Source organism: Flavobacterium sp. HSC-32F16 (genome assembly GCF_024171645.1).
In the GTDB taxonomy this organism is placed as follows: domain Bacteria; phylum Bacteroidota; class Bacteroidia; order Flavobacteriales; family Flavobacteriaceae; genus Flavobacterium.
Genome location: NZ_JALKAC010000011.1, coordinates 1 through 230686, shown reverse-complemented (window position 1 = coordinate 230686; position 230686 = coordinate 1). Strand labels below are relative to the sequence as shown.

The following is a 230686-nucleotide window of genomic DNA, read 5'->3' as shown; positions in this document are numbered from 1 at the left end:
TAAAATTCCAATATTTGCATAAGGAATTGGCTGTTTTAAACTATCTAAGATAATCCCTGTAATTGTTTTATTTTGAGCATTAACAAAAATAGAAGTAAACGCAAAAGCAATAATTAGATATTTTTTCATGTTATATGTTTTGGAAAAGAAAATCAGGTAGTTCTATAACGCAAACAAAATTTTTTTCTTACAATTTTTAGATTTTATAATTGGATAGTAATTAAAATAACAATCTGATTTTATTTTTTTTGACTTTAGAAATTAAACATCGTAAATTTGACCTCTCTAATTACAACACATGCTTGATATTCAAAATATATCTTTTTCGTATACTGATAAACCAGTTATAAATAATGTTTCTTTTACGATCAATAAAGGCGAAAATATTGCCATTATTGGCGAAAGCGGTTGTGGAAAAAGTACGCTTTTAAAGTTGATGTACGGTTTGTTCGATTTAGATGAGGGCAAAATATTTTATAACCAAAAACCTATTCTGGGGCCAAAATACAATTTGATTCCCGGAATGCCTTATATGAAATATCTGGCGCAGGATTTTGATCTGTCTCCGTATGAAACCGTTGCTGAAAATGTTGGAAAGTTTCTTTCGAATGGTTTTGCCAATATGAAAAAACTTCGTGTTCAGGAATTGCTGGAAATGGTCGAAATGGAACAGTTTTCAAATGTAAAAGCTAAGTTTTTGAGCGGAGGACAGCAGCAAAGAGTGGCTTTGGTACGAGTTTTGGCTCTGGAACCCGAAGTTATTTTACTGGATGAACCTTTTAGTCAGATTGATGCTTTTCGTAAAAATGCATTACGTAGAAATTTATTCCGTTATCTGAAACAAAAAGAAATTACCTGTATTATTGCAACGCACGATAGTACAGATGCATTATCGTTTGCAGATGAAGCAATTGTAATGCGTCATGGCGAAGTTATCGTAAAAGGCGATCCAAACAAAATTTACGAAGATCCGGAAACTAAATATGTAGCTTCCTTATTTGGAGAAGTAAATGAGGTTGCAACCCATTTATTACTTCCTTATGAAGATGAAACACATAAAACGTTAGTATATCCGCATCAGTTTAAAATGGTTTCAGAATCTAAACTTCCGGTAAAAATTAGAAGAACCTATTTTAGAGGAAGTCATTATTTAATCGAAACCGTTTATAAAAGACAATTAATATTTTTTGAAAGCGAAATTGATTTACCGCTTGAACAGGAAATATTTCTTGGTCTTAATTATTTATAAAAATAAACCCGACAGTTTTAAAATTGTCGGGTTTATTTTTATAAGAAGTTTTACTGCTCTAAAATGTATTTTTCATTATTCTTCAATAAATTGCATTAAAAACTGTTTTATCAAAAAGTAAATGATTTTAAACAGTCTGATAATTAAAGTTAATTAAATTGATGATAACGAAAAAAATAGTAATTTGTACTCTAATGTTTTAAACTATACTTAAATTTGCATTCTAAATTTTTAACAAATAACAATACTATATGTATCATTCAAAAATAGCAGGCTTAGGATATTATGTTCCTTCAAATGTTGTAACAAACGATGATTTGTCTAAGATAATGGATACCAATGACGAATGGATTCAGGAAAGAACCGGGATTCAGGAAAGAAGACATATCATTCGCGGAGAAGACACCACTACTTCTATGGGAGTAAAAGCGGCTAAAATTGCAATAGAACGTTCTGGCGTAGCCAAAGAAGATATTGATTTTGTAGTTTTTGCGACATTAAGTCCAGACTACTATTTTCCAGGTCCCGGAGTTTTAGTACAACGTGATTTAGGATTAAAAACGGTTGGAGCATTAGATGTTAGAAATCAATGTTCTGGTTTTGTTTATGCTATTTCTGTAGCCGATCAATATATTAAAACCGGAATGTATAAAAATATTTTGGTAATTGGTTCTGAGGTTCACTCAACTGGTTTGGATATGACGACTCGCGGACGCGGTGTTTCGGTAATCTTTGGAGATGGAGCAGGAGCGGCAGTTTTAAGCCGTGAAGAAGACCTCACAAAAGGTATTTTGTCTACGCACCTACATTCAGAAGGACAGCACGCTGAAGAATTGGCTTTGCAGGCACCAGGAATGGGAGCGCGCTGGGTAACAGATATTTTAGCAGATAATGACCCAAATGACGAAAGTTACTATCCTTATATGAATGGACAATTTGTATTTAAAAATGCGGTTGTTCGTTTTGCTGAAGTAATCAATGAAGGTTTAGAAGCAAATGGACTTCAGGTTTCGGATATTGATATGTTGATCCCGCATCAGGCCAATTTGAGAATTTCGCAGTTCATTCAGAATAAATTCAAATTGACAGACGATCAAGTGCATAACAATATTCAGAAATACGGAAATACAACTGCTGCATCTATTCCAATCGCTCTGACAGAAGCTTGGGAACAAGGCAAAATCAAATCCGGTGACACTGTGGTTTTGGCCGCCTTTGGAAGTGGGTTCACTTGGGCAAGCGCTATCATCAAATGGTAAATTAATTCATCTTGCATTATATTTTAAACCTGCTTCGTTTTGGAGCAGGTTTTTTTATAAATTGCGCATTCAGACCTGACAGGTTTTTAAAACTTGTCAGGTCTCATCTGAAGAAAAATTATTTAAATCACAATGAAAAAAAATCAACTCGAAATAGCTTGTTTCAATTACGAATCGGCTATAATTGCTCAGGAAAATGGAGCAGATAGAATAGAACTTTGTGAAAACATGACACTGGGCGGAACAACACCAAACTCTATTTTAGTGGTAAAAGTTCGTGAAAGTTTGAATATTAAAATGCATGTTATCATCAGACCTCGCGGTGGTAATTTTGTTTATTCAGATGAAGAGCTTACCGAAATGAAGCAGGACATCAAACAATATAAAAAACTTGGAGTTGATGGTTTTGTTTTTGGAATTTTAAAAGAAAACGGAAAAGTAAATAAAAAACAAAATAAGGAATTGGTGCATTTAGCACATCCGCTTTCCTGTACTTTTCACCGTGCTTTTGATGTTGTTAAAGATGTAGAAAAATCACTGGAGAAAGTTATCGAATGTGGTTTTAAAACCATCTTAACTTCTGGACAAGGAGTAAATGTTGAAGAAGGAATTTTAGTTTTGGAGAAAATTCAAAAACTAGCTGGAGACCGAATTGAAATAATGCCGGGCGGTGGATTGAGATCTTCAAATATTAAGTTATTACAAGAAAAATTAGATTTAACTTTTTACCATTCATCAGCCATTACAAGTGACTCAGAAATTGCAAATTCTGAAGAAATAAAAGAACTTAAAAACTTTCTTTGAGTTTTATAAAAATAGAAAAGCCCGGAGTTGGCATACTCCAGGCTTTTTTTCTACAAGAACTTATTCAAAAATATTAAAATAAATCTAATAAAAACGTCGATTAGAACATTCCGCCTCCGCCTTTATTAGTGTTGTCATCTCTTTCTTTACGTTGTAATTTTTTAATTTTTGCTCCTCCAAAATTGTATGTTAAACCTAAATAAACTGTTTGGCTTTCCCATGAAAACTGACCAGTTTGAGGATAAGGATAAACACCATCAAATGAAAATTTCATAGTATTGAAAACGTCATTAAAACGTACGCTGATATTCATCTTATTATCTAACAATGTATATCGTGAACCAATATCCATTTTGTACATTTCATTTCTATGCTGTTGAATTTCTTCAACGCCACCTCTGTAAAAACCGAATAATAAAAAGCTTAAACGTTTTGTAGGTTTAAAGTTTGAGTTCATACGAGCATTAAATGCAGAAGTTGTTACACTGCGCTCTAAAGGTGAACTTAATTTTGTTGAAGTATCATACTGGAACACAACACCTTGCTGATTTATACTTGAAAAATCAACAGATGGCTGGATATCCCACCATTTAGTAATTTTATAGTTAGCAGAAATGTCAAAACCATAAGCACTGTTGTGATCGAAATTGGCAAAACCTAAAATTTGTTTGTAACCAGAAGCATCGTTAGGGTCTGGACTTAAAGTTCTGCTTATTTGGTCGTTAATAGCTCTTACAAAAACTCCTGCAGTAATACTTCCTTTTTCAAGAGTTTTAGTATAATTTACTTCGACAGAATTAGTAAACTGAGGTCTTAATTCCTGATTTCCGTATGAAGTTACTAGCGGAGTAGAAAATTCACGAATAGGTTTTGTCTGCTCTAAACTTGGACGGTCAACACGACGGCTGTAGCTTAATTGTAAAACGTTTTTCTCATTTAAGTTATAAGTTAAATAAGCTGATGGGTATAATGTAATGTAGTCATCATCAAATTTTTTGTAACCATGATTTAAATCAGCAGTAACTTTATAGCTTTCAAAACGAGCTCCTAACTGATAGCTGAATTTTTTGTATTTCTGACCAAAAGTTACATAAGCAGAGTAAATGTCTGTATCATAAACATAAATAGAAGCTTGGTCTGCAGGAGCAACTGCCGGATTACTTGTGTTGTAAATATTGTCAGTTCTTGTTATTCTGGCTTCAGCTCCGGCTTCAAGAGTCGTTTTGTCATTTAATGGATTTACGTAATCAACGTTTACTGTACCTAATTTTCTTTTGTCATTAATATAATCGCTGTACAAAATGGAACTAGCAGTGTTATTTGGCTGTGTTGTTTTAGTATCAAAACCTGCATCTTGAGTTTCTCTGGTATTACTAAAGTTTCCTTCAAAATCTAAAGTATGACCTTCTTTTTTAAAGATATGTTTGTACGCTAAATTATAAGTTCCGGTTTCGTTTGGACCTTCGTATCTCGATTTTTGGTAGATATTTTTAATATCCGGATCTCCGTTATTGTAATTAATATCTGTATTTACAAGTCCAGTTCCTTTTGCTTTATTTTGATTGGTGTAAAATGATAAAGTATTGTGATCATTGATTAAATAATCCATTCCAACTTTATACAAATAGTTATCATTGTCATTGGAAATGTCTAATTTTTGAGCTACATCTTGATCTAATCTTTTGATATGACCATCGTTAAAATAAGTTCCAAAATTATTACCGGCATTTCCAAAGAAATTTACTTTTCCGGTTTTATAATTTAAATCTAAAGACTGATTGTATTTTGCTGTTTCTCCAAAAGTAATACCTCCGCTGTAACTTCCGTTAAAACCAGTATTAGCATTTTTGTGTAAAATAATATTGATAATTCCTGACATTCCTTCCGGATTGTATTTTGCACTTGGATTTGTAATCAGCTCAATTTTTTTGATAGAAGTTGATGGAATTTGTTTCAATAACTGAGCAGGATCAATGTTAGAAGGTCTTCCGTCAATTAATACACGAACATTGTCATTTCCGCGAAGCGAAAGTTTTCCATCCTGATCCACATTTACAGAAGGAATATTATTCATAATATCTGATGCAGAAGCTCCGGCCGTTGTTAAATCCTTACCAACGTTAACTACTTTTCTATCGATTTTTTGTTCAATTGTCGAACGTTCGGCAATAATATTTACGCCTTTTAACTGCGTTGCTTCTTCTTCAAGAGAAACATTTACTGTTGCTGTTTTTCTGTTATCACTTAAAATTACAGAACCTATATATTTTCTAAATCCAATATATTGAACTTCGATTGTATAGCTTTTTAGTGCAAGATTTTTAAAAGTAAAATCTCCATTATCATCTGTATTGATTCCTGATACCACTTTTCCGTTTTCTTTAAGAGAAACAGTCGCATAAGAAATAGGTGCATTATTGGATTTTTCTACAATTTTCCCCGAGACAGATCCTGAGTTTTGCGCTTGTGCTGTTGCAATCATCCCCAGTATTGCGAACAGAATAAATTTTAATTTCATAGCTTATTTACTTGATTATTTTGATTTGATTGATGATGGTGTTTTTTTGATTTTTGTTTTTGATTTTTTTCCTCAATGAAATTTGAAGCTCTTATTAAGACTATTTTGTGAACGTTATGTTACATAAAAAAAGAAAAAAAATAATTTAATTTTTGTGATCTCTTGTTTTGTAAGAGATTAGCGTTTTGATTTTTTGATAATTTTAACATTCACAGAAAAGCGTTTTTTAAGAAATTCTAAGAAAAATATATTATTTTATATCTTTTTCATTTTCTCTAATTGATGAATAAGCAGTATCTTTGCTCACTTTAAAATAAGTTTACATGTCATTATCACAAATTCTTACACCTTCTATACAAAAAGCAATACAAGCATTATTTGATGTATCTGTCGATAAAATCGAGTTTCAAACTACCAGAAAAGAGTTTGAAGGCGATATAACTATGGTAATTTTTCCTTTGTTGAAAGTGATTAAAAGCAATCCGGCAGAATTAGGAAATAAAATTGGAAATTATCTGGTAGAGAACGTTTCTGAAGTTGCACGTTTTAATGTAGTTTCCGGTTTTTTGAATATTGTTATTTCAGATAGTTATTATCTGAATTTCTTTAATGAAATTAGAGATAACAATAAGTTTGGATATGTAACGCCATCTCAAAGCGTCGGGACTGACGAGAAAGCTATTATGGTAGAATATTCTTCACCAAATACCAATAAACCATTACACTTAGGTCACGTACGTAACAACTTGTTAGGCTATTCTGTAGCAGAAATTCTAAAAGCTTCGGGTAAAAAAGTATATAAAACTCAAATTATCAACGATCGTGGTATTCATATTTGCAAATCGATGCTGGCTTGGGAAAAATTTGGAAACGGAGAAACTCCGGAAAGTTCAAATTTAAAAGGAGATAAATTAGTCGGGAAATATTATGTTGAATTTGATAAAGCTTATAAAACAGAAATAAACCAATTAATTGAAACGGGTAAAACTGAAGAAGAAGCAAAAAAACAAGCTCCAATTATAATTGAAGCACAGGAAATGCTTAAAAAATGGGAAGCTGGAGATGATGAAGTTATCGCACTGTGGAAAAAAATGAACCAATGGGTTTATGATGGTTTCGCAACAACTTACAGCAATCTTGGAGTTAATTTTGATAAATATTACTACGAAAGCAATACTTATTTATTAGGCAAAGATGTAGTTCAGGTTGGTCTTGATAAAGGTGTTTTTGAAAAAGATCCAGATGGTTCTGTTTGGATTGATCTGACAGATGAAGGACTGGATCGTAAAATTGTATTACGTTCTGACGGAACTGCGGTTTATATGACACAGGATATTGGAACTGCGATTCAACGTGTAAAAGATATGCCGGATGTTGGCGGAATGGTTTACACAGTAGGTAACGAGCAGGATTATCACTTTAAAGTATTATTCTTAATCTTGAAGAAATTAGGTTTTGACTGGGCTTCAAGTTTATATCATTTATCATACGGAATGGTTGATTTACCATCCGGAAAAATGAAAAGCCGTGAAGGAACGGTTGTAGATGCTGATGATTTAATGCAGGATATGACCGATACGGCCAAACAAATTTCTGAAGATTTAGGAAAACTAGACAGCTATTCGGCAGATGAAAAAGCAAAATTGTATAAAACAATTGGGCTTGGCGCTTTAAAATATTACATTTTAAAGGTAGATCCTAAAAAACGTATCTTGTTTAACCCTGCAGAATCTGTTGATTTTGCTGGAAATACAGGTCCTTTTATTCAATATACTTATGCAAGAATCCAGTCGATTATTCGTAAATCCGATTTTGATTTTTCTGAAAAAACAAGTATTGAAGAAATTCATGAAAAAGAAAAGGAATTGTTAAAACAAATCGAGCTTTTCCCGGAAGTAATTCAAAATGCTGCGCAAAATCACAGCCCTGCATTAATTGCAAATTATACCTATGATTTGGTAAAAGAATACAATTCATTCTACCAGTCAGTTCATATTTTAGGAGAAGTAGATTTAACAAAGAAAATATTTAGAGTTCAGCTTTCGCAAAAAGTTGGCGAAGTTATAAAATCAGCATTTACTTTATTAGGAATCGAGGTTCCGGAGCGAATGTAAGAATCTTAATAATAATGAAAAATTAAAAGCCGATAGTTTTATAAAATTATCGGCTTTTTTTGTTTAATTATTTTACAGTTGATTTAGCTTTCAGAGAGTTAGGGAAAACAAATAAAAGTTAATTTTTAAGTTAAAAGTGTATATTCTGTAGGATGAAAAATATAATCATATTAATTTTCCTACTTTAATTGAGATTAAGTAATATTTTAGTTTTTTTTAAATGAATTTTAGCATTTTGTGAAATGCATTTTTGGGCAAGGTTTTTTAGTTAAATTGCTGCTGCAGAGACAAGAGATAATGTATAATTGAGAGAATAGCTGAATTTAAAAATACCTCCTTATATTCATTTTTAACTATTTTGAATTAGTAACCCTTTTAGTAAAAATAATAAGGAACAAACCGTCTGGCTTATAGACGGTTTTTTTATTCATAAAAAAAGCCGGTAGTTTTAAAACTACCGGCTTTCTTATAACTAACACAAATATTTTATTTTACAAATTTGTTGATGATAGCATCAGATTCTGCTTTTGTTGCATTTGGCTTTAAATCAAACAATAAAGAGTAAAGTGCTTTTCTGTCAACTTTAGCTTCTAAATTCAAATCTTGATGTCTGTCAAAAAGAGTCTGCCATTTGTCACGAACGTTTTTCCAAAGAGCATTGTTTTCTTTCCACCATTTTTGACCGGCGATACATTTAATGTCTGGTACTTTAGTGTAAACATCAAATCCTTTTTCCTGGGCTAGTAAAACATCTTTACCGCTGTCATCTCTAATTAATTTATCATTATCCTGCTCATGATTCCATCCTGCAGCCGTGATTTCGTGAATATTTCTTCTTTTTAAAACATTATAATCATTACGTTTTGTCTGCTCTCTTCTAGGCAGCGGTGCATCGGCAACGTTAGCCCAGTAATCTTGTCCGTCAACATGTACCCAAGTAGAAGAACCTTCGTATCTTGGGCTGTCGTCTACCTGAAATACTTTTTGAGTCCATTGGCCTTTAACTGCTTTTTTATCTAGTTTTTTATATTTCCAAGAGTTTCCTTTATCAAATGAATATAAGTCTGTGTTTTCATACAGCCAGTCTTGTCTCCAGTGTTTGATAATCATATCGTCACTTACAATTAATAAGTGCTGCATTACAATTTTATTTGGAGTATCTTCTAATAATTCTACCCATTCTAAAGCCGATTCATGTTTAGTTTGAGATGGTTTATAAGCTGCAGAATCTTTAGCGTATTGAAAAGTCTCTGCAAAATTAAATTTCACTTCATAACAACCGCACATTGATTTAATAGATTTTATGTCTTGCTGTTTTTTGTCCTGACTGAATCCAAGACTGCAAGTTAAAGCCATAATGGCTGAAAAATAAAGGCTTTTTGTAATCATAACTTTCTGTTGGTTTTTAAATTTTTGCAAATATATAAATTTAATTTAGAATAATTAAAAATAGTCATATATTTGCATCAGTTATTAAGACTTAATAAAAATAATGAAAATAAAACTAACTTTTTTTGCTGTAATACTTTTATGTCAAATTTCTTTTTCACAGCAAAAAGATAGTATTGCGTCACGAGAAAAACTTTCAGAAGTTGTTGTTACAGGGCAGTTTGAGCCGCAGTCTATAAAGAAATCGGTGTTTAATGTTAGAGTTATTACTAAAGAAAACATAAAGCAGCTGGCGGCAAATAATTTAGCTGATGTTTTAAATCAGTATCTAAATATTAATGTGACATCAAGTGGAGATGATGGACGTTCAAAAGTTTCTATGTTTGGATTAGATGCACAGTATTTTAAGATTTTGGTTGATAATATACCTTTAGTAAGTGATACGGGTATGGGAACAAATGTTGATTTAACTCAGGTAAATCTTGATGATGTCGAGAGAATCGAAATTATCGAAGGTTCAATGGGAGTAACTCACGGAGCAAATGCAGTAAGTGGTATTTTAAATATTATTACTAAAAAAGGTGGCGGGTACAAATGGCAGATCAGTGCAACTGTTCAGGAAGAAACCGTTGGTAAAGAATTTGCCTTTTTTGATAAAGGCCGTCATATTCAATCGGCTAAAATTGGTCATAATTTTAATGAAAACTGGTTTGTTAACATTGGAGGAAATCGAAATGCAATGACCGGTTATTATGATAACAGACAAGGAAAAGATTACGATCAAAATGACGGACTTAGAGGATATACACAGCTTCCAAAAGAGCAATTGGTAGGAAATGCAATTTTAGGATATCAAAAAGATGCCTTTAGAATTTTTTACAAATTTGATTATTATGGTGAAGATGTTCATTACTACAATCCGCTTGTAAATATTCAGGATAATTATCCATTCGCAGATACCTATTTTTCGAGAGATAAAAAATATATTACCAATCGTTATTACCACCATTTAAATGCAAGTGGAAACCTTTTCTCGCACTTAAAGTACAATGTTTCGGTTTCTCAGCAGAGACAAGAACGTGATTTAGAGAATTTCGTTTATCATTTAGATACAAAAAAAGAGGTAGATAACAAAAGAGGCACTTATCAATCAAAAGAGGTGTTTTATTCTACAGGAACGTTGAGCAATTTCTTTGATAATAAAAATATAGACTTTCAGCTTGGTTATGAAATTACAAACGAAAATGGTTTTTATGATTCTTCAGTAGGAGCTTTTAGAGATGATAGTCAGCAGGGTGTAAACATTAGAAAGAGATTGGAGAATTATGATATTTATTCAGTTGCCGAAATTGGTGTAAGTGAAAAATTTTCGATTCGTCCGGGACTTCGATTTTCATTTCAAAGCGCTTTTGACAATCAATATGCAAGTTCCTTAGGTTTAAGATATCTTTTTGATAAAGGATTAGAGGCAAGGGCATCTATGGGTAAGGCATATCGTACTCCAAACTTTGATGAGTTGTATACTTATTTTGTAGACTCAAACCATAACATGCAGGGAAATGCAGATCTGATTCCTGAAACAAGTACTTCTTATGAGGTTAGTTTAAAAAGAGCCTGCACTTTTAATTCTGGCGCTCAAATCTCGAACAATTTAGCGGTTACGTATCTGGATGTTAATGATAGAATTGACCTGGTTGCAACACAGGTAATCCCTTTACATTATAAATACTTTAATATTAACAGATATAAAATGTGGAACATTTCAACAGTAGAGCAATATACTTATAAAAATTGGAATGTAATGTTAGGCGCCGCTATAGTTGGAATTTCTAGAAGACTTGATTTGGCAGCTCAAAACTTAGTGTCTGATGATAAATTTTTCTACTCATTCAGATTAAATTCAAGTATATCTTATAATATCCCTAAATGGAATACTTTGTTAGCAGTTTTTTATAAATACAATGGACAACAGCAACAATACGTTGCAGGATCTGACAGCGAGGGAAAAACGGGTTTCTTTTTAAGCGAACTTAAGTCATTTAGCTGGATGGATGCATCTGTTCGAAAAACATTCTTTAAAAATCAATTTGAAGTTACGCTTGGAGCCAGAAACCTTTTTGATGTAACCAATCTGCAATCTGTGCAAAATGGCGGAGGAGGAGATCCAAGCGGTGGTGCACATGGTGGTGGAGGGACAACCTCACAAATGCTGGGTTATGGCCGATCTTACTTCTTGAAACTTTCATATAATCTAAATTTTAATTAATAAATCAATACCATGAAAAAGAACTTTATTTTAATATTATCTTTTGTATTACTAGCTATTGGGGCTTGTAGTAGTGATGATGAAGCAGCGCAGCCAAATGCAGTAGCTTTTGCATCTACGTCGTTAAATCTATCGGCAGAAACAACTCCGATCGAAATCAAATTTGCTTCTCCAACTGCATCAGCTGGATCTTTAACTTTAACTTATACTGAAACTGCAGTTGCAAATGGTACAGATTATAGTACTACACCAGCAATCGCTGCAAGCAAAGTCATAGTTCCTTTTGATAAAAATGTTTCTTCTGTGACTTTTAATTTTAAGAAATTAAAAGAAGCTATTGAAGGTGAAGTAAAAAATGTTGTTTTTACTATCAGCAGTGCGACTATTGATGCTGTAATCTCTGAAAATAAATCAATTCAGGTAAACTTTAATGAAACAGCTTCTTTAGGAAATGCATTAGCTCCAGAAGTTGGAGGACCTACTCAGCCAAATCAGGTTTTTGTTGATTTAAGCAGTGGAAAAATGACTGTTGTTCCTAGAGTTTCTTGGGATTTAGGATTCTATTCTGGAACAGATTTTAGAGTTATAATAAATCATACTGTAAAAATGTCTGCTAAACAAACGGCTAGTACAAATATTGATGAAGTTCAGGCAGAAGATGCAGCTATGATTTTTAATCAAGGATCTGGTAGTATAACTCAAGTAGATGATCCAGCAGGAGATATTACTAAAACTACTATTGCAGCAATCTCGGCTACTGACAGCGAAAACAAAGTTTATTTGATTAATATGGGAAGTAACCCAGCGACAACTAAACCAGAAACAGGAAATGAAGGTACTGCTAACGGATCTTCTAGAGGGTGGAAAAAAGTTAGAATATTAAGAAGTGGAAATGACTATAAAGTACAATATGCTGATATTGCTGCTACTACTCACAATGAAATTACTGTTGCTAAAAACGCAGCATATAACTTTACATTTTTAAGCATATTAGATAATAAAACAGTTAATGTAGAGCCTCAAAAAGCACAATGGGATATCAGCTTCACAAGTTTTACTAACACAACTAATTTTGGAACAGGTTTGGTGCCTTATAATTTTGCAGACTTCGTTTTAAATAACGTTAAAGGTGGCGCAAAAACTTATCAAGTACTTACAACTGCTTTTGCATATGACGCTTTTACATTGGCAAATGTTGATAATGCTAAATTTACAGATGATCAAAGAAATATTGGTTCAAACTGGAGAGGAACAGTAGGAGGAACAGATGCAAATGGTAATCCAACTTCTTCATTTAATGCTAGAACAGATCGTTTCTACGTTGTTAAAGATCCGGCAGGAAATGTATATAAAGTAAGATTTACAGCTGGTGTAAACGCAGCTGGAGAAAGAGGTTACCCAACATTCCAATACGCTATCTTGAAATAATACATAATGAAAAATCTAAAGAACATAAAGATTATTTCATTCTGTTATATGATGTTTCGCATCAAAAAAATAGTTAATCATTAGCTTTGTTTTTTTTATTTTTTTTTGATTTAAGAGGTTAGATTTATCTAACCTCTTTTTTTATTTTCTTTATTGTTAAAATGAATTAAAAATGAACGATTTAATTCTATCTTTGCGCATCAATTTTTTTAAACGGAATTAACAGGAATTTTTAATGAATAATTATTGCAATTCCATCTTCAAAATTATAATTAATAAGTGAATACAAAATCATATTTCTTTCAGTCTTTTGCAATCGTCGCATTGGCATTTGTTGCTTTTATTGGTTTTAAACAAATCCTTCCTGATAAAATTTTTTCTGAAGGAAAAGTAGATTCTAAAAATGTACTTATCGACAGCCTGCTTTTAGAATCAGTTGCCAAAGATTCTTCGGCTGTTGGTGGAGATAGTATCGAAGATAAATCTGGCAGGGAAAAAATTGTTTATGATGCATCAGAAGGAATTGAATTTCCATCTGAAACCTTCGATAATTATAAAGGATTTCAATACATGATTTCTTTTTACGAGAAATTGTATCAGCTGGAACAAAATCCACAGAAACATGTTAGAATTGCGTATTACGGAGATTCTATGACCGATGGAGATTTAATCGTACAGGATGTTCGTATGAATTATCAGGAACGTTTTGGAGGAAATGGAGTTGGTTTTGTTTCTATTATTTCAGAATCATCTGCTTCAAGAGGTTCTGTAAAAACATTGTTTTCTAAAAACTGGAAAACACAATCATATTTAAATGTAAAAAAACCAACAAGTCCGTTTGGAGTAAACGGCCATGTGTTTTTTGCTAATGATAAAGTAAATACAACCTGGGTTCAATATGAAGCCGGATTGAATAAATATTCAACTTCTCTGGATAATCCAACATTATTTTACGGAAGATCTTCTAAAAAAGGAAATGTAAATTTCATTATTGGAAAAGATACTTTGAGAAAAAGTCTTTCTCCAAACAATTTAGTAAACAGTTTAAAGGTAACTTCGGGAAGTATAAAATCTTTTAAAGCCAACTTTATTCATGCCGACTCAATTCCTATTTTTGGATTTAATTTCGATAACGGAATCGGGGTTCATGTAGATAACTTCTCTCAAAGAGGAAATTCAGGACTGCCAATTTCCATGTTTGATGCAAGTGTAATGCAAGGTTTTAATAATAGCCTGAAATACGATTTGATTATTCTTCATTACGGAACAAACGTTTTGAATTACGGAACCAAAAATTATTCCTGGTATCAAAAAGGAATGACAAAAACGGTAAATAAAATAAAAGAATCATTTCCGGGAGTTTCTATTTTGATTGTCTCAACAGCCGATAAATCGACTAAGTATAATTTAGAAATGAAAACAGATTCAGCAGTTGTGCCATTAATGAATGCTCAAAAAAGATATGCTTTGGATACTGAATCAGGATTTGTAAATTTATACACTTTAATGGGCGGTGACGGATCTATGGTAAAATGGGTAGACGAATCTCCAGCCAAAGCCAATAAAGATTATACACACTTTAACCAAAGAGGAGCAAAAGCAATTGGTAATTTGTTGTACAGTCAATTAAATAAAGGATACGAAGAATATAAAGTTTTACGCGAAAAACGTGAAACGGGAGTTAAGCCCAAAGCGATTAAGAAACCCAAAGCAGATTCCGTGTCTGTCAAAAAAGATAGCGTAAATGAATAAACTACTTATTTTCTTTTGTTGTCTTTTTTTCTCAACAAATGATAAACCCGAAACAACACTATCACTTACAATAAATAAAAATATGGATAGCAAAATCGATTCAACATCGGTTGAAACTTATACAGGAAATCACATTTATAATGCAAAAGTCTTAGAGGCTGTTTTTAAGAGGTTAAAAGAGAATGAAAGTGAGAATAATCAAAAAATAAATATTGTTCATATTGGAGATTCGCATATTCAGGGCGATTTGATGACCAATAAAATAAGAAAGATTTTACAGCAAAAATTTGGAAATGCGGGTCGTGGTTTTGTTTTTCCATATCAATTAGCCAAAACAAACGGTTCTTATAATGAACGTTTTCGATGTAACAGAATTTGGGAAAGTTATCGAAATATTTACCCCGTTAGAAATTATCCTGTAGGTTTAAGCGGTATTGGACTTTGGAGAGACACCGGCGGATTTGTAATGGAAATGAGTGTTAAAGATGCAGCATATAAGTTTAATACCATTCAGATCATAACTCCCAAAAACGAAAATATGTTTGATTTGGCGACAGGATCTCAAACTAAATTCATAGAAACTACAGAACGAAAAGTAGTTACGCACAAAATTAAAAAAGGAGAAGCCATTTCTGTAATTGCAGATAAATACAATGTTTCAGTTGCCGAGATTAAAAGAGCAAATCAGCTGAAATCAAATAATATTCGGGCCGGAAGGATTTTGAAAATTCCAACCAATCAAATGCAGCCAAAGAATATTAAAACATCAGAATTTGTACCGCTAAATCTTGAATCAGATTCCTATTGCCATTATTACAAATCAGAAAAAGCATTAGACAGAATTTTTCTGATTCCGAATAAAGAAGCAAAAGATTTTGAACTAAGCGGACTGGTTTTAGAGAAAAATGCTCCCGGAATAACCTATAGCGGCATTGGGGTAAACGGTGCAAAGTTTTCAGATTACAATAAATATCCTTTGTTTTTTGAACAGTTAAAAGCGTTACATCCTGATCTTTTAATTTTTTCATTAGGTACCAATGAAAGTTTTGATAAGCTTGAAGCTTCTGAATATATAAGAAGACTGCGTGATTTTATCAAAAACATAAAAGAGCAAAATATAAATGTTCCTATAATTGTTATGACTTCACCGCCTTCTTTATTTAGAGGAAGAAAACCAAATCATTTTGTTGGCGAATATGCACAGCGTATAAATGATATTGCCGAAAAAGATGGATTTGCGGTTTGGGATTTATATGATGAATTAGGAGGTTTAAGCGGAATAGGACAATTAAAAGCAGAGGGTTTAATTGGTGCAGACTGGGTGCACTATTCTAAAAAAGGATATGAAAAACAAGGAAACTTGTTTACTGAGGCGTTTTTAAAAGCATACGATAATTTTAAAATTAAAAAGTAAGTTGATAACAATAGATAGCATTAATGATTGGTTCATCCAAAATTTTGGTGCAATTACAATAGAACAAGTTGAAAGCTGGTTTGTTTATAACCCAGACGAAAAACTATTATTTAATACCGGTTTATTCTTAGGATTATTTCTGGTTTTTTATTTTGTGTATGGCTTTTTACGCAAAACATTTTATTTAAGATTAACGTATGTTATTCTCTTCTCGCTTTTCTTTTATTATAAGTCAAGCGGAATTTACTTTTTGCTTTTATTGCTTTCTTCAGTTGTAGATTATGGTTTGAGCCAGATTATCTACAAGGAAAAGAAAGACAGCACAAAGAAAATATATCTGGTAATAAGTGTAATCCTTAATTTAGGGTTATTAGGATATTTTAAATACATGAATTTTATGATTGGAACATACAACGATATGTTCAATGGCAATTTTAAGTTTCATGATATTTTTCTTCCAGTTGGAATTTCGTTTTATACTTTTCAATCGATGAGTTATATTATCGAGATTTATCGCGAAGAAATTAAGCCGACGAAAAACTATATCGAATATTTATTTTTCGTTTCGTTTTTCCCGCAGTTAGTTGCCGGGCCAATCGTTCGCGCAAAAGATTTTTTACCTCAGATTTATCAAAAACTAAACCTGACGAAACAAGATGTAAACAACGCCCTATTTTTAATTATTGGCGGATTAATTAAGAAAACAGTAATTTCAAATTACATTTCGGTAAACTTTGTCGATCGTGTTTTTGATACTCCGATGAGTTACACATCATTCGAAAATTTAATGGCTTCTTATGGATATGCTATTCAAATTTATTGTGATTTCTCAGGATATTCAGATATGGCAATTGGAATCGCATTGTTGTTAGGATTTAAATTACCGGCCAACTTTAGAACGCCATATAAATCAACTTCGATCACCGATTTCTGGAGAAGATGGCATATTTCACTTTCAACCTGGTTAAAAGATTTCTTGTACATTTCGATGGGAGGAAACAGAGAAGGTTCATTTGCTGGATATTTGTTCCCAAGTTTGTTCTTCTTTGGGTTATTACTTTGGGGAATTACCAATTACAATATCAGCATAATTCCGCTGATTGTTGCGTCAGTTTCAATTGTTCTTTTTTGTTTATCATTTCTGCTTTCAAGCAAAAAGAAACAAACTCTGGTAACCAATCTAAACCTTTTTACCACAATGCTTTTAGGAGGATTATGGCATGGAGCCGGAGCTCAATTCATTATTTGGGGGGCTTTACACGGATTAGCTTTGGCGGTTCATAAAATTTTCCTTGAATTCTTTCCTGCTAAAAAAGATGGAAAAAGTAATTTCTTATGGACATTATTTTCAATCGTAATTACCTTTCATTTCGTAGTTTTCTGCTGGATCTTTTTCCGCGCCAGAGATTTCGAAACAGCCTTACAGGTAATCAATAATATTGGTCAGTTAACTTTTGAGCCAGAACATTGGCAGGCAATTGTTTTAGGATATAAAAATGTATTTTTATTAATGTTGTTTGGATACGTTTGGCATTTCTTACCAGAAGTTATTACAGACAAAATGAAGTTTGTTTTCGACAGAACACCATTATTGATAAAAGCGATAATTTTGGGCTTCGTTTACTGGATTGTTTACGCAACAGCAGTTGCCGGTTCACAGCCGTTTATATATTTTCAGTTTTAAAAGGTTCAAAGGCGCAAAGGTTTATTCTTTGCGCTTTTTTATTTATAGCCGGAGATAAAAGGATTAAAAAGATTTTTAAAATCTGCATGAAATAAAAACTTTGTGCCTTTGTGTCTTTGTGGCAAAACAACACACTTTCGTGGCAAAATTGCAGTTAAATAAAAATTGCCTGAAATATCTAATTAGATTATCTTTGCACTTCAAATAAAGAAAATAGTATGTTTGATAATTTAAGTGATAAGTTAGATAAAGCGTTCCATATATTAAAAGGACACGGTAAAATTACAGAAGTAAACGTTGCCGATACCTTAAAAGAAGTTCGTCGTGCCTTACTTGATGCCGACGTTAACTTTAAAATTGCCAAAGATTTTACAACCAAAGTAAAAGAAAAAGCAATTGGTCAGGACGTTTTAACAACGCTTCAGCCAGGACAATTATTGGTGAAGCTGGTAAAAGATGAGCTGACAGAATTAATGGGAGGTGATGTTGCCGGAATTAATTTATCTGGAAATCCAAGCATTATTTTAATGTCTGGACTTCAGGGTTCTGGTAAAACTACTTTCTCAGGAAAATTAGCCAACTTCTTAAAAACGAAGAAAAATAAAAAGCCACTTCTTGTAGCGTGTGATATCTACCGTCCGGCGGCGATCAATCAGCTTCACGTTGTTGGAGATCAAATAGGTGTTGAGGTTTACTCAGAACCAGAAAATAAAAATCCTGTTGAGATTGCACAAAACGCAATTAAACATGCAAAAGCAAACGGTTTTAATGTAGTTATCGTCGATACTGCAGGACGTTTAGCAGTAGATCAGGAAATGATGGACGAAATTGCACGTGTACACAAAGCAATTCAACCGCAGGAAACATTGTTCGTTGTAGACTCTATGACAGGACAAGATGCTGTAAATACAGCAAAAGCTTTCAACGATATCTTAAATTTTGATGGAGTTATCCTAACGAAATTAGATGGTGATACTCGTGGTGGAGCAGCAATCTCGATTAAATCGGTTGTAAACAAACCAATCAAATTTGTTGGTACAGGTGAGAAGATGGAAGCAATTGATGTTTTCTATCCAGACCGTATGGCTGAGCGTATCCTTGGTATGGGTGACGTTGTGTCGCTTGTAGAAAGAGCTCAGGAACAATTTGACGAAGAAGAAGCAAGAAAACTTCAAAAGAAAATTGCTAAAAATGAATTCGGTTTTGACGACTTCTTAACACAGATTCAGCAAGTAAAGAAAATGGGTAATATGAAAGACCTGGTAGGAATGATACCAGGAGCTTCAAAAGCCATGAAAGATGTAGAAATAGAAGATGATGCTTTTAAACATATTGAAGCAATCATTCACTCCATGACACCGGGAGAAAGAAGCAAGCCGGCCATCATCGACGTAAAGAGAAAAGCCAGAATCGCAAAAGGTTCCGGAACGAAAGTCGAGCAGGTAAATCAGTTAATGAAGCAGTTTGACCAAATGAGCAAGATGATGAAGATGATGCAGGGTCCAGGTGGAAAAAACCTTATGAAAATGATGGGAGGCATGAAAGGAATGCCAGGAGGAATGCCGAGATAATAAAATTAAAAGTTTCAAGTTTCAGGTTTCAAGTTAGAGACTGAAATTTGAAACTTTTTTCGATAAATAAATATAAGTTTCACGTTCAATATGAAACTTAAACCTGAAATAAAAAGATAAATCTGAAACAAAAACAATGCAGCTACTAGACGGTAAAAAAACATCTAACGACATTAAAAACGAAATTGCAGTCGAAGTTCAATCTATAAAAGCAGCCGGAGGAAAAGTCCCTCATTTAGCTGCTGTTTTAGTTGGAACAAACGGAGCAAGTTTAACTTACGTAGGAAGTAAAGTAAAATCATGCCAGGAAATTGGATTTGATTCAACTTTAGTAAGTCTGCCGGAAACGATTACTGAAGATGAACTGCTTGCTAAAATTAAGGAACTAAACGAAGACGATAACCTGGACGGATATATCGTTCAATTGCCGTTGCCAAAACATATCGACGAGCAAAAAATCCTATTAGCAATCGACCCAGATAAAGACGTAGACGGATTTCACCCAACTAACTTTGGAAGAATGGCATTGGAAATGGAAAGTTTCATTCCGGCAACACCATTTGGAATTATGGAATTGTTAGAGCGCTACAAAGTAGAAACTTCTGGAAAACATACCGTTGTAATTGGAAGAAGCCACATCGTAGGGCGTCCAATGAGCATATTAATGAGTCGTAAAGGAAACCCTGGAGATTCTACAGTTACTTTGACGCACAGCCGTACTAAAAACTTAGAAGAATACACTAAAAATGCTGATATCATTATCACAGCTTTAGGAGTTCCAGAATTCTTAAAAGCCGATATGGTAAAAGAAGGAGTAACAATCATCGACGTTGGAATTACTCGTGTAGAAGATGCATCAAACGCTAAAGGATATGTTATTAAAGGTGACGTAGATTTTGACGGAGTAAGCAAGAAGGCATCATTTATTACACCAGTTCCGGGTGGAGTAGGACCAATGACAATTGCAATGCTGCTTAAAAATACACTTTTAGCACGCAAAATGAGAAATGCAAGAAATCAATAATATTTGTTACAAAATACGATTTTAAAGCCCGTTCAATTGAACGGGCTTTTCTTTGTTCAAAATTTTGTAACACATAGAAACATAGTCATTCTGTATGCGAAAAGGCGTTTTACTTTGTTAAAACAATCAGAGCTATGCATGAGGAAACAAGTTTCTTTTCTAAAACACTAAAATTCTATGTTTCTATGTGTTTAAAATAGTAAAAAAACCATTTTAATATATAATTAATAGTTTAAAGTTTTGGTTCTTAAAAATAAAGGATACTTTTGCAGCACTTAAAAAACACTTCTCCACAATGGACGATTATTATTCGTTAGTATTTAATTAAAAGCAGCAATTGAAATTTCAAAGTGCTGCAATAAACACGTAGTTACTAGAAATGAAAGCCTTTTACACCAACAACAACGGATTAGTTGAAATCCAAAAATGGACTCCAAACTGCTGGATCAGTATTGAATCTCCAACAGAATCAGAAAAAAAATATTTACTAGAAGAACTTCAAATTCCCGAAGCATTTTACAATGATATTGAGGATATCGACGAAAGACCTCGTATAGAAACCGAAGACGGCTGGACTTTGATTATTATGCGTATTCCCATTAAAAGCGGTGATATCAAAATTCCTTTTCATACTGTTCCTCTCGGGATTATTTTTAAAGAAGACATTTGCGTTACAATCAGTTTCTATAAAACTGAAATAATAAAAGATTTTGTTACTTATTCGCAGCGCAAAAATATCGAAATAGAAGACAATTTCAATTTGGTGCTCAGATTGCTTTTATCATCAAGTGTTTGGTACTTAAAATATCTTAAACAAATCAATCATAAAATAAAACTGGCAGAAGATAATTTAGAGAAATCTATAAAAAATGAAGAATTACAAGCACTGCTTCAAATCGAAAAATGTTTCGTATTCTTTATAACCTCTCTAAAAGCAAATGACGTTTTGTTTCAAAGAATTAAAAACCTAAAAGCACACAAACCGAATTTTGATCCTGAATTGTTGGAAGATGTAGAAATCGAATTAAATCAGGCACAAGACACGGCGAATATTTACAACAACATCTTGACCGGAATGATGGATGCTTATGCTTCGGTAATTTCAAATAATATGAACAATATCATGAAGCAGATGACTTCAATTTCGATCATATTAATGATTCCGACCCTCATCGCCAGTTTGTACGGAATGAACGTGCCAAACGGATTAGAAGAAAGCAAATACGGAATCTGGATTTTGTTGTTAATCTCCGTTATCTTATCCACTTTCGGAGTTTTTTTATTCAAAAGAAGAAGATGGTTTTAAAACTTTAATAATACAAAGCAGCTGTGCTAATAGAATGATTTCTTTGTAAACTTCAGAGAATCTAATATTTATAGCACAGAATAAAAGTTTAAAATATAAAGCTCCTCTGGAGCTTTTTTCGTTTGCCTTATTGAAATTCTATAAATATTTTACTCGTTGGGACTCGCGCAGTTTCGCTTAATAATAAAGTTTCTTTATTGTAAGTTTTTCAAAGTCTTGCAGATGTTTTGTCAAAAAAGTGATTCTTCGATAGATAAAAAATTAACGATTTTTTTCATATTAATTTCTGATTTTTTTTCAATTTATAAAGTAAGTTTGCCCCCAATTAAAATGAAATTATTTAAGCCCTTTACAAGTATATCAGTTTGTTTATGATTAAAATTCTACAATTCAATACTTTTTTTTCAATAAAAAGCAGGGTAAAACCGCTGGGTTTCTTTGTGTTTTTCTTACACTGTTTCAGTTCTTATGCACAAAAAAATATCGTTATCAGCGGTAAAATTGTTACCGAAAAAGACTCGCCTGTCGAAGCCGTAACAGCTTATTTGATTCATTCTAAAGATTCATCGGTAGTGTCTTATACAGTTTCGGATAAAAATGGTTTTTTTAAATTAGAAACCAAAGCCCAATCTCAAAATAGTATTTTAAAAATTGCAGCAGAAGGCTACCAGGGATTTTCAGAGACTATGGAAAACCTTATTCAGAATATAGATTTAGGAGTTATCAGACTTATAAAATATGATATTGAATTGAATGAAGTTATTATAAAAAATGAAGCTCCTATCCGAATAAAAAAAGATACCATAGAATTTAATGCTTCTTCATTTAAATTACGTCCAGATGCCAATGTAGAAGCTTTATTGAAAGAATTACCAGGTGTAACTATTGATATAGATAAAAAAATAACGGTAAATGGAAAAAAGGTAAACCAAGTATTAGTTAACGGAAAACCTTTTTTTGATACCGATGGAAAAATGGCACTTCAAAACCTTCCGGCTGAACTGATAAAAAAAGTACAGGTTTCGGACACTAAAACCAAAGAACAAGAATTCACTAAACAAGCTTCAACATCAGATAATGTTTCAATTAATTTAACAATAGATAAAAAGAAAAATAAAGGCTTTTTTGGCAAACTATTAGGCGGTTACGGAAGTTCAGAAAGATATGAAAGCAGTGCTTTTTTGAGTTATTTTAAAGATAAAAGGCGTGTCAGTTTTTTAGCTTCTTCAAATAATATAAATGCATCTGGTTTTTCTATGAATGAGGTTTTTGATAATATGGGAGGCGGAAGAAACGATGGTTCGGGCGGTGCTTTTGGGAGCAGAGGAGGAATAACAAAATCGAATATGATTGGGATAAGTTATGCTGACGAATGGTTTAAGGGAGAAAGCACTGATTTGAATTATTATTTTAACAATTCTAATACAGACAATACAAATAGAACATCAGAGCTTACTTTACTTCCAACAGGTTCTTTATTGTCGAAATCTGCTTCAAAAAGCGATCAGGATTTTAATAAACATAATGTAAATTTAAATTTTGAGTATAAAGTTTCCCCTTCAATAAAAGTTTCTTTTTCACCGGCCATTGAAACAGGAAAAACGGCATCAGCAAATATTTTCGATAGAAAAACCTGGGATGAGAATAATCAGTTAATAAATTCAAGTAATTCTTTTAATACAAGCGAAAGTAACAATACGAATTTCAGAAATAATCTTAGATTTTTTTTAAACGCTAAGAAAGAAGGGCGATATTTTACCGCCTCTTTTGAAAACGAGAATTCACGAAACGATTTAAATTCAAGGGTAAATTCGTTGACAGTTTTTACGCAGGGAACGAGTCCTGACGATTTGCGTAATCAAAATGTTTTTCAGAAAAATAACAGAGACAAATATACAGGAACTCTTCAATATTTTGAACCAGTAACTGATTCATTAAGACTGAATTTTTCAGTAATCACAGATTATGAAAAAGCAATCGATGATAAAAAAACGTTCGACCGCAATGGACAGAATGTGGAATACGATGTTTTTAATGAATCACTTAGTAATTTTAATTCTTTTAATAGTTTTGGAGTGAACCCTAAAGTAGGTTTTAGTACGAGTATAAAGAAACTTGATTTATCGGCATCTACAGGAACTTCTGTTATCAGGACAGAAAACCATGCTTTTTATTTAAAGGAAACAACAGATTTAAATAAAAACTATTTTATCCCAAACGGAAGCATTAGCGCAAATTACAGAATTTCACAATCTCAGAGTATATTAATGATGTATGAGCGTAAATTTACAGTTCCAAAGGGCAATCAGGTTTTGGCGGTTGCTAATTTAGATAATCCTTTAGTTGTTAGAACAGGAAATCCTAATTTAAAAGCGTCAACTTTTCATTTTTTACAAGCAGGTTTTTCAAGTTATAATTTTCAATCGGGTTCGGGTTATTTCGTTCATTTTAGTACTAACTATTTTGATAGTCAGATTGTGGGAGCTTCTGCTTATAACAGCTCAGGGAAGCAGATTTCAACTTTTGATAATGTGGAAGATACATACGATATGTTATTGGCAGGAGAATGGAACAAAACTATAAAGAAAGATGTGAATACTTTTGGACTGCGGTTTTCTATGTATGGTAATTATAGTTTTAATAAAGGTTTTACAAATGACCAGTTGTATGAGGCTAAAGCATTTAGGCTGAATCCCGGCTTTGGATTTACGTATGAACATGGTGAATTATTAAGCATTAAGCCATCGTATAATTTTGCATACAATGACATTCGATATAATAATGCTTCTTTAAGTTCAACTTCAAATACAACTCATAATTTTAATGTCGAAATGACAAGCTTCTGGCCTAAGAATTGGGTTTTTGGCAACGACTTTGGTTATACATACAATTCGAATATTTCAGGACCTTACAAAAAAGATTTTTATTTGTGGAATACTAGTTTAGCCTACAAATTTGTAAAACAATTTACATTCAAAATAAAAGTTTATGATTTGCTGAATCAAAATCAAAGCACTTCGAGAACAATCAGTCCAACATCTGTTATTGATTCAGAATCCAATGTTTTAAAACGTTATCTAATGTTTTCTTTATTGTATAAATTTAAAAATTTTGAAAGAAATCAGAATTAGTTTATGTCTAAAACAATTCGAAGGCCGCTCTTTTCAAAAAAGCGGCCTTTTTTTATTGTTATTTCAAAATAAATAATAACTTTGTATCGCAAAGTACTTTAATTATGAATCAAAAGCACCAAGAAGATTTAGCACATATTCGTTCCATGATGGAGCGCTCTTCAAGATTTATATCCTTAAGCGGACTTTCGGGAGTTTTTGCCGGACTTTCTGCATTAATTGGCGGTATTTGTGTCTACCAGCTTTTTAAAGCAAACGGAATGGATTATCTGCAAGATGAGCATCGATTATATTCTACAGATTTAGTGTCTGAATTGTTCTGGATTGGCATTGCAATTTTAACTTGTGCCTTTGTATTCGGGATCTTTTTCACCATTAGAAAAAGCCGAAAATACAATCTGCCTATCTGGACATCGGCAACAAAAAAAATGCTGTTTAATCTCGCAGTACCGCTTGCAGCAGGAGGCGTATTTTGTCTGGCATTAATGTATCACGGATATTTTGGTTTAGTAGCGCCTTCGACTTTGATTTTTTATGGACTTGCAGTAATTAACGCCGAAAAATATACCTTTTCAGATATTAAATATTTAGGTTTTTCGGAACTTATTTTAGGATGTATTTCGCTTTTTTATATAGGATACGGTTTGATTTTCTGGATTTTAGGATTTGGAATTCTGCATATTGTATACGGATTAGTGATGTTCAAAAAATACAAATAACCGCCAATGGGAATCATTGATAAACTAAATAAAGATTTTGAAAGCCGTGTCAGACTGGGTATAATGTCCGTTCTGATGGTTAACGACTGGGTAGACTTTACCGAGATGAAAACACTTTTAAACATCACCGATGGTAATTTAGCGAGTCATTCCTCAGCATTAGAAAAATCAGAATACATAGAGATTAAGAAAGAATTTGTGGGCAAAAAGCCAAAAACATCTTATCAAGTAACACCGCTTGGCCGCGCGGCGTTTAAAGAACACCTTTCTTACCTCGAAAAATTAATGAAAAATTAATAACTATATTTTTTTGCCTAATTACTTTGAAACACAAAGTACTTTTAAATTTAAAATTATGAAAAAACATCAAATTATTTTAGCCTGCACAGGTATATTTACCTTGCTTTTTTACAATCAGTCTCCTGGAGTAAATCTTTCAATTTTTGGAGTAATACTAACGCTTCTAATTAGTTACTTCTTTCAGGAAAAGTTTGTTGACAGATCCCATTTAATTTTGGTTATAACGTCTATTTTGTCTTGTTTTGCTTTTGCCTGGTATGGAGATGCTGCTTCATTTTTTGCCTTAGCATTGTCAATTCTGTTTTTACAGTTTAAAACTCATGATGGAGAACTTAAAGTCGTGCAGATTTTTCCATTGGTATTCTTAAATGGAATTACTTCGTTAGGACGGGTTTTTCTTTTTAGCCAATGGCTTCCTGAACGAAAAATTCATAATGACTTTGCGAAGAAATTAGTTGTCTTTGTAGTTATTCCCGTTATTTTTTTAGGATTGTTTTTCATTGTGTATTCTTTCGGAAGTAATCATTTTTCTTCATTATTTACAGATTACACTTTAGATATTGATGTTTTTCAGTTGATCATAATCACCATATTGGGATTCTATATTTCATTTAGTTTTTGGAATTATTGGGTTCCGGATGCTTGTTATGAATTCAATCCAAAACTGAATAATGAATTTAGTGATGTTTCTGAAGTAAAAAATCAAAGCACATTTTCATTTCTAGATTTGGACTTTGAAAGAAAAAGCGGTGAAATCACATTATTTCTGCTAAACATTATGCTTTTGGTTTTCATCGGGACATACAATTACGAACAGTTTTTTGAAGCAGCACAGAAAACAAACCTTAGTGCAGATATACATGAACGCGTAAATGCTGTTATTTTTTCAATTTTAATGGCAGTCGGCGTAATCTTGTTTTACTTTAAAGGAGGTTTTAATTTTGACGAAAAAGCAACGCTGCTAAAAAAACTGGCAAAAGTGTGGATCGCATTAAATGTGATTTTAATTGTAAGTGCTATGATTAAAAATACAGAGTATGTTTCATTTTATGGTTTGACTTACAAACGTTTGGGAGTTTATGCTTTTTTGATTTTGGCAATTATTGGTTTGGTTTATTCTCTTTTAAAAATAACAAAACAAAAAACAAATGCTTATTTAGTTAATCAAATGGTTTGGTATTTTTATGGAACCATTTTAGTATGCAGTTTTATTAACTGGGGAAATCTAATTACAAACTACAATATTTCTGTAAATAAAGGTGTTGAACCTAGATTTTTAAGCGGTTTGAATTTTAATGACGATGAGCGCAGGGAATATTTTAAAAAGAACAATTTAGATGGAAAGTATCCCGAAAGTGCAAGAGAAGAAATGATCCGGAATTATAAGAATAATAGTTTTTTATCGAAAGCTTTATATTATGATTTTTTAAATCATTAAAAATTAAAAATCCCATTTGCTGTAGTTCAACAAATGGGATTTTAATATTTAGCTGTTACCTCTTTTTCTAAATCTAGGATCATTTTTAGAGATAAACGTTGTTCTTCGATTTGGTGTTTCAACTTTAGGCAGACTTGCTTCTTCTGTTTTACTTGAAGGTTCTATCAGTTGATTTAATTCTTTGATTTCATCATCGGTCAAATCGCGGTAACGGCCAACGGGAATATCCAAAGAGATATTAATGATTCTAATTCGTTTTAACGCTGTAACTTCATAGCCCAGATATTCAGACATTCTTCTAATTTGACGGTTTAACCCCTGAGTCAGAATAATTTTGAAAGTGTATTTACTGATTTGTTCTACTTTACATTTTTTGGTAACCGTATCTAAAATTGGAACACCATTTCCCATTCGTTGTATAAAACGATCTGTAATAGGTTTGCTTACCGTAACGGTATATTCTTTTTCGTGATTATTTCTGGCGCGTAAAATCTTGTTTACAATATCACCGTCATTCGTCATAAAAATCAATCCTTCACTGGCTTTATCCAATCTGCCAATTGGGAAAATACGTTTTGGATAATTAATATAATCTACAATATTATTTCGAACTTCAAGATTAGTTGTGCATTCAATACCAACAGGCTTGTTGAAAGCCAGATAAACCATTTTTTCGTGCTTTTCCACGATTAACTTTCCGTCAATGCGTACTTCATCATCTGGTGAAACTTTGGTTCCCATTTCAGGCACAACGCCATTTATTGTTACGCGTCCTTCTTCAATTAATTTATCCGCTTCACGACGGGAGCAATACCCGGTTTCGCCAATAAATTTATTAAGACGTTTAAGATTTTCTTCCATACTGCAAAAGTAGACAAAAAAATGATTTTAGATTTTAGAATTCAGATTTTAGATTTTTGGAAAACCTTTGTTCCTTTAAGCCTTTGTTACTTTGAACCTTCAAAAAGGAACTCAATAACTTTTTGATACAATTCATCATCATGCATTCCGTGACCTAAACCGCTGGTTTCAATAAACTGACTGTTTTTCCAGCCGCTTGCGATTTTTTTTCCTTCTTCAAAAGCTACAATCTTATCGGATGTGTCATGGGCAATAAAACCAGGAATAGTAAATTGCGATGCAAATTTTTGTCCTGAAAATTCTTCCAGCTTAAAGTTGAAACGATTGATAAATTTACTTTCTAAAAGAGACAGCATTTTAGTGTTTAGACTCAGCATTGAAATGTAATTATCAATCAAAGTTTTTAAGTCTGAAGGCGCACCAAGAATGACCATTTTGTTTATACTCGTATTCGGAAATAAATATTGATGATAAACGCAGGCCGCACCGCCAATAGAATGTCCAATAATAATTTCCGGCTGGTATTTTTCTACGGCTTTGTTTATAAATTCGGCATAAAGCGGAACATTAAATTCTCTTCCGCTGCTTTGTCCATGAGCAGGTGCATCAATAGCAATAATCGTACTTCCGGACTTTTGAAGATGTGGCAGCGTTTTTTTCCAGCGTGAAGCATTACTTTCCCAACCGTGAACTAATAAAATTTTGGTTTCATTTCCTTTCCAGATGTACGTTTGAAAATGATGTTCGTTATGGTTAAAAATTTCTGTTTCGGTATTTCTTAAAATTTTAGGAAGAGTTTCTTTTTTTAATCTCCCAATTCGGGGCTGACTAAAAAGCGCATAAGAAAGTTCCATAGCTTTTTGCGGGCGTACATAACTCAAAAAGTTAATATAAGATCCAACTGATTTTAATGTAATAAAACGAATTCCTTTTTTAATTCCCAAAACAAGTAATTTAGTGGTAAAAATAATATTCCGGGGATCGATCTAAAAAAGTTTCGCCACGAATTACACAAATTTAGCACGAATTTTTATTCCATTTAATAACAAATTAAAAATTAGTGAAAATTAGTGTAATTCGTGGCAGAAAAATATTTTGGTAAAAAAAAGTCCCGATTAAATCGGGACCGTTTATTTAGAATTTTGAGAACAATTGTTCCATTTTTTCTTTTTCTTCATCTGCTAAAGCAGTATCAACTAAAATTCTTCCAGAGTGCTCATCAGTAATGATTTTCTTTCTTGAAGCGATTTCAACCTGAGTTTGTGGTGGAATCGTAAAGAAAGATCCTGCAGAAGCTCCTCTTTCGATAGAAACTACAGCTAATCCGTTACGAACACTGCTTCTGATTCTGTTGTAAGCAGCTAATAATCTGTCTTCGATTTGAGCTGAAAATTCAGCTGATTTCTCAGATAAGAAGATTTCTTCTTTTTGAGTTTCAGCCATGATAGCGTCTAATTCAGATTTTTTATGTTTTAAATGAGAGCTTTTAGCGTCAAGTTTTTCTTTTAAATTAGAAATAACTTCTTTTTTGTGCTCGATAGAAGCTTTCATTTCTTTGATTTGCTTTTCAGCTAATTGAATTTCTAATTCCTGAAATTCAACTTCTTTTGTCAAAGAATTAAATTCTCTGTTGTTACGAACTGATTCTTGTTGTTTTGTGTATTTCTTGATAACCTCTTTATGCTCCTCAATAGCAATTTTCTTTGCTTTGATTTGCTCCTCAATCACTTCAAGTTCACTTTTCAGTTTCTCTGAACGAGTGCTCAAACCTGCAACTTCATCTTCTAAATCTTCAACCTCTAAAGGAAGTTCTCCTCTAACGTTTCTGATTTCGTCAATTCTAGAGTCAATAAGCTGTAAATCGTATATTGCTCTTAACTTGTCCTCAACACTTAATTCTTTCGTATTCGTCATATTCTATAAGTACTTAACTGGATTTGTATTTTCTTCCGATAAAATGATCGCAAAATTAAGAATTTTTTTTCGAAGATAATCAACAATATAGTTTTTTGTATAGCGTTCGCTCTCAAAATGACCAATATCGGCCAAAAGCAGCTTATTTTCTGCTTCATAGAACTGATGATACTTTAAATCAGCAGTTAAAAAAGCATCGGCTCCAGCCTGAACTGCATTTTTTATGGCAAAACTTCCTGAACCGCCCAGAACAGCTACTTTTTTTACTTTTTTTCCTGTAAAGGCAGAATGACGAATACCGCGCGCAATCATAATTTCTTTTACGTACAGAAGAAAGTCTTTTTCATCCATTTCATTTTCCAATTCCCCAATCATTCCTAAACCAATATTTGGATGCAGATTTTGAAGATTGTAGATTTCGTAAGCCACTTCTTCATAAATATGATTCGTTAAAAGTGCTTTTAAAATTTTAGATTGTAAATGTTTCTCGAAAATAACTTCAATTTTTATTTCGGCACCCGTATGTAATTTTCCTTTTTCGCCAATAACCGGATTGCTTTTTTCATTTCCTTTAAAAGTAAAAAAACCTTCAGAATTAAAACTGCAGTTATCATAGTTTGCAATAGTTCCTGCGCCGGCTTCGAACATGGCATTTCGAACTTTTTCCGAATTTTCAGGAACGGTATACGTAACTAATTTTTGCAGAAATTGCTGTTTTGGAATTAAAATTTTGGTGTTTATTAAACCTAAGGTATTACAGAAAATATTATTAACTCCCTGCGAATGATTGTCTAAAGCGGTATGTACGGCATAAATCGCAATATCATTTTTGATGGCTTTTAAAATAGCACGCTCAACGTAGTTTTTGCCGGTAATTTTTTTAATTCCAGAAAATAAAATAGGATGAAAGCAAACTACAAGATTGCAGTTTTTAGTTATTGCTTCTTCAATTACATTTTCCAGTGCATCGTGACAAACTAAAACTCCGTTACTTTCGTTTTCCGGATTTCCCACTAAAAGTCCCACATTGTCAAAATCTTCTGCATAGGCGAGAGGCGCCATTTCTTCTAGTACGGTTATGATGTCTTTGATTTTCATTTTTTATATTTTGTTTCAAGTTTCAGGTTTCAAGTTTTTTGACAACTGAAACCTAAAACAAATTAACGAAAAAAACTACTTTAATAAAACTATACTTGATTGCAAGATGTTTAGATTGTCAAATGACTTGATTTACATTATCTAAACGAATAGTTTACTTTTCGTATATTTGTAATTCTAAATTTAAAGACATGACTACAATAAAAATTAACGAACGTACCAAAACAGGTAAAGCATTTATGGCAATGTTTGAAGCTTTTTTTAAGGGTGTTGATGGAATAGAAATTATTGAAACAGATTCAAAAAAAGAAAAAGAAAGTCCATATAATCCTGAATTTGTAGATATGGTTTTGAAATCTGCTAAAAGTAAAAATAGTACTGAAATTAATCCTAAGGATGTATGGGGAAGTTTAGGATTGAAATAAAAGATCTGGCAAAAAAACACATAATTCAACACTATAAGTCAGGAGATAAAAAAAGCATTAAAAATATTGAGAAAATTCTTTTAGAATTGACTGAAACTCCTTTTGAAGGAAGTGGTAATCCCGAACCATTAAAATATGAGCTTTCTGGGTTTTGGTCTAGAAGAATAAATCAAAAAGACAGAATGATATATTATCTGGAAGATGATACAGTGACAATTTTTATCGTTTCTGCAAAAGATCATTATTCAGATAAATAATTCTATGAACTTACTTCGAAAAATACTTTTCCCTTTCGCCATTCTATACGGATTCATTACCAGCATTCGCAATTTTCTTTTTGATAAAGGAATTCTAAAATCAACTTCTTTTGATATTCCGGTTATTGCTGTTGGAAATTTAAGTGTGGGAGGAACTGGAAAAACTCCACAAATTGAATATTTGATTCGGTTATTAGCTGATAAATATAAAGTGGCGACTTTAAGCCGGGGTTACAAAAGAAAATCGGAAGGTTTTGTTTTAGCAGATTCAACTTCTAATGCTGAAATTCTGGGCGATGAACCTTTTCAGTTTTATCAAAAATTTCCAAATGTTCAGGTTGCAGTTGATGCCAATCGCACAAACGGAATTACACAATTGCTTTCGCAGAAAGAAAAGCCTCAGGTAATTTTATTAGACGACGCTTATCAGCACCGAAAAGTAAAAGCGGGATTTTATATCCTGCTGACTTCTTACGGAGATTTATATGCAGATGATTTTATACTGCCAACAGGGAATTTAAGAGAAAGTAGAAGCGGAGCCAACAGAGCCAATATTGTTGTGGTTACGAAATGCCCAAATAATCTATCGGAAGAAGAACAAGAAAAGATTCGTTTGAAATTAAAACTGAATTGTTCACAGCAGATTTTCTTTACTTTTATAGATTATGATACTGTAATTTATGGTCAAAATGGAAAAATTGCTGTGGATGAAATTAAATCAGAATCAAAATTACTTTTAGCCGGAATTGCAAAACCAAAACCATTTTTTGATTATTTAAAAAATGAAAATGACGAATGTTTGACTTTTCCAGACCATCATCATTTTTCTGAAACCGATTTAGATTCTATTCAAAATAAAGCAAACGGGAGAAAAATTATTACAACTGAGAAGGATTATGTTCGATTAAAAGATTCAAAGCAGGTTTCTCAATTGTATTATCTGCCTATAAAAAGTACATTTATCAATCATCATCAAAATTTTGACGTTTCAATTTTACAGTATATTAAAGAAAACTTAGAGACTTAATATCTCAGTCTTAGAACCTAAAAAAAAATCAATCAAAGAATTTCGCAATTGTACTGTAAAATTCATCTGGAACAAAAGGTTTTGTAATTACGTCGTTCATTCCAAAAGAAATAAGCATATCTCTATTTTCGTCTAGCGAAATAGCAGTAAGCGCAATAATTGGAGTTGCTTTATCAAATTCTCTAATTTGTTGTGTTGCTGTAGTTCCGTTAATTCCGGGTAAATGCACATCCATTAAAATCATATCAAAACGTTTGACCTTTAAAAGCTCAACTGCATCTTCGCCATTGTCGATTATTTCACAAGTAATGGCTTTGTTTTCAAGCATTTTACGTGTAATCATTTGATTAATTTTATTGTCTTCAATCAATAAAATAGATTTATGCTTGAGTTGTTTATCGTTATATGGTTTTTCTTCTGTAACTGCTTCCAACGGTTCGTTATTAATTTTAAAATTTAATTTGAAAGTAAAAGTGGATCCTTTGCCAACTTCACTTTTTAGTTTTATTTCGCCTCCTAAAAGTTCAATTAACTTTTTAACAATCGTAAGCCCTAAGCCAGTACCGCCATATTTTCGGTTAACTTCAATTGAACCTTGTGAAAAACTTTCAAATACGGTTTGTAATTTATCTTCAGGAATACCAATTCCAGTGTCGACTATTTCAAAATAAACAGTTGCAGTTTCTTCTTCTTCCGCAAACAATTTAGCAATAACATTTACATGTCCGTTTTGGGTAAATTTTAGGGCGTTATTAATTAGGTTTAATATGATTTGAGATAATTTTGTTGGATCACCAATTAAATTGTCAGGAATTGTTTTATCCACTTCAAGATTAAAATAATTTTTATTGGCAGTTGCGAGTTCTTTAAGTGACCCCTGAATGTTAAAAAGTAATTCTTTGAGATTGAAACTGATATTTTCTACTTCAACTTTGGTCGAATCGATTTTGTTAATTTCAAGAATTTCGTTGATGAAAGTTGTTAGATAATTTCCAGAGAATTTCAGTGATTCTAAATACTTTAACTGTGCTTTTTTAGGATTGTCTTCCAGAAGTAAATGAGTGATTCCGTTAATTGCGTTCAGCGGAGTTCGAAGTTCATGACTTACAGTCGATAAAAATTCAGATCTTGCTTTAGAGGCTTTTTCGGCTTTGTTTTTAGCCAGAATCAGTTCTTTGTTTTTTTCTCTTAAAAGTAAATTATTCTGGTTACGAATAATATTGTTTTTGTACAAAGCTAAGCTTAAAAGGGACAAAATCGAAATTAGGGCAATGGCTAAAATGCTGACTAATTTAGAATACCGATAGGTTTTTAATTGAATTTTCTCTTCGCTTTCTCGTTTGATTGTATTGCTTAAAGTCTGATTTTTTTTGAATTTTTGAAACTCATTAAAATCGATTTTCGCATTTTTTAGTTTTAAAATATAATTTTCTAACTGATAATGTTCATCCAGATAAGAGTAGGCGAGATCGTAGTTTTTATTTTGTTTGTAGTAACGGCTTACAGCTAAAACGATTTTTGATTTTTGAGCCAGATCATTCGTTTTTTCGTTGTAATCTAAGGCCTTGTCAAAATAAATCATTGCAGAATCATTTCGCTTCAACTGTGTTTCAATTAAACCAAGTTGATAATAGGACTTAATCTTTGTTTTTATTACAGATGGATTATCGGGTGTCTTTGTTATTTTTTGAAAAGTTTTAGCAGCCAGACGAAAGTTTTTGTTTGACTTGAATGCCATTGCTTTTTGGTAATTTAAAATTTCAGAACTGTCAATAACACCAAGATCTTTTAAGAGTTTTTGAGCTTTTGCATAATAAAGGTCTGCTGTTTTATAATCACCTTTTGCAGTATTTGCCGCGCCAATATAGTGAAGGGCTAAAATTTTAGTGCAGGTTGGTTTTACACTGTCAAAAGAAGCTACGCTTTTATGAAAGTTTTTTAGAGCTTCTTCGTACTTCCGCTGATTGTAATATATTTTACCAAGTTTAAAAGTCTGATTGCCTAAATCTTCCGGAATGTGATTGGTTTCGCAAAAATCAATGGATTTTTTGGTTAAAAGAACCGCCTCATTATACTCTTTACTATTTAGTTTTTTATTTGCCAGTTTGTTATAATAGGAAATGCTGTCTGTATTCTGTTTGATTTGAGAATACAAAAATGGATTTAAAAAACAAACAACAATTAAAAGATAGTAATACTTCATGTATGGCAATGCTTTTACAATGAATCTTATGTTTTTCTTATCAGTAAAATCAAATCAATTAATCGTGATGAATAGCCAATTTCGTTATCATACCAGCCTACAACTTTTACCATTTTATCAATGACAGAAGTAAGCTGAGCGTCAAACAAGCACGAATGCGTATTGCCAATTATATCAACAGAAACGATAGGATCTTCTGTGTAATCTAATATTCCTTTTAAATTTGTTTTTGAGGCTTTTTGAAATGCAATGTTAATTTCTTCAATAGTAACAGCACGCTTAACATTGAACGTGATGTCTGTCAATGAACCATCGGGAACGGGGACACGAATGCCGCAACCTCCGATTTTTTCATGCAATTTAGGAAAAATTTTTGTTAATGCCTTAGCTGCACCTGTTGTTGTTGGAACAATCGACTGACTTGCTCCTCTTGCACGGCGTAAATCCTTATGTGGCTGGTCGTGAAGACTTTGGTCTGTTGTAAAAGAATGTATTGTTGTGATGTAAGCTTGTTCAATTCCACACAATTCTTCGATGATTTTTATCATCGGAGCAGCGTTATTTGTCGTGCAGCTTGCATTAGAAACAATATTTTCTGTTCCGTCTAATATATTTTCGTTTACTCCAAGAACAACTGTTTTAATAGTGTCAACTTCTGATGGGGCAGACAATATCACTTTTTTTGCTCCGGCTTCAATATGTGCATTTATTTCTTCATGCGTTTTGTATTTCCCTGTAGATTCAATCACAAAATCTATCGAATGACTTTTCCAGTCCAGGTTTGAAATGCTTTTTTCGTGAAAAAATAAATAATGTTTTTCGTTTACAATAATTCCTTTTTCATCACAGCTTACAGCAAAAGGAAGAACTCCATGAATACTGTCGTATTTTATTAAATGCGACATTGTTTTATTATCTGCAATATCATTAATTGCAACCACTTCAATTTCAGGATGATTTATAAGAAGACGAAATAAATTTCTTCCAATTCTTCCAAAACCATTAATAGCAATTCTTGTTTTCAATGTTTTGTTTATTTGTTTAATCGATTAACCGTTTAATCGGTTTGACAATTAAACGATTAAACAATTCAACTTTTTATAAAATATGTTTTTGTGCTTTGTATGAAGAACGAACAAGCGGCCCGCTCTCTACATGGCGGAATCCTAATTCAAGACCAAATTTTTCATATTTTGCAAATTGCTCCGGAGTAATAAATTCTTTTACTGGTAAATGTTTTTTAGTTGGCTGTAAGTACTGGCCAATGGTAACAATATCAACATTTGCATCGCGTAAATCACGCATTGTCTGGTAAACTTCTTCTTCTTCTTCTCCAAGACCAAGCATGATTCCAGATTTGGTTCTGTTGATTCCTTTTTCTTTCAGGTAACGTAAAACTTCTAAGCTTCGATCGTATTTTGCCTGAATACGTACTTCGCGTGTTAAACGGCGAACAGTTTCCATATTATGCGAAACTACTTCAGGATTAGCCTCAACGATTCTATCAATGTTTCTTTCGATTCCCTGAAAGTCCGGAATTAAAGTTTCAAGAGTAGTATTTGGGTTCATTCTTCGAATGGCTTTTACAGTTTCAATCCAGATGATAGAACCGCCATCTTTTAAATCATCTCTATCAACACTTGTAATTACCGCGTGTTTGATATTCATGATTTTAATAGAACGTGCTACTTTTTCAGGTTCGTCCCAATCCACCGTTTCAGGTCTGCCGGTTTTAACCCCGCAAAAACCACAAGAACGTGTACAAACGTTTCCTAAAATCATAAAAGTTGCCGTTCCCTCACCCCAGCATTCTCCCATATTAGGGCAGCTTCCAGAGGTGCAAATTGTATTTAAGCTGTATTTATCAACTAAACCACGTAGTTCAGTATATTTTTGTCCAATTGGTAATTTTACCTTCAACCATTTAGGTTTTGCAGGTTGTGTGTTTTCAATGACTGTTTCCATATATCATAAATCTGAATACAAAGATACGGAATGTAGTTTATTTGGAGATGCTAATTTAATTTTCGTTTCCTGTTTGTGTTCTCTCTTCCTATTTGAAATTATTAAGTTCAAATATTAATTATTTGTATTTATACGCTTTTTATAGTATATTTTTTTATTCTTCTTTAAGATTTCGGCCTTTTCGCTTGATTTTTAAAATTTTAAATTCTGTCTTATTCTATCATAAATTTGATTTTTTTGGGTAATACGAAACTTATCGTGTAGTAATTTTGTTGTTAAATTAAAGATTAAAAACATGAAAAAGAGATTTATCGTATTAGGAATTTTATTAGCAGCTTTTGGTTTTACTGAAATGAATGCACAAATTCTTTCAGACAAAGCTATGGGAGCATTAGGAAAAGGTGTTTCAGGATTTACTTTTAGTGATGCAGATGCCGCTGCCTTAGCTAAAGAATCAGTTGCTGAACTGGATGCAAATAATCCTGTTGCCGGGGCTGAAGATGGTTATTCAGTTCGATTAAATCGTTTATTTGGTAAACATACTTCAAGTGAAGGAGTTACTTTAAATTATAAAGTTTATTTAGTAAAAGATATTAATGCTTTTGCTTGTGCAGACGGAAGTGTTCGTGTATTTGCCGGTTTAATGGATGTTATGGATGATAATGAATTGCTTGCGGTTATTGGACATGAAATTGGCCACGTTGTGAATCACCATACAAGAGACGCTATTAAAGCAGCTTATAAAAAAGAAGCCTTACTAGATGCAGCTTCATCACAATCAGGAAAAATAGAGACTCTTTCAGGATCTCAATTAGGGAAAATTGGAAGTGCAATGATCGACAGCAAGCATAGTAGAAAGCAAGAATCTCAAGCCGATACGTTTTCGTATGACTTTATGAAAAGAAATGGCTATGATGTAAATGCCGTGGAATCTGCTTTTAGAATTCTTCAAAAATTAAGTGAAGGAGCTGAATCTTCTTTTATGACTAAAATGATGAGCTCGCATCCAGATTCTGGAAAAAGAGCAGATGATGCTAAGAAAAAAGCAACAAAAGATGGTTTGTATAAAGCGTATGTACCACAGAAAATCGATAATACAGCACCTGTAAAAGCTAAGGCCGCAACAAAAACACCTGCTAAAAAAACTGTGGCAAAAAAGAAATAATTTTTCTTTAAACCTAAAAAACGGCAAGTTCTCTGGAGAATTTGCCGTTTTTTTGCTTCATTGTTAAGTGCTATGAATAATGGTAACAAATAGATATCAGCTCATTTAAAATTTATATCTTTAATTTGTTAAAAAAAGAAGCTTTGAGTGAAATGAAATAGCATTTTCTTATGCTACATTTGTTGTTAAATTGTAATTATAAAAAACATGAAAAAGAAAATTATAATAGCAGGATTCTTATTTGCAGCATTTGGTTTTACAAATATGAATGCACAGATTAATTTAGGAGATAAAGCGATAGGGGCCCTTCAAAAAGGTGTTGCTAGTTTTACTTTAAGTAACGCTGATGCCTCTGCTTTGTCTAAAGAAGCAGTTCGTAAATTAGATTCGACAAATGAAGTAGCAGGACCAAATGATGGCTACACTTTAAGATTAAACCGCGTTTTTGGAAAACATACAGCAGGCGAAGGTTTTACTTTAAATTATAAAGTATACAAAGTAAAAGAAGTAAATGCTTTTGCTACAGCAGATGGTAGTGTGCGTGTATATTCAGGTTTAATGGATATTATGGATGATAACGAATTATTGGCAGTAATTGGTCATGAAATTGGCCACGTTGCTAACAACGATTCTAGAGATGCAATGCGTGCCGCTTATCAAAAAGAAGCTTTAATTGATGGCGTTTCTTCGCAGTCAACAAAGGTTTCGGCAGTTACTGACAGCCAGTTAGGCAAAATAGGAAGTGCTTTAATTGACAGTAAACACAGCCGTAAACAAGAAACAGAGGCAGATTTATACTCATACAATTTCTTAAAGAAAAACGGTTATAATGTAAATGCTGAAGAATCTGCTTTTAGAATTTTAGCTAAGATGAGTGAAGGAGCAGAAGCTTCGTTTATTGATCAAATGATGAGTTCACACCCAGATTCTAAAAAAAGAGCTGATGATGCTAAATTAAGAGCTGAAAAAGATGGAGTTTACAAGCTTTATGTACAGCAAAAAATAGATAATACGGTTCCAAAAGCGGCAACAGTGAAAAAAACAACTACTACAAAGAAAACTACAACTAAGAAAAAGTAGTTTTAGAGAAATAAAAAACGGCAAATTTAATTTGCCGTTTTTTTTATGCTTCAAATTAACCTAAAACATGATGTGCCAAAACTTTTTGAACATCATATACATTTACTGATTTATTAAACTGTTTTACAATACTAGGATTCAATTCGCTCGAAACCCAGATTTTTAATTCAGCATCAAGATCAAAAGTTCCTGCTGTTTCTATACTAAAACGAGTAATGCTTTTGTAAGCAATAGATTTATATTCTGTTTTGCTTCCTGTTAATCCTTGTACATCTACCAAAATCAATCTTTTGTTGGTAAAGATAAAAGTATCACGGATTAGTTTAAAACCCATTTCAATTTGCTCATTATCTGTTAAAAGCTGGCCGTATTTTTTAAGTAAATCTTCCTGGCTTACAGTTCCTGCATTGCCCATAAGAGCTGAAAATATTCCCATTTTATTTATTTTTAGTTTGATTAATTTTTTAGTGTACTGTAAAAGTAAATAAAATAGAGAATAAAAAATTGTTTCTTACCATTAAGAGATTAAGAAAAATTAAGGTTTTATCTTAATCTCTTAATGGTAATTTTTTCCATAAAAAAAGCGGCGTCAATATTAAAGCAAATAAAAATGAAGATATTCCAGAAACGATTATGTGTCCGTATTGTTTGAGCGAAAGACCAATTGCAAAACGGATGCTTAAAATTGCTATTGATAATAATAGTACAGAAATCCAATAGAATTTATTTGTTGAATTTTTATAAGTATTACTTTTTGGAAGTTTAAAAAATGAAAATAAAATAATTATACCGCCAATAAAAGAACTAGAATGTTGTGCCACTTTTAGATAAGGAATTTTTTTATTAAAGATTAATATTGACTCTTTTAGTTCAGGAATATGATTAACGAAATAACCATGATCATGTGTAAAACTATCCCAAAATAAATGAGATGCTGTTCCAATAAGAATTGAAACCATTACAATAATCCAGTTTTGTTTAAAATAATCGTTCCACTTAAATGCTTTGAAAAGTATAAACCTTGATCTAATATTGTTAGGTAGATTGTCAAATAATTGATGTTTCACAATATTGTGGAATATAAAAGAAAGAAACAATGCAAGAGGTAAATCGAACCAAAAAATACCAGCGATAGTATGACTGTAATTACTTTGAACTTTCATCCTGATAAAATATTCAAAATCTGGTGTCATACTTCCAATAATAAGTCCAGTAAATGAAAACCATTTTTTAGGTAAATATTTTAAAGGCAATACTATTGCAGGATGTGAAAAAGTAAATGGCATTTTGATCTTTAGTTAATTAAAAATGGACTTTGAAATATTAACTAAAGATCATAAAAAAAAGCAGAACCGAAGTTCTGCTTTTGTATTTTTTATTATGGTTGTGTTTGTATTGTTATTGGAAGATTGTAGGCAGTTCTAACTGCTTTTCCGTCGATCATTCCGGGAGCCCATTTTGTTTTTAATGATTTTAAAACTCTAACAGCTTCTTTTCCTAATCCATAACCCGGATCATTTTTTACTAAAATATCAGTCATTGAACCATCTCTTTCGATTACAAAAGAAACGTAAACACGTAATGTTCTTTCTTCATCCAATTCTGGTCGGGTAAAGTTTTTGCCTACATACGTGTAGAAATTTTTGATCCCACCCGGAAATTCTGGCATTTTATCTAACGCAGCAGGAGTATAAGGTCCTGGAATTACAGGTGTGTCAATTTCACCAATACCAGTGCCTCCAGTTGTTGGCATTGTATTAACGCCTGTTCCTGGTCCTGCAGTGGTATTGTCTACAACAGGAGTGTTTTCTTTGTTAGTTGCAATTTCTGTAACCGCATCATCTGCATGCGAAATAACTGGATTTGTTAACTGAGATGAAGTAACAGGAGCTTGTGATGCAGGCTCTTGTTTTTGTGCAGGAGGTGCAATATACTCTTCAGTTTTAGGCTTCACAATGTCGTTAAGATCCGTTACTACTAAAGGGGTGTAAATTACCGGTTCTGTTGTATCAACAGGACTCTCAATACTAAATTTATTAATCAGCATCGATACACTTCCCACGGCTGTTATTAATAACAAGGCCATAAACAACGCATTGACAGTTGTTTTAGAATTTTCTTGGCGTAATTGATACGCTCCGTACTCTTTGTTTTTGTTTTCGAAAACAAGATCGGTCCACTTGCTTTCATAGATGCTTAATTTAGACATGATTTTTGGATTTTAAGGTTAAGTAACTTTAAATCATACGCGTAAAGGAGTTTGGGTTTTAGCAAACAACGTAGAAGTTGTTGTTTTAGTACGTGAATAAATAGTTTTTTAAGATAAAATGTGATTATATCTCATTGTTTTCTTAAAGATAATAAATTATCTATTACGTTCGATAATTTCTGCTAATAATTTTTTAGCGCGTAGTAATTTTACTTTTACATTGCTTAAAGGCTCGTTAATCTTGTCAGCAATTTCCTGATAAGACAATTCCTGAAAGTAGCGAAGCTGGATTACTTCCTGATAATGGGGTTTTAATTCTTTAATACATAAAAGCAAACGAGAGAGATTTTGCTCTTTAATTAAGGCATCTTCTGCAGATGGGGTAGTGTCGGCAATATTGTATGCCTGTTGGTCTTCTGTATCAGTGATTTCGATAAAAAGGCTCGTTTTCTTTTTACGCAATAAATCAATATAGACGTTTTTTGCAATGGCAATCAGCCAGGTGTTGAATCGAAATTCTGGATTATAAGATGCTATTTTGTCAAAAGCCTTAGAGAAAGTTTCTATTGTAATATCTTCGGCTGTGGTTTCATTTTCGGTACGCTTAAGCATGAAGCCGTAAACTTCATTCCAGAAATGATCTAATAAAAAAGTAAAGGCGACCTGGTCGCCTTTTTTTGCTTTTTCTATTTTAGAATTTATTTCCAATATACCGGTTTTGAAAAAATATTAGTTATAAAGATATTAATTTGAGTTAATATAAGCGCTATCTCTACAATAGGAAACCAGATTTTAATGTCATTTTCCTTCAATTTTCCGGCAGAAAATCCAATTACGGTCCAAACTACTGTATATCGTGTTGCTAAAATTGCAACTACAGCAATCCATTGAAATTGAAATGCCAGTAAAACAATAACTGATAAAAAGAAGAAAAATTGCGAACAAAAGAAGAGGCCTAATTGAAATTTATCAAAAAACTTATAATGTTCTGCAGTAGAAATATGTCTTCTTTTTTGAGTAAACCAATCTTTAAAAGATTCCTTTGGTTTAGAATAAGTAAAACTTTCCTGATTGTATGATATTGTAGTATTTGCTTTGTTGGCTGCCTGATTTATAAACAAATCATCATCACCGGAACGAACCTGAATATGATCGATGAAACCATTTACATTAAAAAACTCTTCTTTTTTATAGGCTAAATTTCGACCGACTCCCATATACGGAAGTCCTGCTTTTGCCCATGAAAAATATTGAACTGCAGTTAAAACGGTTTCAAAACGAATTATTTTATTTAAAAAAGAGCGTTCTCTCTTTTCGTAACCTCCATATCCTAAAACAATAGTTTTATCTGCGGTAAATTGAGAAGTCATGGCAGTAATCCAGTCTTTTGAAGTTGGATAACAATCAGCATCAGTAAATAATAGGTAATCTTTCTTAGCTGCTTTGATGCCTAAGGTTAAAGCGTATTTTTTATTTCCCCAAAAAGCTTCGTTATTTTCAACTTTAACCAGGCGAATGTTTGAGTATTGTTTTTCGAATTCTTCAAAAACTTCCAGTGTTTCATCACTTGAAGCATCATCGATTAAAACAATTTCAAAGTCAGGATAATTTTGTTCGGCTAATAACGGGACAAATTTCTTTACATTTTCTTCTTCATTTTTTGCGCAGACAATTACAGAAACTGGAATGTTTTTTTTTGTAATTTCTTGAGGTTTGGCAAAAGCAAACTTTCCAAAAATTCCTAAATAGTAGAAAAGTTGAATAAAAACAACAGCAATAAAGAAGTAAAATAAAGTTATAAGCATATAGTTTTAATGTCTGTTAGTACTTGAATTTTTGCGAGAACAAATGTAGTTATGAATTACTAATTTTCAATGATTAAAGCCAATTTACTTTCGGCATTTTGACATTTCTTTTGCAACAGCAATAGACTGAGGGTTTTCGGTTTTTTCCAATTCCGAAATTATATTTTTATAATTGTGGTCGTCGCGGTTTTGAGAAAGTTTTTTTGTGGCCTGAATCTCATCAATTTCAATTTCAAGACCAAAAATTCCTCTGGCTTCGCGCATTGTTTTTGAAGATAAATTTTCAACACGAACCGGGTTTCTGGAGTTTGCTTCGTATTTGTCAACTAACTTTTTTAGCTGTTCTACAGAAGTATCGTAATCAACAATCTTGATTCGTCCATAAACATGTACGGCTATGTAATTCCAGGTAGGTACATTTTCATGATCGTACCAGGAAGAAGAAATATAACTATGCGGACCAGAAAAAACAGCCAAAACCTGATCGTTTGCTGCAAAACCTTCAGACTGCGGATTCAGTTTCGAAATATGGCCTTCCAGAATTTCTTTTCCATCGGCATTAATTCCCAATTCCATGGGGATATGTGTTGCAGATAATTTTCCGTTAGTCTGATTGATCAGGATTCCAAAACTATTTTCTTTCAAAAAAGCCCTGATTTCTTCCTGATCTTCATTTTTATATAAATCTGGTGTGTACATATTGTTAATATTTACTGCGAATTTCACAAATTTCCACGAATTAAATTTGTGCCAATTAGTGAAATTTGTGTTTTAAATCACATTCACTTCTGCTTCAATATGAATTCCAAAAGTTTCAAAAACGGTTTTTTGAACTTCTTTCGAAACGGCTAAAATTTCCTGACCAGTTGCATTTCCATAATTTACCAAAACCAAAGCTTGATTTTTATGAACTCCGGCATCGCCAAAACGTTTTCCTTTAAATCCGGCTTGTTCAATCAGCCAGCCTGCGGGAACTTTTACTTCGGTTTCTGAAACTTCGTAAAACTTCATTTCAGGGAATTTTTGATGGATTTTATCAAAATCAGATTTCAGTAAAATAGGATTCTTAAAGAAACTGCCGCTGTTTCCAAGTTCTTTCGGATCTGGAAGTTTACTTTGTCTGATGGCAATTACAGCATTGCTTACCTCTTTTAAAGTAGGTTCTGTAATATTGTTTTTAGCTAATTCAGCTAAAATATCTCCGTAAGATGTATTTATTTTATGATTGCGTTTTGTTAATTTATAAATAACCGAAGTAATAATGAATTGATCTTTTACTTCATTCTTAAAAATACTTTCACGATATCCGAAATTACATTCAATATTGGTAAAAGTTTTAGTTTCCTGCGTTTCGATATTCAAAGCTTCACAAGAAACAAAAGTATCTTTAATTTCAGTTCCGTAAGCTCCAATATTCTGAACGGGAGTTGTGCCAACATTCCCGGGAATTAAAGACATATTTTCTAATCCGCCAAAGCTGTTATCGATTGTCCAAAGAACAAAATCATGCCACGTTTCACCAGCCTGACTTTCTACCCAGACAAAATCATCATCTTCTTTAATTATTTTTTTGCCTTTTAAATCAATATGAATAACCAATGCATCTATATCTTTAGTCAAAAGCATGTTGCTTCCGCCGCCAAGAATGAATTTTTTCTCGTTTTTATTTTCTTTTAAAATGGTTTTCAATTCTTCGACAGAGTGTACTGCTGCGAATTGTTTGGCTTTGGCTTCAATGCCAAAAGTATTGTAGTTTTTTAAAGAAAAATTGGATTGGATTTCCATAAATAAAAGCTTTTTAATCAGAGTTCAAAAGTAAGGATTATAATTTTTGGTTTTACTGCAAAGACACAAAGTTTGCGCAAAGTTTGTTAAGTTTTTTTACCACAGATTAACACAGATTGAAAAGATTTATTGAAATGGGTTAATTCTAAAACTGTTACAGGATTTTTAGGATTGTTACTTTATAGCTTGAATAAATTGCTGCATTTCTTTCATTGTGCCAATGGTAATTCTGGTCCATTTTCCGTTTTCTTCATAGATTTTCGTTCCCTGTATGTTGTGATTTTCTAATTGATTAAAAAAGTCTTTTTTGTAATTATCCAAAGAAAAATAGATGAAGTTCGAGTGAGATGGAATACAGGTTAAATTTAATTTGGTAAGCTGGTCAATGGTATATTTTTTGACTTCTTCATTTGCAGTATATACTTGCTGAATAAATTTGTCGTCATTTAATGAAGCCAGAGCGGCAGCTGTCGATATTGAGCTTACAGATAAATTGGGGGAGGATTTTAAAGCGCTGAGTTCATCAATTGTTGATGAAGCTGCAATTGCATAACCTAGACGCGCCCCTGCTAAGCCGTACATTTTTGAAAAAGTTTTCGTGATAATTAAATTTTTATTTTCAACTACAAGACTGCTTAGTGATTTTTCTTTTGTGAAATCGATATAAGCTTCGTCTACAAAAACAAGTACATTTTTAGAAGCTTCTTTTACAAAAGAAACTAATTGTTCGTAATCGCATATTGTGCCTGTTGGGTTATTGGGATTACAGATATAAATCATTTTTGTATCTGAATCAATTGCTTTTAACATTGCTGTTAAATCATGTTTTTTATCTGCGGTTAACGGAACCGTAATTTTTTTGAGTCCTAATTTTTCAGAAGGAAATGTCCAATAGTTGAAGGTGGTTTCGGCAATTATAAAATTGCCCTTTTTTAAAGCAGTATATTGAAGAACCAAATCTAAAATTTCAGTTGAACCGGCACCTAATAATATATTATGATCTGAAACAGTATTCTTTTTTGCAATAAAAGAAATTAATTCTCCAGAAAGATCCCAGCCGTATCGATTACTGTTATTGATGCTTTTTTGCATGACAGCGCGGGCGAGTGGAGAAGGACCATAAGGATTTTCATTGGATCGTAATAATATGGGAGATTGGTCTGAACTTAAAGAAACATAATTTTCTGCTGATGGATTTGCAAATGTTTCAAAGGAAGTAAAGCTTAATCCTATTGCACCTAAACCTATTTGTTTTAACCAGTTTCTTCTATTGCTCATATTATTTAAGAATTAAGTTAGACACTTCTATTTTTAATAATATGTCGTTGATATTGAAGAAAAGTTACGATGTAGTTTTTACCACAATGACACAACGTTTTTTGCCACAGATTTACACAGATTGGTTGGAATCTGCTTAATCTTAATAATCTGCGGCTGAATTTTAGGTTAGTTATTTCGAGAATCCAGCAACTCATGATATCGATCAGCGATAACCTTCATATTACTATCATAATTCGCATTTTTCTCTACAAATTCCCTATTTCTTAAAACAGCTTTATTTCGAGACTCAGTATTTTGAAAAGACCAAATCAATTCATCTGCCAGCATTTCGACATTGTCAATTTCAATTAATTGTCCATTTTCACGATGCGTGATCCAGCTTTGATTTCCGGGAATGTCCGAAACTACGGGGTAACAATTGCAAGCCATAGCTTCAAATAAAGATGCTGAAACACCTTCCGTAATTGGCATGCTGATATAAATATTGGATTGCTGCAGTAATTTAGGAAGTTCCGTATTTGGGATTCTGCCTGTAAAAATTACTTTATTTTCGATTTGGAGTTCTTTGGCTAAATCTTTTAAAAAATTCAATCTGGTTCCGTCTCCAACAATCGTAAGAGAAAAATTGATTCCCTTTTGATGTAAAATACCAAATGCTTTTAAAATAGAATCATGACGGTATTCCGGCTGTAAAGAACGCGTTACAATCGCTTCAATTTTATTTGAATTATTTATTGAAGGAGTAAAAAGAGATAAATCAATCCCTTTTGGAACGACCAAAACTTTACTCATATCAACGCCGATTGCTTTCATGTGAATTGTCATGACAGGTCCCCAAGCATGAATTAAATGCGCTTTTTTGAAAGCATATTTCTGAATGAATTTTTTAAAAGGATATAAAACAGAACCTTCGGGCCATAAATCTGTTCTGCCTTGCTGTGCAATGGCAATTGTTTTAGAGCCGGATAAAGCGGCAAGGAATCCGTAACTTGTAGTTCTTTCGGCAATAACCATATCTGGTTTTTCATTCCGGATTATTTTTCTAATAGAAACAGGAGCGAAGAAATATTCTAAAATACGTTTAAGTCTGTTGAGTTTTGAATTACTAGGAGTTTGAAGTTCCCAGGTAATAATTTCAAAACCGCCAAATTGTTTCAACCCTTTCATCCAGGTTATAGCATCGGCACGGTAAGATTCTCCAAGAAAAAGTATTTTTCTTTTCATTTAAGTATTGTTTTTTGCCACAGATTAAAATGATTAAAGTGATTTTTTTGCCACTAATTATACGAATTTCCACTAATTAAATTAGTGCCAATTCGTGTCAGCTTCAACTACAAATCATTTTAATCTGTGAAATCTGTGGCAAATAAAACTAAAATTCTTCAGTATCTAAAGCGCGGTTTATAAAATCATTCAAAGGCTTTAGAGCAATCAGTTTTTTACTCATTTTAGAAACGAAATCTTTCTGGGTTACTTCAGATATGTCATATTTTTGAGTAGCTGTAAAGCTTTTTAGTTTTAAAAACTCAATTGCAGGATGATCTTTTTCGTAACCTCGCGGCATACTTTTTAGAGAATTGCTTTCGTTTATGTCTAAACTTCCAAATTCTTTTTTGAAATCTTTATTGTTTAAAATTTCTTCTAAATCATCGTGAAAAAATGCAATCTCTTTTCGAACTTTTTTTAAATCTTCTGCTTCGGGAGAGTAAAATCCGCCGGCGATAAAACTTGCGCCTTTTTCAATATGAACATAATATCCGGAACGATTCGCGCCTTTTGCGCCAGCGGACATCCAAACGCCCAAATGCGCTTTATAAGGAGATTTATCTTTAGAAAAACGAATGTCTCGATTAATTCTAAAAGTACAATTTTTGATTTCTAATAATTCTAATGAAGGGTCAAGGGGTTTCATAGCGTCCAGAAAATCACTTACCAATTGATGATAATCTTTTTTAAAAACTTCGTAACGTTTTTTATTGTCCTGAAACCAGTCTCTATTATTGTTCTTTTTTAAATCGTCTAAAAATTGCAATGATTCTTTAGTCAGCATAATCAGTTTTTTTATTGCAGTTAATGTTTGGGCTAATTTAATGATTTAGTTCGCCACGAATTTCACGAATTTACACTAATTTTTTAATTGGTTATCGCTCAACTTTGACAAAGTTTTAAACTTTGTCAAAGTTAAGTCCTAAAAATAAATTCGTGTAATTAGTGGCAAAAAAAACTTTATAAATTAAATATTTTATAACTCTGATGTGTTGATTTTACGATCGCTTCTGTTCTTTCCGGATGTGTGTCAGAAATAAAAAGCTGGCCAAAGGTTTCGCTGTTCACCATTTCTACAATTTTAGCGACACGTGTTTCGTCCAGTTTATCAAAAATATCATCAAATAATAAAATAGGTTTTACGCCGCTTTGCTTTTTCAAAAATTCAAATTGCGCCAGTTTCAACGCAATCAAAAAAGATTTCTGCTGTCCCTGTGATCCGAATTTTTTTATGGGATGCGAATCAATTTCAAAAGACAAATCGTCTTTATGAATTCCTGAGGTTGTATAATGAAGCGCTCGGTCTTTGTTTATATTTTCCTGTAAAAGCATTAATAAATCTTTTTCAAACAAATGACTTTCATAAACCAATTGCACAGATTCTTCAGAGCCTGTTATGGCTTGATGATGTACATTAAATATAGGTATAAACTGTTCCAGAAAATCTTTTCTTTTTTCAAAAATCGATTTTCCAAATTCATTCAGCTGCTCATTATATATAGATAAGGTGTCATTGTCGAAAGTATGATTGAGTGCAAAATATTTTAAAAGTGCATTTCGCTGTACAATTACTTTTTGATATTGTATAAGCTGATGCAGATAGGTCGAATCTAATTGCGAAATAACGCTGTCCATAAATTTACGGCGCGTTTCGCTTCCTTCTACAATTAAATCACGATCAGCCGGCGAAATAATTACCAGCGGTATAAACCCAATATGATCTGAAAATTTGTCGTATGCTTTTCCGTTTCTTTTTAAAACCTTCTTTTGTCCTTTTTTTAAACTGCACACAACTTGTTCTGTTCTTTCGTTTTTTTCTAATTCGGCATCAATTACAAAAAACTCTTCCCCGTGTTTGATATTTTGAACCGCAAGCGGGTTGAAATAGCTTTTTCCGTAAGCTAGATGATAAATGGCATCCAGTACATTGGTTTTTCCAATTCCGTTTTTTCCAACAAAACAATTGATCTTAATGTCGAAATCAAAACTGGCTTCGGCGAAATTTTTATAATTGAATAAAGAAAGTTTGTTTAAATGCATTTTTTAAGAGACTCTAAAAGGAAAAATTTGATGGTTTGTAATAAATTCTTTGGATTTTTTTGTCTGCCACAGATTAAAATGATTAGAAAGATTTTTTGCTGAGCCTTTTAATCTGTGTTAATCTGCTAAATCTGCGGCTAAAACTAAGTTTTAGCTCATAAAAGTAGTATTTGAAATCATCAACAATTTGAAGATGTAAAATTATCTAATTTTATCGATATAAAGGGCTTTTGCGATGTTTCAAGTTGATTTATTTTACTGCTGATGCGAAAGGAGTTAGCATTATTAAAAATATTTGTTTTAAAATAGTGATAATTTTGATTTTTTTTACCTCAGTTTCAATAAAAATTTTATTTTTGCCGTTCACTAAATTAATTTTAAATGGCTACTTACAATAAAAGAGGATATAAAGCACCGAAAGAGAAGGAAGTTAAAGAAGTAACTGAAGAACAACAGGTAGTAATTGACGAAAAAGACAGCACAACAGCTGGTGTTTTTTCTAAATTAGATGAAACTGCTTCAAGAACTGAGGATTGGGTTGCTAAAAATCAAAAAATCATTATTGGTTTAGTTGCTGGTATTGCAGTTGCTACTATTGGATATTTGGCTTACCAAAAATTTATTGAAGCTCCTAAACAAGACGAAGCTGCAAACGAAATGTTTGTTGCGCAGCAAAACTTTGACAAAGCAGTTAACGGTGTAGCAAGTGATTCATTATATAAATTAGCATTAAACGGATCTGAAGGTAAATTTGGATTTGTGAAAATTGCTGACGAATATTCTGGAACTGATGCTGGAAATTTAGCAAATTACTATGCTGGTATGTCATACTTAAATACAGGTAAATTTGACGATGCTATTAAGTATTTAGAGAATTTTAAATCAGATGATTTGATTTTAGGTGCTTTAGCAAAAGGAGCTATTGGAGATGCTTACTCTCAAAAAAATAATCAAAAAGAAGCTTTAAGCTATTATGTAAAAGCAGCTGAATCAAACAAAAATGATTTTACTACACCTCGTTTCTTATTAAAAGCGGCTAAAACGGCATTGGCTTTAGGTCAAAAAGAAGATGCTTTAAAATATTTAAACGATATTAAAGATAACTTCGATACAACTCCAGAAGCAGCTTCTGTAGATGCATTGATTGGATTAGCACAATAATATTATTGCAGAGTTAAGATTTTATATTTTAGATTTGTATTTTTACAATCTGAAATCTATCCCGAAACTTCGGGACTAAAATCTAAAATATTAAAGATGGCTACCGAAAATAAAAATTTATCAGAATACGATAAAAACACAATCCCAAATGCGAAAGACTTTCGATTTGGGATTGTTGTTTCTGAATGGAACGATGTTATAACAGAAGGGCTTTATAGTGGCGCTTTTGAAGCCTTAATTGATTGTGATGTTCCTGCACAACAAATTATCCGCTGGAATGTTCCAGGGAGTTTTGAGTTAATTTACGGCGCAAAAAAAATGCTGCAAACACAAAATGTAGATGCAGTTATTGTTATTGGATGTGTAATTCAGGGGCAAACAAAACATTTTGATTTTGTGTGTGAAGGCGTTACTCAGGGAATTAAAGATTTGAACGTTCAAACTGATATTCCGGTTATCTTTTGTGTTTTAACAGATAACAATATGCAGCAATCTATTGACAGAAGCGGCGGTGTTCACGGAAACAAAGGAACCGAAGCTGCAATTGCAGCAATAAAAATGGCATATATTCGTCAGCAGGCTTCTATTTCGCACCCATTTAACCAGCCGTTATTATCTTCGGGCGCGCTTCAAATTGAAAAAACACCTATAAAAATCGAGAAAGAATAAAGCACAATTGTTTTAAAGATATTAAAACCTATACTGTGTCAATAGTATAGGTTTTTGTTTTTTTTATGATTGTTGATATTAAAAAAGCCAATAGAAATTCACTAAATTTGTGCTTCTTGGTTTCTAATTTAAACCCTAAACCTTAAAACTATTTTTGCTTAATGTCGAGTATTATTCAATTACTTCCTGATCACGTTGCTAACCAAATTGCTGCAGGAGAAGTGGTTCAAAGACCAGCTTCTGTTGTAAAAGAGCTGTTAGAAAATGCTGTAGATGCAAAGGCAACTGATATCAAATTGATTATAAAAGATGCCGGCAAATCATTAGTTCAGGTTATTGATAACGGGGTTGGAATGACAGTTACTGATGCGCGTTTGTGTTTTGCACGCCATGCTACTTCAAAAATTCGTCAGGCAGAAGATTTATTTTCACTTGGAACCAAAGGTTTTCGCGGAGAAGCTTTGGCTTCTATCGCTGCGATTGCGCACATGGAAATGAAAACCAAACAAGAACAGGATGAATTAGGAACTCATATTATAATTGAAGGAAGTAAATTTGTTTCGCAGGAAGTTGCTGTTCTGCCCAAAGGAACCTCATTTGCGGTTAAAAACCTGTTTTTTAATATTCCGGCTCGTCGTAACTTCTTAAAATCGGATACGGTTGAATTTCGTCATGTAATGGATGAATTTCAGCGTGTGGCATTAGCACATCCCAACATTCACTTTAGCTTTTATCATAACGGAAGTGAGTTGTACAATCTTCCCGCTTCAGGATATCGTCAGCGAATTGTGGGAATTATGTCCGGTAAAACCAATGAAAAACTGGTTCCTGTAAATGAAGATACTGAGATTATTAGTATACAAGGATTTGTTTGTAAACCTGAATTTGCTAAGAAAAACAGGGGAGAACAGTTCTTTTTTGTGAACGATCGTTTTATAAAAAGCGGTTACTTGCATCATGCGGTTATGGCGGCTTACGATGGACTTTTAAAAGATGGTTCGCAGCCAAGTTATTTTTTGTATTTGCAAGTACCGCCAAATACAATAGATATCAATATCCATCCAACTAAAACAGAAATTAAGTTTGATGATGAGCAGGCTTTATATGCTATTTTGAGAGCTTCGATTAAGCATAGTTTAGGGCAGTTTAATGTTGCACCAGTTTTAGATTTTGATAGAGATTCAAATTTAGATACACCATATCATTATAAAGATGTTGAGGCAGAAGTGCCCACAATTCAGGTTGATGGAACTTTTAATCCTTTTACAGATGATAAAACCAATCAGCATTATACAAAAGCAGGTTCAGGATCTGGTTCTGGTTACAGTTCTGGTTCCTCTTCTTTCTCTTCTGGATCGGGTTCAGGCGCATCTTATTCGGGTTATTCAAAAAGAGTAGAACCAACGGCAACCTGGGAAAGTTTATATGTAGGTTTAGATACAGAGAATCCTGAAACTATCGAAAGTTCACCGTTTATATTCGAAAATGAAGAAGTAACGTCTTCTTTATTTAATGATGATGAGGTAGAACAAGCAAGTCAGAAAACATATCAAATACATAAAAAATATATTGTTTCGCCAATAAAATCCGGAATGGTAATAGTTGATCAGCATCGTGCGCACCAGCGTATTTTGTATGAGCAGTTTTTATTAAATATGACCGTAAATCAGGCTTCCAGCCAGCAATTACTTTTTCCGTTGGATTTATTTTATTCTTCTTCAGAAATGAAATTGATCGAAGAATTAAAACCGTCCTTAGAAACAACCGGATTCGTATTTGAAGAAGCAAAAACAGATCATATTGTCATTTCGGGAATTCCGGTAAATATTACCGAAAGTGAAGTCTCTCTGGTAATCGAACAATTGCTAAGTGATCTGCAAGACGGAATTCCGGCCAGCAGTTACAGTCAAAATGATACAATTGCCAAGTCGATGGCAAAAAGTTTAGCGGTTAGAACAGGATCTTATTTAACCGAGAAAGAACAAGATAATTTAGTAAACGGTTTGTTTGCTTGTAAAGATCCTAATATTTCACCTTTTCAAAAACCTACCTTTATCACCATGCGTGTTGAAGATATAGATAAAAAGTTTGCCTTATGATGAATATGACTCCAGTAGTTAAGCAACTGCTAATTATTAATATTATATTTTTTATTGGTTCGCAATTAGTGCCAATTTCATATGATTATTTAATGCTGTATTATCCGGAAAGCGATAATTTTAGGATTTGGCAGATCATTACACATATGTTTATGCATGCTAAATTGCCAAACTTTGCTCATATTTTATTTAATATGTTTGCATTGTACAGCTTTGGATCTGCATTAGAACATTTTTGGGGAGGAAAGAAATTTTTGTTTTTCTATATTTCATGCGGATTAGGTGCTGCTTTACTTCATACAGGAGTGAATTATTTACAATTGCAGTCTTTTTTAGATTCTGTTTCTTCTTTAAATTTATCAAAAGCTGATCTCCATGTAATTTTAAATGCTGATTATCAGTCTTTATTTGATTCTAATGGTAGGATGATGCAAAATGAGGTATCTGCTATTTTAAATAGAGTGCATTGTACTCAGGAACAATTTAATGCGTTAGCACAAGCAAGCGGTATTGTACAATCGCCGGTTCTTGGTGCTTCTGGTGCAATTTATGGTTTGTTAACGGCTTTTGCTTTTATGTTTCCTAATGCACAGTTAGCCTTAATGTTTATTCCGGTTCCTATTAAAGCAAAGTATTTTGTTCCCGGAATTTTAGCGATTGATTTATTTCTAGGGTTTAAAGGCAGTTCTTTGTTTGGAAGCGGTGGAACAGGAATTGCTCACTTTGCACATATTGGCGGCGCAATTGCAGGTTTTTTAATGATGTTATATTGGAAAAAAAATCAGTTTAACAATAACCGTTGGAATTAATTTTTAACTTTAATTAATTAATTTTAAGAACCAAAAAAGACTTTATGAATATCCTTGACGATTTAAAACTTCAATATAAATTAGGCGGTATCGCTTTGCGTGTTATTTATTGGAATATTGCCTGTTTTCTTATTTCTTTAGTTTTTTTCTATCAATTTTCTAACGGAGGTTTTATTTTTCCAAACTGGCTGGCTCTGTCATCAGATCCTCAGGTTTTTATGTTTAAACCCTGGACGTTTTTAACATATGCATTTTTTCATTTCGGATTCATGCATTTACTGTTTAATATGCTGGTTTTAAACTTTGCCAGTAATTTGTTCCTGACTTTCTTCACTCAAAAACAATACTTAGGATTGTATATTTTAGGTGCTATTTTTTCGGGAATTGTGTTTGCTTTAAGTTTTTATGTTTTAGGAACTTCAGCGTCTATAGTTGGAGCATCGGCTGCAATAATGGCAATTTTAGTTGCAGCAACTACTTATCAGCCTTTAATGAATGTTCGATTATTTTTATTCGGAAATGTTAAGCTTTGGCATATTACTGGTGTAATTTTAGTTTTAGACTTAATGCAGTTTCGTTTAGATAATATGGGAGGTCATATTTCTCATTTAGCCGGAGCTTTCTTTGGTTTTGTCTTTATTAAACTGCTTCAAAACGGAACAGATTTAAGTATCGTTGTTTCTAGAGTATTAGATTTTTTTGCTAATCTTTTTAGAAAATCTCCAACGACCCCATTTACAAAAGTTCATAAGAATTATAATAAACCTACAGAAAAAACGACATCAAAAATTGTCACGAAAGACAAAACGCAGCAACAAATTGATGAGATTTTAGACAAAATCAGCCAGTCAGGGTATGATTGTCTGACAAAAGAAGAAAAAGAGTTTTTGTTTAAAGCTGGAAAATAATCCTTAGCAGAATACTATGAGAAACCTTTCGTGGTTTAATAAAATAATGTTCTTTTTGAATATAGTGCTGACTGTACTTACATTTAGCGTCTATGTTTTGCCTTTTTTAGCACCTAAGAGTTTTCCGCTTTTATCGGTGCTTACGCTGTTTATGCCGGCCTTTTTTGTTGCAAATGGGTTGTTCTTTGTTTACTGGGCAATTCAGTTTAAAAAACGCCTTATTTTGTCTGGTTTGGTTTTATTAACCGGAATTACTTTTATCAGTAAGTTTTATAAATTCTCGGCTAAGGAATATATAAAGGATGAAAAAGATTTCTCAGTAATGAGTTATAATGTTCGTTTGTTTAATGTTTTTAAATGGCTCGACCGCGATGATATTCCGGAGAATATCAAAGCATTTATAGATGAAAAGGATCCGGATATTTTGTGTATTCAGGAGTATTCAAACTCGGCTCATTTAGATTTAAAAGTATATCCGCATCGTTATATTTTTATTGATGGAAAACAGATAAAAACGGGGCAGGCTATTTTTTCAAAATTTCCTATTATTGACGAAGGAAAAATTGTTTTTCCTAAATCAGATAATAATGTGGTTTATGCTGATATAAAACGAGGAAAAGACATTATTCGTGTTTATAATATGCACCTGCAGTCTATTAAAATATCGCCTGACGTAAGTGAAATTTCGGACGATATTGATAACGTTAACCAAAAGAAATCACAGCGTATTTATGGCAGAATTAGTAAAGGATTTACACAGCAGCAAGAACAAGCTGAAATTTTTAAAGAACACATTAAAAAGTGTAAATATCCTATTATTATTTGCGGAGACATGAATAACAGCCCGTTTTCGTACGTTTATCGAAGTATTAAAGGGAAACTCAAAGATGCATTTGAGGAAGCCGGAGAAGGCTTTGGGGCAACATATAAGTTTAAATATTACCCTGCAAGAATTGACTATATTTTTACTGATACTAAAATGAAAGTAAAACAATTCGAAAGCTTTTCTGATTTTGAAAATTCAGATCATTACCCCATAATGACAAGACTTTCTATAGATCAGTTTTAGCAGAAAGTTAAAAGTTAGATGTTGAAAATAAAATAAAACTTACAACTAAAAACTCATAATTCTTAACTTATAAATTATATTATTTTTTGAGTTTTTAAATAATCCATTGCAAATTTCCCTTCGTTAAAAAGCAAATCCAAAACACTTAAATTGTTGATGAATCCATGTTTGTCATCAAAAACCTGAGTATATTTTTCGAATGAATTTTGATCCTTTTTTCCGTTGGTCAAATATCTGAAATCTGAAACATTTTCTACTTCATGAAAATACTCAGTAGTTTTTCCAAACTCCAATTTCATTCTTAAGCATTTTGTCAGAATGTTTAAAACTTCCAGATTTAAGTCCATAAGAAAAGTATGTTTCTTTTCGAAAACAGGGGCTATATCATCTTCAAAAAACTCAAAAAAAGGCGAACTTCTATAAGCTGCTTCTAGTGATTTAAAATGCTGTTTCTGCCAGTCAAATTCATTTTCGATCAAAACATCTTTTGTTTTTTGATGGGCAGATTTGGAATGCTTAACAGGAATATTTAATAATTGAATTCCATTTGGGCTATAGATATATGTTCGGTTTCTATTAGTCTGTTTCTGAAAATTATCTTCCATTTCAAAAGTGATATTTTCAGATTGAGCCATAACTGCAAAGTGGCTGATTGACGGAAAATAGGTAGGAAGTAATAAGGAATTCATTATTTATGGTTTTGTTTAAAAGTTTCAGGTTTCAATTTTCATGTTTTTGTGAACCTGAAAATTGAAACCTGATACAAAAATAACTTTTTTTTAATTATGCTTTATTTTGTTTTCTCTTTTTCCAGAAGAATTCTCCAACGAAGTAAAGAGCTAGAATGATTAAGAAATATTTGAAATACGATTGAGGCTGTCCTTCGCCGTCAACAGTTGTAAATACTCTGTTCCAGCGGATTTTGTTGATGCCTTTTCCATTAGTATCCCAGCTCATCCAGATGAAAACGGGTTTTCCTACGATATGGTTTTCTGGAACATAACCCCAATAGCGACTATCTTCAGAGTTGTGACGATTGTCTCCCATCATCCAATAATAGTTTTGTTTGAAGGTATATGTATTTGTCTCTTTGCCGTTTATTAAGAATTTAGAACCTTTTAATTCTAAAGTGTTTCCTTCATAGTTGGTAATGATTTCTTTGTAAAATGGTAAAGATTCATTTGTTAAAGCAACCGTTTTTCCTGCCTCAGGAATATATATTGGACCAAAATTATCCTGACTCCATTTGTTAATGTGAGGGAAAATGGCGTTATCATTTCCGTTGTCAATTTCTCTTTTTACAGCTGTAACGCCCGGAGTATTTTTTAAACGTTCAGCTCCCGCTTCTGTTAATGCTCTAAAATAAAGAGTGTCTCTTTTTTCTGTTCTGAAGCCTGCAGGATCAGTAATATCTAATTCTTTAAATAAAGATTCAAAATCAATTGAAGTTTTTCCGTCTAAAGCCACAGAATACGAATATTGAGGTTTTGCTCTTTCAGGTAAAACAAGTTTTTTGCCGTTGATGAATACAAATCCGTCTTTGATTGATAAACTGTCACCAGGAACACCAACACATCTTTTAACGTAGTTTGATTTCTTGTCGATTGGTTTTATAACACCCGGTTTTCCTTTTGGTTCGTAGAAATAATGTACCGTATCTACCGGCCAGTTGAAAACAACAATGTCATTTCGTTTTATTTTTTCGAAAGCCGGAAGCCTAAAATAAGGCAATTGAGGCCAGCTTAAATATGATTTTTTCTTTGTTAACGGAATAGAGTCATGCACCATTGGTAATGCAACCGTTGTCATTGGTACTCTTGGACCATAATTTAATTTACTTACAAACAAGAAGTCACCTATTAAAAGCGATTTTTCTAATGAAGAAGTAGGAATAGTATAAGGCTGGATTACGTAAGTATGCACTAAAGTTGCTACAATAATGGCAAAAAGCAGTGAACTTACAGTATCTGCTGTTTTGTTTTCAGGAGTTAATTTTCTGTCGGCATTGTATGCTAATTTCTGAGTATAATTTACATAATAGATGTAAAAACCAAGAGTGAAAATTCCTAAAATAGTATCTAAAGTCGATTTTTTACCAAAAGTTCTAAGCGTTTCAACCCAAACTACCGGAAACATAATTAGGTTAATAATTGGAATAAAAAGCAACAAAGTCCACCATGTTGGACGTTTGATGATCTTCATTAAAACAATTGAATTATATACCGGAATTGCTGCTTCCCAGCTTTTTCTTCCTGCTGCCTGATACAATTTCCATGTACCAATGAAATGAATTATTTGAACAGCTAAGAAAAATACGAACCAAGAGTAAAGTGTCATAATATTGTATTTTAAGTTTCAAATTCAGGATTTATAGTTGTTTAATCCAGAACTGTAGTCAATTTATTGTAAGTTTAATACATCTTTCATAGTGAAAACCCCTTGTTTTCCAGCAAGCCACTCTGCAGCGATAACAGCGCCAAGAGCAAAACCTTCACGATTATGAGCTGTATGCTTGATTTCGATGCTGTCAATAACTGAATCGTAGTTTACGGTATGAGTACCTGGAACTTCACCAATCCTTTTGGTTTCAATGTGTATTTGATTGTTTTTTGCTTCTTCTAAAGTCCATTCAGCATAATTGCTGTTCTGAATTACACCTTGTGCTAAAGAAATTGCTGTACCGCTCGGAGCATCAAGTTTGTGTATGTGATGAATCTCTTCCATAGAAACTTTATACGAATCAAATTGATTCATGATTTTGGCTAAGTATTCGTTTAATTCGAAGAAAATATTTACTCCTAAACTGAAATTTGAGCTCGATATAAATCCTCCTTTTTTATCGTTACAAAGTGCAATCATTTCATCGTAATGTTCCAGCCATCCTGTTGTTCCTGAAACGACAGGAACATTAGCATTAAAAGATGCAGAAATATTACTTACTGCTGCAGATGGAACGCTGAAATCAATGGCAACATCGGCTGTTGAAAGGCCGTCATAAGTATTGAGTTCATCTTTCTTTAAAACTATTTCATGACCTCTTTCTAAAGCAATTCTTTCAATTACTTTACCCATTTTTCCGTATCCTAAAAGCGCAATTTTCATTTTGTATGTATTTGTGATTTTTTAAACAGATGTTTTCTATTTAAAAGCGATAATTAAAAGTTAGTCCAACATTTGGTTTAAATGTTACATCGTTGGGGTAAATTTCCGGACGCATAGATAGTCTTTCGTTTACATTGAATTGAATCAAAGCAGCATCTACGTTGGCGTCAATGATATTTAAAACATAAAAACCAACAACAAATAAAGCAGAAAGATCTCTGTTTCTTTGGTAAAATTTCTGACCGGCAACAAGTCGGCTGTCGTCCAGATATTCAAATTTATCATCATTGTAGCCTTCTAGCCTTCGTTTGTAGGCATTTCGATAATCACGATATTTGTTATTGTTGTCTATATAGAAGTATAAACTTGTACCAATAGCTCCATAAACTAAAGGAATTTTCCAGTATTTTTTATTGTATGCCTGTCCTAAACCAGGTAAAATAGCAGAATAGAAAGCTGCTTTTGCAGGTGTAAGCGGGTCTATTTCTTCTAAGGTAGTACTGTCTTTAGCGACCAAAACCGTTTCTTCTTTTACCTGAGCAAAAAGAGAGACGGTTCCTAAGAAAAAGAACAATAAACTTATGGGGACAATTTTATTCACTATCCGTTTATTAATTTTATAATTCGATTAAAGTCGGCTTCAGAACTAAATGGAATTGTGATTTTTCCTTTTCCGTTGCCTGCGACTTTTATATCAACTTTCGAACCAAAATAATCATTGAAAGTATTTTTTTGTGTTTCTCTGACTACAAATGCAGAATCAGGTTTAGCTTTTCCTTCTCCTTCTTCTTTTGGCATTTGACCTTCGTGATAGTTTTTAACTAACGCTTCGGTTTCACGAACTGATAAGTTCTGGCTTACGATTTTTTGGTAAATATCGGTTTGAACATCTAAATCTTCAATGTTGATGATCGCACGACCATGACCCATACTGATAAATCCGTCACGAATACCTGTCTGGATAATCGGATCTAGTTTTAAAAGACGTAAGTAGTTAGAAATTGTAGAACGTTTTTTTCCAACGCGCTCACTCATCTGCTCTTGTGTTAATTGAATTTCATCAATTAAACGCTGATAAGAAAGGGCAATCTCAATTGGATCTAAGTCATGACGCTGAATGTTTTCAACTAATGCCATAACTAATGACTCATTGTCATTAGCAATACGAATGTAAGCAGGAACATGAGTTAAACCAATTAAGGTAGAAGCACGTAAACGACGTTCTCCTGAAATTAACTGATATTTATTGAAATCTAATTTTCGAACAGTAATAGGTTGAATCACACCAAGTTCTTTAATAGAAGTGGCTAACTCACGCAATGATTCTTCATTAAAATTGCTTCTCGGCTGAAACGGATTTATTTCGATAGCACTTATTTCAAGCTCAATAATATTTCCAACAACCTTATCAGCATTTTTGTCTTCTACGGATTTAATGTCGTTTTCCGGATCTTTTAATAATGCTGATAATCCTCTTCCTAAGGCTTGTTTTTTAATTGCTTTTGTCATAAAAACTATTTACTGTTTTTCTTTATAATTTCTTGAGCTAAATTAATATAGTTTACGGCACCTTTGCTTGTTGCATCATAATTAATGATACTTTCTCCAAAACTCGGAGCCTCACTTAATTTTACATTTCGCTGAATTACGGTATCAAAAACCATATCGTTAAAGTGTTTTTGAACCTCTTCCACAACCTGATTAGATAGACGTAGTCTAGAATCATACATTGTTAATAATAAACCTTCAATATCAAGATCCGGGTTGTGTATTTTTTGAATACTCTTAATAGTGTTCAATAATTTTCCTAATCCCTCAAGAGCAAAATATTCGCACTGAATGGGAATAACTACAGAATCTGCAGCTGTTAGAGCGTTCAGGGTTAACAAGCCTAGAGATGGCGCGCAGTCGATAATGATAAAATCATATTCTTGCTTTGCTTCTTCTAATGCTTTTTTAAGCATATACTCACGGTTTTCTTTGTCAACCAATTCAATTTCGATAGCAACAAGGTCAATGTGAGCCGGTATCACGTCAACATTTGGAGCTGTACATTTTAAAATGGCTTCTTTTGGTGTTACAGTATGTTCTAGAATTTGATAAGTTCCAACTTCAACTGTTTCTACGTCAATTCCAAGACCAGATGTAGCATTGGCCTGAGGATCAGCGTCGATTAATAATACTTTTTTCTCTAAAACACCTAATGAGGCTGCAAGATTTACTGATGTAGTAGTCTTTCCAACGCCTCCTTTTTGATTAGCAATAGCAATGATTTTGCCCATTTATTTTCTGAATTTTGAACCGTAAAAATACAATTATTTATGGTTTTTGAAAATCTATTTTGTTAACATTTAAGAAACTTTGTTTAATCGTGGTTTCACGCGTCTTGGGAACAAAATAATTTTAGTTATGAATAGAATTGTCGATAAATTTGGATTCATTTATTTGGTATTGCTTCTGTAAAAAGAGAGTAATCTGATTTTGCCTTGTAGAAAAGGTCTTATTTTAAAATTTCTATAGTAACATAAACTAAGCCGCTTTTTTTATTAGAAGCAATATTCATAAACGCTCTTTTACTTAGATCAATTTCTCTTCCTTTAACAAAAGGTCCTCTGTCTGTGACCTCCAATTACAAATTTGTTATTTGCTTCATTTGTTACTTTTACTATCGTGCCAAACGGAAGTTTTTTATGTGCTGCAGTTAGATCGTTGTTGTTGAATTTTCTTCCGCTTGCAGTTTTTCTGCCATTAAATTTGTCATGATAATAAGAAGCATGAGCGTCTTTTTTGTAATAGTTCTGTTCTTCATTTATGACATCGACATCAGTATTTGCAGAAGCAGGAGGTTCTTGTGAAAGAACTGTCGTGGAAACCGCAAAAGCTATAAATAGAATTACCTTTTTCATTTTTTAATTTTTGTAGAAGGGCAAAAAAAATCTATTTTGAAAAAATGAACATATTGCAGACGGTTTATTTATGTTATTAAAAGCCAAAATTCAGGCTTTGTATAGTTTTTGATGAGAAAATCGAAACCAAAAATGAACATTCAGGTTAAAGATTATTGCTATTTTGGGCTTCTTAAAAACAATCATTATTGCAAACTATCAAACCACAAAAATGAACATTCTTATGAGTAAAAAAGTGATTTCAGTATTTAGAGCATTTGTGTTTATGCTGATTCTATGCAGTTTTGTTTCACCTTTTTCTTTTGACCAAAAAATACAGGAGAAAAAAACGGAAAGCAAAATTGTTTATAATAAAAAGAAACACAGCATAACCTTATCGTGGTCTGCTTTTGGTTCTTCCGGAAATTATGTAATTACCAGAGGAGGCAGTCGTATGGCGACAAATTTCGCAGCTTTGGGCTCGACTTCTAAATTGATATTTACAGATAATAAGCCAAATGCAGATAAATATGAAAATTATTATAAGATTACTCGTGGATCTGCAGTTGTGATAATTTCGCTCGAAAATCAAATTTTTGGCGATAACATGTATTTCTATGATAGAAAATACGAAAAAGCAGAAACGGCACGAAATGAAATTAATTCGCAATTTCGATCTATTGGTTTGGGCGGAGCAGATGGAGAATGGACAACAAAACGTCAGGCTTATTATTTTAAGGCAAATATTAATAAACAAACTTACGATTCAGGTGGATCAGGTTCTGCATCAGCAGCAGAGGCAAACTCCATAGAGCTGGGTTTCTATTCTCATATTGGAGGTTTAGGTAAAGTGCCTTCAGATGTTAAATTAGGTTCTGTTTTTACAAGGCCCCATCTTTCGGGTGGAGCGAATGCGACTTGTACCTTTTGGCGTTCTATGGAAAATGTAGAAGTGATGCGTGATTTTGCCTGGACCGTTTCTCAGTCAACCAGTGCAAGGAGACTATTGATTGACGATACTTCGAAATATATTTCAGATGTTGGAAGCAATAACTTTTGGGGAAGCGGCGGTTTTATTGCCGACACGCATTATATATCATCCAGGCCCAATTGGGGCGGACAACAGCAATGGTATACCAGAAATACTGTTTTTCCTTCGGGTTCAGGAGCAATGGGAGGTTCTTATAATATGGTTTGGCAGGGATGTGTTAATCCTCCGCAAGCAGATGAAGCTAATTCTCCAGTTCCGGCCACACCTATTATTAGAGAAAAGCCTTTTCTTTTTATAGATGATGATGGTGAATACAAAGTATTTGTTCCGGCTTGGCAAAAAGACAGAGTGGGAGTTTCTTGGTCATCAAAAGATATGGGAAAAGGTAAAATTCAGGATTTGCTTACACAATGGTTTGTAGCAAAAGAAGGCGATACTGATATAGAAATTAATAATGCATTAAAAGCGGGTAAAAATGTGTTTTTTACTCCAGGACATTACTCATTAAGTGCTCCTATTCAGGTGAATAGGAAAGGAGCGATATTATTGGGAGCTGGTATAGCTTCTGTAACGCTGGAGCCTGCTGAAAAAAATACTTGGGGATGTATTTATGCTGATGATAAGGACGGAATTGTTATTGCAGGACTTCTTATGGATTCATTTAATAGTACAACTTATCAGGTTCGAATTGGTAATGAAGGAGCAAATGCAGATCATGCTTCAGACCCTCTTTTACTTGCAGATATTACTTGCAGAGTTGGAGGAGTTCAGTCAAAAAACATTCAGATTGAGGCTTCTATGCAGATAAATAGTAACAATGTTGTGGGTGATCATTTCTGGTTATGGCGCGCCGATCATGGTTCGCAGAAAGGCGGCAATGCACGCTGGCTGAGAGACAGATGCAAAAATGGACTTATAGTTGCTGGTAATGATGTTACGCTTTATGCTCTTTTTACAGAACACTATCAAGAGTATGAAGTTTTATGGCTGGGAGAACGAGGCAGGACTTATTTCTTTCAAAACGAACCGCCTTACGATGCGCCAAACCAATCAAGCTGGAGTAGTCAGGGAGGTAAGGTTGATGGTTATGCTGCATTTAAAGTAGCTAACACTGTAAAAGAACATCATACTATAGGAATGGGGTCTTATGCAGTTTTTACAGGAACAGATGATAAGGTGAATAAGAAAAATGCATTTGAAGTACCTAACAACCCGAATGTGAAACTCGAAAAAATGTGTATTACTCGTTTTGCAGGTTCAGGGAATATTCAAAATGTTATTAATGGTACAGGGGGAAGTACAGCAACCGGTGTAAAACGTGTGTCTTTATATAATAATGGAGAAGGTGCACAGGCTTATGATGAAGAATTTATTTTACCCAATAGAGAATCATATCCTGCGTATATTGATATGGAAAAATAAATAGGATATAGTTATTTTGAAAAGAAAACCTCTGAAGATAGATTGTCTTCAGAGGTTTTCTTTTTCAACATAGGCTGCGATTTTCACCAAAGCTTTCGGGAGAACCTGTCTTTCCGATTTTAATCGGGATGAGATAACTGTTCTAATGTCAGTTGAGTTATTGCAAAAAAAAAAGTCTTTTCAAGTAAATGAAAAGACTTTTGTCGGGGTGGCAGGATTCGAACCTGCGGCCTCCTGCTCCCAAAGCAGGCGCGATAACCGGGCTACGCTACACCCCGAAGATGTTTTGCTGTACTGCCCGAAAGCGGATGCAAAGATATAAATAAATTTGATTTGTAAAAGGAAAAAATGAAAATAAATAAAACTTATTTCAACATAGCTATTTCAGATTTATTTTCGGCGTTATTTTTTATAATAAAGTTTACATTTGCATCACAAAAAAACAATACACATTATGTCAGATACAATCGAAAAAATTAAATGCCTTATTATAGGTTCTGGCCCTGCAGGATACACTGCCGCTATTTATGCTGCCAGAGCAAACATGAATCCGGTTTTATACCAAGGAATGCAGCCTGGAGGTCAGTTAACGACAACAAATGAAGTAGAAAATTTTCCGGGTTATGTTGATGGTGTTACAGGACCAGAAATGATGGTACAGTTACAAGAACAAGCAAAACGTTTTGGTGCTGATATTCGTGATGGCTGGGCTACAAAAGTTGATTTTTCGGGTGGAATTCATAAGGTTTGGATTAATGATTCAATCGAATTACACTGCGAAACTGTAATTATTTCTACAGGTGCTTCGGCTAAATATTTAGGATTACCGTCAGAACAGCACTATTTAAATATGGGAGGAGGAGTTTCTGCCTGTGCTGTATGTGATGGATTTTTCTACCGTAACCAAGAAGTAGTGATTGTTGGAGCTGGGGATTCTGCTTGTGAAGAAGCACATTACTTATCTAAACTTTGTAAAAAAGTAACGATGTTAGTAAGAAGCGAAAAATTCAGAGCTTCTAAGATTATGGAAGAACGCGTTCGCAAAACTGAAAATATCGAGATCTTAATGAATCACGATACTGTTGAAGTTTTGGGAGATAACAATGTAGTACATGCTATTAAAGCATTAAATAAAACTACAGGAGAAGTTATCGAAATTCCTGCAACCGGATTTTTCGTAGCAATTGGTCACAAACCAAATACAGATATTTTTAAAGATTATATCATCCTTGACGAAACAGGATATATCATAAATACTCCAGGAACATCTAAAACAAATGTAGAAGGTGTTTTTGTAGCTGGAGATGCTGCAGATCATGTGTACCGTCAGGCAATTACTGCTGCCGGAACAGGATGTATGGCTGCGCTTGATGCTGAAAGATATCTAGCTTCTAAGGAATAAACTTAAAGTTTTAGTTTTGATGCTGCTGAACATGAAAACAATAAATATGAAAAAAGTCCCATTTTATTAAAATGGGACTTTTTCGTTATATTACCTTTTAGATTCTAATAGTTTTAAAAGTTTACAATGTCGTTGTTTTTGCCTTTACTGCGCCTGGTTTTTTAATCAGTTTTGCTTCTTCGCTAAAGCGTGTAAGTTCTATTTTCGGATCACCAAATAATGAAACTTCAGACTTGTCTCCAGCTGCAATTGCTATAGTGGTTTCAGATAAAATAGTGGCAATGGAAGAGCCTTCTGTTGTTAAATTCGCATCTTTTAAAGTAAACTTTGTTCCTGTAAAAACCGAATTGTTGTCTAAACGAATAGTGGCTTTTTCTGCAATTCCTTCAATAGTTGCATTGGCTTTTTGGTACAAATCACATTTAAATTTAATGGCAGAAACCAATGTTTTAATAGAAGCATTTTTGCTTAACTGTAAGCTTCCGTCTTCTGTTTTTAAGTTTAATTCTGTTTTTGATTTGTCATCTGCAATTAAATTGAATTTTTTTGAATTTACATTCAGATATAACTTAGAATAATCTACACTATTAAAAGTAATGTCATCTAACTGCACTTCCTGAATCGCATAAATTACAGCATCATTTTTTGCAATTACCTTTTTTAAAGAACTTGTATAGGTGATTTTAACCGAAAGCTTTTTAAAAATAGTACTTTCTTTAGCTGTATATAAACGAAGCGTTTTGTCTCTTAAATCCATCGAGATGATTTCGTGAAGATTGTCATCGGCTTCAATTTTCATTTCATTTTTTTCTCCCTTTTCAAGATAAACCTCTAAGTTATCATCGATTTCGAGTGCATCAAAACTTCCTACTTCTTTAATAGATGTAGTTACAATTTTTGATCCTTTTACTTTCTCTCTTTTTTGAGCAAAAGTTAATGTTGTAACTAAAAGTAAAAGTAGTAGTGCTGTATTTTTTTTCATTAATTCTAGATTTGATTTTAGCAAATATAAAAAAATCATCCACTTTTGATGAATGATTTCTTTTATATTTAACACTTAAAGGTATTAGCTTTGATTGACGCTTCCTCCTGAACTTGCAGTTTTGTCAATTGTTTTTGGAACATTGTCATAATTAATATTCCCGCCGCTGCTTGCCTCGGCTTTAAGGCTCAAGATTGGATGAACTTTTGTAACTGCTCCGCTTGAAACATCTGCATCTACATCATTAGCAAATAAATTTCCGGCTTCAATAGAAGAACCGCTTGATGCTGAAGTTTTAACTTTCAATGCTTTTCCTTTAATATCAATAGAGCTTCCGCTGCTTGCATGACAAGATACAGTATCAAATTCAGTATTTACATTTATTGATGCTGCACTCGATGTTTCTAATTCTATACTTTCTCCGTGAAGCAGGTTTTTGCCTAAAACAGTTGATGCGCTCGAAGCTTCTATTTTATCAATTGACGGCATTTTTACCGTTACCTTTTTCATGGTAATATTACGGAAAGAATTGAATTTGCATCTAATTACTAATGTTCCGTTTTCAACTTTTGTAATTATATCTTTTTGAAGATTATCATCAGCTTCGACAACAACTTCATAATTATCACCCTGCTCTATAACTAAATCTATGGCGTTGCTTACTTTAACGTTTTTAAAATCTCCCTGAACTGTTCTTTTTTCAGTGGTTACGTTGCCGCTTCCTTCAATTGTATTCATGTTTAAATTACATGAAGCAAAAAGTAATGCTGTAATTGTTGCAATAACAAATTTGGTGATATGAATGATTATTTTTATCATGGCTTTTGGTATTAGTTAATTTTAATTATAACTCCATTTTTATCTGTAGTTAATCTGCCTTTGGTTTTTTTACCGTTTAAAACTTCTTTTCCATTAATTTTAATTGAAACCTCTTTTACAGTATCATTTTCAATTGTATTTACTTCGTCAGAATCGCTCTCATTATCATTGTCAGTGTTGTCTACAGGACAATCCAGACATTTTACTTTCGAACCTTCAACTTTATAATTGTAATTACCATCGTAATTTAAGTTAAAGAAATCATCATCAGAATTGTAATAATCTTTAACCGAAGCATCTGGTTTAAGCAATTGTCCTTCTGGTAAATACAGGTAAATGTCAACTTCTTGTCCTCTAAATTTATTTTTTATGTCTGTAAGAAAATAATTATCCAAAATTAAATGATTTCCGTTAATTTCAAATTTGTAATTAATTTTTTCTGCTCTTTTTTTAGCGTTTGTAAAAGAGTTTCCTCTTGCGCTTTTTTCAATTTGAATAAAGGGAGCAGGCTCATCTGTATGTAAAACGTGTAAGCGTACATCATTAGAATATATCAACTCGTTGTTTGCAGAATCCTGAACGAACTCAAAGTCTCTATAATGATTTAAGCTTTTTGCGTAATAATCACTGTATTTGAACTTTACAAATAAGGTGTCAGTTGGCTGGATACTTAAAACTTTCTTCTCGATTATTTTATTATCGTGTGAAATTTCAGTTGCCTGTTTAATTCCAATACTGATTAAAATGGCAATTGCTATAATCCAAACTGCTAAAAGCGTATATTTTGTAATGTTTCCAATTGATTTTAAGTTTGGAGATAACAATTTAAATCCTAAAAGTGTCAAGAAGAAAAACGGAATTCCAACAGCGAAAAGCATTAATAAACCAAATGACCAGATTGGATATTCAGTAAAATTTCCTGCTTCAACAAAGTTCTGCCAAGGAAAGTCAACAAAAATATTAGTTCCCAAAGTAAAAACTCCAATTAATAACATGATCAAAGTCGAGATTCCCGCTATAATTAAGATAACACCTAAAAACTTAGCAAAAATTTTAAAAACCGTCATGATAAAATCTCCAAATGAACTACTTATTCTCCCAGCTCCCGACTTTACCTGATTTCCCATTTTGTCGTAATCTGCATTTTTGAACTTGTCAGATAATGAATCAATTTCCTCACGCACTTTTTTTTCGATGTTCGAAATCGTAACCGGTTCACCTGTCATTTCTAGTTTTTCAGAAGTTGTAATGGCTTCAGGCGTTACAATCCAAAGAACGAAATACGCTAAAATTCCAGTTCCAAAACCTGCAAAAACAAATATTAAGAATACGATTTTAATCCATACAGCATCAATTCCAAAATAATGTCCCAATCCAGTTGCTACACCGCCAATCATACCATTTTCTTTATCGCGATATAATTTTTTGTGTCTTCTTGTGCCGCTGTTAAAAGACTGATTTGTGCTTTCTTCGTCTTCAATTCGGTAATCTTCAGGCTGTCCCATTACTGCAATCACTTCGTCAACATCTTTCAGTCCAACAACATGTTTCTCGCTTTTTTGTTTTTCTGTTAATAATTCAGAAACACGCATTTCGATATCTTTAATGATTTCATCCTGACCAGATGAGTTATTAAGTGATCGTTTTATAGCGTCAAAATAGCGTGTCAATTTTAAATATGCATCTTCATCGATGTGAAAAAACATACCGCCTAAGTTAATATTTACTGTTTTGTTCATGACTTATTGATTTTGATTGGTGATTAGATTTACAGCGTCAGACAATTCTGTCCAGGTACCGCTAAGTTCGTTTAAAAATGTTTGTCCTATTTCGGTTAATCCATAGTATTTTCTAGGCGGCCCGGATGTCGATTCTTCCCATCGATAATTTAGTAAACCGTCGTTTTTCAATCTAGTTAAAAGCGGATAAACTGTTCCCTCAACAACTAGTAATTTTGCGTTTTTTAAAGTGTCTAATATTTCAGATGTATATGCGTCTTTTTCTTTTAGAACAGATAAGATGCAAAACTCAAGAACACCTTTGCGCATCTGTGCTTTTGTGTTTTCAATGTTCATAATTTCATTTTGTTTTTTTTAGATTGAACAATTCGTTTTTTGATTGATGATGATTGATTGATGATTGATTGTTTTTTTTGGAGCTGTTTCCTGCTATTCGTTTCAATCTTTTGTGCCGAACCCCGGCACAAAAGGATTTCCACTTCTATCAGGGCTAGGACTCCCGTATTTTATAAGAACTTTTAATCTTTTTAGGTTACTGTCACACTGAGCGAAGTCGAAGTGCTTCCTAAACCTTAATTACTTTATAAAAGAAATCGTTAGCGGATATTTGTATAATTCTCCGTTTGAAGCTTTTATCGAAGCATAAATCACTAAAAAGAATTCAACAAATTTTAAAAGTCCAAAAAGTACTACTGCCGTAGCTCCAATACTTAAAAGGCCAATGTTTCCCTCAAAATTGAAATTTCTGATGTAGAAATCTTCATTGTCATTAAAAACAGCTTCGATTGGAAGGTTTTGTAAAAAAACCGTAACAAAAACCGGGATTGCGATTAAAGCTAAGATTAACGTGTAAAGCAATAAACTTAACTGAAAGTTCAAAGCTTGTTTTCCGTGATGATCTACAAACTCTGATTTGTCTTTGTAGCTTGACCAGATTATGACTGGGAAAATATAATTCCCAAACGGTATAATATATTGACTTAATACGCTTAAATGTGTGAATGCCGAAGTATTCTTTTCTGATGATTTTTCCATGATTAGTGGTGTTGTTGATTGCATGATTAAAAGTATATAGTAATTTCTTATGCAAATATATATCTAAAAGACAGTATCTTGTTTTGCATAGTACCAAATATTAACATAATTTTAACAAAATTAAAATTGGATATCAAGGTTTAAATAGTTGAAAATCATTCGTAAGTATTGATTTTGTTGGTGCTTTCAGAAAGTATTATCAATTTATTGTGCACGCATAGTTTTTTTGTATTTTTACATAAAAAAACATATCACATGGCAATATCTGTATCCAAACTCAACAAATTTGTATTATTTAAATTGCCGTCGGCATACTTTTGCGGCGTGCGTGTAAAAGCAATCGACAATGACAGATGTATAGTAAGCGTAAAACACCGCTGGATTAATCAAAATCCCTTTAATTCGATGTATTTCGCGGTGCAGGCAATGGCAGCAGAATTAACAACCGGTGCTTTGGTTATTTCGCAGATTCAGCAAAGCGGTAAAAAAATCTCAATGCTGGTAGCCAATAATAAAGGAAACTTCACTAAAAAAGCAACAGGCAGAATTACTTTCGTTTGTAACGATGGACACTTAATTGCCGATGCTGTCAAGAATACAATCGAAACAGGCGAGGGACAGACTTTCTGGATGAAATCTATAGGAACTAACGAAGAAGGTGTGCAGGTTTCTGAAATGGATTTTGAATGGAGTGTTAGATTGAAATAGGTTTTTTTGCCGCGAATTTCAAGAATTTCCACAAATTTTTGAGTTTGAATTAAAAAAATAATTCGTGGAAATTCTTGAAATTCACGGCAAAAAGAAAAAACATAAAAAAGGCTTCAAATATTTTGAAGCCTTTTGCATTTAACATATGCTGCAATTATTTTTTAGCGCAGCATTTTTTGTCTTTTTTGTCATCTGTTTTTTTACAACATGATTCTTTTTTAGCTTTTTCCTTTTTTGGAGCTGGCTTTGTGTCTTGCGCTTGCAGACCAATTGTAAATAAAGTAATAGCTAAAACAGTAAATAATTTTTTCATTCTTTGTATAATTTAATTGTTAGGTATTTTTCTTTTTTTGATTGAAGATGTAGTTTCAAATATAGTAGGATTTAGCTTTGAAAATTGTCAACGATAAGTTAATATGCTAATGCTTATAAAGTCTCTACGGGACAATTTTAAATGCTGGCTATTTCTATTTATCAATATTTTATCTCTACGAAATATTTATCTAGTAAATACTAAGCCAGGAGTTTAATATTGGTAAAAAAAAACACAATCCCGAAATGTCCCGTAGGGACTATACTTTTTTAATAATTCAAATTAACCCCAAATCCAATTCCCATATCGCTGTCATAATGTGTTGTGATTCCAAAATTTCTACCAGCCACATATTTCAATCCCGCCATATATTCTTTATCCGTATTCCACATTAAATTCATTCGCAAACGTCTGGAAAGCGGAATGTCTTTTCGTTCAAACTGAATTCTCACATTTCCATCGGTGTACATTTCAACTTGCGCTTTTACAAGCATTGGCAACGTATATTCTGCTCCGATGCTGAAAACCGAACGATTATCTTTGGTATTCTTTTGCCCAAAAAGATTTTGTTCCTGTTCGTCCATTCCCATTTTACGGTATCGCCAGTCAAAACCAATAAAAGGCATTAGCCATTGATTTTTTCCAATGTATCGGCCAATATGCGTTTCGGTTTCATAACCATGTTTGTCGTTATAACCTAATCTCCATTCCGTTCCAATGCTCCAGCGCGTGTTGCTGTACATCGCTTCTCCATCGTTTCCGTTTGAAGCAAAATCATTTTCTGCCATAAAATGAAACATACGATCGTCCATTTTTAGCATTTTGTAAGCCATTTCAGGATGATGAATCAACGGATTTGGAGCTGAATTTTCATAACTAAAAATACGTCCCATTCCAGCCATCATATGATATAAAATGTGACAATGAAAAAACCAGTCGCCATCAGCATTTGCCTGAAATTCGATGGTATCGGTTTCCATAGGCATAATATCAATCACGTTTTTTAGCGGAGAATAATCGCCATGCTCGTTTAAAATCCTAAAATCATGTCCGTGCAAATGCATTGGGTGACGCATCATCGATCCGTTGTACAATACAATCCTGACGTTTTCTCCTTTTTTAATTAAAATTTTATCCGTTTCAGAAACTACTTTATTGTCTAAACTCCAAACATAGCGGTTCATATTTCCTGATAATGTAAAACGCAATTCTTTTACCGGAGCATCTTTTGGTAATGTTGTTTTAGTTGGAGATTTGAGCATTCCGTAATTCAGTGTTACAACTTCAGAAGTTGCCGTAGAATCATTTGCCATTTCCATGCCTTCCATAGTATGCATCGAATGATCTTCTGTTTTTGCTGATTCCTCTTCACCGGAAATTTCAGGATACATTACGGCATTCATGTCCATTTTGTTAAGCGACATATTCATGCCCATATCATTCATTTCGCCATTCATCTTCATCATATCGTTCATCATTTTCATCCCTTCGAAATATTTTAATTTGGGAAGATGTTTGACAGATTGTTTAGTTCCTTCCCCTAAATATAAAGAAGCAGATCCGGTTCTGTCTTCGGCTGTAGCCAAAAAAGCAAAGGATTTTTTATCTTCAGGAATCGTAACGACAATATCATAAGTTTCAGAAACGGCAATAATCAAACGGTCGACTTCTACAGGTTCAACGTCGTTTCCATCACTGGCTACAACCGTTATTTTTCCTCCGCCATACGTCAGCCAGAAATAACTCGAAGCGCCTCCGTTTGCAATTCTCAATCGAACTTTATCTCCGGCTTTAAACTGTGAAAGCTGATCTTCATTTTTTCCGTTAATTAAAAACTTTTCATAATAAACATCACTCACGTCCATGGCATTCATACGTTTCCATTCGTTGGTGACTTTTGTAGAGAATTGCCCTTTCTTGATTGCTTCGGAATAACTTTGTGTTGTGCCTTTTTTTATGGCAAACCAATCGTTGGCATTATGAAGCATTCGCTGCACATTTTCCGGTTTAAGATCCGTCCATTCACTTAAAATAACCGGAACGGTTGGCAAATCGTCAATGCCTTTTCTAAAAGTCGAATCGTCTTTCTTTTTATTGATAATGAAAAGTCCGTATAAACCAATTTGTTCCTGCAATCCCGAATGACTGTGATACCAATATGTTCCGTTCTGAATAATCGGGAAACTATATTTATGTGTTGTTCCGGGTTTAATAGGCATTTGCGTTAAATACGGAACACCGTCTTCTTTATTCGGAAGAAATAATCCGTGCCAATGCAAGGCAGTATCTTCATTTTTTAAATCATTATGGACATAAATCTCCGCAATATCACCTTCTGTAAAAGTCAATATAGGCATCGGAATTTGTCCGTTTACGGTAAGCGCACGTTTTTCTTTTCCCGAAAAATTGACAATTGTATCCCGAACGTGTAAATCGTAACGAACTACTTTTTGGGCTTTTGCACCCAAAGCAATTAAAAAGACAATTAAAAAAGTATGTAGTTTCATATTGATTTTTTAAAGGTTTAGATTTCGCAATCGCAAAGCATTCACAATTACCGAAACCGAACTTAAACTCATCGCCAGCGCGGCTAACATCGGCGAAAGCAAAATTCCGAATACCGGATATAAAATCCCTGCTGCAATTGGAACTCCCAAAACATTGTAGATAAAGGCAAAAAACAGGTTTTGCTTAATGTTTTTCATCACCGAAAAGCTCAGTTTTTTAGCTTTTACAATTCCATTTAAATCTCCTTTTACAAGCGTTATTTTGGCACTTTCAATAGCAACATCAGTTCCCGTTCCCATTGCAATTCCAATATCCGCTTTGGCTAGAGCAGGCGCATCGTTGATTCCGTCGCCGGCCATCGCCACCACTTTTCCTTCGGCCTGCAAACGTTCAATTTCTCTTAGTTTATCTTCTGGAAGACAATCGGCTTTAAAAGAACTTAAATGAAGCTTATCGGCCACCGCTTTGGCTGTATTTTTATTATCTCCCGTAAGCATGATCACTTCAACGCCCTGATCAATTAAATCTTTAATCGCTTTGGCACTGTTTACTTTTATAGCATCTGTTATGGTTACGTAGCCCGAAATAACATTGTTTACCGCAATGTATGAAACCGTTTTTCCAAGATTTTGTTCGGCTGTAATTTTGCTTTCAAAATCATCAGAAACCGAAGCATTAATCTGTTCCATTAGTTTTTTATTTCCTAATGCAATTTTTGAATTATTTACGGTTCCTAAAACTCCTTTTCCGGCAGCGGCTTCAAAATCCGGAACTTCAAGTAAAGACTGATTTTTGTCTTTGGCAAAATTGACAACGGCTTGCGCCAAAGGATGTTCGCTGTATTGGTTTAGCGAAGCAATTTTCTGCAATAGAAAATCCTCGTTATTATCGATCGCATAAATTTTCTCGACAGTTGGTTTTCCTTCTGTTATCGTTCCGGTTTTATCGGTAATTAAAACATCAATTTTATTCATGTTTTCGAGTGCTTCGGCATTTTTGATTAAAATTCCATGCTGGGCACCTTTTCCAACGCCCACCATAACCGACATTGGAGTTGCCAATCCTAAAGCACAAGGACAGGCAATAATTAAAACGGCAATCGCATTTATTAATCCATATATATAAGAAGGTTCAGGGCCAAATTTTGCCCAGATAATAAAAGTCAATAAAGCAATACCAACAACCGTTGGAACAAAATATTTTGCAACACGGTCTGCCAGTTTTTGAATTGGCGCTCTCGAACGGCTGGCATCATTTACCATTTGTATAATCTGCGAAAGCAACGTTTCTGAACCTACTTTTTCGGCAATCATAACAAATGATTTTGTCCCGTTTATAGTTCCCGAAATTACAGTATCGCCCGTTTTTTTATCAACCGGAATTGGTTCTCCGGTAATCATAGCTTCATCAATATTGCTTTCGCCAGAAGTTATTTTTCCGTCAACCGGAATTTTTTCTCCCGGTTTTACTCGTAGTAAATTTCCTTTTTTAATATCGTGAATTGAGATGGTTCTGTCAGTTCCGTTTTCTACCAAAGTGGCTTCGGTTGGCGCTAATTTTAGTAATGCTTTAATTGCGCCATTGGTTTGTCCGTGCGCTTTGGCTTCTAATAATTGTCCCAATAAAACTAAAGTTATAATGACGGTTGCTGCTTCAAAATAAAGATGAATGGTTCCGTGATGCGATTTGAATTCGGACGGAAAAAGATCTGGAAAAAACATTCCCGCAATGCTAAATAAAAATGCAACGCTGGTTCCAATACCAATTAAGGTAAACATATTTAGATTCCAGGTAATAATCGATTTCCAGGCGCGGGTAAAAAACATCCATCCGGCATAAAACAAAACCGGAATTGAAAATAGAAACTGAACCCAGTTCCATTTTTCAATTGACATGATTTTAAAAAGCGGATTATCAGGAATCATTTCCGACATTGAAATAATGAAAATAGGAAGCGTAAACAATGTCGCAAGCTTCATTTTCTTTAATAAGTCGGTATAAGTTTTGTTTTCTTCAGATTCAGAGGCCTGCATCGGTACTAAATCCATTCCACAGATTGGACAATCGCCGGCCTCATTAGAAATAACTTCTGGATGCATTGGACAGGTAAATTGTGTTCCAATGGCTATTTGGGGCACTAAATCCATTCCACAAACCGGACAGTCTCCTGGTTTATTATAGGTTTTATCACCTTCGCAATGCATTGGGCAATAAAAAACTCCCGTTGCATTATGAGGAATTACCGTTTTTTCTTTTTTGTGATGATGAGCTGAATGATGTTCTTTTTTGTGACCTGAACAACATGATTTTCCTTGAGATTCGCTTTTTTTTGGAGAATCCATTTCAATAGTATATTTCCCTGCAGCAGATAAAACTTCCTGAAATTTTTCTGTCGGAATATGTTTTTCCATTGTTATGGTTGCCAATGGCGGGTCTAAAGTTACTTCGGCGTGAATTCCTCCAACTTCATTTAGTGTTTTTTCGACTTTACTGCGACAGCCGTTGCATGACATTCCGGAAATTATATATTGATGAGTCATTGTTTTTTCGTTTTAAGGTATTACAATGCAAATTTCCGAAGTAAGATCTACAACGGTTTGTACAATTTTGAGAATGATTTGTAATATTTACTAAAAGTTGTTTAACCGCAAAGAGCGCAAAGGTTTACGCAAAGCACGCTAAGTTTTTTGTTTAATTAATAAATTAAACAGTTCGCAAAGCTTTATTTATGGTTTAAAAAAATAGCCACAGATTAAAAAAATTAACACAGATTTTTAAAATCTTTTTAATCCTTCTAATCTGTGGCTAAAAGTCTTTGCGAACCTTGCGTAAACCTTTGCGGTTAAAAAAAAATTACAAATTCTCGATCTGAATACGTTTCTTATCTTTCAACTGCTTGAAATAAGTAGGTGTAAAACCCGTAATTTTCTTAAACTGATTACTCAAATGTGCGACATTGCTGTAGTTTAAAAGATCAGCGATTTCACTTAAAGAAAGTTCATTATAAATCAACAATTCTTTTACCTTTTCTATTTTCTGACTGATAAAGTATTTTTCAATTGTAGTATTTTCAATCTCTGAAAAAAGATTACTCAATGTGCTGTAATCCTGATTGAGATTCTCCACTAAATAATCAGATAAATTAATTTTGAGTTCGTTGTTTTTATGATGGACCAAATCGATAATTAAATTTTTTATTTTCTCGATGGTTTTGGTTTTTTTATCATCCAATAAATCAAAACCTAAAGTCTGCAGGTTTTTAAGTAAAACTTCTTTTTGAGAATCGTTGAGGTCATCTTGCAGTTCAACTTCGCCTAATTCAACAGAAATAGTCTGAAGTCCAAGTTTTTCAAACTCAGACTTCACGACCATTTTACAGCGGGCGCACACCATATTTTTGATGTAGAGCGTCATATTTATTTGATGGTTTCTACCACGTTTCCGCAAGTTAACATCGAAGAACCGTAATACGGATTCTTAACTGCTTTTTCTTTGCTTAACCAGTCAGCATCTGCCATTGGGCAATATTTTTTGTAAACAACTTCGCCTGATTTTGAAACTTTAATTAAGGTATACGTATTTTTAGAAAGTGACTTAAAAGTTTCACGTTGTTTTTTTAAATCGGTTGTAGTCGAAATACTTTTGGCATCGGCAGTTAATTTTTTTACCACTTTCATCCAGGCAGTATGTTCGTCAGTTTTTAATTTATCCATTTTTATGGCAGTAATTGCGTCTAATAAATCTTTGGCTTTCGCCGAAGTTAATTTTGCATCGCTTTTAATTAATGCATCTTTTACAACAAAATAGGCATCATAGACAGATTGTAACTGACTTGAATCAGCGATTTCAGTTCCTGTTTCTGTTGTTTTTATTGTATTTGCCTGAATAGAATTTGCAGTAAATAATAATGTGATTATTGCGGCTATAGTTGATATTGAGTTTTTCATTTTAGGTAGTTTTATTAAGGAGGAATTCAAATTCCCATATTAAATTTAATTTTTTGTTTGTCCATCGCAAAAAAAAAACTTTGCGAACGTTGCGTAAATCATCGCGAACTTTGCGGTTAAACTCGACGGAATTATGGCTGTCAGAAGTAGAATTACTTTATTTTAGGGATTAACCAAATAGAGGTAAAGCCATCAGAAATACTGGCGGTTTTGTAATAAGATATAGATTTCTCAGTAGAGAAATTAAAGAGATTATTTTCGAATTCAAACTCATTTATAGCAATCAAACTAAACTGTAAAGCGGTTGTTGTACAGCTGGAATGATCGCATTTTCCCTTGCAGCCGTGTTGATCTTTTTTTGAATCCTGACTTTTTTGGCAGCAGTCTTTTTGACAAGAATTAGAAGGGTTTGTTTTTTTTTCGCAAGACATTTTCTCAGAAGATTTTCCGCATGCATAACCTGAATTGGACATCAAAGAGAGACCAATTGTTAGAATGAAGAATACTATGTGAATTTTTTTCGTCAATGAAAATGCTTTAGAGATGCAAATTTATAGATTTTTTTTAACAGCAGCTATTAATTTAAGATTTCAAAACTATGTTTTCTTGAAATCTGTCGGCTTCATTTTTTTTCTTTTTTTGAAATAATTAGATAAATGACTTTCATCTGTAAAACCAAATTCATAAGCAATCTGTTTAATTGGAAGCTGGTTATTGTGAATTCGTTTTTCGATTAAAGTAGTTCGCAAATTATGAATGTATTCGCGGTAACTTATAGAAAATGTTCTTTTAAAATAGGCACTAAAATAGGTTTCAGCAATATTAAAATGATTCGCGATAACTTTAATCTGAACTAGTTTAGGCTGATAGATATTTTGGTGAATATAATTGGCAATTTGTTCATTATCTATATGAGTTGAAGTCATCTGCAGATTCATACATCGTATAGTTTCTTTTATAAGTCCAAAAATCGATAGAATCTGATAAAAAACAATAGGCGAATTTGTAACATCAATATATTGATCATATTTTGTAATATTTTCAACTGTATTTTTCAAGATGGTTTTGCAGGGTTCACCAAACTTTAAAACCGTTTCTTTTAAGATCTTGTCACGCATAAAGCTTTCCGGTGTGTGAATTAGAAATTCATCACAGGTAAGGTTTTGTTTTGAATTAAAATAATTATCGGTAAACTTGATAAAAATAAAACGGGTACTTTTTTTAATGTCAAAATAATGCTCATCATCTGGAGAAATTACAAATAAATCACCTGCTTTATAATGTAATAAGTTATTGTTTATATGATGTACACCGCTTCCTTTTTTGATATAGATAATTTCGTAATATGTATGTGTATGCGGAGGAAGATGAAATTTCTCTTCTTCAAACTCATCAATTACCAGTGTTTTGAATTGATTTAATTTTGGCATATTCTAAATTTACAAGTTTATGTTGTAAATATACAATTTTTTTAAAGTTTAACGGTGTTAAATTTGCACTGTAGAAAGTCTTTCCCTTTCTTATTAAAATCAAATGAAAAAAAGTCTTATTGCACTCTCGTTCGGGGGTTTAACTATCGGAATAACCGAATTTGTAATGATGGGTCTGCTTCCTGATATTGCTTCAGATATGAAAGTTAGTATTCCGGTTGCGGGATATTTAATTTCTGCTTATGCACTTGGAGTTGTTATCGGTGCTCCGTTATTAGTAATTCTGGGAAGAAATTTTCCGCCTAAAAAAATGCTTTTAATTTTAGCCGCAATGCTGACAGTTTTTAATGCTTTGTCTATAATTGCGCCAACGTATAACTTTCTATTCGCTTCCCGATTTTTATCAGGATTACCGCATGGAGCTTTCTTTGGAGTCGGTGCTGTAGTAGCAAGCCGTTTAGCCGAAAAAGGAAAAGAAGCACAGGCAATTGCTATTATGTTTTCGGGACTTACACTTGCTAATTTAATTGGAGTTCCTATTGGAACTTATATTGGACATAATTTTATCTGGCGTTATACTTTTGTATTAATTGCGGCGGTTGGTCTGCTTACCTTTTTGCTTGTTTCATTATGGATGCCGAATTTAGAAAAAGGCGAAAGTGTAAATATGAGAAAACAACTAGAGTTTTTCAAGAGAACAGAAGCGTGGTTAATTATTGGAATCACGGCAATTGGTTTTGGAGGTCTATTTGCCTGGATTAGTTATATTGCACCGTTGTTAACTAATGTTTCAAAATTTGCTGAAGGAGATGTTTCTTATATTTTAATTCTGGCGGGTCTTGGAATGGTAGTTGGAAATTTTGCCGGCGGTAAACTGGCAGATAAATATTCGCCGGCACCAACAACATTAGCATTACTGTTTATAATGTCTGTTGATTTAATATTAGTTTATTTCTTTTCATCAAATCAATATGTCTCTTTGTTTCTGACTTTCTTAACGGGTGCTATTTCTTTCTCGGTTATTGCGCCAATCCAAATGCTGATGATACGAACTGCGAAAGGAGCAGAGATGATTGCTTCTGCTTCGCTTCAGGGAAGTTTTAATATCGGAAACGCTTTGGGTGCTTTTCTTGGCGGATTACCTCTAACTGCTGGATATAGTTATGCATCACCAAATCTTATTGGTGTAGGAATGTCGGTGATAGGAATGCTTATTACTCTTACTCTAATTAAAATGCATAAAAGCAGCTTAAAGCTTCAAAAAGCATAATAATAGTTTACTAATTATATTGTAATAGCCCTTAGATTATTTCTAAGGGTTTTTTTGTGCCTAAAATTATTTTAGAGTTTGTTTAAGTTTTTAAATGAATTCAAAATACAGTTTTTTCTAATGCAGGCTGAGATATTCAAAAATCTGTTTTAGAATAAAAACTTGTTAAAAAATAAGGCATATCTAAATTGATATCGTTTTCGTAAGTAACTTTTAAATGTTAAAAATACACTTAAAAAATTCTTAAATTGTAACCATGTAATCGATTGTTTTTTTTGAAAAATCGCAGCGAATTGCATGATTATAATAATATAATTAATATTTATACATCTATAAAATTACATTTGTCATATAAAAAGTCGCTTTTATTTTTGATATTTAATTTTATTTATGAAATTTTTATGAATTTTAATTTTTTATATCAAAAAAATATCTATGTTTGTGTAATCGATTACAACTTTTTAAAATTGTTAAATTGTACGTTACATTTCGTGATTTTATCAGGTAAAATCACAGATTTATAAAAAAAAGCCATACTTACAATTTTATAATAAAAATTGGGATCGGTACACAAAAAACTAAACCACAAAAAACCACTTTAAACAATTAGTAACTTAAACAATCAACCATGAATTTTAAAGATTTATTAAACAAAGGAGCAAATCGTTGCTTTGCAGTTGTCTTTTTATTTTGCCTGCTGATGGGCAATCAGGTACATGCTCAGACTGTGACAATAGAAGGAACCGTTAAAGATGCGGCAGGACTTTCTTTGCCTGGAGTTAATGTACTGGAGAAAGGAACAAAGAACGGAACTTCTACAGATTTTGACGGTCGCTACAAGATTAAACTCACTAATCCGAAGGGGGTTCTGAGCTTTTCTTTTATAGGATTTACGACTAAAGATGTTCCTGCTACGGGAAAAACTAAAGTAGATGTTTCTTTAAATGAAGATGCTAATAACTTAAATGAAGTAGTTGTAATTGGTTATGGCACAGCAAAAAAAGGGGATTTAACCGGAGCTGTGTCAACTATTTCAGGTAATGATTTGAAAAAAGTGCCGGTAGCAAACGTAGCCGAAGCTTTAACTGGTAGAATTGCCGGAGTACAGGTAACTTCGTCTGAGGGGTCTCCAGATGCTGATATAAAAATTAGAGTTCGTGGAGGCGGGTCGCTTACTCAGGATGCTTCACCTTTAATTATTGTAGATGGATTTCCAATCAATAGTATGAATGATATTTCTTCATCTGATATTGAAACCATGACAGTTTTAAAAGATGCCGCTTCAACTGCAATATATGGATCACGTGGTGCAAACGGGGTAATTCTTATTACAACAAAAAGCGGAAAAGACGGGAAAATTGCAGTGAATTTCAATATGTTTTATGGTATGAAAACCATAGCAAATGAAATAGATGTTTTATCGCCGGGAGATTATACTAAATGGCAATACGAGTATGCTATGCTTTCGCAAACAGGAACAAAAGTAGCGTCAGATCCAACTTCTTATACTAAATACTTTGGAAATTGGCAGGATCAGGATATGTATAATAGTTTAAAAGGAAATGACTGGCAAAAGCAGATTTTTGGACGCAGAGGAGAGGTTCAAAGTCGTGATTTAGGAATTAGAGGAGGAACAGATAAGCTTAATTATAACTTTAATTATGCTCATTATGATGAAAAGGCAATTATGCTGGGGTCAAATTATAAAAGAAATAACCTTGCTTTGGCTTTAAAAAGTAAAGTAAGTAATAAGGTTGATGTTGGTTTTACAGTTCGTTATTCTGATACTGAGATAGATGGAGGAGGAGTAAACGAACAAAATGAAAAATCTGCGACAGATTCCCGTATGCGTACTATTGTGGGTTATGCACCAATTCCAGTATCAGGCTTAACTTCTGACGATGTTTCTGGAGACGGAACAGATGTATTGATAAATCCTTTAAGATCGATTTCTGATAATAATCGTCAGCAGTTCCGTAAAAACTTCAATATGTTAGGAAGTTTTGGATGGGAAATTGCAGATAATCTGAAATTGAAAGTAGACCTGGGGTTGGATACTTATAACAGTTTAGATTATCGTTTCTATGGACGCAGCACTTATTACGTAGCTAATACTCCAGCTAGTACATTACAAGGTAAGCCGGCAATGATTATAACTGATGGTAAAGAAAGACGTTTTAGAAATGCCAATACATTAAATTATGATTTCAAAAAAATAATGGGAGAAAACCATCATTTGACCGCTTTGATTGGTGAAGAAAGTATTAATTATGAAGTCAATACGGTGACTTCTACTATTCATGGATATCCTTCTTTTTTCGATTTTAATCAAGCAAAATCACTAACATCGCAAGGAACGCCGCAAGCAGTTGATAATTATTATAATCCGGATGACAGATTATTATCATTTTTTGGACGTGCCAATTATGACTATAAAAATCGTTACATCTTATCGGCTACATTTCGTGCAGATGGGTCAAGTAAATTTTTGTCAGAGAATCGTTGGGGGTATTTTCCGGCTTTTGCAGCAGGATGGAAAATTTCTGAAGAAAGTTTCTTAAAAGGTAAATCATGGATAGATCTTTTAAAAGTAAGAGCCAGTTATGGTGAAGCAGGAAATAATAATATACCTGTAGGACAGCAGACTCAAATTTTTCAATCTATTCCAACAGCATGGATTAACGGGGTAACCAGCGTTTGGGCCATTCCAAAAACAATGCCTAACCCTGAATTAAAATGGGAAACAACGGTAACACAGAATGTTGGTTTGGATTTTGGATTTTTCAAAAATCGTTTAAGTGGTAATTTTGATATTTATAAAAATGTAACAAACGATTTGTTAATTAATTTTCCAGTTCCAGGATCTGGATATGATTTTCAATACCGTAACATGGGAGAAACTCAAAATACAGGTTTTGAGGCTACTATAAATGTTGTGGCAATTGAAAAGGCTAAATACGGATTGAATTTTTCATTCAATATGGGAATAAACAAAAATCGTATTAATTCATTGGGCGTAATGAACAATTTTGGAGCCGCTACAAACTGGGCTTCATCACAAATTGGTGATGATTACTTAATAGCAGTAGGCTCTTCTTTAGGGACTATGTATGGTTATAAAAACGATGGAAGATATGAGGTCTCTGACTTTGATTATGTTGGAGGAAAATATGTTTTAAAAACTGGTGTAGTCAGCACTGCTACGACTTTAGTAGGGGACGGAAGTTCTCTTAAACCAGGAGATATGAAGTTGAAAGATGTTAATGGAGATGGTAAAGTGGATCTGACAGATAAGACAGTTATTGGTAATGTTAATCCTAAAAGTTCTGGAGGTTTCGTTATTAATGGAAACGCTTATGGATTTGATTTAATGGCCGCTTTTAACTGGAGTATTGGTAACGAAGTATATAATGCCGATAAAATTGAATTTTCTACAGCTACAGCTTCAGGGCAGTATAAAAATTTGAATTCTTCTATGGCTGATGGAAAAAGATGGACAAATTTGGATCCTGTTTCAGGCCAATTAGTAACAGATCCTGATGCATTAGCAGCTCTAAATGCTAATACAACTATGTGGTCTCCATATATGAGAACTGCTGTATTTACTGATTGGGCAGTAGAAGATGCATCGTTTTTAAGGTTGAATACGTTAACATTAGGGTATACAGCTCCTGAAATGTTTACATCTAAACTTGGAGTTTCTAAATTGAGATTCTACATGACGGCAAGTAATGTTTTTGTTTGGACTAACTATTCTGGTTCTGATCCGGAAGTTTCAACAAAAAGAAAAAACCCTCTTACTCCAGGGGTTGATTCAAGTCCTTATCCAAGAAGCAGACAAATGGTTTTTGGGATGAATCTTAATTTCTAATTTTAAATTATCACAAAATGAAACATAAATTAATAATAGCAGGATTGATAATTTCGAGTTTATTTAGTTCTTGCCAGCAATTTGAAGACGACTATTTAGATACTGAGGCACCATCAACATTACAGCCTTCTTTGATTTTTTCTGATGCTGAACTAGCAAAAGGCGCTGTTGACGGAATAAAAGTACCCTTCGCAGAGACGAATTCTTATAGAGGAAGGTTTTTACCATATTATGGATTAAATACAGATGTAGAATGGTATAATGCATCGCAAACAGCAGGAGATAAAGCAGATTTGTGTGTTTATGATGCGAGACCGGGTAATACGGAAATGAATACTACTACGAATGCTTATGCAATGATGTATTTAGGTATTGAGCGGGCAAATATATGTATTGAAGGTATACGTCAATATGGAAAACCGTTACCAGGAACAGAGATGGGACAGTTATTAGGAGAAGCGTTAACCCTAAGAGCTATTTACTATGCTGATTTACTTAAGGCATGGGGTGATGTTCCGGCTCGTTTTCAACCTATTACTACAGCAACTTTATATTTACCTAAATCAAACAGGGATATTATTTACAAACAATTAATTGCAGATTTAGGAGAAGCGTCAACATTGGTTGCTTGGCCTAACGAAACTTCTTATACCAGTACAGTAGAACATGTAAACAAAGCTTTTGTAAAAGCATTTAGAGCACGTTTAGCTTTGGTGTCAAGTGGTTACCAGCAATATCCTGACGGAGTAAGAAGAAGCAGTGATCCAGAACTTTCAGTGGCTAACATGTATGCATTAGCATTAAAAGAATCTCGTGAAGTAATAGAAAGTGGTTCTGCTCATTTAGAATCTACTTTTGAAGGATTATGGAGAAAATACAACCAGGAAATTACTACTGCTGGTGGAGAATCTCTTTGGGAACTTCCTTTTGCTGATGGTCGTGGTCGTATGCTGTTTACTTTTGCGGTTAAGCACACTTCTGTTAGTGATCAATTTCAGGCTAACGGAGCCAATCGCGGCGGTGTAGCAGGTCCTTTACCATTTGTTTTTTACGATTACGATCAAACAGACTTGCGTAGAGATGTTACTTGTGTACCTTATAAATGGGGTACTGCTGTAGCAGCAAGCCCATATCCTATTGCGAAACAAGAACTGGGAACATTAGATACTTGGTATTTTGGTAAATACCGTTATGAATGGATGACACGAAGAGTTACTTCAGATAATGATGATGGAGTTAACAAAATGTATATGCGTTATGCTGAGGTGCTTCTTATTGCTGCAGAAACAGCAAACGAAATAGAAGGTGCCGGAGCAGCAATGCCTTATTTAAAAGAAATTAGAAGAAGATCATTTCCTGCTGGCGCACAAGCTGTTAAAGTAGAGGCCTATGTAGACGCATTAAATAGCAAAGAAGCAATGTTCAATGCTATTGTTGAAGAGAATAAATATGAGTTTACTGGAGAAATGGAGCGTAAACAAAATTTAATTCGCTGGAATTTGTTAAAAGCAAAATTAGACGAAGCTAAGCAAAAAATGACAGATTTGTCAGCCCGTTCAGGTGCTTATGCTGATGTACCGGCAACTTTGTATTATAAATACAAAACGGATAATGTAAGTTTAGACATTTACGGATTAAATAGAGGAGAAACAACAAATCCGGGAACAGGATATTCAACCATTGTATGGACATGGACGGGTACAGCTGCAGATACTAAGATAAACTCATTGTACAAAACTGGAGTTAATCCTGATCAAAGACAATACTGGCCAATATGGCAAGTGTTTATTGATGGAAGCAATGGTCAATTAAAAAATGATTACGGTTATTAAAATTATTAATAATAAATTATAAGTTATTATGATGAAAACAAAATATATATTTCGAGGAATAATAGCCGTATTACTTCTTGCAATTGGAGCATCAAGCTGTGAAAGTTATAACGAAGAGTTGTTAGACAGTGTAGGTAATACAAGAGAATTTTCTCCAATTGGACTTAAAGCGACAGTTAGAAGTCAAACTACGGTTGAATTAAACTGGACTGTTAAGACAGATGAAAACGCAGATCATTATGTAGTGGAATTTAGTCCAGATGATCCTGAATTTAAAACCATTTATAAAACAGTAAATGTAACTCCTGAAGAACTGCCAATACAAGTAGCCTTAGAAGGGGAAACTACCTATTCTATTAGAGTTAAAGCGGTAAGTGCATCTGGTTTAGAAGATTCTAAATGGTCAATTACTACTGCAACAACATTGTCTGAACAGATTTTCTTTCCAATTAAACCAGAAGAAATCGAAGCAGGATCTGTTACTTTACGATGGACACCTAACAGCAACGTAACTCAAATTTTAGTTCAGCCGGGTAATATAGCTCACACTATAACGCCAGAAGAAAAAACAGCCGGGGTGGCAATTGTTACCGGATTAACTCCAGAAACAAATTATACTGCTACTTTAAAGAATGGAACTAAAACCAGAGGAATACTAACATTTACGAGCGGTGTTGATCTTACAAAAGGTATTATAATAAATCCGCAAGATGATTTAATTGCTAAAGTAGCACAAGCACCATCAGGATCGAGATTATTGCTTATGCCAGGTGTTTATTCAACAACGGGTGAAATTGTTGTAAACAAAACCCTTATTTTTAGAGGAGTAAGACCAGAAAATAAACCAAAACTGACTGTGAAATTCACTCTCGCTAATAATCCTGCTAATGCTGGTGAAGCTGTGAGTCTGTCACTAGTTGATCTGGATTTGAATGGAAAAACTTTAACTGGCGGTGCAATAACAATTGGATCAGCGCAACCAGCGCCTTTAGGTGACGTTTTAATCAGCTCTTGTTATGTTCATGATTTCCCTTCACAGCTTATGTACGGAAATGCATCGGCCAGATTAAAATCATTTACTGTAGATAATAGTATCATTAAAAGTGTAAATACTGCCGGAGCAGCTGACTTTATAGATTTTAGAACTACATATGTTGAAAGTGTTACTTTAACAAGAAGTACATTTGATAATTGTTCTTCACGCGATTTTATACGTTTAGATGCAGCAAGCGGCTTTACGGGGGGCACTTTGGTAAGTAATGTGGTAATTGATGGTTGTACTATATATACTCCTACATTAGTACTTGCCAGTAGAATTTTGTATGTACGTTTTGCGACCAATGTTTTAGCAGTACGTAATACATTGTTTGCTGTTGGATTAGCTGTTTATACTAACTCAGCTATTACTAATCCTCCAGGATTTGGAAATAATAATAATTTTAATTCACCTAATTTAAAGCTGACAGGAAATAATAACAGACCTGATGCAGCGGCAACAACATTAGATCCGCAGTTTGCAAATGCAGCAGCAGGAGATTTTACATTAGGAAATCAAACTTTAAAAGATAATAAAATTGGTGATCCACGTTGGATTAAATAATTCATTTTTTTCATATTTTTAGTTTTAAAAGGGATGCCGAGGCATCCCTTTTTTTATAAATAACTTTTAGAAAAATCGCCAAATTCAAAGAAAACTGTGACTAGAAACTGCGGTCGAAAACTTTTAAAACTATTCAATATCCAAATCAAATTTCTCTAATAATCCTGCAAGCGCAGTATGCGAAACTTTAGTTCTTTTAATTTTGTTTTCAGATGGATCAAAAGCATAATTCCTCGAAGATCTGAAATCAGTTTTCTCCAGAATGCATTCTACGAAAGTGGCATTAGATAAATCACAATTTTTGAAAACCGACAAAGACAAATCAGTATTAGAGAAATCAACATCTTTTAAAGAACAGTCGATGAAATTGGTTTTCTTTAATTTTTTATAAATGAAAGTCGAATAATCTAAAAGACAATCCTGAAAATTCATTGAAAACAAAAAGCTGTTGCTTGAGCTGAAATCCAAACCCATTAATTTACACCCGATAAACTTGATATTTTTTAATCCGGTATTTTTAATAATGGCTAATGAAAGATTACAGTTTTTAAAAGTAGAATCTAAAAAATCATTGTGACTCAAATCGCTTTTAGAGAAATTGCAATTGATGAATTCGCAGTTTACAAATTCAGTATTTGATAAACTCTGATCAGAGTAATCTACCGTATCAAACGTTCGGTTTTGATATAATTTAGTTTCCATGTTATTTGGGAAGATGTTGTAAATGTTTAAGTTTTATTCTAATTCAATGCAGTCAAAAATAGCATTGTTAAGAATAAGGTTTGGAATGTCAAGTTCACTGTCGACTCTTAAAATATTGTCGCAGTCTTCAAGGTCAAAATTCCATAAAGTATCAGGTAATAATTCGTGAAGCAGTGTAGAAGCCGACTCAAATTTTGATTGGCTGTCAACGGAAGTTTTAAAAACATAAATCATAATTTGCCTTTTTTGAAGACGCAAATTTCTGAAAAATGCAGGGTTCTTTAGTAGGATTCAATAATCAATAATTAGGATTTATCAATCATTTTTCTATACTGAATTGGTGTAATTCCTTCATGTTTTTTAAAAAAACGACTAAAGTACGATTGATCTTCATGACCTACTTGTGCTGCGATTTCACTTACAGAAAGTGTAGTCTGAAAGAGTAAATATTTGGCCTCAAGCAATATGGTTTCATCAATCCATTTCGCTGCTGATTTCCCGGTAACAGTTCTCACAGATTTATTCAAATGGTTTGGCGTAACATTCAATAATGACGCGTAATAATGAACCAAATGATGTGTTTTTATGTTTTGATGAATCAATTCTTTGAACTTATTCGTAATAACTTCAGCTGCCGAAATACTTTTAGAACTCTTAACCGAGTTTTTATTCATTTCATAAAACAATGTAATCAAATACGATTGCACGATATTTAGATTTGCGCTCGAAGTTTCAGAATATTCTTTTTGAAGCCGACCTAAGATAGCAGTAACATCAGGAACATCTTTGTCGGCTAAAGTGATTTTTGGATTACCGGAAATTTTCATAAAATCAAATTCATTAATCATTTCGCGGCTGCCGTATTTTCGAATTAAAATATCAGGATGAAATTGGCAGATATAACCTTTGTGAATATTGTTAACATTGGCGAGAGAGAAAATCTGACCGGCAGGTATCACAATAATTTCGTTATCGGTAGTAGTGTATTCCTGATAACCTAATTTCATAACATGCTGGCCCGAAGAAATAAAAATCAAAGTATGACAGGAATGTTTGCAAGGCGGAACCGGATATTGCATCTGCATTACTTCTTCAATTTCCAAACAAAAAAAATGATCAGAATTTGATTTAAAAAGCAAATGAATAGGGTTGTCCTCTCCAAGAAATTTCTCCCGAAATCCTGAGGCATTATAAGTTTTTATTTTTTCAATTGTCTTTGTCTTCATACTTAATAATACAATCTAAAATCAAGTAATTTACAAAGAGCATAATGCTTTTGGAACAAATCTTCTACAACTTCAGTTAAATCATCATTTTCCTGATACAGACTGAAAAAAGCTTTGTCAATTGTACTGCAGCTGGCAATTTTATTATAAGAAGATCCGTAACCCGAAATAGCCCGGGCGCCAGTAATATCAAGGAAATATTGTGCTTCTTCGTCGTTGAGGTCCAGTCTTTTTTTATTGGCAAAATGAATAATTTTTCCTTTCATTTTTCCCTCGAAAAGTTCGGCTATTTCCTCAATGCTGTAATAATAATCATGAAGACAGATGTTGTTTTCCTGTCCCGGCATTACCAGATAAATGATTTCATAATCCTTAAAATTATGATCATCATAAAGCAGCGTGTTTAAACTTTCTTCTAAACCTTCAATAGTATCGCAGGTTTTATAAATACTTGCAATGCCTTGATTAAAAGCAATTTCTTCCAGATTTTTAACCACATCAGTAGTTGTAACGGTATCTACGTCCTGAACGCCTTCGAGGCAGAAAATAAATTTTTCATTATCCATACTACTGTCTTTTCGGTTTTTTGGGTAAAACAGGGTTTAAGACAAATATATTTTTTTATATGGAAAAAGCCTTATGAGATTGGGATTTTAACGTCTTTTTTAGATTCATGTAAGAATTCTGATGATTCTAAAAATGCAAAGCAGTAGACTGCTTAATATAACTCATTACAAAAGAACTCTGGACTTTGCTGATATTTGGAATATTGGAAAGCTTTTGAATAAAATCATTAAAAGCTTCAGGATCTTTTACCACGACTTTTAAAACATAATCAAAAATACCTCCCGTAACATATCCTTCTACAACTTCATCAAGAGCCGCAACTTGTCTCGAAAATTCTTCTACCAATTCTAATCGCTGGCTGTTTAATGAAACATTGATAATAACCGTAAAGTTTAAACCGACTTTTTTCTGATCAATAATAGCGACATAATCTTTGATGTAACCTTCATTTTCCAGTCTTTTTATTCGGTCATAAACCGAAGTCCTCGACATGTTTAATCTTTCGGTTAGATCAGTAATATCGAATCTCGCATTTTTCTGAAGGATTCGAAGTAACTCTATTTCTTGTTTGTTTAATTCCTGCATTGGATTTTTTCCAGTTAAATTATAAAAAATAATCGAATTTAGAACAAAATTCTAAATTTTCTCTTTTAAATCGGAATAAATACATATTTAAGTTTGTAATTATTGATAGTGTTCTGTAATTAATACTTTTGAATGGACAAAACAAAATTTATCATTAAAAATGAACAAATATATTATCATTACAGCTTTAGGAGCTTTAAGTTTTGGAATGCTTTCTTCGTTTGCAAAAATTGCCTATACACAAGGATACACACCTGCAGAAATAACCTTGACGCAAGCTTTTTGCGGCACCTTAATTTTGTGGTCAATTGTATTTTTCAGAAGATTAAAAAATGGACAGAAACCACAGCTCAACTGGAAGTTACTTGTAGCCGGAACCACAATGGGTTCATCGGCATTTACCTATTATCTTTCAGTTGCTTATATTCCGGCTTCATTGGCAATTGTTTTATTGATGCAGATAACCTGGCTTAGTATTTTGATCGAATGGATCGTTTTCAAAAAGAAACCAAGTTCTGTTGAGGTTGTTTCGGCAGTTTTTATCATTTTCGGAACTGTTTTGGCTGGAAATCTTTTTGACTTAGGCAGTATCCATATTTCTGTTACCGGAATTTTATTGAGTTTATTATCAGCTGTACTTTATACGCTTTATATTGTTTTTACGAGCAAAATAGGAAAAGAAACACCCATGTTTGAGAAAAGCGCTTTAATGACAAGCGGATCGGCGATGATTATTTTTCTAATTAATTTTGAATCGATTACGACAAGTACACATCTGGATTTTGGATTACTGCAATGGGGAACTTTCTTGGCTGTTTTTGGAACCGTAATTCCACCAATTTGTTTTACTGTTGGAATGCCAAAAATTGGAGCAGGTTTGAGTTCTGTTTTATTAACTCTGGAATTACCCGCAGCCGTTTTTTGCGCGCACATCATTTTGGGAGAAAAAGTTACTTTTATGCAAATCATAGGAATTGCCATAATGCTGGGTGCAATTATCTATCTTAATATTTCGAAAGGGAAAAAAGAAAAAGCAATTCAGAAACAAACCATTGCATGTTAATTGATATACGCGGTAATAAGTTGTATTTTGAATATCAAGACGATTTTGAGAATCGTCCAACGATTGTTTTTCTGCACGATTCTTTGGGCTGTGTAGAACTTTGGAGAGATTTTCCTAAAAAGATGGGCAAAGCTTCTCACTGTAATATTTTAATTTATGATCGTTTGGGTTATGGAAAATCAGATTCTATGGAAACCTATATCAGACCTGTAAATTATTTAGAGGCTGAAGCCGATGTTTTAAACGAATTGCTTGAAAAAATGGAAATAAAAAATGCCATTTTATTGGGACACAGCGATGGAGGTTCGATTGCATTAATTGCAGGATCAAAATACAAAGAGCGAATTAAAATGGTGATTTGCGAAGCTGCTCATATTTTTGTTGAAGATATTACGCTTAACGGAATCCGCGAAGCTGTGCAGACTTATCAAACTACCAATCTGCCTCAAAAACTTCAAAAATACCATGGCAATAAAACCGAAACTGTTTTTAAAGCCTGGACCGAAACCTGGCTGAGAAATGATTTCAAAAATTGGAATATTGAATATTTACTTCCAGAAATAATTTCACCACTTTTATTTATTCAGGGAGAAAATGATGAATACGGAACTTTAGATCAGGTCAATAAAACCACTGCTTTGGTAAACGGAAGATCTCAAAAATACATTATCCCAAATACAGGCCATACACCGCATAGGGAAGTGTCGGAATTGATTATTAACGAAGTGACAGCATTTATAAAAAACGGATACTAAGCCGCTTTTTTTGCGCGTTCTTTTTTTTCTAAAACTTTAATCTGGTTAGCTGTACAAAGAATATTTTCTTTAATACCCACTTTATGGACTTCTATCAAATAATGGTAGGTCATTTCCTTTATTGCAGATTTTTTGATAAGCCCTTTTTTAAAATCTATTTTTCTCTCAATCACTGTCGCCCTATAAGATCTTCCACTCAATGTAGTGTAGGATACATCTTGTCCTTTTACAAAATTCATCACTTTAGCTTTTTGTTTTTTAATATTCGCTAATCTCAGTACGTCTCCATCACCAAAAAAAAAGTTGAAAAAGATTCATAGGGGGCTAAAAATTTCTCTCCTTAAAATTGGTGATGCAATGTATAAAGATTCGATAATTCGACACTAGGTATTTCTACCTGTTTTTTCGTTGTAAGTTATTTACTCACAGTGTTATATTTATTAAGAAAAGCTTTGTTATTGCTGGTTTTGAAGTGAAAATTTGATACAATTTAGAACAGCTTAAACGAGCCCTTTTCAATGCTGAATATTTAGTTTTGATATAAATGAATTTTCATTCTAAAAAACAAATAAAAGGTCAAAATGGTACAGGAAAGAGTGATGGAGAAATTGGCAATTTTAGCCGATGCTGCAAAGTATGATGTTTCATGTTCTTCAAGTAACAGCAGCAGAAAAAATAAAGATAAAGGTTTAGGAAATGCTTCGGGAAACGGAATTTGCCATGCGTATACAGAAGACGGACGCTGTGTTTCTCTTCTTAAAATATTACTGACAAATCATTGCATTTTTGATTGTGCTTATTGCGTGAGCAGAAAAAGCAATGATATTAAACGCGCCGCTTTTACCGTTCAGGAGGTTGTAGATTTAACGATTGGGTTTTATAGAAGAAACTACATAGAAGGTTTGTTCCTGAGTTCGGGTATTTTTGATAATCCGGATTATACAATGGAACGTTTGGTTAGAATTGTAAAGAAATTGCGGTTAGAAGAAAACTTCAACGGATATATTCACTTAAAAGCGATTCCAGGTGCAAGTGACGAATTGTTGAAAGAAGCCGGATTATACGCCGATCGTTTAAGTGTAAATGTTGAAATGCCAACAGAGCAAAGTCTTAAATTATTGGCTCCGGATAAAAATCATATTGATGTTATAAAACCGATGCAATATCTGAAAAATGAAATTATTGGTTATAAAGAAGAGAAAAAGCAAAACTACAAAGCACCTCTTTTTGCTCCGGCGGGTCAAAGCACCCAAATGGTCATTGGCGCAACCAAAGAAAATGATATGGAAATTTTGGGCATGGCCAATTATTTTTATGAACAGATGAACATGAAGCGGGTTTATTATTCCGGATATGTGCCTATAAGTTACGACAACAGACTTCCGGCAATTGGAACTCCGGTTCCCATGATTCGTGAAAATCGTTTGTATCAAGCTGATTGGTTAATTCGGTTTTACGGATTTCATGTAAATGAAATGGTAGGTTTCGATCAGCCGAATCTTGATTTGGATATTGATCCAAAATTAGGCTGGGCTTTGCGTAATTTAAATCAATTTCCGGTTGATATAAATACCGCCGATTTAGAATTGATTCTAAGAATTCCCGGAATTGGAGTTTTAAGTGCAAAAAAAATTGTTGCAGCTCGAAAATTTAAAAAATTGCAGCCGGAAGATTTACAAAAACTAGGGATTTCTTATAGCCGGTCAAAATATTTTCTGGCTTTTGCCACGCCGTTTCAATTGCAAAGAGACTTAACTTCAATTCAAATAAAAGACCAGATTTTAAATTCGCAGAAAAGTAAATACAAAAATGATTTTTCCAATCAGTTAGCTTTATTTTAAACCAATGACACAAGTAATTTACGATAGTACTTTTGAAGGCTGGCTTACGGCTGTATTTGAAATTTACGAATTAAAACTCGCAGATGTTGTTTTTGCAAAAAATGAAGTTTCGAATGTTTTACTTTTTTCAGAAACACATTTTGTGACAACAGATATCAGCAAAGCCAATCGTGTTTTAAACGGATTAAAACAACGCCTTTCTCAGGATGGTTTTGCTAATATTTACAGGGCATTTTTATCTGATTTGGATAAAATTGAAGAAACCTTATTTCAATTTGTAAAATATGTGTTTTCCACTGCAGTTAATATTGAAGAGGATCTGGCAAATACCTTTGTTCTCGAAGTTCAAAGAGCGGCACATTTAACCGGAAAAGAAAGCCACCGTATGAAAGCTTTCGTCAGGTTTAAGCTAACAAAAGATAATTTGTATTATGCCATTGTAGAACCGGATTGTGATGTGCTGCCTTTAATAGAAAATCATTTTAAAAACCGTTATGCTGATCAGCGCTGGTTAATTTATGACTCAAAACGCAAATATGGCATTTACTATGATCTTGAAAATACCTCAACCGTACAGCTTCAATTTAATGCCCAATCAGCCTCATCGAAGTTTTTAGCCGAAATATGTGATGATGACGAAGAGTTTTTTCAAAATCTCTGGAGGCAGTATTTCAGTAGTGTAAATATTGAATCCAGAAAAAACACCAAACTTCATTTGCAGCACATGCCAAAACGATACTGGAAGAATTTAACAGAGAAAATTCCGGGAATAAAAAGGAATTAAATATCTCTCCTGAGATAAAATTAGAACAATTGTAGTTTTTTTTCTTTTTTTCTTTTCGAAAGTGAAGGCTGTTCAAAATAAGATATAAGTTCTAAGGAATAAATGACACTGGTAATTTTCCACTTTCCATCTTTTTTAATTAAAGTTAAATATTTTCCGCCCCAATTGGTCATTTTGTTATTGGCCCAAAAACTGTAATCCATTGTGACTGATGCGACAGTTCCGTCTTCGATAATGGTAATGTTGTCAAATTTATCTTCGGTGCTGTCATATTTAAATAAACCTCTTAAAAAACCTTTATAGCTTCCTGAAAAATAACTGCTTTTTACTTTTTCTGCACCTTTCTTTTCTATTTCTTTATTTTGAGATTTATCCTTAATTGCTGCACACCATGTTACTGTTTCATCATTAAATAAATTATAAAAAGTAACAGAATCTCTTTTAATTACGCTTTCACTATATTGATTAATAATTGCGTTTATTTCTTTTTTATTGTCCGTTTTTTGCTGTGCATTACAATGCTGAACGGTAATCAGAAATCCAAAGAATAATATTTTTATGAGTTTCATTTTTTTTACTTTTTACGATTGTTTATCCATTTATACTCAATTGTAAGCCCGTCATAGCCATAAGCGTCTGCCTTCATTTCTTCAATTGCGGTGTAACTTACTGGGTGCATTGTGCCCAGACGTGATGCCAATGCATGATGAACGGCATCAATATATTTGGCTTTATCATCTTTTAGATTGGTTGAATCTGAAATTTTAACGGTAAGATGAAAACTGTTTGTTTTTAATTCAGTCAGGGATTCTGAATTTATAAACCAGAGATCGTTTGCAATAAATGAAATCGTTACTACAGTTACTTCTGGTTTTTTGTTTAAAACCTCTTTAGTAAGGTTGCTTATAGTGAGTGCTAATTCTTTTGCTAAAGAATTATCTTGTTCACCGCTTAATTTTAAATGGATTACAGGCATACTTCAAATGTTTAAATTAATGAAGTACAAAGCTCTGTATAAGAATATGATTATTTATTGATGTATGTTAAGAGTTTAATTCGGCTTAACGATTCAGGTTTAATCCCTAAATAAGAAGCTATATGATATTGCGGTACTTTTTGTTCGATTCCGGGATAGAGTATTCTAATCATTTCTAATCTTTCTGTTGCTGTGTTTTTTAGGAAAGAAGTTTCTCTTTTGCATTTTCTGATAAAATAATTATCAGAAATGTATTTTGCCAGCTTTAGAAAATTAGTATCCTTTTCGATCAAATTATTAAACTGATTACGAGTAATAAAATAAAGTTTTACATCTGTTAAGGCTTCGATGTTGCAATTCGTCGGCATTTGAGTTAGAAAGCTGGTGTAAGCACTTACAAAACTATTTTCAAGATAAAAATCATTATTAAATTCACCATCCTTATTTTGTACATAAGATCTCAATGTTCCGGAAATTATAATAGCAATAAAATCACAAACAGAACCTTCCTGAATTAAATAATCTTTTTTCTTAAGAGTTTTTATCTGCATTTCATTTTGAAACACATTAAAATGGGACTTCTCCAATCCTAAGATTTCTGTAAAAATAGCTTGTAATGATTCCATTGCATTTTATGAAAAGATAAGTAAAGGTAATTTTAAAATTCATTTGTTTCATAAATTGGATAATCTTTTCTGTATACGCTAATATCAGCCTTTTGTTTTAAAAATTAAGGATGGATTTTAATCCATCCTTAAATATCTTATGAGCCAGACTCTCCTTTTAAGTTCCGTAAGAACGATTCATATAAACTAATCTGTTTTTTATTTTTTAATGTCCCTAAATCCCCAAACGGAAATCTTTAACGCTTTTTTGTTCTAAACTAATTTCTTCAAAATAACTTGTAGTTCCTTTTTCAACCGGACACTGTGCGCTTATACCGCCCCAAAGTTCTGCCGGATAGTTGTTTTTGTACAAACGAACCATCTGCCAGGTTTTATTATCCAGCGAATAATAACTGGCAACCGTCTGCGTATCTGATGAAATTTTCATATAAACCGTTTTCCCTTTTACCACATCATGATTGTTGTCATCTGAAGTTCCTATTGTACGAACCGTCACAATTCTGTGATTTCCTCTTTCGTCCTGTTCAAAACAAAATTTCTGATAAAAACTGTCATTTACATATAAATACAAAACTCCCGCATTATATAAACCGGTTTCAGTAAATTCAGGACTTACTTTTGCCGTAATCGTAAAAGGTTTTGTGTTGTCTATTTTAGATAGAAGAATAGGAGCGGTGTTGTTTGAAAGTTTATTGTTTGGATCTGAGAAATAATCTTTTTTCTCGCCCACATGAAATAGTATATTCTTTTTCTCGTCCACTTTTGCCAGAGTATCGGCACCGTTAATAGATTTTGTAAAATGAATTTGATCGAGTTTTATATCGCAGGAACTGCCTCGGACAAAAGCAGAATCTGAAGTTTTTTCAGCGGTTTTTTCTTCTGGTTTATTTTCCTTTGAAGAATTGTTGCAGCTTGAAAAAATAATAATTCCAAAGAAAGCCAGGCATGTAATAAATTTAGTTTTCATAAAATGTTTTGTTAGAAGTATAAAAATGATAATTTAGGTTTTTCAAATTTAGTTCTGCTTTCCAAAAACAGCAATACGTAAAATTAACCAATTTATAAATCCACTATGCCCAAAGTTTCCATCGAAGATCAGTTAACCTCAACTTTATTGCAGCAAACCTTTCTGGATGGAGAAGTTTTAGATATAGAAGAATATAAAAAATCGGTTGTTTCTTATGTAGAGATAGAACAATGTGTAGCCGTGCTTTCAGACTTTCACGCAGATTGCAGTTATATTTATGCGGGAAATTTTGGTAAACTTTTTGGATTACCTTCTGAAGATTTAGTAATCGATTCCGCTTTTGAAGACTGTATTTTCAATAAAATAAATCCTGATGATGTAACGGAACGTCATGCTTTAGAACTTCAGTATTTACAATTCCTTAAAAATTTACCCGGAGAAGAATATAGAAAATACAGCACTTTCAGCCGATTAAGAACTTCTGACTCTCAAAACCTGAATTATATTAATCACCGAACGATGTATCTGAAAAAATCATCTAACGGAAGTATCTGGCTTGCGTTGTGTTTGTATTCGCCTTCCGGTAATTTACAAACAAGCACAGGAATTGACGGCAGAATTGTAAATATGCAGACAGGCGAAACCATTGCTTCTGAAAAATATAATTCTCTTTCCGAAACCTTACTTTCGAAAAGAGAATTAGAAATTTTAAAACTGGTAGCAAAAGGAAATAACAGCGATCAAATTGCCGGATTTTTAAATATCTCAGTTTATACCGTTCGACGCCACAGACAAAATATCATCCAGAAAATGCAGGTTTCAAACACCACCGAAGCTTTGCGAACGGCTTTTGTTATGGGGTTGATTAAAGTTTAAAAAAAAATAAAAAACAGTTTTTAAGTTATTATTTTACACGAGATCCATCAGCATTACAAATTTGAATCTCAATAGTATTATTCTCTTTTAGTAAAGTTTCTGCCTTATCTTCTACCTCTTTAAGAGAAGCAAAAAACGTTGGAGGAAAATCATTTACACCATCATATGAATATCTTGTTTTTCCATCAAGCTCCAGAATAATACCTGTAGCTTTTTCGCATAAGATAATTTTATACATTCTTAGTATTATTTACTCTTTTTCAAAGTATCCAGCAATTCCGCTAAATCTACCACGCCATAAGTCGAAGAATAATCAGAAACGGCATACGGTAAAATAAGACTTTTGTTGTGAATAATAGCACCGCAGGAATAGACAACATTTGGAACATAACCTTCACGTTCATCTTCAAGAGGAGAAAGCAAAGGCTCTTTTAACCTTCCAATTTCTTTTGAAGGATCATCAAGATCAAATAAAGAAGCGCCAATGCAATAGCGTCTCATAGTCCCAACTCCGTGCGTAATTACAAGCCATCCTTCTTCCGTCCAAAGTGGAGAACCGCAATTCCCTATTTGTGTAAATTCCCAAGTGTAACGAGGTTCCTGCAATAAAACAGGAGTATTCCATTGCGTTACGCGGTCAGAATACATAATGTAATTGTTAACGCCGTCAATACGCGCAAGCATAGCATATTTTCCTTTTATTTTTCTTGGAAACAAAGCCAGATTTTTATTTTGGGCACCTTCTCCGTGCAAAGGCATTACTCTAAAAGAATAGAAATCTTCGGTAGAAATTAATTTGGGTAAAATCGCATGGCCGTTATAAGCTGTATAAGTTGCCATAACGCGAACAGAATCATCGTCGTCTATAAAACGGACAAAACGGGCATCTTCTATTCCGCGGCTTTCTGAATCGGATATTGGGAAAATTACACGTTCTGTGATATCAGAATCGTGTTTAAATTGTAAATCATAAAATGAATTGGCAAGCCAGAGTATTTCTTCGAGAGCGGTTCTTCTTTCCTGACGAATAGATGGATCTCTTAAAGCGGTATTTAAGGTGTTTTTTAAAATTGCAAATTCAAATTCTTCCGGAAGGTCCTGCATAATCTGGGCAATATATTTGTCCTGCGTATGCATTTCGATCAGCTTTGTTAAAAAGCGTTCTTTGTTGAATAAGGTTTTATGTTCAATTTCGGCCTTATCAATATGATGGCCAATTTTCATTATCTGAAGGTTATTATCTCTGTCCAGAATTCCCCTTCTAAAAACAATAGAGGAGATGTGACCTTCACCCGTTGCACGAAATGAAATGATAACGCGTTTTTCTCCGGCTTCTAAACCCGACTGATCAAAATCTTCTACAATTGAAGGATTAAAAATCGCGGCAGATTCTATGGCATATTCCATTGTGCAATAAGAGCCAATAAGCATTTTTCGATTAAGAGACATACCTTCGTAATCAATCTGCATGGCTTCAATCACGGGTTTTATTCTTTCACAATGTCTAAAAAAAATGGCTGAGATATTTCTATGGCGTCTGGCAAATTCACGAAGCGTTTGTTCTAAGGTTTCTAAAACCTGTTTCTCGTCGAGAATCATGATACGTAAAACCATTTGCTGTGTCCGCTCTTCGCCATTCATAAAATATCGGGCAACAACTCTTCTGGAATCGGGGGTAAATTTGATGTTTTTACGTGTGACAGATACTCGCATAGTTTTACTTTTTAAGTACAATAAGAAATTGTATGTGTTTTTTGAAATTACTTTTACAGGTGTTATTTATTTAGAAAATACCTGCTTGAAACAAGAGATTTTATCCTTTTAATCTCTATTTCAATAACAAGTTAATGATTTTGTTAAATAAAAAAAACTTAAATCTTTATTAAATTCTTTTTGTGTGTTTTATTTCTTAAAATATTTTTGATCAAAAGTTTAAAAAACAAGTTAATTTAATTTGTTGATTATTAGTTTTTTATTTATAAACAAAAACCCTTAAACAATATTGTTTAAGGGTTTTTATAATTGTATATCTTATATTGACTTTTTAATTCCAGATTCCGTTCATTTCTGTCAATATAATTGGTTTTCCTTCTGTCACGACAATTGTATGTTCATGCTGGGCCATAAAACCGCCTCTGTTTCCAACCATTGTCCAGCCATCTTGTAAAGTTTCGGCAATTGTAGAAGTTGTAGAAATAAAGGTTTCTATGGCAACTACTGAGTTTTTCTTAAATCTTGTCAGGTTAAAACGGTCTCTGTAATTGGCTATTTCGTGTGGTTCTTCGTGTAAACCTCTTCCAATTCCGTGGCCTGTTAAATTTTTGATCACTTTATAGCCTCTCTTTTTGGCTTCGGTTTCCATTATAAAACCAATATCAGAAATACGAACGCCTCCTTTTATATTGTAAATGGCTTTATACAGAATTTCTTTTGAAGCCTGAATTAATTTTTGATGCTGGTTTACATCTTCACCAATTACAAACGAACCTCCATTATCTGAAAAGAAACCATTTAATTCTGCCGAAACATCAATATTAATTAAATCACCTTCTTTTAAAATTCTTTTTTCTGAAGGTATGCCGTGGCAAAATTCTTTATTTACGCTGATGCACGTCCAGCCCGGAAAACCATATGTTACATACGGTGCTGATTTTGCACCTAAGTCGTTTAGTATTTTTCCGCCATATTCATCCAGTTCTTTTGTCGATATGCCGGGTTTTGCAAAATTTCTCATTTCTTTTAAAGCATAAGCTACCGCTTCGCTTGCTTTTTTCATTCCGGTTAATTCTGCTTCTGTTGTTATTGACATGGTATTTTTAATTAAGTATTTGGAATAACAAGTTATTCCAAAAGAATTTAAGCGTCGCAATATAAGACTATTTTTGCTTTACCTGACTCTTTACAAACTTAATTGTGTCTGTAATAATAGGAGCGGTCCAGCCTTTATTAGGATCGGGATTTTTTTGTTCCAGGACTATATTTACAGTATCCGATAATTTATCTAATTGAATAATTTTTTTGTCAACTTCTATACCTCCCGCATCTTCTTCTCCAGAAAGCCTTAATTCAAATTGAAAATTATCAGGTTTTTCTTTTTTAAAATGTATTTTTAGCGGATAAGTTGTGTTGAGCACACTGTCTTTTTCATCATATAAAACCTCTGTTTTTGCTGTTACTATTTGGAGTTTCGTGCTGTCTAGAAGTATAAAGTTATTTGGCGTTGGAGAATAAAAAATGTATTCTGTTCTTTTTATGTTTTCATCTTTATCAGAACTGGTCATCATAGAATACGCTATAAAACCATAAGTGAGCAGATTTCCAATTAATAAAGGAATGAAGAGTTTCTTAATGGTTTCTTTGAAGATAAGTTTAATCGTAAAGGTCTCAATCAATACACTTCCCAGACACATTAAAACGTATGTTGCCACCCAATTAATAATATCAAAAGTGGCATGAGGAACAAAATTGTCTGCAATTAAGTGCCAAAAAAGCATTGCCCACATCATTACAAATGTTCCAATAAGTCCTGAAACCAAATTTCCGACGATTGAAGCTATGAGTGATTTTTGAAGAGAGTATTTTAGCATTGCCATAATGGTAAAAGTCTCGATTATGATAGTTACAAATACTAAAAACCAAAAACGCCAAATTTCGTCATAAACATAAATTGCCGGCCAAACCATATTTAGTGAAATCATTCTTCGTGTTATTTTGTGTTGGAATAAAACTAATCATTTACGAGATAAAAAAAGAAAATGATTTTAAAAAAGACAAATCCCTTAAATGCGATATTTAAGGGATTTGTCTTTTTTATGAAAATGGGTTTTTATTGTACCACATAATCAACACCATCTGCTTCGCAAAGTCTAAAATAACCTAATGCAAAATTATTGGTATCACTTGTATTTACAATGTTTCCTCTAATGTTTCCCGGAGGGACAAGGAATGGGTTTGAACTTGAAGCTTCTAAAATCAATTTCATGTAATTATAGAAGTTTTTAGAAACACCTCTGTGCAGAATTTTTAAAGTGTTTCCGGGTTTCATATCTTCATCAGAATAACGAGTGCTTATTTCGTTTCCGTTATAAAATTCATCATTCGTTAATTCATAATCCGGATATATTAGAAATTCACTTTCATAATCGGTTAAATAAAAATTAACCTGATCTGCAGGATCGGTGTAATAAAAAGTAACTTCAATTACATCTTCTCCTCCAAAATCAGGAACCATTTTTTGCTCTACTTTGGTTATTGGAGTTACAGAAGTTAGTTTTTCTGAAGCGGTAAAACTTTTTCCTTCGGCTTCAACAAATAATTTATAATCCATGTCGATTACAGGTACAAAATTAGTGCATACATAAACGCCAGGTTCAGATTCATTAAAAGTAAAAACATCTCCATTGGTGTTTTCAACCCTTACCTGAGCACCTGAAACTTTTGGTGTTGTACCGCTGTAATAAGAGGCCGTTTTACTTATTTTTATTACTTGTTCGTTACCGCTGGTTCCTTTTTTCCAAACGATTTCAGCATCGATTACTAATCTTGTTTCTCCGGTTTCTAAATCAAGATTTACAACATCTTCACACGAAGTAAAAAATACAACGAAAAGAAGACTCATTAATGCCAGTGTTTTGTTCATTATGGTATATTTTTTTAATTTATTCATAGCATTAAAATTTAAAATTATAAGAAACTCCAGGTACAATTCCGAAGATTGATAACCTTCTTGTTTCATTTGCACCCGTATCTTCATTTGTTGTAAAACTCATAGAAGCTGCATTTTTTCGGTTGTAAATATTGTAAATGCTGAAAACCCAATAGCTCTGCCATCCTTTCTTTTTGTCTGGTTTTGGCGTATAAGTCGCCGACACATCAAGGTGATGGAAAAGCGGCAGTCTGTTTTCGTTTCTCAAAGAATAATTAGGCACATGAAGTTTTCCAAATTCATAATACCCATTGGCATACGTTACAGGCTGTCCTGACTGCAGCGTGAAATTTCCATTAAAAGACCATTTTGGACTAAATTCATAACTTCCCACAATGCTTAAATTGTGCATTTTATCATACCCTGATAAATACCAGTCGCCATTTGCAATTCCTGGTTCATCGGCATTTCTTCCCGGTGTTTTTTGTTCTGCTCTGGATAAGGTATAGGAAACCCATCCTGTGAAAATTCCGGTATTTTTTCTAAATAATACTTCCATACCATACGATCTGGCTTTACCGTTTAGAATAACTTGTTCGATATTATTGTTTGCCAATATATCTGCTCCGTCTATGTAATCGATACGGTTTTGAACGTTTTTGTAAAACAACTCTCCTTCAAAAGAATAATCGTTGTCTTTTAAGTTTTTAAAATAACCAATTGCATATTGATCCAAAAGCTGAGGTTTGGTAAAGGGTCCGCTTGGTGTCCAGATACTCATTGGAAGCGGAGATTGGGTATTTGATAAAATATGAATGTACTGTGCCATTCTGTTGTAACTCGCTTTTACCGATGTATTGTCATTAAAAGCATACGAAAGCGCAGCTCTTGGTTCTAAATTATCAAAATTGCTGATTTTCTTTCCTTTTCCGTAAGAGATTGTTCCTGTTGGAGTTCCTTCTTCGTAAATTTTATATAACGGATTGTATACAACAGCCTGACCATTTTCGTAAGTACTGATTGTTTCCGAACCTAAACGATAAAACGTGCTGTAACGAAGTCCGTAACGGAAATTTAGTTTCTCTGTAATTTGATTTTCAAAATCAAGATATGCCGAAGCTTCTAGAGCATATTTTTTATCAAGCTGCTTAAAATTGAATTGAGATTCTGAACTTGTTGGCTGTACAGTACCAGGATTGAAATTATAATATAAACCATCAATTCCGTAATTGATTTTGAATTTTTCTGATTTTTGATAATTCCAGCCGTATTTAAGACCGTAATTTTGGATGTTGCTGTCCCATTCGAAATTTTCTGTTGAAAGTCCCAGATTAAATTTATAATCACTGTAAAAAACAGAAAGATTATGATTTAAATGATCAGAAAATTTATGTTTCCAGCTTAAAATTCCCATTGTGTTTCCGTATTTACTAGAAAAACGATCGTTAATGTCGAATACATCATTTCCTAAATAACCAGAAAAACTTAATGTATTATTGGCATTAAAACGGTAATTTAATTTAGCATTAAAATCATAAAACATAGCCGAGTTTTGATTGTCTGCCAGTTTTAAAAATAAATGGGCATACGAAGTACGACCTGATACTATAAAAGATCCTTTTTCTTTTTGTATAGGTCCCTGAACCAAAAGACGGCTTGAAATTACACCAATTCCCCCGTTTACTTTATAATTCTCAAAATCTCCTGTTTGCTGTGTAACATCTAAAACAGAAGAAACACGCCCTCCAAATTTAGATGGAATACCGCCTTTATATAAATCCAAACCATTGATCATATCGGCATTAAAAACAGAGAAAAAACCAAACATGTGAGAGTCGTTATAAACCGGAGCGCCATCTAAAAGAATTAAATTCTGATCGGCAGCACCACCTCGCACGTTAAAACCAGATGAAGCTTCTCCGGCATTAGTAACTCCTGGTAAAGTCAATATCGATTTTAAAGGATCTGGCTCGCCCATTGCAACAGGAATTCTTTTTATTTCCTGCATCGATAGTCGGTTTACACTCATTTGAGTAGTTTTGATATCAATAGCTTTATTACCGGTTACAATAACCTGTTCTAATTCCTGGCTATCTGAATCCATATTGAAATTGATTCTTGTGTCATCAGAAATGGTTATGTTTTTTTCGTGATTTTTAAAACCAACATAACTTACCGAAACCGTATAATTACCATTTGGAGCCTCAATGCTGTATTTTCCGTTTACATCCGTTATAGCGCCAGCTTCCAATTCTTTAATATAAACATTGGCGCCAATAACGGGCTGTTTAGTATCATCGAGAATTTGTCCTGTCAGTCTGCTTTTTTTTTTGGCTGGTCGGGGAGATTGAGATTTTTGTTTCACAAAAATGTTATTGCCTACAATAGAAAACTGTATAGAAGTACTTTTGTTTAATTCAGAGATCAATTTCTCGATTTCGATTTGCTTATAAGTGCTTTTTTTCGTGAAATACTTTTGATTGGTATCAATTTGATCTGTAAAGGCAAATTTAAAGTCCGACTGATTTTCAATTTGTTTAAAGAATTCTTTTAAGGTTACATTTTGATCTACAGTTACCGTAACGTTCTGAGCGGACATACATAAACTGAATAAAAAAAAGCATGCTGAAATTATATGCTTCATGAAATTTTGTATTTTTGAATTATTATTATATGGAATAACTTCGTGTTATTCTGATTATAAGGAGGATGTGTAGTTTCGCGGCTTGCATCCTTTTTTCTTTTCCTATAGAAAAGTAATCTGTTTTAGATTTTCATTTATTTCAAAATTTAGGTTATACATTTCTGATATTAATTGTACAATTATTTTTAAATCTTCTTTTTTGTTTATTCTAAGGGTAATTTTCTGGTCTTTATAATCCTCAGGAATTACGACTTTATAACCGTAATTTTCTTCAATATAAGTGCTGATAATGCTTAGTTTTTCATTGTCAAAATCTATAAATCGGCTAAATTCAGATACAGAAGCCGTTTGATTTCCATAAGTAAATTTTTGTCCCGGTTTTAAAATCCATTTTTGATCCTGACCTTTTACATTCATCTGAACGCTTCCTTCAAAAAGTTCAACAGTTACTTCTTTTTCTTCAAACTCTTTTACGGTAAAAGAAGTTCCTAATACTGTAGTGGTCGTTTCATTACAAAAAACCTGAAAAGGATGCTGTTTGTCTTTTTTAACCTGAAAATAAGCTTCACCTTCAACCTCGATTTTTCTGTTTAGGGCAAAATTATTTCCATAAGAAATTTTAGAATTTGGACTTAATTCTACTTTTGAATTATCGGGCAATACGACCTGTTTTATTTTTGAAGTCGTATTTTCGATTACATTTTCAGTAATTACAATTGTTTGATTTATAGGTTCTCTGTTGAAATAAATCCCTGTTCCAATAAGAACAAAAAGTAAAACTGAAGCCGCTGCATAATAACGCCAGGGTTTAAATTTCTTTTTCTTTGGAATAAAAGTTTTGGAATGGAATTTTTCCCACGAAGCTTCTTTTATTTCATCTAAATGTGAAGCCGGAGTTTCGTTCCACAAGTTTTCAAACTCTTCATCTAATTTTTCTTTATCCATGACCCTTCGGTGTTAAAGTTTTTTACAATAAAAGCCTTGTTTATTAAAAACACCATAAACCACATCTTTGATTTCTCTATTGGTTTCGATTCTAAGTATTCTTTCGCGATTTTTGAAATCAAAATTTATAATACAGTCAGAAATTACGAACTGTAAAAGAACCACAAGTAAGCTTGCATCCTTTTTTGTTCTAACATTTGTTTTATAAGCCTCAATATGCATTTTTTGTTCTTGTTTTTATATATAACAAACGAGAACAAAAAAGTTCCTAATGGTTTTCGATTTTTTTTCGAATAAATTTACTGGCGAGATAAATATGATTGGCGATAGTCTTTTCAGAAAGATCTGTAATTTCGGCAATCTCCTTATAGCTAAGGTTTTCCAGTTTATGTAAAGTAAATATTTTTTGCTGCTGCTCAGGAAGCTGATTGATAAAATTGTATAATTTTTCTTTTCTATCCTCAAAAACACCCAAATCAGTTTCTTCTTCTATAATATCAGTTTGAAAAGCATCAAGCTGCACTATTTTGTTTTCTCTGTTAACGTGATTAATAATGATGTTCTTGCAGATGGTATACAATTGCTTGTCAAATAAAACCTCTTCGTTAAGAAGTTCTCTTTTATTATACAATCTTAAAAGACTTTCCTGAACAAAGTCTTCGGGTGTAAGTACAGTGAGATTAAATCGCTGGGCAATATTTACCAGTTTATCATAGTAATTGAAATAAACCTCTTTGAAGGCTGCTTCATTCCCTTTTTTTAAACTTAGTATTAACTTTTTATTGTCCATAACGAAAATATCGCGACTAGTTATATCTAGTCAAAACTCAAGGAGTTCAATATTATTGTAATTTAGAAAATGACGAATCTAAAATTGTCATTGTAATAAGTTACAAAGAACCGTAATTTAATTTTAAAGTTTGACGCTCTTCTTTAAAAATGTTACAGTAAAAGTGATGTTTTCTGTTTTGATAATCAGCAAAGTTTTTAAGAAAGATTTTATTTCAGAATTATTTAGGATTTTACGTCCTAAATTCAAAAATCTATTCTACTTTAGAAACCAATTTAAGAAAGTTAAAATAAATGTAAAAATCTTACATTTGCCGACTGAAAATTTAAACTATGGAGAACTCTATTCTTATTGTATTAATTGTTTGTGTTATTGTTTTGTTTAATAATTTTTCCAAATTAAAAAAGGAAAACGAATCTTTAGATTCTCTTTATCAAAAAATAAAAGGAGATTATAATTCTTTAAAAAGAGAAATCGAGGAGATTAAAATGCAAATCACACAATCTAATTATTCTGTTGCAGGATTAATAACTAAAATCGAAGAACCGGAAATAATTCCTGATCCAATAATAGAAGTCTCACCTCCGGTTATTCCTGATCCAATTGCTGTTTTTGATGATGCTCTTCAAAATGAAAAAGAAGTTATTGTTGAAGAATCTGAAGCAGAACCTGTTTTAGAATCTCCTGTAATTCATGTATATGATACAAACAGAATTGTTGAGGTAACTGAAACTCCAGAAGCGGCAGTAAATATAGAATTGCAGCCAATTCCTGAATTTGAAACACAAACAGAACCACAGCATTATGAAGAGGAGATTTATGTAGAAAGTGCTTTTTCAATTTTTATAAAAAAACTAGAACATCAGTTTGCCGAAAATTGGACTGGAATTTTAGGAACGGCCATAATGGTTTTAGGAATAGGCTATTTAAGCATTTATACGGCTTTAAAGGTTTCGCCAATGTTCAGGATTTTAATTCTTTGGCTTTATGCAGGAGTTTTAGTGGGTTCTTATTACTTTTTGAAAACAAAAGAAAAATGGTTTAAAACAGGACTTTGGCTTCGCAGTGCCGGAGCAAGTTTGTTTTTGTTTGGGTGTTTTGGCGCGTCGCAAATTCCCGCGCTAACCTTTATAGAGAATATCCCGCTTGCCTATTCGCTCATTGGAATTGGAATTGGGATCAATTTATATGTAGGATATATTATAAGGCAGCAAACTTTTTTATCGCTCCATGTGATTTTAAGTATTTTGATTTTATGTGTAATTCCTGAAAAGTTCTTAATCACATTTTTGCTGGCCTCATTAACCGCAGCGGCGGGAATTGTTTTATCATATAAAGAAAAATGGGAATATCATTTATTAATTGTTATTTCGGCCTTTATCATATTCGATATTTGGTTTACGCAAGGAACACATAGCTTAAGTCCGTCTCAAAATATTTTTGCCATATTAGGAATTATTTTGGTTTCAGTAAGCTGTATGTATATGCAGTACCGAAGCATTTATACGAATACTCGTTTTGACCGAATTGCTTTTATCACGCATCTTACAAACTGGATTTTATTTGCTTTAGGATTGATTTTGCATTCAACAGGAAGCAAAATCAAAATATTCGTTCTGTTTACAGCAGGGATTCTTTGCCTTTTTGCCGCTCTTTTTGCCAGAAAGAAAAAGATTTTTTGGCTCTATCATTTAGACGGAATGGTTTCGTTTATACTTTTTGCATTGAGTATTATTATGCTTAACGATTGGAAAGTAGGGTTTGATGTTATTGCCTGCGGATTATACTTTTTAGTGATTACTTGTTTATTTATTGTCTATAAAAGCAGGGAAATTTTATTGCATAAAATATTTTTAGGCATTAATCATGTTTTAGGGTTGTTTGTTTTAGGCTTCTTTCTTTTGAATACGAATCCGTCTTTCCAGGAAGTTACTATTACAAATACTTTTGCGACGTTAATTGTTATGACTTTGATAACGCTGATCGTTCCTGTTTTCTGCGCTGTTAAAAAAGAGTTTTTAGAAATTGATTCTTTTATAATTAAGAAAGATTTGAGCTTAAACGGAATTTTCTCAATTCTGTTCTCGATATTCTTTTTTATAAGCTGGTATCATACTATCGAGATTTCGTTTTATTATCCGCTTTTATTTCTGGCTTTAGTATGGTGTTTTTTACGATTCAAATTCAAAACCAATACGTTCGATTTAGGAAGATTCATCTTTTTAAACATATCCATTGTTACCGGATTAATAATGATGCTCACAGAACCAAAATCTAATTTAGATGTTCTTTACGCTTTAGGAATTGTTTCTGTAATAACATCTAACTGGTTTGTAAAAGTATTTTATACGGATGAAAGTATTATTAAAACCATTGGAATCATTGGTGTAAATGCTTTGTTGGTTTCCCTTTTATATAAATATGCAGTCGGTTATAATGTTGTTCACATTTTTGGATGGTTTGGTATTGCTTTACTAAATCACGAATTTCTGTGGGTTCAGTTTAAACGAAAAACTCTTTTTACAGACAACCAAGTGCTGTTGTATCTTTTTTGTCTTGCTTTTTCAATATTCGGAAGCTTTGTGTTTTTATACAATACCCAATTTTTAAATAATACCGAAATTGGATTAATTGCTGTTGGACTTTCTATTATCGAAACCTATATTTTATTTGCTGATAAAATCAGAAACAAATCAAATGAGGTAGTTTCAGTCTGGGCAAATTTTAATACCCTGAATTCTGAATTTATTCTTTTTAATGCACTGGTTTTTGGGTTTTCTTGTATTCAAATAGATTATATTCCGGTGTATTTAGGAAGTTTAGCGTTGATCACTTTTTGGATTTTTCAAAAAGTAGAAAAAATGAAACGCTATAATATTTACTCTTTTGTGCTTTTGATAAGTTCAGTGCTTTTAAGTATTTATTTAGCCGTTTTTGAAACCGATAACGTTAGTAAAAACATACTTTATATTACACAAACAATAAGTGTTTTATTATCTGTAGGTTATAGTTGCCTGCAAATAAAAAGCCCAAAAGAAGAAGGAAAAATGTTTAGTGGCATTTTACCAATTGTTCAAAATTTATGGATAATCATTTTGTTATTTATTCAGGTAGAAATAACTTATTTACCGGTAATATTTATGCTGCTGGCAATCCTTAATTTTGGTTTAGTTTTGTATAAGAAGATAGATTTACCATCAGAATCCGTTTTGGTTATTGGCCTTTTATCTATTCTGACTTCTGTTTTTTACAGTATCAGAGTACTGAATGATTTTACTTTTTTAGACTGGATTTTACAACTTTCCGCTATTGTTTTGCTGATTGGTTTAGTTTTCCTGATTCAGAAAAAAGAGTTTATAAAATCATTGCAGATCGATTATCAAATTGGGATAAACATTTGGCTTTCTATTATTATGTTTTCGCAATTAGAACACAAATGGCTTCCGGTATTTTGGGCTTCAACGGCCATTGTAAATATATTGCTGTATTATAAAAAAATTGGAAACAAAAAAGAAATCAGCATTGTGTATTATCTGCTGGCTAATTTTCATTTGGCATTTGTAAGTTTCAATTATTACCAATCTAAATTTGAATTCGTTTATCTAATCATATTTGCCTTATTGGCATTGTATATTTTTATTATTTACAAATACATCGAAGACTTCAAGTTTAGAAACAGTATTATTATCTATCCGGCCACTTTTAGTATCGGACTGTTTTTATTTCTTTCGTTTGATAAAGGAATTTTAACCTTCTTCTGGATCTTAGAATCATTAGGGTTGTTAATTTTAGGAATTATTCTAAAAGAAAAATACTTTCGTTACGTTTCGCTTTCCTTAGTTGGTGTCTGCGTCATCCGATTAATGTTTTTCGATTTATCAAATGCTGATTTCCTAATTCGTGCATTAGTTTTATTAGGAGTAGGAGTAGTGCTGTTAGTAATGAATACTTTATTTAAAAAATACAAAGATCGATTTGATTAGATATAACTGAAAAACAAAACCCCTTAAACATTTCGTTTAAGGGGTTTTGTTTTTATAAGGAACGGATCTATTTTTCTTGTTCTAAATTGTCAATATCAGAAATTTGATCGAGTATATTGGTTTGGTTAGGCGAAATGTAGTTTTTTACTTCGCCAGTATTTTCTTTCTTAAAAAGAAGATCTAATGCATGATATAGTTTTAATAAAACATCTTTATCTTCTTTTGCAATATCTAAGGCAGTATTAAAATTAAAAACATAATTATTAGAATTACGTACTTCTACTTTTATCGTTTTTGATGTAATTTTAAATTTAACTATATCCATTATTGCTTAAAAATTGCAGTTAGTAAAATGTTGTTTTAAAAGTAGTTATATGAAATTTGAAATGCAAATTTAGTATAATTACAAAGCATTTTAAATAAAAAAACACCACTTTTAGAAAGTGATGTTTTTTTTACCTGGTAGCGAGGACGGGAGTTGAACCCGTGACCTCAGGGTTATGAATCCTGCGCTCTAACCAACTGAGCTACCTCGCCTGGACTGCTATCATGAATTCCTGATTGCGGGTGCAAAGATAGAAATAATATTAAAGCATACAAGTATAAATTGAAGAAAAAAAAATATTTTTAAAAACGTATTGTTTTTGAACATATATTCTTATATTTCGAAAAAATTAAAAGTAGCACATGGATTCAAAAATACGTTACGAAATCGAGTTTCCGATCAATTCTTCGCCGCAATTATTGTATCAATATATATCAACGCCGTCAGGTTTATCAGAATGGTTTGCTGACAATGTTAACTCAAGAGGTGAATTTTTTACTTTCATCTGGAATGATTCGCAGGAAAAAGCACGTCTTGCTTCTAAAAAAACAGGCGAAAAAGTAAAGTTTAAATGGGTTGATGAAAGTAGTAAGGATACTGAATACTTTTTTGAACTGCACATTTTGGTTGACGAATTAACCAAAGATGTGTCTTTAATGGTAGTTGATTTTGCTGAAAAAGAAGAAATTGGAGAAGCTAAACAATTGTGGGAGAATCAAATCTCAGACCTGAAACATCTTATAGGATCTGTTTAGTAAAAGTCTATTTTATGCCTTATATTTGCCCTGAACAAAATTCAGGGTTTTTTTATGATCAATTTTAGCGGAAACATTGTACAGGAAGAAAATTTATTAACTCAAAATCGTGCTTTTTTATATGGAGACGGTGTTTTTGAAACAGTTAAAATAATCAATGATAAAATTTTGTTTCTGGAGGATCATTATTTCAGGCTGATGGCATCTATGCGTGTTGTGAGAATGGAAATTCCAATGGATTTTACAATGGAATATTTTGAAGAACAGATTTTAACTCTTGTACAGCAAAAAGGAATTTCTGTATCGGCAAGAGCCCGAATTACAGTTTTTAGAAATGATGGAGGTTTGTATCTTCCAAAAACAAACGAGATTTCATTTTTAATTCATGCAGCGGCTCTTGAAAGCACCTCATATATCTTAAATACAGCTCAATACGAAGTGGATTTGTATAAAGACTTCTACGTGGCAAAACAACTCTTATCGTCGATTAAAACGACTAATAAGATGATAAATGTTACCGGAAGTATTTTTGCTCACGAAAATGGACTTGCGAATTGTCTTTTAGTAAATGATACAAAAAATGTAATAGAAGGTCTTCAGGGGAATTTGTTTATGGTTACAGGCAAAAAACTAATTACTCCGCCAATCTCAGAAGGATGTTTAAATGGAATTATGCGCAAGCAGATTTTAGCCTTAGCTAAAAAAGTAGAAGGCATAGAAGTAGCAGAAGAAATAATATCGCCGTTTGATCTTCAAAAAGCGGACGAATTATTCTTGACAAATGTAATCATGGGAATACAACCGATAACTAAATATCGAAAAAAAGAGTTTACAACAAATCTGGCTCATTTATTAGTGCAAAAACTAAATGAATCCATCTCTGAAAATTAATTCAGATATGGATTTTCTGGTGCATTTGACCAAATTAGATAGTCTCCGCCAAGCTCAATAATCTGTTCTTTCCAAAAGTGAGTGGTCGATTTACCAATAATTTTATTTTTGTAATTATTATCAGCAATAATCCAGGAGTTGCCTTGCATTTCATTTTCAAGCTGATTTTCATCCCAACCAGTGTAGCCTAAGAAAAAACGAATATTGTTCTTATTGATCGATCCGTCGTTAATTAAGTCTTTGGTTGATTCAAAATCTCCTCCCCAATAAATTCCGTTAGAAATCTCGACACTATTCGGGATTAAATCTGGAATATTATGAATGAAGTACAGATTGTCTTGTTCAACTGGGCCTCCGTTATATATTTTGAAGTTTGCATCAATCTCCGGTATTAAATCATTAATAGTGTATTTTAATGGCTTATTAATGATAAAACCTATTGATCCTTCTTTATTATGGTCTGCTAATAAAATTACCGATCTGTTAAAAGATAAATCTCCAATTATTGAAGGCTCGGCAATAAGCAGGTGTCCTTTTTTTAATTTTTCTGAAATCATACGGCTACAATTTTTATTAAATTTAATCATAAAATTTTTAAAATCACAAAAAAAATCGTTAAACCGCATAAAAAAACCCTCCATAAGGAGGGTTTTAATTATATTATTTAGTTTAGAGAACTTTCTTACTTAGTTCACTGCACCTTCTAATTCAGCTCCAGCTTTGAATTTCACTACATTTTTTGCAGCAATTTTGATGGTTTTTCCTGTTTGAGGATTTCTACCGTCTCTAGCAGCTCTCGCAGATACTGACCAAGATCCGAAACCTACTAATGAAATTCTTCCGCCTTTTTTCAAAGTAGTTCCTACATTTCCTAAAAATGACTCTAAAGCTAATTTTGCCGCAGCTTTTGTAATTCCTGCATCAGCAGCGATAGCATCGATTAATTCTGATTTGTTCATAATAATTAGTTATTAATTGTTGGTTAAAAAAAATTGTTAATACACAAATTTAGTAGGAAATCCGTTGCGTGCAAGTGTTTTCTTTAATTTTAGCAATAATTGTTGATAACTTGCTTTTTTTGTTCATAAAGAAGGTTGTTTGTCGATCAAAAACAGGTACAAACCCCTGTTTTACTGACGTTAATAGACCTTTGCTTCATCAGAAAAAGTTATACCATTTAGCAATTCTGCCACTTGCATTCTCTTCTTTCCTGGTAATTGTAGACTTAATAACTGAATGAAACCATTTTTTATTGCAATCTTGATTTCTTTTTTACTGCTCACTAATTTTCCGGTTTCATACGAATGGGCTTCTTCAATCAGTTTTGCTTCATATATTTTAATGTTTAATTCTTCATTTTTATCCTTTAAAAAACACCATGCTGCAGGATAAGGACTTAAGCCTCGAATTAAATTATTTATTTCATCTCCAGATTTTGTCCAGTCAATTTTGCAATTCTCTTTATTTAGTTTGTATGCCGTTTTGATTTCTTCATTGTCTTCCTGAATAGTCGTGGTAACATTTCCGTTTTCAATAACTTTTAAAGTATTAATTACAGTTGAACTTCCTAAACTCATTAATCGGTCGTGCAATTGTCCGGCATTTTCTGTGGGTTCAATCGCAATTTCCGAATTTAAAATCATTGCTCCGGTATCAATTTTATCATCAATAAAGAATGTAGTAACTCCGGTTTTGGTCTCGCCATTAATAATAGCCCAGTTAATTGGGGCTGCACCGCGATAATTTGGCAACAAAGAAGCATGAAGATTAAAAGTTCCTAAACTTGGCATTTCCCAAACTACTTTTGGAAGCATTCTAAAAGCTACTACAATTTGCAGGTTGGCGTTCAGGGCTTTTAATTCTGACAAAAAACTTTCCTCTTTTAAATTAACTGGCTGCAGTAAAGTAAGATTATTTGCTAAAGCATATTCCTTAACAGCTGAATATTTTATTTTTTGTCCGCGCCCTGCAGGTTTATCCGCTGCTGTTATAACGCCCACAACCTCGTAATTGTTTTTAATGATGGTGTCCAAAATGCCGACAGCAAATTCTGGAGTTCCCATAAAAATAATTCGTAATTTTTCCATTATGATTTTAAAGTGTATTTGTTATTCGCCAATATAACGATGTGATTATTTTCCAGTAATTCCTGCAGCACCAAAAGAACATCTTTTGCATCTAATTTTATCTGATTCTGAATTTCTCGCGAAGTTAATGCAGTTGCTTTTAATAAGTGAAGAATTTTATCAGCAATAGAATCGGCTTCTGTAATTTTTCCTTTTTGAGTAATGCAATACGAACAAACGCCGCAATTTGCTTTTGTTTCTTCACCAAAATAATCTAAAACTAATCTATTCTTGCAGGTTTTGTCTTCCTTTATGTAATAAAGTACAGACGAAAGCTGATCGCGTTTCAATTTGTTTTGTTTTTCCAGATATTTTGAAACCCGGTTTATTGTTAGTTCATCTTCACGAACTTCATTAAATAAAATAGTTGCGTCGTTGTTTTTAGATTTATATTCAATGATATCTTTCTCTTTCAGTTTTTCTAAAAGTGTAGTAATCTGTTCTTCAGTATGATTTGATTTTTTTGCAATCAAGCCGAGATTAATTGGTGTCTTCATTTCATGAACGCCCGGATACGTTCTTAAAATTGCCAAGATAATTTCTTCGTCATTCGGATTCAGACTCATGTACCGAATGGTTTCTTTTGACTCAATTAAAAACTGCATCGTAACTTTTTCAGAAAATTCCTGAGACATCGTTATAATTCCCTGCTGATTTAAAAACTGCAAAGCATTATAGGTTTTCAAAGTAGGGAAGTCATATTTATTGCAAAAATGATTCATTTTAAAAGAATACGAATCGTCTAAACCTTCGCCATAAGCAATTTGGAAATAATTGCAAAGCTTAATGAACATCGTTTTTAAAAACTTCTTATCTGGCAGAACATTTATAAACTGTTGCTCTGTTTGAGTTGCATCAGAGTTATTGAATAGTAAAACCGAAAAAGCTTTCTCGCCATTTCGGCCCGCTCTTCCTGATTCCTGATAATAATTTTCTAAATTTTCAGGCAGTTGAGTATGAATAACCGTTTTGACATTATCCTTGTCGATTCCCATTCCAAATGCATTTGTGGCTACAATAACCTGCGCTTGCTCTGACATCCATAATTGCATGTTTTTGTCTTTTTCCTGAGTCGAAAGTCCACCGTGATAATACGTTGCTCTAAATCCTAACGATTGCAATTGAGTTGACATATTGAGGCACGATTTCCTATTTCGTACATATATAATGGATGGCTGCGGATTTTTCTTCAAAACCTGTTCAACGCGATACAATTTATCTTCAACTTCAAAAACCATGTATGCAATGTTTTTTCTTTCGAAAGACTGCTGAAAAAGTTTAGTGTCTTTTAGTCCCAATTCGGTTTTAATATCTTCAACAACTCTTGGCGTAGCAGTTGCAGTTAAAGCTAAAAAAGGAATTTTAGGAAAGTATTTTTTAAGTTCTGAGATTTTTAAATAAGCAGGTCTAAAATCATGACCCCATTGCGAAACACAGTGCGCTTCATCAATAGCAATTAAACTTATAGGAAGATTTTTGATTCGTTCCAAAATCCAATCCGATTGTAAACGTTCCGGGGAAAGATAAAGAAATTTGTAGTTTCCGAATTGACAGTTGTCCAGGAGATCAATAATTTCTTCGGTATGAATTCCGCCTGTAAGGGCGATTGCTTTAATTTCTCTTTTTTGCAAATTCGCTACCTGGTCTTTCATCAGGGCAATCAATGGCGAAATAACCAGGCAAATTCCCTCTTGCATCATGGCCGGAACCTGAAAGCAAATCGATTTTCCGCCACCGGTTGGCAGCAGTGCAAAAGTATCTTGCCCTTCTAAAACCGAATCAATAATTTCTTTTTGCAACGGTCGGAAACTTTCATGTTTCCAGTATTTTAAAAGAATTTCCTGTGCGTTTTGCATGGCCTGTGTTTTAAAGTTAAAAATGTAGAAATCAGTTTCTAGTTTGTAACTTTAAAACCGGCTGCTAAATTTTGTCTAAGATATAAAGAATTCTGTTTTCAACCGTATCTTTCGGAACCTCAATTAAATCGTAACCGTATTTTTTATACGTTTCAATTAAGTGCTTCTGAATCGTTAATGCTTGTTCGAAATTTTCATAACGTTCCGTATCGCTCTGATAAATCTCTTCCCAAGGTGGTAAAATAAAAGTTTTAGAATATTTGTAATCCTCACACGCTTTTACAAAAGATTCTGGATACTCATCGCCAATATAATCCATATAAGCTACAACGTCAGGAATCCCGCGATCTATAAAAACGATCTCATCAGGCTCATTTTTGGCACTTTCAAATTGCTGAATGCGTCCTTCCAAAAGCATTTCGCTAAACAATAAAGGCTGTTCCAGAAACAATTGCTCGATGCCTCTTTTTTGAGCTTCGAGTGTAACTTCTCTGGAAATTTCGGGGTAACAACAATAGCCACGAGCGACTAATTCGTTTATAAGCGTAGATTTTCCTGTACCAGGACCGCCAATGAGAACTATGATTTGTTTTTGCACTATTCTAAAAATAAAGCGCAAATTTACCTAAACTTATTTATAATTAAAAAGAATATTTATCAGAAGCGAAAAATTTGGCATTTTTTGCTGTAAATTGGACTGAAGTCCAGCTCTAGAATATGAATTGTTTCTTTGGAACTAAACTGTGAAAAGAGTCTTGGGCTCTTTAAATATTTTGGTAACTGGATTGAAGTCCAGCTCAACAATATAGAATTGTTCCTCAGGAACTAAATTGAAAGAGAGCCATAGGCTCGCCAAATATTGCAGGGCTGGACTTCAGTCCAGTTTGAGAATGTTTGTTTGAAGTTACACAAGGTTTTACAAAAGCTTGGAGGGAACCAAATCATAATTTTTAATCCCCGTTGGTTTTAACCAACGGAATTTGATGATGTAATTCTTTTGGCTTTAGCTAAATATTTGCCACCACCTTTTTTTAATTTCTGTTGGTACTGTTCTTGGATTATCTTCTATTACATTTCCATAAAAATCAAGAACATATTCATTAGATTCAAAATCAAATAATCGTATTGTATTGTTTTCTATAACGAATTCATTTTTACCTTGAGCATTTATCCAAATATCTCTGCCTCCAAAACTCCAAATTACGTCTCCTTCTTTTGTAATTCTAAATATTTCTAATTCTCCATGAATTATAAAATCGTTTTCAAGTTTATACATTCGGAAATTTGTAAAAGAATCTAATTCTTTCTGCCAAATTAAATTGAGTGAAGGTATTTCTAAACAATAAATTTTATTGCAGACAAGGATCCATATTTTATAGTCTTCAATAAAAAAAGAATTATCAGATATTCCTGTTGCGCCGCCAAATTCACATATTAGAGCACTTGAGATTTCGGTTTCATTTTCTTTAATGATAATAGCATGTTTGATGGTAAAATCAAATCGGTCCTCTGAATGTTTTTCATCATAAAAAACTTTTTGATATTTGCGTAAATTATCTGTTGAAGCCAAAGTATAATTTGGATCATCAAGAACTTCAACTTCGAAATTTTTATAATCTACTTTCATATTCTTACATCACTCACAAAACAAATATTTCCCAGAACTTCCACCTTTCTTAGAAGGCACAATCAAATGTGATTGGAATTTCTTTCCTTTCAAAACATCATTTACAAAATTGAGAACATATTGTTGTCCTTCATGAAAAAGATAACCGGAAAATTCATGTCCGCCTCCGCAGAAAGTAATGAGTTCAATGTCTTTATGTAAATCCTGCATGTGATTGTAAACGGCGTAAGACCCAAACAAAATCAGCCAGCCCGAAGCATTTGTCGGACAGGAGCGATGCGAACCTGCTGCGTACGGAACCGTATCGTCATTGCTTCCATGTGCTAATAACATCGGAACTGCTTTTTCTTTGGTAATCAAATTAATATCCTGAATTGCTCCCGAACCTCCAATGAAGCCAGTATATTTAAAGTTTTCAGGCAGATTGCTTTTATACATATTCATGAGTTTATAATCCCAAAATGAGGCATGAAAACCAATTTCGGCACCCGCGCTAATTCCGGAAATAAAGATTTTTGAAGTATCTAAATTATATTTAGCAGCGTTTTCTATTAAATATCCAGTTGCCTGCCACATATCGCTCACGCCAATTTGAATGGCCTTTATTTTTTCGGTTAAAGTACCTTTACAGCCAAAATCTTTTCCTTTCATATATAAACTGTACGAAATACTGGCAATCGCATAGCCGTTTTCGGCCATAAATTTTCCAAACTCTTTTTCGCTTGTACGCTCTCCGCCGGAAAATCCGCCTCCAAAAGCAAACATAATAACGGGGATTTTTTCGTTAGATTTTTTCTTTGGCAGATATAAATCTAAATCCAATTTTAAAGTGTCGTTTTGGAAATAAGTTAAGGTTTTGACTTCTTGTGCCTGAATGTTGTTTAATGTAAGTGCTATAAAAAGTAAAAGGATTTTTTTCATTATAATGTGATTTAGTCTCGAAAAGTCGGGATCCCAAGGCTTTGGGAGCAAAGTGTTTCAAATATAAAGGTTTGCAGCGAATTTCACGAATTTCGACAAATTTTAATTTAAAAATGAATCAAAAGTTAGTGAAATTTAATGAAGAGCTTTACAGTAAAATAATTAGTGAAAATTCGTAAAATTCGTGGTAAAAAATCTACTGTTTCTCCAATGAAAAAAATCTAAAATCTAAAATCTAAAATCTGAAATCAAAAGCGTATATTTGCGTTTATTTTTAATTACGAATGGAGAACGATAAAGAAAAAAATACAGCCGAATTTTACGAAAGATTAAAAGTGGAGCTTGATAACGCAAATACTTGGCCAGCAGAATACTTGTACAAATTCATTGTGCCATCTGTATCCGATAATGTTGAGCGTGTTGAAAAAGCTTTTGACAGTATGGGGGCAGTTATTAAAACAACAAAATCTAAAACGGGTAAATTTACCAGTGTTTCTGTAGATGTTACCATGCACAGCTCAGACGAGGTGATTGCTAAATATAAAGAAGTATCTACAATTGAAGGTATAGTTTCATTATAACTTATGATCGAAAAATATAAAAAAGAAGTCGCAAACGATGTTGTTTTTAACTTAGAATACAATTCTGAAAGACAACGTTTGATTATTCCGGAATACGGTCGTCATTTACAAAAACTGATTGACCAGGCTACTGCAATCGAAGATGATGAAACACGCAACAAAGCTGCGAAATATATCATTCAGGTTATGGGAAGTTTGAATCCGCATTTGCGAGATGTACCGGATTTTCAGCATAAATTATGGGATCAGCTTTTTATAATGTCTGATTTTAAATTAAACGTTGAGTCTCCTTACCCAATTCCATCAAGAGAGGTTTTAGAATTAAAACCAGATGTTTTACAGTATCCACAGAACTTTCCAAAATACAGGTTTTATGGAAACAACATCAAATATATGATTGATGTGGCTAACAAATGGGAAGATGGCGAAATGAAAAATGCATTGGTAATGGTTATTGCCAACCACATGAAAAAATCATTTTTGAGCTGGAACAAAGACACTGTAAAAGATGATGTGATTTTTGAACATTTATTTGAATTGTCCGGAGGAAAAATAAATTTACTGCATAGTACAGAAGAACTGTTGAATACAACAGATTTGATGCGTACTAATAAACGTATGTCAAACAAAACAACTCCTGTTGGACAAGCCAAGATTCAAAATAACAAAAACAATAAAGGCATTAAGCCAAAAAACTTTCAAAAAAACAATAATCAGAAATAAAAAAGGGACCAAGATGCTAAGTTACTAAGATGCTAAGATTTTAGCTCAAAACCTTAGGATCTCAGAACCTTAGAACCTAAAAAAGATCTATGGGAATTTTTAAAATCGAAGGAGGAACTCCTTTAAAGGGTGAAATCACTCCGCAAGGAGCAAAAAACGAGGCATTACAAATTTTATGTGCCGTGCTTCTAACGGGGGATAAAGTAAAAATTAATAATATTCCCGATATTATTGACATCAATAAATTAATCACTTTACTGGGTAATTTAGGTGTTAAAATTCAACGTAACGAACCAGGTTCTATTACCTTCCAATCCGATGAGGTTAATGTGGGGTATTTAGAAACAGAAGCTTTCAAAAAAGAAGGCGGGGCACTTCGTGGTTCTATTATGATTGTTGGACCTCTTTTAGCTCGTTTTGGAAAAGGATATATTCCAAAACCGGGTGGAGACAAAATTGGCCGTCGTAGATTAGATACTCACTTTGAAGGTTTTATTAACCTTGGAGCAAAATTCAGATACAACAGAGAAGATCATTTTTACGGAGTGGAATCTCCAAAAGAAGGTCTTAAAGGAACAGATATGCTTCTTGACGAAGCTTCTGTAACCGGAACTGCAAATATTGTAATGGCTGCGGTTTTAGCAAAAGGAACAACTACAGTTTATAATGCTGCCTGTGAGCCTTACTTACAGCAATTATGCAAGATGCTGAACTCTATGGGAGCAAAAATCACTGGAGTTGGATCTAACTTATTGACTATTGAAGGTGTTGAAAGCCTTGGCGGATGCGAGCACACAATCCTTCCTGATATGATCGAAATTGGTTCTTGGATTGGTCTTGCGGCTATGACAAAAAGCGAAATCACGATCAAAAATGTAAGCTGGGAGAATTTAGGTTTGATTCCGAATACTTTCAGAAAATTAGGAATTACAATCGAAAAACGTAACGATGATATTTATATTCCGGCTCACAAAGACGGATATGAAGTAAAAACAGATATTGACGGATCTATCTTAACAATTGCCGATGCACCTTGGCCAGGATTTACACCTGACTTATTAAGTATCGTTTTGGTTGTGGCAACGCAGGCAAAAGGAGATGTTTTAATTCATCAAAAAATGTTCGAAAGCCGTTTGTTCTTCGTAGACAAATTAATCGATATGGGAGCAAAAATCATGTTATGTGACCCGCACAGAGCTGTGGTTATGGGACATAATTTTGAATCTCAATTAAAAGCAACTACAATGTCTTCTCCTGATATTCGTGCTGGGATTTCATTATTAATTGCTGCACTTTCTGCAAAAGGAACAAGTACAATTCAAAATATCGAACAAATTGACCGTGGATATGAGCGTATCGACGAGCGTTTAAGAGCAATTGGCGCAAAAATCGTGAGAGCGTAATAAAAAGTTAGACGCGAATTCACGAATGAATTTGATAATTTTTGGAAGATTTAAATTCGTTAATTCACGGCGAAAAAATAGTCTAAATGACAAACGAACAAAAAGCTGTAAAAGCTACTATCTTTAGTATAGTTGGAAATACCTGCCTGGCCCTTGTAAAAGGTCTCGCAGGTTTTTTTGGCAATTCATATGCCTTGATTGCCGATGCGATCGAATCGACTACGGATATATTTTCGTCCTGTCTGGTTTTATTCGGAATTAAATATTCTAATAAACCTGCCGATGAAAACCATCCTTATGGTCACGGTCGTGCAGAACCTTTAATAACCTTTTTGGTTGTTGGTTTTTTAATTACTTCGGCAACTATTATTGGTTACGAAAGTATTGCCAATATTAATACTTCGCACGATTTACCAAAATCATGGACCTTATATGTTTTAGGTGCGATTATTATCTGGAAAGAATATTCGTTTCGTTTGGTTATGAAACGAAGCAAACAAACAAACAGTTCCTCGTTGGCAGCCGACGCGTGGCACCATCGAAGTGACGCCATAACTTCTGTTGCAGCATTTATTGGAATTTCGATTGCCTTGATTATGGGAAAAGGCTACGAATCGGCAGATGATTGGGCAGCGCTTTTTGCAGCGTTTTTTATTTTATACAACAGTTATAAAATCTTTAGGCCTGCACTTGGAGAAATCATGGACGAAAACCTAAACGATGATTTAGTAGAAGAAATTCGTGTAAAAGCTTTGACAGTGCCGGGAATTCTTGGCACAGAAAAATGTTTTATAAGAAAAGCCGGGATGCGCTATCACGTAGATCTTCATGCGATTGTTTCGGCTAAAATTTCGGTAAAAGAGGGACATGATTTATCACATAAACTGCAAGATACTTTAAAAGAGAAAATTCCGCAGTTAGGAAATGTTTTGATTCATATTGAACCAGATGATTATCATTGTTAAAGATTCTAAGGTTCTGAGATACTAAGATTCTAAGTTTTTTTCTTTGTCAAAGTTTAAAACTTTGACAAAGATTAGTTAGTTAAAGAAAAATTTAAATTTATTTAATTCTGCGTGAAAAAAACTTAGAATCTTACCGTCTTAGCAACTTAGCGCCTTAATTAAGAACATTCAAAATCTTCAATCCAAACACAACACCATTCTGCTGAATTCCGCCTTGATAAGAATGAACATAATCTACACGGAATATTTTAAATTTTCCGAAACCTAAATTATCTAAGCCAGCCGTAAATTCAGTGTAAGGTTTACGATCCGGAATTGCCAGTGAATGAAAGCCAAGATTCATCGTAGATTTTAAAAGATTTAGAAGCGGAATTTTATTCATTAAAAATCCCATGTCATTGTGTTCTAAATGCATTTCAAAATAACTGTCATTTGTGCTGTTTGTGTAATATGGCATTAAATTAAAAACATTCAAATAACGATCGCTTGTACCAATGTGAGTCTGGTTTCCGTTAAAATGTCTGTAATCTATAAAAGAAATATTTTCGGCATTAAAGAATTTACCTGCTTTGAAATTCATTCCCAAAACACCTTTATTGTTTAGTTTTAAATCATATTGAACAGCGGTTCCAATACGTTCAAACTCATAATTTTTTTCGCTTGCTGCAAAAGCTTTTTCAAAGGCAAGATAAAGAGTGGGATATTTCTCATCTTTAAAATTATATCTTCCGTCAGGTCTTGAAATATATTTGTTCCCAAAATTAAATCGGAAATTCAAATTTGCTTTCATTAAATGATGCTGACTAAAAGCCGGCGTGCTAAAATCATCTGGTGCCAGCGGATTGTTTGATGAATAAATATCATCTCTTTTAAAGAAAGAATAATCAGTAGTATTGAAAAGCGGTTTTCGCTGTTCGTACGCTGCTCTTGCACTTAAATTAACTCCATTTGCAATATCCTGAGCATAATTCACCTGAACAAATTCAAGATTATATAATTTCATATAGTTATCCTTAAAAAATAAAGAACTTACAGAATTGACTAATTTACTGATAGGTTCGGCATTATTAAACTGAGCCGTTTTTGTTCCTCCAGAAGCCGAAATTACAGCGTAATTGATGTTGTTAAATCGGTGGCTGAATTCTCCTGTAACACGCAAACGTTCATCTGAAAAACCATAATTGAAATCAGTTCCTATAGAAGTGCTTTTTCCATTTTCTTCGTTCCATTTTTTAAATGAAAAACCTGTTCCAAGATTAAATCCCTGAACTGTATTAAAGCTTAAAGAAGCAGGACTTAATAAACCGTCAAATGCAAATGAGTATTTTTTAAAAGTGTTTTTATAATCATAACCTCCAAAGATGTCCAGGACTTTGAATTTATTATTTTTTGCATCAATAGAATCGGTATATTTTTTAGATTTTCTAATCGTCTGCAGGCTGTCTTTTTTTGTGTAATCTGTGCTTTCTTCCATAGTCAATGGAATTGGGCGGATTTCATTCCAGTAAGAATCATCTTTTTTATTGGCATTCAAATCAAAAACAACAATTTCGTTTCCAAAAGTTTTCTTGGCAAACGAATCAAGAAATTCATAATTGGAATAAACGTAATTAAACTGTCCTGAAAATTTTACACCAAAACCACCCGCAGTAAAAGAAAGTGTCTGTGCATTTTTTGACCAGATTTTATTTTTTGAATTATAGCTAAAGCTTTGTTTTAAAGTCATGCTTTCGGTAAATTCATTTTTTACTCTATACCCTTTAATGTCTAAATCAACGGCATAAATAGCAAAGCTGTCATCTACTATATATAGGTATCCTTCAAAAACAGGTTCTTTATCGCGTTTTGGGATTACTTTAATTTTATAAATCTGATTCTTATTATCATCGTAAAAACTGCCTTCCAATTTATACTTGTAATAACTGAAAGCATTGTTAGCAATAGGAGAGATGAGGTTGATGTCAAACTCTAATGTATTATCGTAGAAATCATAAGTCGATAATGCAGCAGTATTATAACTAAAACCTTTATTGTTTCCGGAGATTTTGGATGCGATTATCGTTTCTTTTAATTTATCTGGTTTTTGATAGGAAATTTTCGAAATGGTTTCAGATAAATATAAAATTCCTGTTCCGGTTGAATCTAAATTAGATGATAAATCCAGGCCAAGATCAACTTTTTGTCCCAATATTTTTTTAGGCAGATCTTTAACCTTTAAAATTCCTTTTGAATAAAAATCAGCCGTAAATCGGGCTGTTTTTTCAGAATTTTCCTTTCTGTTTGAAATGGCATTTTTGATAATCGCATTTGCGGGATTATTTTTGGGATCTATAACTACTTCGTTTAATGCAAAACTTTCTTCCTGCATTTTTACATCCAAAGTGAGAGTTTTCGAGTCAGAAGAAACCGTTAGTTTTTGGGTTTTAAATCCAAGATATTGAAAAACGATTTTGTTCTTTCCAATTTCTTTTACCTGCAGTTGATATTGTCCTTGTTCGTTTGAAGTAGTTCCTCTATAAGTTCCTTCTTCAAAAATAGAAACAAACGGAAGAGGATTTCCCTTTTCATCGGTAATAGTTCCTTTGATTTGGGCAAAATTGGAAATTGAAAAAATTAAAAAGGCGAGTATAGTAAAGTTTTTCATGAAAGTAGTTTCTCTCACAAAAATAAAACAACTTCAAAATGAGCTTATTAATAATTTGTTAAATTGTAATCTGGATCTCATCAATGCATCATCCTGATAAATGAAATCTTTGATGACATTATATTATAAGAAGGACTGAATTGCCAATTCGTAGCTTTTTAATCCAAAGCCCAAAATAACGCCTTTTGCATTTCCTGATAAGTAGGATTGATGTCTAAAGCTTTCACGCGCATAAGTATTAGAAATATGAACTTCGATTACTGGAGTTGTGACTGCTTTCATAGCATCGCCCAAACCTATAGAAGTATGTGTATAAGCTCCGGCGTTAAGAATAATTCCGTCAAATGAAAAACCAACTTCCTGAATTTTTCCAATCAATTCACCTTCTATATTACTTTGATAATAAGAAAGTTCAACGTTTGGGAATTTTTGTTTCAACGTTTCAAAATAATCTTCAAAAGTCTGGCTTCCGTAAACTTCTGGTTCGCGTTTTCCTAAAAGATTCAAATTGGGGCCGTTGATGATGCAGATTTTCATGGTTTAATGTGTATTTTGATAGTTAAAACATTTAGATATTTTTACGCCATATAAGAAATATAAGTTCAATTAAGCTAAATGAAAATTTTGATGTTGTTTATTGTTTTTTGTAATTGTATTGGACAGTGTAAAAATAAAAAATCCGATCTAATTAATAGATCGGATTTTATAAAAGTATGTGATATTCTTTTAGAACATATATCCAGCTGAAAGTTGGAATACAGAGTTTTTAAAGTCAGCTTCTTTTGAAACTTCTGTCAAACCTATTCCGTAACGAGCTTGAACGAAAAGGCCTCCTACTACTTTTAATCCAAGACCTGCATTAAGAGAGAAGTCGAATGTTTTTGGATCTGCAGCATCAAATTCCTTTTTATTACTTACAAGGAATGAAGCTTGTGGGCCAAGTTCTAAGCTAAGAGATTTTGTCATGTAGATTTTTGCCATTACAGGAATAGCAATATATCCCATTTCATTTTTAAAATCCTGTACAGCACTTTTGTATTCTGCTCCTTGTGTAGTATACAAAAGCTCTGGCTGAATTGAGAATTTTTCTAATAATTTAAGTTCTGCTACAAGACCTGCGTGGTAACTTGTAATACCTTCTTTGTCAACTGAAATCCCATTGAAGTCAGAACCTCCAGTTTGGTTAGCAAAGTTAACCCCTCCTTTAACCCCGATTTGTATAAATTGTGCCTGGATTGCAGTTGTTGTTGCAATGAACAATACAGCTGCTAGAAGTATTTTCTTCATAAAAAATGTTTTAGTGTTTGGTATTTAAATGTTATTCTAGAGTTCAAAACTACATTATTTTGAATTTATTGTTTTACATCTGGCTTTATATAATTATTAAAATTCGCATTTTTTTTGCTCAATTTTAAGTCTTTTCCACGTGTTTATTGCTTAAACTACTGAAAAACAATATGTTATTTGTAGTTTAATTCTGTCTTATTTTAATACTCTATTGCCGTTTAGGGCACTTTTTTTAATAGGTTTAATCCTAGTTTTGATTCCTGTAATTAAAATTTAAATCATGAAAAAAGTTATTTTAACTGCTATTGCAGTATTAGGTTTTGCATTTGCTAATGCACAAACAGGAGGCTTCGCTAAAGGTGATGCATTTGTTTCTGGAGCTTTCAAATTTGGTTCTGAAAAAACTGGTGATGATAAAACTAATTCATTTGAGATTGAACCAAGTGTGGGGTATTTTGTGTCTGAAAACATTGCAATTGGTGGTAAGTTAGGCTACAAAACAGTAAAAGATGTATCAGATGCATTTACAGTTGGTGCTTTTGGTAGATATTACTTTACTCCTGCGTCTCAGTTTTCAGTATTTGGTCAGGCTGGTCTTGATTATACTAATGCAAAAGATAAAGTATATGATGCTAAATCAAATCAATTTGGTGCGAACATTGGATTAGGTTTAAGCTATTTCTTATCTAATCATTTCGCAATTGAAGCTACTTGGCTTGGTTTAGGATATAGTGTTAATGATAATGGAGGTCATGATGCTGAAAAAACTAACAATTTTAGTTTTGGAACTGATTTAAGAAATAATGTAAGCTTTGGAGTAGTTTACAAATTCTAATAAAAAACATTTAGTTAGTTTTTTTAAAGGCCTTCCTCATTTGAGGAGGGCTTTTTTGTATGTTTAATTTTATGATTTAAATGCAATTAATTTTAAATTAACAATTTAGAGACTTATTACTATTTTATTTGTTAAATTCCTAATGTAGAATTATGAAGAATATTTTTATATTTGAAAATTAATAACCCAAAACAAATTGTAATGAAGAAAATTATTTTAGCTGCAATTGCAGTAATGGCATTTAGCTTTGCTAAAGCTCAAGAAACAAGATTTGGAGTAAAAGGAGGACTAAATCTTACCACTTTTGTTGGAGGAAATGTTGACGATACAAATTCTTTAGTAGGATTTCACGTTGGCGGTTTTGCTGAAATTAAAATCATTGATAAACTAGCTATCCAACCAGAGCTTTTATTTTCTACTCAAGGAACAAAAGTAGATGGAGGTCCTTTTGGAGATTGGGATATAAAAACAAATTATTTGAATATTCCCGTATTGGCTAAATATTACATCGTTGAAAAATTTAGTGTTGAAGCTGGTCCTCAATTAGGGGTATTATTATCTGCAAAAAGTGAAGGTGATGATGTTAAAGATAACTTTAAAACTGTAGATTTGGGTTTTAACTTAGGAGCTGGTTATCATTTTACAGAAAATGTTTCTGTTAATCTTCGTTATACAATTGGTTTGTCTCCACTTTCTGATAATGCAGATATCGAAAATGAAGGTGATTATTATGATAGTGCAAAAAACAGCGTTTTAGCTTTATCTTTTGCTTATAAATTCTAATAAGGGACTTTTAAAATATTTAAAAACCTTCCTGATTCAGGAAGGTTTTTTTATGCCTAAAATTGTTTTACTTTGTAAATATGAAATGGAATAATTATATAAAAGATTATCAGTCGTATTTAAGGATAGAGAGAGGTTTGTCTAAAAATACAATTGAAAATTACAGCTTTGATATCGAGAGATTATGTCTTTTTTTAGAGACAAATCAAATTGAAGTTTCACCTTTAAAAATTACAGATGAAACAATTCAACAATTTATATACGCCGTTTCTAAAGAAGTAAATCCAAGATCTCAGGCGAGAATTATTTCAGGATTAAAAAGCTTTTTTAGTTATTTAGTCTTTGAAGATTATCGAAATGACAGCCCTTTAGAATTAATAGAAAGTCCTAAAACCGGACGGAAACTACCGGATACTTTGGCTGTAAAAGAGATTGACGCTTTAATTGCTGCAATTGATTTAAGCAGTAATGAAGGCGAACGAAACCGTGCCATTCTGGAAAGTCTTTACGGATGCGGACTTCGGGTTTCTGAATTGGTTTCTCTTAAAATATCAGATTTATATTTTGATGAAGGTTTTATAAAAATTACCGGAAAAGGAAATAAAGAACGTTTTGTTCCCATTGGAAAATTGACACAAAAATATATTCAAATCTATCAAAATGAAGTAAGAGTTCATCTCAATATAAAAAAAGGCTGCGAAGATACTTTGTTCTTAAACCGAAGAGGAAATCAGCTAACACGTGCTATGATTTTTACAATTATAAAAGATTTGGCAGTAAAAATTAATTTAAACAAAAGTATAAGTCCGCACACTTTGCGTCATTCTTTTGCAACACATTTATTAGAAAACGGAGCCGATTTAAGATCGATTCAGTTAATGTTGGGACACGAATCGATTACAACAACCGAAATCTATGTGCATTTAGATAGAAGTTTCTTAAAAGAAGTAATGCATTCCTATCATCCGCGAAAATAATTTTTTCAGCAGGTTGTTAATATTTAAATCAAAAATTAATACCTTGTATTAAAATTTTACGTTAAAGCAAATAAATTACATAGATTTTTGAGTATTCATTGGCTCGGTTTTAGTATAGTATTATTTACTTAAATGGCAATATATGGTTTTTGATTTATATAGTAATGAGGATTGCTTAGAAATAAATAATTTTTACAGAAAGTTATTTGCCGAAATGCCGGATCTGATCTTTCAGTTTATTATAGACAGCGATAATAACTACACTTTTCCTTTAGTTAGTAAGTCGGCAGATGAAATTTTTGAACTCTCTGTCAATGAATTTACTGACGATATAAAACTCATTATTTACGAAAGAATTCTGGATCAGGACCGGGAAATGTTTTTTCAGTCTTTGGTTAAAGCAAAAAAAGAGATTGAGCCGTGGCAGATCGAGTTTAGAGCTGTTCTGCCTAAAAAAGGACTTCGATGGTTTAAGGTTTCTGCAAAAACAGAATTGTCTCCAGATAGCAGAGTAAGTTTTTTTGGACATATTTCTGATATTACCGAATTAAAAGATAAAGAAGAAAAACTTCGTATTTCTGAAGAACGTTTTCAATTTGCTCTTGAAGCATCCACTACTGGAATTTGGGATTGGGACATGGTGACCAATAATGTTTTTTATTCTTCACTTTCACTTAAAATTTTAGAATTAGAATCAACAGATATTTTTGATGATCCGGAACGCTGGGATAAAATTGTGCATCCTGATGATCTTCCAAAATACTATTCAGATATTCGGGAACACTTTGATAATAAAATTCCATATTATGAAAATTATCATCGTGTAATGACTTCAAGCGGCAATTATAAATGGATTCTGGATAGGGGAAAAGTAATTAAACGTGACGAAAATGGAAAACCGCTGCGGGTAATTGGGACTCATACTGATGTTTCTGCTCAAAAGGAAAAAGAGTTGGAGCTGATGAAAACCATGAAATTGTATAGCGACCAGAATAGCCGACTATTGAATTTTTCGCATATTGTTTCTCATAACTTAAATACACAGGCAGGAAATATAAAATCGATTTTGGATTTTATTGATGCTGACGGTGATAAAGAAACGGTAACAGAAATGCTTGAACACCTTCGTACTGTTTCAAATGATTTAAATGAAACAATATCTAATTTAACTCAGATTGTAAAAACACAAAGTAATATTAATATAGCTGTCGAGCCGTTAAAACTTCATGAATACATTGAAAAAACAATTTCGACGATAAAAGGATACGACAATCAAAAGAAAATTGCGATTGTAAATAACGTGCCGCAGTATTTAACGATTAATTTTAATCCGGCTTATCTGGAAAGTGTTTTACTGAATTTTACAACAAACGCTATTAAATATGCACATCCGGATCGTGATCCTGTTATTGTGTTTGATTTTGGAATAGAACCCGAAGGTTTCAAATCGTTAAAAATAACAGATAACGGTTTAGGAATTGATTTGAAAGTGTACGGTGATTTGTTATTTGGAATGTATAAAACATTTCATAAACATCAGGAAGCGAGAGGAATTGGTTTGTATATCACCAGAAATCAAATAGAGGCAATGAAAGGAACGGTTTCGGTAGAAAGTGAGGTTGGAGTAGGGACGAGTTTTAAAATCGTTTTTAATGATCTTTAAAATATAAATGCACAAAAAAAGCTGTCAAACGACAGCTTTTTTTTATATGTATTGAAAAAGAAATTATTTAGCAATATTAACTGCTCTTGTTTCTCTAATTACAGTAACTTTTACCTGACCTGGATAAGTCATTTCAGTTTGAATTTTTTGTGAAATCTCAAATGATAAGTTTGCAGCATTGTCATCAGATACTTTTTCACTTTCTACGATTACACGTAACTCTCTACCGGCTTGAATTGCATAAGCATTTTTTACACCGCTGAATCCGTAAGCAACATCTTCAAGATCTTTCAAACGCTGAATGTATGAATCCAGAACCTGACGTCTTGCGCCCGGCCTTGCTCCCGATATAGCATCACAAACCTGAACGATTGGAGATAGTAATGATTTCATTTCGATCTCGTCGTGGTGCGCTCCAATAGCGTTGCAAACTTCTTCTTTTTCACCGTATTTTTCAGCCCACTGCATACCTAATAGGGCGTGTGGTAAATCGCTTTCTGTATCTGGGACTTTACCAATATCGTGAAGTAAACCAGCTCTTTTTGCCAGTTTTACATTTAAGCCTAATTCAGCTGCCATGATACCGCAAAGTTTAGAAACCTCTCTAGAGTGCTGTAATAAGTTTTGTCCGTAAGAAGAACGGTATTTCATTCTACCTACAACTTTAATCAATTCCGGGTGTAAACCGTGAATACCTAAATCGATCACAGTACGTTTTCCAACTTCGATAATTTCGTCGTCGATTTGTTTTGCTGTTTTAGCAACAACCTCTTCAATTCTTGCAGGGTGAATACGTCCGTCAGTAACTAATTTGTGCAAAGACAAACGGGCAATTTCTCTACGAACAGGGTCAAAACAAGAAAGGATAATTGCTTCCGGTGTATCATCAACAATGATTTCAACTCCGGTTGCCGCTTCAAGTGCTCTAATGTTACGACCTTCACGACCAATGATTCTTCCTTTTACATCATCAGATTCAATGTTGAATACAGAAACGCAATTTTCAACTGCTTCTTCAGTTCCAACTCTTTGAATAGTGTTGATAATGATTTTTTTAGCTTCCTGCTGTGCTGTAAGTTTAGCTTCTTCAATAGTTTCCTGAATATGAGACATAGCTTTACTTTTAGCTTCGGCTTTTAAGCCTTCAACTAATTGTTCTTTTGCTTCTTCTGCAGAAAGTCCGGAAATTACTTCAAGCTGTTGTAATTGACTTTTATGTAATTTGTCAACTTCAGCTTGTTTTTTGTCTAAAACTTCAATTTTGTTGTGGTATTCAGCAGTTTTAGATTCAAAATCGTCGTTTACTTTTTTAGCTTTTGAAAGTTCGTTAGAAACCTGAGATTCTTTGTCACGAACTCTTTTTTCTACTTCAGCCACTTTTTTATCGCGTGCTAAAATAACTTGTTCATGTTCAGATTTTAATTCGATAAAACGTTCTTTTGCCTGAAGGATTTTATCTTTTTTTATGTTTTCGGCTTCTAAATTAGCGTCTTTTAAAATGGAAGCTGCTTCTTTTTTAGCGTTTTTGATTAGGTTTGAAATATTACTTTTCTCGATAATTTTAGCTATTGCAAAACCTGCCGCAATACCTACAATACCAATGATGATCGTTATGATGTCCATGTTTGTTAGGGTTTATATATAAAAAAAGCCTACATTAATTGCTTGAATAAACTCGTAAAGACAAGTTTTGAGCTAACTCACTGTTCAAGTTTCCCAGTCAAAGCAGGGCATACTATAGTAGCGATGATTCGCTCATTCTAAATTGTTAGTGTTGAGTTTACCAATTGTGAACTAATGTAGGCAGTATCTTAGTTTCTGTAAAGAACGTTTAATTTTCGAGATATTGATCTAAAAGCGAATTTAATCTTTTAATTCTTTCGATAGTTTCTTCGCCATCGATTGCGTTGTCAATTTGTTTTTGTTCCACTTGCGATGCAAATTGCAGGGCGCACATGGCCAATACATCTTGTTTGTCGCGAACTGCATAACTTTCTTCGAATTGCTTGATCATAGCATCAATTTTTTTTGAGGCGCTTCTAAGACCTTCTTCCTGAGCGGGTTCAACCGTTAATGGGTAAACGCGGTCGGCAATTGATATTTTAATTCTAAGCTTTCCGTCCATGTTTTTCTAGTCTGATAGTTGTGCTATACAGTAATCAATTTCGCGAATTAATGAATTTATTTTAAGCTTTGTCTCTCTCTTGTTGTTGTCGCTGCCAAGTAACGAATTGGCTATTTTAAGTGTTTCATATTGCTTTTTCAAAGCTTCCGTTTCTTCAGATTGTTTCTGGATAATTTGCACGGCTTTGGCTAATTCTAATCGTAACTCCTGATTGTTTTTCTCCAGGCCTTTTGATTTTTCAAAAAGCTTTTCGACTTTATATTCAAGAGCATCAATTATTTCGGCAATTACACTCATTATAAATCCTATTCATTACTTAATCCTACAAAGTTAGTATTCCTTTTTATTAATGCAATTTTTTATCGATTTTTTTGCATTAAAAATAGACAAATAAATGAAATTCAATTAATTGTGTTTTTATGGATTTCTCTTCGGTTTTTACCTGTTAATTTTTTATCTTAGCAAAAATGTTACCTATGAGATTATCAGTATTTGCCTTTTTCTTCTGCCATTTTCTATTTGCACAGACACAATATCCTAAGGATTATTTTCGTCCACCGTTAGATATTCCAATGCAGTTATCAGGGAATTTTGGCGAGTTAAGACCTAATCATTTTCACGCTGGTTTTGACTTAAAGACGAATCAAAGAGAAGGATTAAATGTGTATGCGATTGCTGATGGTTATGTATCAAGAATCAAAATTTCGACTTTTGGAAACGGTAAATGTATTTACATTACTCATCCAAACGGATATACTTCTGTGTACGGACATTTGCAGACGCCAGTTGGACCAATTCAGGATTACGTAAAGAAAACTCATTACAAAGAAAAAGCATATGAAATCGAAATGTTTCCAAAACCTGACGAACTTCCCGTTACAAAAGGACAATTAATTGCGCTTTCAGGAAATACTGGATCTTCAGAAGGACCACATCTTCATTTTGAAATTCGTGACTCAAAAACAGAATTTGTAATCAACCCAATTTTCTTTGGCTTTGACCAAAATATAAAAGATACCAAAAAGCCAACATTGTCAAGTTTATTTGTTTATCCGTTGTACAACGCAACGGTTAATCAATCCAAACAGCCTTTATTGGTCAATATGACGCTTCAAAAAGATGGAACTTATCTGGTAGGAAAAGTTAAAACAAACGGAAAAATTGGTTTCGGAATTAATGCGGTTGATACTGATGATGTTTCTCATAATAAAAATGGAGTTTTTAATGTTTCAACTTTTTTAAACGGAATTCAAAATTACAATTATCAGTTTAATACTTATTCGTTTGATGAAATGCGTTACATCAATGCGTTTATTGATTATCCAAGATATAAAAAAACAAGTCAGCGTGTTCAGAAGCTTTTTATGAAAACGCCTTTTGCATTAAGTATCATTAAAACAGATTCGCTTAGAGGAATTATTTCGGCTGAACCCAATCTGGCTTCGACTTACAGAATTGAAGTTTCAGATTATTTTGGCAACCAAAATTCAATTACCGTTCCAATTGAATATGATACTGCAACACCGCTCGTTCAGGCAGAACCGGTTACGTCAAAATATTTTGTGAGATACAACAAAGATTCAAATTTCGAAAAAGACAATATGTCGGTTTTTTTTCCGGCTGGAACTTTTTACGAAGATTTTAATATGAATTTTGATGTTAGAAACAGGAAAATTTATATTCATGATGATACTGTTCCTGTACACTCTAATTTTACAATTACGATAAAAGATACTATTTATCCGGAATCTTTAAGGGATAAACTTTATATAGGAAGAGGTAATAGTTTCAACGGAACTATTAGAAAAGGGGATATTTTTACTGCCAAAGCTAAAATATTAGGTCAATATGGTTTGGTGTTAGATACCATTGCACCGGTTATAAAAATTACCAAGCCTGTTGAAGGAAAATGGATCAGCGATCAGAAAAAAATTGACTTTACAATTGGTGATTCTTCTTCCGGAATTAAATCTTACAACGGATATTTAAACGGAAGCTGGGTTTTATTTGAATATGAAAACAAAAACAGAAGAATTACACATACTTTTGATGATCAATATTTGACTGAAGGTGAAAACTTTTTAAAAATTGAAGTGGTGGATAATGTAGGAAATTCTACTATCTTTGAAACTCATTTTTTTAGAAGTCAACAAAAATAAAACCCAAATCTTTGAATAAAAACAGGTTAATATTCGCTTTGCTTTTCTTGTGCTTTACTTGTATTTCATTTGCTCAAAATGCTCATGTAAAAGGTATTATTTTAGATAATGAAAATCATCCTGTTTCGAATGTTAATATAACTTCGGGCAAAAATAATGCACAATCTGATGCGAATGGTTTTTTTGAGATTGAAGTGATTTCGAATAAAAAAGCTTCGATTATTTTTACGCACATTTCCTTAAAAATGATCAGCCTGACGGTAAGTTTAAAATCAAATGAAGTTTTTATTTTTAATCCTGTAATGAATAATTCGCAGGAGCAAATGGGAGAAGTTTTTGTTTCATCCAAAAACAGAAAACGGGTTCAGGGAATTACAACTGTAGAAACGGCCACCATAAAAAAGATTCCAGGCGCAAATGCGGGGATAGAAAATATTCTAAAAACACTTCCGGGAGTAAACTCTAACAATGAATTAAGTACGCAATATGCCGTTAGGGGTGGAAATTATGATGAAAATTTGGTTTATGTAAATGAAGTCGAAGTCTATCGCCCGTTTTTAATTCGTTCAGGACAGCAGGAAGGTTTAAGTTTTACTAATACAGATTTGGTACAAAACGTAGATTTCTCGGCAGGAGGATTTCAGGCAAAATTTGGAGATAAATTATCATCGGTCTTAGATATTACGTATAGAAAACCAACTGAGTTTGGCGCTTCACTTGAAGCCAGTTTTTTGGGCGGAAGTGCTTCTGTAGATTTAGTTTCAAAAAATAAAAAATGGTCAGCCGTAACCGGAGTTCGTTATCGCAATAACAGTTTATTAGTAAACAGCCAAGATACACAGACGAATTATACGCCCACTTTTGCCGATATTCAGACGAATATAAATTATGATATTTCTGAAAAATGGCAAATGAGCTTTTTAGGAAATATTTCGCAGAACAAATATTTGTATCAGCCTTTAACGCGCGAAACAAAATTTGGAACTATCGATCAGCCAATGGCGCTTGCCGTTTATTATGAAGGGCAGGAAAAAGATCAATACGATACTTATTTCGGAGCTTTTAAAACAACATACAAAGTTTCGCCTTCGCTGACTTTAAAATTCATTGGTTCCTTATTTCATACTACTGAAAAAGAACATTTTGATATTTTGGCTCAATATCGTTTAGGTAATGTAGATCCGGAAAACCCAAATGATGCAGCATCAATAGATTTTACACGCGGAATAGGTTCTCAGCTTAATCATGCCCGAAATGATTTAGATGCGTTAATTGCCAATGCCGAAATAAAAGGTTTTAAAGACTGGAAAGAGAGTCAGCTTGAGTTTGGATTAAAATATACCAGAGAATCAATTCGAGACAGAATTGTAGAGTGGGAGATGATTGATTCGGCCGGATTTTCTATAAATCCGCCTTTAGTTATTCTGCCGCAAAATAATCAGCCTTATTCACCTTACACAGGTCCGCTTTTGCCTTATCAGGATATTCGCGCAACAAACTTCAACACCATCAATAGATTTTCCGGATATGCACAATGGAACAAACAATCAGAATTGGGTTCAAGCCAAATTTGGTATCATATTGGAGCACGTTTTCAGAGTTGGAAAGTTTCAGGTGCTTTAGAAGAAGGGAAAAATCAAGTTGTAGTAAGTCCGAGAGCTCAGTTTGCCATAAAACCGGATTGGGATATGGATATGGTTTTCAGAATTTCTGGAGGATTGTACCATCAGCCTCCGTTTTATAGAGAACTTCGTGATCTGGATGGCGTTGTAAATCCCAATGTAAAAGCGCAGGAAGCAGTTCATGTCGTTTTGAGCAATGATTATAATTTTAAAATGTGGAACCGTCCTTTTAAATGGGTTACAGAAGTGTATTATAAATCGCTTACGGATGTAAATGTGTATTCGATTGATAATGTCCGCATTCGTTATCTTGCCAATAATAATGCTAAAGCTTACGCGCAAGGTCTTGATTTTAGATTAAATGGTGAATTTGTTCCCGGAACAGAATCTTGGGTAAGTTTTGGATATTTAAAAACGGAAGAAAACTACGAAAATAAAGGATACATTGCCCGACCGACAGATCAGCGTTTGAAATTTGCGATGCTGTTTCAGGATTATATGCCCAATATTCCGAGTGTGAAATTGTATTTGAATTTGGTTTACAATACAGGTTTGCCAGGCGGTGCGCCGGCTTATTCTGATCCGTATTTGTATCAAAACAGATTAAACGATTACAGAAGAGTGGATATTGGTTTTGCAAAAGTTTTTGTTGATGCCAGCACACAAAGTTCTAAAACAAGCTGGTTGAAAAATTTTAAAGAATTATCTCTTGGATTGGAAATTTTTAATCTTTTCAATAATCAAAATGCCATTACTAATACCTGGGTTCGCGATGTGTATTCTAAAAATCAATATGCGATTCCAAATTATATGACTTCGAGGGTTTTTAATATAAAACTGAATGCGAGATTATGATCGAAAAACGTGAAAAAAGGAAAAAGATTTTTTACGTTCCGGGAATGATTTCTCTGGTTTTGATTCCTTTAGTTTGTATTGTCTATTTTTATAAAACGAATGCTTTTAAGGTTTATGGAGCAATAAATCTAGCATTGCCAAATAAAGGTGATTTTGAAAAGTATGAAGTTGAAAATCTTAGAGAGTACAAAGTTTATAAGTTTAGCGGAAATGAATTTGACGATAAAAAGAAGCTTAATGAAATGAGATTTTATCTTAGAAAATTAAGTAATGAGAAAGACACTATAAACGGAATTAAATTGCAGTATAATGCAAAAACAAATTACGATATCTTTATTAAAACCCTTGATGTTCTGGCAATAGAAAACCCTCCAACTTGGGGCATGTTTGGCAATAATATTTATATAATTGCAAATAGTAATTCACCAAAAAAAGTCAAAAAAAACAGCAGTGTAACTCATACGATGAATTGCGGGACAATGGAAGTCATGAAACAGCAGGCTTATTGGGAACAAAAAAACAGAAAAGAAGAAGAGACACGTGTTTTTCAAGTTTCTTTTTTTGCCCAAAAATGGAAGTTAATTTTCTGTGCATATGCAGGGCTTATTTTTCTAAACATCTTTGCATTAGTGAAATTGAATAAAAGATGATATCATGACAAAAAGGGAAAAAAGAAAGAAAATTTTTTACGTTCCGGGAATGATTTCTCTGGTTTTGATTCCTTTAGTTTGTTTTTACCATTTTTATAAAGTTGATGCTTTTAAGGATGAAAGATGCATAGATATTAATATTCCTTCGGATTCTATTGAGATAAAAAACTTTTTATCTCTTAAAAGGGATTATCAGGTTTTTAATTTTCAAAATTCCTTGGATCTGGAAAGGAATAACTTGAATAAACTTCAGTTTGCGTTAAGGAATTTAAATCGTACAAATGATACTATAAAAGGAATTCAAATTCATTTAGGCAAAAAAATGAAATATGAAGTTTATATTAGGATTTTAGACATTTTTATTATTGAGAAAATGCTATTATACACACAATATAAGGATGATTTTTTTGTTGTAATGCTGCCAAAACCAAAACCTTCAAATGCAGAAAAAATTGTTCCTATCGTATGTGGTTATTGGGAAGCAAATAAAGATTACTTTCTAGAAGAAGAAAGAAAAGCAAAATTAAAATATATCATTTCTCTTTATGAAAAATATTGGATTGTTTTTCTGGGTTATTTTGGAATTGTTCTAATCAATATCTTCGCATTAGTAAAATTCAATAAAAACCAAAATTACAATCAAAAATAGTATATTTGATAATTGAATATAATTTGTCGATGAAAAAGTACTTTAAATATATAGCCTTAGCAATTGTCGGAACGTTAATTAGCTGCCGTGAAGAAGTTCAGAAACCAAAAGTAAGTTACGATGTGTCAAACAAAGTAAGTGTTACGAAAGCAGATTCTACTCAGGTTGAAGTGGCCGATTTGCCAATTCAGATGGAAGGAACCGATTATTTAATTCATCCTGTTGGAGATTTAAGAGTGTATGAAAGAGGTTCAAAAGCTCGCTACGGATCGTCGAGTGTAAATGATGTTAGTTTTACTATTTCTAATTTAGGCGAATATGAAATTACGGGTTACCTTCAAAATCTGAAATTTCAAAAAACTGATTCAGATTCTATTCATGCTCTTTCTGATAAACCAATTTTGATTTTAACAGCGACTTATTTAAAAACAGTTGCAGATAAAACTCAGAATAAAGTAATGGTTTATACTCTTACAGATTCAGATACCAACAAAGACGGTAAAATTGATACTAGCGATATTAAAACTTTGTATTTAAGTGATATCAGCGGAGAAAATTTTACAAAAGTATCTGCAGATCTTGAAGAATTAGTAGATTGGAATTTAATTGAATCTAAAAACCGTTTGTATTTCAGAACGATTGAAGATACCAATCAAAATGGTCAATTTGATAAAAATGATGTACTGCATTACAATTATATTGACTTAGCTTCTAAAAAATGGGAAGTGAAAGCTTATAAACCGATATAGTTAAATGTATTCCGGGGAGGAAGTAGAAGGGTACGAAAAAGGAATGAATATAGCAAAACGAATCTTTATGCCTATATTTCTTCTTACTATTATTGGAGCATATTTTGTTGGTAATTCAATGGGATATATAGAAAGGGAATATAAAGAAGCTAATGAATATGGTTTTTCCGGGGTTGTTTATGAAAAGAAAATAGAAGGAGGAGAAGGATATCGCTATCCTCATTATTTATTTTTGAATTCAGGAATTAGATGGCAGGTGAGTAGTGAGTTGTATGATAAAATACAGATTGGTGATTCTGTGTTGAAGAAGTCTAAATTTGATTCCGTTTATTATTATAAAAAAAGTGGACAAATAATCATTGAAGATGAAAATTTGGATCTTAGAAATAGATATTTAGAAAAACTCAAAGAAAAATAAATTATCCTAAGATCTTTTTTAATAAATTTTATTGTTACTTTTCATCGGTATAAGAGAAAAACTTAGAATCTCAGCATCTTAGTATCTTCTAAATCAATATATCGCTTTCCAGATCAGATTTTTCAATTTCAAAACCAAAATCCAGTCGTTCAACCAACTCGATTACCAGTTTTTTATACCAGTTTTCAGATTTTGGATGAATATAGATTTTTTCAATCAATTGATTAATATTGACATTAATTTTTAATCCGTCATTTAGTTTGATGTCGCTTTTTGAAGTGTCAGTAAGAATTCGGACTTCGCGTTCGTATTGAAAACTTTTTCTTTTAAATAAAAAGGGAAAGAACAAATCATCAAACGGAATATATTCTTTTTTATAATCGATATAATTGACTTCGCCAATATACTGGTCAAAATGATTTTCGGGTTTTACTGCTTTTTGCAGTCTTCCTATTGTAGACTGAATCGCCAAGCCTTCATTATTTTTGGTAAAAATCTGCCACATGGCAAAAGATTCATATTCGTTAATATGCCAGCTGCTAATCGCTACTCTTTCGCGATGGGTTTTGTAGTAATTTAAAAATTCAGGATTGTCTACGGCAAGTTTTTTAATCTCTTCGTAAGTAGGTTCGCTGAAAGTACCTTCATATTGATCCTCAAATTTATCAGACCGTGACATGAACAGTTTTTTCGAAAGCAATAAATCTAGAAATTTAGATAAGTCAAGATATTTCCAAACAATAGTATCGGGATCGTCTGGAAGTTTTATGTTGGGGTTGTTAAGATACATTTTCTGAAAGAATTAAATTTCAATCTTTAACTAACCTAAAGTTATAAAAATAAACACAGATTAAAGAAATTAAACCTGAGTTTTAATATTTCCTTAATCTGTGTTAGATTGTTTGCTGCTATATGTAAATCTTAAGATTCGAAAGACTGCATGGTAACTAATTTATTGTAAGTTCCGTTAAGTGCAATCAATTCGTCGTGAGTTCCCTGTTCAACAATTTTACCTTTTTGCATTACCACAATAACATCTGCTTTTTGAATAGTCGAAAGTCGGTGAGCGATTACGATTGAAGTTCTGTTCTGCATCATGTTTTCAAGCGCAACCTGAACAAATTTTTCACTTTCGGTATCTAATGCTGATGTTGCTTCATCTAAGATCATAATCGGCGGATTTTTCAATACCGCTCTTGCAATAGATAAACGTTGTTTTTGTCCGCCCGAAAGTTTGTTTCCGCTGTCTCCAATATTCGTATAGATTCCTAAAGGAAGATCTTTTACAAATTCATAGGCATTAGCAATTTTTAAAGCTTCAATAATTTCATCATCTGTCGCATCTAGTTTTCCTAAAGAAATATTAGCTTTAATGGTGTCATTAAACAAAATACTGTCTTGTGTAACCAATCCCATCAAACTGCGAAGTGATTGTAGATTCATGTCTTTAATGTTAATCCCGTCAATAGAAATCGAACCTTCGTTTACGTCATAAAAACGAGTAAGTAAGTTTGCAATTGTACTTTTCCCGCTTCCGGACTGACCAACAAGTGCAACAGTCTGCCCTTTTTTAATTTGAAGAGAAAAATCTTTTAAGACATTTTCATCTTCATATTTAAAGTTGATATTCTGAACGGTAATATTATCTTCAAAAGTTGATTTTTCGATTGCATCAACTTTGCTTGTAATTGGGTTTTCCTGATTTAAAATTTCTAAAACGCGTTCTGCTGCGGCATTTCCTCTTTTTACTCCATATGAAGCTTTAGAGATTGCTTTTGCAGGCGTTAAGATATTATAAGCTAATCCCATATAAGCAATAAAAGCGGCGCCGTCTAATGTTTTGTCAATTAAAACCATCTGACCTCCATACCAAAGTAAAATGGCAATTACCGTAATTCCCATAAATTCACTGGCAGGAGAAGCTAGATTTTGACGGTTTCCAATGCTGTTTGATAAAGAGAAAAAACGTTCAGTAGAATTTTTGAAAACATTATTAAAGTAAATTTCAGAGTTATATCCCTTAACAACTTTTAGTCCGCCAATAGTTTCTTCGATAGTAGATAAAAAAGTTCCTTGTTCCTGTTGTGCTTTTGTAGATTGTTTTTTAAGCTGTTTTCCAATCAACGAAATGATATAACCTGAAACCGGAATAAATATAAAAACAAACAAAGTTAATTTTGGGCTGATAATCAACATTGTGATTATGGTAAAAATAATAGTCAGCGGTTCTTTTACAATAAGTTCCAGAATTGCCAAAAAGGAAGTCTGCACCTCATTTACGTCAGCTGAAATTCTCGAAATCACATCTCCTTTTCTTTTTTCAGAATAGAAAGCCAAAGGTAATTCAAGGGTTTTTTTATACATCGCATTTCGCATGTCTCTTAAAACACCATTTCGTAAAAAAGTGATAAAAAACATAGCGGCATAATCGGCTAAGTTTTTTAGTAAAAAGATAGAGATTATAATGGCGACCATTACAGATAAAACATAGCCGGACTCGTGTGTGCCTTTTGTTGTTGTAATGTAATAACTTAAATAATCTTCACCATACTGCTGGATTTTCATAATTCCATGAAATACCGGTTTTACAGTGTTTTGTTTTGTTTTATCAAATAGAACCTGAAGCATTGGAATTAATGCTACAAACGAAAGTGTGCTGAAAAGCGCATACAAAATATTAAAAAAGATATTTAAGAATGCGTATTTTTTATACGGATATATAAAAGGTACTATTTTTTTGAAATTACTCATTTTGGTGTTTTTTACCATTAAAACCCGATGGTTAATTAACTATCGGGTTTTTGAAAAATGTATTTATGTTTGTATTACTTCAATTGCATATCTGCAATGATATTCTGGATTTTTTCGTCTAAGAAACTTTCGGCAGCATCAAAATCCAAAACCGATTCTAATTCGGCATTTACGCTGATGTAGAATTTGATTTTTGGTTCTGTTCCGCTTGGCCTTGCACAAATTTTAGAACCATCTTCCGTATAATAAATCAATACGTTTGATTTAGGAATATCCATTGAAGATTCTTCGTTTGTCAATAAATTCAATGCCGTTGATGATTGATAATCTTCAACCATAATTACACGCTGGCCGTTGATTTCTTTTAATGGATTTTGACGTAAATTAACCATCATTTGATTGATTTCCTCTAAACCTTCCATTCCTTTTTTAGTCAATGAAACTAAAAACTCCTTGTAAAAACCATTCTCAACGTAAAGTTTTAAAAGTTCTTTGTAAACAGAGCTTCCTGCAGCTTTTGCCTGAGCAGCAACTTCGCAGATTAATAGAGTAGCAGCAACAGCATCTTTATCTCTAACAGCATCTCCAACCATGAATCCGAAACTTTCTTCACCACCGCCAATAAATTCCAATTCAGGAAAATCTTTGATCATTTTGGCGATCCATTTAAATCCGGTTAAACCCACTTTGCATTCAACACCATAACTTGTCGCTAATTCCATCATCATTGGAGTCGAAACAATTGTTGAACCAACGAATTGCTTCCCGTTAATTTTTCCGGCTTTTTTCCATTGTTTCAAAAGAAAAGAAGTCATTAAGATCATGGTTTGATTTCCGTTAAGTAAAATCATTTTGCCATCGTTGTTTCTAACAGCAACACCTAAACGGTCACAATCAGGATCAGTACCCACAACGATATCAGAATTTGTTTTATCTGCCAAAGCCAAAGCCATCGTTAATGCTTCCGGTTCTTCTGGGTTTGGAGATTTTACAGTTGGGAAATTCCCGTCCGGAACCGCCTGTTCAGGTACAATATGAACATTTTTATATCCTGCCTGCGATAAAGTATCAGGAACAGATTTTATCGAAGTTCCGTGCAATGAAGTAAAAACAATATGAAGATTGTCTTTGGCTTCGGCTGGAGTGTTAAAACTTGCGTTTTCTATAGATGATTTTACAAACGCTTTATCAATTTCAGTATCAATATATTGAATTAAACTTTCGTTTGCGTTGAATTTGATTTTGTCGTAACTTAAATTTTCAATCACGTTAATGATTTCTGCATCTTGCGGAGGAACAATTTGTCCGCCGTCTTCCCAATATACTTTGTAACCATTATATTCCGGTGGATTGTGTGAAGCTGTCAAAACGATTCCGCATTGGCATCCTAAATATTTAAGAGCAAAAGATAATTCCGGCGTTGGTCTTAAATCTGAAAACAAATAAACCTGAATTCCGTTTGCAGAGAAAACATCAGCCACCACTTTTGCCAAAGTGTTACTGTTATGACGGCAATCGTAAGCAATAACAACCTTTAAAGGCTGATTTGGAAAAACCTGATGTAAATAATCCGACAATCCCTGCGTATTTTTTCCAAGTGTGTATTTATTGATTCTGTTGTTTCCAACGCCCATAACACCGCGCATACCACCAGTTCCAAATTCAAGATTTTTATAAAAACTTTCCTCAAGTTCTTTTGGCGAAGTAGTTAATAATTCCTTTACAGCGGCTTGTGTTTCCTGATCAAATGTTGGCGTCAGCCATTCGTTTACAGCGTTTAAAATGTTAGGAGCTATATTCATGTAAATGTCTTTTTAATGTTTTAAATAAAGATAAGTTTTTTTCAGGAGCTGATTCCTGCAGTCCACTATATCTTTTGTGGTGAACACCACCACAAAAGGATGCCGTTCCCATCAGGGCTAAGGCTTTACGTTAAAAATTAACTTCTCGTGATACTTTATAACGTTCTTCGTTGTTTTTAGTTCTCAAAATAATTTCACCTAAAAATCCGGCTAAAAAGAGTTGAGTTCCAAGAATCATTGTGGTTAAAGCAATAAAAAACCACGGATTGTTTGTAACCAGGCTGTACTTCATTCCATTATACATATGGTATAATTTTGAAACACCAATATATCCGGCAGATAAAAATCCAATGATAAACATTATTGAACCCATTGCACCAAATAAATGCATTGGTCTTTTTCCAAATCTTGATAAAAACCAAATGGTGATTAAATCAAGGAAACCATTAATAAAACGTTCCATTCCAAATTTGGTTTCGCCGTATTTACGTGCCTGGTGAATTACTACTTTTTCACCAATTTTTCCGAAACCGGCATTTTTTGCCAAAACCGGAATATAACGGTGCATTTCGCCCGAAACTTCAATGTTTTTTACAACAGCATTTTTATACGCTTTTAAACCGCAGTTAAAATCGTTTAATTCAACACCAGAAGTTTTTCTGGCAGCCCAGTTAAATAATTTAGAAGGAAGATTTTTTGCTACAACAGAGTCGTAACGTTTCTTTTTCCACCCCGAAACCAAATCAAATCTTTCTTTGGTGATCATTTCATACAATTCCGGAATCTCGTCTGGGCTGTCCTGCAAATCAGCATCCATAGTAATGATAACATCACCTTTTGCTTTTGCAAAACCAGCGTGTAAAGCCTGAGATTTTCCGAAATTTTTCATGAAACGAATTCCTTTTACATTTGGGTTTTCGTTAGAGAAACTTTCAATAATATTCCAAGAATCATCCGTACTTCCATCATCTACAAAAATGATTTCATAAGAGTAATTGTTAGACTGCATCACTTTAATAATCCAGGTGTAGAGTTCTTTAAGCGATTCCTCTTCGTTTAGAAGCGGTATAAGTATAGATAGATTCATTTATATTTTTATTCTTGTATAGATTTGCTTTTAAAAAATGCGGCGAAAATTAATCCGAAAATTGCGCTGATCACCATAGCAAAAACTGATCCTTTTAATAACTCCATAGTAGAATAAGGATTTGTCAGTTTCATTTTGGCAATAGCCTCATTGATTGAAGAAGCCGGAGCGCCAAATTTCTGCATCATATTTGCCGTATATTTCACCATTATGTCGCTTAAAGTGTCTTTTGCACCCGGGTCAATAACGTTAAATAAAATAATATTAAAAGAAGTAGAGATTAAGATACCAACTACTGCAGCTATAAAATAAGTGGTAAAAGCATCTTTAAAAGGAAAAATACCCTTTAATTCTTTCTTAGTTTTAGAAAGTAAAATAATGCTGATTGTAATGCTGATTGCGATTCCTATTATACCCATCCACCATGCGGTAAACAAGTTTAAATCAACAGCATATATTGTTGCAGTAACCAATGCAGATGCAATTCCAATCATTACACCATACGCAATACCATTCTTTTTTATAACTTCATTAATCATATTTTCTATATGTTTAAAATTAATCCACAAATATAGCAATTCCCAATATACATCGAATAGAAAAAAAGCTTTTTGAAATTAACTAAAAAAAAGTACGCTAACTATTTGTTTATTAAAAAAGAATTGTAAATTTGCACACTCAAAATTAATTAAAATTTTAAACAAAAAAGAGCATCGTTTGTTTATACCTTTTTCTAACCATGAAAAAGCTTCAAAATAAAAATGTTCTAAACAATAAATAAAAAGAAAGATGAAAAAAGGAATTCACCCAGAAAATTACAGATTAGTTGCATTTAAAGACATGTCAAATGATGACGTTTTTATCACTAAATCTACTGCAGATACAAAAGAAACAATTGAAGTTGACGGAGTTGAGTATCCAGTTGTAAAAATGGAGATTTCTAGAACATCTCACCCTTTTTATACTGGTAAATCTAAACTTATCGATACTGCAGGACGTATTGATAAATTCAAAACTAAATATGCAAAACACGCTAAAAAATAATAGCTGTTTAAAATATATAAAAGCCTTCCAATTTTGGAAGGCTTTTTTTTTACAAATTATTGTTGAGAGATTTTCTATTTAAATATAGTGCGTGGTTTCAACCACGGGGTAAGTTGTGGATATATTGCGTTCCAGCGCTTGAAACCGCTGGCTGTGTTTTAAAATTTGGTAATAAGGTTTTAACCTGGTTAAGAGTAATTAAATGAATATAAAATTGAGAGCAATATTATATAATTCGTGAATTCGTAGCTATTAACATATAAACTTAATTAATGAAACGCATAAATATTTGTAACTTTGGTCTCGGTAACCAAATCAAATTTTAACACATTAAATTAATTGTATGAACTACATTCTTTTCGACGGTCCCGTCCGGAATGCTTTATTACCCTTCACTTTTACAAGACCTGTTGCTGATATTTTAGTTGGAATTATGACAATTCGCCAGAAATGGGAAGCCCGTTTAGGTTCGACTATAACAACAATTACTGAAGATTACTTATCTGCCAAATTCCCAATGGTAGAAATGGAAGAAAACGTAATGATAAATGCAGCGTATTTACCAAATGATACACTTACAGAGCTGGTTTCGGACTTAAAAGTAAATCAGGCAATCTTTAAAGGTGATGATGTAATTGCTTTTTTTACAACTGAAAATCAGGAAGAAGTTGATTTTGATTCATATGAAATCATTCAGTATAACGATGACTGTTTAACTATAGAGCACACGTGGGATATTTTCTCAAAAAATGATGCTGCCATTCGTGCTGATTTCGCTTATTTGACAGAAGACAGAAAATCGCAGCCAATTCCTAAAAGTGTAAATACAATTGCGCCGGAAAATATTTTTATTGAAGAAGGGGCGAAATTAGAGTTTGTGACCTTAAATGCTTCAAACGGCCCAATATATATTGGTAAAAATACCGAAATCATGGAAGGTACTGTAATTCGCGGTCCTTTTGCTTTATGCGAAAATGCAATGGTAAAAATGTCGGCTAAGGTTTATGGAGCGACAACCGTTGGGCCAGGATCCCGAATAGGAGGTGAGGTTAAAAACTCAGTTCTTTTTGCTAATTCAAATAAAGGTCATGAAGGATTTTTAGGAGATTCAGTTTTAGGCGAATGGTGTAATATTGGAGCTGATAGTAATAACTCAAACCTTAAAAATAACTACGAAGAAGTGAAGTTGTGGAGTTATGAAACGGAAGGTTTTGCAAAAACCGGACTTCAATTTTGTGGTTTAATGATGGGAGATCATAGTAAATGTGGTATCAATACCATGTTTAATACCGGAACTGTGGTTGGTGTGAGCGCCAATATTTTTGGATCTGGTTTTCCTCGTAATTTTGTTCCGAGTTTTTCTTGGGGAGGCGCGGCAGGTTTTACAACATATGTAACCAAAAAAGCTTTTGAAACAGCAAAATTAGTTTTGGGAAGACGAAATATAGATTTCGACGAAACAGAATCTGCCATCTTAGAACATATTTTCGAAGAAACTAAAAAATGGAGAAAAGACTAATGAGGTAATTAGTCAATTTGATAATGAGATAATTTTTACAACCCGACAGGTTTCAAAAACCTGTCGGGTTTTGTTATTTTAAGGTTTAGAGAATTTTCTAATTTCCTAATTGACACATTTTCTAATTTTACTTATTTATCAATCTTAATAAAATCCCCTTTTAAGTTGAATTTTAATTCCAGGCCATTGGTTAGTTTTGTTTCATAGCCATAAGTTTCAATTTCTATTTTAGTAACTTTTTCTTTAGGGAAATTTTCTTTTAGGTAAGAAGCAATTTTTTTCGGTACAATCGATTTTGGGATTTTTGAGTTTTTACCATCAACTTCTTTCCAGTTTCCTTTCTTGTCAAATTCGATTTCAAGCTGATTGTCAAATTGAACTTTGTATTCTGTAGAAAGAATTTCTTTGTCCTCTAATATATAGCTCGGTTTTTTAGATCCAAAATGGGTTTTTAAAAATGTTTGTGCATTTGCTGGTAAAGCTTCTTTTTTAATTACCGTTTTTTGTGCATTTGCAGAAAGTCCAAATATTAACCCTGCAATTAAGTAAACAGCCAGTTTTAATTTCGTTTTCATATTTTGCTGATTTTAAAATTCTTATACAAGATAAGGTTAAAATTTTAAAATAAAAGAAAACCTGACGGGTTTCATTTTCTATGGGTTTAAATAATTATCTAATTGTCACATTTTCAAATTAACAGATTCTCAAAATTATCTAATTTTCAAATTGGCACATTATCTAATTAAATCTATCTTTGCAGCACGAAAAAAAAGGTAGTCAGATAAACGATTAACCGATTTAAACAAATTTACAGAACATAATGATTACAGTTAACGATATTTCGGTTCAGTTTGGTGGAACTACACTTTTTAGCGATGTTTCTTTTGCTATTAATGAAAATGATAAAATTGCCCTTATGGGTAAAAATGGTGCGGGAAAATCGACACTTTTAAAAATAATTGCGGGCCAAAGCAAGCCTTCAACAGGAAGTATATCTACGCCAAAGGATGCAGTTGTGGCTTATCTGCCTCAACATTTATTGACTAAAGACGGGTCGACTGTAATGGAAGAAGCGTCAAAAGCTTTTGGTGAGATTTTTAAAATGAAAGCTGAAATTGATGAAATCAATGAACAATTAACCGTTCGTACTGATTATGAAAGTGATGCATACATGAAATTAATCGAAAGAGTTTCAGACTTAAGCGAGAAATTTTATGCTATTGAAGAAGTAAATTATGAAGCTGAGGTCGAGAAAATTTTAGTTGGTTTAGGTTTTGAGCGCGAAGATTTTACAAGACAAACTTCTGAGTTTTCAGGAGGATGGAGAATGCGTATCGAGCTGGCTAAAATTTTATTGCAAAAACCAGATTTGATTTTACTGGATGAGCCAACCAACCACATGGATATTGAAAGTATTCAATGGTTAGAAGAATTCTTGGTGAATTCAGCAAAAGCGGTTGTGGTAATTTCGCATGATAGAGCGTTTGTAGATAATATTACAAACCGTACTATCGAAGTAACAATGGGAAGAATTTACGATTATAAGGCAAAATATTCTCATTACTTGGAATTAAGAAAAGATCGTCGTATTCATCAGCAGAAAGCATATGACGAACAGCAGAAAATGATTGCTGATAACAGAGCTTTTATTGACCGTTTTAAAGGAACTTTTTCTAAAACAGATGCCGTTCAGTCTCGTGTGAAAATGTTGGAGAAATTAGAAATCGTTCAGGTTGATGAAGTAGATACATCGGCATTACGCTTAAAATTCCCGCCTGCAGCGCGTTCTGGTCAATATCCTGTTATTGTAAAAGACATGTCTAAATCGTATGGTGATCATGTGGTTTTTAAAGATGCTAATATTGTAATTGAACGTGGTCAGAAAGTTGCTTTTGTTGGAAAAAATGGAGAAGGAAAATCGACCATGATCAAGGCAATTATGAAAGAAATTGGCGTTGATTCAGGAAGTGTTGAAGTTGGTCATAATGCACAAATTGGATATTTTGCCCAAAACCAGGCTTCATTATTAGACGAAAATGCAACCATTTTTGAAACAATCGATGGAATTGCAGTTGGAGACATCCGTACGCAGATCAAAAATATTTTGGGAGCATTTATGTTTCAGGGCGATGATATTACTAAAAAAGTAAAAGTACTTTCAGGAGGAGAAAAAACACGTTTGGCAATGATCAAATTGCTGTTGGAACCTGTGAATTTATTGATTCTGGATGAGCCTTCAAATCACTTGGATATGAAGACTAAAGATATTATAAAAGATGCTTTACGTGATTTTGACGGAACATTAATTTTAGTTTCTCACGATCGTGATTTCCTTGACGGACTGGCAACTAAAGTTTTTGAATTTGGAAACAAACGAGTAAAAGAACATTTTGAAGATGTTGCAGGTTTCCTTGCTCACAAAAAAATGGACTCTATGAGGGAGATTGAAAAGTAGTTTTTCATCTAAATATATTTAAAAAGGCATAAGTTAATTCTTATGCCTTTTTTGTTTTTTTAGAATCCCTAACACAATTTTAATGCAATTATTTTTACAATATATTGATTTTTTCACTAATTTGGCGGGGTGTTTTTCCAAAGACATTTCTTAAAACTTTTTTCTTAAGGAGCAGTAAGCGAAGTTTAATTTTTTATTTCAGAGGGCTATGAATAAACCTTTACTAATAAGAATTGCTTTTGTTTTTTTTATAATGCCGCTTTTTATGAATGCGCAAACTGCTGAAACACAAAAGGCAGAGGATTCGGAAAGTAGTGTTAAATATCCTCAATTTCAATTTAAAGGACTTTTTCAGGCCCGATATTTAGAAAGCTTTGACGAAAATGTAGATGTTCTGGGTATGCATCATTCTACAGGCGATGTAACCCAAAGTTCATTTGATATAAAAAGAATGCGTGTAGGATTAAATACAAAACTAAGTGAAGCGACAGAAGTAGTCATCTTGGTAAATCTTGCCGATTTTAAATCAGATGCCAAAGGAAAAGTTCTTGAAAACGCTTACGCAAAATACACCTTCAATAAATACATTGCCGTTTTAGGAGGTCAGTTTCGTCCCGCTTTTGGTGTAGAAGAATTAGTTCCGGTAGATATCATAAAATCTTTTGATTTCTCTAATCAATATTATGAGTTCGGAAAAAACGGCTGGACCAGTTTTCAAATCGGAGCTTCTGCAACAGGAAAATTTGATATTGGAAAAATTCCTGTGGATTATTCTGTTTCAGTTTTAAACGGAAACGGAAAAAATCAGGAAAAAGACAATGACAACGGAAAACAATATTCTTCTAGATTTGTGTTTGGATTATCAAAGCTGCATAAAATTAATTTAGGATTAAATGGCGGTATCGGAAAATATGCTAAAGAAAAAGTATATGCTCTAGGTGCTGATATTACCAGCGATTTTAAACTTACAGATCGTTTTACTTTTGATTTGCAAATAGAATATAAACAAGGAACCAATCATAATTTATACTTCTCTTTACCAGTCGATGCCAGAACAAACGATGTTGCCGATTATCAAATGCGCGGTATTTACTTCCTGCCTAATTTGAGATATCAGATTGATTATAAAAAATTAACCTCTTTAGAAGTGTCTTGCCGTTATGAAAGATTTGATCCAAACTATAAAATAGATTCAAATGTAAGGCAGACTTATACGCCCATGATAAGTCTCGAATTTGGAAAAGCCTATACAGGGCGTATAGAAATGGGACTTGAAATAGATAAATACGACCGAAACATTCCAGATACATCCATTTATAGTGATACCTTATTTATAATTCAGTTTCAATGCAGGCTGTAGTTTAATATAATTCCTTTTATTATGAAAGAAGTACAAATTCCTCAAACCCTGATAACACTTATAGTTGGAATTTCAATTTGGTTCGTTCCTGCGCCAAATGGTGTAGTAATTGAAGCCTGGCACTTGTTTGCTATTTTTGTGGCAACTATTTTAGGAATTATTCTAAAAGCTGCTCCAATGGGAACAATGTGTATGATTGCGATTGCTTTAACCGCTTTTACACAGGTTTTAGCGCCGGGTGATGCAGGAAAATCAATCACATTGGCGTTAAAAGGATTTGGAGATAAAGTAATCTGGCTCATCGGAATTTCGTTTTTTATAGCGCGAGGATTTATAAAAACAGGTTTAGGAAACAGAATCGCCTTCATATTTATTCGAATATTCGGAAAAAGCTCCCTTGGGCTGGCTTACGGATTAGGCCTTGCCGATTTAGTGTTGGCTCCGGCCGTACCAAGTAATACGGCTAGAGGAGGGGGAATTATTTATCCAATCATGAAATCAATGGCAATTAGTTTTGGTTCTTTGCCTGATCATCCAGAAACACATCGAAAATTAGGTTCTTACTTAACATTGAATTGTTATAATATGAACTTAATAGCTTCGTCTATGTTTCTTACCGGAACAGCAAGTAATCCAATGTGTCAGAAGTTTGCGCTTAACTTAGGAATTAAAATAACCTGGATGTCTTGGGCTGCTGCTGCAATTGTTCCGGGATTATGTGCTTTTTTTGTGATTCCTTTTGTGTTGTATAAGATATATCCGCCAGAACTTAAAAGTACTGGAGATGCACCGCAGATTGCTATTCAAAAATTAAAAGAAATGGGGGCTATTACGCGTAACGAATGGATGATGCTGTTGACTTTCTTTATTTTGTTATTTCTTTGGATGACAGGCGATTTGTTTTCTATCGATGCTACGACAACAGCATTTATTGGTTTGGTTATTTTGCTGCTGACTTCCGTTTTAACGTGGGATGATGTAAAGGCCGAAAAAGGAGCGTGGGATACCATTGTATGGTTTTCAGTTTTAGTAATGATGGCAAGTTCACTTAATGAACTTGGGTTTATTGGCTGGTTTAGTAATGTGGTAAAAGCAGAAATAGGCGGATTAAGCTGGCAGATGGCTTTTCCGATAATTATATTGGTGTATTTTTTCAGCCATTATCTTTTTGCAAGTGCAACGGCGCACGTAGCAGCAATGTATGCGGCGCTTTTAGGAGTTGGGATTTCTTTGGGAATTCCTGGGTTGCTATTGGCTTTTATGCTTGGATTTATGGGGTCGATTTACGGAACATTAACGCATTACGGACATGGTCCGGCTCCCGTTTTCTTCGGGAGCGGATATGTTGATTTAAAAAGCTGGTGGGTAAAAGGTTTAGTAACCGGACTTGTAATGCTTTTTATTTACATGGTAATAGGAGGATTATGGCTTTGGGTAATAGATTATTTTTAAATCCTGATTCCCGGCGGCAATAAATCTTTGTACTTTGGATTTTTTTTGAAAAATGCAGCGATTTTTGGGTGAATGGGTACAACTCTAAATTTTTTCTCTGTACTTAATTCCATAATGTTTTTAAGTAAGATGTCAATTACGGGTTGGTTTTCAAAGTTTTCCGGCGTATTGATTTTAGTTAAAAAGATTTTCTTTTCCTGAAAAGAATATTCAACGCTTAATAATCCTTCAGGGACTACGGTTTCAAATTGTCTTGCAAAAGTATTGTCTTTGATTTCCATAGTTGCAGCAGGTTCCATATTTGTCATGTTTTTGGGGTGGATAAAAAATATTAGAAAAAGAACGATAAAAAATAAACAAATAAATTCTTTGGAAAAGATATTTAAATGCGAGTAATTTGGACTGCAAAGTTAATCATTTGATTCTCAATATTGAAGTATTTTAAGTAAGATTTAGACTAGTTTAAGAAACTCATCTGTTTTGTAGTTTAAATTGTTTTAATATGTAAGAATGGTGTAAGATTTGCTGTGCATATCATTTAAAAAAGTAAATTTAGCTTGAAATTAAAATCCGCAATTATAATCCCTTTTCAAACAAATGAGTAAAATTCCAGTATATTTTATGCCCGGTTTGGCGGCAAGTCCGGCAATATTTGAAAGAATCAAATTAGATGAGTCTGTTTTTGAAATGTGTTTATTAGAATGGGAAATTCCACATCCAAAAGAAGCATTGTCTGATTATGCATTTCGAATTTCTAAGAATATCAAACACGAAAATCCTGTTTTAATTGGCGTTTCCTTTGGGGGAATTTTAGTTCAGGAAATTGCAAAACACGTTAATGCCCGAAAAGTAATTATTATTTCGAGCGTTAGAAGTAATATTGAATTTCCTAGAAGAATGAAAATAGGAAAAACAACCAAAGCCTATAAATTGATTCCAATGAAGTTGATTTTGAATATCGAAAGTCTGGCAAAATATTCCTTTGGAGAAAAAGTAAATAAACGCATTAAGTTGTACGAGAAGTTTTTAGCCGTTCGTGATCTTAACTATTTACAGTGGGCAGTTGAATCTGTTATATTATGGAATCGTAATAAGGTTGATGAAAACGTAGTCCATATTCACGGCGATAAAGACGAAGTTTTTCCAATAAAATACATCAATAGTTGTATTGTTGTAAAAGGCGGTACTCATATTATGATTCTCAATAAATATAAATGGCTTAATGAAAATCTGCCTTCGATTATATTGGAAGCTTAAATTCCAAAAACTTTTTAGAATTTTAGAATCCTTGTAAAACTTTTAAACTTTGGCAAAGATGTGTATGCAAAGACAATCAATAAAAAGATTTCTAAAGAAAGCAATCTGAAATCTAAACTCAATAATCTAAAATAAAAATCCCAAATTCTTTTGGAATTTGGGATTTAAAATATTGTGATTTAGAAAATTAGATTTTCTTCATTTGTTCTTTCATCATAGAGATTTGCTCTTTCAGCATTCCTTGTTTGTCTAATTTTTTAGCTTCATTTAATAAATTAGTCGCTTCCAATTTTCTTCTGCGTGACATGGCAACGCCTGCAAGGTTTAATTTTGCTACTGCTAAGTCCATATCCATTGATAGTCCAAGTTCAATAGCTTTTTTGAAATGTTTCTCAGCCTGAATTAAATTAGTCTGCGAAAGCATAATCCCGTGAAGATAATTAAAATATCCTTGTTGTTTTCTTACTAAAGCAGATTCTGGATTTTTGATATATGCCAGCCATTTTTTAGCGCCTTCAAAGTCTTGTTTTCTTAATTTAAGGAAAGCTAATAAGATAAATTCATTTTTAAAATAAAGAAAAATAGGAATTGCAGATAATAATATAAGGAAGATTCCATTTCCGATTTCTTTATCGATAATCTGCCAAAGTCCAGCTGCCACTAGAAGTCCGGCTAGAATAAGTTTGATAATTTTATTAAACATAATAGATGTATATTTGTGATTGCAAAGATAGTAAAAGGAATTAAAAATATTTTTATAAAACTACTTGCCAGAAAAAAAAGTCTTTGTATATTTGCACTCGGTTTTTGAGCAACGATATTCAAAACCAAGAACGAGTTAATTAGATACCATTTTTAAAGATACAAAGCAATGAGCAAAAGAACATTTCAACCATCGAAAAGAAAAAGAAGAAATAAGCACGGATTTATGGACAGAATGGCTTCTGCGAATGGAAGAAAAGTTCTAGCGCGTAGAAGAGCAAAAGGAAGACATAAATTAACTGTTTCTAGCGAGCCTAGACACAAAAAATAATGTTTCTATAAACATAAATAAGGCGTTACTTTCTTAGTATCGCCTTTTTTTATACCTTGTCGGTAAAAAATAGCTCAACATTCTCGTTTTTAGTAAAGTAAGAATGTTTTTTAAAGTACTTATATAACTACACAATACATAAAAAATGCCTAAAGACACATCAATTAAATCAGTTTTAATAATAGGTTCGGGACCTATTGTAATTGGTCAAGCTTGCGAATTCGATTATGCGGGATCTCAATCTGCACGTTCGATTCGTGAAGAAGGAATTGAAGTTATTCTGATAAACTCAAATCCAGCGACGATTATGACCGACCCATCTATGGCCGATCATATTTATTTGAAACCTTTAACTACAAAATCGATTATTGAAATTCTGAAGGAACATCCGCAAATTGATGCTGTTTTACCAACAATGGGAGGACAAACTGCATTGAATTTGTGTTTGGAAGCTGAAGAAAAAGGAATCTGGCAGGATTTCGGAGTAAGATTAATCGGGGTTGATGTAAACGCAATTAATATTACTGAAGACAGAGAACAATTTAAACAGCTTTTAGAAAGAATAAATGTTCCAACTGCACCTGCAAAAACAGCTACTTCTTACTTAGAAGGAAAAGAAATCGCTCAGGAATTTGGTTTCCCGCTTGTAATTCGTCCTTCGTTTACACTTGGAGGAACTGGAGCTGCAGTAGTTTACAAAAAAGAAGATTTTGATGAGCTTTTGACTCGCGGGCTTGAAGCGTCTCCAATTCACGAAGTTTTAATTGATAAAGCTTTAATGGGATGGAAAGAATACGAATTAGAACTTTTAAGAGATAAAAATGACAATGTTGTAATTATCTGTTCTATCGAAAATATGGATCCAATGGGAATCCATACTGGAGATTCTATCACAGTTGCACCTGCAATGACATTATCTGATACCACTTTTCAAAAATTACGTGATTACGCAATTTTGATGATGAGAAGTATTGGAAATTTTGCAGGAGGTTGTAATGTACAATTCGCAGTTTCTCCAGATGAAAAAGAAGATATCGTAGCAATCGAGATTAATCCTCGTGTATCTCGTTCTTCTGCTTTAGCATCAAAAGCGACTGGATATCCAATTGCTAAAATTGCTTCTAAACTAGCTTTAGGGTACAATTTAGATGAATTACAAAATCAAATTACAAAATCTACTTCGGCTCTTTTTGAACCAACTTTAGATTACGTAATCGTAAAAATACCTCGTTGGAACTTTGATAAATTTGAAGGATCTGACAGAACGTTAGGTCTTCAAATGAAATCTGTAGGTGAGGTTATGGGAATTGGACGTTCTTTTCAGGAAGCACTTCATAAAGCAACTCAATCTTTAGAAATTAAAAGAAACGGTTTAGGAGCAGACGGAAAAGGATATAAAGATTACGAGCAGATTATCGAAAAGCTTACTTACGCTAGCTGGGACAGAGTTTTTGTAATTTATGATGCCATTGCAATGGGAATTCCATTAAGCACTATTCATGAAATTACAAGAATCGATATGTGGTTCTTAAAACAATATGAAGAGCTTTATATTTTAGAAAAAGAAATCTCAAACTATAAAGTTTCTGATCTTCCTAAAGAATTATTACTTGAGGCAAAACAAAAAGGTTTTGCTGACAGACAATTGGCTCACATGATGAACTGTCTGGAAAGTGAAGTACACGCTTTGCGTATGGATAAAAACATCAATCGTGTGTTTAAATTGGTTGATACTTGTGCGGCTGAGTTTAAAGCTAAAACACCATATTATTACTCTACTTTTGAGGCTGAAATCGAAAAAGCAAATGGTGAGCGTTTCGTAGACAATGAAAGTATTGTAACAGATAAAAAGAAAGTGATTGTTTTAGGTTCCGGACCAAACAGAATTGGACAGGGAATTGAATTTGATTACTCTTGCGTACATGGAGTTTTAGCAGCAAAAGAATGCGGTTACGAAACAATCATGATCAACTGTAATCCTGAAACGGTTTCTACAGACTTTGATACAGCTGATAAATTATACTTCGAACCTGTTTTCTGGGAACATATTTATGATATCATTCAACACGAAAAACCAGAAGGTGTAATCGTGCAGCTAGGTGGACAAACTGCTTTGAAATTAGCAGATAAATTATCTAAATACGGAGTGAAAATCATTGGAACTAGTTTTGATGCGCTTGATTTAGCTGAAGACAGAGGAAGATTCTCAGATTTATTGACAGAATTACATATTCCTTTCCCAAGATTTGGAATCGCAGAAACAGCAGATGAGGCTTCAAAATTAGCAGACAGTTTAGATTTTCCACTTTTAATTCGTCCTTCTTATGTATTAGGAGGTCAGGGAATGAAAATTGTAATCAATAAAAAAGAGCTTGAAGAACACGTTATCGACTTGTTGAAAACAATTCCAGGAAACAAATTACTTTTAGATCACTACTTAGCCGGAGCAATCGAAGCTGAAGCTGATGCCATTTGTGATGCTGACGGAAATGTGTACATCATCGGAATTATGGAGCATATCGAGCCTTGCGGAGTTCACTCTGGAGATAGTAACGCGACATTGCCTCCTTTTAACTTAGGAGAATTCGTAATGCAGCAAATTAAAGATCATACGCATAAAATTGCTAGAGCTTTAAAAACGGTTGGTTTGATCAATATTCAGTTTGCGATTAAAGATGATACAGTTTATATTATCGAGGCAAATCCGAGAGCTTCTAGAACAGTTCCGTTTATTGCAAAAGCTTACGGAGAACCTTATGTAAACTACGCTACAAAAGTAATGTTAGGTCATAATAAAGTAACTGATTTTGATTTTAACCCGCAATTAAAAGGTTATGCAATCAAACAACCAGTTTTCTCTTTCAGCAAATTCCCGAACGTAAACAAAGCGTTAGGACCAGAAATGAAATCAACAGGAGAAAGCATCTTGTTTATTGATGACTTAAAAGACGATCAATTCTACGAATTGTATTCTAGAAGAAAAATGTATTTGAGTAAATAATCTCAGATTCTATTATAAAAAAAAGCTCCAATGTAAATTGGAGCTTTTTGTATTTTACTTCGTCAGGTCTTATTCATTTTGACCAAAACTCATATTATCTCTGGTATTTTTTTGTACAGAAATTGCACCAAACAAGGCTAGTAAAAAAGCAAAAGCATAAAAACCCTTTTCGCTTGGTAAGATAGTTGCATTCCATAATCCTACAACTAAAAGAACGATTGAAAGTAAAGTTCCAAACCAGCATATTCCGTAGTAAATATCGGTTACCGGAAGATTTTCAAGTCTATCCCTAACACTTTTTTGCAAAGAAACAACAGCAAAAAGTCCAAACATTAAAACGGTGAAATAATATCCTTTTTCGTTTAAAAGCATTTCTGCTCTGGCAAGTCCAACAATAAAGCCAATTGTTCCAGCTCCAAGAGCAACCCAAGATGCTGCGATAAAGGCATTTGATGTTTTTTGTATCATAATTTATTATTTTGGTAAGCTACAAATATAATTAAATTCAAATCATATCAAAACAAGATGGCGATATTTTGTTCAGTAAAATCTTTCAAATAAGTATAAGAAAAAAGCTCCAATTATGGAGCTTCAATCGATTATAAAGTAAGTAAAAGTCTATTGTTTAATTAACTGCTGTAATGGTTTTAATTGTTCCATATCAATTTTTGATTCTTTTAAAACTGACATAAGCGTTATAATGTTGTTTGGATTCATATCGTTTCCTAAAACACGAACTACGGCAAAACCATTTTCTTTTTTATTGGCAAAAACTACAAATTCTTTAATGTTTTCATCTGAGCCAACATAACTTATTGATGCTCCATCTTTACCTGACCCAAATTTCATCAGCTCCTGATATTTGGGATCTTTTAATATCGCCGTAACTTTTTTACGTTCCGTTTCAAATTCTGCCTGATTTTTATCAGTCGCTTTAAAAGCTAAGATGTTCATTTTATCAAATGAATTGATCGCTTCTTTTTGCTCTGCCGAAAGTTTCGTGGTTTCTAAGTTTAAGATATTAGACGAAACATCAACGGCAATAAAATCCTTTTTCTCAGTATTTTCAACAAAATACTTTTGAAGTGAAGGTTCAGAATTGCAGCTTACTAAAGTTAGTAAAGCTAAGATGGCTGTGGTGAAAACATTTACTCTCATGATTATTTTTTGTTTTTAGAAGCTTTCTTTAAGTCAGAACCTCCAGGAAGCTGCATTTTGTCTGTAAGAACTGAAATCTCGTTTAAATCGAAGTTTCCTGTAAGAGATAATAAAACAGTTTCGTCGTTTTTTGCACCGTCAACAAACATTAGTAATTCTTTGATCTGTGTGTCACTTGCTCCTGATTTTACCATTATTTTGACATTTTTACCGCTGTCATTTACACGCATTAACTCTTCTAAACCGGCAGTTTTGATATATTTATCTGCTGAAGCTTTCATATCGGCTTCGATTTTAGGATTTTTGGTTGTAAACACTTTTAAATAATCTAATTTTTTGATCAGATTAATGTATTGTTGTGTTTCTTTATCAGAAGCATCAACTTTTACTTTGCTCATTAAATCGAACATTTTTTTGTTTACAATTACTGATGTTACATCGTCCTGACCATCAAATTTGTCAAAAGCGCTTTGTGCATAAAAAGCTTGTGTAACGAATGCGAAAACTAGTGTTATGATGAAATTTTTCATTTTTTGTATTGTTTAAATTACTGTTTAAAAATTTTGTTTTTTGATTGTTCATATTCGTTAATGTATTGTACACTTTCAATACCTACATTAACATTGTTTGATAATAAAGCCAAGGCCTTTTGCGTTGCGGCAAGAGCTTCTTCCGGATTATCATAGGTTCCTAATTCTGATTGTACCACAACCGGAGTTGTTTTTTCGCCTGCAAAATAAAAGGTTCCAATTCCCAGTAAAACAACAACTGAAGCTGCAATCGATAACCACACTACATTTCGTTTCTTAGTTTTTAGTGGAATGTCCTGCGTTGATTTTTGTTGTTTTACCTGAGAGAAATAACCAAAAATTGGTTTGTACTGCTCCAAATGCTGCGCAACACTTGGTGAAGAAAAATATTCTTTTAATTGATTTTCTTCAGCAATAGTAGTTTCTCCCTGAAAGTATTTTTCTAATATATTTTCTATTTTATCTAATTCCATAACTGTGTGCATTTACCATTGATTCTCTTATTTTTTTTCTTGCTCTCGAAAGTGCCACTCTTATTGCGGTTTCGTTCATATTAACAATTTTCGCAATTTCTTCAAATTCATATTGTTCAACATCCCGAAGCTGAATTAGTATTTGAAGCTGTTCCGGCAGTTGATTTATAATTTTTCCAACCCATTCTAAACTATCAGCATCCTCCAGTTTTCGGTCTAATTGCGGCTCGCGATCTGTAAAATTATTATGTACAATCTGGAGATTTCCGGCTCTTTTAGATTTTAACTGATCTAAACAATAATTTTTTGTCATGGTCATGGCTAATGCTTCGACATTATTGTACGTGTCCAGATTCTCTTTTTTGTTCCATAATTTTACCATTACTTCCTGAGTCGCATCTTCGGCCTCTTCGGTACTGGTAAGCAATCGTTTTGCCAGACGAAAAACTTTGTCTTTAAAAGGATTTACTAATTCTATAAACACATTTTGGTTCATAAATTAAAAGGTTTGTCGTTAGCTTATATAGTCAAGACGAGGCACAATTATTTTTGTTACAACACTATTGTAATTTTTTTTGCAAAAAAGAATAATACTTAAAACTAAAGGTAGTATTTTTACGTTAATACTATACCGAAACCTACGTTTATGAAACCAATTTTAAAAAGCCTAATAGTGTTGTTTCTTCTTGCGTTTGCTTTGCAATCGTGTGAAGATGAGGATGATGTTGCCGCTCCTGCACAATTGCAAGTGAATGATTTTGTATGGAAAGGCCTAAATGAAGTGTACTTATGGCAGGGTGATGTATCGAATTTGGCAGATGATCGTTTTAGTTCGCAAGAAGAATTGAATTCTTTTTTAGCCGGATATTCTGATCCAGAAGAGCTTTTTGAGGATTTATTAAATAAACCAGTAAGCAAATATCCCAGCAATGCTGTTGACCGTTTTAGCTGGATTGTAAGTGATTATACTGTTCTGGAACAAGAATTAAATGGAATTACAAAAAATAGCGGAGTAGATTTTAGGCTTACCAGAGTTGCCGAAGGATCTAATGATGTGGTAGGGTATGTACGATATATTATTCCAAATTCTAATGCTTCGACTAAAGAAATAAAAAGAGGCGATTTATTTACAAGTGTAAACGGAACAAAACTTACGGTTTCAAATTATCAATCTTTATTGGTTAATTCAGACAGCTATACTTTAGATCTTGCGACTTATAACGGTTCTGCATTTGTTTTGAATGGAAAATCAGTAGCTTTAACTAAAACCACCTTAGAAGAAAACCCAATTTTAGTTAGTAAAGTAATTGAACCCGAAACCGGCGGTCATAAAATTGGTTATGTAATGTATAATGGTTTTTATGCAGAATATGATGCTAAACTAAACGAGGCTTTTGGAGTATTGCAAAAACAAGGCGTAACAGATTTGGTTTTGGATTTAAGATATAACGGAGGTGGTTCTGTTCATTCTTCAACATGTTTGGCAAGTATGATTACAGGACAGTTTGAAGGAAAAATATTTTCGAAAAGACAATATAATTTCAAACAAATGGCAGGAATGTCTGCCGATGATTTAGAACTTTTAAACGAAAGATTTGTGAAAAATGTTGATGGTACTGCTGTTAATAGTTTGAATCTTTCTACAGTTTATATTATTACAACCGGAAGTACAGCATCAGCAAGTGAATTGGTAATAAACGGACTGAAACCTTATATTAATGTGGTGCAGATTGGGGAAACAACGACTGGTAAAAATGTTGGTTCATTTACGGTTTACGATTCTCCTACTTTAACAAAAAATAACGTAAACCCAAATCATAAATACGCAATGCAGCCTTTGGTGTTTAAAATTTCTAACGCTTCAGATTTTGGAGATTATACGCAAGGCTTAGTTCCAACTTATGTTCAGGGTGAACGTCTGGATACGTATGGCATTTTAGGTGATCCTTCGGAACCATTATTAAGTTTAGCAATTTCTAAAATTACGGGTGGTACAGCGAAGAAAATAAAAGAGAATGAAGGATTAGATTTACCTTATGTAAGCGATTCTAAAAAACTAAACGGATTACGAAATGAAATGTATTTAGAAAGTGCTCCAAAAGAGTTTCTAAGAACATTGAAATAAAAAAAATGGCTTTCAGAAATGAAAGCCATTTTTTTGTAACCAATTAAAAAAGAATTAGTCGTTAAAATAAAAACCGTTTGGTAATATCCCTACAGTAAATGAGTTCGTTTTTGTTCCTGTTAAAGAATAAATATAGGCTTCTCCTGGATCTAGATTATTAACAGCATCAGCGATATAAATTTTATTATCTTCTACTGCAAAACCATAAGTATTTATAACATCAGTTGCTTTAAATAATACTGCTGTTGGTAATGCCGTTGCACTTGTGTTTAAAGAATAAACATTGTTTCCAACTGTGTAATATATTTTACTGTCTTCAATGTCTAAGAATCCCGGATGTGTTAAATCAGTAAAGTTTATTGTAGATGAAACGGTATTACTGCTTAGATTTACTTTTACAATTTTACCAGCAGTTTCAACATCTGCATAAGATGGTTTTCCGTTACACAAAATATATAAAGTACCATTGTCTTTTACTAAGTCGCTTGGAACATCTCCAACTACAAAATTGGTAACAACTGTATTGGTAGCAGAATTTATAACTGTTAACGAATTTCCCTGACTCCAGCCTCCTTTGTGTCCTACATAAAGTTTGCCATCATTTTCTATGATTTTTTCAGGACCTTCAACTACTGATATTGAAGAAGTAACAGTATTAGAAGTAAGGTCTAAAACTGCTACATAATCATCAGCAGGATCACTTCCTTCTCCCCAGTTTGTAACATATCCTTTTCCGTTTGCAAATGCAATAAATCTTGGATTTTTTAAATTAGCAGTAATGGTAGCAATGCTTTTAAAAGTGTATCTGTTAACGACTTCAATTTTGTTTGAATTGTTTACAACAATATATGCAGCATCGCCTTTAAAACCAATAAATAAAGGTACGTCTCCAGTAGTTTTACCAGGATTAACTAAAGAAAAGACATTGTTTTCAATACTCATATCATCAGATAAATAAGAAATAGTTCCGGTGCTTTCTCCAAAATTACCTTCGTTAGCAATGAATATTCCATTCTCATAATCTCCGCGCGGCTCATCGTTGTTGTCATCATCGTTACTGCAAGACACAAAAAATGCCGAACTTACAATGACAGCTAAAAATAGTCTGTTAAATCTTTTCATGATATTTAAAAATTAAGGTTTATGTATATAGTATAATTTCTCCCCGGCATTTGTCTGCTTATTACCGGCTGATAGTTTTCATTGAACAGATTTAAAATCTGAAATCCAATTTTGTAACTATTTTTGGTTCCAAAGTCATAATCAACTCCAATATTTCCAATATTATAATCTTTAACTCTTGTGGCAGGATTATTAAAAGGAGTGCTGTAAACTTCTCCATTGTACAAGTATTGAAAATAAGAAGACAGTTTTTTCCAATTGTAAGCAACAGAGCCCGTTAATTTATGATAAGGAACATAAATTAACTGTTTATAGATTAATTCGTTTTTAATCATTTGTTTACTTTCCGAAACAGTGTAAGCGTATGTACCATTAATCGTAAAATTGTGTATTCCAAATTTTGGCTTCCATTCTACAAGAACTTCGGCGCCATAGGCTCTGACTTTATCTGTATTTTCAGGCGACCATGCATCTCCTCCGCCTTCTGTTGGAACCCAGCGTAATAAATCTTTGATCGAATTATAATAGGCAGTAAAAGATAAAGAAAAGTTTTTTCTAAAGAATTCATTGCCAATTTCTGCCTGATAAGATGTCTCTGGATTTAAATCAGGATTACCGCTTCCTTCCCAAAATAAATCATTATAAGTTGGCATTCTAAAGTTTTTTGAAGCATTTAATTTTACACGATAAAAGTCAGTAAATTGATATCTTGTTCCAAATGAAAAAAGAAAAGGATTACCGTAGTTATCTGTTATTTCCTGACGAATGCTGGCATTATAATCCCATTTTTCACTTAAAAAATGATGCAATAATAAGCTGGCAGAACCAATTTCCCTTTTTACATTATCAATGCTCGAACCGTATCCTTTGTTTCTGCTGTAATCTACAATTGAATTTAATTTGATTTTTTCATTTATATCAAAAGCTAAATCATATTTGATGATCGAAGTTTCAACTTTTCCATAAGTGAAATTATTAGAGTTGATATTTGGGAAATATTTATAAGATTCGCCAATATGTGCCGCTCGTAATTTTGATGTAAAACGATTAAAAATACTTTCCCATTCTAATAAATTTCGGGTATTAAAATCGTTGTATTTTGTTTTTGTTGCACTTGGTGAAGTCAAAGAAAAGTGACGTTCTGAATCGTAAAACTGGCTATACGCTTTTATTGTATTGTTTGAGTTGATTTTATAACCAAAAGTAGTATTCATACTTGTGTTATAATATTCACCATTTAAATTTTTTTGATCTGAATTACCCGGATATTTAAAATCATTATCAGAGCTGTTTCTGGAAATACTAACCTGTAAACTGTATTTGTCTGATGAAACTATGGTGCGATAATTTGCACTATAAGTATTGTAACTTCCGGCACTAAAAAAAACATGATTAGAAAATTCGTTTTTAAAACGTAAATCATTGTTCAGGTGAATACTCCCGCCTATAGCGCTGCTTCCATACAAAACGCTTCCTCCGCCGGCTTTTACAGTTATGGAATTAAAATCTCTTGTTCCGATAGTATTAAAATCGGCCTGACCTAAAAACTGTGAATTTATATTTATTCCGTTCCAAATCACTGCAGTCTGCGCACCTGTTGTTCCTCTAAAAGATGGAGCAGAAGTCATTCCAAGACCATTTTCCTTAAAATAGATAACAGTATTAAAATTTAAAAGAGAGGTTAAAGAAGGCTGATTTCGGTCGAGAATTGAATCGTTTAAAACCTGAACAGATTGCGAGGTAGAATATTTCTTAAGATTTGAGTCAGAAACTACCACTTCTTTTAATCTAATAGAATCGCTCTGCGCCGCAATAAACTGGCACAATATTAAAAGAAAAAAAGCAAAACGTATTCTTAAAGTCATAATTTCTACACTCTTTTTCCCGAGAGCTTGATATTTGTTATAAAGGCAGGTCTCCTGGCTTGCGTCTTGTTGTTTACCTTCCCATTCGCCGGAGCGAGCAGTGGTTTTGTAGTTTACAACAAGCGTTCATTTCTAGAACAAAGCTTACAGTTGCGGGTACAGCTCAAGATTTTACTTGATTCCCTTTTTAATGTGTTAATCAAAACACAACCTTAATTTTATGCAAATATAAAGTTAAAAATATTGATAATTCAAATATATTTCACTTTTGGAATCAAATACTTAAACAAAACAGCAAATTATAGTTCAATTCTTATGACTTCTCCAAAATCTACTTTGTTTTGAAATGCTTCTTTTAAAGGAAGTGCAGTCTGATGACATAAAATACTTCGTATTATTCCGGCATGGGCCACAATAATCACAGGACGTTTGATTTCTGAAATTTGATGTAATAAAAAATCACCTACTCGTGAATGTAATTCCGTAAATGATTCTCCGTTTGACACTGGAATATTTACAAAATCTTCCATCCACGGATTTAATTCTTCTGGTGGAATCTCATTCCAAGGTTTTAATTCCCAGTCACCAAAATTCATTTCTTGTAATCGGTCATCTTCCTTATAAGAAATGGCATTTATATTTTTTTGAATATGTTTTGCTAAAATTGAACAACGTTTTAACGGACTTGAAAAAATTACGGCTTCTGTTGGTAATTCAGATATGATTCTGTCAAAAATTTCGTCAAAAGGCGCAGCAATATCAACATCCGATTGTCCGTAGCAAATGCCTTTTTCGCAGATCGTTTCGGTATGGCGAACTAGATAAATTTCCATATAAAAAGAATACTTAAATAATATATAACCTCACAAACCTGTTGTGCAGCACCAAGGCAATCGCCTGTGTAACCGTCAATCCATTTTTGGAAATATCTTGCCAGAAAATAGCGGGTTACATAAACCGGAATTAAAGCCAAAAGGATTTTATAGTTGAAATAGGAGAGTACCAATAACGGAATCAATCCGAAGAAAAATGATCCCAAAACTTCTTTCCAGCTGTGGTCTTTTGCTATTGGTTTACTTTTACTCGAAGCATCATCGCGAGAATATTCATGTGTAAAAATAATGCTGATCGCCGCCAAACGACTTACTGCATGTGCAGAAATAAATAAGAGATAAACCAGAAAAATGTTATTTGTAAAAAGTGAAATGGATTCTGAAAGCAATTTAAATTTTACCAGAAAAAGCAAAACCAAGCCAATTGCTCCATAAGCACCAATGGCACTGTCTTTCATAATTATCAGAATTTTTTCTTTGGTCCAGCCTCCGCCAAATCCGTCGCAAACATCTGCAAATCCATCTTCATGAAAAGCGCCGGTAGTTAAAACAGAAATAATAATTGAAAAAATCACTGCTGTTTCTGTTGAGAGAAATAATGAAAAAAGATAAAAAGCCAGAAATGAAATTGTGCCTACAATCCAGCCAATAAAAGGGAAATATCGTGTGGCTTTGTTTAAATAATCAGGATTATGATCTATGTTTTTTGGACATGGAATTCTGGTGTAGAACATTAAACAAGTAAAAAAAATATGTAGTTCTTTTTTCATTTAGATTGTGGTTATTTGGCTAAAGCCCTTTTGAGAGGCACTTATTTTGTTCCAACATCTAAAGATGTTGGCAATTGATTTTTAATATCAATACTCTTAATTATTGATAAAATATTCAAAAATAGAAACTAATTTATAAATTTCATTACAATGACTATTGGACTAAAACCTTTTTGAGAGGCAATTATTCTAGCATTTAAAGATGTTGGCAAGTAATTTTTATTTATTGTCAATACTTTTTTTGATGGTAGAATATTCAAAAAAATAAAAACTAATGTGTAAAATTAATTGCCTCCAGATTTATCTGGAGGTTAAAAAGAATTAGCAGCTTCTGGGCTTTAGCCAAACTCTCTTAAGAATGTTTGAATCCAAATTTGATTATAAATTCATCATATTCTTCCTGAAATGTTTTCTTTTTATGACGCTCCTCTTGATTTATAATATAATCTTTTACTTTATCTACAATAGATTCTGATACTGAAACAGCAAAATATTCATCCTGCCATTCAAATTTTTCTTTAGTTAATTGATTTTTATTAATCCAATACGAAGATTCACCTTTTAATAATTGTATTATTTTCTGAATGGTTTGATTATTTCCCAGCGAAATTAAACAATGACAATGATCCGAATGCCCACTAATATATTCAAGATATATTTCTTTTTTTAACGCATTTTCCTTTATATGATACCAAACTTTTTGGCGAAGATCAACCGAATTTAAAAAAGGAAATCTATTTTTTGTACTCCAAACACAATGAATATAAACTTTAGTAAAAGGCATGTATAATTTTTTAAAATAATTTCAATTTGTGATTCAAAAGTATGAACTCTGAATTAAAATAGAAAGTTATTTCTTACTTATTCCAGCGCTTTCAAAACTAGCCATTTCATTTAAAAAAGCTTCAGCCGATTTTAAAATAGGAAAAGCAACGGCACAGCCGGTTCCTTCGCCTAAACGCAAATCTAAATTTAAAATAGGTTTTGCATCAAGATATTCCAGCAGTTTTAAATGTGCTTTTTCGGCAGAGCAATGACAGAAAACGGCATTTTGCATTATGTTAGGATTTATTTTAAAAGCAATTATAAAAGCGACAGAACAAATAAAACCATCAACAAGAATCAGCATTTTGTTTTCAAAAGCGGTCAGCATGCCGCTTGCCATCTGCATAATTTCAAAACCTCCAAAATAGGCGATTTGCTGTTTTAATTCGGCTTGACCGGAATAATTTTCTAAGGCTTTTTTTAGAATATTTTGTTTTTCGAGAAGTTTTTGATCATTAATTCCTGTTCCTTTTCCAACGCATTCTTCGATTGAAAAACCGGTTAAAAGACTCATTAAAACGGATGCAGCAGAAGTATTTCCAATTCCCATTTCGCCAAAGCCAATGCAATTCGAACCTGTTTTAGCAATATTTTCTACAATTGATTTTCCTTTTTCAAAGCACAGTTGAAGCTCCGTTTCGCTCATGGCGGCAGCGTGTAAAAAGGATTGAGTTCCCTTGGCTATTTTGGCATTAATCAATTTTGAATTTGTTGGGAAATCATAATTTACGCCTGAATCTACAATAGATAATTCGATATTATTCTGTTTGCAAAAAACATTGATTCCTGCTCCGCCATTCAGAAAATTATTTACCATTTGGCGCGTTACATCCTGCGGATAATCGCTCACGCCGTGATTTGCGATTCCGTGATCTGCTGCAAAAACGACAATAGCTGGATTTATAATTTTTGGATTTAAAGTCTCAAAAACGGATGCCATTTGAAAAGCCAGAGTTTCTAAAGTTCCAAGCGAGCCAAGAGGTTTTGTTTTTGAATCTATTTTTTCTTGTAAAAGTGTATTGAAATCTGTTTTAGGATTTGCTTTGGTTATTGTTTTTAAGTGAAAATCGGAAATGTTGATTGGCTGAATTTCATTGATTTCTTTGCAATCTGCGGTTTCAGATTTTTGTTTCCAATGCAGTTGCTGTAACATGGGCTGATTGCCGTAATTTGTGGCAGGTTTTCCAATACAGAAATAGCCAAGCGGTTCTATATTTTCGGGTAAATCAAGGATTTTTTTAAACAGGAAATAGTTTAAAATCGAAACCCAGCCCATTCCGTAACCTTGTTCTGTGAGTGAAAGCCAAATATTTTGCGCCGCACAAACCGAACTAAATTTCACGGCTTCATTACTGCCAATAGTTCCAATCGTAAATTGATTTAAAACCGACCGATCGTAAGCAATTATAAGTCCAATTGGAGCTTCTTCAATAGCTTCGAGTTTTAGAGATTTATAAAGTTCTTTCTGCTCCGGATTGTCAGTAAGCTCTTCGGCTTTTTTGTTGTAATCCAAAAACAGGTTTTTAATCGCACTTTTAACAGTATCCGATTTAATGATATAATATCGCGTCGCATCAGTAAGTCCAACAGATGGTGCCCAATGTCCGGCCTGTAAAGCTTTTTGAATGACTTCATCAGGAATCTTATCGGTTGTAAAATGTCGGGTATCGCGGCGTGATTTTAATATATCTTCTAAACTGCTCATAAATTTTCAATTTCAAAAATCAATATTAAATTTCAATATCAATTTACTCTTTATGTAAAGATACTCCACGATATTGGAATTTGGAATTTAAAAGTTTAGAATTTGTTTTATTGATTTTTGCAATTGGTATTGAACTTTGCCATTGCTAACCTTTAATTTTGACCGGAATTCCGGAAATCATCAAAACCACTTCATCTGCTTTTGAAGCCAGAAACTGATTCATCCAGCCTTGGAGTTCTGTAAATTTTCTGCCAATTTCTGTTGCGGCGTGAACGCCCATTCCAATTTCGTTGGTCACAATAATCAGGGTTGCATTTTCCTGATTTGCTATTGAAAGAAATTCTTTTTTTGCTTCTTCCAGACTTAAATTTACATCGTTTTTATTATCAACAAAAAAATTGGTCAGCCAAAGCGTTACACAGTCAATTAAAGCAGTTTTTCCTGAAAAATCAATTTCACTTATATGCTTTTCTTTCTCAACATTCGTCCAGCGTTCGTCTCTTTCTTGTTGATGGCGATCAATTCGGTTCTGGAAATCTGAATCCCATTTTCGGGCTGTGGCCACATATATCGGGTTGTTTGAAAGTTGTAAAGCTAAATTTTGGGCATAACTGCTTTTTCCTGATCGCTCGCCGCCAGTTATTAAATATATCATTTTTTGTGTGTTTGTGTTTGTGTTTGTGTAAAATGTAAAATGTAAAATGTAAAATGAATGTTTTAGAGCAACAAAAAACTTTTTACTTCTCACTAATAATTAATAAGGACAATGTCTGCAATTGTTTCCGCAGCAAGTACCACGTTTTAGGTGAAACCAGGTTTTAAAAACCATGTTGCCGTTTTCGACATAATAGTCGATTCCTTCTATTAATTTTTCTGTTTTGGGTAAAGATATAGCTTTATTTTTAACGGCATTTTTAGGAGTTATAGTTTCAACATAGGCATCGATTTTGTCTTCACAAGCTTCTTTAAAACAAGAAGGACAAAGGCAGTCAGCTTGATCAGAAAGATTGAAAATAGGCGGGTAGTCGTTGCACCAGCATTTGTTTTCAACCGAAATGTCCCCACAGCTGAATTCAGATTCACAGCTTGAGCAAATTTTTATTTTTGTGGTATTCATTGTGTAAAGATACAAGTTGTTGAATTTTGTAAGAATAAAGATAAACAAAAAAAATAGAAAATGCTTTACCTTTGTTCCTTTCGAAAACGTAAAATATGAGACATTTATTCCCTAAATTGATTTTTATTTCTTCTTTTTTTATTCTCTTCGGATGTAAGAAGAACGAAACGAACGAAGTAACTAAAACGGAAGTTGTAAAAAATAACATCGAATATGCATCTGGACTTTCTATTGAAAAATATGAAGATTATTCAGTCGTAACGGTTTCAAATCCCTGGCCTAATGCGAATAAGGATTTCAAATATATTTTAAAAGAAAAAGAAGCAAAAGTTCCGGATAGTCTCCAATCATACACTACAATTCAGGTTCCGTTAGAATCTGTTGTTGTGACATCAACAACTAATATTCCGTTTTTGGAAATGCTTGAAGTAGAGAATAAATTGGTTGGTTTTCCGCATACCGATTATATTTCGTCTGAAAAAACCAGAGCCTTAATTGATAAAGGTTCTGTGAAAAACGTTGGACAAAATGAAAAATTAAATATTGAGCAATTAATAGAATTGTCGCCAGATTTAATTGTAACTTTTGGAGTTGACAACAATAATCCAATGCTGGATAATTTGAAAAAAAGCGGTTTAAATGTTTTAATTCAGGGTGATTGGATGGAGCAGTCTCCACTTGGAAAAGCAGAATGGATAAAACTGTACGGAGCGCTATTTGGAAAAGAAGAAAAGGCAAAAGAATTGTTTGATAAAATTGTTCAAAGCTATGATCAGGCTAAAAAACTGGCTGCTGAAAAAACAGTAAATTCAACTGTTTTATACGGATCTATGTATGAAGATGTTTGGTATGTTGCAAAAGGAAACAGCTGGGTCGCCGAGTTTATGAAAGATGCGCATGCTAATTATTTATGGGCAGATTTAAAAGGAACTGGAAGCGAAGGTTTATCTTTTGAAAAAGTTTTAGATAAAGCGAAAACGGCAAATGTCTGGATTGCTTCGGGTTCATTTAAAAGTCTGGATGAATTATATAAAGCTAATCCGCATTATGGAGAATTTGATGCTTTTAAAAATAAAAACGTTTATAGTTTTGAAGGAAAACTAGGTGCTGCGGGTGGAACGGTTTATTATGAATTAGCGCCAAGCCGTCCGGATTTAGTTTTAAAAGATTATATCAAAATTTTTCATCCTGATTTATTGCCAAGCTACGAATTTACTTTTGCATCAAAACTGAATTAAATTGGCTGACAAAAAACGAAATACCATTTTATTTGTCATTTTGACTTTCGGGCTTTTGCTGATGTTTTTTGCGAGCATTAGCTTAGGATCCGTTACGATTCCGTTAAAAGATGTGTTTACAAGTTTAACGGGAGGGCATGCGACAAAATCGACTTGGGAATATATTATTATAAATTATCGTTTACCAAAAGCAATTACTGCAGTTTTGGTTGGAACCGGACTTTCGATCAGCGGACTTTTAATGCAGACTTTGTTTCGAAATCCGCTTGCCGGGCCTTACGTTTTAGGATTAAGTTCCGGAGCGAGTTTAGGCGTTGCTTTTGTGATTTTAGCTGCCGGATTTTTGCCTTCGTTTTTAAGTGTTATTGCTTTATCGTCATATGGAATTGTAATTGCTTCCACATTTGGGAGTACATTAGTTTTATTACTGGTTTTAGTAGTTTCACAACGATTACGGGACACAATGGCCATTTTAATTGTCGGTTTAATGTTCGGAAGTTTTACAACAGCAATCGTAAGTGTTTTAACGTATTTCAGCACAGCAGAACAATTGCAGAAATTTACTTTTTGGTCTATGGGAAGTCTTGGGAATCTTTCCTGGTCAACTATTGGGATTTTGACAATATGCGTTGTAATTGGTCTTCTTTTGAGCGCTAAAAGTATTAAGCCTTTAAATGCTTTGCTTTTGGGAGAAAACTATGCCAAAAGTATGGGGTTAAATTTTAACCAGGCGAGATTGATTATCATATTTGCCACGAGTATTTTATCTGGAGCAATTACGGCTTTTGCCGGACCCATTGCTTTTATTGGTTTAGCGGTGCCTCATATTGCAAAACTTACTTTTCAAACGAGTAATCATACTATATTGTTTTGGAGCACTTTGTTTTTAGGATCGATTATAATGTTATTTTGTGATATTGTAAGCCAAATGCCGGGATTTGATGTTACGCTTCCAATAAATGCCATAACGTCTATAATTGGCGCGCCGGTTGTAATTTGGCTTTTGGTACGAAAAAGAAATTTTCAATAGATATTATTAGCCCACGGATTTTACTGATTAAACGGATGTTCACAGATTGTTTTTAAATTATTTTAATCCTTTATCCCGATAGCTATTGGGAGTGGCAAAAGAAAACCTTAGTAACTTAGAACCTCAGCAACTCAGAACCTTAAAAAAATGAGAGATATATTAAAAACTTCAAATTTAAATATTGGATATAAATCCAAAAATGGGGTTGTGACTATTGCTGAGAATTTAAATTTAAATTTAAGTTCAGGAAAACTCATTTCTTTGATTGGAGCAAACGGAATTGGAAAATCGACTTTATTGCGAACTATTACCGGAATTCAACATCCATTATCTGGGAATGTATACTTGAATGATGTTGCTATTTCTAGTTATGAACCTTTAGATTTAGCGCAGAATTTAAGTTTGGTTTTAACCGAAAAACTTCCGCCAAGTAATCTTTCGGTTTTTGAATTGGTGGCGCTTGGCCGTCAGCCATATACCAATTGGGTTGGAACTCTAACTCAAACGGATATCGAAAAAGTTCAGGAAGCGATGCAATTGACACAAATAGAACATCTTTCTCATAAAAAACATTATGAAATAAGTGACGGACAATTGCAAAAGGTTTTAATTGCAAGAGCTTTGGCACAAGATACACCGTTGATTATTCTGGATGAACCAACAACGCATCTTGATTTATTACATAAAGTTTCATTGTTTAAATTGCTGAAAAAATTAACTAATGAAACTCAAAAATGTATTTTATTTTCTACGCATGATATTGATTTAGCAATTCAGTTAAGCGACGAAATGATCGTAATGACACCAGAAAATGTTGTACAAGACGAACCTTGTAATTTAATTTCAAATGGCAGTTTTGCAGCTTTGTTTAAAGATGAACATATTGTTTTTGATGCCGAAAAAGGGAAGTTTATTGTGACTTAGTTGTTGTTATCAAACCGTACTCTGTAAACATGAAGTAAGTTCTCTAATTCATCAAATCCTATGGTTAAGTCATCAATGTCTATCATTTCATCATTGAATGAGAGATAATTTGTAGAGTTCCTTCCGCTTGTTTTTGTGAATACTCTATCATTGCGTATTCTTCCCCAAGAAACAAGTTTGTCATTTTTCAATTGTATTCCCTTATCATTGATTATGATTTGAGGACCATTGTCTCTAAGTTTCTTGATTTGATCATACGCTAGATACAATCCAACACCAAGAATAAATAAAGAAATATATTCCTTTTGCAGACTAAGATAGATTCCGGCAGAAATCATTCCAAAACTTAGAATTAATAGAAATACCAGCATCGTTTTTGAATAAAAAATAATGGTTTCTTTTGGTACGCTCAAATTGTCTCTGTAGAGATCTTTTTCAAGAAATTTTTTCTCTAATGCTTGCAGTTTCGATTTTTGTTCCGAACTTTTAAATTCAGTTTTTTCAAACCAGCTTCCGTTTCCCGAAATCAACTTCTGATCGATTGCTTTTCGTTTTAGCTCATGAACGTTCCGTACATTTTGGTATGCCCAGATTTTCCATTTATTAACAAAGCAGCTCCAAGCCAGCCAGCCGCATAAAAAACCAATGACAAAAGCTATGGGAATGCCCCATGCGGGTACTATTTCCATATAAAATAATACAAAACCTAAAATTATGATTCCAATAATAAGCAGCATTGGCAAATAGACAAGTGTAATTTTTCCTTTGCTTATTGCTTCATTTACTGTAATTGTTTTTTCCATTATAGGGATATTTGTATTATTTCTTTAATCCAATCTGTCTTTTAGCCTCACCAACAACAAATGCAACCGAATTGGCAATATTAAAAGAACGTATAAGCGGAGACATCGGAATCGTTAAATGATTTTCGAAACGAGCCATAAATTCTTTGCTTAAACCAACGCTTTCTTTTCCAAAAACCAACCAGTCGCCATCTTGAAATTCGATTTCAAAATAGGATTTTTCAGCATGAGAACTCATTAGGAAAACGCGAGAATGATCTGGAATTTGTTTTACCCATTCGTCAACATTTTGATATTCGGTTACATCAAGATGAACCCAATAATCCAAACCGGAACGTTTTAGGTTTTTATCATTAATTACAAATCCGAAAGGATGAATTAAATGCAGTCGGCTTTCAGTTCCCACGCACAATCTTCCAATGTTTCCAGTGTTATTTGGTATTTCCGGTTCAACAAGAACTACGTTTAGCATTTTTCTCAGTTATGAATTATAAGTTATAAGTTATGAGTTTCCAAAAATTATTTAATTATCAAATTGACTCATTATCTAATTTGAAATTGGTTACTTCTAAAACTTCTCCCGCTTTTAAGTTTTGCAAATATACATTTCCTATTCTAACACGGACTAAACGTAAAGTAGGAAAACCAACTGCAGCGGTCATTTTTCGAACCTGACGAAACTTTCCTTCGTTTACGGTAATCGATGCCCAGGAAGTTGGGCCGTGACGTTCGTCTCTGATTTTTTTTGCTCTGGGTCCAAAATCAGGAATTTCAGTAACAATAAAAGCGCTGCAGGGTTTTGTTTTGTATTTGCCGCCTTCAAAACCTATTTCAACGCCTTTTTGCAATTGTTCAATCGCTTCTGGCGTAATTATGCCGTCTACCTGAACGTAATATTCTTTATCGACTTTTTTACTTCTTATCTGTTCGCTTACTTTTCCGTCGGTTGTCAGTAAAAGCAAACCTTCAGAATCTTCATCTAATCTTCCAATTGCCATTGTGCCTTCGGGAAAATCATGCAGTTCGCCCAAAAGCTTTTTCTTTCTTTTTAATTCATAAATAAATTGGCTTAAATAACCGTAAGGTTTAAAAAGAATGAAGTGTCGATGCATTTTTATATTTTTTTTGCAAAGATAACTTTGTTTTATCGGCATTAGAAATAATCTTATCATAAACCAAAAGCAATGTTAAACCATTTTCTTTTAAAATTTAGAATTCGTAATATTAGGATATAAACTCAAATAATAAGGATATGGAAACTAATAATTTAGGCTCTAAAAAAATAAACGGAGTACAAAAAGATATAGACGAAACGAAAGGCAAAAATATTTCGCACGACAAAAAAGCAGATGATGCCAATTTAAAAAAAGAAGTAGTAACAGATACGGAAGGCAATAAAGAAGTTGTAGAAAGAGCCAGGGATGAAAATGAAGATATAAAAAAAGTCAAAGATGATGTAAATCCGAATAACCCAAATGCAAGCCGAGGTGTTTCATCTGAAGAAGAAGCCAAAAAAACGGTAGAAAATAAAGATCGAAATTCAGATGTAACACCAAATCGTTATCCAAATTCACATCCTGACAATCATGAAGATCGAGGCAATATGAAATTGGATGAGGATAATTAGATAAGAAAAAATGCGCTCATTTATGTGATTTTAATGTGAAATAACATTTGATTATGATAAAGTCTTAATCTTATTCTAAACTCGGTTTTTCTCATGGTCAGCAGACGATATCTTCGTAAATTTAGAAAACAAAATTTTTAAATATATAAAAAATGGCACTTTTAGAAAACAAGGTAGCTTTTGTATCTGGCGGTGGTTCAGGAATTGGACGCGCAGTGGCAGAAGCTTACGCTCGAGAAGGAGCAAAAGTTGTAATTTCGGATATTAATGTAGAGCATGGAGAGGAAACCGTAAAAGTTATAAAGGATAGTGGCGGAGAAGCTTTTTTTGTAAAAGGAGATTCGTCGAGTGCAATTGATAATAAAAGGATGGTTGAGGTAACGGTTTCTAAATACGGCCGACTAGATATTACCTGTAATAACGCAGGAATGGGCGGACCGGCAAAGCCAACCGGAGAATACGAACCGGAAGACTGGGATCGCGTGATTGCACTTAATTTAAGCGGTGTTTTTTATGCCTGCCGTTATCAATTAGAACAAATGGAAAAAAACGGCGGCGGCAGTATCGTTAATATAGCATCTATTCACGGTCAGGTTGCGGCGCCATTAAGTCCGGCTTACACAGCTTCAAAACATGGAGTTGTAGGTTTAACTAAAAATATTGCGGTAGAATATGCTCAGAAAAAAATTAGATGTAACGCTGTTGGTCCGGGTTATATAGAGACAGCACTGTTAAAAGATAATTTGAATAATGATGCCATGAATGCTGTTGCGGCAAAAGCCCCAATGAATCGTTTAGGAACTGCAGAAGAAATTGCCGAATTGGTAACTTTTTTAAGTTCTGAAAAATCTTCTTTCACAACCGGAAGTTATATTATTGCCGATGGTGGTTATACCGCGGTTTAACTTTTATACTCTAAAATATTTTACGAAAAAGCTGTCTCATTAAGGGCAGCTTTTTTTTGTTTAAAGTAAATAACTTTTTTAATAATAAAAATGTATTTTCTTACTAATTTTAAATATTAAAACTAAAAAAATCCGCAACAATAAAATCTTTGAAAACGCATTATATCGACGAATAATGAAAATTTAAAGCTAAAAATCTCATTTTTTCTGACATATGTTTATAAAATACCTTACAATAAGTTTATGTTTTTACAATATTCTCTTAACTTTAAACAAGATAAATTTGAATTCTAAAAACTCTATTATAAAAAACGTATGAAAAATAATTACTCTTTGCGTCATTTGATGACTTTTTTAGGTTTTTTTTATTGCTTCGCGTTAAGTGCGCAGACAATGCCTGAGAAACGCACAATACCATATACTCAAAATTTTGATGAATTAGAAGTTGGTATTACTACGACATATCCGAATGGATTTCAAGGATGGACAGTTACCGGACAGCCAGGATTGAATTTTAAGACAATTCCACCTGCAGCGAATGCAGCTTTGGCAGCTGTTGCATCTGGTTCAGCTGCATCTGGCGCGTCTGGTGCGGGTAATATTTATAATTATAATGGGAAGCTGGGATTTCTAAATACTGGAAGTGTTGATTATACTATTGGTTTTGCTTTTTCAACATCAGGCCAAACAAATGTAAGGGTTAAATATGATGCTATGACTATTCGTAATCCTTATGGGATGGCTGGGAACCCGGTTTCTAGCAGAATAAACGAAATGGTATTACAATATCGTATTGGAACAACAGGCGAATTTACCTCTTTATTGGGAACAGCTTATAGTAATAATACAATTTTACAGACCGGAAATACTACTTCACCGCAAAATCTTCAAACCGTAAAAGTAACTTTGCCTGCAGAATGTAATAATCAGGAAGAAGTTCAAATTAGGTGGATTTCTAGACAAGTCAGCGGTGCAGGTTCTCGTCCTTCTTTTGCAATTGATGATATTGATATTCAAAAAGATCTTTTTGCTCCAATCAATGTTTCGGGATACCCAAAAGCTAATAATATCTTGGGAGAAAATTTCGATTTTATTAATAAAATTGATGAAGTTGGTAAAACATATTATGTCTTGCTGCCTGGCGGAAGTGCAGAGCCTGCTATTGCACAAATAAAAGCGGGACAGGATTCAAATGGAGATACAGCATTACAATCAGGGGTTTTTGATGTAACAAATCCAGCTCTTGAATATCTAAAAAGTTTTTCAGGGTTAACTTTAAGTACTGCTTATTCTGTTTTCTCTATTTCTGAGGATCCTTATAATAATGTACAAGCAGCAGTAAGTAGAATAGATGTTACAACACTAAATGTTATTCCTCCAGCAATATCTCCATCAGTTGCGGTATTAAATTTAGGTGGTACAGAACCCAATTTTGATCCTTTAATTAAAAATTATCAAATAGGAGCTTCTAATCTTACTGCGAATGTAGAGGTTACTGCTTCAGGGGCTTTTGTGATTTCAAAAGATAATGCAGCATACTCATCATCTTTAACATTTGTTCCTTCTGATTTTGACTCTAATGCAGCCCCAACAGTTTATGTAAAATTCACTCCAACTTCAGTTGGAAACTTTACAGGTTCTATCACTCATCAAACTACAGGTGGTACGACTAAGACGGTTAACCTAACTGCTTTTGGAGTAAATCCATTTGTACAAAATTTTGATGACGTAAATGTTTTTACAAACAGCAAATGGTCACAATATAATGAAGCAGGTCCTGTAAACAAATGGTCTCATACTACTCAGTCACGAAATGTTAATTCTGGAACGGGAGCTGTTTTAATAAATGGATTCTCAGATAACGGAGCAAGTAAAGACTGGTTGATTTCTCCAAGATTACGTTTGGATAGCTTTAATCAGATTCCATTGTTATCTTTTTATTCTCGTCAATTTTATGATGGACCATCTTTAAAATTAATGGTTTCTACAGATTATGATGGAGTAAGTGCTCCAAATACAGCAACCTGGATGCCTTTAGACGGTAAATTCCCGGGTAATACAGGAACTTATGCAAAGTCACAGTATATAAATTTAACTGCTTATAAAACAGACCATACTTATTTAGCTTGGGTTTACGAAACAACTTCTGGTGGAAATGGTAACGCTGCAGAATGGTCTTTTGATGACTTTGCTATTACAAATGAAGCACAATATATTGATTCGAATCCAATTTTAGATTTTGCAGATGTAAGTCCAAATTCCGTTTCTGCTAGTCAGTCATTTATTTTTACAGCAGCGGGCTATGATGATATAACTATTGAAGCTCCGATATCGTACCAATTATCATTAGATAATATTTCATTTGGATCAAGTATTATCGTTTCTTCTACAGATGCAACAGCCGGGAAAACAGTTTATGCAAGATTTACACCAACAGCTAAAGAAGCAGCAATTTCTGGTGTGCTAACGATAACAGGAACATCACTTAACAAACAAATTGGTTTGTTCACTGGATCTTCAATACTAAAAGAAGATACTTTTGATGTAGTAACTTATAATTTAGAATTTTTTGGAACCGATGTAAAAGGTTCTGACGGAGTAGAATTTGGACCAACAAACGACGCTTTACAAATAGAAAATGTAGCTAAAGTAATGAACAAATTAAACGCAGATGTTTATGTAGTTCAGGAAGTTTCTGATGATCCTTCGATTGATATTTTAATTGGAAAAATTAATACCAATGGAAAAACATTTGACAAAGTAACTTCTACTTCATGGTCATATTCCTTCAATCCTCCTCAAGCAAATTTCCCGCCTCAAAAATTAGTAGTTCTTTATAATACACAAACAACAACTGTAAAAAATACAAAAGTATTATTTAAAGATTTATATGATCAAGTTCGTGCTAACACGGTAGTTTTACCAGGTTATCCGGGTTCTGAAACTCCGGAACTTAACGATGATAGTTTTTTCTCATCAGGACGTCTTCCTTATTTAGTTCAGATAGAAACCAATATTGGCGGCATTAAAAAAGAAATTAATCTGATTAATCTTCATGCACGTGCAAACAGCGGTACTGATATAGCGAAATATAATCAGCGTAAATATGATGTTGAATATTTAAAAGATGCTTTGGATGTGGAGTATCCCGATTCAAATTTAATACTTTTAGGAGATTTTAATGATGATGTAAAAAAATGGGTTGGAAATGCAAGTACTCCATCATCTTATCAAAAATTTGTAGAAGATACCTCTGGTTATAATGCGTTAACATTAGGTATCAGCCAGGCAGGAGCTTATAGTTTTTTAAGTTCTGGAGGGTTTTTGGACCATATCTTAATTTCAAATGAATTGAATGATGAATATATTGATAAATCAATTGCAGTTTATGATCCTCGTAACGATATTCCAAATTACACAACAACAACCTCAGATCACGGACCGGTAATTGCCCGTTTTGAATTGAAAGAAGATGTACTTTCGACACCAGATTTTGGGACCAAAAACGGATTCTACGTAAAAGCCTATCCAAATCCTACATCTGATGTTATCAATTTTGCAGTAAAAACCAACCAAAGCAAAAATCTTAAATTAAGACTTTACGATTTAAACGGACGTGTATTAGGAAATCCAATCGATATTCAAAGTAATGAAGATGTAAACACAACCGTAATGTCTTTGCGTAATTTAAATTCAGGACTTTACATTTACACTTTATCAGAAAATAATAAAGTAGTTTACAAAAGTAAAATTCTGAAAAAATAATCAAGTTTATATAAATTAAAAAAGGCAGTTCAAAATTCGAACTGCCTTTTTTATATTTATCTGCCAAGTAAAAAATTAGCTCTGCTGCTATCTGTTTTTGTAGAAACAGATAAGAAATAATCTAACTGCCATTGCTGCGTTTTTTGAGCCTGTTTGCTCGTTGTTTCATCCCAAGGCGGATAAACTCTGGCAGCTCTTATTCCTTCTTTCTTTTCTGTTGTGAAAATTCCTTTTTTAAGTAAAATATCTTTCGGAAAAATAAACTGCCCCAATAAATCCTCTTTTTGAACGCTTACAATAATAAAATCTATATTATCGGTGTAATCAAAAGGTTCGATGATACCGCTTATATTTCGCTTCCATAAAGTTACAAACTGACCTGTTTTTGTGGGCGTAATTTTAGCCGATCTAAATTTAATCTGGCTTTCGCCGATTTTAAAATCTAAAGCATCATATTCCTGACTTTCCTTTTCGGGTTGAGGTTCAGAACATTCAAAACCGCAGACGTCATAAACCAATTCTTTGGCAGTAAGTAAATTTTTGGGAAGAGATTTTGAGTTTTCCCAATTCTTTTTAAAAGTCATTTTAGTGAAGTGTTTTTTCGAAATTACGAAAAAATACCGTATTAAAAATTAACATTTAAGCCGAAATTAAAGCCCCATTGAAACTGGTTGAAAGACTGACTGTTCAGCGGATTTGCATAATAATTTACAGCCGGTTCTACAAAAACGTTTGTTTTTTTGTAAACACGATACTGAATTGTACTGCTCAAAGTAGAACCATACACATAATCGTTTGCATTTATATTTTCTCCAATAGAAGTCCCGTCCAAAGCCACATTATTCGAAATTAATTTACCAACAAATGCTCCGGTATTTAAATTAATACTCGTTTTGTTTCTGTTGAAAACCGAATACGAAACCTCTAAAGGCATTTCTAAATATCGCAGATTCTGGTCTAAATTACCAGTTTGAATATTGTTACTGTTTATAGCTTCTTTTGCATTATTTGAAACCAGCACATAATTGGCATCACTGGTAAATTGCGTTGGGCTTGAACTTTGGGCAAAATAATCAACCGGAGTAAAAAGAGCACTGCTTTTGGCATTATAATACGAAACATTCGCAACACTTTGCCCTAATTCATTAATCTTGAATCCAGAAGCAACCGCCCATTTTTTATTGATTTTATACTGCGTTTTTACACCATACGAGTTACTTTGCTTAGAATCGTTTACGTTACCTAACGTTTTATTGTTTTTATAATTTTCAGAATTTGCAACACCAGCAAAAAGCTGTAAAGCCCATTTGTCAGTTTTAGAAAGCAATTTATCTTCTTTTTTCTTTTTGTCCTCTTCCGGAGTCACAATTCCTTTTTCCAGATTTTGAAGTTCGGCCAGCTGTGCAGAATCTTTTTTGCTTAAAGCATTCACATTCGTAAAAGCTGAATTGCTTTTTGAGTTGTCTTTTTGAACACTCGCAATACTTTTATCGGTTCCTGTTTTCTGAATGTTTTGTTTTTCTTTATTTGAATTTAAAGCATTTTTACTGCCATTTAAAGCAGAATTTGAAGCTGTAAATGCAATATTGTTACTGTTTTTTGAAGTTGGAACATTTTCAAAAATTGAATTTGAAATTTGATTTTTCGACGCAGCATTAAATTTATTTTGTTTACCCGAAGTAAAAGTTTTCTCAGCAAGAACTTTGTCTGCATTTTTTCTTTCAATATCTGATAATTGACTTTTTGATGCCGAATTGAAACGATTAGCCTGATTTGGACTAAATGTTTTTTCGGCTACAGTCTGATTAAATTTTCCGTTTTTGTTACCAGAAAATTGATTTTTTGAAACCGAATTGAATGTATTCTCTTTAGCAGGAACATTCGTTTTTTCGGCTACAGCCTGATTAGATTTTCCGTTTTTATTACCAGAAAACTCATTTTTAGAATCCGTATTAAATCTCTTTTCTTTGAGAGGTGTTACTGATTTTTCAGCTGCAGCTGTATTGTTATTGAATGTATTTTTTGTTCCTTTTGATTTAGGAGCAAATGAATTGTTGTTTGTGTTGTTTTGAGAATCAGCCTGAACAGTTTCTGTTTCCTGAGTTTTATTTAATGAATTGTTTGATTGAGTTGCTGTTTCTTCTGATGATGAAATCGAATTGTTTGTTGTCGATTGATTATTGATATCGTTTTCTATAGAGCGATCTGTACTTTCGTTTGTTTTTTCGGCATTGTTTTCTTTCTGATCGAGAACAACGCTGTTGTTGTTCAAAGTGTTGTTTTGAATTGTGTTTGTCGGTTTATCACTAGAAGAAAAATGTAAAACAGACGGAAGCATTAAGCCTAATAATAAGCATGCAGCAGCCGACCACCAAAGAATAACTCTCTTTTTCTTTTTAGGTTTATCTAGTTTTTCTTCAATCTGACCCCACAATTCAGGAGGCGGAACACTCGAAAAGTCTTCCATTGATGAAAAAATATCTTCTATTTTGTGCTTCTTCATGCTGTCTTAAAATTTTTTATGCTCAATATTTTTTTTTGCAAAATGTGCTTCGCCCTATTTAAATTTGATTTTGATGTTCCTTCTGAAATTTTTAATAAATCGGCGATTTCTTTGTGCTTCATTTTTTCAAAAACATACAGGTTAAAAACCGTTCTATATTGATCAGGTAAATCCCGTATGTATTCTAATAATTTTTCCTGTTCTATTGGGAGTACTTCCAGTTCTTCTTCTTCAACAAAATCTGTATCCGGATCAAAAACATCCAAAAAGAAATTTTCTTTTTTCTTTTTATTTAAGGTCTCGATGAGTTTATTAATAAAGATTCGTTTGAGCCATCCTTCAAAACTTCCTTCAAATTTGTATTGGTTTATTTTCTGAAAAACAATCACAAAGGCTTCCTGAAAAACATCCTTTGCATCATCTTCGTTCTTCATATATTTTAAGCAGATACCATATAAAACAGGAGAGAACAACTGATAAATTTTCAGTTGTCCCTCTCTGTCATTTTTCATGCACAGCTTAATATATTTTTCTAAATCGTCTTTCAAGAAAATGGTTGCTTTTGGTTTTGCAAAAATAGTTTTTATAGGCTTACAAAACTATCTTTTGTAAATAGTTCGAACAGCGTCGGCATTATTACTTACAATTGTTAGGTTTTGATTATCAAGGTTTTCTATAACATATGTTTTCCCTTCAAAAGTAATTAAGTCATGCTCTGCCTGATCTGAAAAACCAGTGCCTTTTTCTATTTGATAATTGCTTACTCTAATTTCAATATTGTTCTTATACGTTATTACTTTTCCTTCGGGAGTAAAAACTACTTTCTTGGTAAAACCAATAGATTTTGGAGTTGCCGTATACGGATTAGTTCCGCCGCCAATTGATTTTTCCCATATCCAGGTATTTACAATCGAACCAGAACCTACGATTGTAGATTCTAAAGAATATGCCGAAGAAAAAAGACAGACTGCGATTAAAAATATAAAATGCTTTTTCATGTTGCGGATTATTTTAAGCTTGTAATTTTATCTTGAAGCGCTTTTTTAAATGCTTTTACTTCAGTACTTTGATCTGCAGTGTCATTAATATCAATATAAACTTTAGTTACGTTAGTTCCCTGACGTAATTCAAAGTAAATACCTGTTGTATCAGGAGTTCCGTATGTTTTTGTTTGTCCTTTTAAAGCCAGGATCTCGGCAGGAACACTTTTTAATAATAAAGTATAATCGCCTCTTTTTGCTTTTGCAATATATCTGTATTGGTTAAAATCGTATTTACCCGTTGCTACATTCTGAAAATTCAAAATACTGTAATCATTTACCTGAAAGAAAGAATTTGCAGTGCCAAAACTTCCAATTACAACATTGTCCGGACTTTCGTTAGTTTTATTAAAATAGATAGGTTTCGTAGTTTTTGGAATCAATATAAAATCTGAAGGATAAGTTGGAGCCTGCGTAATATTTTCTCCTGCAAGAGGTGCTTTTTCATTAAAATTAATAGTAATCTGGCAGCTGTTTTCTACAATTGTAGTTATTTTTATAGCATAACCGCTCGTAGGTTTTGCTCCTGCAAAAACGCCGACAAATAAATTTTTGCTAAAATCAATGGTAGGATCGCTGGCTACCGGACAAGTATTTTCATGTTTGGTAAAATAAGTTTCCAGTTTTTCCTGAGATTCTAACACATATGCAGTAGGGTTATTTTGCTGTGTTTTTACACTGTAATTACATAAAAAAGGAATACCTGTAAAAGATACATATTCGTCGCTGCCGCAGTTTACATTAAAGTCATCGTTATTAATCGAGCATCCATTCAATCCAAAAGCTATAAATAAGCTCAACATTAATTTTTTCATGGTAAAATTTTAATAGGTTATATCATGTAGATGAAACTCTTATGAAAAGGTTGCGTGAAAAATTATTTTTTTAAAGGATTTCCGTAAATCTTATTTCAATTGTTTGTTTAATTTAGAACCGACACTAATTCGTGAAATTTCAATTTTAAAAATCAAGAACTACGTATTATTGCGTACTTTTACTTAAAATAAACTTAGTTATGCTAGAATTTCTTCCGCTTTTATTGGCTTTTGTAGTTGCTTTGTTTCTTGGGATATACTTAGGAAAAATGTTGTTTTCGGCTCGTTTTCAATCTGAGAAAGTTTCTTTAGAAGAAAGACTAAACGCAAATTCAAATCAATTACTACAGCAGAAAGAGCAATTTGAAGCAGAAAGAAATAATTTTCAGAAACAACTTCAGATATCCAATTCTGAAAAAGAAAACATTCGAACCGAAAAAGACAGTCTGGCGATTCAGCTTTCTAAAAAAGAAGTCGATTTTGAAAACTTATGGGAACGCCATAAAGAACAAAAAAGCGAAATAAACGAACTGCAGGAAAAGTTTACCAAAGAATTTGAAAACCTTGCCAATAAAATTCTTGAAGAAAAATCGGCTAAATTCACAGAACAGAACAGCGAAAACATGAAAAATATTCTGTTACCACTTCAGGATAAAATTCACATATTTGAGCAAAAGGTCGATCAAACCCATAAAGAAAGCATCGATTATCATGCTGCGCTTCGCCAGCAGATTATTGGTTTAAGCGAAATGAATGCCCAAATGAGTAAAGAAACCCTTAATTTAACTAAAGCCTTAAAAGGCGACAGTAAAATACAGGGAAATTGGGGCGAATTAGTTTTAGAACGTGTTCTGGAAAAATCAGGTTTAGAAAAAGGCCGAGAATATGAAGTACAGCAAAGTTTTGTAAATGCCGAAGGAAACCGTGTTATGCCCGATGTAATTATCAATTTGCCCGATGGAAAGAAAATGATTGTGGATTCGAAAGTTTCGCTTGTCGCGTATGAAAGATGGGTAAACGAAGAATCGGATGTATTGAAAATCGACTTACTTAAAGAACACGTTTCATCTATAAAACGCCATGTAGAACAACTCGGAAATAAAAACTACCACGATTTGTACCGTATGGAAAGTCCGGATTTTGTTTTGCTTTTTATTCCAATTGAACCCGCTTTTGCTATTGCTTTAAACGAAGATTCTACCTTATATAATAAAGCTTTTGATCGAAATATTGTAATCGTGACACCAAGTACGCTTTTGGCAACGCTGCGAACAATTGACAGCATGTGGGCCAACCAGAAACAGCAGGAAAATGCGTTTGAAATTGCTAGACAAGCCGGTGCGTTATACGACAAGTTTGAAGGTTTTGTAACCGATTTAGTTCGAATTGGCAACAAAATTAAAGACACAAAAACAGAATATGAAAACGCAATGAACAAATTGGTTGAAGGAAAAGGAAACTTAATTTCGAGCGTAGAAAGATTAAAGAAAATGGGGGCGAAGGCCAAGAAATCACTTCCTGAAAATATTATCAACAGAGCTTTAAATACGGATGAAACCGAATTATTGAATTAAAAAACATTTAAACACATACAAACATTGATTTTTTTATGCCAAAGAATTAAAAAAAGAAACTAGTTTATAACCCATAACTTTGTTGGTTAATGCAAGTGAAACGCCTTTAACGACATTGAAAAACTATGTTTCTATGTGTTAAAATAATAACTATAGAAATTTCCAAAAACAAAAAACATGACTGCAGATTTTAAACCCGTTTCATCATCAAAAATTAGTATATCAGAATTAATGCTTCCGTCGCATACCAATTTCAGCGGTAAAATTCACGGAGGATATATTCTACAATTACTCGATCAGATTGCCTTTGCTTCGGCATCAAAATTTAGCGGTAATTATTGCGTAACCGCTTCTGTAGATACCGTAAACTTTCTTAAACCAATTGAAGTCGGCGAATTAGTAACCATGAAAGCCTCTGTAAATTATGTGGGAAGAAGTTCCATGATTGTAGGTATTCGTGTTGAAGCCGAGAATATCCAAACCGGTGCCGTTAAACATTGTAATTCATCTTATTTTACAATGGTTGCCAAAGATAAAGAGGGAAAAAGCGTTCAGGTTCCGGGACTAATTTTATCTAACTTAGATGAAGTTCGACGTTTTAGAAAAGCCATAAAACATATTGAAGTTCGAAAAGAAGTAGAAGAACACGAAAAAGTGGCCAACGTAAGCTCTATCGAAGATTTAGCAAGTTTAGATAAATACAATGTACTTTTAGAAATCAGCTAAATTTCCCTATCTTTATTTAAAACACATTAAATTAAGAAAACATGGTAAAGTTTGGATATACGATTTTGTACGTTGAAGACGTAGAAAAATCAATAGAGTTTTATGAAAATGCATTTGGATTCCAAAGGAAATTTATAAGCCCCGATAATGATTACGGAGAATTAAATACCGGAGAAACTGCCATTTCGTTTGCATCTAAAAAATTAGCATCTCAAAATTTAAGCGAAGGCTTTTTAGAAAGCAGTTTAGAAGATAAACCATTTGCAATTGAATTAGGTTTCATAACAGAAGATGTTGGTGAAGCGGTTCAAAAAGCAACTTCATTTGGAGCTGTTTTAGTAACAGAACCAAAGAAAAAACCATGGGGACAAGTTGTGGCGTATGTAAGAGATACAGATGGCTTTTTACTGGAGATTTGTACGCCCATGCAGGGATAACGTTATTAAGAAAAGTGTAGTCCCTACGGGAAATTGAGAGGTGTTCAATAATTTTTTTTACCGATATGTTATCTCTAGGAAATATTTCGTTAGGAATTGCATATCGGTAAAAAAAATTGGGGAAACCTAAAATTTGTCCCCTAGGGATATTACATTTTCCATTTTCCAACCAAGAATTCATAAATCAAAACATTCACAAATATTTAGCACTAGTTCAAGAACCTTGCACGTAGAAAATTCGTAACTTTAAGTGTAATCAATAAGGTTACGGGATTTTTTCACGGAGTACTGCCGTTCTATTTTTTTTGAAGTCCAGTTTTTTCTTTTCTTACGAATAAAATAGAATGACATAATTGTTTAATTGCTGACGATTATGAAAAGAACTACATTACTTATTTTACTTTTTACCGCGTTTTCGTTACTTGCTCAGGATAAATTTAAAACCAGTACGGCAATCGTAAATTTTGAAGCTTCAGTTCCTTTTTTTGAAGAGGTAAAAGCGGTAAATAAGCTCGGAACAATTGTTCTCGAACCTCAATCCAGTACTATAATTTGTACGGTTGTTATCAAAGATTTTCGTTTTAAAATGGACTTAATGCAAGAACATTTTAATGAAAATTATATTGAAAGTCATCGTTATCCAAAATCTGTTTTTAAAGGCAAAATCGAAAAATTCGACTTAAAAAATGTTGATGGAATAGAAAAAGAATACGATATAAAAGGAAAACTTTACCTTCATGGAAAATCGAAAATAATCGAAATGAAAGCTTTGATAAAAAGAGTACCGGAAGGCATACAAATTTCTTGTAATTATCCTATTTCAGTTTCAGATTTTAATATTGCAATACCAAGTATTGTATCCAGTAAAATTTCCAAAACAGCCAACACGAATTTACTTGGAGTTTTACAGAATGAAGAAGAAAAAAAATATTTGACTTTGAAGTAATTTTAATGAATACAGCTTATTAATGCTTTTTCTAAATCGGTAAATTGAAATTCAAATCCGGTTTTTTGTATTTTTTCTGATGATACCCTTTGCCCTTTTAAAACAGCTTCGCTCATTTCTCCCAATACTATTCTTAAAACAAAAGGAGGAACTTTAGGAAGCCAAATCGCATATCCGTATAATGAAGCTAATAATCTGGAAAACCTCTCATTTGTTGTATTATCAGTAACAGCGGCATTATACGGGCCATGCATTTGATTGTCTGTAACTGATTTACAATAAATTTGGGATAAATCTTCAATATGAATCCAGGGCAGATATTGTTTTCCCGATCCCAGAGCAGCTCCAAAACCAGCTTTAAAACTCGGATTTACTTTTTTTAGAAAACCTTCATCTTTTCCTAAAACAATTCCGGTTCTGATTTTTACTGTTCGAATGCCCAAAGCTTCAATTTTATAGACAGCATTCTCCCAAATTTGGCAGGTAGTTCCTAAGAAATCATCGGCCGGAGGTGTTTCTTCTGTACAGATTTTATGATTTGTAAAGGCACCATAAAAACCAACCGCCGAAGCCGAAATAAAAGCATCTGGTTTTTTATTGTTTTTTTCCAAAACCGAAAAAATCAAATCGATTGGTTTAACACGACTTTCTAAAATGGCTTTTTTTCTTTTTTTTGTCCAGCGTTTTTCTACAATTCCTTCGCCCGCAAGATGAATAATATAATCTGCATTTAAAACCGCATTTTCGTCAATGTAGTTTTTGTTCAAATCCCATTTGTAATATTGGATTTTGGGAGTGTCTTCTTTATTGCTTCTACTCAAAACAGATACAGAATATCCAGCTTCAATAAGAACATCTGTTAAATGTTTTCCAATGAATCCGCTTCCTCCGGTTAATAGAACATTTTGAGCCATAATAGTTTATAATATATTTAACAGTCAATCTTGTTTAAGGATTAGTAAAGGTACTTAAACAATGTTTACCTTTATGGCAAATTCTAAATTTTAATAAAATGACGACTAATAAAAAGGTAATTACCAAAGATGATATCGTTTCAAAATATATGGATGAGGTTTTAGAAAAAGGCCAAAAACCAAAATCGGTTTATCATTTTGCCAAAGAAAATGATTTTACCGAAGCTGAGTTTTATTCTTTTTTTGGAACATTAGAAAGTTTAGAAAAAGAAATATTTAGACTATTTTTTGAAAACACAGTTAATTTGCTTCATAAAAACGAAGAATATCAGCAATATGATATGAAAAATAAAATGCTGAGTTTCTACTTTACTTTCTTCGAGATTTTAACTGCAAATAGAAGTTATGTTCTGCAAACGCTGAAAATCGATCGAAATCCGCTTAAAAATTTAGTACAGCTGACAACGCTTCGGGAAAGTTTTAAAAATTATGTTTCAGAAATTCTGACGGATGATTATAGATTAGAACAAGAAAAATTTCAAAAATTCCAGGAAAAAGCCATTCAGGAATCGGCTTGGCTGCAATTAATGCTGACAATTAAATTTTGGATGGAAGATGAATCGGCAGCATTTGAGAAAACAGATATTTTCATCGAAAAATCAGTTAATGCATCCTTTGAATTAATGAATGTGGCACCAATAAATCATTTAATAGATTTTGGAAAATTTCTATTTAAAGAAAAAATACAAAGCAGATAATGAAAACGATCGATTATATTCCAACTTCAAAAATAGAAAGAGCCGGAAAACTGGTTCAAACCGGAGCAAAAATTGGAGTTAACTACATTAAGCATTATGCCGAAAAAGTAGTAAATCCAGATTTGACCCGTGATAAACTAAACGAAAACAACGCCGAAGATATTTACGACGGACTAAAAAGCTTAAAAGGAAGTGCACTTAAAGTAGCGCAGATGTTAAGCATGGACAAGAATTTTCTGCCTCAGGCTTATGTTGAGAAATTTTCGTTGTCGCAATTTTCTGTTCCACCGCTTTCAGCGCCTTTGGTTTTAAAAACGTTTAAAAACAATTTTGGTAAAACTCCTTATGAAATATTTGATGAATTTAATCCGAATTCAGTAAATGCGGCAAGTATTGGTCAAGTACATCTGGCTAAGAAAAACGACAAAAAACTGGCTGTTAAAATTCAATATCCGGGAGTTGCCAATAGTATTTCTTCAGATTTGGCTTTGGTAAAACCAATCGCAATTAGAATGTTTAATTTACAGGGAAAAGATTCTGATAAATATTTTAAGGAAGTTGAAGATAAACTTATTGAAGAAACGAACTATTTATTAGAGTTAAAGCAAAGCCAGGAAGTGGTTGAAGCGTGCAATAAAATTGAAAATATCAGCTTTCCAAATTACTATCCGGAGTTTTCATCAGAGAAAATCATTACAATGGATTGGATGACGGGAATCCATCTTTCTGAATTTACAGCCATAAATACTGATCAGGAAGCAGGCGATAGAATAGGACAGGCGCTTTGGGATTTTTATATGTACCAAATTCATGTTTTACGAAAGGTACACGCCGATCCGCATCCGGGGAATTTTTTAGTTGATGAGCAAAACCAGTTAATTGCTTTGGATTTTGGCTGTATGAAACAAATTCCAGAGGATTTTTACACGCCGTATTTTGAATTAATCAATAAAAATGTGATTACAGATCAAAAACTTTTTAACGAGAAATTATTCGAATTAGAAATTCTTCGTCCAGATGATACGCCGGCAGAAGTAGAATATTTCACTGAAATGTTTCATGATTTGTTATCCCTTTTTACCAGACCTTTTCAAAACGAAACTTTCGATTTTGCCGATGAAACTTTTTTCAATGCTATCGCCGAATTAGGAAAACGCTTTTCTGAAGATACAAACTTGAAAAAAATGAATGGAAATCGCGGTTCTAAACACTTTATTTACATGAATCGTACTTTCTTCGGGCTTTATAATTTAATGTTCGATTTGAAAGCGAAAATTGTCGTTGATAATTATTTGAAATACTAGAGTTTGGTTTCAAGTTTCAGGTTTTAAGTTGTCTCAACTTTATGTATAGACCTTTGTCAAAGTTTTAATCTTTGACAAAGGTTTTTTTTGTCTAGTTTGTCATCCTGAGGAACGAAGGATCACACTAGAAGCTCCGCAAAGAATAGTGTCAATATATGTCGATTTACGAGTGTGATCCTTCGTTCCTCAGGATGACAAAAAAAGCATAAATTTGCCATCTCGATAGCTATCGGGAGCGTGAAACAAAATTAAGCGTTCAGCAAAACCTGAAACCTGAAGCCTGAAGCAAAAAAACTTTATTTCAAAATCCCTGCTTTATAAGTTGCAATCGCACGATCTCTTGCAAAAGCGTGATCAACCATAGGTTCATTATAACCAAAATCAAATTCAGGAATCCATTTACGGATATATTCTCCTTTTTCGTCGAATTTTTTTTGTTGTATTTCGGGATTAAAAACCCTGAAATAAGGCGCGGCATCACAGCCTGTTCCTGCTGCCCATTGCCAATTTCCTACGTTCGAAGCCAGTTCAAAATCTAATAATTTTTCGGCAAAATAAGCTTCGCCCCATTGCCAGTTGATCAATAAATGTTTGCATAAAAAACTCGCCACCACCATTCGAACACGATTGTGCATATAACCAGTTTCATTAAGCTGACGCATTCCGGCATCGACCATTGGGTATCCGGTAGTTCCAGAACACCAGCGTTTGAAATCTTCTTCATTATTTCGCCATTGTATTCCGTCGTAAGCCGATTTAAAATTGTGATTGACAGAATTAGGAAAACTGAATAGAATTTGAATAAAAAATTCTCTCCAAATCAATTCGCTTAAAAAAGTCTGATTTTTTCTGTTGGCCCAGTTTACAAGCTTGCGAATACTTACGGTTCCGAAACGTAAATGAGGTGAAAGATAAGAAGTGCTGTCAAGAGCGGGAAAATCTCTTGTTTCTTTATAATTGGCGATTTGGGTTAAGTTGTGAGACTGTACTTTTATTGAACTTCTTTCAAAACCGATTTCTGCTAAATCAGGAAATTTAAATTCACTCTTTGCGAAATTGGATTGAAATGGAGTTAAATCATATTCTGGACCCGATCCAGAAAGATGATATTTCTCGAGCCATTTGTTTTTATAAGGTGTATAAACCGTATACGGAAGTCCGTCTGCTTTTGTGATTTCTTTTTCTTCGAATATAACGTGATCTTTAAAAGAGAAAGATTCTATTTTGTTTTCTTTTAAAAGAGAACCAATTGCTGTGTCGCGTTGGATTGCGAAAGGTTCATAATCTTTATTGAAAAATACGTTTTGGATATCAAATTCTTCCAAAAGAGATTTCCAAACTTCTTTTGTTTTTCCTTTTTTGATTAAAATTGAAGATGCGAAAGTGTTTAATTCAGTGTTTATTTTTTGAAGTGAATTGTAAATAAAAGTAACTCGGGCATCATTTTTTGGAAGATTGTCCAGAATATCTTCATCAAAAATAAATAAAGGAATTACAGGAAAATCCGATTGTAAAGCGTGAAATAATCCGGTGTTGTCTTCCAAACGCAAATCGCGTCTAAACCAGAAAAAGGAAATTTTTTGTTTTGTCATTGTGTAATTTTCGCTTGACGAATATTTTGTATTGTGTAGTTTTTTAAATATATAGAAGCATCGGTTTTATCTTTCTTGTAAAAGAATATTGAAAGAAATTAGTTTTTCACACATAGTCTATGTTTGTTAATGCAAGTGAAATGTCTTTTTTGCACTGTATGAACTGTGTTTCTATGTGTTTAAATAAATATTATATGCTTTTTTGCTCAGCGTTAATTTGTATGATCTTTGTTTGTAATTTTGAATTAAACAATTCATCGATTTTATTATGGCGGTAATCGAAAATTGTCTTTAGTTTGTTCTTTATAATTAATCGATTCATGATTCTGCCTAAAATTCCGAGTGGAAGCGCATAATGAACAACGTCTGTCATTTTGGTTCCGCCATCGGCTGTTTTTTCAAAAAAATGTTTGTGATGCCATAATTTGTATGGTCCGAAACGCTGAACATCGATGAAATAGTGGTTTTCTTCGGAAGCAGTAATTTCAGTTACCCAGGAAATCTTTATTCCTAAAAGCGGTCGTAAAGTATAGGTTATAATTTGTCCGGGATACATTCGTTTGTCATCAAAATCTTTAATTTCAAAATTCATATTATCCAGTGTAATAGTCTGAAGGTTTTTGGGATTTGAGAAAAAATCCCAGCACTCTTCGACGGTGGCATCTACATATTGTACGGTTGCTATTTTGTATAATTTCATTTCTTACTAAATCAATTGTTACAAATGTTTCTTGTAATACGTGAGAGTCAGGGGTTGTAGTGGAGCTTTTTTTGTGACTGGCTTTTTTGCCAGATATAAAAAAGGGGGAACGCAAAACCCGATCCGCCACGGCGGAGAACGCCCAAAATATTTTACATTTTATAATATTTTAATGGTACAAACAACATTCCGAAACATTCTCCTTTTTCTTTGTTGAGGTGTTTGTGGTGTATTTTATGCGCTTTTCTGAGTCCGATGAGGTATTTGTTTTTGGTGTTTTTGAACCATTTAAAACGCTGATGAATGAGAACATCGTGAATCAAAAAGTAACAGGCTCCGTAAAGCGTGACACCGCAGGCTATGAAAAACAAATAATTGAATCCGCCCTGAACACCAAAATAAAATAAAAGTATACTCGGAATTGCAAAAATGACAAAGAAAATGTCGTTGCGCTCAAAAGTATGCTCATATTTGGGCTGATGGTGATCGGCATGAAAATACCACATAAAACCGTGCATTACGTATTTGTGCGTAAGCCAGGTAACACATTCCATAAATAGGAAAACGCTTAAAAAGATTAAAAAAGAAATCATTTTGTAAATGTTGTAAATTAAAATTATCACTTTATTTTGTTTGAGTTGAGCTTTAAGTTATAAAAGATTAACTCTAAAAGTTTTTTGTTTTTTGCACAATCTTGTCATTTCGGCCGAAGCGAGAAATCGCTCGCGTGATTCGACAAAGATTGGCGACATTCTAGAAGGGAGTTTCTTGTGCGATTTTTCGCTTCGGTCGAAATGACAAAATTGATTTACACCAATTTCAACTTATAAGTGACAAACGACTGCGCCAAAAGTCCTGCTTTTGTGTAATTAGAAACCCGAATTCGTGCATTTCCAATTTCGTGAGACGGAGTGTTTTTTAGCTTTTTAAGCAGTTTTCTGTAATACACATAAGCTGTATAAACTCCAAATTTGGCTTCGATTGGTAATTTTACAATTCCCTGATAAGCAATTCGGAAATCTTCTTCGATTTCTTTGATGATTTTTTCTTTAGAATCTTCGTTGAAATTTTCTAGATTAACTCCGGGGAAATAAGTTCGGTTTAAAATAGTATTGTCATCTCTTAAATCTCTCAAAAAGTTTACTTTCTGAAAAGCCGATCCTAATCGCATCGCTTCGTTTTTTAACTGCTCGTATTTGTGATCTTTTCCATCAACAAAAACCTTTAAACACATTAAGCCCACAACATCTGCCGAACCGTAAATATAATCGGCATATTCGGTTTGGGTGTTGTAAGTTGATTTTATAAGATCGAGTTTCATGCTTTTTAAAAACGCCTGAACCAAATCGTCGGTTATATTGTATTCTTTTACCGTATGCTGGAAAGAGTTTAAAATAGGATTTAGGCTTATACCCAGTTCCATTGCTTTATAGTATTCTTTTTCAAAATCGTCGATTAGGTATTCTTTTTCATAATCATGAAACGAATCTACAATTTCGTCAGCAAAACGAACAAATCCGTAAATGCTGTAAATGGCGTCGCGTATACTTGGTGAAAGCATTTTGACGGCAATAGAAAATGAGGAGCTGTAGTTTTTGGTAACCAGCTTACTGCATTTGAAAGAAACGGCGTCGAATAGTGATTTCATTTTTAAGATCTTAAGATTTTTGAATTAATTCAGCTGCTAATTTTCCTGAAATTAAAGCAGGAGGAACACCGGGACCAGGAACGGTTAATTGTCCTGTAAAATATAAGTTACGAACTTTTTTACTTTTTAGTTTCGGGCGCAAAAAAGCCGTTTGCAATAAAGTATTAGCCATTCCGTATGCATTTCCTTTGTAAGCATTATAATCTGTTACAAAATCATTTTTACAGAATGATTCTTTAAAGATAATGTTATTTCTGATTTCCTGTTTTGTAAGTTGTTCAAAACGCGTGATTATTTTTTCGAAATACTTTTCACGGAGTTTTTCGTTGTCTTCGATTCCCGGCGCAAGCGGAATTAAGAAAAATCCCGTTTCCATTCCTTCCGGAGCAGCAGTTAAATCTGTTTTTGATGGAAAGTTGGCGTAGAACAGAGGAGATTCAGGCCATTTGGGGTCATCGTAAATATCAATCGCGTGCTGGTTAAAATCGGTGTCAAAAAAAAGGGAATGGTGCGAAATGTTTTCTATTTTTTTATTGAAGCCAATAAAAAACAACAGTGAAGAAGGGGCGAAAATTCTGCTTTCCCAATATTTATCTGAATATGCTCGATGTTCTTTTTCCAGTAAACTTTCGGTATGTTCGTAATCGGCACCACTTAAAATGGTGTCGGCTTTTATAATTTCTCCGTTGATGATAATTCCTTTTGCAGTTTTATTCTCAACGATTATTTTTTCGATTGGTGAATTGGTTTTGATGGTAACACCTAGTTCTAAAGCTAGTTTTTCGATACCGAGAATAACATCAAACATTCCGGTTTTTGGATGCCATGTTCCAAGCCCAAAGTCGGCGTAATTCATGAAATTATAAAACGAAGGTGTATTGGTTGGTTTTGCTCCAAGAAATAAAACCGGAAATTCAAGAATTTGCACAAGTCTTTGGTTTTTGAATTTCTTGCGAATATCTGCGCTTACGTTACCAAAAAACTGATTGAGTTTTAGAGCAGTTTCTTTTGTAACTAATTCAAGCGGAGAAATTCCGGGACGATATACCAAATCTTTTATGGCTATATCATAATTGCTTTTTGCTTTATCGATAAAGTTTTGCAGATTTTGACTGCTTCCTTTTTCAATACTCTCAAAAGTAGCTTTGATTTTTTCCAGATTATCGTAAATACTAATGAAATCATTTATGCCAAAATAGACACGATACGCCGGGTTTAACTTTATAAGTTCGTAATAATCAGATGGCTTTTTGTTGAAATCCTGAAAAAAGCTTTCAAAAACATCTGGCATCCAGTACCAGCTTGGTCCCATATCGAATGTAAAGCCTTCTTTTTTAAATTGCCGGGCTCGTCCGCCAATGGTTGGATTTTTTTCATAAATAGTGACTTTGTTTCCTTGCTTTGCCAAGTAACATGAAGCGGCTAACGAAGAGAAGCCTGAACCTATTATTGCGATTGTTTTTGTCATTTGTTTAACAAATATACAAAAACTTTAAACAAAATAATTAAATCGTTTCCATTGTTTCTTCCATCGAATCGAAAATGCGAATTCTTTCGGGTAAATTTTTCCTGTCGATATGTTCGACCATTTTACCCATAAGCCATACTTCGTTGTTTTTTTGAAGTAATTTTTGGCCCATCGACTTTACGTATTGATTAATAACGCTTCGATCCGGTTGAATAGTCATGAACGAAACAAAAGTGATATTCTCGAAATGTTTGGTTAAATCCTGAAGGTTTTCAATAGGCATACTTTCGCCTAAATAAATTGCTTTGTAGCCTTTTGATAAAATTTCATATTGAAGATAAAGTAGCCCAATTTGGTGAATTTCATTTAAAGGAAGAGAAAGTACAAAGATTCGGTCTGTTTTGGTTGGTTTTTGAATCTGAAGGCTTTCGGTGTAAATTAAGATTTTCTGCTTAATCAAATGACTCATGAAATGTTCATTTGCAGGCGTTATGGTTTCAGACTGCCATAGCAATCCTAATTCTTTTAATAAGGGTAAAAAATGCTCTTTAAAAACTTCTTTAAATGTTTTTTCAGAAATAAGCCAATCGAAAGTATTGAAAAACAATTCCTGATCAAAATTCATCATCGCCATTTTGAAAGAGGTAATCGCGTAGTTTTGAGAATTCTTTTTTGATATGATTTCACGAACCAGCTGCGGAATTCTTTCTTCCGGATAAGTTGCGATTTTAGAAATTTTATAACCGTATTCATGTAATAAAGTGATGTTTAAAAGTTTCTGTAAATTCTGCAGGTTATAAAGTCTGATATTGGTATCTGTTCGCATTGGTTCAAGGATGTTATATCTCTTTTCCCAAATACGAATGGTATGTGCTTTAATTCCGGATAGATTCTCGAGATCTTTTATACTGAAAACAGTTTTTATGTTGTTTATCATTTTTTTCGATTAGGTGAACAAAAGTAAAACAAAATCTTAAAAAACCTTTCAAACTTATTAAAAATGATAGAGTACTAGGGGTTTACGGCGTTTTAAGGCTTTAGGATAAATACGGAAAAAATGATTTGAAAGATTTTATAACGCATAAAAAAAGCAATCTGTAAATAAAGTTTTACAGATTGCTTTTAGTTGTTTTTGTATTTGGTTATTTACAAAATGAGTTTCTGTTTTTTATGGCACTTTGGCTTCCTAATTCGATTGCTTTTGAAAAATCTTTGCAAGAGTTTTTCTTATCTCCAATATTGCTATAAGCCAGACCTCTTAAATTGTAAGCAATGTAGTCTCTTGGATTTAAGTCGAGAGAAGAGGTGCAGTCTTTAATTGCTTCTTTAAAGTTGGATAGTTTAAAGTTTACATTGGCGCGGCCTGTAAAAGCATCTGCATTCATGTTATCGAGTTCGATTGTTTTGTCAAAATCTGACATGGCGCCTTTTAAGTCGTTGAGTTTGAATTTTGCAACGCCTCGATTTTGATAAGCTTCAACAAATTTAGAATCCTTGCCGATGGCCTTTGTGTAATCGGTAATTGCGCTTTTGTAATTTCCGGCTGCCGCTTTGTTAAAAGCCTTGTTAAAATAAATCGCAGCGGTTTGTGACCACGACGAAAAGCTTATCATAATAAATGATATTACTAGTAGGTTTTTCATAAAACTAATTTGGGATTAGTGATTAATTATTTCGAACGAAAATAAGAAAGTTTTGTTTTGTAAAAGAGTTTTTAGGTCTGAATTTTTATTTGAATTTATAATAGAAAATTAAATGACAAATTCAGGTAAATAATGTGTTGAAGAAAGGGAATAAAATGTAAAACTGAAGTGTTTAAAATAAAAAAAGGCCAGATAAAAAAAATATCTGACCTTTGTGACCCGACTGGGGCTCGAACCCAGGACCCCATCATTAAAAGTGATGTGCTCTACCGACTGAGCTATCGAGTCTGTTGTTTCTCTAACGAGGGTGCAAATATAAGTACTTTATTTAGTTTGTAAAGCCTTTTTTTGCAATGATTTTTATAATAAATTATAAAAGCCTATTCTACAGTAAAGTAGGTTCTTGTTTTTTTTGTGACCACGGTGGGATTTGAACCCACACGCCCTTACGAGCACCACCCCCTCAAGATGGCAAGTCTACCGTTTCTCCACGTGGCCTAAAATAAAAAAGGTCAAGTAAATTAATACTCGACCTTTTTGTGACCCGACTGGGGCTCGAACCCAGGACCCCATCATTAAAAGTGATGTGCTCTACCGACTGAGCTATCGAGTCATTGCTTTCAAGAAATTTAATTTGTTAATCACAAAATTTGTGACCCGACTGGGGCTCGAACCCAGGACCCCATCATTAAAAGTGATGTGCTCTACCGACTGAGCTATCGAGTCATTTAATTTCTTGAATGCGGGTGCAAATATAAGGAGTTTTTTTTGAAGTTTCCAAGCGATTTTATTATAAATTTGTCTTTTTTTTAGAAAAGTTTCCAATTGCTTAGTTTATAAGGTTTTATTAATATGAAAAAAATTGTTTTGTTAGGTTACATGGGTTGCGGAAAGTCTACAATTGCCCAAAATTTGTCAAAAATCACCGAAATTCCATTTTTAGATTTAGATGTTTGCATCGAAAAAAAAGCAAATTTATCGATAAAAGAGATTTTTGAACAGTTTGGAGAGATTCATTTTAGAAAATTAGAACATGAAATGTTTCTGGAATTACTTCAGTCTCCGGAAAAGAGCATTATAGGTTTGGGCGGAGGAACGCCATGTTATGCCAATAATCATTTATTACTGCAAAGAGATGATCTTGATTCTATTTATTTAAAGGCATCAATTGATACTTTGTATAATAGATTAGTTCATAATAAAAGTAAACGTCCGCTGATAGCGAATATGGAGGAGGACGAAATGAGGGAGTTTATTGCCAAACATTTATTCGACAGAAGTTTCTATTATAACCACGCACAACATAAGGTCGTAGTTGATAATAGAACTGTCGAAGAAACGGTACAGGATATTTTGGCTGTTTTAGCTTAGAGAGGCGTAATCGTCTCCATTTTCATTAAAAACGACCTGAACGTGCTCTAGTAGGGAAGTCGATAAGGAGATTCCTTTAAAATCGGCTTTTACAGGGTATTTTTTATGATTTCGGTCTACAAGTACTGCTGTTTTGAATTTCTTTAATGGTACATCAAGGAAATGACGGACAGCGTAAATTAAAGTTGTACCTGAATTTAAGACATCATCAACAAGTACTAATCCTTTGTTTTCATATTCTTCTTTCTTTAATGAAGTCTGAATAGGAGACTGAGGATTTTGTTTGTCGACTTTTACTTCGCAGAGTGAAACTTTAAGTGTAGAAATGGTACGTAAAGATTCGGCTAATTTTTGAGCAAAAATAGAACCATTCGAAGCAATTCCGGCAATTACAACTTCTTCTTCGTCAACAAACGTTTCGTAGATTTGATAAGCAATACGTTTTATTTTGTGTTCGATTTCCTGATTTGTTAAGATGATGTTTTTGCTCATGATTATTTTTTTTGCTAAAATACAATTAGAATTTTAGATTTCAGATTTTTGAATTGAAATTTAGATTTCATCTTCGTTTTCTTCATCAATAATATCATCTCCATACTCGTCGATATCTCGTCGGTCTTTTTTGGTTGGTCTTCCGGTACCGCTTTTGCGGTAATGTTCTTTAGAAAGTTTAAGCAGTTCCAAATGCGCGTACGCCTCCGGCGGTGTTTCGTTTTTGCGGTAGATGTCTACTAGTTTTGCTCCAACACGGCTTTCGGGAATGTCAAGAACTGTTATAATTTGGGTTATTTGATCTTTTCTAAAAGTAATTCTGTCAGTTGGAAAAACTTCTTTTGATGGTTTTGCAACTTGTCCATTTACAGTAATATGGTTCTTTTTACAAGCCTCAGTTACCATGTTTCTGGTCTTGTAATAACGAACGCACCATAAGTATTTATCTATTCTCATAATTTTTCTAAAATCCAAGTTAAATTCTTTACAAAAATAAATCAATATTGTATCTTGCGCACCTAAAAAATTAACAATAATGAATAAATTTAAATATTATTTTGTTTTATTACTGGCAGGGATGGCTATTGTTTCTTGTAATAAGAGTAACGATGATGATGCAGAAGTTGTGCCTTTAAGAGATTATCAAGAACAATATAATACAGATAACGCAAATATTGAAGAATATTTAAATACCTATTATATAACTGTAACAGAAAGCCCGGGCAGCCAATCTGATCAGGATGTTACATTTACTAAAATTACTGATGCTGCAACACAGCCTTCAATAATGTCTTATTTAAACAGTGCTTCATTTCCTAAATTGCTAACCAGAGATATAGATTTACATGGTATCATTTATAAAATGTATTATTTGGTTTTGAGAGAAGGTGTTGGAACTTCGCCAATGAATACTGATGGAGTTCTTACTTCGTACAGAGGAGAATATTTATCTCGTGTTGCCAAAACAGATACTGAGCCAGAACATTTATCAACTACATTTTTTGAGCAGCTTTTGTTTCCTACCAGTCCTTTAGATTTGTACGGTACAATTATGGGTTGGAGCGAGATTTATCCTCAGTTTAAAACGGGAACATCTCAGGTGCAGGATGATGGTAGTTTTAAGTATGAAAATTTTGGTGCTGGAGTATTATTTATTCCGTCAGGTTTAGGTTATTATGCTTCAACGCAAAGTGCTATACCTTCTTATTCGCCATTAATTTTTAGTTTTAAATTATATGACTATAAAAGACTGGATCATGAATTTAGTGTATCAAATGGTCAAATCGTAGCAAATCCGGATGGAGTTTTGGATGTTAATGAAGATAAGAATGGTGACGGATATGTTCGTGATTATAGAAATGCTACTTTATATCCTAAAAAACCGGTAAATCCAGATGATACAGATGGGGACGGAATTCCTGATTTCTTAGATCATGATGATGATGGTGATGGTTTTTCTACTCGATATGAAATTACTAAAGCAAGTGGGCAGGTTGGTATTGTAAATGGAGTTAATTATGGAATAAGTTTGTATTTTCCATGGGATCCAATTGGAGATAATCCTTTAACACCAAATGTAGACGAAACTGAGCCAAGAGGAATTCCTAGGAAACCAACAGGAGAACTTACTAATCCAAATTTGGAGGAATCTGCAAATAATCCAAGAAAGTTTATAGAAGAGGATTACACAGCTGCAGGAAGAAATAGAATTCATTTAGATAATTCTTATCCTTACAGAAAGAACTAATATAGAAATAGATAATGCAAAAAAAACCTCGAAATTCAATTTCGAGGTTTTTTTATATATAGAAGATCTAAAAGTTATTTTCTTTTGATTACTCTTTCTACAGCTTCAACAATAGCTTGATTGTTTAATTTGTATTTCTCCATTAATTGTTCTGGAGTTCCAGATTCTCCAAAACTATCTTTTACAGCGACAAATTCCTGTGGAGTTGGATTGTTTAAAGCTAATACACCAGAAACGCTTTCTCCAAGACCTCCAAGGTAGTTGTGCTCTTCTGCTGTAACTACACATCTTGTTTTAGCAACCGATTTAAGGATAGCTTCTTCGTCAAGAGGTTTAATTGTGTGAATGTTGATTACTTCGGCAGAAATACCTTTTGCTTCAAGTGCTTCAGCTGCAATAAGCGCTTCCCAAACTAAGTGTCCTGTTGCGATAATAGTTACATCAGTTCCTTCGTTTAGTAAAATTGCTTTTCCAATTACGAATGGTTCGTCTGCAGGAGTGAAGTTTGCTACAACCGGACGACCGAAACGTAAATAAGCTGGACCGTGGTGGTCTGCTAATGCAATTGTAGCTGCTTTAGTCTGGTTGTAATCGCAAGTATTGATTACAGTCATTCCTGGCAGCATTTTCATTAATCCGATATCTTCTAAGATTTGGTGAGTTGCACCATCTTCTCCTAGTGTTAAACCAGCGTGAGAAGCACAGATTTTTACGTTTTTGTCTGAGTAAGCAACAGATTGACGGATTTGATCATAAACTCTTCCTGTAGAGAAGTTAGCGAAAGTTCCAGTAAATGGAATTTTTCCTCCAATTGTTAAACCTGCAGCAATACCAATCATGTTAGCTTCTGCGATTCCAATTTGGAAAAAACGCTCTGGGTGATTTTTTTTGAAATCATCAAATTTTAATGATCCAATTAAATCAGCACATAATGCTACAACATTTTCGTTTTTTTGACCTAATTCAGTCATTCCCGCTCCAAAACCTGAACGAGTATCTTTACTTCCTGTATTTTCGTATTTTTTCATTGTATATTTTGCTATATGCAATAGGCTGTAGGCAATAGGTATAAAACTTATTACTTAAAGCTTAAAGCTTTTTTTTAATAGTCGGATTGAGTTTCAGTATAATTCTGAGCTAATGCAGCTGTCAATTGGTCGCTGTTTGGCGCTTTACCGTGCCAAGCATGAGTATGCATCATAAAATCTACACCGTTACCCATTTCAGTATGTAATAAAATACAAACTGGTTTTCCTTTTCCAGTTCTAGATTTAGCATCTGTTAATCCAGCAATAATTGCATCGATATTATTTCCTTCTGCAATTTCTAAAACATCCCAGTCAAAAGCTTCAAATTTAGCGCGAAGACTTCCCATTGCTAAAACTTCGTCTGTAGTTCCGTCAATTTGTTTTCCGTTAACGTCAACAGTTGCAATAAGATTGTCCACTTTTTTAGCAGACGCATACATAATAGCTTCCCAGTTTTGACCTTCTTGTAATTCTCCGTCTCCGTGTAAAGTATAAACAATGTGATTGTCTTTGTTTAATTTTTTAGCCTGCGCTGCTCCAAGAGCTACAGATAAACCTTGTCCTAATGAACCGGATGCAATACGAACTCCAGGTAGACCTTCGTGAGTTGTTGGGTGTCCTTGTAAACGAGAATCTAATAATCTGAAAGTGGCAAGCTCTGAAATAGGGAAATAACCACTACGTGCTAAAACGCTGTAAAATACAGGAGAAATATGTCCATTTGAAAGGAAGAAAATATCTTCTCCAATTCCGTTCATATCAAAACCTTCTTTGCGGTCCATAATATTTTGGTATAGTGTAACCAAAAATTCAGTACAACCTAGTGATCCTCCTGGATGTCCAGAGTTTACAGCATGTACCATTCTAAGAATATCTCTTCTTACTTGGATCGTTAAATCGCTTAATTGTTGTGTGTTAGGCTTCATTTTATATGTAAAATTTTAAACTGTAGCAAAAGTAATTGTTATTTTGCGGGGAGACAAATGATTTTCTGCTTTAGTTGGTTTCAATTGTGATATTTTTTTGATGTTTTTTTATCAGATTTGAAGAAAGTGCAAGAAAATGATAATAACATTTAAAAAGTTTTGCCACAAATTAAACGGATTGTTATGATTTTTGAAAATCAAAATAATCTGAGTAATCTGTGGCAAAAAATAGTTATAAAAATTAGATAAACGGTTAATTGGTGTCGCTTTCGCTGTAGAAATTATTTTCTTCATCTTCAGACCCAATATCTTCCTGTTGATCGTCTAGTTCGGAGCCGGGAACATCCAGATCATTTCCTATTTTATCGCTGTTTTGTTTCCACTCGTGATTGTCCTGATTGATAATTCTTTCGCCCGAAATATCTTGAGGATCAATATCTTCCAGTTTATCTTCTTGATTGTAAATATCTTCGTTTGCTGGGTAATCCATATTTTCAAGGTTTCTTTCGATTTGTTCGTCCTTGATCTGGTCTAATTTTTCTTCAGAGTTTATCATGATTTCTAAAATTTTAGTTGAATATTAAAATTACGAAAGGAATTGTTGAAACTGTTATACTTTGATAATCTCATTGCTGCAGTTTTTACATTATGATTTTATCAGAAGACTTTGTTGATGAACCATATGCGTTAGGGATAGAAGCGGCATCCTTTTGTGACAAATGTCTGGTCTTGTTTGAAAACGAAATATTCTGGAACAAAAGATACAGCGGATAGCCCGACCGAAGGGAACGCCCAAAATAATTTTAATTTCAAGTTTAAAGTTTTCTTTGTTTCAAGTTTTTGTAAAATGTCAGTTTTTAACTTAATGAGGATAATTATCTAATTGACAAATTTTCTAATTATCTAATTAATTAGTTTTCCCTGAAATTAACTTATCTTTGCCGACTGAAAAAAGAAACAAATGAAGTTCGATTTATTACAAAAAGATCCGCAGTCTAAAGCGAGAGCGGGAAGTATCACTACAGATCACGGCGTAATTGAAACGCCTATTTTTATGCCTGTTGGAACGGTGGCTTCTGTAAAAGGGGTACATCAGCGTGAATTAAAAGATGATATTAATCCGGATATTATTCTTGGAAATACCTACCATTTATACCTGCGCCCGCAGACAGAAATTCTTGAAAAAGCTGGTGGATTGCACAAATTCATGAATTGGGATCGTAATATTTTGACAGATTCTGGCGGCTATCAGGTTTATTCTCTTTCTTCAAACAGAAAAATTAAAGAAGAAGGGGTAAAGTTTAAGTCGCATATTGACGGTTCTTACCACTTTTTTACTCCCGAAAATGTGATGGAAATTCAGCGTACCATTGGAGCTGATATAATCATGGCTTTTGATGAATGTACGCCATATCCCTGCGATTACAGATATGCACAAAGATCGATGCATATGACGCACCGATGGCTTGATCGCTGTATTAATCATTTAGATAAATTACCATATAAATACGGTTACGAACAGACTTTTTTTCCAATTGTTCAGGGAAGTACTTACAAAGATCTGCGTCGTCAATCGGCTGAATATATTGCAAATGCAGGTCAGCAGGGAAATGCAATTGGCGGACTTTCTGTTGGAGAGCCGGCAGAAGAAATGTATGCCATGACGGAAGTTGTGTGCGAAATTCTTCCGGAAGATAAACCTCGTTACTTAATGGGAGTTGGAACTCCTATAAATATATTAGAAAATATTGCGTTAGGAATTGATATGTTCGACTGTGTTATGCCAACTCGTAATGCAAGAAACGGAATGTTGTTTACGGCTAACGGTACAATCAATATAAAAAATAAAAAGTGGGAAGCTGATTTTTCGCCAATTGACGAAATGGGACATACTTTTGTTGATACGGAATATACAAAAGCGTATTTACGCCACTTGTTTGCTGCTAACGAATATTTAGGAAAACAAATTGCTACAATTCATAATCTTGGTTTCTATATGTGGTTGGTTCGTGAGGCTAGAAAACATATCTTAGCAGGCGATTTTAGACCATGGAAAGAAATGATGGTTAAAAATATGAGTCAAAGACTTTAAAAAAAGTTTCAAGTTTCAGGTTTCAGGTTTCACGTTCTGTAGAGAACTTGAAACTTGAGACCTAAAACAACAAAAACAAAAAACTATATGCTGTCAATAATAGATAAATACATCTTAAAAAGATATCTCGGAACATTTTCTGTGATGCTGCTTTTGTTTGCGCCAATCGGGATTGTAATTGACGTTTCGGAAAAGGTAAATAAGATGCTCGAAAACAAAATTCCGTTTATGGATATTGCTTTCTATTATTACAACTTTACGATCTATTTTATCAATTCCCTTTTTCCGATATTTTTGTTTTTATCGGTAATCTGGTTTACTTCAAAGTTGGCAAATAATACAGAAATTATTGCGATTTTGAGTTCAGGGATTTCATTTACACGTTTCCTGCGTCCTTATATTATAGGAGCAACAATCGTTTCGATTTTTGTTTTATTAATGGGGTTTTTTATTGTTCCTGCCGCAAGTGAAGGGTATAATAATTTTAGGTACACTTATCTAAAAGGAAACGGAAAGGAACTGATGCGGGGTGAAAATACTAATGTTTTCAGACAGATAAATGATCACGATTTTATCTTTGTAAACAGCTTTAATGAAGAATCTAAAACAGCATTCAATTTTACTTTAGAACATTTTGAAAAAGAAAAATTGACTTATAAAATTACGGCAAGCCGTATAAAATGGGATCCAAAAAAGAAAATCTACATTTTATATGATTACACTAAAAGAACGGTTGGCGAATTGAATGATGTAATTGAAAAATCTCCGGAAAAAAATGTAAGCTTTAAATTCGAACTGGCTGATTTAACACCTGTTGTATACATTGCCGAAACATTGACTTTAGGCAAACTGATTGATTTTATTGACAAAGAACAAAAAAGAGGTTCAGGAAATATTAATACCTATTTGGTAGTATTGTATAAAAAATACAGTATTCCGGTTTCGGCTTTTATCCTAACTATTATCGCGGTAGCAGTTTCTGCGATGAAACGTCGCGGCGGAATGGGAATGAACCTGGCAATTGGTATTGCTATTGCTTTTTCATTTGTGTTTTTTGATAAAATTTTTGGTACTCTTGCCGAAAAATCTACTTTCTCACCTTTATTAGCTGTCTGGTTTCCAAATATGGTTTTTGGAGTTCTGGCAGTTTACTTATTACGTAATGCGAAACGATAATTTAAAAAGTTATTTAAATCTTCACTTAATTGTTTTTATTTGGGGTTTTACAGCTATTCTAGGCGCTTTAATTACAATTGATGCCGAAAATTTAGTGTGGTTCAGGATGTTAATTGCCGGAATTTTTCTGGGTGTATTTATTGTCTATAAAAAACAGTCTTTTAAAATATCGCCGCAATCTTTTGCAAAATTGATTTTCGTTGGATTGCTGATTGCACTTCACTGGATTTTCTTTTTTAAAGCCATTCATGTATCCAATGTTTCAATAACCTTATCAATTTTTTCGCTTGGGGCTTTTTTTGCGTCTTTATTGGAGCCTCTTTTTTACGGCAGGAAAGTTTTATGGTATGAGGTTTTCTTTGGATTAATTATTATTGCCGGCTTAGGCTTGATATTACAAGTTGAAATTAAATATCTTACAGGTGTTTATTATGCTTTGATTTCTATAATTCTGGGCGTTTTGTTTACTTTAATGAATGGTAAACTTATATCTGATCATGAACCTTCGGTTATTACATTTTATGAATTTGGTGCCGGAGTTTTCTTTATCTCTGTTTATTTTTTAGTGATAGGAAAATTCAATGCTGATTTTTTTGTAATGTCAGTAAATAACTGGATTCTGTTATTGATTTTAGCTTCGGTTTGTACGGCCTATGCCTTTACGGCTTCGGTAAAAGTTATGCAGCGATTAACTCCCTATACTGTAATGTTAACGACTAATTTAGAGCCGGTTTACGGAATTCTTTTGGCTTATTTTATTCTTGGCGGAAAAGAAAAAATGAGTACAGAATTTTACATCGGTGCCATTATAATTGTTATTACTGTTATTCTAAATGGTGTTTTTAAACACTATAAGAATAAAGAAAAAGTGTAGTATTTGCCTTATTTTTAAATTGCATTTTTGCATTTTAAATACAAATTATTAATACCAATAATATAATATTTTTATATTTGCGGTTCGATTTAAAAACAAAATTCAAAAATCCATGGAATATTTAGATTTTGAGCTTCCAATAAAAGAACTTGAAGAACAGTTAGAAAAGTGTGTTATAATTGGAAAAGAATCTGACGTTGATGTTACGCCGACTTGTAAGGAAATCAACAAGAAATTAGAACAAACTAAGAAAGAGATATATAAAAACCTTACGGCTTGGCAGCGTGTACAATTGTCTAGGCATCCTAACAGACCTTATACTTTAGATTATATCAGAGCAATCTGCGGTGATACTTTCTTAGAACTTCATGGAGACAGAGGTTTTAAAGATGATAAAGCAATGGTTGGAGGCCTTGGAAAAGTAAACGGACAATCGTTTATGATCGTGGGGCAGCAAAAAGGGTATAATACGAAAACGCGTCAATACCGTAATTTTGGTATGGCTAATCCAGAAGGATACCGTAAAGCTTTGCGTTTAATGAAAATGGCAGAGAAATTTGGAATCCCGGTTTTAACTTTGGTAGATACTCCGGGTGCATATCCAGGTCTTGAAGCCGAAGAAAGAGGACAAGGTGAAGCTATTGCCAGAAACATCTTTGAAATGGTTCGTTTACAAGTGCCAATTATCACAATTATTGTTGGTGAAGGTGCTTCTGGAGGAGCTCTAGGAATTGGTGTTGGAGATAAAGTCTATATGTTGGAAAACACATGGTATTCTGTAATTTCTCCAGAATCGTGTTCTTCAATTTTATGGAAAAGCTGGGAGTACAAAGAACGTGCTGCTGAGGCTTTAAAATTGACTTCATCTGACATGAAAAAACAAAAATTAGTTGATGATGTTATTCCAGAACCACTTGGAGGTGCACACTACGACCGCGAAACTACTTTTAAAACAGTGGCGGAATATATAACTAAAGGATATAACGAATTGAAAGACTTATCAACAGCCGAGCTGATTGCCCAAAGAATGGACAAATACAGTAATATGGGTGAGTATAAAGAGTAAATTCATATAATATGATTAAAAATCCGAAGCCCTGCGGTTTCGGATTTTTTTTTGGTTATCAACAAAAGAAAATAATTTATAAACAATTAATAGTTATAACTCGATAGCAGACTTTTTTTAAATTTTGCTACTTTCGCTTTATGGAAAATTTCAAAAACTTTAGCCCTGTAAAGGTCGACAAAACCACAATTATCAATTTAGAAAAAGGAAAATTGCCACCGCAGGCTCTTGATTTAGAAGAGGCTGTACTTGGTGCAATGATGATTGATAAAAAAGGGGTAGATGATGTAATTGATATTTTGCAGCCCGATGCTTTTTACAAAGACGCACACAAACATATTTTTGAAGCGATTTTACAACTTTTTACCGAAACGCAGCCAATCGATATCTTAACCGTTTCGACTCAGTTAAAGAAAAACGGAAAGTTGGATATAGCGGGCGGAGATTTTTATTTAATTCAGCTTACGCAGAAAATTGCTTCTTCGGCGCATATCGAATTTCACTCGCGAATCATTCTTCAAAAATTTATTCAAAGAAGTTTGATTCGAATTTCTTCTGAAATTATTGAAGAATCGTATGATGAAAGTACAGATGTTTTTGATTTATTGGATAAAGCTGAATCTAAATTATACGAAGTAACACAAGGAAATATTAAACGTAGTTCTGAAACTGCGCAGAGTTTAGTTTTACAAGCTAAAAAGAAAATTGAAGAGATTTCTAAAAAAGAGGGATTAAGTGGTGTAGAAACTGGTTTTACTAATTTAGACAAACTGACCTCCGGATGGCAGCCGAGTGATTTAATTATTATTGCGGCCAGACCTGCGATGGGAAAAACAGCATTTGTACTTTCTATGGCCAGAAATATTGCTATCCAATTTGGGCATGCAGTAGCTTTATTCTCTTTAGAGATGGCATCTGTTCAGTTAATTACAAGGCTTATTTCTTCTGAAACTGGATTGTCGTCAGAAAAATTACGTACTGGTAAATTAGAGGCTCATGAATGGACGATGTTGAGTACTAAAGTGAAAGATTTAGAGAAAGCACCTTTGTTTATTGATGATACACCCTCACTTTCTATTTTCGATTTAAGAGCAAAATGCCGTCGTTTAGCATCACAGCATGGTATTAAAATTATCATTATAGATTATTTGCAGTTGATGACTGCGGGAGGAAATAATAAAGGAGGAGGAAATCGTGAGCAGGAAATTTCGACAATTTCCCGAAACTTAAAAGCCCTGGCAAAAGAACTTAACGTTCCGGTTATTGCACTATCTCAGTTGTCGCGTGCCGTTGAAACCCGTGGATCAAGTAAACGTCCGCTTCTTTCGGATCTTCGTGAATCTGGAGCGATTGAGCAGGATGCTGATATCGTTTCGTTTTTATACCGACCAGAATATTACAAAATTGAGGAATGGGATGATGAAGAAGCTTCGCCAACTGCTGGTCAGGCTGAAATTATGATAGCAAAACACCGTAATGGTGGTATTGAAAACATTCGTCTGAAATTTTTAGGACATTTAGGAAAGTTTGATAATCTTGATGAATTTTCGGGCAGCTACGATGATTTACCGTCAAAAATGAATCACGATGATAATCCTTTCATTACTAAAAACCTTCCTTCGGCAAATGATGCTTTTGGAAGTAACTTAAATGACGATGATGACGATAGTGACGTTCCGTTTTAACACATAATATTCTTAATAAAAAAGCCTTTGTAAGTTTGTTCTTTCAAAGGCTTTTTTTAGTTTAAGAATAACTTATTTGTACAGATAATTTTACACAATAATATTTCTTACATAAGAATTAATTCGGTAGTTTAGCCAGACCATAAACAAATTAATTAATTTTAAATTCTGAAAAACTATGAGTGAAGGAGCCTTCCCAGAAGCTATTCAAATTCCATTGGCTGTTGCCAAAGAGTGGGAAAAAAGGTATCAAGATGACACCACCGTCGAAGATCCTAAAACCAAAGTAACATCTTTTTTAATTCCGAGAGAAAGTTTAGAAAAAGTCTTAAAACTTGAAACAGACGTTGTACGTGCCTGTCTTGCCATTAATGACAAAGGTGAAAAAACGTTACTTTTCGTTGGAGCAAAATTTGATGAAAAAACAGGTAAATACATTGATGTGTATGGACAAGGTTCTGACTATTATGCTAAATCTACTACCGAAGAAACAACTGATGTTGTTTACGACGGAATACGCCCTAGCCCACCGTATTAATTTTTAATGAAAGTATGTAAAAAATGAATGAATTTTTAATATACTCGACATATTCGATTTTATTTATAAATCTGATAGTCTATTCATATAGCTTTTTCCGAGAGGGAAAAGCTAATGTTTTTTTTGTCTTTTATTTGGCATTTTGCTTTACAATGCAATTTACAATGGAATTATTGTACCAGCTGGGTATGACTAATTTAGTTGTGGTCAATATTTTTTTTATAGGACAGATGATCATTCTTGGAATATTCTACAATTCGTTGATACAGGTAAAAAGTCAAAAAATATTTATTAAAATTGGTCTGGCTATAGCATTACTGGTTTTAGGAATACAATTTACTATAGACTCAAGCGAGTTTCTTAAGTTTAATTTATTTGAAATTACATTAACTAATTTGCTTATAGTTATTTTTGCTTTGTTTCATTTCTATAATATGCTCACAGAAAATAAAACGTATTACTACACGAGTGTTGGTCTTGTGTTTTATTTATTAGCAAGCACAGTATTTTATTTAATTGGAAATCTTTCTTTAGGGCTTAGTGATAATTTAAAATACCTAACTTGGCAGCTAAATAATTTTTTAGTCGTTTGTTATCAATTTTTTATTTTATACGACTGGATAAAAAACTTTTCTCCAAAACGTACTTTAACTAAATAAACTATTTTCTAATACTTTGATATGGATGCCCACTCAATACCAGAAAAAGAGCTAGTTGCTATAATACTTTATATTTCGCTTTTCTTTATAATTGTTTCAGTTGTATTGATAGTGTTTTTCTACTTTTCCAGAAAAAAAATAATTCAAAAAGAACTTGAGAAAAAAGATTTGGTGCTGCAATACCAAAAAGAACAATTACATGCAGTTCTTCATATACAAGAAGAAGAACGTAAGCGTATTGCACAGGATCTTCATGATGATATAAGCTCTAAACTTAATATTGTTTCTTTAAATACACATTTGCTGTCTGCGCCAAATTTAACAGTAGAAGAAACAGCTGAGATTACGGATAATATTATCAATCTAACTGCCAAAGCATTAGAAAACTCCAGGAAAATTGCTCATAATTTATTGCCTCCCGTTTTTGAAAAGTTTGGACTTCATGCAGGTGTAGAAGAATTATGTGAAGAATTTGAAAGCAGTAAATCGGTTAAAACCTTTTACAAAAATGAAATTGATTTTGATGATAAAGAAATCGATCGCCATTTGCATGTATTTAGAGTTTTACAAGAGTTGATGAATAATTCTCTTCGTCATGGAAAATCTAGTGAAATTTGGATAGATTTTAAAGATGCTCAAGGAGTTAATACATGTTACTATAAAGATAATGGAGTAGGGTTTGACAGTGAGGATTTTGAAAATTACAGAGGATTAGGAATGAAAAATATAAACAGCCGTATTTCTTTCTTAGACGGAACAATCAGTTTTGAATCGGAAAAAGGGAAAGGTGTTGAAGTTATTTTTACATTTTAAGTTAAAAAATGAAATTTACATCAATAAAATAAGGCGAATTGGCTTTTTTTGATTCATATTTTGTACTTTCGAAATACCAAACGACCAAAAATACATGAAATGAATGCCACTATTAAAATTGCTTTAGTCGACGACGAAGTTTTATTTCGGAAAGGAATAGCTTTTTTATTACAGAGGGAAGATAATATTGAGATAATTTTCGAAGCCTCAAACGGAGAAGATCTTGTAAATAAACTTCTGGAGAATGAAATTAAACCGGATATTATTATAATGGATTTAAAAATGCCGGTTTTAAATGGAGTAGAGGCAACAAAAATTATTCGAAAATCTTTTCCCGAAATAAAAATTATTGCACTTACAAGTTACGATTCAAAATCGTTTATTGCCAATATGATCCAGATTGGCGCCGTTGCTTATTTAATTAAAAATACAACCCCAAAAGATTTAATCAAAACGATTAATGAGGTTAATAAAAAGGGATTTTATTATAACGAAAGTGTTTTAAAAACTATTCAGGAGACAATCGTTTCTTCAAAAAACTCAAAAGGAAATTTAGAAACAAGTTTTCTTTCTCCCAGAGAAATAGAAATTTTACAGCTTATATGTCAGCAAAAAACAACTTCAGAAATTGCTGAACATCTTTTTTTAAGTCCAAGAACGGTTGAAGGACATCGAAACAACTTACTTCTTAAAACAGAATCTAGAAATATTGCGGGTTTAGTTGTGTATGCTATTCAGAATGAAATTGCGGTTTTAACGCTTTAACTTCCGCTTGTTAAAAACTGAATTGATAAAACATAATAAGCTACAATAGTTATAACAAGCACGCCAAGACCAATTTTTTGCATTACGTTTAAACCTCTAGGCTGGTGATTATTTTCATTAAATTTCATGATTATTATTTTTTTACGGCGGTTATTTAGATTAAGGATTTCAAATATAGGTAGAAAAAATAGTACAAAAACACGTGTTTATACCTGTTTTTGCCATTAGTATGGTCAATATTTTCGACGTAGAACTTTAACGTTCAGTATTGTTGCAAAACCTCACGATCGGTTATGTTTTTAATGACTTCCTCATTATCTTTACTAAAATAAATTTTTGATGAAAAAGAGTTTAGTGTATATTTTTTTACTGGTATTTTCATTACAGATGAAAGCTTCGTTTATTTTACTTCCAATGGACGAAACTACACAGCAAAATCATCTTAAAGCTTACGGAATAACGTACTGGTGCCTAAGCAGAGATTATAAAGCAAGCTGGCTTTTAAATTATCGAGGCGGTTCTTTTTTATTGCCCGATGCAGAAGAAATTAGAAAAGAATGTAAAATTCGAGGCGTGAGTTTTGAAGTGCTCTCTGATAGTGAAGAAGCTTCTATTTTAAATGATATTTCGAGTCCATCGCAAAATATGGAATCTGTAATTCTTGAAAAAGCGCCAAAAATTGCGGTTTATACTCCAAAAGGAAAACAACCTTGGGATGATGCCGTAACTTTAGTATTAACATATGCCGAAATCCCATTTACTCCAATCTATGATGAAGAAGTTTTAAGTGATCAATTATTACTTTATGATTGGCTGCATTTGCATCACGAAGATTTTACCGGACAATACGGTAAATTTTATGCAGCCTATAAAAATACACCTTGGTATATTGACCAAAAACGGGATTCTGAAGCTTTAGCTGCTAAATTAGGTTATTCTAAAGTTTCTCAGGAAAAAGGAGCGGTGGCAAAAAAAATAAGAGATTTTGTTATAGGAGGAGGGTTTATGTTTGCCATGTGTTCTGCAACAGATAGTTTCGATATTGCTTTAGCCGCAGATGGAGTTGATATTTGCGAAACCATGTTTGATGGTGATCCAAGTGAATCTAATTATCAGTCAAAATTAAATTATAGTAATTCTTTTGCCTTTAAAGATTTTATTCTGGAACGAAGACCCGAGGTTTATGAGTTTTCTGATATTGATATGACTGGAAAACGTAGAGTTCCAATGGAAAAAGATTATTTTACATTAATGGAATTTTCTGCAAAATGGGATCCAATCCCTAGTATGCTTTGTCAAAATCATACACAATTAGTAAAGGGATTTATGGGCCAAACGACCTCTTTTAATGAAACTTTGGTGAAATCAAATGTTTTAGTAATGGGAACTTGCGAGCTTAATGGTGAAGCAAGATACATTCACGGCGAAAAAGGAAAAGGAATGTTTACTTTTTTTGGAGGCCACGATCCAGAAGATTTTCAACACCAGGTAGGCGATCCGCCTACGGTTTTAGATTTGCATCCTAATTCTCCGGGTTATCGTTTGATTTTGAATAATGTTTTGTTTCCTGCTGCTAAAAAGAAAAAGCTTAAGACATAATTTAATTCAGAGAAAATTCGAACCAAATAGGAATATGGTCTGATATTTTTCTGGCTTCCTGAAGTGAATTATAATTAGTATAGAATAAAACCGTTCCTGAATTAATATATTTTAAGGTATTTGATTTGTAAAATATATTGTCAAATTCAGAAGCCAGACAATTTCCTGCTTTGCATTTTTGTTTTAAAGTTGTTTTTTGCTTTTGAAAAACCGATGCATATCCTATTTTTTTTAACGGATTAAAAACCGTATGCGACTCAGGACAGTTAAAATCTCCTGTAAAAACTAAATTTAGATTTGGATATTCCTCGGGAAGAAATTTGAAATATTTAATTTCAGTTTCGGGTTGTTTACTTTTTGTTATAGCGTGAAAATTAACAAACGTAATGGTTTTTTTGTTTATTTCGAAAGTCGCAAAATAAGGCTCTCGGTCTATTTCTAGATGGTATTTTTTTTCAAGCCAGGGATCGCTTTTCAATTTTACTTTACTGGTTTTCCAAAGAAAAGCGTAACGCTCTTTTTTATAGCTGTTACCGCTTGTAGGATTACTGATAACGTAATCCCATTTTGTTCCTTTTTCATTTAAGATAGAAGCCAATTTTGCCACAGCCTGGGCACCGCCATAGCCAGCAACCACTTCTTGTATGGCTGCAATGTCATAATCTTGTATCGTTTTTGCAATAGATGTTAAAGTAGTTTCAGACTTTGATTTTCCAAAATTTTCTATGTTCCAGGAAATAAATTTGGTTTGCGAAAAAACTTGGAATGATGTAAAAAAAAGTAAATAAAGGTAAAGCGTTATATTTTTCATTAAATATCAAAATCCAAATATAAGAATATAGATTGCTGTTTTTCTCTAACTTTAAATTAATGTTTTTTATAACGGTTTTTTAGCGCTGTGCCAATAATAATAATCTGCAAAACTAAAAGTGCAGGAATGCCAATTAACTTCCAATCAATATCGAGCCAGCCCGTTTTTTCAGAAATTAAAGCAAAACTTATAGACAGAAAAAGACAAAGAAGCATTGTTTTCATAATAATCTTATTATTGGTTGTGTTGATCTTGGTCATGAGATCAAACTTATACTTAGGTTTCATTAGATAATAGTTTATACAAACTTAAATCTATATAAAAGCATTTCCTTACGGGAAACCGTAAAAGGATTGTTAAACTTTATACCAAGCCAAAATCTTTGGCAATGGCAATTAAGTGTACATTATTGTTTGCTTTAAAATATATTTTTAATTTGTTGATTCGTTTTTCTATACTACTGGTTCCATTTGGTGTTATTGATTTTTCTTTAAACTCATTCGAGATATTTTCTAATATATATCCTTTTGCCAAAAGCGAAAGAATTGATATATCGTATGATTCAATTTCTATTAGCGACTTGTCATTGAAATTAAAATTTAAATCTGAAGAAAGTATTTTTTCTTCATTTCTAAAGGTTCTTTCAAGAGCAGTTTTTAGTTCCTGAATACTGTTTCTTCCTTTAGATACATATGCATTTATTCCTAATTCTTCAAAAAGAGTTTTAATTCGATACGATTTGTCTTCAATAGAAAATACAATTTTCTTTAGCTTTGGCTGCACCTCATTAATTGCTTCTATTAACTCATCGCCGCTTTCTATATTTGCTTTGCGATGATCTGTTTTAAACGATAAATCAGTAATTAGTAAATCGTAAGGGTCTTTTTCATTTATAGCTTTTTTTACTTTTAATAATCCTTCATCACAATATTTTACATGATCGATAACAGGAATATTTAAATCTTCTAAAACCTGGACAACTGCAATACTAATACTATCTAAATCTTCGGCAACTAAAACTTTTTTAAACATATAATTGTTTTATAATGGGAATGTGAAACTTATTTTGAAACCATTTTCTGTATAATTGTCAAAATTAATAGTTCCGTTCGTAGTTTTAATACGGTTTTCCACATTTTGGAGATCATTTTTTAAAATTATTCTGCTATTTTGTGTTTTAGTACTGTTATCACTGTATATAATCACGATATTTTTGTCGATTATTTTGAAAGATAAAACAACCAAAGTCGCATCATTATATTTTTTCATATTTTGAAAAAACTCTTGTAAGCCCCTGTAAATAATGATTTTTTTAATTTTATTAATCTTATTCCATTTAACAGTATCAAGACCATTTACTAATAAATTCAGATTTTGAGTTTTAAAATCCGATATCATTTCCTTAAGACTGGAAGCATATTTTTCATTAGTAGCAATAGAGTTGTTTTCTCTTGAAATATTTCTTGTTTTCAAATAAATCTGATCTAGATTGCTAAGGAATATTTCTTTGTTTTTATCTTCTTCAAGATTATTATTTTCTGCAAACTTTAAAATTTGATGTACATGTGTTGAGAGTTCTGCATTTAGTTTTAGCGATATTCTCCTTTCACTTTTATAAGTGGCGGTGTTTTTTTCTTTCTTTCCTTTTAAAGTTAAAAAGTAAACTAGAATAAGTGTTGAAATAAGTGTAAAGCCTATTATAACAAACGAAATAAAATTTCTGTTTTTTTCTTTTTCTAATTGCAGTTCATTTTCAATTTTGTTTGTTTTAAGTTGTAAATTTTCTTTTTTGTCTTTTTTAGAATCATATATTATGGTAGCAAACTGATTTTTTGCCATTTTCCTGCTTATAATAGTACTGTCTTTTAGTTTAATATAGCGCTCTACATATTTCCTTAAATCTTTTCCATCTTCAGCTTCGATTACCTGAGACAAAGCATTTATTTGATATACTACAGAATTTGATTTACAGGCGGCAATATATCCCTTCATTGCATAATACTTCTTCAATTTTGGGTTTTCGTATTTTTTATAATACAAGTACAATGCATGACAATTACCAATCAATTCGAAATCATTTTTAGATTTAAGGACAATTTCCATACTTTCATTCAAAGCATCTAGAGCTTGTTTTTTATGATTTTCAACACGTAGATAGCAAAGTCCCAAATAATATAGCACATAAGAATGTTGAAGTTCAGTATTAAAAGCATCGGTTTTATCCTCCGTTTTTTTCCTGGCTAATGGTTCTAGTATTTTTATCGCTTCTGCATATTTTTCTTGACTAAGGTAAATAGATCCAATATCACATTTAATCTGTGCTTTTCTAAATTGGGATATAGCAATTTTTAATGCTTTTTCATGATACAATAAAGCATTATCGTAATCGTAGATAGAGTAATAATTATTAGCAAGATTAGTGTAAATTATTTGAGAAAATCGTGGTCTTGATGTATATTTTAAATAGGGAAGGGCTTTTACAAGAGCACTTTCACTGGCGTAATAATCTCCGGTTCTTTGTAAAATACCTGACACCTTTGATAATATATAAGCATATTGATTTGCATAATCTTTTTTGGGTTCGCAAAGAACCAGAGCCTTATTAAAGTAAAAAATGGCACTGTCGTCTTGAAAAGATTTTTGCAGACTTTCGGCTTTTTTTACCAATTTATATATTGGAGTGGTGTTTTCAGTGCTTTTAGAATGAATTTGTTTTTTTTTATCGCAAGATTGAATAGACAGAACCACTGCCAGCAGTAAAAAGCAGTTGATGATGTAATTAGTACTATTATTTGTAAACCTTTTTGTCATTTTATAAAGGGAATTTAATAGATGTTTTAAACCCTTTTCCTAAATCAGAAACAATATCAAATTCACCTTTTATAGCATGAATTCTATTTTCAATATTATGCAGGCCGTTTTTTAAAACCATTTTGCCTGCATCAATTCCTTTTCCGTTATCAGTGTAATTTATTAGAATATTCTTGTTTGTTACTTTAAAATCAATTGCAACTAAACTGGCATCACTATGCTTTTTCATGTTTACAAGTAACTCTTGAATGGCTCTGTAAACTGCTATTTTCTTTATTCTGTCAACTTCTTCCCATGAAATTGTGTCAAATCCATTAAGAATTAAATTTATCTGAGGAGTTTTAAACTCAGAAATCATTTCTTTTAAATGAAGAGCATAGTTCTCGTTAGTTGTAATTTGGCTGTTTTCATTTAAAATGTCTCTTGTTCTGGAATATATTGTATGAAGATTATTTATTAGCAGCTCCTTATTTTCTGCGATTGAAAGATTTTTATTTTCGGCAAAAGCAATTGTATGATAAATATCGTTGGCTAATTCGTCATGCAATTTTTTAGAAATTCTGGTTTCGCTGTTATATGCCGCTTCAATTTTTTCGCGATTAGCTTTAGAAGTTAGATAATAATATAAAACTAAGAAGAAACACAGACTCACGATAATAATGATATAAGCTATGATATTTCTCTTTTTTTGTTTTTCTAGTTTTAATTCATTTTCGGCTTTATTTGTTTTAAGTATTAAGTTTTCTTCTTTTTCTTTTTTAGAGTTATACTTGATTTTTGCAAATTGGTTTTTGGCTTTTTGACGTACCTGATATATACTGTCGATTAAATTTATATACCTGATGGAATGTTTTTTTAATTCATTATCATTACTATAATTAATTATGAGTTTTAGGGAAGCTATTTTTCCATCAACATTTTTTTCTAATTTGTATTTCTCATAACTATCTTTGATGTATTTTTTAGCTAATGACGGATTTTTATATTGATAAAAAAGCGCCAGATTGTAACCGCTTTTAGCAATTTCCAAATTGTCTTTTAATTGTGTTCTTATTTTTAAAGCTTCGATTAAAAAACTATGAGCTTCAGAATTGTTTAGTGCATAATAACTATAGCCAATACGGTCGAGAATTTCAGCATGTAATTTAGGAGTGTCAATAACTTGCTTCTTACTAGTCAGCGATAAAAGTATTTTTATTGCCTCCAGATATTTGTTTTCCTGTATAAGAACTTCGGCTTTGTTTTTTTCGACTTCAATATTTTTTAATTCATTAATATTTAACGCCAATGCTTTATTAAAATAATTTAATGCTTTTTTAAACTGATAATTATTTGAATAATTAATGGCTAAAGTGTTGTAAGTTTCCCAAACAAGTTTTGGATTATTTATTTGTTTTAAATAGGGAAGGGCGTCTTTGAGAGTGTTTTTACTTCCAACGAAATCATTTTGTCTTTGCTGTATAACGGCCATTGAATTTATTGCAACAAGATAACTTTCAAGATCTGTAGTATCACAAATAGATTTAGCTTCATTGTAATAATAGAAGGCACTGTCAATTTTCTTGTTGTTCTCTAAATATTGTGCTTTTGCTATAAGGTGCGCAGTTTTCCCATTTTCATTCTTATAATTTACAGATATTGGGCCTTTTTTCTGACAACCAGAAAGAAGTAAAATGGTTACGCAAAGGCAGTAAAAATGGGCATTTTTTAATATCATGCGCCAAAAATAAAAAATCTGAATTCCTGTGAAAGAGTATAAATACCTGTTTTTGTAAAATCGACAAATTTCTAATTTTACTAATGTTCATTTACAGGTATATACAAACAAACCCTCACAGAGGAGGGTTGTTAAAATTTTCTAATGTTGTAAATTTATACTTATAAAGCAATTATACAGCTCTCAAGCCTGTTGTAATAGCTAATCTGTTCCAAGAGTTAATTGTAATGATAGCAAGAATAATTTCGGCCAAATATTTATCATCAAATAAACGAGCAGCATTTTCATAAACTTCATCTGAAACATGATTTCCAATTAAGGTTACCTGTTCTGTTAAAGCTAAAATTGCTTTTTCTTCTTCAGTATAAACATCGGCTTCACGCCATGCGCTTGTTAAGTAAATACGTTGCTCAGTTTCGCCTTGTTTTCTCGCGTCTGCAGTGTGCATATTAATACAGTAAGCACAGCCGTTTATTTGAGAAGCACGAATTTTAATCAATTCTTTATGAGTTGATGTTAAAGAGGTAGTAGAAATATATTTTTCTAGATTCATTAAAGCTTGATATGCTTGTGGAGCAACTTCTGGGATAAGGATTCTTGATTTCATTATTAATATGTTTAAAAGTTTAAGGCAAAGGTCAGCTAAGTATACTTTAAAAAACTTGAACTACTTCAAGAAATTCAATTCAGACTTTTCCCGCCCTTATTTTACTCATAAATTCAGCAGAAAAGTCCAAATAGGAGGCAAGCATATATTGTGGAACACGCTGTACGAAATCAGGCTGTTGATTTTTGAAATGATTGTATCTTTCCTCTGCCGACATTGTAAATAGAAATTTAATTCTCATTTGCGCGGCTCCAAATGATTTCTGAGAAACGATTCGAAAGTATCTTTCCAATTTTGGAATTTCGATTAATAAAGATTCTAAAGTGCTTTTTTCAATTGCTATCACCTCACAATTTTCAACGGTCTGAATGTAGAAATGTGATGGGGTATTGTTGTGATAACTTAAATAATCAGTAATCCACCAATTTTCAATAGCAAATTGTAACGTTTGTTCTGTACCTTTTGAGTTAATAATGTATTGTCTGGAACAGCCTTTTAGTATAAAATATAAAGTGTTACAAACTTGACCTTCTCTCAATAAGTGTTCTTTCTTTTTTATCTTAGAAATATTCAGGCATGATTCTAAAATATTAATTTCTGAAGGTTCGAGTGTTATGAATTTTTGTATGTGAGAAAGTAATGCAGCGTACATTTTTTGAAGTTTGATTGATCTATCTTAAAAATTGATTAATTACTTGTAAAGATACTCCATAAAACTAGTAAGTTTTTTGTCTTTGTTATACGTATAAATTAACTGAACACAATCATTTTGATCTTCGAGTGTTTTACTGTATACATTTAGTTCACCATGATATTGATTTGTGTAATGTCGATATCCATTTTTTTTATAGATGATGTTTTTGGTTGTTTCTACTTCTTTCTCATATGAAGTGCAGGTAGAATAAAATACTGACGATGGATTTTCGTAAGTATAAACAGATCTGCGATCAGCCTCAATCTCTTCTATAAGTCGTCCATATTGATCGTATTTAAAACTTTTCGTTTGCATAACATTTCCATAAGAATTAAAAGTTTCTTGATTTATACATTGCATTTTTGAGTTCAGAATATAATGAGATGAAACTGAAGTCTTTTTTCCTTCGGAACTTAAAATGAAATACTCTTTTTGCAGATAAATGTAAATGCTTTTATTTTTTTCAGTCTTACCATCAGATGTTGTAATGTGGGTAATGCTGTCCAATAGATTAAAATTGTTGTAATAATAATTGGATTCTCTTTTGTAACCTGTATCATTAGTTAGTACATCATTTTCAGTATAGTTATTTTTGTTGTATTTTGTATAACTGTAATAAGGGGCTTTTTTTGTTTTTAAACTATCTGAGTAATGATAAACATACACAGTATTACTATTGCAAATGCTTTTTTTCTTTTTTACACTATGATAGTGAGCTGAGCTTGCATTTTTAATTAGATTGTCAGCATATGATGCATTAATCGAAAACTTACTATTTAGTGCATAATTAAGTCGGTTTTCATTAGTGTTTTTTAATTCTTCTCTTTCTTTTTGATAGTAAATTTTATCGTTGAATTTTATACCAAAATAAGCTTCATAAGCACTGATATATTTGTTTGGATCAATCTCAATATATGGCGCTTTTATTCCATCAGATAAAATTAAGCCTGTAATGTTTTTTTTAGAATCGTTAAAATATGTTGTGTTTTGATTTTTAAATTCAACTGTAGTATTAGAAGTAATAGATTTAATTGGAAATTCAGATGTGTCTCCAAAGGCATTTAAAAATCTTCGATAAAGATTGTTATGTTGTTCATTTTGCGCTTTTGCCGAATGTAAGAATATAAGTGATGGCTTATTTACTCCAATACTAAGGTTTGTTTTGGTTTGAGGTTTTTGAGTAGTTATAATGTTTTTTGAACATGAAGTGCAAATAAATAAGAGCAGAAGATAAATAGAAATAGTATAGTTCATATTTATTAGATGTAAAATCCGGTTAAAACTAAAGTATTGGATAAAATAAAACCCAGTTAAAAATAACTGGGTTCTTATGATAAGTAAGTAATCTAAATTGAGTTTATAAAACGTTTATTTTACTTTATTAAGAATAGCTTTGAAAGCTTCTGGGTGGTTCATAGCTAAATCTGCAAGAACTTTACGGTTCAATTCGATTCCGTTAGCTTTAACTTTCCCCATGAATTGAGAATAAGACATTCCTTCTAATCTAGCTCCAGCGTTGATACGTTGAATCCATAATGAACGGAAATTTCTTTTGTTTTGTTTTCTATCGCGGTAAGCGTAGCTCATCGCTTTCTCTACTGCATTCTTAGCAACTGTCCAAACGTTTTTACGTCTTCCAAAGAAACCTTTGGCTTGCTTCATTATTTTTTTTCTTCTTGCTCTTTTAGCAACTGAATTTACCGATCTTGGCATAATTTTAATGTGTTTTTGTAGCAGGCGTCCTGAATTAAATCAAAGGAACTTGAAAGCCATACTCCAAGGTTATATAAATAATTTTTTAACCTAAAGAATTATTAGATAATTCTTAATTGTTGTTTGATGCTTTTCATATCTGTTGAGTGAACTAGCGCTGAGTGTGTCAAAGCTAATTTACGTTTTTTAGATTTTTTAGTCAAGATGTGACTTTTAAAAGCATGCTTTCTTTTAATCTTTCCAGAACCAGTAACTTTAAAACGTTTCTTAGCGCTAGATTTAGTTTTCATTTTAGGCATTTTTCCTAGTGTTTTAATTTATTCTTACTTACTTATATTGTTTGTTTCAGGTTTACAGTTTCAGGTTTCAAGTTTATAACTGAATACTGAAACTGTAAACTGAGACTATTTCTTCTTTTTCGGAGCAATGAACATAATCATTCTCTTCCCTTCAAGAACCGGCATAGCTTCAACTTTACCATGCTCTTCTAAATCTGTTGCCAAACGTAAAAGTAAAATCTGTCCTTGATCTTTATAGATGATCGAACGTCCTTTAAAGAACACAAATGCTTTTAATTTAGCTCCCTCTTTTAAGAACTTCTCGGCATTCTTTCTTTTAAATTCATAATCATGTTCATCTGTTTGAGGACCAAAACGAATCTCTTTTACTACAACTTGCGATGATTTAGCTTTTAATGCCTTATCACGTTTCTTTTGTTCGTAAACAAATTTCTTGTAATCCATGATTTTACAAACCGGCGGCTCAGCATTTGGCGAAATTTCAACCAAGTCTAATTCAAACTGATCTGCTAGACGTAAAGCTTCTGCAAGCTTAAATACACCTGGTTCGATGTTCTCGCCTACTAACCTTACTTCCTGTACACCACGAATATTGTTATTTATTCTGTGTGCATCTTTTTTTTCTACTCGAGGTTGAAAACCTCTGTTACTTTTTATTGCTATGACTTTCTAATTTAAGTTAAACTGTAAATACTTTTAATGTCTTTTTTATTTCTTCGTCTACAATCGAAGCAAATTCTTCGATAGAAACTGTGATATTACCTTTTCCTTCCTGGCCGTGGCGACGAATAGAAATAGTGCCGTTTTTCTCCTCTTCCTCACCCACGATAAGCATAAATGGAATTTTTTGCATTTCTGCATCTCTAATTTTCTTACCGATAGTTTCATTTCGGTTGTCAATTAGGGCGCGAATTTCGTGATTTTCTAGCAAATCTAAAACTTTTTTAGCATAATTTTCGTATTTCTCGCTCAAAGACAATATAATAGCCTGCTCAGGCATTAGCCAAAGTGGGAAATTTCCTGCTGTGTGCTCTAGTAAAATTGCTATAAAACGTTCCATAGATCCAAAAGGAGCTCTGTGAATCATAACCGGGCGATGTAATTCATTATCAGCACCTTTGTATGTCAAATCAAAACGCTCAGGAAGGTTATAATCAACCTGAATTGTTCCTAACTGCCATTGTCTTCCCAAAGCATCCTTAACCATAAAGTCAAGCTTAGGTCCGTAAAATGCAGCTTCACCATATTCTACAACAGTATTCAAACCTTTGTCAGCTGCAGCATTGATAATTGCGTTTTCAGCTTTCTCCCAGTTTTCATCTGTACCAATATATTTCTCTCTGTTTTCCTGATCTCTCAATGAAATCTGTGCAGTAAAGTTTTCAAAACCTAAAGAACCAAATACATATAATACCAAGTCAATTACTTTTTTGAACTCTTCATCTAATTGTTCTGGAGTACAAAAAATATGCGCATCATCCTGAGTAAAACCTCTAACACGAGTTAAACCATGTAGCTCACCAGATTGCTCATATCTATATACAGTACCAAATTCAGCATAACGCTTAGGTAAATCTTTATAGGACCAAGGTCTTACATTGTAAATCTCACAATGGTGAGGGCAGTTCATTGGTTTTAATAAAAACTCTTCACCTTCTGCAGGAGTATGAATCGGCTGGAAACTATCAGCGCCATATTTAGCGTAATGACCAGAAGTTACATAAAGTTCTTTTTGCCCAATATGCGGACTCACAACTTGCTCGTAACCTGCTTTCTTTTGGGCTCTCTTTAAAAATTGCTCTAAACGCTCTCTAAGTGCAGCTCCCTTAGGTAACCATAAAGGTAAACCTTGGCCTACTTTCTGAGAGAAAGCAAACAATTCAAGTTCCTTTCCTAATTTACGGTGGTCACGACGTTTAGCTTCTTCAAGAAGTTCAAGATACTCAGTTAAATCTTTTTGTTTAGGGAATGAAGTTCCATACACACGAGTTAACTGCTTGTTCTTTTCATCACCTCTCCAGTAAGCGCCAGCAACACTCATAATTTTAAAAGCCTTGATGATTCCAGTGTTTGGAATGTGTCCACCACGACATAAATCAGTAAAAGTAGAATGATCGCAAAAAGTAATAGTGCCGTCTTCAAGATTAGAAATCAATTCAGTCTTGTAGACATTGTCTTTATACATTTCTAATGCATCAGCCTTGCTAACCGGACGCATTTTAAATTCGTGTTTCTCTCTCGAGATTTCAAGAACACGATCTTCGATCTTTTTAAAATCAGCCTCAGAGATCTTTTGGTCTTCAAAATCCACGTCATAATAAAACCCGTTAGCAATTGCAGGTCCAAGAGTTAATTTAATTCCAGGGTACAATTCCTCGAGAGCTTGTGCCATTACGTGAGAAGTCGAATGCCAGAAAGCTTTTTTACCTTCAGCATCATTCCAAGTATATAATATAAGATTACCATCGGTCGTTAATGGAGTCTCGGTTTCAATAGTTGTACCATTAAAAGATGCAGAAATTACATTTCGTGCAAAACCTTCGCTAATGTTTTTAGCGACCTCCATTGGAGTTACGCCTTGAGCGAACTCTCTAATTGACCCATCGGGTAAAGTAATCTTGATCATTGTTTATAATTTTGTGAATGCAAATATAAGTGATTACAAAAATACATACAATATATATATGTAGAAGATTGCTATTATATAATAAGTGGAACGTTACACTATAATATATATGTATAAAAGCCACTATAATATATAATAAGTAAAACGATTATAAGGTTTGAGTGAAACGATTGTTATATATAATGAGTTATTCTGTTTGAGTAAGCGAAGCCGAAGCTTTCGCAAGGGAGTTTTTGGAATTTGGGATTTAAAGAATTGAGCTTTGTTTTGATGGAGCTATTTCCTGCTATCCGTTCCAATCTTTTATTTTGAATCCTAATATAAAAGGATTTCTCCGGAAGCTTCGGGGTTATAAAGCTCTTTTTAGCAAAATCAAATGTGTGAAAAGAGAAGTCAAAGACTTTTTAAGACCACAAGAGCGGTGAAATGAATCTTTGAAATCTGATTTCTCATCAAAAAACGAGCTCAAATACTGAAAACTCTGTAAAAAGGATATTGAAAAAAGTGTCAAAATCATTAAAATCGCATATTAAATAAGAAAAATCTTTCAGTGTTTCAAAAAATAGTAATCTGTAAATAATCTGTTATCAGGTGGTTAAGGGATAATCAAAAAAAAACTTAAAAAAAACTCTGCAAAAAGTCTTGTTTAACTGAATAAAGAGTGTACTTTTGCACCCGCAACAACGAGAGACGTTCACTGAAATGCTGACAAGAAAAGAGATCAAAACTGAAAAATTTTTTCAGAAAAAAGATTAGAAAAAGCTTGTGAGATTTGAAAATGCTTTTTACATTTGCACCCCGCAAAACACGGAAAGTTCATTGAGAGATTGGAAGGAAAATTAGAGAAAATGAGATTGAAAAAATTTCAAAAAAAACTTTAAATTTTTCTTGCAGGAAACAAAAAGAATTTTTAGTTTTGCACCCGCTTTGAAACACAAGTGAAAACAAAAAGAAATACACGTTCGTAGACATATTGAATTGACAGCCGTTTTAACAGAGATGTTAAAACAAAAGAATAAGAGTAATGGAATCGAGAGATTCGAAAAGAACC

At 33.0% G+C, this 230686-nt stretch carries 215 protein-coding genes, 6 tRNA genes, 1 pseudogene and 1 riboswitch (1 of these 223 cut by a window edge); of the genes and pseudogenes, 89 read left to right on the top strand and 133 right to left on the bottom strand.

Translation table 11 applies throughout. The features are described from left to right. On the bottom strand, positions 1–129 hold the beginning of the coding sequence (locus L1276_RS23470) for a carboxypeptidase-like regulatory domain-containing protein (protein WP_253792081.1). The gene continues 711 nt to the left of window position 1, outside the view; 129 of the gene's 840 nt are visible here — the first part of the coding sequence; its start codon is at positions 127–129; the stop codon falls past the left edge of the window. A 169-nt stretch (positions 130–298) separates the two neighbouring features. Between L1276_RS23470 and L1276_RS23465 the strand changes: the two genes are divergently transcribed. From L1276_RS23465 to L1276_RS23455, 3 genes are all read left to right on the top strand, one after another. Continuing rightward, positions 299–1249, top strand: a complete 951-nt coding sequence (locus L1276_RS23465) for an ABC transporter ATP-binding protein (protein ID WP_253792080.1) — start codon at positions 299–301, stop codon at positions 1247–1249. Between the two features lie 251 nt (positions 1250–1500). Next, positions 1501–2508 carry a 3-oxoacyl-ACP synthase III family protein gene (locus L1276_RS23460; RefSeq protein WP_253792079.1) on the top strand — a complete coding sequence of 336 codons (1008 nt, stop codon included), beginning with the start codon at positions 1501–1503 and terminating at the stop codon, positions 2506–2508. A gap of 132 nt (positions 2509–2640) precedes the next feature. After that, positions 2641–3312, top strand: a complete 672-nt coding sequence (locus tag L1276_RS23455; protein ID WP_253792078.1) for a copper homeostasis protein CutC — start codon at positions 2641–2643, stop codon at positions 3310–3312. 100 nt (positions 3313–3412) lie between these two features. Here L1276_RS23455 and L1276_RS23450 read toward each other — a convergent pair whose 3' ends face one another. Next, a complete protein-coding gene (locus L1276_RS23450; RefSeq protein WP_253792077.1) occupies positions 3413–5830 on the bottom strand; it encodes a TonB-dependent receptor domain-containing protein in 2418 nt (805 codons plus the stop codon). A gap of 323 nt (positions 5831–6153) precedes the next feature. Between L1276_RS23450 and argS the strand changes: the two genes are divergently transcribed. Next, positions 6154–7944 (top strand): arginine--tRNA ligase, encoded by a 1791-nt coding sequence (argS, locus tag L1276_RS23445; protein ID WP_253792075.1) that lies wholly within the window; start codon positions 6154–6156, stop codon positions 7942–7944. A 486-nt stretch (positions 7945–8430) separates the two neighbouring features. Here argS and L1276_RS23440 read toward each other — a convergent pair whose 3' ends face one another. After that, entirely contained in the window at positions 8431–9333 is a 903-nt protein-coding gene (locus L1276_RS23440; protein ID WP_253792074.1) for a DUF6607 family protein, read from the bottom strand. Positions 9334–9436: 103 nt separating this feature from the next. Between L1276_RS23440 and L1276_RS23435 the strand changes: the two genes are divergently transcribed. The 12 genes from L1276_RS23435 to L1276_RS23380 all read left to right on the top strand — a co-directional run bounded on the left by L1276_RS23435 (position 9437) and on the right by L1276_RS23380 (position 27366). Continuing rightward, positions 9437–11599: a TonB-dependent siderophore receptor gene (locus L1276_RS23435; protein ID WP_253792073.1), complete on the top strand. Its 2163-nt coding sequence runs from the start codon at positions 9437–9439 to the stop codon at positions 11597–11599. Between the two features lie 12 nt (positions 11600–11611). Beyond that, on the top strand, positions 11612–13027 hold the full coding sequence (locus tag L1276_RS23430) for an HmuY family protein (RefSeq protein ID WP_253792071.1): 1416 nt from the start codon (positions 11612–11614) through the stop codon (positions 13025–13027). Between the two features lie 279 nt (positions 13028–13306). Beyond that, positions 13307–14779 carry an SGNH/GDSL hydrolase family protein gene (locus L1276_RS23425; protein ID WP_253792070.1) on the top strand — a complete coding sequence of 491 codons (1473 nt, stop codon included), beginning with the start codon at positions 13307–13309 and terminating at the stop codon, positions 14777–14779. 82 nt (positions 14780–14861) lie between these two features. After that, the gene (locus L1276_RS23420) at positions 14862–16193 is read left to right on the top strand and encodes an SGNH/GDSL hydrolase family protein (protein ID WP_253792069.1); all 1332 of its coding nucleotides are present in this window, start codon (positions 14862–14864) and stop codon (positions 16191–16193) included. A gap of 1 nt (position 16194) precedes the next feature. Continuing rightward, the gene (locus tag L1276_RS23415; protein ID WP_253792068.1) at positions 16195–17877 is read left to right on the top strand and encodes an MBOAT family protein; all 1683 of its coding nucleotides are present in this window, start codon (positions 16195–16197) and stop codon (positions 17875–17877) included. A 218-nt stretch (positions 17878–18095) separates the two neighbouring features. Further along, positions 18096–19448, top strand: coding sequence for a signal recognition particle protein (gene ffh / locus L1276_RS23410; RefSeq protein ID WP_053472427.1), 1353 nt, complete (start codon positions 18096–18098; stop codon positions 19446–19448). Between the two features lie 136 nt (positions 19449–19584). After that, complete coding sequence (locus L1276_RS23405) at positions 19585–20472, top strand: bifunctional 5,10-methylenetetrahydrofolate dehydrogenase/5,10-methenyltetrahydrofolate cyclohydrolase (RefSeq protein ID WP_253792067.1); 888 nt, start codon at positions 19585–19587, stop codon at positions 20470–20472. 379 nt (positions 20473–20851) lie between these two features. After that, the gene (locus L1276_RS23400) at positions 20852–21778 is read left to right on the top strand and encodes a magnesium transporter CorA family protein (protein ID WP_253792066.1); all 927 of its coding nucleotides are present in this window, start codon (positions 20852–20854) and stop codon (positions 21776–21778) included. Positions 21779–22149: 371 nt separating this feature from the next. Beyond that, positions 22150–24909 carry an outer membrane beta-barrel protein gene (locus L1276_RS23395; protein ID WP_253792065.1) on the top strand — a complete coding sequence of 920 codons (2760 nt, stop codon included), beginning with the start codon at positions 22150–22152 and terminating at the stop codon, positions 24907–24909. A 104-nt stretch (positions 24910–25013) separates the two neighbouring features. Then, a complete protein-coding gene (locus tag L1276_RS23390) occupies positions 25014–25628 on the top strand; it encodes a hypothetical protein (protein ID WP_253792064.1) in 615 nt (204 codons plus the stop codon). 6 nt (positions 25629–25634) lie between these two features. After that, positions 25635–25925: a transcriptional regulator gene (locus tag L1276_RS23385; RefSeq protein WP_253792063.1), complete on the top strand. Its 291-nt coding sequence runs from the start codon at positions 25635–25637 to the stop codon at positions 25923–25925. A 58-nt stretch (positions 25926–25983) separates the two neighbouring features. Continuing rightward, positions 25984–27366 (top strand): DUF4173 domain-containing protein, encoded by a 1383-nt coding sequence (locus L1276_RS23380; RefSeq protein WP_253792060.1) that lies wholly within the window; start codon positions 25984–25986, stop codon positions 27364–27366. Between the two features lie 48 nt (positions 27367–27414). On the opposite strand, the gene rluF is transcribed toward L1276_RS23380, so the two are convergent. The 4 genes from rluF to L1276_RS23360 all read right to left on the bottom strand — a co-directional run bounded on the left by rluF (position 27415) and on the right by L1276_RS23360 (position 31239). After that, positions 27415–28227 carry a 23S rRNA pseudouridine(2604) synthase RluF gene (gene rluF / locus L1276_RS23375; protein WP_253792058.1) on the bottom strand — a complete coding sequence of 271 codons (813 nt, stop codon included), beginning with the start codon at positions 28225–28227 and terminating at the stop codon, positions 27415–27417. Between the two features lie 86 nt (positions 28228–28313). Next, positions 28314–29171, bottom strand: coding sequence for an alpha/beta fold hydrolase (locus L1276_RS23370; RefSeq protein ID WP_253792056.1), 858 nt, complete (start codon positions 29169–29171; stop codon positions 28314–28316). A gap of 190 nt (positions 29172–29361) precedes the next feature. Further along, a complete protein-coding gene (locus tag L1276_RS23365; protein ID WP_253792054.1) occupies positions 29362–30141 on the bottom strand; it encodes a zinc ribbon domain-containing protein in 780 nt (259 codons plus the stop codon). 3 nt (positions 30142–30144) lie between these two features. Then, entirely contained in the window at positions 30145–31239 is a 1095-nt protein-coding gene (locus L1276_RS23360) for a Nif3-like dinuclear metal center hexameric protein (protein ID WP_253792053.1), read from the bottom strand. Between the two features lie 191 nt (positions 31240–31430). On the opposite strand from L1276_RS23360, the gene L1276_RS23355 reads away from it, so the two are divergent. From L1276_RS23355 to lpxK, 3 genes are read left to right on the top strand one after another with little or no spacing between them, the layout of a single operon-like run. Continuing rightward, positions 31431–31664, top strand: coding sequence for a DUF2683 family protein (locus L1276_RS23355; protein WP_253792051.1), 234 nt, complete (start codon positions 31431–31433; stop codon positions 31662–31664). Next, positions 31640–31921: a Txe/YoeB family addiction module toxin gene (locus tag L1276_RS23350; protein WP_253792048.1), complete on the top strand. Its 282-nt coding sequence runs from the start codon at positions 31640–31642 to the stop codon at positions 31919–31921. Before L1276_RS23355 ends, L1276_RS23350 begins: the two co-directional genes overlap by 25 nt. A gap of 4 nt (positions 31922–31925) precedes the next feature. Then, positions 31926–32948, top strand: coding sequence for a tetraacyldisaccharide 4'-kinase (gene lpxK / locus L1276_RS23345; RefSeq protein ID WP_253792045.1), 1023 nt, complete (start codon positions 31926–31928; stop codon positions 32946–32948). A gap of 28 nt (positions 32949–32976) precedes the next feature. Here the strand turns inward: lpxK and L1276_RS23340 are convergent, their stop codons facing one another. The 3 genes from L1276_RS23340 to lipA all read right to left on the bottom strand — a co-directional run bounded on the left by L1276_RS23340 (position 32977) and on the right by lipA (position 37116). Next, complete coding sequence (locus L1276_RS23340) at positions 32977–35151, bottom strand: ATP-binding protein (RefSeq protein ID WP_253792042.1); 2175 nt, start codon at positions 35149–35151, stop codon at positions 32977–32979. Positions 35152–35177: 26 nt separating this feature from the next. Continuing rightward, on the bottom strand, positions 35178–36176 hold the full coding sequence (gene gap / locus L1276_RS23335) for a type I glyceraldehyde-3-phosphate dehydrogenase (protein ID WP_253792039.1): 999 nt from the start codon (positions 36174–36176) through the stop codon (positions 35178–35180). 73 nt (positions 36177–36249) lie between these two features. Next, entirely contained in the window at positions 36250–37116 is an 867-nt protein-coding gene (lipA, locus tag L1276_RS23330) for a lipoyl synthase (RefSeq protein ID WP_253792037.1), read from the bottom strand. Between the two features lie 295 nt (positions 37117–37411). Between lipA and L1276_RS23325 the strand changes: the two genes are divergently transcribed. Both L1276_RS23325 and L1276_RS23320 read left to right on the top strand, forming a co-directional pair. Beyond that, positions 37412–38281, top strand: coding sequence for a M48 family metalloprotease (locus L1276_RS23325; protein WP_253792036.1), 870 nt, complete (start codon positions 37412–37414; stop codon positions 38279–38281). Positions 38282–38488: 207 nt separating this feature from the next. Continuing rightward, on the top strand, positions 38489–39361 hold the full coding sequence (locus tag L1276_RS23320; RefSeq protein ID WP_253792035.1) for a M48 family metalloprotease: 873 nt from the start codon (positions 38489–38491) through the stop codon (positions 39359–39361). Positions 39362–39416: 55 nt separating this feature from the next. Here the strand turns inward: L1276_RS23320 and L1276_RS23315 are convergent, their stop codons facing one another. From L1276_RS23315 to L1276_RS23265, 11 genes are all read right to left on the bottom strand, one after another. Next, a complete protein-coding gene (locus tag L1276_RS23315; protein ID WP_253792033.1) occupies positions 39417–39797 on the bottom strand; it encodes a PH domain-containing protein in 381 nt (126 codons plus the stop codon). Between the two features lie 112 nt (positions 39798–39909). Further along, positions 39910–40647, bottom strand: a complete 738-nt coding sequence (locus L1276_RS23310; RefSeq protein WP_253792031.1) for a DUF4184 family protein — start codon at positions 40645–40647, stop codon at positions 39910–39912. Between the two features lie 92 nt (positions 40648–40739). Beyond that, positions 40740–41570 carry an energy transducer TonB gene (locus tag L1276_RS23305; RefSeq protein WP_253792029.1) on the bottom strand — a complete coding sequence of 277 codons (831 nt, stop codon included), beginning with the start codon at positions 41568–41570 and terminating at the stop codon, positions 40740–40742. Between the two features lie 156 nt (positions 41571–41726). Continuing rightward, positions 41727–42278 (bottom strand): RNA polymerase sigma factor, encoded by a 552-nt coding sequence (locus L1276_RS23300; RefSeq protein WP_253792027.1) that lies wholly within the window; start codon positions 42276–42278, stop codon positions 41727–41729. After that, positions 42269–43375 carry a glycosyltransferase gene (locus L1276_RS23295; protein ID WP_253792025.1) on the bottom strand — a complete coding sequence of 369 codons (1107 nt, stop codon included), beginning with the start codon at positions 43373–43375 and terminating at the stop codon, positions 42269–42271. Before L1276_RS23295 ends, L1276_RS23300 begins: the two co-directional genes overlap by 10 nt. A gap of 84 nt (positions 43376–43459) precedes the next feature. Continuing rightward, positions 43460–44074 carry an FMN-binding negative transcriptional regulator gene (locus L1276_RS23290; protein WP_253792023.1) on the bottom strand — a complete coding sequence of 205 codons (615 nt, stop codon included), beginning with the start codon at positions 44072–44074 and terminating at the stop codon, positions 43460–43462. 72 nt (positions 44075–44146) lie between these two features. Then, on the bottom strand, positions 44147–45160 hold the full coding sequence (murB, locus tag L1276_RS23285) for a UDP-N-acetylmuramate dehydrogenase (RefSeq protein WP_253792021.1): 1014 nt from the start codon (positions 45158–45160) through the stop codon (positions 44147–44149). A gap of 174 nt (positions 45161–45334) precedes the next feature. Further along, entirely contained in the window at positions 45335–46438 is a 1104-nt protein-coding gene (locus L1276_RS23280; RefSeq protein WP_253792020.1) for a histidinol-phosphate transaminase, read from the bottom strand. 168 nt (positions 46439–46606) lie between these two features. Beyond that, a complete protein-coding gene (locus tag L1276_RS23275) occupies positions 46607–47665 on the bottom strand; it encodes a glycosyltransferase (RefSeq protein WP_253792019.1) in 1059 nt (352 codons plus the stop codon). A gap of 148 nt (positions 47666–47813) precedes the next feature. Next, entirely contained in the window at positions 47814–48491 is a 678-nt protein-coding gene (locus L1276_RS23270) for a DUF2461 domain-containing protein (RefSeq protein ID WP_253792018.1), read from the bottom strand. A 176-nt stretch (positions 48492–48667) separates the two neighbouring features. Beyond that, on the bottom strand, positions 48668–49747 hold the full coding sequence (locus tag L1276_RS23265; RefSeq protein WP_253792017.1) for a DNA replication/repair protein RecF: 1080 nt from the start codon (positions 49745–49747) through the stop codon (positions 48668–48670). 381 nt (positions 49748–50128) lie between these two features. Between L1276_RS23265 and L1276_RS23260 the strand changes: the two genes are divergently transcribed. The 6 genes from L1276_RS23260 to L1276_RS23235 all read left to right on the top strand — a co-directional run bounded on the left by L1276_RS23260 (position 50129) and on the right by L1276_RS23235 (position 56462). Then, positions 50129–50908, top strand: coding sequence for a tetratricopeptide repeat protein (locus tag L1276_RS23260; protein WP_253792016.1), 780 nt, complete (start codon positions 50129–50131; stop codon positions 50906–50908). A gap of 96 nt (positions 50909–51004) precedes the next feature. Beyond that, the gene (gene ribH, locus L1276_RS23255; RefSeq protein WP_253792015.1) at positions 51005–51577 is read left to right on the top strand and encodes a 6,7-dimethyl-8-ribityllumazine synthase; all 573 of its coding nucleotides are present in this window, start codon (positions 51005–51007) and stop codon (positions 51575–51577) included. 161 nt (positions 51578–51738) lie between these two features. Next, positions 51739–53676, top strand: coding sequence for a DNA mismatch repair endonuclease MutL (gene mutL / locus L1276_RS23250; RefSeq protein ID WP_253792013.1), 1938 nt, complete (start codon positions 51739–51741; stop codon positions 53674–53676). After that, positions 53673–54485, top strand: coding sequence for a rhomboid family intramembrane serine protease (locus L1276_RS23245; RefSeq protein ID WP_253792010.1), 813 nt, complete (start codon positions 53673–53675; stop codon positions 54483–54485). Before mutL ends, L1276_RS23245 begins: the two co-directional genes overlap by 4 nt. 44 nt (positions 54486–54529) lie before the next feature. After that, a complete protein-coding gene (locus tag L1276_RS23240; RefSeq protein ID WP_253792008.1) occupies positions 54530–55393 on the top strand; it encodes a rhomboid family intramembrane serine protease in 864 nt (287 codons plus the stop codon). Between the two features lie 16 nt (positions 55394–55409). After that, complete coding sequence (locus tag L1276_RS23235; protein WP_253792007.1) at positions 55410–56462, top strand: endonuclease/exonuclease/phosphatase family protein; 1053 nt, start codon at positions 55410–55412, stop codon at positions 56460–56462. A gap of 74 nt (positions 56463–56536) precedes the next feature. Here L1276_RS23235 and L1276_RS23230 read toward each other — a convergent pair whose 3' ends face one another. The 7 genes and pseudogenes from L1276_RS23230 to L1276_RS23200 all read right to left on the bottom strand — a co-directional run bounded on the left by L1276_RS23230 (position 56537) and on the right by L1276_RS23200 (position 62470). Next, entirely contained in the window at positions 56537–57151 is a 615-nt protein-coding gene (locus tag L1276_RS23230; RefSeq protein ID WP_253792006.1) for a WbqC family protein, read from the bottom strand. A 94-nt stretch (positions 57152–57245) separates the two neighbouring features. Beyond that, a complete protein-coding gene (gene lepB, locus L1276_RS23225) occupies positions 57246–58799 on the bottom strand; it encodes a signal peptidase I (protein ID WP_253792005.1) in 1554 nt (517 codons plus the stop codon). A 63-nt stretch (positions 58800–58862) separates the two neighbouring features. Continuing rightward, positions 58863–59564, bottom strand: a complete 702-nt coding sequence (dapB, locus tag L1276_RS23220; protein ID WP_253792004.1) for a 4-hydroxy-tetrahydrodipicolinate reductase — start codon at positions 59562–59564, stop codon at positions 58863–58865. Between the two features lie 40 nt (positions 59565–59604). Next, positions 59605–60165, bottom strand: a complete 561-nt coding sequence (locus L1276_RS23215) for a DUF5683 domain-containing protein (protein ID WP_253792003.1) — start codon at positions 60163–60165, stop codon at positions 59605–59607. Continuing rightward, a complete protein-coding gene (locus L1276_RS23210; protein WP_253792001.1) occupies positions 60165–61073 on the bottom strand; it encodes a ParB/RepB/Spo0J family partition protein in 909 nt (302 codons plus the stop codon). Before L1276_RS23210 ends, L1276_RS23215 begins: the two co-directional genes overlap by 1 nt. Before the next feature lie 5 nt (positions 61074–61078). Then, positions 61079–61846 carry a ParA family protein gene (locus tag L1276_RS23205; protein WP_253791999.1) on the bottom strand — a complete coding sequence of 256 codons (768 nt, stop codon included), beginning with the start codon at positions 61844–61846 and terminating at the stop codon, positions 61079–61081. Between the two features lie 218 nt (positions 61847–62064). Continuing rightward, positions 62065–62470 (bottom strand): annotated as a pseudogene (locus L1276_RS23200) (septal ring lytic transglycosylase RlpA family protein). 223 nt (positions 62471–62693) lie between these two features. Between L1276_RS23200 and L1276_RS23195 the strand changes: the two are divergent. Further along, on the top strand, positions 62694–64862 hold the full coding sequence (locus L1276_RS23195) for a glycoside hydrolase family 55 protein (RefSeq protein WP_253791997.1): 2169 nt from the start codon (positions 62694–62696) through the stop codon (positions 64860–64862). A 203-nt stretch (positions 64863–65065) separates the two neighbouring features. On the opposite strand, the gene L1276_RS23190 is transcribed toward L1276_RS23195, so the two are convergent. Continuing rightward, a tRNA-Pro gene (locus tag L1276_RS23190) sits at positions 65066–65140 on the bottom strand. Between the two features lie 176 nt (positions 65141–65316). On the opposite strand from L1276_RS23190, the gene trxB reads away from it, so the two are divergent. Beyond that, positions 65317–66264: a thioredoxin-disulfide reductase gene (gene trxB, locus L1276_RS23185; protein ID WP_253791994.1), complete on the top strand. Its 948-nt coding sequence runs from the start codon at positions 65317–65319 to the stop codon at positions 66262–66264. A gap of 121 nt (positions 66265–66385) precedes the next feature. Here trxB and L1276_RS23180 read toward each other — a convergent pair whose 3' ends face one another. The 5 genes from L1276_RS23180 to L1276_RS23160 form a co-directional block, all read right to left on the bottom strand. After that, the gene (locus L1276_RS23180; RefSeq protein ID WP_253791992.1) at positions 66386–67246 is read right to left on the bottom strand and encodes a GIN domain-containing protein; all 861 of its coding nucleotides are present in this window, start codon (positions 67244–67246) and stop codon (positions 66386–66388) included. 84 nt (positions 67247–67330) lie between these two features. After that, positions 67331–68065, bottom strand: a complete 735-nt coding sequence (locus tag L1276_RS23175) for a head GIN domain-containing protein (RefSeq protein WP_253791990.1) — start codon at positions 68063–68065, stop codon at positions 67331–67333. 11 nt (positions 68066–68076) lie between these two features. Beyond that, positions 68077–69804, bottom strand: coding sequence for a PspC domain-containing protein (locus tag L1276_RS23170; RefSeq protein ID WP_253791988.1), 1728 nt, complete (start codon positions 69802–69804; stop codon positions 68077–68079). Positions 69805–69807: 3 nt separating this feature from the next. After that, positions 69808–70140: a PadR family transcriptional regulator gene (locus L1276_RS23165; RefSeq protein ID WP_008464689.1), complete on the bottom strand. Its 333-nt coding sequence runs from the start codon at positions 70138–70140 to the stop codon at positions 69808–69810. 240 nt (positions 70141–70380) lie between these two features. Next, positions 70381–70839 carry a DUF4870 domain-containing protein gene (locus tag L1276_RS23160; RefSeq protein ID WP_253791986.1) on the bottom strand — a complete coding sequence of 153 codons (459 nt, stop codon included), beginning with the start codon at positions 70837–70839 and terminating at the stop codon, positions 70381–70383. Between the two features lie 255 nt (positions 70840–71094). Here L1276_RS23160 and L1276_RS23155 point away from each other — a divergent pair, with 255 nt between their 5' ends. Further along, a complete protein-coding gene (locus L1276_RS23155) occupies positions 71095–71547 on the top strand; it encodes a DUF4442 domain-containing protein (protein WP_253791984.1) in 453 nt (150 codons plus the stop codon). A gap of 154 nt (positions 71548–71701) precedes the next feature. Here the strand turns inward: L1276_RS23155 and L1276_RS23150 are convergent, their stop codons facing one another. The 7 genes from L1276_RS23150 to L1276_RS23120 form a co-directional block, all read right to left on the bottom strand. Then, positions 71702–71860 carry a hypothetical protein gene (locus L1276_RS23150; RefSeq protein WP_253791982.1) on the bottom strand — a complete coding sequence of 53 codons (159 nt, stop codon included), beginning with the start codon at positions 71858–71860 and terminating at the stop codon, positions 71702–71704. Between the two features lie 269 nt (positions 71861–72129). Next, a complete protein-coding gene (locus L1276_RS23145) occupies positions 72130–74367 on the bottom strand; it encodes a multicopper oxidase family protein (protein WP_253791980.1) in 2238 nt (745 codons plus the stop codon). A 9-nt stretch (positions 74368–74376) separates the two neighbouring features. Beyond that, entirely contained in the window at positions 74377–76908 is a 2532-nt protein-coding gene (locus L1276_RS23140; RefSeq protein WP_253791978.1) for a heavy metal translocating P-type ATPase, read from the bottom strand. 313 nt (positions 76909–77221) lie between these two features. Then, positions 77222–77782, bottom strand: a complete 561-nt coding sequence (locus L1276_RS23135; protein WP_253791976.1) for an AraC family transcriptional regulator — start codon at positions 77780–77782, stop codon at positions 77222–77224. 2 nt (positions 77783–77784) lie between these two features. Continuing rightward, the gene (locus tag L1276_RS23130) at positions 77785–78315 is read right to left on the bottom strand and encodes a DUF3347 domain-containing protein (protein ID WP_253791974.1); all 531 of its coding nucleotides are present in this window, start codon (positions 78313–78315) and stop codon (positions 77785–77787) included. A 152-nt stretch (positions 78316–78467) separates the two neighbouring features. Beyond that, the gene (locus L1276_RS23125) at positions 78468–78842 is read right to left on the bottom strand and encodes a hypothetical protein (RefSeq protein ID WP_253791972.1); all 375 of its coding nucleotides are present in this window, start codon (positions 78840–78842) and stop codon (positions 78468–78470) included. Positions 78843–78911: 69 nt separating this feature from the next. Further along, positions 78912–79745 (bottom strand): AraC family transcriptional regulator, encoded by an 834-nt coding sequence (locus L1276_RS23120; protein ID WP_253791970.1) that lies wholly within the window; start codon positions 79743–79745, stop codon positions 78912–78914. Positions 79746–79848: 103 nt separating this feature from the next. On the opposite strand from L1276_RS23120, the gene L1276_RS23115 reads away from it, so the two are divergent. The 4 genes from L1276_RS23115 to L1276_RS23100 all read left to right on the top strand — a co-directional run bounded on the left by L1276_RS23115 (position 79849) and on the right by L1276_RS23100 (position 88318). Continuing rightward, the gene (locus tag L1276_RS23115; protein ID WP_253791968.1) at positions 79849–81015 is read left to right on the top strand and encodes an MFS transporter; all 1167 of its coding nucleotides are present in this window, start codon (positions 79849–79851) and stop codon (positions 81013–81015) included. Positions 81016–81643: 628 nt separating this feature from the next. Continuing rightward, the gene (locus L1276_RS23110) at positions 81644–84886 is read left to right on the top strand and encodes a TonB-dependent receptor (RefSeq protein WP_253791966.1); all 3243 of its coding nucleotides are present in this window, start codon (positions 81644–81646) and stop codon (positions 84884–84886) included. A 17-nt stretch (positions 84887–84903) separates the two neighbouring features. Next, positions 84904–86718, top strand: a complete 1815-nt coding sequence (locus tag L1276_RS23105; RefSeq protein ID WP_253791965.1) for a RagB/SusD family nutrient uptake outer membrane protein — start codon at positions 84904–84906, stop codon at positions 86716–86718. A gap of 28 nt (positions 86719–86746) precedes the next feature. Further along, positions 86747–88318 carry a DUF5123 domain-containing protein gene (locus L1276_RS23100; protein WP_253791963.1) on the top strand — a complete coding sequence of 524 codons (1572 nt, stop codon included), beginning with the start codon at positions 86747–86749 and terminating at the stop codon, positions 88316–88318. A gap of 129 nt (positions 88319–88447) precedes the next feature. Here the strand turns inward: L1276_RS23100 and L1276_RS23095 are convergent, their stop codons facing one another. From L1276_RS23095 to L1276_RS23075, 5 genes are all read right to left on the bottom strand, one after another. Next, complete coding sequence (locus tag L1276_RS23095; RefSeq protein WP_253791961.1) at positions 88448–89020, bottom strand: pentapeptide repeat-containing protein; 573 nt, start codon at positions 89018–89020, stop codon at positions 88448–88450. 33 nt (positions 89021–89053) lie between these two features. Then, the gene (locus L1276_RS23090; RefSeq protein ID WP_253791959.1) at positions 89054–89254 is read right to left on the bottom strand and encodes a hypothetical protein; all 201 of its coding nucleotides are present in this window, start codon (positions 89252–89254) and stop codon (positions 89054–89056) included. 71 nt (positions 89255–89325) lie between these two features. Then, positions 89326–90246: an AraC family transcriptional regulator gene (locus tag L1276_RS23085; RefSeq protein WP_253791957.1), complete on the bottom strand. Its 921-nt coding sequence runs from the start codon at positions 90244–90246 to the stop codon at positions 89326–89328. Between the two features lie 2 nt (positions 90247–90248). After that, positions 90249–90812: a DUF6642 family protein gene (locus L1276_RS23080; RefSeq protein ID WP_253791955.1), complete on the bottom strand. Its 564-nt coding sequence runs from the start codon at positions 90810–90812 to the stop codon at positions 90249–90251. Between the two features lie 127 nt (positions 90813–90939). Then, a complete protein-coding gene (locus L1276_RS23075; RefSeq protein WP_253791953.1) occupies positions 90940–91398 on the bottom strand; it encodes an Lrp/AsnC family transcriptional regulator in 459 nt (152 codons plus the stop codon). 160 nt (positions 91399–91558) lie between these two features. Here L1276_RS23075 and L1276_RS23070 point away from each other — a divergent pair, with 160 nt between their 5' ends. After that, positions 91559–92461: a DMT family transporter gene (locus L1276_RS23070; protein ID WP_253791951.1), complete on the top strand. Its 903-nt coding sequence runs from the start codon at positions 91559–91561 to the stop codon at positions 92459–92461. Continuing rightward, the gene (locus tag L1276_RS23065; RefSeq protein WP_253791947.1) at positions 92455–93216 is read left to right on the top strand and encodes an alpha/beta fold hydrolase; all 762 of its coding nucleotides are present in this window, start codon (positions 92455–92457) and stop codon (positions 93214–93216) included. The genes L1276_RS23070 and L1276_RS23065 overlap by 7 nt, the downstream gene beginning before the upstream one ends. Here the strand turns inward: L1276_RS23065 and L1276_RS23060 are convergent. Beyond that, positions 93213–93455: a hypothetical protein gene (locus L1276_RS23060; RefSeq protein ID WP_253791945.1), complete on the bottom strand. Its 243-nt coding sequence runs from the start codon at positions 93453–93455 to the stop codon at positions 93213–93215. The two genes, L1276_RS23065 and L1276_RS23060, sit on opposite strands and share 4 nt — an antisense overlap. 342 nt (positions 93456–93797) lie before the next feature. Between L1276_RS23060 and L1276_RS23055 the strand changes: the two genes are divergently transcribed. Beyond that, a complete protein-coding gene (locus tag L1276_RS23055) occupies positions 93798–95057 on the top strand; it encodes a putative DNA modification/repair radical SAM protein (protein ID WP_253791943.1) in 1260 nt (419 codons plus the stop codon). A gap of 4 nt (positions 95058–95061) precedes the next feature. Beyond that, positions 95062–95841 carry a TIGR03915 family putative DNA repair protein gene (locus L1276_RS23050; protein WP_253791941.1) on the top strand — a complete coding sequence of 260 codons (780 nt, stop codon included), beginning with the start codon at positions 95062–95064 and terminating at the stop codon, positions 95839–95841. 20 nt (positions 95842–95861) lie between these two features. Here L1276_RS23050 and L1276_RS23045 read toward each other — a convergent pair whose 3' ends face one another. The 4 genes from L1276_RS23045 to L1276_RS23030 all read right to left on the bottom strand — a co-directional run bounded on the left by L1276_RS23045 (position 95862) and on the right by L1276_RS23030 (position 98410). Then, positions 95862–96410 (bottom strand): nuclear transport factor 2 family protein, encoded by a 549-nt coding sequence (locus L1276_RS23045; protein WP_253791939.1) that lies wholly within the window; start codon positions 96408–96410, stop codon positions 95862–95864. Between the two features lie 5 nt (positions 96411–96415). Beyond that, complete coding sequence (locus tag L1276_RS23040; RefSeq protein ID WP_253791937.1) at positions 96416–96817, bottom strand: hypothetical protein; 402 nt, start codon at positions 96815–96817, stop codon at positions 96416–96418. Positions 96818–96867: 50 nt separating this feature from the next. Then, the gene (locus L1276_RS23035; protein ID WP_253791935.1) at positions 96868–97443 is read right to left on the bottom strand and encodes a Crp/Fnr family transcriptional regulator; all 576 of its coding nucleotides are present in this window, start codon (positions 97441–97443) and stop codon (positions 96868–96870) included. 214 nt (positions 97444–97657) lie between these two features. Further along, positions 97658–98410, bottom strand: a complete 753-nt coding sequence (locus L1276_RS23030; protein ID WP_253791933.1) for a DUF1349 domain-containing protein — start codon at positions 98408–98410, stop codon at positions 97658–97660. 105 nt (positions 98411–98515) lie between these two features. On the opposite strand from L1276_RS23030, the gene L1276_RS23025 reads away from it, so the two are divergent. After that, positions 98516–99286, top strand: coding sequence for a response regulator transcription factor (locus tag L1276_RS23025; protein WP_253791931.1), 771 nt, complete (start codon positions 98516–98518; stop codon positions 99284–99286). Positions 99287–99314: 28 nt separating this feature from the next. Here the strand turns inward: L1276_RS23025 and L1276_RS23020 are convergent, their stop codons facing one another. The 8 genes from L1276_RS23020 to L1276_RS22985 all read right to left on the bottom strand — a co-directional run bounded on the left by L1276_RS23020 (position 99315) and on the right by L1276_RS22985 (position 108310). Next, positions 99315–99524, bottom strand: coding sequence for a hypothetical protein (locus L1276_RS23020; protein ID WP_253791929.1), 210 nt, complete (start codon positions 99522–99524; stop codon positions 99315–99317). Between the two features lie 8 nt (positions 99525–99532). Beyond that, a complete protein-coding gene (locus L1276_RS23015; RefSeq protein ID WP_253791927.1) occupies positions 99533–100999 on the bottom strand; it encodes a glycoside hydrolase family 130 protein in 1467 nt (488 codons plus the stop codon). A 331-nt stretch (positions 101000–101330) separates the two neighbouring features. Further along, on the bottom strand, positions 101331–102095 hold the full coding sequence (gene map, locus L1276_RS23010) for a type I methionyl aminopeptidase (protein ID WP_253791925.1): 765 nt from the start codon (positions 102093–102095) through the stop codon (positions 101331–101333). Positions 102096–102162: 67 nt separating this feature from the next. Then, positions 102163–102984 (bottom strand): hypothetical protein, encoded by an 822-nt coding sequence (locus tag L1276_RS23005; protein WP_253791923.1) that lies wholly within the window; start codon positions 102982–102984, stop codon positions 102163–102165. Positions 102985–103112: 128 nt separating this feature from the next. Continuing rightward, positions 103113–103952: a DUF4249 domain-containing protein gene (locus L1276_RS23000; protein ID WP_253791922.1), complete on the bottom strand. Its 840-nt coding sequence runs from the start codon at positions 103950–103952 to the stop codon at positions 103113–103115. A gap of 4 nt (positions 103953–103956) precedes the next feature. Further along, positions 103957–106575 (bottom strand): TonB-dependent receptor, encoded by a 2619-nt coding sequence (locus L1276_RS22995; RefSeq protein WP_253791920.1) that lies wholly within the window; start codon positions 106573–106575, stop codon positions 103957–103959. Positions 106576–106677: 102 nt separating this feature from the next. Continuing rightward, the gene (locus L1276_RS22990; protein WP_253791918.1) at positions 106678–107520 is read right to left on the bottom strand and encodes a FecR family protein; all 843 of its coding nucleotides are present in this window, start codon (positions 107518–107520) and stop codon (positions 106678–106680) included. A 268-nt stretch (positions 107521–107788) separates the two neighbouring features. Continuing rightward, on the bottom strand, positions 107789–108310 hold the full coding sequence (locus L1276_RS22985) for an RNA polymerase sigma factor (protein ID WP_253791916.1): 522 nt from the start codon (positions 108308–108310) through the stop codon (positions 107789–107791). Between the two features lie 332 nt (positions 108311–108642). Here L1276_RS22985 and L1276_RS22980 point away from each other — a divergent pair, with 332 nt between their 5' ends. Next, on the top strand, positions 108643–112293 hold the full coding sequence (locus L1276_RS22980) for a DUF2339 domain-containing protein (protein ID WP_253791914.1): 3651 nt from the start codon (positions 108643–108645) through the stop codon (positions 112291–112293). A gap of 67 nt (positions 112294–112360) precedes the next feature. On the opposite strand, the gene L1276_RS22975 is transcribed toward L1276_RS22980, so the two are convergent. Together L1276_RS22975 and L1276_RS22970 are read right to left on the bottom strand one after the other, a co-directional pair. Beyond that, positions 112361–112618 (bottom strand): hypothetical protein, encoded by a 258-nt coding sequence (locus L1276_RS22975; protein ID WP_253791912.1) that lies wholly within the window; start codon positions 112616–112618, stop codon positions 112361–112363. A 135-nt stretch (positions 112619–112753) separates the two neighbouring features. Then, a tRNA-Met gene (locus L1276_RS22970) sits at positions 112754–112830 on the bottom strand. A gap of 150 nt (positions 112831–112980) precedes the next feature. Between L1276_RS22970 and L1276_RS22965 the strand changes: the two genes are divergently transcribed. After that, positions 112981–113373 carry an START-like domain-containing protein gene (locus tag L1276_RS22965; protein WP_134142468.1) on the top strand — a complete coding sequence of 131 codons (393 nt, stop codon included), beginning with the start codon at positions 112981–112983 and terminating at the stop codon, positions 113371–113373. Between the two features lie 54 nt (positions 113374–113427). Next, positions 113428–114264, top strand: coding sequence for an aminotransferase class IV (locus L1276_RS22960; protein ID WP_253791910.1), 837 nt, complete (start codon positions 113428–113430; stop codon positions 114262–114264). On the opposite strand, the gene L1276_RS22955 is transcribed toward L1276_RS22960, so the two are convergent. The 7 genes from L1276_RS22955 to L1276_RS22925 all read right to left on the bottom strand — a co-directional run bounded on the left by L1276_RS22955 (position 114261) and on the right by L1276_RS22925 (position 120794). Then, positions 114261–114821: a YqgE/AlgH family protein gene (locus L1276_RS22955; protein WP_044047376.1), complete on the bottom strand. Its 561-nt coding sequence runs from the start codon at positions 114819–114821 to the stop codon at positions 114261–114263. The genes L1276_RS22960 and L1276_RS22955 overlap by 4 nt on opposite strands. Positions 114822–114950: 129 nt before the next feature. Then, positions 114951–115223 carry an HU family DNA-binding protein gene (locus L1276_RS22950; RefSeq protein ID WP_012022249.1) on the bottom strand — a complete coding sequence of 91 codons (273 nt, stop codon included), beginning with the start codon at positions 115221–115223 and terminating at the stop codon, positions 114951–114953. Positions 115224–115403: 180 nt separating this feature from the next. Continuing rightward, positions 115404–116351, bottom strand: a complete 948-nt coding sequence (gene fmt / locus L1276_RS22945) for a methionyl-tRNA formyltransferase (RefSeq protein ID WP_253791908.1) — start codon at positions 116349–116351, stop codon at positions 115404–115406. Continuing rightward, the gene (locus tag L1276_RS22940; protein WP_253791906.1) at positions 116351–118246 is read right to left on the bottom strand and encodes an ATP-dependent DNA helicase RecQ; all 1896 of its coding nucleotides are present in this window, start codon (positions 118244–118246) and stop codon (positions 116351–116353) included. The genes fmt and L1276_RS22940 overlap by 1 nt, the downstream gene beginning before the upstream one ends. Before the next feature lie 64 nt (positions 118247–118310). Continuing rightward, on the bottom strand, positions 118311–118844 hold the full coding sequence (locus tag L1276_RS22935) for an AAA family ATPase (RefSeq protein WP_253791904.1): 534 nt from the start codon (positions 118842–118844) through the stop codon (positions 118311–118313). A gap of 405 nt (positions 118845–119249) precedes the next feature. Then, positions 119250–119873 (bottom strand): hypothetical protein, encoded by a 624-nt coding sequence (locus tag L1276_RS22930; protein ID WP_253791902.1) that lies wholly within the window; start codon positions 119871–119873, stop codon positions 119250–119252. A gap of 9 nt (positions 119874–119882) precedes the next feature. Further along, positions 119883–120794 (bottom strand): S9 family peptidase, encoded by a 912-nt coding sequence (locus L1276_RS22925; RefSeq protein ID WP_253791901.1) that lies wholly within the window; start codon positions 120792–120794, stop codon positions 119883–119885. Between the two features lie 284 nt (positions 120795–121078). Between L1276_RS22925 and L1276_RS22920 the strand changes: the two genes are divergently transcribed. The 4 genes from L1276_RS22920 to L1276_RS22905 all read left to right on the top strand — a co-directional run bounded on the left by L1276_RS22920 (position 121079) and on the right by L1276_RS22905 (position 124466). Then, positions 121079–121375, top strand: a complete 297-nt coding sequence (locus L1276_RS22920; RefSeq protein WP_253791899.1) for a DUF493 family protein — start codon at positions 121079–121081, stop codon at positions 121373–121375. 3 nt (positions 121376–121378) lie between these two features. Then, positions 121379–122098, top strand: coding sequence for a DUF4290 domain-containing protein (locus L1276_RS22915; RefSeq protein ID WP_253791897.1), 720 nt, complete (start codon positions 121379–121381; stop codon positions 122096–122098). Between the two features lie 89 nt (positions 122099–122187). Next, on the top strand, positions 122188–123501 hold the full coding sequence (murA, locus tag L1276_RS22910; RefSeq protein ID WP_253791895.1) for a UDP-N-acetylglucosamine 1-carboxyvinyltransferase: 1314 nt from the start codon (positions 122188–122190) through the stop codon (positions 123499–123501). 86 nt (positions 123502–123587) lie between these two features. Next, entirely contained in the window at positions 123588–124466 is an 879-nt protein-coding gene (locus tag L1276_RS22905) for a cation diffusion facilitator family transporter (RefSeq protein ID WP_253791893.1), read from the top strand. A gap of 154 nt (positions 124467–124620) precedes the next feature. On the opposite strand, the gene L1276_RS22900 is transcribed toward L1276_RS22905, so the two are convergent. From L1276_RS22900 to L1276_RS22890, 3 genes are all read right to left on the bottom strand, one after another. Beyond that, the gene (locus L1276_RS22900) at positions 124621–127110 is read right to left on the bottom strand and encodes a DUF5686 and carboxypeptidase regulatory-like domain-containing protein (RefSeq protein WP_253791891.1); all 2490 of its coding nucleotides are present in this window, start codon (positions 127108–127110) and stop codon (positions 124621–124623) included. 123 nt (positions 127111–127233) lie between these two features. Then, positions 127234–127647, bottom strand: coding sequence for a type II 3-dehydroquinate dehydratase (gene aroQ / locus L1276_RS22895; protein WP_012022238.1), 414 nt, complete (start codon positions 127645–127647; stop codon positions 127234–127236). 189 nt (positions 127648–127836) lie between these two features. Further along, positions 127837–128397 carry a porin family protein gene (locus L1276_RS22890; protein ID WP_253791889.1) on the bottom strand — a complete coding sequence of 187 codons (561 nt, stop codon included), beginning with the start codon at positions 128395–128397 and terminating at the stop codon, positions 127837–127839. Between the two features lie 280 nt (positions 128398–128677). Here L1276_RS22890 and L1276_RS22885 point away from each other — a divergent pair, with 280 nt between their 5' ends. The 4 genes from L1276_RS22885 to L1276_RS22870 all read left to right on the top strand — a co-directional run bounded on the left by L1276_RS22885 (position 128678) and on the right by L1276_RS22870 (position 132655). Next, positions 128678–129232, top strand: a complete 555-nt coding sequence (locus tag L1276_RS22885; protein ID WP_253791887.1) for an outer membrane beta-barrel protein — start codon at positions 128678–128680, stop codon at positions 129230–129232. Between the two features lie 201 nt (positions 129233–129433). Next, entirely contained in the window at positions 129434–130015 is a 582-nt protein-coding gene (locus L1276_RS22880) for a porin family protein (RefSeq protein ID WP_253791885.1), read from the top strand. Positions 130016–130095: 80 nt separating this feature from the next. After that, positions 130096–130992 (top strand): site-specific tyrosine recombinase XerD, encoded by an 897-nt coding sequence (xerD, locus tag L1276_RS22875; RefSeq protein WP_253791883.1) that lies wholly within the window; start codon positions 130096–130098, stop codon positions 130990–130992. Between the two features lie 142 nt (positions 130993–131134). Continuing rightward, on the top strand, positions 131135–132655 hold the full coding sequence (locus tag L1276_RS22870; protein WP_253791881.1) for a PAS domain-containing protein: 1521 nt from the start codon (positions 131135–131137) through the stop codon (positions 132653–132655). 63 nt (positions 132656–132718) lie between these two features. On the opposite strand, the gene rny is transcribed toward L1276_RS22870, so the two are convergent. The 3 genes from rny to L1276_RS22855 form a co-directional block, all read right to left on the bottom strand. Next, positions 132719–134278, bottom strand: coding sequence for a ribonuclease Y (rny, locus tag L1276_RS22865; RefSeq protein ID WP_253791879.1), 1560 nt, complete (start codon positions 134276–134278; stop codon positions 132719–132721). A 208-nt stretch (positions 134279–134486) separates the two neighbouring features. After that, a complete protein-coding gene (locus tag L1276_RS22860; protein WP_012022231.1) occupies positions 134487–134780 on the bottom strand; it encodes a cell division protein ZapA in 294 nt (97 codons plus the stop codon). 6 nt (positions 134781–134786) lie between these two features. Further along, a complete protein-coding gene (locus tag L1276_RS22855; protein WP_253791877.1) occupies positions 134787–135077 on the bottom strand; it encodes a hypothetical protein in 291 nt (96 codons plus the stop codon). A gap of 179 nt (positions 135078–135256) precedes the next feature. On the opposite strand from L1276_RS22855, the gene L1276_RS22850 reads away from it, so the two are divergent. Genes L1276_RS22850 through L1276_RS22825 form a run of 6 tightly spaced genes read left to right on the top strand, consistent with a single transcriptional unit; the run spans position 135257 to position 141882 of the window. After that, positions 135257–136939: a M23 family metallopeptidase gene (locus L1276_RS22850; RefSeq protein ID WP_253791875.1), complete on the top strand. Its 1683-nt coding sequence runs from the start codon at positions 135257–135259 to the stop codon at positions 136937–136939. Between the two features lie 11 nt (positions 136940–136950). Beyond that, positions 136951–139416, top strand: coding sequence for a carboxypeptidase-like regulatory domain-containing protein (locus L1276_RS22845; protein ID WP_253791874.1), 2466 nt, complete (start codon positions 136951–136953; stop codon positions 139414–139416). Further along, entirely contained in the window at positions 139413–140066 is a 654-nt protein-coding gene (locus tag L1276_RS22840) for a hypothetical protein (protein ID WP_253791873.1), read from the top strand. The genes L1276_RS22845 and L1276_RS22840 overlap by 4 nt, the downstream gene beginning before the upstream one ends. A 4-nt stretch (positions 140067–140070) precedes the next feature. After that, the gene (locus L1276_RS22835) at positions 140071–140715 is read left to right on the top strand and encodes a hypothetical protein (protein WP_253791872.1); all 645 of its coding nucleotides are present in this window, start codon (positions 140071–140073) and stop codon (positions 140713–140715) included. Positions 140716–140744: 29 nt separating this feature from the next. Then, positions 140745–141464 (top strand): hypothetical protein, encoded by a 720-nt coding sequence (locus L1276_RS22830; protein WP_253791870.1) that lies wholly within the window; start codon positions 140745–140747, stop codon positions 141462–141464. Between the two features lie 43 nt (positions 141465–141507). Beyond that, on the top strand, positions 141508–141882 hold the full coding sequence (locus tag L1276_RS22825) for a hypothetical protein (RefSeq protein ID WP_253791868.1): 375 nt from the start codon (positions 141508–141510) through the stop codon (positions 141880–141882). A gap of 88 nt (positions 141883–141970) precedes the next feature. On the opposite strand, the gene L1276_RS22820 is transcribed toward L1276_RS22825, so the two are convergent. From L1276_RS22820 to L1276_RS22800, 5 genes are all read right to left on the bottom strand, one after another. Beyond that, positions 141971–142672 carry a hypothetical protein gene (locus L1276_RS22820; RefSeq protein WP_253791866.1) on the bottom strand — a complete coding sequence of 234 codons (702 nt, stop codon included), beginning with the start codon at positions 142670–142672 and terminating at the stop codon, positions 141971–141973. A gap of 131 nt (positions 142673–142803) precedes the next feature. Continuing rightward, positions 142804–144633 carry an ABC transporter ATP-binding protein gene (locus L1276_RS22815; RefSeq protein ID WP_253791865.1) on the bottom strand — a complete coding sequence of 610 codons (1830 nt, stop codon included), beginning with the start codon at positions 144631–144633 and terminating at the stop codon, positions 142804–142806. A 74-nt stretch (positions 144634–144707) separates the two neighbouring features. Beyond that, positions 144708–146435, bottom strand: coding sequence for a phospho-sugar mutase (locus L1276_RS22810; protein WP_253791863.1), 1728 nt, complete (start codon positions 146433–146435; stop codon positions 144708–144710). Between the two features lie 130 nt (positions 146436–146565). Beyond that, positions 146566–147522, bottom strand: coding sequence for a glycosyltransferase family 2 protein (locus tag L1276_RS22805; protein ID WP_253791861.1), 957 nt, complete (start codon positions 147520–147522; stop codon positions 146566–146568). Between the two features lie 8 nt (positions 147523–147530). Next, the gene (locus L1276_RS22800) at positions 147531–148061 is read right to left on the bottom strand and encodes a DUF4199 domain-containing protein (RefSeq protein ID WP_253791859.1); all 531 of its coding nucleotides are present in this window, start codon (positions 148059–148061) and stop codon (positions 147531–147533) included. 250 nt (positions 148062–148311) lie between these two features. On the opposite strand from L1276_RS22800, the gene L1276_RS22795 reads away from it, so the two are divergent. Both L1276_RS22795 and L1276_RS22790 read left to right on the top strand, forming a co-directional pair. Continuing rightward, complete coding sequence (locus tag L1276_RS22795) at positions 148312–148566, top strand: type B 50S ribosomal protein L31 (RefSeq protein ID WP_011921626.1); 255 nt, start codon at positions 148312–148314, stop codon at positions 148564–148566. A gap of 343 nt (positions 148567–148909) precedes the next feature. After that, positions 148910–150085: a GlmU family protein gene (locus L1276_RS22790; protein WP_253791857.1), complete on the top strand. Its 1176-nt coding sequence runs from the start codon at positions 148910–148912 to the stop codon at positions 150083–150085. A 131-nt stretch (positions 150086–150216) separates the two neighbouring features. Here the strand turns inward: L1276_RS22790 and L1276_RS22785 are convergent, their stop codons facing one another. After that, positions 150217–150660, bottom strand: a complete 444-nt coding sequence (locus tag L1276_RS22785; protein WP_253791855.1) for a PepSY-like domain-containing protein — start codon at positions 150658–150660, stop codon at positions 150217–150219. 245 nt (positions 150661–150905) lie between these two features. On the opposite strand from L1276_RS22785, the gene L1276_RS22780 reads away from it, so the two are divergent. From L1276_RS22780 to L1276_RS22770, 3 genes are all read left to right on the top strand, one after another. Then, positions 150906–152540 carry an ABC-F family ATP-binding cassette domain-containing protein gene (locus L1276_RS22780; protein WP_253791853.1) on the top strand — a complete coding sequence of 545 codons (1635 nt, stop codon included), beginning with the start codon at positions 150906–150908 and terminating at the stop codon, positions 152538–152540. 265 nt (positions 152541–152805) lie between these two features. Next, a complete protein-coding gene (locus tag L1276_RS22775) occupies positions 152806–153900 on the top strand; it encodes a porin (protein ID WP_253791851.1) in 1095 nt (364 codons plus the stop codon). A 21-nt stretch (positions 153901–153921) separates the two neighbouring features. Beyond that, positions 153922–155352 carry an anion permease gene (locus L1276_RS22770; protein WP_253791849.1) on the top strand — a complete coding sequence of 477 codons (1431 nt, stop codon included), beginning with the start codon at positions 153922–153924 and terminating at the stop codon, positions 155350–155352. On the opposite strand, the gene L1276_RS22765 is transcribed toward L1276_RS22770, so the two are convergent. Further along, positions 155349–155660, bottom strand: coding sequence for a GNAT family N-acetyltransferase (locus tag L1276_RS22765; protein ID WP_253791847.1), 312 nt, complete (start codon positions 155658–155660; stop codon positions 155349–155351). The two genes, L1276_RS22770 and L1276_RS22765, sit on opposite strands and share 4 nt — an antisense overlap. Before the next feature lie 289 nt (positions 155661–155949). Between L1276_RS22765 and L1276_RS22760 the strand changes: the two genes are divergently transcribed. Next, entirely contained in the window at positions 155950–156609 is a 660-nt protein-coding gene (locus L1276_RS22760; RefSeq protein ID WP_253791845.1) for an alpha/beta hydrolase, read from the top strand. Positions 156610–156796: 187 nt separating this feature from the next. Here the strand turns inward: L1276_RS22760 and L1276_RS22755 are convergent, their stop codons facing one another. Continuing rightward, positions 156797–157312: a DUF2892 domain-containing protein gene (locus L1276_RS22755; protein WP_253791844.1), complete on the bottom strand. Its 516-nt coding sequence runs from the start codon at positions 157310–157312 to the stop codon at positions 156797–156799. Between the two features lie 168 nt (positions 157313–157480). Here L1276_RS22755 and rpmH point away from each other — a divergent pair, with 168 nt between their 5' ends. Both rpmH and carB read left to right on the top strand, forming a co-directional pair. Further along, positions 157481–157642 carry a 50S ribosomal protein L34 gene (gene rpmH / locus L1276_RS22750; RefSeq protein ID WP_008464848.1) on the top strand — a complete coding sequence of 54 codons (162 nt, stop codon included), beginning with the start codon at positions 157481–157483 and terminating at the stop codon, positions 157640–157642. A 145-nt stretch (positions 157643–157787) separates the two neighbouring features. Then, positions 157788–160643, top strand: coding sequence for a carbamoyl-phosphate synthase large subunit (carB, locus tag L1276_RS22745; protein WP_253791842.1), 2856 nt, complete (start codon positions 157788–157790; stop codon positions 160641–160643). Between the two features lie 69 nt (positions 160644–160712). Here carB and yiaA read toward each other — a convergent pair whose 3' ends face one another. From yiaA to L1276_RS22720, 5 genes are all read right to left on the bottom strand, one after another. Then, positions 160713–161111 (bottom strand): inner membrane protein YiaA, encoded by a 399-nt coding sequence (gene yiaA / locus L1276_RS22740; RefSeq protein ID WP_253791840.1) that lies wholly within the window; start codon positions 161109–161111, stop codon positions 160713–160715. Between the two features lie 150 nt (positions 161112–161261). After that, positions 161262–161801 (bottom strand): DUF4252 domain-containing protein, encoded by a 540-nt coding sequence (locus L1276_RS22735; protein WP_253791838.1) that lies wholly within the window; start codon positions 161799–161801, stop codon positions 161262–161264. A 2-nt stretch (positions 161802–161803) separates the two neighbouring features. Continuing rightward, positions 161804–162331 carry a DUF4252 domain-containing protein gene (locus tag L1276_RS22730; protein ID WP_253791836.1) on the bottom strand — a complete coding sequence of 176 codons (528 nt, stop codon included), beginning with the start codon at positions 162329–162331 and terminating at the stop codon, positions 161804–161806. A gap of 17 nt (positions 162332–162348) precedes the next feature. Continuing rightward, positions 162349–162804, bottom strand: a complete 456-nt coding sequence (locus L1276_RS22725; RefSeq protein ID WP_253791834.1) for a hypothetical protein — start codon at positions 162802–162804, stop codon at positions 162349–162351. Further along, positions 162791–163300 (bottom strand): RNA polymerase sigma factor, encoded by a 510-nt coding sequence (locus L1276_RS22720; RefSeq protein WP_053474321.1) that lies wholly within the window; start codon positions 163298–163300, stop codon positions 162791–162793. The genes L1276_RS22725 and L1276_RS22720 overlap by 14 nt, the downstream gene beginning before the upstream one ends. Positions 163301–163450: 150 nt before the next feature. On the opposite strand from L1276_RS22720, the gene L1276_RS22715 reads away from it, so the two are divergent. Then, positions 163451–164929, top strand: coding sequence for a S41 family peptidase (locus L1276_RS22715; RefSeq protein ID WP_253791832.1), 1479 nt, complete (start codon positions 163451–163453; stop codon positions 164927–164929). A gap of 54 nt (positions 164930–164983) precedes the next feature. On the opposite strand, the gene L1276_RS22710 is transcribed toward L1276_RS22715, so the two are convergent. The 8 genes from L1276_RS22710 to L1276_RS22675 all read right to left on the bottom strand — a co-directional run bounded on the left by L1276_RS22710 (position 164984) and on the right by L1276_RS22675 (position 173166). After that, the gene (locus tag L1276_RS22710; protein ID WP_253791830.1) at positions 164984–166051 is read right to left on the bottom strand and encodes a YncE family protein; all 1068 of its coding nucleotides are present in this window, start codon (positions 166049–166051) and stop codon (positions 164984–164986) included. A 5-nt stretch (positions 166052–166056) separates the two neighbouring features. After that, positions 166057–167916 carry a TonB-dependent siderophore receptor gene (locus tag L1276_RS22705; RefSeq protein ID WP_253791828.1) on the bottom strand — a complete coding sequence of 620 codons (1860 nt, stop codon included), beginning with the start codon at positions 167914–167916 and terminating at the stop codon, positions 166057–166059. Between the two features lie 26 nt (positions 167917–167942). Then, a riboswitch (cobalamin riboswitch) is annotated at positions 167943–168146 on the bottom strand. Positions 168147–168215: 69 nt separating this feature from the next. Continuing rightward, the gene (cobC, locus tag L1276_RS22700; protein WP_253791826.1) at positions 168216–168749 is read right to left on the bottom strand and encodes an alpha-ribazole phosphatase; all 534 of its coding nucleotides are present in this window, start codon (positions 168747–168749) and stop codon (positions 168216–168218) included. After that, the gene (locus tag L1276_RS22695; protein ID WP_253791824.1) at positions 168734–169519 is read right to left on the bottom strand and encodes an adenosylcobinamide-GDP ribazoletransferase; all 786 of its coding nucleotides are present in this window, start codon (positions 169517–169519) and stop codon (positions 168734–168736) included. The genes cobC and L1276_RS22695 overlap by 16 nt, the downstream gene beginning before the upstream one ends. Positions 169520–169871: 352 nt before the next feature. Then, positions 169872–170303 (bottom strand): IS200/IS605 family transposase, encoded by a 432-nt coding sequence (gene tnpA, locus L1276_RS22690; RefSeq protein WP_253791822.1) that lies wholly within the window; start codon positions 170301–170303, stop codon positions 169872–169874. A 66-nt stretch (positions 170304–170369) separates the two neighbouring features. After that, the gene (gene cobT, locus L1276_RS22685; protein ID WP_253791820.1) at positions 170370–172049 is read right to left on the bottom strand and encodes a nicotinate-nucleotide--dimethylbenzimidazole phosphoribosyltransferase; all 1680 of its coding nucleotides are present in this window, start codon (positions 172047–172049) and stop codon (positions 170370–170372) included. 145 nt (positions 172050–172194) lie between these two features. Beyond that, complete coding sequence (cobU, locus tag L1276_RS22680) at positions 172195–172704, bottom strand: bifunctional adenosylcobinamide kinase/adenosylcobinamide-phosphate guanylyltransferase (protein ID WP_253791818.1); 510 nt, start codon at positions 172702–172704, stop codon at positions 172195–172197. 99 nt (positions 172705–172803) lie between these two features. Beyond that, positions 172804–173166 (bottom strand): DUF5522 domain-containing protein, encoded by a 363-nt coding sequence (locus tag L1276_RS22675; RefSeq protein WP_253791816.1) that lies wholly within the window; start codon positions 173164–173166, stop codon positions 172804–172806. A gap of 95 nt (positions 173167–173261) precedes the next feature. Here L1276_RS22675 and L1276_RS22670 point away from each other — a divergent pair, with 95 nt between their 5' ends. The 3 genes from L1276_RS22670 (at position 173262) to L1276_RS22660 (ending at position 176358) form a co-directional block, all read left to right on the top strand. Next, positions 173262–174404, top strand: coding sequence for an ABC transporter substrate-binding protein (locus L1276_RS22670; protein WP_253791814.1), 1143 nt, complete (start codon positions 173262–173264; stop codon positions 174402–174404). Position 174405: 1 nt separating this feature from the next. Further along, positions 174406–175434, top strand: coding sequence for a FecCD family ABC transporter permease (locus L1276_RS22665; protein WP_371924219.1), 1029 nt, complete (start codon positions 174406–174408; stop codon positions 175432–175434). Between the two features lie 147 nt (positions 175435–175581). Continuing rightward, complete coding sequence (locus L1276_RS22660) at positions 175582–176358, top strand: ABC transporter ATP-binding protein (protein ID WP_253791812.1); 777 nt, start codon at positions 175582–175584, stop codon at positions 176356–176358. On the opposite strand, the gene L1276_RS22655 is transcribed toward L1276_RS22660, so the two are convergent. The 3 genes from L1276_RS22655 to L1276_RS22645 are packed head-to-tail and all read right to left on the bottom strand — an operon-like array spanning position 176355 to position 178273. Further along, a complete protein-coding gene (locus tag L1276_RS22655; RefSeq protein WP_253791811.1) occupies positions 176355–177161 on the bottom strand; it encodes a hypothetical protein in 807 nt (268 codons plus the stop codon). The genes L1276_RS22660 and L1276_RS22655 overlap by 4 nt on opposite strands. A 16-nt stretch (positions 177162–177177) precedes the next feature. Then, positions 177178–177633 carry a tRNA (cytidine(34)-2'-O)-methyltransferase gene (locus tag L1276_RS22650; protein WP_071634957.1) on the bottom strand — a complete coding sequence of 152 codons (456 nt, stop codon included), beginning with the start codon at positions 177631–177633 and terminating at the stop codon, positions 177178–177180. A 58-nt stretch (positions 177634–177691) separates the two neighbouring features. Continuing rightward, a complete protein-coding gene (locus L1276_RS22645; protein WP_253791810.1) occupies positions 177692–178273 on the bottom strand; it encodes a pseudouridine synthase in 582 nt (193 codons plus the stop codon). A 140-nt stretch (positions 178274–178413) separates the two neighbouring features. Here L1276_RS22645 and L1276_RS22640 point away from each other — a divergent pair, with 140 nt between their 5' ends. From L1276_RS22640 to L1276_RS22630, 3 genes are all read left to right on the top strand, one after another. Then, a complete protein-coding gene (locus L1276_RS22640; RefSeq protein WP_253791809.1) occupies positions 178414–178788 on the top strand; it encodes a hypothetical protein in 375 nt (124 codons plus the stop codon). Positions 178789–178940: 152 nt separating this feature from the next. After that, positions 178941–179693, top strand: a complete 753-nt coding sequence (locus tag L1276_RS22635; RefSeq protein WP_253791808.1) for an SDR family NAD(P)-dependent oxidoreductase — start codon at positions 178941–178943, stop codon at positions 179691–179693. 315 nt (positions 179694–180008) lie between these two features. Continuing rightward, a complete protein-coding gene (locus L1276_RS22630) occupies positions 180009–183458 on the top strand; it encodes a T9SS type A sorting domain-containing protein (protein ID WP_253791807.1) in 3450 nt (1149 codons plus the stop codon). Positions 183459–183514: 56 nt separating this feature from the next. On the opposite strand, the gene L1276_RS22625 is transcribed toward L1276_RS22630, so the two are convergent. From L1276_RS22625 to L1276_RS22605, 5 genes are all read right to left on the bottom strand, one after another. Then, positions 183515–184042: a MepB family protein gene (locus L1276_RS22625; protein ID WP_253791806.1), complete on the bottom strand. Its 528-nt coding sequence runs from the start codon at positions 184040–184042 to the stop codon at positions 183515–183517. A 41-nt stretch (positions 184043–184083) separates the two neighbouring features. Beyond that, a complete protein-coding gene (locus L1276_RS22620) occupies positions 184084–185961 on the bottom strand; it encodes a hypothetical protein (RefSeq protein WP_253791805.1) in 1878 nt (625 codons plus the stop codon). After that, entirely contained in the window at positions 185958–186473 is a 516-nt protein-coding gene (locus L1276_RS22615) for an RNA polymerase sigma factor (RefSeq protein ID WP_256527432.1), read from the bottom strand. The genes L1276_RS22620 and L1276_RS22615 overlap by 4 nt, the downstream gene beginning before the upstream one ends. Positions 186474–186560: 87 nt before the next feature. After that, on the bottom strand, positions 186561–186959 hold the full coding sequence (locus tag L1276_RS22610) for a hypothetical protein (protein ID WP_253791802.1): 399 nt from the start codon (positions 186957–186959) through the stop codon (positions 186561–186563). 8 nt (positions 186960–186967) lie between these two features. Then, positions 186968–187816 (bottom strand): protease complex subunit PrcB family protein, encoded by an 849-nt coding sequence (locus L1276_RS22605; protein ID WP_253791800.1) that lies wholly within the window; start codon positions 187814–187816, stop codon positions 186968–186970. A gap of 200 nt (positions 187817–188016) precedes the next feature. On the opposite strand from L1276_RS22605, the gene rmuC reads away from it, so the two are divergent. The 4 genes from rmuC (at position 188017) to L1276_RS22585 (ending at position 191499) form a co-directional block, all read left to right on the top strand. Further along, a complete protein-coding gene (rmuC, locus tag L1276_RS22600) occupies positions 188017–189390 on the top strand; it encodes a DNA recombination protein RmuC (RefSeq protein ID WP_253791798.1) in 1374 nt (457 codons plus the stop codon). A gap of 177 nt (positions 189391–189567) precedes the next feature. Beyond that, on the top strand, positions 189568–190116 hold the full coding sequence (locus L1276_RS22595) for an acyl-CoA thioesterase (RefSeq protein ID WP_253791796.1): 549 nt from the start codon (positions 189568–189570) through the stop codon (positions 190114–190116). A gap of 41 nt (positions 190117–190157) precedes the next feature. Then, complete coding sequence (locus L1276_RS22590) at positions 190158–190553, top strand: VOC family protein (protein WP_253791794.1); 396 nt, start codon at positions 190158–190160, stop codon at positions 190551–190553. Between the two features lie 373 nt (positions 190554–190926). Further along, positions 190927–191499 carry a YceI family protein gene (locus L1276_RS22585; RefSeq protein WP_253791792.1) on the top strand — a complete coding sequence of 191 codons (573 nt, stop codon included), beginning with the start codon at positions 190927–190929 and terminating at the stop codon, positions 191497–191499. 2 nt (positions 191500–191501) lie between these two features. On the opposite strand, the gene L1276_RS22580 is transcribed toward L1276_RS22585, so the two are convergent. Continuing rightward, positions 191502–192413: a TIGR01777 family oxidoreductase gene (locus L1276_RS22580; RefSeq protein WP_253791790.1), complete on the bottom strand. Its 912-nt coding sequence runs from the start codon at positions 192411–192413 to the stop codon at positions 191502–191504. A gap of 98 nt (positions 192414–192511) precedes the next feature. Here L1276_RS22580 and L1276_RS22575 point away from each other — a divergent pair, with 98 nt between their 5' ends. After that, complete coding sequence (locus L1276_RS22575; RefSeq protein WP_253791788.1) at positions 192512–193171, top strand: TetR family transcriptional regulator C-terminal domain-containing protein; 660 nt, start codon at positions 192512–192514, stop codon at positions 193169–193171. After that, entirely contained in the window at positions 193171–194475 is a 1305-nt protein-coding gene (locus L1276_RS22570) for an AarF/ABC1/UbiB kinase family protein (RefSeq protein ID WP_253791786.1), read from the top strand. Before L1276_RS22575 ends, L1276_RS22570 begins: the two co-directional genes overlap by 1 nt. Before the next feature lie 296 nt (positions 194476–194771). On the opposite strand, the gene L1276_RS22565 is transcribed toward L1276_RS22570, so the two are convergent. From L1276_RS22565 to L1276_RS22515, 11 genes are all read right to left on the bottom strand, one after another. Next, complete coding sequence (locus L1276_RS22565) at positions 194772–196067, bottom strand: deoxyribodipyrimidine photo-lyase (protein ID WP_253791784.1); 1296 nt, start codon at positions 196065–196067, stop codon at positions 194772–194774. Between the two features lie 190 nt (positions 196068–196257). Then, positions 196258–196767 (bottom strand): SRPBCC family protein, encoded by a 510-nt coding sequence (locus L1276_RS22560; protein WP_253791783.1) that lies wholly within the window; start codon positions 196765–196767, stop codon positions 196258–196260. A gap of 152 nt (positions 196768–196919) precedes the next feature. Beyond that, positions 196920–197360: a sterol desaturase family protein gene (locus tag L1276_RS22555; protein ID WP_253791781.1), complete on the bottom strand. Its 441-nt coding sequence runs from the start codon at positions 197358–197360 to the stop codon at positions 196920–196922. A gap of 215 nt (positions 197361–197575) precedes the next feature. Beyond that, complete coding sequence (locus L1276_RS22550; protein ID WP_253791779.1) at positions 197576–198415, bottom strand: phytoene/squalene synthase family protein; 840 nt, start codon at positions 198413–198415, stop codon at positions 197576–197578. A gap of 10 nt (positions 198416–198425) precedes the next feature. Continuing rightward, positions 198426–199883, bottom strand: a complete 1458-nt coding sequence (locus tag L1276_RS22545; RefSeq protein WP_253791777.1) for an NAD(P)/FAD-dependent oxidoreductase — start codon at positions 199881–199883, stop codon at positions 198426–198428. A 37-nt stretch (positions 199884–199920) separates the two neighbouring features. Then, the gene (locus tag L1276_RS22540; RefSeq protein WP_253791775.1) at positions 199921–200820 is read right to left on the bottom strand and encodes a MerR family transcriptional regulator; all 900 of its coding nucleotides are present in this window, start codon (positions 200818–200820) and stop codon (positions 199921–199923) included. 205 nt (positions 200821–201025) lie between these two features. Continuing rightward, positions 201026–201526, bottom strand: coding sequence for a tetratricopeptide repeat protein (locus L1276_RS22535; RefSeq protein WP_253791773.1), 501 nt, complete (start codon positions 201524–201526; stop codon positions 201026–201028). 215 nt (positions 201527–201741) lie between these two features. Further along, positions 201742–201814: transfer RNA gene (locus tag L1276_RS22530), tRNA-Lys, on the bottom strand. Between the two features lie 127 nt (positions 201815–201941). Beyond that, positions 201942–202024, bottom strand: a tRNA-Leu gene (locus L1276_RS22525). 42 nt (positions 202025–202066) lie between these two features. Continuing rightward, positions 202067–202139, bottom strand: a tRNA-Lys gene (locus L1276_RS22520). Positions 202140–202179: 40 nt separating this feature from the next. Beyond that, positions 202180–202252, bottom strand: a tRNA-Lys gene (locus L1276_RS22515). A gap of 126 nt (positions 202253–202378) precedes the next feature. On the opposite strand from L1276_RS22515, the gene L1276_RS22510 reads away from it, so the two are divergent. After that, positions 202379–202897: a shikimate kinase gene (locus tag L1276_RS22510; RefSeq protein ID WP_253791771.1), complete on the top strand. Its 519-nt coding sequence runs from the start codon at positions 202379–202381 to the stop codon at positions 202895–202897. On the opposite strand, the gene L1276_RS22505 is transcribed toward L1276_RS22510, so the two are convergent. Together L1276_RS22505 and L1276_RS22500 are read right to left on the bottom strand one after the other, a co-directional pair. Continuing rightward, positions 202889–203389 (bottom strand): phosphoribosyltransferase domain-containing protein, encoded by a 501-nt coding sequence (locus L1276_RS22505; RefSeq protein ID WP_253791769.1) that lies wholly within the window; start codon positions 203387–203389, stop codon positions 202889–202891. The two genes, L1276_RS22510 and L1276_RS22505, sit on opposite strands and share 9 nt — an antisense overlap. 60 nt (positions 203390–203449) lie before the next feature. Next, entirely contained in the window at positions 203450–203845 is a 396-nt protein-coding gene (locus L1276_RS22500; RefSeq protein ID WP_253791767.1) for an RNA-binding S4 domain-containing protein, read from the bottom strand. A gap of 79 nt (positions 203846–203924) precedes the next feature. On the opposite strand from L1276_RS22500, the gene L1276_RS22495 reads away from it, so the two are divergent. Next, complete coding sequence (locus tag L1276_RS22495; protein ID WP_253791765.1) at positions 203925–205136, top strand: FKBP-type peptidyl-prolyl cis-trans isomerase; 1212 nt, start codon at positions 203925–203927, stop codon at positions 205134–205136. A gap of 74 nt (positions 205137–205210) precedes the next feature. On the opposite strand, the gene L1276_RS22490 is transcribed toward L1276_RS22495, so the two are convergent. The 3 genes from L1276_RS22490 to L1276_RS22480 all read right to left on the bottom strand — a co-directional run bounded on the left by L1276_RS22490 (position 205211) and on the right by L1276_RS22480 (position 207646). Continuing rightward, positions 205211–206164 carry a transketolase family protein gene (locus L1276_RS22490; RefSeq protein ID WP_253791763.1) on the bottom strand — a complete coding sequence of 318 codons (954 nt, stop codon included), beginning with the start codon at positions 206162–206164 and terminating at the stop codon, positions 205211–205213. A gap of 74 nt (positions 206165–206238) precedes the next feature. Further along, positions 206239–207090, bottom strand: a complete 852-nt coding sequence (locus L1276_RS22485; protein ID WP_253791761.1) for a transketolase — start codon at positions 207088–207090, stop codon at positions 206239–206241. Between the two features lie 253 nt (positions 207091–207343). Beyond that, positions 207344–207646: a hypothetical protein gene (locus L1276_RS22480; RefSeq protein ID WP_253791759.1), complete on the bottom strand. Its 303-nt coding sequence runs from the start codon at positions 207644–207646 to the stop codon at positions 207344–207346. Between the two features lie 405 nt (positions 207647–208051). On the opposite strand from L1276_RS22480, the gene tgt reads away from it, so the two are divergent. From tgt to L1276_RS22435, 9 genes are all read left to right on the top strand, one after another. Beyond that, positions 208052–209182: a tRNA guanosine(34) transglycosylase Tgt gene (gene tgt / locus L1276_RS22475; protein ID WP_253791757.1), complete on the top strand. Its 1131-nt coding sequence runs from the start codon at positions 208052–208054 to the stop codon at positions 209180–209182. Positions 209183–209269: 87 nt separating this feature from the next. Then, on the top strand, positions 209270–210358 hold the full coding sequence (locus L1276_RS22470; protein WP_253791755.1) for an LptF/LptG family permease: 1089 nt from the start codon (positions 209270–209272) through the stop codon (positions 210356–210358). Further along, positions 210345–211232, top strand: a complete 888-nt coding sequence (locus tag L1276_RS22465) for a DMT family transporter (protein WP_253791753.1) — start codon at positions 210345–210347, stop codon at positions 211230–211232. The genes L1276_RS22470 and L1276_RS22465 overlap by 14 nt, the downstream gene beginning before the upstream one ends. Before the next feature lie 112 nt (positions 211233–211344). After that, positions 211345–212298, top strand: a complete 954-nt coding sequence (locus L1276_RS22460) for an acetyl-CoA carboxylase carboxyltransferase subunit alpha (protein ID WP_253791751.1) — start codon at positions 211345–211347, stop codon at positions 212296–212298. 140 nt (positions 212299–212438) lie between these two features. Beyond that, a complete protein-coding gene (gene dnaB / locus L1276_RS22455; RefSeq protein WP_253791749.1) occupies positions 212439–213983 on the top strand; it encodes a replicative DNA helicase in 1545 nt (514 codons plus the stop codon). Between the two features lie 178 nt (positions 213984–214161). Beyond that, entirely contained in the window at positions 214162–214521 is a 360-nt protein-coding gene (locus L1276_RS22450) for a hypothetical protein (protein ID WP_253791747.1), read from the top strand. A 164-nt stretch (positions 214522–214685) separates the two neighbouring features. Next, complete coding sequence (locus tag L1276_RS22445; protein ID WP_253791745.1) at positions 214686–215180, top strand: hypothetical protein; 495 nt, start codon at positions 214686–214688, stop codon at positions 215178–215180. A gap of 21 nt (positions 215181–215201) precedes the next feature. After that, positions 215202–215993 (top strand): sensor histidine kinase, encoded by a 792-nt coding sequence (locus L1276_RS22440; RefSeq protein WP_253791743.1) that lies wholly within the window; start codon positions 215202–215204, stop codon positions 215991–215993. A 99-nt stretch (positions 215994–216092) separates the two neighbouring features. Continuing rightward, positions 216093–216758, top strand: a complete 666-nt coding sequence (locus L1276_RS22435) for a response regulator transcription factor (RefSeq protein WP_253791741.1) — start codon at positions 216093–216095, stop codon at positions 216756–216758. Here L1276_RS22435 and L1276_RS25300 read toward each other — a convergent pair. Beyond that, positions 216755–216886, bottom strand: a complete 132-nt coding sequence (locus tag L1276_RS25300) for a hypothetical protein (RefSeq protein WP_256527431.1) — start codon at positions 216884–216886, stop codon at positions 216755–216757. The genes L1276_RS22435 and L1276_RS25300 overlap by 4 nt on opposite strands. A gap of 211 nt (positions 216887–217097) precedes the next feature. Here L1276_RS25300 and L1276_RS22430 point away from each other — a divergent pair, with 211 nt between their 5' ends. Beyond that, the gene (locus L1276_RS22430) at positions 217098–218357 is read left to right on the top strand and encodes an asparagine synthetase B (RefSeq protein ID WP_253791740.1); all 1260 of its coding nucleotides are present in this window, start codon (positions 217098–217100) and stop codon (positions 218355–218357) included. Between the two features lies 1 nt (position 218358). Here the strand turns inward: L1276_RS22430 and L1276_RS22425 are convergent, their stop codons facing one another. From L1276_RS22425 to thrS, 12 genes are all read right to left on the bottom strand, one after another. After that, positions 218359–219168, bottom strand: a complete 810-nt coding sequence (locus L1276_RS22425) for an endonuclease/exonuclease/phosphatase family protein (RefSeq protein WP_253791739.1) — start codon at positions 219166–219168, stop codon at positions 218359–218361. A 56-nt stretch (positions 219169–219224) separates the two neighbouring features. After that, positions 219225–219455 (bottom strand): hypothetical protein, encoded by a 231-nt coding sequence (locus tag L1276_RS22420; protein ID WP_253791737.1) that lies wholly within the window; start codon positions 219453–219455, stop codon positions 219225–219227. 76 nt (positions 219456–219531) lie between these two features. Beyond that, positions 219532–220200 (bottom strand): response regulator, encoded by a 669-nt coding sequence (locus tag L1276_RS22415; RefSeq protein ID WP_253791736.1) that lies wholly within the window; start codon positions 220198–220200, stop codon positions 219532–219534. A gap of 9 nt (positions 220201–220209) precedes the next feature. Beyond that, the gene (locus tag L1276_RS22410) at positions 220210–221979 is read right to left on the bottom strand and encodes a tetratricopeptide repeat-containing sensor histidine kinase (RefSeq protein ID WP_253791734.1); all 1770 of its coding nucleotides are present in this window, start codon (positions 221977–221979) and stop codon (positions 220210–220212) included. A gap of 1 nt (position 221980) precedes the next feature. Next, entirely contained in the window at positions 221981–223696 is a 1716-nt protein-coding gene (locus tag L1276_RS22405) for an ATP-binding protein (RefSeq protein WP_253791732.1), read from the bottom strand. Positions 223697–223868: 172 nt separating this feature from the next. After that, positions 223869–224303 (bottom strand): carboxymuconolactone decarboxylase family protein, encoded by a 435-nt coding sequence (locus tag L1276_RS22400; protein WP_253791730.1) that lies wholly within the window; start codon positions 224301–224303, stop codon positions 223869–223871. 79 nt (positions 224304–224382) lie between these two features. Beyond that, positions 224383–224955: a Crp/Fnr family transcriptional regulator gene (locus tag L1276_RS22395; protein ID WP_253791728.1), complete on the bottom strand. Its 573-nt coding sequence runs from the start codon at positions 224953–224955 to the stop codon at positions 224383–224385. A 39-nt stretch (positions 224956–224994) separates the two neighbouring features. After that, positions 224995–226251 (bottom strand): hypothetical protein, encoded by a 1257-nt coding sequence (locus L1276_RS22390; protein ID WP_253791726.1) that lies wholly within the window; start codon positions 226249–226251, stop codon positions 224995–224997. 114 nt (positions 226252–226365) lie between these two features. Continuing rightward, positions 226366–226710, bottom strand: a complete 345-nt coding sequence (gene rplT / locus L1276_RS22385; RefSeq protein ID WP_008464948.1) for a 50S ribosomal protein L20 — start codon at positions 226708–226710, stop codon at positions 226366–226368. Positions 226711–226811: 101 nt separating this feature from the next. After that, positions 226812–227009: a 50S ribosomal protein L35 gene (rpmI, locus tag L1276_RS22380; RefSeq protein WP_007810722.1), complete on the bottom strand. Its 198-nt coding sequence runs from the start codon at positions 227007–227009 to the stop codon at positions 226812–226814. 105 nt (positions 227010–227114) lie between these two features. Next, positions 227115–227666: a translation initiation factor IF-3 gene (gene infC / locus L1276_RS22375; RefSeq protein ID WP_073489566.1), complete on the bottom strand. Its 552-nt coding sequence runs from the start codon at positions 227664–227666 to the stop codon at positions 227115–227117. A 22-nt stretch (positions 227667–227688) separates the two neighbouring features. After that, the gene (gene thrS / locus L1276_RS22370; RefSeq protein ID WP_253791724.1) at positions 227689–229635 is read right to left on the bottom strand and encodes a threonine--tRNA ligase; all 1947 of its coding nucleotides are present in this window, start codon (positions 229633–229635) and stop codon (positions 227689–227691) included. Between the last annotated feature and the right edge of the window lie 1051 nt (positions 229636–230686).

Bases quoted from the DNA above. Each gene is read 5' to 3' on its own strand.
- L1276_RS23465 (WP_253792080.1), top strand. From the start codon at position 299: ATGCTTGATATTCAAAATATATCTTTTTCGTATACTGATAAACCAGTT.
- L1276_RS23460 (WP_253792079.1), top strand. From the start codon at position 1,501: ATGTATCATTCAAAAATAGCAGGCTTAGGATATTATGTTCCTTCAAAT.
- L1276_RS23455 (WP_253792078.1), top strand. From the start codon at position 2,641: ATGAAAAAAAATCAACTCGAAATAGCTTGTTTCAATTACGAATCGGCT.
- L1276_RS23450 (WP_253792077.1), bottom strand. From the start codon at position 5,830: ATGAAATTAAAATTTATTCTGTTCGCAATACTGGGGATGATTGCAACA.
- argS (WP_253792075.1), top strand. From the start codon at position 6,154: ATGTCATTATCACAAATTCTTACACCTTCTATACAAAAAGCAATACAA.
- L1276_RS23440 (WP_253792074.1), bottom strand. From the start codon at position 9,333: ATGATTACAAAAAGCCTTTATTTTTCAGCCATTATGGCTTTAACTTGC.
- L1276_RS23435 (WP_253792073.1), top strand. From the start codon at position 9,437: ATGAAAATAAAACTAACTTTTTTTGCTGTAATACTTTTATGTCAAATT.
- L1276_RS23430 (WP_253792071.1), top strand. From the start codon at position 11,612: ATGAAAAAGAACTTTATTTTAATATTATCTTTTGTATTACTAGCTATT.
- L1276_RS23420 (WP_253792069.1), top strand. From the start codon at position 14,862: ATGGATAGCAAAATCGATTCAACATCGGTTGAAACTTATACAGGAAAT.
- ffh (WP_053472427.1), top strand. From the start codon at position 18,096: ATGTTTGATAATTTAAGTGATAAGTTAGATAAAGCGTTCCATATATTA.
- L1276_RS23405 (WP_253792067.1), top strand. From the start codon at position 19,585: ATGCAGCTACTAGACGGTAAAAAAACATCTAACGACATTAAAAACGAA.
- L1276_RS23400 (WP_253792066.1), top strand. From the start codon at position 20,852: ATGAAAGCCTTTTACACCAACAACAACGGATTAGTTGAAATCCAAAAA.
- L1276_RS23395 (WP_253792065.1), top strand. From the start codon at position 22,150: ATGATTAAAATTCTACAATTCAATACTTTTTTTTCAATAAAAAGCAGG.
- L1276_RS23390 (WP_253792064.1), top strand. From the start codon at position 25,014: ATGAATCAAAAGCACCAAGAAGATTTAGCACATATTCGTTCCATGATG.
- L1276_RS23385 (WP_253792063.1), top strand. From the start codon at position 25,635: ATGGGAATCATTGATAAACTAAATAAAGATTTTGAAAGCCGTGTCAGA.
- L1276_RS23380 (WP_253792060.1), top strand. From the start codon at position 25,984: ATGAAAAAACATCAAATTATTTTAGCCTGCACAGGTATATTTACCTTG.
- rluF (WP_253792058.1), bottom strand. From the start codon at position 28,227: ATGGAAGAAAATCTTAAACGTCTTAATAAATTTATTGGCGAAACCGGG.
- L1276_RS23365 (WP_253792054.1), bottom strand. From the start codon at position 30,141: ATGACGAATACGAAAGAATTAAGTGTTGAGGACAAGTTAAGAGCAATA.
- L1276_RS23360 (WP_253792053.1), bottom strand. From the start codon at position 31,239: ATGAAAATCAAAGACATCATAACCGTACTAGAAGAAATGGCGCCTCTC.
- L1276_RS23355 (WP_253792051.1), top strand. From the start codon at position 31,431: ATGACTACAATAAAAATTAACGAACGTACCAAAACAGGTAAAGCATTT.
- L1276_RS23350 (WP_253792048.1), top strand. From the start codon at position 31,640: ATGGGGAAGTTTAGGATTGAAATAAAAGATCTGGCAAAAAAACACATA.
- lpxK (WP_253792045.1), top strand. From the start codon at position 31,926: ATGAACTTACTTCGAAAAATACTTTTCCCTTTCGCCATTCTATACGGA.
- L1276_RS23340 (WP_253792042.1), bottom strand. From the start codon at position 35,151: ATGAAGTATTACTATCTTTTAATTGTTGTTTGTTTTTTAAATCCATTT.
- lipA (WP_253792037.1), bottom strand. From the start codon at position 37,116: ATGGAAACAGTCATTGAAAACACACAACCTGCAAAACCTAAATGGTTG.
- L1276_RS23325 (WP_253792036.1), top strand. From the start codon at position 37,412: ATGAAAAAGAGATTTATCGTATTAGGAATTTTATTAGCAGCTTTTGGT.
- L1276_RS23320 (WP_253792035.1), top strand. From the start codon at position 38,489: ATGAAAAAGAAAATTATAATAGCAGGATTCTTATTTGCAGCATTTGGT.
- L1276_RS23315 (WP_253792033.1), bottom strand. From the start codon at position 39,797: ATGGGAATATTTTCAGCTCTTATGGGCAATGCAGGAACTGTAAGCCAG.
- L1276_RS23310 (WP_253792031.1), bottom strand. From the start codon at position 40,647: ATGCCATTTACTTTTTCACATCCTGCAATAGTATTGCCTTTAAAATAT.
- L1276_RS23305 (WP_253792029.1), bottom strand. From the start codon at position 41,570: ATGTCTAAATTAAGCATCTATGAAAGCAAGTGGACCGATCTTGTTTTC.
- L1276_RS23295 (WP_253792025.1), bottom strand. From the start codon at position 43,375: ATGCTTATAACTTTATTTTACTTCTTTATTGCTGTTGTTTTTATTCAA.
- L1276_RS23290 (WP_253792023.1), bottom strand. From the start codon at position 44,074: ATGTACACACCAGATTTATATAAAAATGAAGATCAGGAAGAAATCAGG.
- murB (WP_253792021.1), bottom strand. From the start codon at position 45,160: ATGGAAATCCAATCCAATTTTTCTTTAAAAAACTACAATACTTTTGGC.
- L1276_RS23280 (WP_253792020.1), bottom strand. From the start codon at position 46,438: ATGAGCAATAGAAGAAACTGGTTAAAACAAATAGGTTTAGGTGCAATA.
- L1276_RS23275 (WP_253792019.1), bottom strand. From the start codon at position 47,665: ATGAAAAGAAAAATACTTTTTCTTGGAGAATCTTACCGTGCCGATGCT.
- L1276_RS23270 (WP_253792018.1), bottom strand. From the start codon at position 48,491: ATGCTGACTAAAGAATCATTGCAATTTTTAGACGATTTAAAAAAGAAC.
- L1276_RS23265 (WP_253792017.1), bottom strand. From the start codon at position 49,747: ATGCATTTAAACAAACTTTCTTTATTCAATTATAAAAATTTCGCCGAA.
- L1276_RS23260 (WP_253792016.1), top strand. From the start codon at position 50,129: ATGGCTACTTACAATAAAAGAGGATATAAAGCACCGAAAGAGAAGGAA.
- ribH (WP_253792015.1), top strand. From the start codon at position 51,005: ATGGCTACCGAAAATAAAAATTTATCAGAATACGATAAAAACACAATC.
- mutL (WP_253792013.1), top strand. From the start codon at position 51,739: ATGTCGAGTATTATTCAATTACTTCCTGATCACGTTGCTAACCAAATT.
- L1276_RS23245 (WP_253792010.1), top strand. From the start codon at position 53,673: ATGATGAATATGACTCCAGTAGTTAAGCAACTGCTAATTATTAATATT.
- L1276_RS23240 (WP_253792008.1), top strand. From the start codon at position 54,530: ATGAATATCCTTGACGATTTAAAACTTCAATATAAATTAGGCGGTATC.
- L1276_RS23235 (WP_253792007.1), top strand. From the start codon at position 55,410: ATGAGAAACCTTTCGTGGTTTAATAAAATAATGTTCTTTTTGAATATA.
- L1276_RS23230 (WP_253792006.1), bottom strand. From the start codon at position 57,151: ATGAATTCCTTATTACTTCCTACCTATTTTCCGTCAATCAGCCACTTT.
- lepB (WP_253792005.1), bottom strand. From the start codon at position 58,799: ATGACACTTTACTCTTGGTTCGTATTTTTCTTAGCTGTTCAAATAATT.
- dapB (WP_253792004.1), bottom strand. From the start codon at position 59,564: ATGAAAATTGCGCTTTTAGGATACGGAAAAATGGGTAAAGTAATTGAA.
- L1276_RS23210 (WP_253792001.1), bottom strand. From the start codon at position 61,073: ATGACAAAAGCAATTAAAAAACAAGCCTTAGGAAGAGGATTATCAGCA.
- L1276_RS23205 (WP_253791999.1), bottom strand. From the start codon at position 61,846: ATGGGCAAAATCATTGCTATTGCTAATCAAAAAGGAGGCGTTGGAAAG.
- L1276_RS23195 (WP_253791997.1), top strand. From the start codon at position 62,694: ATGAGTAAAAAAGTGATTTCAGTATTTAGAGCATTTGTGTTTATGCTG.
- trxB (WP_253791994.1), top strand. From the start codon at position 65,317: ATGTCAGATACAATCGAAAAAATTAAATGCCTTATTATAGGTTCTGGC.
- L1276_RS23180 (WP_253791992.1), bottom strand. From the start codon at position 67,246: ATGAAAAAAAATACAGCACTACTACTTTTACTTTTAGTTACAACATTA.
- L1276_RS23175 (WP_253791990.1), bottom strand. From the start codon at position 68,065: ATGATAAAAATAATCATTCATATCACCAAATTTGTTATTGCAACAATT.
- L1276_RS23170 (WP_253791988.1), bottom strand. From the start codon at position 69,804: ATGAACAAAACAGTAAATATTAACTTAGGCGGTATGTTTTTTCACATC.
- L1276_RS23165 (WP_008464689.1), bottom strand. From the start codon at position 70,140: ATGAACATTGAAAACACAAAAGCACAGATGCGCAAAGGTGTTCTTGAG.
- L1276_RS23160 (WP_253791986.1), bottom strand. From the start codon at position 70,839: ATGGAAAAATCATCAGAAAAGAATACTTCGGCATTCACACATTTAAGC.
- L1276_RS23155 (WP_253791984.1), top strand. From the start codon at position 71,095: ATGGCAATATCTGTATCCAAACTCAACAAATTTGTATTATTTAAATTG.
- L1276_RS23150 (WP_253791982.1), bottom strand. From the start codon at position 71,860: ATGAAAAAATTATTTACTGTTTTAGCTATTACTTTATTTACAATTGGT.
- L1276_RS23145 (WP_253791980.1), bottom strand. From the start codon at position 74,367: ATGAAACTACATACTTTTTTAATTGTCTTTTTAATTGCTTTGGGTGCA.
- L1276_RS23140 (WP_253791978.1), bottom strand. From the start codon at position 76,908: ATGACTCATCAATATATAATTTCCGGAATGTCATGCAACGGCTGTCGC.
- L1276_RS23135 (WP_253791976.1), bottom strand. From the start codon at position 77,782: ATGACGCTCTACATCAAAAATATGGTGTGCGCCCGCTGTAAAATGGTC.
- L1276_RS23130 (WP_253791974.1), bottom strand. From the start codon at position 78,315: ATGAAAAACTCAATATCAACTATAGCCGCAATAATCACATTATTATTT.
- L1276_RS23120 (WP_253791970.1), bottom strand. From the start codon at position 79,745: ATGCCAAAATTAAATCAATTCAAAACACTGGTAATTGATGAGTTTGAA.
- L1276_RS23115 (WP_253791968.1), top strand. From the start codon at position 79,849: ATGAAAAAAAGTCTTATTGCACTCTCGTTCGGGGGTTTAACTATCGGA.
- L1276_RS23110 (WP_253791966.1), top strand. From the start codon at position 81,644: ATGAATTTTAAAGATTTATTAAACAAAGGAGCAAATCGTTGCTTTGCA.
- L1276_RS23105 (WP_253791965.1), top strand. From the start codon at position 84,904: ATGAAACATAAATTAATAATAGCAGGATTGATAATTTCGAGTTTATTT.
- L1276_RS23100 (WP_253791963.1), top strand. From the start codon at position 86,747: ATGATGAAAACAAAATATATATTTCGAGGAATAATAGCCGTATTACTT.
- L1276_RS23095 (WP_253791961.1), bottom strand. From the start codon at position 89,020: ATGGAAACTAAATTATATCAAAACCGAACGTTTGATACGGTAGATTAC.
- L1276_RS23090 (WP_253791959.1), bottom strand. From the start codon at position 89,254: ATGATTTATGTTTTTAAAACTTCCGTTGACAGCCAATCAAAATTTGAG.
- L1276_RS23085 (WP_253791957.1), bottom strand. From the start codon at position 90,246: ATGAAGACAAAGACAATTGAAAAAATAAAAACTTATAATGCCTCAGGA.
- L1276_RS23080 (WP_253791955.1), bottom strand. From the start codon at position 90,812: ATGGATAATGAAAAATTTATTTTCTGCCTCGAAGGCGTTCAGGACGTA.
- L1276_RS23075 (WP_253791953.1), bottom strand. From the start codon at position 91,398: ATGCAGGAATTAAACAAACAAGAAATAGAGTTACTTCGAATCCTTCAG.
- L1276_RS23070 (WP_253791951.1), top strand. From the start codon at position 91,559: ATGAACAAATATATTATCATTACAGCTTTAGGAGCTTTAAGTTTTGGA.
- L1276_RS23065 (WP_253791947.1), top strand. From the start codon at position 92,455: ATGTTAATTGATATACGCGGTAATAAGTTGTATTTTGAATATCAAGAC.
- L1276_RS23060 (WP_253791945.1), bottom strand. From the start codon at position 93,455: ATGAATTTTGTAAAAGGACAAGATGTATCCTACACTACATTGAGTGGA.
- L1276_RS23055 (WP_253791943.1), top strand. From the start codon at position 93,798: ATGGTACAGGAAAGAGTGATGGAGAAATTGGCAATTTTAGCCGATGCT.
- L1276_RS23050 (WP_253791941.1), top strand. From the start codon at position 95,062: ATGACACAAGTAATTTACGATAGTACTTTTGAAGGCTGGCTTACGGCT.
- L1276_RS23045 (WP_253791939.1), bottom strand. From the start codon at position 96,410: ATGAAACTCATAAAAATATTATTCTTTGGATTTCTGATTACCGTTCAG.
- L1276_RS23040 (WP_253791937.1), bottom strand. From the start codon at position 96,817: ATGCCTGTAATCCATTTAAAATTAAGCGGTGAACAAGATAATTCTTTA.
- L1276_RS23035 (WP_253791935.1), bottom strand. From the start codon at position 97,443: ATGGAATCATTACAAGCTATTTTTACAGAAATCTTAGGATTGGAGAAG.
- L1276_RS23030 (WP_253791933.1), bottom strand. From the start codon at position 98,410: ATGAAAACTAAATTTATTACATGCCTGGCTTTCTTTGGAATTATTATT.
- L1276_RS23025 (WP_253791931.1), top strand. From the start codon at position 98,516: ATGCCCAAAGTTTCCATCGAAGATCAGTTAACCTCAACTTTATTGCAG.
- L1276_RS23020 (WP_253791929.1), bottom strand. From the start codon at position 99,524: ATGTATAAAATTATCTTATGCGAAAAAGCTACAGGTATTATTCTGGAG.
- L1276_RS23015 (WP_253791927.1), bottom strand. From the start codon at position 100,999: ATGCGAGTATCTGTCACACGTAAAAACATCAAATTTACCCCCGATTCC.
- map (WP_253791925.1), bottom strand. From the start codon at position 102,095: ATGTCAATAACAACAGAAGCAGAATTAACCGGAATGAAAAAAGCAAGC.
- L1276_RS23005 (WP_253791923.1), bottom strand. From the start codon at position 102,984: ATGATTTCACTAAATATGGTTTGGCCGGCAATTTATGTTTATGACGAA.
- L1276_RS23000 (WP_253791922.1), bottom strand. From the start codon at position 103,952: ATGAATAAATTAAAAAAATATACCATAATGAACAAAACACTGGCATTA.
- L1276_RS22995 (WP_253791920.1), bottom strand. From the start codon at position 106,575: ATGAAGCATATAATTTCAGCATGCTTTTTTTTATTCAGTTTATGTATG.
- L1276_RS22990 (WP_253791918.1), bottom strand. From the start codon at position 107,520: ATGGATAAAGAAAAATTAGATGAAGAGTTTGAAAACTTGTGGAACGAA.
- L1276_RS22985 (WP_253791916.1), bottom strand. From the start codon at position 108,310: ATGGACAATAAAAAGTTAATACTAAGTTTAAAAAAAGGGAATGAAGCA.
- L1276_RS22980 (WP_253791914.1), top strand. From the start codon at position 108,643: ATGGAGAACTCTATTCTTATTGTATTAATTGTTTGTGTTATTGTTTTG.
- L1276_RS22975 (WP_253791912.1), bottom strand. From the start codon at position 112,618: ATGGATATAGTTAAATTTAAAATTACATCAAAAACGATAAAAGTAGAA.
- L1276_RS22965 (WP_134142468.1), top strand. From the start codon at position 112,981: ATGGATTCAAAAATACGTTACGAAATCGAGTTTCCGATCAATTCTTCG.
- L1276_RS22960 (WP_253791910.1), top strand. From the start codon at position 113,428: ATGATCAATTTTAGCGGAAACATTGTACAGGAAGAAAATTTATTAACT.
- L1276_RS22955 (WP_044047376.1), bottom strand. From the start codon at position 114,821: ATGATTTCAGAAAAATTAAAAAAAGGACACCTGCTTATTGCCGAGCCT.
- L1276_RS22950 (WP_012022249.1), bottom strand. From the start codon at position 115,223: ATGAACAAATCAGAATTAATCGATGCTATCGCTGCTGATGCAGGAATT.
- fmt (WP_253791908.1), bottom strand. From the start codon at position 116,351: ATGGAAAAATTACGAATTATTTTTATGGGAACTCCAGAATTTGCTGTC.
- L1276_RS22940 (WP_253791906.1), bottom strand. From the start codon at position 118,246: ATGCAAAACGCACAGGAAATTCTTTTAAAATACTGGAAACATGAAAGT.
- L1276_RS22930 (WP_253791902.1), bottom strand. From the start codon at position 119,873: ATGAAAGTAGATTATAAAAATTTCGAAGTTGAAGTTCTTGATGATCCA.
- L1276_RS22925 (WP_253791901.1), bottom strand. From the start codon at position 120,794: ATGAAAAAAATCCTTTTACTTTTTATAGCACTTACATTAAACAACATT.
- L1276_RS22920 (WP_253791899.1), top strand. From the start codon at position 121,079: ATGGAGAACGATAAAGAAAAAAATACAGCCGAATTTTACGAAAGATTA.
- L1276_RS22915 (WP_253791897.1), top strand. From the start codon at position 121,379: ATGATCGAAAAATATAAAAAAGAAGTCGCAAACGATGTTGTTTTTAAC.
- murA (WP_253791895.1), top strand. From the start codon at position 122,188: ATGGGAATTTTTAAAATCGAAGGAGGAACTCCTTTAAAGGGTGAAATC.
- L1276_RS22905 (WP_253791893.1), top strand. From the start codon at position 123,588: ATGACAAACGAACAAAAAGCTGTAAAAGCTACTATCTTTAGTATAGTT.
- L1276_RS22900 (WP_253791891.1), bottom strand. From the start codon at position 127,110: ATGAAAAACTTTACTATACTCGCCTTTTTAATTTTTTCAATTTCCAAT.
- aroQ (WP_012022238.1), bottom strand. From the start codon at position 127,647: ATGAAAATCTGCATCATCAACGGCCCCAATTTGAATCTTTTAGGAAAA.
- L1276_RS22890 (WP_253791889.1), bottom strand. From the start codon at position 128,397: ATGAAGAAAATACTTCTAGCAGCTGTATTGTTCATTGCAACAACAACT.
- L1276_RS22885 (WP_253791887.1), top strand. From the start codon at position 128,678: ATGAAAAAAGTTATTTTAACTGCTATTGCAGTATTAGGTTTTGCATTT.
- L1276_RS22880 (WP_253791885.1), top strand. From the start codon at position 129,434: ATGAAGAAAATTATTTTAGCTGCAATTGCAGTAATGGCATTTAGCTTT.
- xerD (WP_253791883.1), top strand. From the start codon at position 130,096: ATGAAATGGAATAATTATATAAAAGATTATCAGTCGTATTTAAGGATA.
- L1276_RS22870 (WP_253791881.1), top strand. From the start codon at position 131,135: ATGGTTTTTGATTTATATAGTAATGAGGATTGCTTAGAAATAAATAAT.
- rny (WP_253791879.1), bottom strand. From the start codon at position 134,278: ATGGACATCATAACGATCATCATTGGTATTGTAGGTATTGCGGCAGGT.
- L1276_RS22860 (WP_012022231.1), bottom strand. From the start codon at position 134,780: ATGGACGGAAAGCTTAGAATTAAAATATCAATTGCCGACCGCGTTTAC.
- L1276_RS22855 (WP_253791877.1), bottom strand. From the start codon at position 135,077: ATGAGTGTAATTGCCGAAATAATTGATGCTCTTGAATATAAAGTCGAA.
- L1276_RS22850 (WP_253791875.1), top strand. From the start codon at position 135,257: ATGAGATTATCAGTATTTGCCTTTTTCTTCTGCCATTTTCTATTTGCA.
- L1276_RS22840 (WP_253791873.1), top strand. From the start codon at position 139,413: ATGATCGAAAAACGTGAAAAAAGGAAAAAGATTTTTTACGTTCCGGGA.
- L1276_RS22835 (WP_253791872.1), top strand. From the start codon at position 140,071: ATGACAAAAAGGGAAAAAAGAAAGAAAATTTTTTACGTTCCGGGAATG.
- L1276_RS22830 (WP_253791870.1), top strand. From the start codon at position 140,745: ATGAAAAAGTACTTTAAATATATAGCCTTAGCAATTGTCGGAACGTTA.
- L1276_RS22825 (WP_253791868.1), top strand. From the start codon at position 141,508: ATGAATATAGCAAAACGAATCTTTATGCCTATATTTCTTCTTACTATT.
- L1276_RS22820 (WP_253791866.1), bottom strand. From the start codon at position 142,672: ATGTATCTTAACAACCCCAACATAAAACTTCCAGACGATCCCGATACT.
- L1276_RS22815 (WP_253791865.1), bottom strand. From the start codon at position 144,633: ATGAGTAATTTCAAAAAAATAGTACCTTTTATATATCCGTATAAAAAA.
- L1276_RS22810 (WP_253791863.1), bottom strand. From the start codon at position 146,435: ATGAATATAGCTCCTAACATTTTAAACGCTGTAAACGAATGGCTGACG.
- L1276_RS22805 (WP_253791861.1), bottom strand. From the start codon at position 147,522: ATGAATCTATCTATACTTATACCGCTTCTAAACGAAGAGGAATCGCTT.
- L1276_RS22800 (WP_253791859.1), bottom strand. From the start codon at position 148,061: ATGATTAATGAAGTTATAAAAAAGAATGGTATTGCGTATGGTGTAATG.
- L1276_RS22795 (WP_011921626.1), top strand. From the start codon at position 148,312: ATGAAAAAAGGAATTCACCCAGAAAATTACAGATTAGTTGCATTTAAA.
- L1276_RS22790 (WP_253791857.1), top strand. From the start codon at position 148,910: ATGAACTACATTCTTTTCGACGGTCCCGTCCGGAATGCTTTATTACCC.
- L1276_RS22785 (WP_253791855.1), bottom strand. From the start codon at position 150,660: ATGAAAACGAAATTAAAACTGGCTGTTTACTTAATTGCAGGGTTAATA.
- L1276_RS22780 (WP_253791853.1), top strand. From the start codon at position 150,906: ATGATTACAGTTAACGATATTTCGGTTCAGTTTGGTGGAACTACACTT.
- L1276_RS22775 (WP_253791851.1), top strand. From the start codon at position 152,806: ATGAATGCGCAAACTGCTGAAACACAAAAGGCAGAGGATTCGGAAAGT.
- L1276_RS22770 (WP_253791849.1), top strand. From the start codon at position 153,922: ATGAAAGAAGTACAAATTCCTCAAACCCTGATAACACTTATAGTTGGA.
- L1276_RS22765 (WP_253791847.1), bottom strand. From the start codon at position 155,660: ATGACAAATATGGAACCTGCTGCAACTATGGAAATCAAAGACAATACT.
- L1276_RS22760 (WP_253791845.1), top strand. From the start codon at position 155,950: ATGAGTAAAATTCCAGTATATTTTATGCCCGGTTTGGCGGCAAGTCCG.
- L1276_RS22755 (WP_253791844.1), bottom strand. From the start codon at position 157,312: ATGTTTAATAAAATTATCAAACTTATTCTAGCCGGACTTCTAGTGGCA.
- rpmH (WP_008464848.1), top strand. From the start codon at position 157,481: ATGAGCAAAAGAACATTTCAACCATCGAAAAGAAAAAGAAGAAATAAG.
- carB (WP_253791842.1), top strand. From the start codon at position 157,788: ATGCCTAAAGACACATCAATTAAATCAGTTTTAATAATAGGTTCGGGA.
- yiaA (WP_253791840.1), bottom strand. From the start codon at position 161,111: ATGATACAAAAAACATCAAATGCCTTTATCGCAGCATCTTGGGTTGCT.
- L1276_RS22735 (WP_253791838.1), bottom strand. From the start codon at position 161,801: ATGAGAGTAAATGTTTTCACCACAGCCATCTTAGCTTTACTAACTTTA.
- L1276_RS22730 (WP_253791836.1), bottom strand. From the start codon at position 162,331: ATGAAAAATTTCATCATAACACTAGTTTTCGCATTCGTTACACAAGCT.
- L1276_RS22725 (WP_253791834.1), bottom strand. From the start codon at position 162,804: ATGGAATTAGATAAAATAGAAAATATATTAGAAAAATACTTTCAGGGA.
- L1276_RS22720 (WP_053474321.1), bottom strand. From the start codon at position 163,300: ATGAACCAAAATGTGTTTATAGAATTAGTAAATCCTTTTAAAGACAAA.
- L1276_RS22715 (WP_253791832.1), top strand. From the start codon at position 163,451: ATGAAACCAATTTTAAAAAGCCTAATAGTGTTGTTTCTTCTTGCGTTT.
- L1276_RS22710 (WP_253791830.1), bottom strand. From the start codon at position 166,051: ATGAAAAGATTTAACAGACTATTTTTAGCTGTCATTGTAAGTTCGGCA.
- L1276_RS22705 (WP_253791828.1), bottom strand. From the start codon at position 167,916: ATGACTTTAAGAATACGTTTTGCTTTTTTTCTTTTAATATTGTGCCAG.
- cobC (WP_253791826.1), bottom strand. From the start codon at position 168,749: ATGGAAATTTATCTAGTTCGCCATACCGAAACGATCTGCGAAAAAGGC.
- L1276_RS22695 (WP_253791824.1), bottom strand. From the start codon at position 169,519: ATGAAAAAAGAACTACATATTTTTTTTACTTGTTTAATGTTCTACACC.
- tnpA (WP_253791822.1), bottom strand. From the start codon at position 170,303: ATGCCTTTTACTAAAGTTTATATTCATTGTGTTTGGAGTACAAAAAAT.
- cobT (WP_253791820.1), bottom strand. From the start codon at position 172,049: ATGAGCAGTTTAGAAGATATATTAAAATCACGCCGCGATACCCGACAT.
- cobU (WP_253791818.1), bottom strand. From the start codon at position 172,704: ATGATATATTTAATAACTGGCGGCGAGCGATCAGGAAAAAGCAGTTAT.
- L1276_RS22675 (WP_253791816.1), bottom strand. From the start codon at position 173,166: ATGAATACCACAAAAATAAAAATTTGCTCAAGCTGTGAATCTGAATTC.
- L1276_RS22670 (WP_253791814.1), top strand. From the start codon at position 173,262: ATGAGACATTTATTCCCTAAATTGATTTTTATTTCTTCTTTTTTTATT.
- L1276_RS22660 (WP_253791812.1), top strand. From the start codon at position 175,582: ATGAGAGATATATTAAAAACTTCAAATTTAAATATTGGATATAAATCC.
- L1276_RS22655 (WP_253791811.1), bottom strand. From the start codon at position 177,161: ATGGAAAAAACAATTACAGTAAATGAAGCAATAAGCAAAGGAAAAATT.
- L1276_RS22650 (WP_071634957.1), bottom strand. From the start codon at position 177,633: ATGCTAAACGTAGTTCTTGTTGAACCGGAAATACCAAATAACACTGGA.
- L1276_RS22645 (WP_253791810.1), bottom strand. From the start codon at position 178,273: ATGCATCGACACTTCATTCTTTTTAAACCTTACGGTTATTTAAGCCAA.
- L1276_RS22640 (WP_253791809.1), top strand. From the start codon at position 178,414: ATGGAAACTAATAATTTAGGCTCTAAAAAAATAAACGGAGTACAAAAA.
- L1276_RS22635 (WP_253791808.1), top strand. From the start codon at position 178,941: ATGGCACTTTTAGAAAACAAGGTAGCTTTTGTATCTGGCGGTGGTTCA.
- L1276_RS22630 (WP_253791807.1), top strand. From the start codon at position 180,009: ATGAAAAATAATTACTCTTTGCGTCATTTGATGACTTTTTTAGGTTTT.
- L1276_RS22625 (WP_253791806.1), bottom strand. From the start codon at position 184,042: ATGACTTTTAAAAAGAATTGGGAAAACTCAAAATCTCTTCCCAAAAAT.
- L1276_RS22620 (WP_253791805.1), bottom strand. From the start codon at position 185,961: ATGAAGAAGCACAAAATAGAAGATATTTTTTCATCAATGGAAGACTTT.
- L1276_RS22615 (WP_256527432.1), bottom strand. From the start codon at position 186,473: ATGAAAAATGACAGAGAGGGACAACTGAAAATTTATCAGTTGTTCTCT.
- L1276_RS22610 (WP_253791802.1), bottom strand. From the start codon at position 186,959: ATGAAAAAGCATTTTATATTTTTAATCGCAGTCTGTCTTTTTTCTTCG.
- L1276_RS22605 (WP_253791800.1), bottom strand. From the start codon at position 187,816: ATGAAAAAATTAATGTTGAGCTTATTTATAGCTTTTGGATTGAATGGA.
- rmuC (WP_253791798.1), top strand. From the start codon at position 188,017: ATGCTAGAATTTCTTCCGCTTTTATTGGCTTTTGTAGTTGCTTTGTTT.
- L1276_RS22595 (WP_253791796.1), top strand. From the start codon at position 189,568: ATGACTGCAGATTTTAAACCCGTTTCATCATCAAAAATTAGTATATCA.
- L1276_RS22590 (WP_253791794.1), top strand. From the start codon at position 190,158: ATGGTAAAGTTTGGATATACGATTTTGTACGTTGAAGACGTAGAAAAA.
- L1276_RS22585 (WP_253791792.1), top strand. From the start codon at position 190,927: ATGAAAAGAACTACATTACTTATTTTACTTTTTACCGCGTTTTCGTTA.
- L1276_RS22580 (WP_253791790.1), bottom strand. From the start codon at position 192,413: ATGGCTCAAAATGTTCTATTAACCGGAGGAAGCGGATTCATTGGAAAA.
- L1276_RS22575 (WP_253791788.1), top strand. From the start codon at position 192,512: ATGACGACTAATAAAAAGGTAATTACCAAAGATGATATCGTTTCAAAA.
- L1276_RS22570 (WP_253791786.1), top strand. From the start codon at position 193,171: ATGAAAACGATCGATTATATTCCAACTTCAAAAATAGAAAGAGCCGGA.
- L1276_RS22565 (WP_253791784.1), bottom strand. From the start codon at position 196,067: ATGACAAAACAAAAAATTTCCTTTTTCTGGTTTAGACGCGATTTGCGT.
- L1276_RS22560 (WP_253791783.1), bottom strand. From the start codon at position 196,767: ATGAAATTATACAAAATAGCAACCGTACAATATGTAGATGCCACCGTC.
- L1276_RS22555 (WP_253791781.1), bottom strand. From the start codon at position 197,360: ATGATTTCTTTTTTAATCTTTTTAAGCGTTTTCCTATTTATGGAATGT.
- L1276_RS22550 (WP_253791779.1), bottom strand. From the start codon at position 198,415: ATGAAATCACTATTCGACGCCGTTTCTTTCAAATGCAGTAAGCTGGTT.
- L1276_RS22545 (WP_253791777.1), bottom strand. From the start codon at position 199,883: ATGACAAAAACAATCGCAATAATAGGTTCAGGCTTCTCTTCGTTAGCC.
- L1276_RS22540 (WP_253791775.1), bottom strand. From the start codon at position 200,820: ATGATAAACAACATAAAAACTGTTTTCAGTATAAAAGATCTCGAGAAT.
- L1276_RS22535 (WP_253791773.1), bottom strand. From the start codon at position 201,526: ATGAAAAACCTACTAGTAATATCATTTATTATGATAAGCTTTTCGTCG.
- L1276_RS22510 (WP_253791771.1), top strand. From the start codon at position 202,379: ATGAAAAAAATTGTTTTGTTAGGTTACATGGGTTGCGGAAAGTCTACA.
- L1276_RS22505 (WP_253791769.1), bottom strand. From the start codon at position 203,389: ATGAGCAAAAACATCATCTTAACAAATCAGGAAATCGAACACAAAATA.
- L1276_RS22500 (WP_253791767.1), bottom strand. From the start codon at position 203,845: ATGAGAATAGATAAATACTTATGGTGCGTTCGTTATTACAAGACCAGA.
- L1276_RS22495 (WP_253791765.1), top strand. From the start codon at position 203,925: ATGAATAAATTTAAATATTATTTTGTTTTATTACTGGCAGGGATGGCT.
- L1276_RS22490 (WP_253791763.1), bottom strand. From the start codon at position 206,164: ATGAAAAAATACGAAAATACAGGAAGTAAAGATACTCGTTCAGGTTTT.
- L1276_RS22485 (WP_253791761.1), bottom strand. From the start codon at position 207,090: ATGAAGCCTAACACACAACAATTAAGCGATTTAACGATCCAAGTAAGA.
- L1276_RS22480 (WP_253791759.1), bottom strand. From the start codon at position 207,646: ATGATAAACTCTGAAGAAAAATTAGACCAGATCAAGGACGAACAAATC.
- tgt (WP_253791757.1), top strand. From the start codon at position 208,052: ATGAAGTTCGATTTATTACAAAAAGATCCGCAGTCTAAAGCGAGAGCG.
- L1276_RS22470 (WP_253791755.1), top strand. From the start codon at position 209,270: ATGCTGTCAATAATAGATAAATACATCTTAAAAAGATATCTCGGAACA.
- L1276_RS22465 (WP_253791753.1), top strand. From the start codon at position 210,345: ATGCGAAACGATAATTTAAAAAGTTATTTAAATCTTCACTTAATTGTT.
- L1276_RS22460 (WP_253791751.1), top strand. From the start codon at position 211,345: ATGGAATATTTAGATTTTGAGCTTCCAATAAAAGAACTTGAAGAACAG.
- dnaB (WP_253791749.1), top strand. From the start codon at position 212,439: ATGGAAAATTTCAAAAACTTTAGCCCTGTAAAGGTCGACAAAACCACA.
- L1276_RS22450 (WP_253791747.1), top strand. From the start codon at position 214,162: ATGAGTGAAGGAGCCTTCCCAGAAGCTATTCAAATTCCATTGGCTGTT.
- L1276_RS22445 (WP_253791745.1), top strand. From the start codon at position 214,686: ATGGAATTATTGTACCAGCTGGGTATGACTAATTTAGTTGTGGTCAAT.
- L1276_RS22440 (WP_253791743.1), top strand. From the start codon at position 215,202: ATGGATGCCCACTCAATACCAGAAAAAGAGCTAGTTGCTATAATACTT.
- L1276_RS22435 (WP_253791741.1), top strand. From the start codon at position 216,093: ATGAATGCCACTATTAAAATTGCTTTAGTCGACGACGAAGTTTTATTT.
- L1276_RS25300 (WP_256527431.1), bottom strand. From the start codon at position 216,886: ATGAAATTTAATGAAAATAATCACCAGCCTAGAGGTTTAAACGTAATG.
- L1276_RS22430 (WP_253791740.1), top strand. From the start codon at position 217,098: ATGAAAAAGAGTTTAGTGTATATTTTTTTACTGGTATTTTCATTACAG.
- L1276_RS22425 (WP_253791739.1), bottom strand. From the start codon at position 219,168: ATGAAAAATATAACGCTTTACCTTTATTTACTTTTTTTTACATCATTC.
- L1276_RS22420 (WP_253791737.1), bottom strand. From the start codon at position 219,455: ATGAAACCTAAGTATAAGTTTGATCTCATGACCAAGATCAACACAACC.
- L1276_RS22415 (WP_253791736.1), bottom strand. From the start codon at position 220,200: ATGTTTAAAAAAGTTTTAGTTGCCGAAGATTTAGATAGTATTAGTATT.
- L1276_RS22410 (WP_253791734.1), bottom strand. From the start codon at position 221,979: ATGACAAAAAGGTTTACAAATAATAGTACTAATTACATCATCAACTGC.
- L1276_RS22405 (WP_253791732.1), bottom strand. From the start codon at position 223,696: ATGATATTAAAAAATGCCCATTTTTACTGCCTTTGCGTAACCATTTTA.
- L1276_RS22400 (WP_253791730.1), bottom strand. From the start codon at position 224,303: ATGAAATCAAGAATCCTTATCCCAGAAGTTGCTCCACAAGCATATCAA.
- L1276_RS22395 (WP_253791728.1), bottom strand. From the start codon at position 224,955: ATGTACGCTGCATTACTTTCTCACATACAAAAATTCATAACACTCGAA.
- L1276_RS22390 (WP_253791726.1), bottom strand. From the start codon at position 226,251: ATGAACTATACTATTTCTATTTATCTTCTGCTCTTATTTATTTGCACT.
- rplT (WP_008464948.1), bottom strand. From the start codon at position 226,710: ATGCCAAGATCGGTAAATTCAGTTGCTAAAAGAGCAAGAAGAAAAAAA.
- rpmI (WP_007810722.1), bottom strand. From the start codon at position 227,009: ATGCCTAAAATGAAAACTAAATCTAGCGCTAAGAAACGTTTTAAAGTT.
- thrS (WP_253791724.1), bottom strand. From the start codon at position 229,635: ATGATCAAGATTACTTTACCCGATGGGTCAATTAGAGAGTTCGCTCAA.